Origin of the sequence: uncultured Roseovarius sp. (genome assembly GCF_963972555.1) — a bacterium.
In the GTDB taxonomy this organism is placed as follows: domain Bacteria; phylum Pseudomonadota; class Alphaproteobacteria; order Rhodobacterales; family Rhodobacteraceae; genus Roseovarius; species Roseovarius mucosus.
The window spans coordinates 110,168-334,474 of record NZ_CAXAUM010000001.1 but is presented as its reverse complement, the minus strand read 5'-3'; the positions used below and the strand labels follow the sequence as shown (position 1 = coordinate 334,474).

215 protein-coding genes, 2 tRNA genes and 2 pseudogenes (2 of these 219 only partly in view) are annotated in these 224,307 nt (G+C 62.6%); 132 read left to right on the top strand and 87 right to left on the bottom strand.

Annotation, left to right across the window (positions count from 1 at the left end; translation table 11 throughout):
• Positions 1-355, bottom strand: the beginning of a protein-coding gene (uvrB, locus tag AACZ65_RS01670) for an excinuclease ABC subunit UvrB (RefSeq protein WP_339667612.1). 1,844 nt of this gene lie to the left of the window's left edge; 355 of the gene's 2,199 nt are visible here — the first part of the coding sequence; its start codon is at positions 353-355; the stop codon falls past the left edge of the window.
• A gap of 442 nt (positions 356-797) precedes the next feature.
• On the opposite strand from uvrB, the gene acs reads away from it, so the two are divergent.
• From acs to AACZ65_RS01620, 10 genes are all read left to right on the top strand, one after another.
• A complete protein-coding gene (gene acs, locus AACZ65_RS01665; protein WP_339667611.1) occupies positions 798-2,738 on the top strand; it encodes an acetate--CoA ligase in 1,941 nt (646 codons plus the stop codon).
• Between the two features lie 12 nt (positions 2,739-2,750).
• Positions 2,751-3,437, top strand: a complete 687-nt coding sequence (locus AACZ65_RS01660; protein WP_037274576.1) for an adenylate kinase — start codon at positions 2,751-2,753, stop codon at positions 3,435-3,437.
• Positions 3,438-3,505: 68 nt separating this feature from the next.
• Positions 3,506-3,766 (top strand): DUF4212 domain-containing protein, encoded by a 261-nt coding sequence (locus AACZ65_RS01655; protein WP_037274227.1) that lies wholly within the window; start codon positions 3,506-3,508, stop codon positions 3,764-3,766.
• A 15-nt stretch (positions 3,767-3,781) separates the two neighbouring features.
• Complete coding sequence (locus AACZ65_RS01650) at positions 3,782-5,545, top strand: sodium:solute symporter family protein (RefSeq protein WP_339667610.1); 1,764 nt, start codon at positions 3,782-3,784, stop codon at positions 5,543-5,545.
• Between the two features lie 118 nt (positions 5,546-5,663).
• Positions 5,664-7,502: a DUF294 nucleotidyltransferase-like domain-containing protein gene (locus AACZ65_RS01645; RefSeq protein ID WP_339667609.1), complete on the top strand. Its 1,839-nt coding sequence runs from the start codon at positions 5,664-5,666 to the stop codon at positions 7,500-7,502.
• A 3-nt stretch (positions 7,503-7,505) separates the two neighbouring features.
• The gene (locus AACZ65_RS01640) at positions 7,506-8,012 is read left to right on the top strand and encodes a hypothetical protein (RefSeq protein WP_339667608.1); all 507 of its coding nucleotides are present in this window, start codon (positions 7,506-7,508) and stop codon (positions 8,010-8,012) included.
• Positions 8,013-8,042: 30 nt separating this feature from the next.
• On the top strand, positions 8,043-8,426 hold the full coding sequence (locus tag AACZ65_RS01635; protein WP_037274216.1) for a response regulator: 384 nt from the start codon (positions 8,043-8,045) through the stop codon (positions 8,424-8,426).
• A complete protein-coding gene (locus AACZ65_RS01630; protein WP_339667607.1) occupies positions 8,419-10,485 on the top strand; it encodes an exonuclease domain-containing protein in 2,067 nt (688 codons plus the stop codon). The genes AACZ65_RS01635 and AACZ65_RS01630 overlap by 8 nt, the downstream gene beginning before the upstream one ends.
• 72 nt (positions 10,486-10,557) lie before the next feature.
• Positions 10,558-10,857 carry a hypothetical protein gene (locus tag AACZ65_RS01625; RefSeq protein WP_339667606.1) on the top strand — a complete coding sequence of 100 codons (300 nt, stop codon included), beginning with the start codon at positions 10,558-10,560 and terminating at the stop codon, positions 10,855-10,857.
• Positions 10,858-11,058: 201 nt separating this feature from the next.
• A complete protein-coding gene (locus AACZ65_RS01620) occupies positions 11,059-11,532 on the top strand; it encodes a CoA-binding protein (protein WP_339667605.1) in 474 nt (157 codons plus the stop codon).
• Between the two features lie 6 nt (positions 11,533-11,538).
• Here the strand turns inward: AACZ65_RS01620 and AACZ65_RS01615 are convergent, their stop codons facing one another.
• From AACZ65_RS01615 to AACZ65_RS01585, 7 genes are all read right to left on the bottom strand, one after another.
• Positions 11,539-12,837: a Wzz/FepE/Etk N-terminal domain-containing protein gene (locus AACZ65_RS01615; RefSeq protein WP_339667604.1), complete on the bottom strand. Its 1,299-nt coding sequence runs from the start codon at positions 12,835-12,837 to the stop codon at positions 11,539-11,541.
• 227 nt (positions 12,838-13,064) lie between these two features.
• On the bottom strand, positions 13,065-13,724 hold the full coding sequence (locus AACZ65_RS01610) for a 4'-phosphopantetheinyl transferase superfamily protein (RefSeq protein ID WP_339667603.1): 660 nt from the start codon (positions 13,722-13,724) through the stop codon (positions 13,065-13,067).
• Positions 13,721-18,211, bottom strand: a complete 4,491-nt coding sequence (locus tag AACZ65_RS01605) for a MupA/Atu3671 family FMN-dependent luciferase-like monooxygenase (protein ID WP_339667602.1) — start codon at positions 18,209-18,211, stop codon at positions 13,721-13,723. Before AACZ65_RS01605 ends, AACZ65_RS01610 begins: the two co-directional genes overlap by 4 nt.
• The gene (locus AACZ65_RS01600; protein WP_339667601.1) at positions 18,208-19,170 is read right to left on the bottom strand and encodes a glycosyltransferase family 2 protein; all 963 of its coding nucleotides are present in this window, start codon (positions 19,168-19,170) and stop codon (positions 18,208-18,210) included. The genes AACZ65_RS01605 and AACZ65_RS01600 overlap by 4 nt, the downstream gene beginning before the upstream one ends.
• Positions 19,167-25,556: a beta-ketoacyl synthase N-terminal-like domain-containing protein gene (locus AACZ65_RS01595; protein ID WP_339667600.1), complete on the bottom strand. Its 6,390-nt coding sequence runs from the start codon at positions 25,554-25,556 to the stop codon at positions 19,167-19,169. The genes AACZ65_RS01600 and AACZ65_RS01595 overlap by 4 nt, the downstream gene beginning before the upstream one ends.
• Positions 25,557-25,661: 105 nt before the next feature.
• Positions 25,662-27,029 carry an oligosaccharide flippase family protein gene (locus tag AACZ65_RS01590; protein ID WP_339667599.1) on the bottom strand — a complete coding sequence of 456 codons (1,368 nt, stop codon included), beginning with the start codon at positions 27,027-27,029 and terminating at the stop codon, positions 25,662-25,664.
• 78 nt (positions 27,030-27,107) lie between these two features.
• Positions 27,108-27,950 (bottom strand): glycosyltransferase, encoded by an 843-nt coding sequence (locus AACZ65_RS01585; RefSeq protein WP_339667631.1) that lies wholly within the window; start codon positions 27,948-27,950, stop codon positions 27,108-27,110.
• Between the two features lie 92 nt (positions 27,951-28,042).
• On the opposite strand from AACZ65_RS01585, the gene epsE reads away from it, so the two are divergent.
• The gene (gene epsE, locus AACZ65_RS01580) at positions 28,043-29,260 is read left to right on the top strand and encodes an exopolysaccharide biosynthesis GT4 family glycosyltransferase EpsE (RefSeq protein ID WP_339667598.1); all 1,218 of its coding nucleotides are present in this window, start codon (positions 28,043-28,045) and stop codon (positions 29,258-29,260) included.
• On the opposite strand, the gene AACZ65_RS01575 is transcribed toward epsE, so the two are convergent.
• On the bottom strand, positions 29,245-29,502 hold the full coding sequence (locus AACZ65_RS01575) for an accessory factor UbiK family protein (protein WP_339667597.1): 258 nt from the start codon (positions 29,500-29,502) through the stop codon (positions 29,245-29,247). The genes epsE and AACZ65_RS01575 overlap by 16 nt on opposite strands.
• 95 nt (positions 29,503-29,597) lie before the next feature.
• Here AACZ65_RS01575 and lgt point away from each other — a divergent pair, with 95 nt between their 5' ends.
• From lgt to AACZ65_RS01555, 4 genes are all read left to right on the top strand, one after another.
• Entirely contained in the window at positions 29,598-30,488 is an 891-nt protein-coding gene (gene lgt, locus AACZ65_RS01570) for a prolipoprotein diacylglyceryl transferase (protein ID WP_339667596.1), read from the top strand.
• Positions 30,485-31,546, top strand: a complete 1,062-nt coding sequence (locus AACZ65_RS01565; protein ID WP_339667595.1) for an SAM-dependent methyltransferase — start codon at positions 30,485-30,487, stop codon at positions 31,544-31,546. Before lgt ends, AACZ65_RS01565 begins: the two co-directional genes overlap by 4 nt.
• Positions 31,543-32,298, top strand: coding sequence for a peptidoglycan editing factor PgeF (pgeF, locus tag AACZ65_RS01560; RefSeq protein WP_339667594.1), 756 nt, complete (start codon positions 31,543-31,545; stop codon positions 32,296-32,298). Before AACZ65_RS01565 ends, pgeF begins: the two co-directional genes overlap by 4 nt.
• Before the next feature lie 244 nt (positions 32,299-32,542).
• Positions 32,543-32,674, top strand: a complete 132-nt coding sequence (locus AACZ65_RS01555) for a hypothetical protein (RefSeq protein ID WP_339667593.1) — start codon at positions 32,543-32,545, stop codon at positions 32,672-32,674.
• Positions 32,675-32,678: 4 nt separating this feature from the next.
• Here the strand turns inward: AACZ65_RS01555 and AACZ65_RS01550 are convergent, their stop codons facing one another.
• Positions 32,679-33,092 carry a VOC family protein gene (locus AACZ65_RS01550; protein ID WP_339667592.1) on the bottom strand — a complete coding sequence of 138 codons (414 nt, stop codon included), beginning with the start codon at positions 33,090-33,092 and terminating at the stop codon, positions 32,679-32,681.
• Positions 33,089-34,117, bottom strand: coding sequence for an FAD-dependent oxidoreductase (locus AACZ65_RS01545; protein WP_339667591.1), 1,029 nt, complete (start codon positions 34,115-34,117; stop codon positions 33,089-33,091). Before AACZ65_RS01545 ends, AACZ65_RS01550 begins: the two co-directional genes overlap by 4 nt.
• Positions 34,118-34,181: 64 nt before the next feature.
• Here AACZ65_RS01545 and mnmD point away from each other — a divergent pair, with 64 nt between their 5' ends.
• From mnmD to preA, 4 genes are all read left to right on the top strand, one after another.
• Positions 34,182-34,859 carry a tRNA (5-methylaminomethyl-2-thiouridine)(34)-methyltransferase MnmD gene (gene mnmD, locus AACZ65_RS01540; protein ID WP_339667590.1) on the top strand — a complete coding sequence of 226 codons (678 nt, stop codon included), beginning with the start codon at positions 34,182-34,184 and terminating at the stop codon, positions 34,857-34,859.
• Positions 34,860-34,869: 10 nt separating this feature from the next.
• Positions 34,870-35,736 (top strand): DMT family transporter, encoded by an 867-nt coding sequence (locus tag AACZ65_RS01535; RefSeq protein WP_339667589.1) that lies wholly within the window; start codon positions 34,870-34,872, stop codon positions 35,734-35,736.
• Between the two features lie 150 nt (positions 35,737-35,886).
• Positions 35,887-37,215 (top strand): NAD(P)-dependent oxidoreductase, encoded by a 1,329-nt coding sequence (locus AACZ65_RS01530; RefSeq protein ID WP_339667588.1) that lies wholly within the window; start codon positions 35,887-35,889, stop codon positions 37,213-37,215.
• Positions 37,216-37,218: 3 nt separating this feature from the next.
• A complete protein-coding gene (gene preA, locus AACZ65_RS01525) occupies positions 37,219-38,523 on the top strand; it encodes an NAD-dependent dihydropyrimidine dehydrogenase subunit PreA (protein WP_339667587.1) in 1,305 nt (434 codons plus the stop codon).
• Positions 38,524-38,532: 9 nt separating this feature from the next.
• On the opposite strand, the gene AACZ65_RS01520 is transcribed toward preA, so the two are convergent.
• Positions 38,533-39,264, bottom strand: coding sequence for a glycosyltransferase family 25 protein (locus tag AACZ65_RS01520; protein WP_339667586.1), 732 nt, complete (start codon positions 39,262-39,264; stop codon positions 38,533-38,535).
• A 4-nt stretch (positions 39,265-39,268) separates the two neighbouring features.
• Positions 39,269-40,711 carry an aldehyde dehydrogenase family protein gene (locus AACZ65_RS01515; RefSeq protein ID WP_339667585.1) on the bottom strand — a complete coding sequence of 481 codons (1,443 nt, stop codon included), beginning with the start codon at positions 40,709-40,711 and terminating at the stop codon, positions 39,269-39,271.
• A gap of 132 nt (positions 40,712-40,843) precedes the next feature.
• Here AACZ65_RS01515 and AACZ65_RS01510 point away from each other — a divergent pair, with 132 nt between their 5' ends.
• On the top strand, positions 40,844-41,497 hold the full coding sequence (locus AACZ65_RS01510) for a peroxiredoxin (protein ID WP_339667584.1): 654 nt from the start codon (positions 40,844-40,846) through the stop codon (positions 41,495-41,497).
• 222 nt (positions 41,498-41,719) lie between these two features.
• On the opposite strand, the gene AACZ65_RS01505 is transcribed toward AACZ65_RS01510, so the two are convergent.
• Positions 41,720-42,322, bottom strand: coding sequence for a methyltransferase domain-containing protein (locus AACZ65_RS01505; RefSeq protein WP_339667583.1), 603 nt, complete (start codon positions 42,320-42,322; stop codon positions 41,720-41,722).
• Between the two features lie 145 nt (positions 42,323-42,467).
• Between AACZ65_RS01505 and AACZ65_RS01500 the strand changes: the two genes are divergently transcribed.
• Positions 42,468-43,502 (top strand): succinylglutamate desuccinylase/aspartoacylase family protein, encoded by a 1,035-nt coding sequence (locus AACZ65_RS01500; RefSeq protein WP_037275327.1) that lies wholly within the window; start codon positions 42,468-42,470, stop codon positions 43,500-43,502.
• Positions 43,503-43,580: 78 nt separating this feature from the next.
• On the opposite strand, the gene AACZ65_RS01495 is transcribed toward AACZ65_RS01500, so the two are convergent.
• Positions 43,581-44,396: a TIGR00730 family Rossman fold protein gene (locus tag AACZ65_RS01495; protein WP_339667582.1), complete on the bottom strand. Its 816-nt coding sequence runs from the start codon at positions 44,394-44,396 to the stop codon at positions 43,581-43,583.
• Positions 44,397-44,476: 80 nt separating this feature from the next.
• On the opposite strand from AACZ65_RS01495, the gene AACZ65_RS01490 reads away from it, so the two are divergent.
• Positions 44,477-45,391, top strand: a complete 915-nt coding sequence (locus AACZ65_RS01490) for a serine/threonine dehydratase (protein WP_339667581.1) — start codon at positions 44,477-44,479, stop codon at positions 45,389-45,391.
• Positions 45,392-45,519: 128 nt separating this feature from the next.
• Here AACZ65_RS01490 and AACZ65_RS01485 read toward each other — a convergent pair whose 3' ends face one another.
• A complete protein-coding gene (locus AACZ65_RS01485) occupies positions 45,520-46,737 on the bottom strand; it encodes a M24 family metallopeptidase (RefSeq protein ID WP_339667580.1) in 1,218 nt (405 codons plus the stop codon).
• Between the two features lie 101 nt (positions 46,738-46,838).
• Positions 46,839-47,729, bottom strand: coding sequence for a LysR substrate-binding domain-containing protein (locus AACZ65_RS01480; protein WP_339667579.1), 891 nt, complete (start codon positions 47,727-47,729; stop codon positions 46,839-46,841).
• Positions 47,730-47,823: 94 nt separating this feature from the next.
• On the opposite strand from AACZ65_RS01480, the gene AACZ65_RS01475 reads away from it, so the two are divergent.
• The 8 genes from AACZ65_RS01475 to AACZ65_RS01440 all read left to right on the top strand — a co-directional run bounded on the left by AACZ65_RS01475 (position 47,824) and on the right by AACZ65_RS01440 (position 55,623).
• Positions 47,824-48,624, top strand: a complete 801-nt coding sequence (locus AACZ65_RS01475; RefSeq protein ID WP_339667578.1) for a creatininase — start codon at positions 47,824-47,826, stop codon at positions 48,622-48,624.
• A 44-nt stretch (positions 48,625-48,668) separates the two neighbouring features.
• On the top strand, positions 48,669-49,781 hold the full coding sequence (locus tag AACZ65_RS01470) for a spermidine/putrescine ABC transporter substrate-binding protein (RefSeq protein ID WP_339667577.1): 1,113 nt from the start codon (positions 48,669-48,671) through the stop codon (positions 49,779-49,781).
• Positions 49,782-49,852: 71 nt separating this feature from the next.
• A complete protein-coding gene (locus AACZ65_RS01465) occupies positions 49,853-50,695 on the top strand; it encodes an ABC transporter permease (RefSeq protein ID WP_339667576.1) in 843 nt (280 codons plus the stop codon).
• Positions 50,692-51,492: an ABC transporter permease gene (locus AACZ65_RS01460; RefSeq protein WP_339667575.1), complete on the top strand. Its 801-nt coding sequence runs from the start codon at positions 50,692-50,694 to the stop codon at positions 51,490-51,492. The genes AACZ65_RS01465 and AACZ65_RS01460 overlap by 4 nt, the downstream gene beginning before the upstream one ends.
• Positions 51,489-52,595, top strand: a complete 1,107-nt coding sequence (locus AACZ65_RS01455) for an ABC transporter ATP-binding protein (RefSeq protein ID WP_339667574.1) — start codon at positions 51,489-51,491, stop codon at positions 52,593-52,595. Before AACZ65_RS01460 ends, AACZ65_RS01455 begins: the two co-directional genes overlap by 4 nt.
• Positions 52,576-53,604, top strand: a complete 1,029-nt coding sequence (locus AACZ65_RS01450; RefSeq protein ID WP_339667573.1) for a GlxA family transcriptional regulator — start codon at positions 52,576-52,578, stop codon at positions 53,602-53,604. Before AACZ65_RS01455 ends, AACZ65_RS01450 begins: the two co-directional genes overlap by 20 nt.
• A 70-nt stretch (positions 53,605-53,674) precedes the next feature.
• On the top strand, positions 53,675-54,910 hold the full coding sequence (locus AACZ65_RS01445; protein WP_339667572.1) for an acyl-CoA dehydrogenase family protein: 1,236 nt from the start codon (positions 53,675-53,677) through the stop codon (positions 54,908-54,910).
• Between the two features lie 128 nt (positions 54,911-55,038).
• Entirely contained in the window at positions 55,039-55,623 is a 585-nt protein-coding gene (locus AACZ65_RS01440; RefSeq protein ID WP_339667571.1) for a carboxymuconolactone decarboxylase family protein, read from the top strand.
• Positions 55,624-55,642: 19 nt separating this feature from the next.
• Here AACZ65_RS01440 and AACZ65_RS01435 read toward each other — a convergent pair whose 3' ends face one another.
• The gene (locus tag AACZ65_RS01435; protein ID WP_037275253.1) at positions 55,643-55,981 is read right to left on the bottom strand and encodes a metalloregulator ArsR/SmtB family transcription factor; all 339 of its coding nucleotides are present in this window, start codon (positions 55,979-55,981) and stop codon (positions 55,643-55,645) included.
• Between the two features lie 263 nt (positions 55,982-56,244).
• Here AACZ65_RS01435 and AACZ65_RS01430 point away from each other — a divergent pair, with 263 nt between their 5' ends.
• The 5 genes from AACZ65_RS01430 (at position 56,245) to AACZ65_RS01410 (ending at position 59,662) form a co-directional block, all read left to right on the top strand.
• Complete coding sequence (locus AACZ65_RS01430) at positions 56,245-56,877, top strand: ATP-dependent Clp protease proteolytic subunit (RefSeq protein WP_008279297.1); 633 nt, start codon at positions 56,245-56,247, stop codon at positions 56,875-56,877.
• Positions 56,878-57,023: 146 nt separating this feature from the next.
• Positions 57,024-58,292: an ATP-dependent Clp protease ATP-binding subunit ClpX gene (clpX, locus tag AACZ65_RS01425; protein ID WP_037275249.1), complete on the top strand. Its 1,269-nt coding sequence runs from the start codon at positions 57,024-57,026 to the stop codon at positions 58,290-58,292.
• Between the two features lie 158 nt (positions 58,293-58,450).
• Positions 58,451-58,834, top strand: a complete 384-nt coding sequence (locus AACZ65_RS01420; protein WP_037275246.1) for an NADH:ubiquinone oxidoreductase subunit NDUFA12 — start codon at positions 58,451-58,453, stop codon at positions 58,832-58,834.
• Positions 58,835-58,844: 10 nt separating this feature from the next.
• Positions 58,845-59,306 (top strand): outer membrane lipid asymmetry maintenance protein MlaD, encoded by a 462-nt coding sequence (gene mlaD / locus AACZ65_RS01415; RefSeq protein ID WP_339667570.1) that lies wholly within the window; start codon positions 58,845-58,847, stop codon positions 59,304-59,306.
• Positions 59,303-59,662 (top strand): DUF2155 domain-containing protein, encoded by a 360-nt coding sequence (locus AACZ65_RS01410; protein WP_339667569.1) that lies wholly within the window; start codon positions 59,303-59,305, stop codon positions 59,660-59,662. Before mlaD ends, AACZ65_RS01410 begins: the two co-directional genes overlap by 4 nt.
• On the opposite strand, the gene aat is transcribed toward AACZ65_RS01410, so the two are convergent.
• The gene (gene aat / locus AACZ65_RS01405) at positions 59,629-60,270 is read right to left on the bottom strand and encodes a leucyl/phenylalanyl-tRNA--protein transferase (protein WP_339667568.1); all 642 of its coding nucleotides are present in this window, start codon (positions 60,268-60,270) and stop codon (positions 59,629-59,631) included. The genes AACZ65_RS01410 and aat overlap by 34 nt on opposite strands.
• A 90-nt stretch (positions 60,271-60,360) precedes the next feature.
• Here aat and AACZ65_RS01400 point away from each other — a divergent pair, with 90 nt between their 5' ends.
• Positions 60,361-61,047, top strand: coding sequence for a class I SAM-dependent methyltransferase (locus AACZ65_RS01400; RefSeq protein WP_339667567.1), 687 nt, complete (start codon positions 60,361-60,363; stop codon positions 61,045-61,047).
• Between the two features lie 27 nt (positions 61,048-61,074).
• On the opposite strand, the gene AACZ65_RS01395 is transcribed toward AACZ65_RS01400, so the two are convergent.
• Entirely contained in the window at positions 61,075-61,488 is a 414-nt protein-coding gene (locus AACZ65_RS01395) for a PaaI family thioesterase (protein ID WP_339667566.1), read from the bottom strand.
• Between the two features lie 90 nt (positions 61,489-61,578).
• Here AACZ65_RS01395 and AACZ65_RS01390 point away from each other — a divergent pair, with 90 nt between their 5' ends.
• Positions 61,579-62,439: a LytTR family DNA-binding domain-containing protein gene (locus AACZ65_RS01390; RefSeq protein ID WP_339667565.1), complete on the top strand. Its 861-nt coding sequence runs from the start codon at positions 61,579-61,581 to the stop codon at positions 62,437-62,439.
• Here the strand turns inward: AACZ65_RS01390 and pdeM are convergent.
• The 3 genes from pdeM to AACZ65_RS01375 are packed head-to-tail and all read right to left on the bottom strand — an operon-like array spanning position 62,427 to position 66,310.
• Complete coding sequence (gene pdeM / locus AACZ65_RS01385; RefSeq protein WP_339667564.1) at positions 62,427-63,104, bottom strand: ligase-associated DNA damage response endonuclease PdeM; 678 nt, start codon at positions 63,102-63,104, stop codon at positions 62,427-62,429. The two genes, AACZ65_RS01390 and pdeM, sit on opposite strands and share 13 nt — an antisense overlap.
• Before the next feature lie 43 nt (positions 63,105-63,147).
• Complete coding sequence (locus AACZ65_RS01380; protein WP_339667563.1) at positions 63,148-65,556, bottom strand: ligase-associated DNA damage response DEXH box helicase; 2,409 nt, start codon at positions 65,554-65,556, stop codon at positions 63,148-63,150.
• 43 nt (positions 65,557-65,599) lie between these two features.
• A complete protein-coding gene (locus tag AACZ65_RS01375) occupies positions 65,600-66,310 on the bottom strand; it encodes a response regulator (RefSeq protein WP_339667562.1) in 711 nt (236 codons plus the stop codon).
• Positions 66,311-66,448: 138 nt separating this feature from the next.
• On the opposite strand from AACZ65_RS01375, the gene mce reads away from it, so the two are divergent.
• Entirely contained in the window at positions 66,449-66,853 is a 405-nt protein-coding gene (gene mce, locus AACZ65_RS01370; RefSeq protein WP_339667561.1) for a methylmalonyl-CoA epimerase, read from the top strand.
• Positions 66,853-67,137, top strand: coding sequence for a DUF1467 family protein (locus tag AACZ65_RS01365; protein ID WP_339667560.1), 285 nt, complete (start codon positions 66,853-66,855; stop codon positions 67,135-67,137). The genes mce and AACZ65_RS01365 overlap by 1 nt, the downstream gene beginning before the upstream one ends.
• On the opposite strand, the gene AACZ65_RS01360 is transcribed toward AACZ65_RS01365, so the two are convergent.
• Together AACZ65_RS01360 and AACZ65_RS01355 are read right to left on the bottom strand one after the other, a co-directional pair.
• Positions 67,103-67,810 carry an EI24 domain-containing protein gene (locus tag AACZ65_RS01360; protein ID WP_339667559.1) on the bottom strand — a complete coding sequence of 236 codons (708 nt, stop codon included), beginning with the start codon at positions 67,808-67,810 and terminating at the stop codon, positions 67,103-67,105. The two genes, AACZ65_RS01365 and AACZ65_RS01360, sit on opposite strands and share 35 nt — an antisense overlap.
• Complete coding sequence (locus AACZ65_RS01355; RefSeq protein ID WP_339667558.1) at positions 67,807-68,385, bottom strand: nitroreductase family protein; 579 nt, start codon at positions 68,383-68,385, stop codon at positions 67,807-67,809. Before AACZ65_RS01355 ends, AACZ65_RS01360 begins: the two co-directional genes overlap by 4 nt.
• A 113-nt stretch (positions 68,386-68,498) precedes the next feature.
• On the opposite strand from AACZ65_RS01355, the gene AACZ65_RS01350 reads away from it, so the two are divergent.
• Entirely contained in the window at positions 68,499-68,753 is a 255-nt protein-coding gene (locus AACZ65_RS01350; protein WP_037275223.1) for a DUF167 domain-containing protein, read from the top strand.
• Here AACZ65_RS01350 and AACZ65_RS01345 read toward each other — a convergent pair.
• Positions 68,741-69,526: a DeoR/GlpR family DNA-binding transcription regulator gene (locus AACZ65_RS01345; RefSeq protein ID WP_339667557.1), complete on the bottom strand. Its 786-nt coding sequence runs from the start codon at positions 69,524-69,526 to the stop codon at positions 68,741-68,743. The genes AACZ65_RS01350 and AACZ65_RS01345 overlap by 13 nt on opposite strands.
• 289 nt (positions 69,527-69,815) lie before the next feature.
• Here AACZ65_RS01345 and glpD point away from each other — a divergent pair, with 289 nt between their 5' ends.
• From glpD to AACZ65_RS01295, 10 genes are all read left to right on the top strand, one after another.
• Positions 69,816-71,426 (top strand): glycerol-3-phosphate dehydrogenase, encoded by a 1,611-nt coding sequence (gene glpD, locus AACZ65_RS01340; protein WP_339667556.1) that lies wholly within the window; start codon positions 69,816-69,818, stop codon positions 71,424-71,426.
• Between the two features lie 16 nt (positions 71,427-71,442).
• On the top strand, positions 71,443-72,531 hold the full coding sequence (locus AACZ65_RS01335) for an ABC transporter ATP-binding protein (RefSeq protein WP_339667555.1): 1,089 nt from the start codon (positions 71,443-71,445) through the stop codon (positions 72,529-72,531).
• Positions 72,532-72,540: 9 nt separating this feature from the next.
• On the top strand, positions 72,541-73,635 hold the full coding sequence (locus AACZ65_RS01330) for an ABC transporter ATP-binding protein (RefSeq protein WP_339667554.1): 1,095 nt from the start codon (positions 72,541-72,543) through the stop codon (positions 73,633-73,635).
• Entirely contained in the window at positions 73,635-74,507 is an 873-nt protein-coding gene (locus AACZ65_RS01325; RefSeq protein ID WP_037275215.1) for a sugar ABC transporter permease, read from the top strand. Before AACZ65_RS01330 ends, AACZ65_RS01325 begins: the two co-directional genes overlap by 1 nt.
• A complete protein-coding gene (locus AACZ65_RS01320) occupies positions 74,507-75,349 on the top strand; it encodes a carbohydrate ABC transporter permease (RefSeq protein ID WP_339667553.1) in 843 nt (280 codons plus the stop codon). The genes AACZ65_RS01325 and AACZ65_RS01320 overlap by 1 nt, the downstream gene beginning before the upstream one ends.
• Entirely contained in the window at positions 75,349-75,519 is a 171-nt protein-coding gene (locus AACZ65_RS01315) for a hypothetical protein (protein ID WP_339667552.1), read from the top strand. The genes AACZ65_RS01320 and AACZ65_RS01315 overlap by 1 nt, the downstream gene beginning before the upstream one ends.
• An 8-nt stretch (positions 75,520-75,527) precedes the next feature.
• Positions 75,528-75,800, top strand: coding sequence for a DUF2160 domain-containing protein (locus tag AACZ65_RS01310; RefSeq protein WP_037275318.1), 273 nt, complete (start codon positions 75,528-75,530; stop codon positions 75,798-75,800).
• 43 nt (positions 75,801-75,843) lie between these two features.
• Positions 75,844-77,562 carry an ABC transporter substrate-binding protein gene (locus AACZ65_RS01305; protein WP_339667551.1) on the top strand — a complete coding sequence of 573 codons (1,719 nt, stop codon included), beginning with the start codon at positions 75,844-75,846 and terminating at the stop codon, positions 77,560-77,562.
• A gap of 111 nt (positions 77,563-77,673) precedes the next feature.
• Entirely contained in the window at positions 77,674-79,161 is a 1,488-nt protein-coding gene (glpK, locus tag AACZ65_RS01300; RefSeq protein WP_339667550.1) for a glycerol kinase GlpK, read from the top strand.
• 138 nt (positions 79,162-79,299) lie between these two features.
• Positions 79,300-80,529, top strand: coding sequence for a glycosyltransferase (locus AACZ65_RS01295; protein WP_339667549.1), 1,230 nt, complete (start codon positions 79,300-79,302; stop codon positions 80,527-80,529).
• Between the two features lie 69 nt (positions 80,530-80,598).
• On the opposite strand, the gene AACZ65_RS01290 is transcribed toward AACZ65_RS01295, so the two are convergent.
• Positions 80,599-81,645: a DMT family transporter gene (locus AACZ65_RS01290; protein WP_339667548.1), complete on the bottom strand. Its 1,047-nt coding sequence runs from the start codon at positions 81,643-81,645 to the stop codon at positions 80,599-80,601.
• A gap of 254 nt (positions 81,646-81,899) precedes the next feature.
• Between AACZ65_RS01290 and AACZ65_RS01285 the strand changes: the two genes are divergently transcribed.
• From AACZ65_RS01285 to AACZ65_RS01255, 7 genes are all read left to right on the top strand, one after another.
• Complete coding sequence (locus AACZ65_RS01285; RefSeq protein WP_339667547.1) at positions 81,900-82,799, top strand: hypothetical protein; 900 nt, start codon at positions 81,900-81,902, stop codon at positions 82,797-82,799.
• 125 nt (positions 82,800-82,924) lie between these two features.
• Positions 82,925-83,764: a hypothetical protein gene (locus AACZ65_RS01280; protein ID WP_339667546.1), complete on the top strand. Its 840-nt coding sequence runs from the start codon at positions 82,925-82,927 to the stop codon at positions 83,762-83,764.
• A gap of 559 nt (positions 83,765-84,323) precedes the next feature.
• A complete protein-coding gene (locus AACZ65_RS01275) occupies positions 84,324-86,219 on the top strand; it encodes a multicopper oxidase domain-containing protein (protein ID WP_339667545.1) in 1,896 nt (631 codons plus the stop codon).
• A 44-nt stretch (positions 86,220-86,263) separates the two neighbouring features.
• Positions 86,264-87,052 (top strand): SCO family protein, encoded by a 789-nt coding sequence (locus AACZ65_RS01270; RefSeq protein WP_339667544.1) that lies wholly within the window; start codon positions 86,264-86,266, stop codon positions 87,050-87,052.
• 91 nt (positions 87,053-87,143) lie between these two features.
• Positions 87,144-89,030: a hypothetical protein gene (locus AACZ65_RS01265; protein ID WP_339667543.1), complete on the top strand. Its 1,887-nt coding sequence runs from the start codon at positions 87,144-87,146 to the stop codon at positions 89,028-89,030.
• Positions 89,031-89,118: 88 nt separating this feature from the next.
• Positions 89,119-89,994, top strand: a complete 876-nt coding sequence (locus AACZ65_RS01260) for an SCO family protein (protein WP_339667542.1) — start codon at positions 89,119-89,121, stop codon at positions 89,992-89,994.
• Positions 89,994-91,682: a cytochrome c gene (locus tag AACZ65_RS01255; RefSeq protein WP_339667541.1), complete on the top strand. Its 1,689-nt coding sequence runs from the start codon at positions 89,994-89,996 to the stop codon at positions 91,680-91,682. Before AACZ65_RS01260 ends, AACZ65_RS01255 begins: the two co-directional genes overlap by 1 nt.
• A gap of 79 nt (positions 91,683-91,761) precedes the next feature.
• Here AACZ65_RS01255 and AACZ65_RS01250 read toward each other — a convergent pair whose 3' ends face one another.
• A complete protein-coding gene (locus AACZ65_RS01250) occupies positions 91,762-92,514 on the bottom strand; it encodes a prepilin peptidase (RefSeq protein ID WP_339667540.1) in 753 nt (250 codons plus the stop codon).
• Between the two features lie 114 nt (positions 92,515-92,628).
• On the opposite strand from AACZ65_RS01250, the gene gspG reads away from it, so the two are divergent.
• From gspG to AACZ65_RS01210, 8 genes are read left to right on the top strand one after another with little or no spacing between them, the layout of a single operon-like run.
• Positions 92,629-93,084 carry a type II secretion system major pseudopilin GspG gene (gene gspG, locus AACZ65_RS01245; RefSeq protein WP_037275201.1) on the top strand — a complete coding sequence of 152 codons (456 nt, stop codon included), beginning with the start codon at positions 92,629-92,631 and terminating at the stop codon, positions 93,082-93,084.
• A complete protein-coding gene (locus AACZ65_RS01240; protein WP_339667539.1) occupies positions 93,072-93,560 on the top strand; it encodes a GspH/FimT family pseudopilin in 489 nt (162 codons plus the stop codon). Before gspG ends, AACZ65_RS01240 begins: the two co-directional genes overlap by 13 nt.
• Positions 93,561-93,571: 11 nt before the next feature.
• Positions 93,572-93,913 (top strand): hypothetical protein, encoded by a 342-nt coding sequence (locus AACZ65_RS01235; RefSeq protein WP_339667538.1) that lies wholly within the window; start codon positions 93,572-93,574, stop codon positions 93,911-93,913.
• A complete protein-coding gene (locus AACZ65_RS01230; RefSeq protein WP_339667537.1) occupies positions 93,910-94,530 on the top strand; it encodes a type II secretion system protein GspJ in 621 nt (206 codons plus the stop codon). The genes AACZ65_RS01235 and AACZ65_RS01230 overlap by 4 nt, the downstream gene beginning before the upstream one ends.
• A complete protein-coding gene (gene gspK / locus AACZ65_RS01225) occupies positions 94,527-95,462 on the top strand; it encodes a type II secretion system minor pseudopilin GspK (RefSeq protein ID WP_339667536.1) in 936 nt (311 codons plus the stop codon). Before AACZ65_RS01230 ends, gspK begins: the two co-directional genes overlap by 4 nt.
• Positions 95,459-96,661, top strand: coding sequence for a type II secretion system protein GspL (gspL, locus tag AACZ65_RS01220; RefSeq protein WP_339667535.1), 1,203 nt, complete (start codon positions 95,459-95,461; stop codon positions 96,659-96,661). Before gspK ends, gspL begins: the two co-directional genes overlap by 4 nt.
• A complete protein-coding gene (gspM, locus tag AACZ65_RS01215; protein WP_339667534.1) occupies positions 96,658-97,173 on the top strand; it encodes a type II secretion system protein GspM in 516 nt (171 codons plus the stop codon). Before gspL ends, gspM begins: the two co-directional genes overlap by 4 nt.
• A complete protein-coding gene (locus AACZ65_RS01210; RefSeq protein ID WP_339667533.1) occupies positions 97,170-97,934 on the top strand; it encodes a hypothetical protein in 765 nt (254 codons plus the stop codon). Before gspM ends, AACZ65_RS01210 begins: the two co-directional genes overlap by 4 nt.
• Before the next feature lie 2 nt (positions 97,935-97,936).
• Here the strand turns inward: AACZ65_RS01210 and AACZ65_RS01205 are convergent, their stop codons facing one another.
• Complete coding sequence (locus tag AACZ65_RS01205) at positions 97,937-98,455, bottom strand: tetratricopeptide repeat protein (protein WP_339667532.1); 519 nt, start codon at positions 98,453-98,455, stop codon at positions 97,937-97,939.
• 254 nt (positions 98,456-98,709) lie between these two features.
• Here AACZ65_RS01205 and gspD point away from each other — a divergent pair, with 254 nt between their 5' ends.
• The 7 genes from gspD to modC all read left to right on the top strand — a co-directional run bounded on the left by gspD (position 98,710) and on the right by modC (position 106,376).
• Positions 98,710-100,659 carry a type II secretion system secretin GspD gene (gspD, locus tag AACZ65_RS01200; RefSeq protein WP_339667531.1) on the top strand — a complete coding sequence of 650 codons (1,950 nt, stop codon included), beginning with the start codon at positions 98,710-98,712 and terminating at the stop codon, positions 100,657-100,659.
• A gap of 3 nt (positions 100,660-100,662) precedes the next feature.
• A complete protein-coding gene (locus AACZ65_RS01195; RefSeq protein ID WP_339667530.1) occupies positions 100,663-102,117 on the top strand; it encodes a GspE/PulE family protein in 1,455 nt (484 codons plus the stop codon).
• On the top strand, positions 102,114-103,325 hold the full coding sequence (locus AACZ65_RS01190) for a type II secretion system F family protein (protein WP_339667529.1): 1,212 nt from the start codon (positions 102,114-102,116) through the stop codon (positions 103,323-103,325). The genes AACZ65_RS01195 and AACZ65_RS01190 overlap by 4 nt, the downstream gene beginning before the upstream one ends.
• 56 nt (positions 103,326-103,381) lie before the next feature.
• The gene (locus AACZ65_RS01185) at positions 103,382-103,750 is read left to right on the top strand and encodes a winged helix-turn-helix domain-containing protein (protein WP_339667528.1); all 369 of its coding nucleotides are present in this window, start codon (positions 103,382-103,384) and stop codon (positions 103,748-103,750) included.
• A gap of 83 nt (positions 103,751-103,833) precedes the next feature.
• The gene (modA, locus tag AACZ65_RS01180; RefSeq protein ID WP_339667630.1) at positions 103,834-104,592 is read left to right on the top strand and encodes a molybdate ABC transporter substrate-binding protein; all 759 of its coding nucleotides are present in this window, start codon (positions 103,834-103,836) and stop codon (positions 104,590-104,592) included.
• A 3-nt stretch (positions 104,593-104,595) separates the two neighbouring features.
• Complete coding sequence (modB, locus tag AACZ65_RS01175; protein WP_339667527.1) at positions 104,596-105,294, top strand: molybdate ABC transporter permease subunit; 699 nt, start codon at positions 104,596-104,598, stop codon at positions 105,292-105,294.
• Positions 105,294-106,376 carry a molybdenum ABC transporter ATP-binding protein gene (gene modC, locus AACZ65_RS01170; protein WP_339667526.1) on the top strand — a complete coding sequence of 361 codons (1,083 nt, stop codon included), beginning with the start codon at positions 105,294-105,296 and terminating at the stop codon, positions 106,374-106,376. The genes modB and modC overlap by 1 nt, the downstream gene beginning before the upstream one ends.
• A gap of 6 nt (positions 106,377-106,382) precedes the next feature.
• On the opposite strand, the gene AACZ65_RS01165 is transcribed toward modC, so the two are convergent.
• The gene (locus AACZ65_RS01165) at positions 106,383-107,069 is read right to left on the bottom strand and encodes a GntR family transcriptional regulator (RefSeq protein WP_339667525.1); all 687 of its coding nucleotides are present in this window, start codon (positions 107,067-107,069) and stop codon (positions 106,383-106,385) included.
• Between the two features lie 126 nt (positions 107,070-107,195).
• Between AACZ65_RS01165 and AACZ65_RS01160 the strand changes: the two genes are divergently transcribed.
• The 8 genes and pseudogenes from AACZ65_RS01160 to AACZ65_RS01125 all read left to right on the top strand — a co-directional run bounded on the left by AACZ65_RS01160 (position 107,196) and on the right by AACZ65_RS01125 (position 114,452).
• Complete coding sequence (locus AACZ65_RS01160) at positions 107,196-107,894, top strand: aspartate/glutamate racemase family protein (protein ID WP_339667524.1); 699 nt, start codon at positions 107,196-107,198, stop codon at positions 107,892-107,894.
• Between the two features lie 21 nt (positions 107,895-107,915).
• A complete protein-coding gene (locus tag AACZ65_RS01155; RefSeq protein WP_339667523.1) occupies positions 107,916-109,292 on the top strand; it encodes an NCS1 family transporter in 1,377 nt (458 codons plus the stop codon).
• Positions 109,293-109,373: 81 nt separating this feature from the next.
• Positions 109,374-110,462, top strand: a pseudogene (gene puuE, locus AACZ65_RS01150) (allantoinase PuuE); the annotation flags it as partial.
• A gap of 62 nt (positions 110,463-110,524) precedes the next feature.
• Positions 110,525-111,019: an ureidoglycolate lyase gene (locus tag AACZ65_RS01145; protein WP_297540642.1), complete on the top strand. Its 495-nt coding sequence runs from the start codon at positions 110,525-110,527 to the stop codon at positions 111,017-111,019.
• Positions 111,016-111,834 carry a bifunctional allantoicase/(S)-ureidoglycine aminohydrolase gene (locus AACZ65_RS01140; RefSeq protein WP_339667522.1) on the top strand — a complete coding sequence of 273 codons (819 nt, stop codon included), beginning with the start codon at positions 111,016-111,018 and terminating at the stop codon, positions 111,832-111,834. The genes AACZ65_RS01145 and AACZ65_RS01140 overlap by 4 nt, the downstream gene beginning before the upstream one ends.
• A gap of 91 nt (positions 111,835-111,925) precedes the next feature.
• Complete coding sequence (locus AACZ65_RS01135; protein ID WP_339667521.1) at positions 111,926-113,368, top strand: NCS1 family nucleobase:cation symporter-1; 1,443 nt, start codon at positions 111,926-111,928, stop codon at positions 113,366-113,368.
• Between the two features lie 97 nt (positions 113,369-113,465).
• Positions 113,466-113,541 (top strand) — tRNA-Val (locus AACZ65_RS01130).
• A gap of 362 nt (positions 113,542-113,903) precedes the next feature.
• Positions 113,904-114,452, top strand: coding sequence for a fasciclin domain-containing protein (locus tag AACZ65_RS01125; RefSeq protein ID WP_339667520.1), 549 nt, complete (start codon positions 113,904-113,906; stop codon positions 114,450-114,452).
• A gap of 131 nt (positions 114,453-114,583) precedes the next feature.
• Here AACZ65_RS01125 and AACZ65_RS01120 read toward each other — a convergent pair whose 3' ends face one another.
• The 8 genes from AACZ65_RS01120 to AACZ65_RS01085 form a co-directional block, all read right to left on the bottom strand.
• Complete coding sequence (locus tag AACZ65_RS01120) at positions 114,584-115,630, bottom strand: beta-eliminating lyase-related protein (RefSeq protein ID WP_339667519.1); 1,047 nt, start codon at positions 115,628-115,630, stop codon at positions 114,584-114,586.
• Entirely contained in the window at positions 115,630-116,100 is a 471-nt protein-coding gene (locus AACZ65_RS01115; protein ID WP_037275128.1) for a YcgN family cysteine cluster protein, read from the bottom strand. The genes AACZ65_RS01120 and AACZ65_RS01115 overlap by 1 nt, the downstream gene beginning before the upstream one ends.
• Positions 116,097-117,035 carry a bifunctional riboflavin kinase/FAD synthetase gene (locus AACZ65_RS01110; RefSeq protein WP_339667518.1) on the bottom strand — a complete coding sequence of 313 codons (939 nt, stop codon included), beginning with the start codon at positions 117,033-117,035 and terminating at the stop codon, positions 116,097-116,099. Before AACZ65_RS01110 ends, AACZ65_RS01115 begins: the two co-directional genes overlap by 4 nt.
• Before the next feature lie 42 nt (positions 117,036-117,077).
• Complete coding sequence (locus tag AACZ65_RS01105) at positions 117,078-120,428, bottom strand: efflux RND transporter permease subunit (protein ID WP_339667517.1); 3,351 nt, start codon at positions 120,426-120,428, stop codon at positions 117,078-117,080.
• A gap of 5 nt (positions 120,429-120,433) precedes the next feature.
• On the bottom strand, positions 120,434-121,885 hold the full coding sequence (locus AACZ65_RS01100) for an HlyD family efflux transporter periplasmic adaptor subunit (RefSeq protein ID WP_339667516.1): 1,452 nt from the start codon (positions 121,883-121,885) through the stop codon (positions 120,434-120,436).
• A gap of 105 nt (positions 121,886-121,990) precedes the next feature.
• Positions 121,991-122,533 (bottom strand): molybdenum cofactor biosynthesis protein B, encoded by a 543-nt coding sequence (moaB, locus tag AACZ65_RS01095; protein ID WP_339667515.1) that lies wholly within the window; start codon positions 122,531-122,533, stop codon positions 121,991-121,993.
• A gap of 4 nt (positions 122,534-122,537) precedes the next feature.
• Positions 122,538-123,158 carry a LysE family translocator gene (locus tag AACZ65_RS01090; protein ID WP_339667514.1) on the bottom strand — a complete coding sequence of 207 codons (621 nt, stop codon included), beginning with the start codon at positions 123,156-123,158 and terminating at the stop codon, positions 122,538-122,540.
• Complete coding sequence (locus AACZ65_RS01085) at positions 123,155-123,958, bottom strand: uracil-DNA glycosylase (RefSeq protein WP_339667513.1); 804 nt, start codon at positions 123,956-123,958, stop codon at positions 123,155-123,157. Before AACZ65_RS01085 ends, AACZ65_RS01090 begins: the two co-directional genes overlap by 4 nt.
• Before the next feature lie 179 nt (positions 123,959-124,137).
• On the opposite strand from AACZ65_RS01085, the gene AACZ65_RS01080 reads away from it, so the two are divergent.
• From AACZ65_RS01080 to plsY, 5 genes are all read left to right on the top strand, one after another.
• A complete protein-coding gene (locus AACZ65_RS01080; protein ID WP_339667512.1) occupies positions 124,138-125,085 on the top strand; it encodes an aspartate carbamoyltransferase catalytic subunit in 948 nt (315 codons plus the stop codon).
• Positions 125,082-125,612, top strand: a complete 531-nt coding sequence (locus AACZ65_RS01075; RefSeq protein ID WP_339667511.1) for a hypothetical protein — start codon at positions 125,082-125,084, stop codon at positions 125,610-125,612. Before AACZ65_RS01080 ends, AACZ65_RS01075 begins: the two co-directional genes overlap by 4 nt.
• Positions 125,609-126,052 carry a hypothetical protein gene (locus AACZ65_RS01070; protein ID WP_339667510.1) on the top strand — a complete coding sequence of 148 codons (444 nt, stop codon included), beginning with the start codon at positions 125,609-125,611 and terminating at the stop codon, positions 126,050-126,052. The genes AACZ65_RS01075 and AACZ65_RS01070 overlap by 4 nt, the downstream gene beginning before the upstream one ends.
• Before the next feature lie 141 nt (positions 126,053-126,193).
• Complete coding sequence (gene pyrC, locus AACZ65_RS01065; protein WP_339667509.1) at positions 126,194-127,480, top strand: dihydroorotase; 1,287 nt, start codon at positions 126,194-126,196, stop codon at positions 127,478-127,480.
• Complete coding sequence (gene plsY, locus AACZ65_RS01060; RefSeq protein WP_339667508.1) at positions 127,471-128,079, top strand: glycerol-3-phosphate 1-O-acyltransferase PlsY; 609 nt, start codon at positions 127,471-127,473, stop codon at positions 128,077-128,079. Before pyrC ends, plsY begins: the two co-directional genes overlap by 10 nt.
• A gap of 208 nt (positions 128,080-128,287) precedes the next feature.
• Here plsY and AACZ65_RS01055 read toward each other — a convergent pair whose 3' ends face one another.
• Positions 128,288-129,202 (bottom strand): rhodanese-related sulfurtransferase, encoded by a 915-nt coding sequence (locus tag AACZ65_RS01055; RefSeq protein WP_339667507.1) that lies wholly within the window; start codon positions 129,200-129,202, stop codon positions 128,288-128,290.
• Between the two features lie 105 nt (positions 129,203-129,307).
• On the opposite strand from AACZ65_RS01055, the gene pncA reads away from it, so the two are divergent.
• The 3 genes from pncA to AACZ65_RS01040 are packed head-to-tail and all read left to right on the top strand — an operon-like array spanning position 129,308 to position 131,313.
• Positions 129,308-129,904 carry a bifunctional nicotinamidase/pyrazinamidase gene (gene pncA / locus AACZ65_RS01050; protein ID WP_339667506.1) on the top strand — a complete coding sequence of 199 codons (597 nt, stop codon included), beginning with the start codon at positions 129,308-129,310 and terminating at the stop codon, positions 129,902-129,904.
• A 43-nt stretch (positions 129,905-129,947) separates the two neighbouring features.
• The gene (locus AACZ65_RS01045; RefSeq protein ID WP_339667505.1) at positions 129,948-130,535 is read left to right on the top strand and encodes a uracil-DNA glycosylase family protein; all 588 of its coding nucleotides are present in this window, start codon (positions 129,948-129,950) and stop codon (positions 130,533-130,535) included.
• Positions 130,528-131,313, top strand: coding sequence for an SseB family protein (locus AACZ65_RS01040; protein WP_339667504.1), 786 nt, complete (start codon positions 130,528-130,530; stop codon positions 131,311-131,313). The genes AACZ65_RS01045 and AACZ65_RS01040 overlap by 8 nt, the downstream gene beginning before the upstream one ends.
• A 10-nt stretch (positions 131,314-131,323) precedes the next feature.
• Here AACZ65_RS01040 and AACZ65_RS01035 read toward each other — a convergent pair whose 3' ends face one another.
• From AACZ65_RS01035 to AACZ65_RS00990, 10 genes are all read right to left on the bottom strand, one after another.
• On the bottom strand, positions 131,324-132,256 hold the full coding sequence (locus AACZ65_RS01035; RefSeq protein WP_339667503.1) for a glyoxylate/hydroxypyruvate reductase A: 933 nt from the start codon (positions 132,254-132,256) through the stop codon (positions 131,324-131,326).
• Positions 132,257-132,261: 5 nt separating this feature from the next.
• Positions 132,262-133,401 (bottom strand): rod shape-determining protein RodA, encoded by a 1,140-nt coding sequence (rodA, locus tag AACZ65_RS01030; RefSeq protein WP_339667502.1) that lies wholly within the window; start codon positions 133,399-133,401, stop codon positions 132,262-132,264.
• Positions 133,398-135,341, bottom strand: coding sequence for a penicillin-binding protein 2 (gene mrdA / locus AACZ65_RS01025; RefSeq protein ID WP_037275086.1), 1,944 nt, complete (start codon positions 135,339-135,341; stop codon positions 133,398-133,400). Before mrdA ends, rodA begins: the two co-directional genes overlap by 4 nt.
• Positions 135,338-135,877, bottom strand: coding sequence for a hypothetical protein (locus AACZ65_RS01020; protein ID WP_037275084.1), 540 nt, complete (start codon positions 135,875-135,877; stop codon positions 135,338-135,340). Before AACZ65_RS01020 ends, mrdA begins: the two co-directional genes overlap by 4 nt.
• Complete coding sequence (gene mreC, locus AACZ65_RS01015) at positions 135,870-136,799, bottom strand: rod shape-determining protein MreC (RefSeq protein ID WP_037275081.1); 930 nt, start codon at positions 136,797-136,799, stop codon at positions 135,870-135,872. Before mreC ends, AACZ65_RS01020 begins: the two co-directional genes overlap by 8 nt.
• Positions 136,800-136,830: 31 nt before the next feature.
• Entirely contained in the window at positions 136,831-137,877 is a 1,047-nt protein-coding gene (locus tag AACZ65_RS01010; RefSeq protein ID WP_037275078.1) for a rod shape-determining protein, read from the bottom strand.
• 133 nt (positions 137,878-138,010) lie between these two features.
• Complete coding sequence (gene hisD / locus AACZ65_RS01005; RefSeq protein WP_339667501.1) at positions 138,011-139,312, bottom strand: histidinol dehydrogenase; 1,302 nt, start codon at positions 139,310-139,312, stop codon at positions 138,011-138,013.
• 103 nt (positions 139,313-139,415) lie between these two features.
• Positions 139,416-139,886, bottom strand: a complete 471-nt coding sequence (locus tag AACZ65_RS01000; RefSeq protein WP_339667500.1) for a DUF2948 family protein — start codon at positions 139,884-139,886, stop codon at positions 139,416-139,418.
• Positions 139,883-141,151 (bottom strand): UDP-N-acetylglucosamine 1-carboxyvinyltransferase, encoded by a 1,269-nt coding sequence (murA, locus tag AACZ65_RS00995; RefSeq protein ID WP_339667499.1) that lies wholly within the window; start codon positions 141,149-141,151, stop codon positions 139,883-139,885. The genes AACZ65_RS01000 and murA overlap by 4 nt, the downstream gene beginning before the upstream one ends.
• A 5-nt stretch (positions 141,152-141,156) precedes the next feature.
• Positions 141,157-141,324 (bottom strand): hypothetical protein, encoded by a 168-nt coding sequence (locus AACZ65_RS00990; RefSeq protein WP_339667498.1) that lies wholly within the window; start codon positions 141,322-141,324, stop codon positions 141,157-141,159.
• An 86-nt stretch (positions 141,325-141,410) separates the two neighbouring features.
• Here AACZ65_RS00990 and AACZ65_RS00985 point away from each other — a divergent pair.
• The 4 genes from AACZ65_RS00985 (at position 141,411) to AACZ65_RS00970 (ending at position 143,981) form a co-directional block, all read left to right on the top strand.
• Positions 141,411-141,485 (top strand) — tRNA-Thr (locus AACZ65_RS00985).
• Between the two features lie 91 nt (positions 141,486-141,576).
• A complete protein-coding gene (locus AACZ65_RS00980) occupies positions 141,577-142,779 on the top strand; it encodes a hydantoinase/carbamoylase family amidase (protein WP_339667629.1) in 1,203 nt (400 codons plus the stop codon).
• Between the two features lie 140 nt (positions 142,780-142,919).
• Positions 142,920-143,237 (top strand): 4Fe-4S binding protein, encoded by a 318-nt coding sequence (locus AACZ65_RS00975; RefSeq protein WP_339667497.1) that lies wholly within the window; start codon positions 142,920-142,922, stop codon positions 143,235-143,237.
• A 90-nt stretch (positions 143,238-143,327) separates the two neighbouring features.
• The gene (locus AACZ65_RS00970) at positions 143,328-143,981 is read left to right on the top strand and encodes an alternative oxidase (RefSeq protein WP_339667496.1); all 654 of its coding nucleotides are present in this window, start codon (positions 143,328-143,330) and stop codon (positions 143,979-143,981) included.
• A gap of 7 nt (positions 143,982-143,988) precedes the next feature.
• Here AACZ65_RS00970 and AACZ65_RS00965 read toward each other — a convergent pair whose 3' ends face one another.
• Positions 143,989-144,690, bottom strand: a complete 702-nt coding sequence (locus tag AACZ65_RS00965; RefSeq protein ID WP_339667495.1) for a response regulator transcription factor — start codon at positions 144,688-144,690, stop codon at positions 143,989-143,991.
• Positions 144,687-146,594 (bottom strand): PAS-domain containing protein, encoded by a 1,908-nt coding sequence (locus tag AACZ65_RS00960; RefSeq protein ID WP_339667494.1) that lies wholly within the window; start codon positions 146,592-146,594, stop codon positions 144,687-144,689. Before AACZ65_RS00960 ends, AACZ65_RS00965 begins: the two co-directional genes overlap by 4 nt.
• A gap of 229 nt (positions 146,595-146,823) precedes the next feature.
• On the opposite strand from AACZ65_RS00960, the gene AACZ65_RS00955 reads away from it, so the two are divergent.
• The 9 genes from AACZ65_RS00955 to AACZ65_RS00915 all read left to right on the top strand — a co-directional run bounded on the left by AACZ65_RS00955 (position 146,824) and on the right by AACZ65_RS00915 (position 156,125).
• Positions 146,824-148,770, top strand: a complete 1,947-nt coding sequence (locus AACZ65_RS00955; protein ID WP_339667493.1) for an AMP-binding protein — start codon at positions 146,824-146,826, stop codon at positions 148,768-148,770.
• Entirely contained in the window at positions 148,767-149,303 is a 537-nt protein-coding gene (locus AACZ65_RS00950; RefSeq protein WP_339667492.1) for a hypothetical protein, read from the top strand. Before AACZ65_RS00955 ends, AACZ65_RS00950 begins: the two co-directional genes overlap by 4 nt.
• Positions 149,303-150,121 carry an ABC transporter ATP-binding protein gene (locus AACZ65_RS00945; protein WP_037275050.1) on the top strand — a complete coding sequence of 273 codons (819 nt, stop codon included), beginning with the start codon at positions 149,303-149,305 and terminating at the stop codon, positions 150,119-150,121. The genes AACZ65_RS00950 and AACZ65_RS00945 overlap by 1 nt, the downstream gene beginning before the upstream one ends.
• Positions 150,122-150,204: 83 nt before the next feature.
• Positions 150,205-151,191: a branched-chain amino acid ABC transporter permease gene (locus AACZ65_RS00940; protein WP_339667491.1), complete on the top strand. Its 987-nt coding sequence runs from the start codon at positions 150,205-150,207 to the stop codon at positions 151,189-151,191.
• A 4-nt stretch (positions 151,192-151,195) separates the two neighbouring features.
• Entirely contained in the window at positions 151,196-151,447 is a 252-nt protein-coding gene (locus tag AACZ65_RS00935) for a hypothetical protein (protein WP_339667490.1), read from the top strand.
• Positions 151,448-152,524, top strand: coding sequence for a branched-chain amino acid ABC transporter permease (locus AACZ65_RS00930; protein ID WP_339667489.1), 1,077 nt, complete (start codon positions 151,448-151,450; stop codon positions 152,522-152,524). It abuts the gene before it with no gap.
• A gap of 102 nt (positions 152,525-152,626) precedes the next feature.
• Positions 152,627-153,913 (top strand): ABC transporter substrate-binding protein, encoded by a 1,287-nt coding sequence (locus tag AACZ65_RS00925; RefSeq protein WP_339667488.1) that lies wholly within the window; start codon positions 152,627-152,629, stop codon positions 153,911-153,913.
• A gap of 125 nt (positions 153,914-154,038) precedes the next feature.
• Positions 154,039-154,863 (top strand): ABC transporter ATP-binding protein, encoded by an 825-nt coding sequence (locus AACZ65_RS00920; RefSeq protein WP_339667487.1) that lies wholly within the window; start codon positions 154,039-154,041, stop codon positions 154,861-154,863.
• A 41-nt stretch (positions 154,864-154,904) separates the two neighbouring features.
• On the top strand, positions 154,905-156,125 hold the full coding sequence (locus AACZ65_RS00915) for a phenylacetate--CoA ligase family protein (protein WP_339667486.1): 1,221 nt from the start codon (positions 154,905-154,907) through the stop codon (positions 156,123-156,125).
• A 66-nt stretch (positions 156,126-156,191) separates the two neighbouring features.
• Here AACZ65_RS00915 and AACZ65_RS00910 read toward each other — a convergent pair whose 3' ends face one another.
• Together AACZ65_RS00910 and AACZ65_RS00905 are read right to left on the bottom strand one after the other, a co-directional pair.
• Positions 156,192-157,430, bottom strand: a complete 1,239-nt coding sequence (locus AACZ65_RS00910) for an FAD-dependent oxidoreductase (RefSeq protein ID WP_339667485.1) — start codon at positions 157,428-157,430, stop codon at positions 156,192-156,194.
• Positions 157,431-157,497: 67 nt separating this feature from the next.
• Entirely contained in the window at positions 157,498-157,890 is a 393-nt protein-coding gene (locus AACZ65_RS00905) for a rhodanese-like domain-containing protein (protein WP_339667484.1), read from the bottom strand.
• A gap of 131 nt (positions 157,891-158,021) precedes the next feature.
• Between AACZ65_RS00905 and AACZ65_RS00900 the strand changes: the two genes are divergently transcribed.
• Positions 158,022-158,354 carry a hypothetical protein gene (locus AACZ65_RS00900; protein WP_052115298.1) on the top strand — a complete coding sequence of 111 codons (333 nt, stop codon included), beginning with the start codon at positions 158,022-158,024 and terminating at the stop codon, positions 158,352-158,354.
• 335 nt (positions 158,355-158,689) lie between these two features.
• On the top strand, positions 158,690-159,994 hold the full coding sequence (locus tag AACZ65_RS00895; protein WP_339667483.1) for a HAMP domain-containing sensor histidine kinase: 1,305 nt from the start codon (positions 158,690-158,692) through the stop codon (positions 159,992-159,994).
• On the opposite strand, the gene AACZ65_RS00890 is transcribed toward AACZ65_RS00895, so the two are convergent.
• Both AACZ65_RS00890 and AACZ65_RS00885 read right to left on the bottom strand, forming a co-directional pair.
• The gene (locus AACZ65_RS00890; protein ID WP_339667482.1) at positions 159,966-161,054 is read right to left on the bottom strand and encodes a Hint domain-containing protein; all 1,089 of its coding nucleotides are present in this window, start codon (positions 161,052-161,054) and stop codon (positions 159,966-159,968) included. The genes AACZ65_RS00895 and AACZ65_RS00890 overlap by 29 nt on opposite strands.
• A gap of 3 nt (positions 161,055-161,057) precedes the next feature.
• The gene (locus tag AACZ65_RS00885; protein ID WP_339667481.1) at positions 161,058-162,638 is read right to left on the bottom strand and encodes a Hint domain-containing protein; all 1,581 of its coding nucleotides are present in this window, start codon (positions 162,636-162,638) and stop codon (positions 161,058-161,060) included.
• Between the two features lie 368 nt (positions 162,639-163,006).
• Between AACZ65_RS00885 and dapE the strand changes: the two genes are divergently transcribed.
• Complete coding sequence (gene dapE / locus AACZ65_RS00880; RefSeq protein WP_339667480.1) at positions 163,007-164,158, top strand: succinyl-diaminopimelate desuccinylase; 1,152 nt, start codon at positions 163,007-163,009, stop codon at positions 164,156-164,158.
• Positions 164,158-164,739: a TIGR04282 family arsenosugar biosynthesis glycosyltransferase gene (locus tag AACZ65_RS00875; RefSeq protein WP_339667479.1), complete on the top strand. Its 582-nt coding sequence runs from the start codon at positions 164,158-164,160 to the stop codon at positions 164,737-164,739. Before dapE ends, AACZ65_RS00875 begins: the two co-directional genes overlap by 1 nt.
• 19 nt (positions 164,740-164,758) lie before the next feature.
• Here AACZ65_RS00875 and AACZ65_RS00870 read toward each other — a convergent pair whose 3' ends face one another.
• The gene (locus tag AACZ65_RS00870; RefSeq protein WP_339667478.1) at positions 164,759-165,358 is read right to left on the bottom strand and encodes a GcrA family cell cycle regulator; all 600 of its coding nucleotides are present in this window, start codon (positions 165,356-165,358) and stop codon (positions 164,759-164,761) included.
• A 178-nt stretch (positions 165,359-165,536) separates the two neighbouring features.
• Between AACZ65_RS00870 and AACZ65_RS00865 the strand changes: the two genes are divergently transcribed.
• Positions 165,537-166,367 carry an ABC transporter permease gene (locus AACZ65_RS00865; protein WP_339667477.1) on the top strand — a complete coding sequence of 277 codons (831 nt, stop codon included), beginning with the start codon at positions 165,537-165,539 and terminating at the stop codon, positions 166,365-166,367.
• Between the two features lie 12 nt (positions 166,368-166,379).
• Here the strand turns inward: AACZ65_RS00865 and AACZ65_RS00860 are convergent, their stop codons facing one another.
• The 6 genes from AACZ65_RS00860 to AACZ65_RS00835 form a co-directional block, all read right to left on the bottom strand.
• Complete coding sequence (locus tag AACZ65_RS00860; protein WP_339667476.1) at positions 166,380-168,056, bottom strand: type I secretion protein; 1,677 nt, start codon at positions 168,054-168,056, stop codon at positions 166,380-166,382.
• 201 nt (positions 168,057-168,257) lie between these two features.
• Entirely contained in the window at positions 168,258-168,596 is a 339-nt protein-coding gene (locus tag AACZ65_RS00855) for a hypothetical protein (protein WP_339667475.1), read from the bottom strand.
• Positions 168,597-168,969: 373 nt separating this feature from the next.
• Positions 168,970-169,341, bottom strand: coding sequence for a helix-hairpin-helix domain-containing protein (locus AACZ65_RS00850; protein WP_339667474.1), 372 nt, complete (start codon positions 169,339-169,341; stop codon positions 168,970-168,972).
• Positions 169,342-169,432: 91 nt separating this feature from the next.
• Positions 169,433-169,699 carry a hypothetical protein gene (locus AACZ65_RS00845; protein WP_339667473.1) on the bottom strand — a complete coding sequence of 89 codons (267 nt, stop codon included), beginning with the start codon at positions 169,697-169,699 and terminating at the stop codon, positions 169,433-169,435.
• A gap of 138 nt (positions 169,700-169,837) precedes the next feature.
• A complete protein-coding gene (carB, locus tag AACZ65_RS00840) occupies positions 169,838-173,137 on the bottom strand; it encodes a carbamoyl-phosphate synthase large subunit (protein WP_339667472.1) in 3,300 nt (1,099 codons plus the stop codon).
• Positions 173,138-173,245: 108 nt separating this feature from the next.
• Positions 173,246-173,767, bottom strand: coding sequence for a hypothetical protein (locus AACZ65_RS00835; protein ID WP_339667471.1), 522 nt, complete (start codon positions 173,765-173,767; stop codon positions 173,246-173,248).
• 160 nt (positions 173,768-173,927) lie between these two features.
• On the opposite strand from AACZ65_RS00835, the gene AACZ65_RS00830 reads away from it, so the two are divergent.
• The gene (locus AACZ65_RS00830) at positions 173,928-175,052 is read left to right on the top strand and encodes an aminodeoxychorismate synthase component I (protein WP_339667470.1); all 1,125 of its coding nucleotides are present in this window, start codon (positions 173,928-173,930) and stop codon (positions 175,050-175,052) included.
• Between the two features lie 6 nt (positions 175,053-175,058).
• Here AACZ65_RS00830 and AACZ65_RS00825 read toward each other — a convergent pair whose 3' ends face one another.
• Positions 175,059-176,285 (bottom strand): cyclopropane-fatty-acyl-phospholipid synthase family protein, encoded by a 1,227-nt coding sequence (locus AACZ65_RS00825; protein ID WP_339667469.1) that lies wholly within the window; start codon positions 176,283-176,285, stop codon positions 175,059-175,061.
• Positions 176,286-176,521: 236 nt separating this feature from the next.
• On the opposite strand from AACZ65_RS00825, the gene aspS reads away from it, so the two are divergent.
• The gene (aspS, locus tag AACZ65_RS00820) at positions 176,522-178,303 is read left to right on the top strand and encodes an aspartate--tRNA ligase (protein WP_339667468.1); all 1,782 of its coding nucleotides are present in this window, start codon (positions 176,522-176,524) and stop codon (positions 178,301-178,303) included.
• A gap of 68 nt (positions 178,304-178,371) precedes the next feature.
• The gene (locus AACZ65_RS00815; RefSeq protein WP_339667467.1) at positions 178,372-179,088 is read left to right on the top strand and encodes a GNAT family protein; all 717 of its coding nucleotides are present in this window, start codon (positions 178,372-178,374) and stop codon (positions 179,086-179,088) included.
• A 12-nt stretch (positions 179,089-179,100) separates the two neighbouring features.
• Here the strand turns inward: AACZ65_RS00815 and thrS are convergent, their stop codons facing one another.
• Positions 179,101-181,047 carry a threonine--tRNA ligase gene (thrS, locus tag AACZ65_RS00810; RefSeq protein ID WP_339667466.1) on the bottom strand — a complete coding sequence of 649 codons (1,947 nt, stop codon included), beginning with the start codon at positions 181,045-181,047 and terminating at the stop codon, positions 179,101-179,103.
• A 250-nt stretch (positions 181,048-181,297) separates the two neighbouring features.
• On the opposite strand from thrS, the gene AACZ65_RS00805 reads away from it, so the two are divergent.
• The 3 genes from AACZ65_RS00805 to AACZ65_RS00795 all read left to right on the top strand — a co-directional run bounded on the left by AACZ65_RS00805 (position 181,298) and on the right by AACZ65_RS00795 (position 183,155).
• Positions 181,298-181,522, top strand: coding sequence for a hypothetical protein (locus AACZ65_RS00805; RefSeq protein WP_037272111.1), 225 nt, complete (start codon positions 181,298-181,300; stop codon positions 181,520-181,522).
• Positions 181,523-181,599: 77 nt separating this feature from the next.
• Positions 181,600-182,343 (top strand): alpha/beta hydrolase, encoded by a 744-nt coding sequence (locus tag AACZ65_RS00800; RefSeq protein ID WP_339667465.1) that lies wholly within the window; start codon positions 181,600-181,602, stop codon positions 182,341-182,343.
• Positions 182,344-182,426: 83 nt separating this feature from the next.
• Complete coding sequence (locus AACZ65_RS00795) at positions 182,427-183,155, top strand: alpha/beta fold hydrolase (RefSeq protein ID WP_037272114.1); 729 nt, start codon at positions 182,427-182,429, stop codon at positions 183,153-183,155.
• A gap of 36 nt (positions 183,156-183,191) precedes the next feature.
• On the opposite strand, the gene phaZ is transcribed toward AACZ65_RS00795, so the two are convergent.
• The gene (phaZ, locus tag AACZ65_RS00790; protein WP_339667464.1) at positions 183,192-184,466 is read right to left on the bottom strand and encodes a polyhydroxyalkanoate depolymerase; all 1,275 of its coding nucleotides are present in this window, start codon (positions 184,464-184,466) and stop codon (positions 183,192-183,194) included.
• A gap of 108 nt (positions 184,467-184,574) precedes the next feature.
• On the opposite strand from phaZ, the gene phaC reads away from it, so the two are divergent.
• From phaC to AACZ65_RS00770, 4 genes are all read left to right on the top strand, one after another.
• The gene (phaC, locus tag AACZ65_RS00785; RefSeq protein ID WP_339667463.1) at positions 184,575-186,377 is read left to right on the top strand and encodes a class I poly(R)-hydroxyalkanoic acid synthase; all 1,803 of its coding nucleotides are present in this window, start codon (positions 184,575-184,577) and stop codon (positions 186,375-186,377) included.
• 140 nt (positions 186,378-186,517) lie between these two features.
• On the top strand, positions 186,518-186,967 hold the full coding sequence (locus AACZ65_RS00780) for a hypothetical protein (RefSeq protein ID WP_037272119.1): 450 nt from the start codon (positions 186,518-186,520) through the stop codon (positions 186,965-186,967).
• Positions 186,968-187,105: 138 nt separating this feature from the next.
• Positions 187,106-187,663: a polyhydroxyalkanoate synthesis repressor PhaR gene (phaR, locus tag AACZ65_RS00775; protein ID WP_037272122.1), complete on the top strand. Its 558-nt coding sequence runs from the start codon at positions 187,106-187,108 to the stop codon at positions 187,661-187,663.
• A gap of 6 nt (positions 187,664-187,669) precedes the next feature.
• A complete protein-coding gene (locus tag AACZ65_RS00770) occupies positions 187,670-188,635 on the top strand; it encodes a LysR family transcriptional regulator (protein ID WP_339667462.1) in 966 nt (321 codons plus the stop codon).
• Here AACZ65_RS00770 and AACZ65_RS00765 read toward each other — a convergent pair.
• Complete coding sequence (locus AACZ65_RS00765) at positions 188,621-189,088, bottom strand: nucleoside deaminase (RefSeq protein WP_339667461.1); 468 nt, start codon at positions 189,086-189,088, stop codon at positions 188,621-188,623. The genes AACZ65_RS00770 and AACZ65_RS00765 overlap by 15 nt on opposite strands.
• Before the next feature lie 62 nt (positions 189,089-189,150).
• Here AACZ65_RS00765 and AACZ65_RS00760 point away from each other — a divergent pair, with 62 nt between their 5' ends.
• Both AACZ65_RS00760 and AACZ65_RS00755 read left to right on the top strand, forming a co-directional pair.
• Positions 189,151-189,957 carry a pseudouridine synthase gene (locus tag AACZ65_RS00760; protein ID WP_339667460.1) on the top strand — a complete coding sequence of 269 codons (807 nt, stop codon included), beginning with the start codon at positions 189,151-189,153 and terminating at the stop codon, positions 189,955-189,957.
• A gap of 110 nt (positions 189,958-190,067) precedes the next feature.
• Positions 190,068-190,304: a DUF465 domain-containing protein gene (locus AACZ65_RS00755; protein ID WP_339667459.1), complete on the top strand. Its 237-nt coding sequence runs from the start codon at positions 190,068-190,070 to the stop codon at positions 190,302-190,304.
• 60 nt (positions 190,305-190,364) lie between these two features.
• Here AACZ65_RS00755 and AACZ65_RS00750 read toward each other — a convergent pair whose 3' ends face one another.
• Positions 190,365-190,688: a helix-turn-helix domain-containing protein gene (locus AACZ65_RS00750; RefSeq protein WP_339667458.1), complete on the bottom strand. Its 324-nt coding sequence runs from the start codon at positions 190,686-190,688 to the stop codon at positions 190,365-190,367.
• A gap of 88 nt (positions 190,689-190,776) precedes the next feature.
• Between AACZ65_RS00750 and AACZ65_RS00745 the strand changes: the two genes are divergently transcribed.
• The gene (locus tag AACZ65_RS00745) at positions 190,777-191,511 is read left to right on the top strand and encodes a hypothetical protein (protein WP_339667457.1); all 735 of its coding nucleotides are present in this window, start codon (positions 190,777-190,779) and stop codon (positions 191,509-191,511) included.
• A gap of 49 nt (positions 191,512-191,560) precedes the next feature.
• On the opposite strand, the gene metG is transcribed toward AACZ65_RS00745, so the two are convergent.
• The 5 genes and pseudogenes from metG to AACZ65_RS00720 form a co-directional block, all read right to left on the bottom strand.
• Positions 191,561-193,279 carry a methionine--tRNA ligase gene (gene metG, locus AACZ65_RS00740; protein ID WP_339667456.1) on the bottom strand — a complete coding sequence of 573 codons (1,719 nt, stop codon included), beginning with the start codon at positions 193,277-193,279 and terminating at the stop codon, positions 191,561-191,563.
• A gap of 54 nt (positions 193,280-193,333) precedes the next feature.
• Positions 193,334-194,569, bottom strand: coding sequence for an MFS transporter (locus AACZ65_RS00735; RefSeq protein WP_339667455.1), 1,236 nt, complete (start codon positions 194,567-194,569; stop codon positions 193,334-193,336).
• Between the two features lie 383 nt (positions 194,570-194,952).
• Complete coding sequence (locus AACZ65_RS00730; protein ID WP_339667454.1) at positions 194,953-195,765, bottom strand: SDR family oxidoreductase; 813 nt, start codon at positions 195,763-195,765, stop codon at positions 194,953-194,955.
• A gap of 12 nt (positions 195,766-195,777) precedes the next feature.
• Positions 195,778-196,431: pseudogene (locus tag AACZ65_RS00725) on the bottom strand (SDR family NAD(P)-dependent oxidoreductase); the annotation flags it as partial.
• A 255-nt stretch (positions 196,432-196,686) separates the two neighbouring features.
• On the bottom strand, positions 196,687-197,559 hold the full coding sequence (locus AACZ65_RS00720; protein ID WP_339667453.1) for a LysR substrate-binding domain-containing protein: 873 nt from the start codon (positions 197,557-197,559) through the stop codon (positions 196,687-196,689).
• A 105-nt stretch (positions 197,560-197,664) separates the two neighbouring features.
• On the opposite strand from AACZ65_RS00720, the gene AACZ65_RS00715 reads away from it, so the two are divergent.
• The 7 genes from AACZ65_RS00715 to AACZ65_RS00685 are packed head-to-tail and all read left to right on the top strand — an operon-like array spanning position 197,665 to position 204,524.
• Complete coding sequence (locus AACZ65_RS00715; protein ID WP_339667452.1) at positions 197,665-198,780, top strand: spermidine/putrescine ABC transporter substrate-binding protein; 1,116 nt, start codon at positions 197,665-197,667, stop codon at positions 198,778-198,780.
• A 57-nt stretch (positions 198,781-198,837) separates the two neighbouring features.
• The gene (locus AACZ65_RS00710; RefSeq protein ID WP_037272155.1) at positions 198,838-199,725 is read left to right on the top strand and encodes an ABC transporter permease; all 888 of its coding nucleotides are present in this window, start codon (positions 198,838-198,840) and stop codon (positions 199,723-199,725) included.
• Between the two features lie 3 nt (positions 199,726-199,728).
• Positions 199,729-200,550: an ABC transporter permease gene (locus tag AACZ65_RS00705; RefSeq protein ID WP_339667451.1), complete on the top strand. Its 822-nt coding sequence runs from the start codon at positions 199,729-199,731 to the stop codon at positions 200,548-200,550.
• On the top strand, positions 200,547-201,665 hold the full coding sequence (locus tag AACZ65_RS00700) for an ABC transporter ATP-binding protein (protein ID WP_339667450.1): 1,119 nt from the start codon (positions 200,547-200,549) through the stop codon (positions 201,663-201,665). The genes AACZ65_RS00705 and AACZ65_RS00700 overlap by 4 nt, the downstream gene beginning before the upstream one ends.
• The gene (locus AACZ65_RS00695) at positions 201,662-202,930 is read left to right on the top strand and encodes an amidase family protein (RefSeq protein ID WP_339667449.1); all 1,269 of its coding nucleotides are present in this window, start codon (positions 201,662-201,664) and stop codon (positions 202,928-202,930) included. The genes AACZ65_RS00700 and AACZ65_RS00695 overlap by 4 nt, the downstream gene beginning before the upstream one ends.
• Entirely contained in the window at positions 202,927-203,820 is an 894-nt protein-coding gene (locus AACZ65_RS00690; protein ID WP_339667448.1) for a polysaccharide deacetylase, read from the top strand. The genes AACZ65_RS00695 and AACZ65_RS00690 overlap by 4 nt, the downstream gene beginning before the upstream one ends.
• Positions 203,821-203,822: 2 nt before the next feature.
• Positions 203,823-204,524: an urea carboxylase-associated family protein gene (locus tag AACZ65_RS00685; protein ID WP_339667447.1), complete on the top strand. Its 702-nt coding sequence runs from the start codon at positions 203,823-203,825 to the stop codon at positions 204,522-204,524.
• A gap of 74 nt (positions 204,525-204,598) precedes the next feature.
• On the opposite strand, the gene AACZ65_RS00680 is transcribed toward AACZ65_RS00685, so the two are convergent.
• Positions 204,599-205,267: an NAD(P)H-dependent oxidoreductase gene (locus AACZ65_RS00680; protein WP_339667446.1), complete on the bottom strand. Its 669-nt coding sequence runs from the start codon at positions 205,265-205,267 to the stop codon at positions 204,599-204,601.
• Positions 205,268-205,355: 88 nt separating this feature from the next.
• Between AACZ65_RS00680 and AACZ65_RS00675 the strand changes: the two genes are divergently transcribed.
• Positions 205,356-206,285: a LysR substrate-binding domain-containing protein gene (locus AACZ65_RS00675; RefSeq protein ID WP_339667445.1), complete on the top strand. Its 930-nt coding sequence runs from the start codon at positions 205,356-205,358 to the stop codon at positions 206,283-206,285.
• 207 nt (positions 206,286-206,492) lie between these two features.
• On the opposite strand, the gene AACZ65_RS00670 is transcribed toward AACZ65_RS00675, so the two are convergent.
• A complete protein-coding gene (locus AACZ65_RS00670; RefSeq protein WP_339667444.1) occupies positions 206,493-207,173 on the bottom strand; it encodes a flavodoxin family protein in 681 nt (226 codons plus the stop codon).
• A 72-nt stretch (positions 207,174-207,245) separates the two neighbouring features.
• Here AACZ65_RS00670 and AACZ65_RS00665 point away from each other — a divergent pair, with 72 nt between their 5' ends.
• The 4 genes from AACZ65_RS00665 (at position 207,246) to AACZ65_RS00650 (ending at position 210,228) form a co-directional block, all read left to right on the top strand.
• Complete coding sequence (locus AACZ65_RS00665) at positions 207,246-208,160, top strand: LysR family transcriptional regulator (RefSeq protein ID WP_339667443.1); 915 nt, start codon at positions 207,246-207,248, stop codon at positions 208,158-208,160.
• A gap of 395 nt (positions 208,161-208,555) precedes the next feature.
• Positions 208,556-208,936, top strand: a complete 381-nt coding sequence (locus AACZ65_RS00660; RefSeq protein WP_037272185.1) for a nuclear transport factor 2 family protein — start codon at positions 208,556-208,558, stop codon at positions 208,934-208,936.
• Between the two features lie 4 nt (positions 208,937-208,940).
• Complete coding sequence (locus AACZ65_RS00655; RefSeq protein WP_037272188.1) at positions 208,941-209,162, top strand: 4-oxalocrotonate tautomerase family protein; 222 nt, start codon at positions 208,941-208,943, stop codon at positions 209,160-209,162.
• 73 nt (positions 209,163-209,235) lie between these two features.
• Positions 209,236-210,228, top strand: coding sequence for a DMT family transporter (locus tag AACZ65_RS00650; RefSeq protein ID WP_339667442.1), 993 nt, complete (start codon positions 209,236-209,238; stop codon positions 210,226-210,228).
• A gap of 379 nt (positions 210,229-210,607) precedes the next feature.
• Here the strand turns inward: AACZ65_RS00650 and AACZ65_RS00645 are convergent, their stop codons facing one another.
• The 4 genes from AACZ65_RS00645 to AACZ65_RS00630 are packed head-to-tail and all read right to left on the bottom strand — an operon-like array spanning position 210,608 to position 215,864.
• Complete coding sequence (locus AACZ65_RS00645) at positions 210,608-211,711, bottom strand: dimethylsulfoniopropionate demethylase (RefSeq protein WP_339667441.1); 1,104 nt, start codon at positions 211,709-211,711, stop codon at positions 210,608-210,610.
• Between the two features lie 6 nt (positions 211,712-211,717).
• Positions 211,718-213,328, bottom strand: coding sequence for an AMP-binding protein (locus AACZ65_RS00640; RefSeq protein WP_339667440.1), 1,611 nt, complete (start codon positions 213,326-213,328; stop codon positions 211,718-211,720).
• Between the two features lie 16 nt (positions 213,329-213,344).
• Positions 213,345-214,154, bottom strand: a complete 810-nt coding sequence (gene dmdD, locus AACZ65_RS00635) for a methylthioacryloyl-CoA hydratase (protein WP_339667439.1) — start codon at positions 214,152-214,154, stop codon at positions 213,345-213,347.
• 21 nt (positions 214,155-214,175) lie between these two features.
• Positions 214,176-215,864 carry an acyl-CoA dehydrogenase gene (locus AACZ65_RS00630; protein ID WP_339667438.1) on the bottom strand — a complete coding sequence of 563 codons (1,689 nt, stop codon included), beginning with the start codon at positions 215,862-215,864 and terminating at the stop codon, positions 214,176-214,178.
• A gap of 184 nt (positions 215,865-216,048) precedes the next feature.
• Between AACZ65_RS00630 and AACZ65_RS00625 the strand changes: the two genes are divergently transcribed.
• A complete protein-coding gene (locus AACZ65_RS00625) occupies positions 216,049-217,062 on the top strand; it encodes an AraC family transcriptional regulator ligand-binding domain-containing protein (RefSeq protein WP_339667437.1) in 1,014 nt (337 codons plus the stop codon).
• Positions 217,063-217,208: 146 nt separating this feature from the next.
• Here the strand turns inward: AACZ65_RS00625 and AACZ65_RS00620 are convergent, their stop codons facing one another.
• From AACZ65_RS00620 to AACZ65_RS00580, 9 genes are all read right to left on the bottom strand, one after another.
• Positions 217,209-217,766, bottom strand: coding sequence for a YceI family protein (locus tag AACZ65_RS00620; RefSeq protein WP_339667436.1), 558 nt, complete (start codon positions 217,764-217,766; stop codon positions 217,209-217,211).
• Between the two features lie 34 nt (positions 217,767-217,800).
• A complete protein-coding gene (locus AACZ65_RS00615; protein ID WP_037272207.1) occupies positions 217,801-218,403 on the bottom strand; it encodes a hypothetical protein in 603 nt (200 codons plus the stop codon).
• A gap of 112 nt (positions 218,404-218,515) precedes the next feature.
• The gene (locus AACZ65_RS00610; RefSeq protein WP_339667628.1) at positions 218,516-219,826 is read right to left on the bottom strand and encodes an ATPase; all 1,311 of its coding nucleotides are present in this window, start codon (positions 219,824-219,826) and stop codon (positions 218,516-218,518) included.
• A 157-nt stretch (positions 219,827-219,983) separates the two neighbouring features.
• The gene (locus tag AACZ65_RS00605) at positions 219,984-220,484 is read right to left on the bottom strand and encodes a prepilin peptidase (RefSeq protein WP_339667435.1); all 501 of its coding nucleotides are present in this window, start codon (positions 220,482-220,484) and stop codon (positions 219,984-219,986) included.
• A 9-nt stretch (positions 220,485-220,493) separates the two neighbouring features.
• Positions 220,494-221,351, bottom strand: coding sequence for a tetratricopeptide repeat protein (locus tag AACZ65_RS00600; protein ID WP_037272211.1), 858 nt, complete (start codon positions 221,349-221,351; stop codon positions 220,494-220,496).
• 29 nt (positions 221,352-221,380) lie between these two features.
• A complete protein-coding gene (locus AACZ65_RS00595) occupies positions 221,381-221,932 on the bottom strand; it encodes a tetratricopeptide repeat protein (RefSeq protein WP_037272213.1) in 552 nt (183 codons plus the stop codon).
• Between the two features lie 9 nt (positions 221,933-221,941).
• The gene (locus tag AACZ65_RS00590) at positions 221,942-222,928 is read right to left on the bottom strand and encodes a type II secretion system F family protein (RefSeq protein ID WP_037272215.1); all 987 of its coding nucleotides are present in this window, start codon (positions 222,926-222,928) and stop codon (positions 221,942-221,944) included.
• A 10-nt stretch (positions 222,929-222,938) separates the two neighbouring features.
• Positions 222,939-223,907, bottom strand: coding sequence for a type II secretion system F family protein (locus tag AACZ65_RS00585; RefSeq protein WP_037272218.1), 969 nt, complete (start codon positions 223,905-223,907; stop codon positions 222,939-222,941).
• 5 nt (positions 223,908-223,912) lie between these two features.
• Positions 223,913-224,307 carry the 3' portion of a CpaF family protein gene (locus AACZ65_RS00580; protein WP_037272221.1) on the bottom strand. Its footprint extends 1,051 nt past the window's final position, so the window shows 395 of its 1,446 coding nt (coding positions 1,052-1,446); the start codon falls outside the window, past its right edge; it ends in the stop codon at positions 223,913-223,915.

Below are 224,307 nucleotides of genomic sequence, written 5' to 3'. Positions count from 1 at the left end.
AGCTGACGAAATACTCGACGGCGTTTTCGGGGAAAAATCCCTTGAATTCCCCGTAAAGCTGCGCGGCCAGCGTCTTGTTGGGGGCAAGGATGATGGCGGGGCGCTGCGTCGCCTCGATGATTTTTGCCATGGTAAAGGTCTTGCCGGTGCCTGTGGCCCCCAAAAGCACCTGATTGCGCTCTCCCTCGGTGATGCCTTGGGACAGTTCCGCGATGGCGGTGGGCTGATCGCCCGCCGGCTCAAAATCCGACGCCAGCACAAACCGCTTGCCACCCTCGAGCTTGGGGCGGGACTTTACGTCCGGCGCGGGATGGCTGAGCACGGCCGGGGTCTTGTCGGAATGGGCGTAGGGCATGGGGCGCTCCGGTGGATCAATGTCCACATTTGTTCTCTTTGGCGGCGGGTTCAAGCCCCAAAGCGGGTGCCGCGCGCGGACCCGTCTGGGTAGAGCAGGCGCGGGGCGTGCGCGAATCGATTTTGCGATTCGTGACGCTGCGTCATACGATTCGGGTGCGGGGCATAGTGCCGCACCCGCCGGGCGTATGCGGGTTTCGCGAAGGGGGCTGTCGCAATTTTGAGCACATGGGTCGTTTAAGGAAGGGCTAAAGGCCAGAAAAACATCGTGTGAAAATTTATTTACAAAGTTTCGCTCTTTTTAATGCAAGAAATTCACTGATCTTATGGGCGTTTGTCAGGATTTTGTTAATTTCTGCGCATTTTCAGCTAGGGTATGCCAAGGAATGCGGCAGTGCCTGTCACGAGGAGCAGGTGGTCGCTGGGATGGAGGATTTCAAGTCATGAGCGACGCAAACGCAACCGCAGGTGCGAAAAAAGCCGGATTTCACATTGATCAGGCCAAGTATGAGCGGATGTATGCCGATTCGATCAGCAACCCCGATGCCTTTTGGGGCGAGCATGGCAAGCGGCTGGACTGGATCAAGCCCTACACCAAGGTGAAGAACACCTCGTTTGAATATGACAATGTGTCGATCAAGTGGTTCGAGGATGGCACGCTGAACGTGTCGGCCAACTGCATCGACCGGCATCTGGCAACCCGTGGCGATCAGACGGCGATCATCTGGGAAGCGGATGATCCCAATGATGAGCCGCAGCACATCACCTACAAGGAACTGCACGCGCAGACCTGCAAGATGGCCAATGTGCTCAAGTCCATGGGCGTGGCCAAGGGCGACCGTGTCGTGATCTATCTGCCGATGATCCCCGAGGCCGCCTATGCGATGCTGGCCTGCGCGCGGATCGGGGCCATTCATTCGATCGTTTTCGCCGGGTTCAGCCCGGATGCGCTGGGTGCGCGGATCAACGGCTGTGATGCCAAGGTGGTGATCACCGCCGACCACGCGCCGCGCGGTGGCCGCAAGACCAAGCTCAAGGACAACGTCAATCAGGCGCTGTTGCATGATACATCGGATGTGAAGTGCCTTGTGGTGCAACGCACCGGCGATCAGGTCGCCTGGCGGCGCGATCTGGATTTCTGGTGGCATGAAGAGGCCGAGAAGGTCAGCGCCGACTGCCCGCCCGAGGAAATGAACGCGGAGGACCCGCTGTTCATTCTCTATACCTCAGGCTCGACCGGGATGCCCAAGGGCGTCGTTCACACCACCGGCGGCTATCTGACCTATGCGTCGATGACGCATGAGTACATTTTCGATTATCACGAAGGTGATATTTACTGGTGCACGGCCGATGTGGGCTGGGTCACGGGCCATAGCTATATCGTTTACGGACCGCTGGCCAATGGCGCGACCACGCTGATGTTCGAGGGTGTTCCGACCTATCCGGATGCCGGCCGGTTCTGGCAGGTGTGCGAGCGTCACAAGGTCACGCAGTTCTACACCGCCCCCACCGCCATTCGCGCGCTGATGGGCAAGGGCACGGGCCCGGTCGAGGGCAGCGATCTGAGCAGCCTGCGTATCCTGGGTTCGGTCGGCGAGCCGATCAATCCCGAAGCGTGGAACTGGTACAATGAGAACGTCGGCAAGGGCAAATGCCCGATCGTCGATACATGGTGGCAGACCGAGACCGGCGGCATCCTGATCACGCCGCTGCCCGGTGTGATCGACACGCCCAAGCCCGGATCAGCCACCAAGCCGTTCTTTGGGGTGCAGCCCATCGTGCTGGACGATCAGGGCAACGAGTTGGAGGGCGAAACCTCGGGTGTGCTGGCGATCAAGGATAGCTGGCCGGGGCAGATGCGCACCGTCTGGGGCGATCACAGCCGGTTTGTCTCGACCTATTTCGAGATGTTCAAAGGCTATTATTTCTCGGGTGATGGCTGCCGTCGTGATGCGGATGGCGATTACTGGATCACGGGCCGTGTGGATGACGTGATCAACGTCTCGGGGCACCGGATGGGCACCGCCGAGGTGGAATCGGCGCTGGTCGCCCATGCCACCGTGAGCGAGGCCGCCGTTGTGGGCTATCCGCATGACATCAAGGGGCAGGGCATCTATTGCTATGTCACGCTGATGGACGGGGTTGAGGCCACCGAAGCGCTGCGCACGGAACTGGGCAACTGGGTGCGTCAGGAAATCGGGCCGATTGCCAAGCCGGACGTCATTCAATGGGCGCCGGGCCTGCCCAAGACCCGCTCGGGCAAGATCATGCGCCGTATTCTGCGCAAGATTGCCGAGAATGACTTTGACAGCTTGGGGGACACCTCGACACTGGCCGATCCATCGGTGGTGGATGAGCTGATTGCCAATCGCACCAAGGCCTGAGAGGGGATGATGATGGACGGAAGCGACACACCCCGCAACGCCGCCAATCTGGTTCTCTTGGGGCCGCCGGGCGCGGGCAAGGGCACGCAAGCGCGCATGCTGGAGGAGCAATTCGGGCTTGTGCAACTGTCGACCGGGGACCTCTTGCGCGCCGCTGTGGCGGCGGGCACTGAAGCGGGCCGTGCGGCCAAGGCGGTGATGGAGGCGGGCGATCTGGTGTCCGACGAGATCGTCATCGCCATTCTGCGCGACCGTCTGGCCGAGCCGGACTGTGCCAAGGGCGTGATCCTCGACGGGTTTCCGCGCACCACGGTGCAGGCCGAGGCGCTGGATGGTCTCTTGGCCGAGATCGGGCAAGGTATCCGCGCCGCGATCAGCCTGGAGGTGGATGATGCGGCGATGGTGACGCGGATTTCGGGCCGCTACACCTGCGGCGGCTGTGGCGAGGGCTATCACGACACGTTCAAGGTGCCGAGCAAGCCCGGTGCCTGTGACAAATGCGGCGGCACCGAGATGAAGCGGCGCGCCGATGACAATGCGGAGACAGTGGAACAGCGGCTGCGCGCCTATCACGCGCAGACCGCGCCGCTGATTTCCTATTACGAATCGCGCGGCGTTCTGGCCCGCGTCGATGCGATGGCCGAGATCGAGGCCGTCGCAAGAGAGCTGAACGCCATCGTCGCCAAGGCGGTCGCGTAAAGGAGTGCCCGTGCCGGGATGGTCCCGGCGCGGTCTGGAGGAAGCCGTTATAAAAGGGAGGGCACGCTTTGTCCGATCAAGAAAGAGCAAACGCGTATTGGAAGGCCAATCTGCGTCTTATCACATGGAGCCTGGTGGTCTGGTTCTTTGCCTCGTTTGGCTTTGGCATTTTGCTGCGGCCCATGCTGTCGGGGATCGCCATTGGCGGCACCGACCTGGGATTCTGGTTCGCGCAGCAAGGGTCGATCATCGTCTTTCTGGTTCTGATCTTCTTCTACGCCTGGCGGATGAACAAACTCGATGCCGAACATGGCGTCGGTGAAGAATAAATAGGGGGAGGGACAATGGATCAAACAACACTCAATATCATCGTCGTTGGTCTCAGCTTCGTGCTTTACTTCGGTATCGCGATCTGGGCCAAGGCGGGATCTACGGCTGAATTCTACGCGGCTGGACGCGGCGTGAATCCGGTCATCAACGGGATGGCCACGGCGGCGGACTGGATGTCGGCGGCCTCGTTCATCTCGATGGCGGGTCTCATCGCCTTTGTGGGCTATAACAACTCGACCTTCCTGATGGGTTGGACCGGTGGTTATGTTCTCATGGCCATGCTGCTTGCGCCCTATCTGCGCAAGTTCGGCAAATACACCGTGCCCGAGTTCGTGGGCGACCGGTTCTATAGCCCGACCGCGCGCGTCGTGGCCGTGATCGCGCTCATCACCATGTCGGTGACCTATGTGATCGGTCAGATGGCGGGTGCCGGTGTGGCCTTCTCGCGTTTCCTCGAAGTGGACAACACCACCGGTCTGTTGATCGCGTCGGGTGTGGTTTTCGTTTACGCCGTTCTGGGCGGGATGAAAGGCATCACCTATACGCAGGTGGCACAGTATTGCGTTCTGATCATCGCCTACACCATTCCGGCGATCTTTATCTCGCTGCAACTGACGGGCAAGGTTCTGCCGCAGATGGGTCTGTTCGCCGAGCATACCGCGTCGGGTCAGTATCTGCTGGTCACGCTGGACGGTCTGCTGAACGATCTGGGCTTTAACCAGTATACCTCGGGGTCGAGCCCTTGGCTGATGGCGCTGTTCACCCTGTCGCTGATGATCGGTACTGCCGGTCTGCCGCACGTGATCATCCGCTTCTTCACCGTTCCCAAAGTGTCTGACGCACGTTGGTCTGCTGGTTGGGCGCTGGTCTTTATCGCGCTGCTGTATCTCACCGCACCGGCTGTGGGTGCGATGGCGCGCCTGAACATCATGACCACCATGTGGCCGCAGGGCGTTCAGGGCGAAGCTGTGGCCGTGGACGATCTGCCCGATTGGTTCCGCACCTGGTCGACCACCGGCCTCTTGGCTGTGGAAGACAAGAACGGCGACGGCAAGATCCAGTACTACAACGACAAGTCCGAAGCGATGACCGCACTGGCGGCCGAGCGTGGCTGGCAGGGCAACGAGCTTGTGACGTTCAACCGTGACATCCTCGTGTTGGCCAACCCCGAGATCGCGGGTCTGCCGGGTTGGGTGATCGCGCTGATCGCCGCAGGTGGTATCGCGGCGGCCCTCTCGACGGCGGCGGGTCTGCTCTTGGCCATCTCTTCGGCGGTGAGCCACGACCTGATCAAATCGACGATCAATCCCAATATCTCGGAAAAAGGCGAGCTTTTGGCTGCCCGTGTCTCGATGGCGGTGGCGATCGTGGTGGCGACCTATCTGGGCCTCAACCCTCCGGGCTTTGCGGCGCAGGTTGTGGCCTTGGCGTTCGGTCTGGCGGCGGCGTCGCTCTTCCCGACGCTGATGATGGGCATCTTCTCGAAGCGCATCAACTCTGCGGGTGCGACGGCGGGTATGCTGGCCGGTCTGATCTCGACCACGCTCTACCTGTTCCTCTACCTGGGTTGGTTCTTTATCCCCGGCACGAACATGCTGACTGCGGATCAATACCTGTTCGGTATTCCGCCGACCCATTTCGGCCCGATTGGCGCGCTGCTGAACTTTGCAGTTGCCTATCTCGTGTCGAGCATGACGGCAGAACCGCCGCAGGAGATTCAGGATCTGGTCGAAAGCGTGCGTATTCCGCGCGGTGCCGGCACGGCTGTGAATCACTAAGCAAGCAATGGACAGGGGCGGCACGTGCCGCCCCTGTTCCCTCTGACACCTGCCGATATTTCCGGGAACCGGGTGCTTTTAGGTGATTTCCCGCCAAATCCGAGGAGAGCCGCGCCCGATGAGCGACGTCAAACCCGATCCCATTGACAGCCTGACACGCCATGCGCCGTTTTCCGGCTTGCCGCATGCTCTGCGCTCTGCACTGGCGCCCAAGCTGGCGCGGGTGGTGTTGGAGCAAGGCGCTGTGCTGTTTGAAAAAGGCGCGCCGCTGGCCGGGCTATACGTGGTCGAGACAGGTGGGCTTGATATCGAGACGGGGCATGCCGATCTGGTGTCGCACCGAGGGCCGGGCGACATCATGGGCGAGCGCGGGCTCTTGCGTGATGGCAATGCGCTCTTGACGGCGCGGGCCTCGGAGCCCTCTGATCTTATCGTCATTCCGCGCGAGTCGTTTCTCGACCTGATGGAGCAATCGGACGAGATTGCGCGTTGGTTCGCCCGTGCGCGGCCCACGGCGCAGGGCGATGACGGGCCCTATGCCACGGGTTTGACAGCCCTTCAGGTGTCGGACCTTATGACCGCCACGCCGATCACCTGCGGACCAGAGGCCACGATCCAAGATGTGGCGCGGCTCATGCGGGACAATGTGATTTCTTCCGTGGTGGTGATGGAGGGCGCGCGCCTGGCGGGGATCATCACGGTGCGCGATCTGGCCAACAAGGTTCTGGCCGAAGGGTTGGGCGGTGACATCAAGGTCGTGCAGGTGATGACGCGGGACCCGGTGACAATCGAGCCCGGGCGGTTGGGTCTTGATGCGCTGATGCTCTTGTCGGATCTAAAGGTCAATCACCTGCCGGTGGCGCAGGGGGGGCGTGTTCTTGGAATGATCGGCAAGACCGATCTGTTCCGTCAACAGGCCGCCACGGCGAGCCATATGGTCGCCGATATTGCCAGTGCCGAGACGCCCGAGGACATGGCGCATGTCATGGAACGGGTGCCGATGCTGTTGGTGCAACTGGTGCAGGCCGGGGTGCGGCCGCAGTCGATCACGCGGCGGATCACCGATATTACCGACGCGATTACCCGCCGGTTACTGCGGCTGGCGGAGCAGCAGCTTGGCCCGGCCCCTGTGCCCTATCTCTGGGCGGCCTGCGGCAGTCAGGGGCGGCGGGAACAGACCGGCGTGAGCGACCAGGACAATTGTCTGATCCTGGATGATAGTTTCCAGCCGGAGCATGACGCCTATTTCGCGGCGCTGGCCAAGTTTGTCAGCGACGGGCTGAACACCTGCGGGTTTTTCTATTGTCCGGGCGACATGATGGCGACCAATCCGCGCTGGCGGCAGCCACGTCGGGTATGGCGCAGCTATTTCGCGCGCTGGATCGCGCAGCCGGACACGGAGGCGCAGATGCTGGCCTCGGTGATGTTCGATCTGCGGGCGATTGCGGGGGAGAATGCGCTGTTTGACGATTTGCAGGCCGAAGTGCTGGCAAGTGCGCGCAAGAATTCGATCTTTGTCGCGCATATGGTGTCCAATTCGCTCAAGCATACGGTGCCCCTGGGCCTTTTGCGCGGCTTTGCCCTGATCCGGTCGGGCGAGCACAAGAACACGATCGACCTCAAGCATTCGGGCGTGGTGCCGGTGGTCGATCTGGGGCGGATTTATGCGCTGTTGGGATCGCTGGAGGTGGCGGGCACACGCGAACGGATCACGAGCGCGCGGGCCGGGGCCGTGATTTCCGAGAGCGGCGCGCGCGATTTGCTGGATGCCTACGATCTGATTGCGGAAACTCGGCTGCGGCATCAGGCATCGCGCATTCGCGCCGGACGCACCCCGGACAATTTCATGGCCCCTGCCGATCTGTCGGACCTTGAGCGCAACCACTTGCGGGATGCGTTCATGGTGGTCAAGACCATGCAATCCGCCATCGGACAATCCAGAGGAGCACCGGGATAACTTATGTTTTTGGAATTGATCGCCACTTTCGCCGTTGGCATCGGCGCTGCCGGTACTGCCCTGGTCCTTGGGCATCTCAGCCGGGGCCGTTTGCCGCGCTACTCCGCGCCGTTTGCGGCGGGGATCGCGATGCTGTGCTATGTGGTCTGGTCGGAATACACCTGGGCCAACCGCACGCTCAGCACCCTGCCTGACAGTGTCGAGGTGGTCAGCGCGGTTGAAGAAAGCAAGCCGTGGAAGCCGTGGAGCTATATCGTACCGCAGGTCACGCGGATGATGGTGCTGGACCGCGCCGGGGTGCAGACCAATCCGGCGGCACCTGAGATCCTCTTGGCGGATATTTATCTCTTTGGGCGTTGGGCCGCGCCGATGATGCGCCCGCAACTGGTGGATTGCGCCAAGGCGGCGCGCGCCGATGTGAGTGAGGTGGCGCTGGCCGATCCGTCGCAGGCGGAGTGGATTGCCGTGGGGTTGGAGGACCCCGTGATCGAGGCGCTCTGCCAAAGCTAAGTCAGTCGTAACCGGGAGAGGAGGCCCGTCATGCCTGAAAAAACCGTTCTGCTGGTTGAAGATGAGGACAATATCGCGCTTGCGCTCGAACATCTGATCGGGCGCGCGGGATACCGGTTGCGCCGGGTGGCCACGGGCAATGCCGCGCTGGCGGCGATGGCCGAGGATCGGCCTGATCTGGTGGTGCTGGATGTAATGCTGCCCGAGCGGTCGGGCTATGAGATTTGCCAGTTGATCCGCGCCGACGCCGCGCTCAAAGGGATCAAGGTGCTGATGATGACCGCCGGGGGGGGCGAGGTCGAACGCCGCAAGGGGCTGGCGGTGGGGGCGGATGCCTTTATGACCAAGCCTTTCGCCACCGCTGATCTGACCGCGCAGATCGGCGAGTTGCTGGCCGGGGCGGATCATGATTGAGCGCCTGACGGCGCGTTTGGGTCTACGGCTGCGATTTGCGCTCTTCTTTGCCGCGCTTGCGCTGGGGGGTGCCGTGGTCATCGCGGGCGCGCTCTGGTTTGGCTATACGCGGGCGGGCGGGCTGCTGGATGGGTATGTGATCGGTGGCATGGTTGCGGCGCTGGGCGTGATGGGGTTGGCCGCCTGGATCGGGCTGTTGTTCGATGAGAACGTTGCCAAGCCCATTCTGGCGCTGGCCTCGGACCTGACGACGCGGGCGCGGGCCGATGTGGATTTGCAGATCGACGAGGCGCAGGCCAAGCATCTGAGCACGCTGGCGCCCGCCGCCAATGCGATCAATGCGGCGCTGTCGGAGGCGCGGGCCGCGCGCGCCCGCGCGGTCGAGCGGGAGACCGCACGGATTGCGCGGGAAAAGGCGCTCTTCGAGGCGCTCTTTCGCGATCTGGGCGAGGGGGCGGTGGTGGCCACGCCGGACAATCGGGTGATGCTCTATAACCGGATGGCGCAAGAGCTGTTGGGCGATATCGGTTTGGATCGCCCGCTGTCGAATGTCCTGCGCCCCGAGCCGATCATGGATGCGCTGTCGCGGATGCAGGAGGGGCGGGTGCGCGGGCATATCGGGGCCGAGACATTCCTTGCGGCCTCTGCGAATGGCAAGCGGTTTCTCTTGGGCCGTGTCAGCCCGATCCTGTCGGATGAGGAATTGTCGGGGCATGTGTTGATTTTCCGGGACGCGACCGAGGATCTGAGCGCGCATGCGCAGCAGGACCATCTGTTCAACACGCTCTTGGAGGGGGTGCGCCGACCGGCGGCCACCATTGGCGCGCTGCTGGATGTGCTGCAATCGGCGGATGATCTGCCCCCCGAGAGCCGAGCCAAGTTTCGCAAAGGGATCGAGGACGAGGTGGCGCGGCTCTTTGACTGTTTGCGGGACATGGGGGCGCAGCATGCCGGGGTCAAATCGCGGCGCTGGCCGATGTCGCCGGTTGCGGCGGCGCATGTGTTCGACGGGTTGAGCGTGCAGGCGCGGGTGCCGCTGAGCGTGGCGCGCAGCGAGGCGATGTTGAGTTGCGACGGTTTTGCCGTGACCACGCTCTTGGGCGGGTTGCTTGGGCATCTGGCCGAGGACGGCAGCCGCGACGGATTCAGCTTGAGCGCCGAGCAGGACGGGGCCGAAACGCGGCTGATCCTGAGTTGGCAGGGAGAGGCGGTGACGGATGGGCAATTGACCGGCTGGCTCAAGGCGCCGCTGTCCACCGCCTATGGGGACTATTCCGGGCGCGATGCGCTGAGCGCGCATCAGACGGATGTCTGGGCCGAGGCAAGGGCCGGGGGGCACCGGATCGTGCTGCCGCTTGCCACCGCAGCCCCACCGCTACAGCCCGGCGATGCGCGGCCCGAGTTCTATGATTTCAACCTGCCAGAGGTGGCGGGCGGAGATCTGGCCGAACGCCCCCTGTCGGACCTGAGTTTCGTGGTGTTCGATACCGAAACCACCGGCCTCTCGCCGCGGGGGGGCGATGAGATCGTGCAGATTGCCGGGTTGCGGATCGTCAACGGGCGCATTCTGCGCGGCGAGAGCTTTGACATGCTGGTCAATCCGGGCCGCCCGATTCCGCCTGCCTCGACGCGGGTGCATCATATCAGCGACGAGATGGTGCAGGGTGCGCCGGATATTGTCGAGGCCGGGCGGCGGTTTCACGATTTCTGTCAGGGCGCGGTGCTGGTCGCGCATAACGCGCCCTTCGATCTGGCGTTTCTGCGGCTCAAGGAAAAGGTCATTGGCCGGCGGTTCGACAATCCGGTGCTCTGCACGGTGTTGATGTCGGCGGGGCTCTTTGATCACAGTGGGCAGCATACGCTTGATGCGCTCTGCGAGCGGTTCGGGATCACCATCCCGCCCGAGGCGCGGCATACTGCGATGGGCGATACCGTGGCCACAGCCGAGGTGTTTGTGCGGATGCTGGGCCTCTTGCAGGCCAAGGGTGTGACAACGCTGGGCGGGGCAATCGCCGAAGAGGGGCGCATGACCAAGATCCGCAAGGCGCAGAATTACTAGAATGCGCGTGGCGTTGGGGCATTTTGGCGCTGAGCCCTTGGCAATCTGTCGTCCCTGACCGATATGGGGTCTATGGGACACAAGATTGCGACCTGTTCATATTGCGGCACGCGGGCGGTTCTGGTGTTGGACCGGGCGCGGCACGAGCTGGCCTGTTCGAGTTGCGGCGCGCCGCTGCACGAGATGAAGGCGATGCCCACGCGCGAGAATGGCGCCGCGCGGCCCAAGGCGCGGCCCATGACGCTGCCCCGGGAGGAGTATGGACCCGAGCGGCATGTCCCGGAGCGCGCGCGGAAAAACAAGCCGCGCAAAGGGTTTGGGCGGCGGATGCTGGAAGAAATCTGGGACACGGTCGAGGACATTTTCGACTGAAAACGCAGCGATGACGCGCGTTCAAGGGCAGTCACAGGTATATTACAAACCCTTTATATCCTGAGAATCGGACCTACATCTGTCCCAGAGGCGTCGATCCGGAACATTGATGCCTTCTATCACTGTCCCTCGTTCCGCGACTGGCGCCCAAGTTCTCACTTGGGCGCTTTTTTCTGGCGGCGATCCATGTTTCATAGGGGCATGAGCGAAGAGTATAGCGATTCCCATCTGCGCGATATCCTGACCCGCACCCGGCGTGTGGCGGTGGTGGGCGTGTCGATGAACCCCGTGCGCCCGAGTTACTATGTGGCGCGCTACCTCAGCCTCAAGAGATACGAGGTGGTGCCGGTCAATCCGGGCCATGCCGGTGAGATGCTCTTTGGTCAAAAGGTGGTTGCGGGGCTGCGCGATATTGCGGGCGCGGTCGATATGATCGACATTTTCCGCCGGTCCGAGCATGTCGGCCCTATCGTGGAAGAGGCGCTGGAGGTGCTGCCGGGGCTGCGCACGGTCTGGATGCAGATCGGGGTTGAAAACCCGGAGGCCGCGGCACTGGCGCGGGCGCGGGGGGTCGATGTGGTGATGAACCGCTGCCCCAAGATCGAATATCAGCGCCTCTTTGGCGAGTTGCGCATGGGCGGGTTCAACACGGGCGTCATTTCATCCAAGCTGTGAGCCGGATCAGTTCCCGCCCAAGAGGCGCAGCGGTATCAGACGGTCCTGCACCAGACGCAGGACAAGCGGCACGACCAAGAGGACCGCAAGCACCGTTCCGGCAATGCGCAGCGCGCGGCGGCGGCGTTCATGGCGCAGGCGCACCACGGGGATGGTCACGACCGGCGTGATCTCAAGCTCTTTTTCCAGTTGCGCGGCGCTGCGGATCGCCGGGTTGAGAAGCTCGAGCGTGATGACGAGCGCCAAGCCCAGCACGAGGCTGGCCAGTGCCCCGGCAATGGCCAGTTTCTTGCGGCTGGCGGAAACCGGGAATTCGGGTGGAATGGCGGTTTCCAGAATTTCGAACCGTTCCTGTTGTTGACGCGATTCCAGCACGCTTGCCATTTCCGCCTCGACCCGGTTGGTGGTGATCGTGCTAAGTTGATCCTGAAGCTGGGTGAGGTTGCGGGTGAGCGCGCCCAATTCCCGCTCGACGCGGGGGGCTGCGGCCAAGGCGGCCTCATTCGCGGCGATACGGGCCGAGACCAGCGCGCGCTGGTCGGTCAACTGGCCGATCTGGCGGGCAAATACCTCTTGCCGCTGGCGGGTGGATTCGGTTTCCAGCGCGATGATCTGCTGGTCGAGAGCGAGCAGGGTTTCATTCAGGGTGCGCAATTCCTCGCGCACGGGCGTGATGCTGGAGGGCAGCGACGCCCCGTTGGCGCGTTTGAAATCGGCAATCACGCCTTCGACTTCGGCGATCTGGGCGCTGACCCGCGCCTCTTCGGTGCTGAAGAAATCGAGCGTTTCGCGCACAAGGTCCATGCGCCGCTCGCGGTTCTGGGTGATCACGGTTTCCACGAAATCATTGGCCACTTCGGCGGCCTTGACCGGATCGTTGAGATTTACCGTCACGCTGAGGCCAGAGGGGGTGGTGGCCGGTCCCATGCCGGGGATGCCGACGGTGATGGGCGTGATCCGGGCGGAAATCCGCAGTTGATGCACCTTTTCGGCCAGCGGCATGTTGTGAACATTGGCAAAGAGGCCGTGCCGCTCGATCACCTTGACCAGATTGTCGCGCGCCATCAGGCGCTGTTCGATCAGTTGCAGGCGGTGATTGGCGTCCGTGGCAATCGTCTGCCCGGCCAGATCACTGCCCACCTGCGGGGATTCGATCTGAATCACGGCGGTGGCCTGAAACACCTTGGGTTGGCTGAGGGCGATGAGGACCGAGAGGATCGCGCCGATAACGCCGACAAGCGCGATGAGCCACAGTCTGCGGTGCAGGAGCCGCATCAGATCGGGCATGGACTGGATCGCGCTCATGGCTTGCCTATCGGTGTCGTTTCAAGGTGGTCAACGCAGGTGCCGAAAACGAAAAGCCGCTCGGGATGTTTCCTGCTGACGGACAGACCCGCACGCGCGGGGTACCGTCCTGTCAGCCGAATGCCCCCAAACGGCCCTGACAGATTTAAGTCTCAACTTGGCCACAATCTAGCAATCGTGCCACAATTTCGCCACAGGTTATTCATCACGTTCTGGAAACAGAGTGTTCAGAGGCGCGGCAGGGCGACCACGGCGGCGATAATCCCATCCGCCTCGACTATGTGTCCGGCAAAGCGCGTGGCGGGGACAAAGGGCGGGCAAACGGTCAGGAGTTCGGCGGAAAAGCGGTGTGGCCCGTCGAAAGTGACCTCAAGATCGTGGAAGGACAGCAGCCTGCGGATCTGGGCATATTGGGCCTTGTAGGTGGCTTCCTTGGCGCAAAAGAGGCGGCGGGACAGGAGGCCGCCGGCGTCTTGGGCCAAGGCCGCCTGTTCGGCGGGGGTGCAGATTGTGGTCAGGATGTCATCGGGTAGGGGCAGGGCCGGTTCCAGATCAAGGCCAAGTCCGGCCCAGTCCTTGGAATGTCCAAGCAGCGCCAGACAGGTCCCGGCACCGTGGCTGATCGTGCCGGTCACACCCTCGGGCCAGTGCGGCGCGCGGTCGGGGGCCATGGGGATGGCGGCCGGGGCGTGGCCAAGGGCGCCCAAGGCGCGGCGCGCCGCGCGGCGGCCGGCCGCAAATTCACGGCGGCGGTTGGGCACCGCGCGCGCGATGGCGGTGGCCTCCTCTGGCCAGAGGCCGGTTGCTTCGGCGCAAGGATCGCTTGCGGCCAAGGCCAGCCCCTCGGGCAGGCGGGCGCGCAGCGCTGCTATCAGCGCGGCGCTCACCCTTGGCGTGCCGCCCGCATGGCGCGGCGGCGCGCCATGGCATCCGCGCGCGCATCGGCGCGACCGGGGGCCGGAGTCGGGGCCGGGGTGTTGGCGGGGGCGGGCGTCGCATCACCGCGCAATTCCGCCACGCGCGCCGCCAGGGTGGCGAGTTTCGGGCAGCGGAAGATGTCGGTGATGCTGAGCCGGTCGACCGCCAGCGTGCTGCGGATCTCGCGATGCGCCTGCACCGCCAGAAGGGAGTGACCGCCCAGATCGAAGAAGCTGTCCTGCGCGCCAATCTCGGCCACGCCGAGGATTCGCGCCCAGATCGCGGCGATGTCGCGCTCGATCGTATTGGCGGGCGTGACCGGTTTGGGGGCGGCTGCGGGGCGCGGTGCCTTGATTTGGGTCTCTGGCGCGGGCAGCGCCTTGCGGTCCACCTTGCGGTTGGGGGTGAGGGGGAAGTGCTCCAGCACGACGACATGCGCGGGGATCATGTGGGCGGGCAGATGCGTGGCCAGATGGGCGCGCGCCGCCTCTGGTGTGGCCGTGCCGCGCAGATAGGCCACAAGGCGCATGTCGCCGGGGGTATCCTCGCGCGCCAGCACCACCGCTTGCGCAACGCCGGTGCAGCCCTCGAGTGCGGCCTCGATCTCGCCCAGTTCGATGCGGTAGCCGCGCAGCTTCACCTGCGCATCGCCGCGGCCGACGAAATCGAGCCGCCCATCGGCGCGCCAGCGCACCAGATCGCCGGTGCCATAGATGCGCCCGCCCGCACGGAACGGATCGGAGCGGAAGCGGTCGGCTGTCAGGTCGTCGCGCCCGAGATAGCCGGGCGTCACACCGTCGCCGCCAATCCAGAGTTCGCCCGCGATGCCCACCGGCACCGGCTGCATCTCGGGATCGAGGACATAGACCTGCGTATTGGCAATGGGGGTGCCGATGGGGCTGGGGCCGGGGGTGTCCTCGGCGGGGCCGGTGGTGGACCAGATGGTCGTTTCCGTGGGGCCATACATATTGGTCATGCGCGCGCGCGTGACCTGCCGCAACTCCTGCACCAGAGCGCCCGGCAGCGCCTCGCCGCCCAGCATCAGATGCCGCAGCCGACCGAGGGCGTGACGGGATTCTTCGTTCATGGCGATCATGCGTGCCATCGAGGGGGTGCATTGCAGATGCGTCACGCTGTGCCGCAGGATTTGCGCGGCGATGGAAAAATCATCCTCGGGGATAGCCCCCACGCGGTTTGATTGGTCCAGCACGCGCGCCAGCGGGCGCAGACCGTCAAGCACCTGACGCGCGGGGATGCCATAGTCGATGAGGCAGGCCACCTCATCCACGCCGATGCGTTTGAGGCCCTCGACGCGGGCGACGCAATCCTCGACAGTGCCGAAGAGGCCCGAGTCCTCGAAATATCGCTCGAAGGCGAAATCGAGGATGCCGTCGAGTTCCTCTGCGCTGAGCGATCCGAGGTCCAGCTCGAACGGGTTGCTGACACCCTGCGGGCGTTTGAAGGCCGGAAAGGCCCAGGCATATTGCTTGATGAGCCCAGCGGCGGAGCGCAGGTAATCCTTCATCGGCTCGCGGGCCACGCGCCGCGCTTCGTCGCGGGTTTCGGCCACATAGGTATGCAGCATGAGGGTGACGGTAAAGGTATCCGGATCATGCCCGGCCTCGCGCAGGGCGTTGCGGTAGAGGGTGATCTTGCCTGCCACCTCGTCGATGGATTGCCCCAAGAGATGGGTCAGCACATTGGCGCCATGTGCGCCCGCCTCGCGCCATGTTTCGGGGTTGCCGGCGGTTGTGACCCAGACGGGCAGCACCTGCGACACCGGGCGCGGTTGCGTGACGACGCCATGCAGCGTGCCATCGGCGCGGGGAAATTCCACCGTCTCGCCGCGCCAGAGGCGGCGCAGATCGCGGATCGCCTCGAACATGGCGGGCTTGTTGCGGGGCGGCGTGTTCTCGGGGCGCAGGATGAAATCGTCGGGGTGCCAGCCGGAGGCAATGGCGAGCCCTGCGCGCCCGTTGGTGAGGTTGTCGATGACCGCCCATTCCTCGGCAATGCGGGCGGGGTGGTGGAGGGGGGCCACGCAGCTTCCGGCGCGCACGGCGATGTTTTGCGTGACCGCCGCGACGGCGGCCCCCGTCACCGAAGGGTTGGGATAGGGACCGCCAAAGGCGTGAAAATGCCGCTCGGGAGTCCAGACCGCGCAAAATCCGTGGGTGTCGGCGAATTGCGCGCCCTCGAGCAGGGATTTGTATTTGTCGCGCCCCGCGCCATCGTCATTGCCCCAATAGTAAAGGCTGAACTGCATGCCCCGGTCGGAGGTGGCCAGTTGCCCCGAGGAGACCAGCGCGCGGCTTTCGTCGCCGCTGAGGACGAGCGTGTAACCGCGCGCGAGCGTGTAGAAGAGTTCGAGCACGGAGATGTCGAAATTGAGGCTGGTCACGGCGAGCCAGACCGCCCCCGGTTCGGCCGGGATACGGTCATCCATCCCGGCAAAGAAATTGGCGACGTTGCGATGCGTGACCATCACGCCCTTGGGGCGGCCGGTCGAGCCGGAGGTATAGATCACATAGGCCAGATCATCGGGACCTGCGAAGCCGTCAACCTGTGCGTCGGGGGCATCGCTCATGCGCGGTTCGGTGTCGAGCATGAGGGTCTGTGCGGTCTGCGGCAGGGTATGGGCGACGTCAGAGCGGGTCACGACCACGCGCGCGGCGCTGTCGTCGAGATAGAGCGCCAGGCGTTCGGCGGGATAGGCCGGGTCCATCGGCACATAGGCCCCGCCTGCCTTCCATATTGCCAAGGCGGCGGCGATCATATCGGCAGAGCGCGGCAGGCAGAGGCCCACCAGCACGCCTGGGCCGACACCCATTTGCCGCAGCACATGGGCGATGCGGTTGGCGCGGGCGTCAAGCGCGGCATAGGTGAGGGTTTCGGCCTCGAAGACCACGGCGCGGGCATGGGGGGTCCTGGCGATCTGGGTGGCGATCAGGCGGTGCAGGGGGCGGGCGTCATAGGCCGTATCAGTGCGGTTCCACGCCTCGACGACCATGCGGCGCTCGGCCTCGGGCATGGGGGCGGTGTCGCCCTTTGCCAGGGCTTCGAGCCGCCGCGCGAGAAGGTCGGCCATGGCGGGCGAAAGGCGTGCGGCGTCATAGACCAGCGTGGGGCTGTCGGCGAGGTCGATGGTCAGCACCGTGCCGGGGATAAGGCCGCGCCCCGCGACACGCAGCCCGATATGCGGCGTCTGCGCGGCATCAAGGGCCGGGTCACGGGCGAAAAGATCTAGCGCGAAGGCGCCGCGCGCCTCGGCCTCGGGGAGAGCGCGGGGCAGGTCCGCGACGGCAACCGGCACCCAGGGGCAGACATGGCCGGGGGCATGGGCCGCCTCGACCGTGGCCCCGGCATAGGCGAGATGCGTGCCCTCTTCGCCGCCCAGACGCGTGGCCCAGAGGCTGATCGCGCCGAGCGCGTCGTCGGGCAGGGCAAGCGGGCGGCGTTCCTCAACACCGGCGCCACCGCCCAGTGGCAGGGTGATGGGGTGCATGTCGCGCAGGCTGCGCCGCCAGTAGCCGTCCTGCGGTGCGAGCCGTGTCAGAAGGTCTGTGACGGGATGAGTGGACAGGACCGACCCAACGGCGATGCCTGCGAGGGGTGCCGCGCCGCCATCGGGCCCGGTCAGGGCGCTGAGCCGCAGCGCGCCCGCGCCCGTGGCCACGGTGAGGCGCGCGCCCTCGACCGAGAGCACCACGCCCGGCGCGCCGCTGCCCGGCACCACCTCGGCCCGGCCCACAAGCAGCACGCGGTCGCGCGCGATGATCCGTGCCCGGTTGAGCGGGTTGGCATAGCCGCCGTGATCGAGGGCGCGCACCAGTCGTGCCAGCGTCTCGGCGGCTTGGGTGAAATCGAGGCAGAGCCCCTCGGGGCGCTGGTCACGGGCGAAATAGCTGCGCGCGCCAAGGTCCTGGGTCTGGGCTGTCACGGCGCCCTGTTCGAGGGCGGTGATCACATCGGGAAAGCTGTCGAGCGCTGCGGCGTAGCATTTGGCGTTGAGGGTAAAGGCGGTTTCATCCCCCGAAATGTCCACCATGCGCTGAGTGATGATGCGCCCTTCGTCCACCCCGCCTTCGATCAGGTGCCAAGTGATGCCGTGACATTCCTCGCCGTTCAGAATGGCCCAGACCGGGGCGTTGAGACCGGCGTAGCGCGGCAGCGGGCCGTCGTGGAAATTGACCGCGCCGCGCGTTGCGCGCGCCAGCACGGATTGCGGCAAGAGATCGAGATTGGCAATGGAGAGGAGCCAATCGCCGGTGAGATCGCCTAGACGCTCGGCCAGACCGGGACCGGGGGGCACGACGCGCAGGCCCTTGCCCTCGGCCCAAGCGGCCACATCCGCGTGGCGGGTGATCACCGCCGTGATGCCGTGTCCGCGCGCGAGCCATGTCTCGCCACACTGAAGGGCGAGGGATTCGTTGCCGATCAAGAGGGCCTGCATCATGGCTTGATCCTTTTTTGCCGGTTCAGCGCCGCGCCAAGATCGCCCAGCACCAGATCGCGCAGGAAATAGGGTGGGTTGCCTGCGCCCTTGCGCCGCAGGAGCCGCCAGAGCGTGCCAAGCCCGGCGCCCAGCAGATGCGCCAGCGTGACAAGGGCGAGATAGGCGGCACCGTGGTTCTTGGTGAAATAATAGCGGCGCGAGGCGAACCAATAGGCGGGCACGCGGCCCCACCCTTTCATCCCCGTACTGACCGAGCCGATATGTTCTACCCGGCTATCCGCCACGAAATCGGTGCGCCAGCCCGCGCGCGCGGCGCGCAGGCAGAGATCAGTTTCCTCGAAATAGAGAAAGAACCGTTCGTCAAAGCCGCCGATTTCGTCAAGCACGTCCTGGCGGATCATCAGGCTGGCCCCGGCCACCCAATCGACGGTTCGCGTGGTCTGGGGCACGGGCAGCGGCACGGTATGGGCGTGCAGGAGGCGGCTGATGGGGCCGATCCGCGCGGCCCCCTCAAATTCGCCCAAGGCAGAGGGAAAGCGGAAGCAGGTGACATGGGCCACGCCATCGGGGCCGTGGATATGGCTGCCTGCAAGGCCGGTTTTGGGATGCGTTTCGAGATGATCCACAAGTGCCGCAATGGCCTCCGGGGCGGGAAAGGCATCGGAATTGAGGATATAGACGTAATCGGGGCGCGTGCCGTCGCTGAGACCGGCGCGCATGCCGGCGTTGTTGCCTGCGCCAAAGCCGCCGTTATGCCCCGCCTGCACCACGCGCACGCGGTCCCAATCGGCGGTGGCCTTTTGCATGGTCTCGAACGAGCCGTCGCCGGAGTCGTTGTCCACCAGCACGATCTCGCCTGCGATGCCCTGCATGGCGCGGTGGGCGGCGCGGGCGGCCTTGACGCTCATGTCCGGCGTGCGCCAGTTGAGGACGATGGTGAGGACGCGGGGAACGGTCATTCCGCCGCCTCGCGGTGTTCCGGGGCAGCTTGAATGGCCTCGGCCGTCTCGATCACCCGGCGCAGGCGCGCGGCCAGCACCCGCACATTGGGCTCAAGCACCATCGAGTCGTGTGTGCCGGGCACCTCTGTCACCTGCACCTGCGGGGCAAAGCCCGCCCAGTCATTGTCGGGCAGGACATAGGCGCGCTCGCTGCTGACCCAACGCCCCTCGGACACCTGCCATTTGCCCACCAGTGGCGGGCGGAAGAGATGCAGCGCGCCCGCCCATGGGCGGACCTGATATTTGGCGATGGCGCGGTAAAAGGCGGCCTCGATGGCGCTGTCGTGGAAGTGATGCGTGTCGGTCTCTGCCTGCGCTTTGGGGCGGCGTTTGGTGATTTCCCATGCGATCCGCCGCGCCGCCCAGTGCAGGGGATAGAGCGGGCCGCCGGATCTGAGCTCCTGCCATTGGATCATCAGCCGGTCGCGGCGCGAGAGGGGGCGGCGCTGTGGCAGCGGCGTGTCGAGCATCACGATCAGCGCCACCTCTTCGCCCGCCGCGCGCAATTGCTGCGCCATCTCATAGGCGGTGATGCCGCCACCCGAAAACCCACCCAAGAGATAGGGGCCGTGCGGCTGCACCTGCCGCAGTTCGGCGATCATGTCGCGCGCGGCCTCTGTCAGATCGTCATGAGGGGCAGCGCCGCCATAGAGGCCGCGCGCCTGAAGCCCGTAAAAGGGACGATCCTCGCCCAGGAGATGCGCCAGATGGCGAAGGTTGAGCACATTGCCGAACATGCCCGCAACGAGGAAGAAGGGCGTCTTTGGTCCACCTTCGCCCCGGTGCATCGGCACGAGATGGGTAAAGCGGCGCTGTGGTTCCTGTGGTGAGGGCGCGTCCTGTCCCGCCTCTTGCGGGCCAATCTGGGCCTCGATCAGCGCGGCGCAGGCGCGGATCGTGGGGGCCTCGAAGAGGACCGAGATGGGCAGATCGACGCGATAGGCCTTGCGGATCATGCCAAAGAGGCGGACGGCGATCAGGGAATGACCGCCTAGGTCGAAGAAGGAATCCTCGACCCCGACCTGCTCGAGCCCCAGAAGTTCGGACCAGAAGCCCGCAAGGCGGGTCTCGATCTCGCCCTCGGGGGCGGTGAAATCGCTGTCGAGATCAGGGCGTTCAAAGCGGTGTCCGGTCGTGTCTGTGCCGCGCGCGCCCGCCTCTGCCTGTGCGATGAGCGCGGGCAGGTCGAGCGAGGAGATGAGGATTTGCGGGGCAGGCTGTGCCAGCGCGCGGCGAAAGGCCTCGGCCCCCTCATTGGGGCGGATACCTTCGCGCAGGGCGTGGCGTAGGCGCTCTTCGGCGGGGCTTGTGGGGGCGCTCTCGGTCTGGCCCTCGAAGCGGATTTCGCTGGGACGTGGTGGGGTCAGGGCGAGGCCGCCCACCTGTTTGCGGATGGCGAAATCGGTGATCTCGATCAGCACCCGGCCTGCGGCATCGCAAAGCGTGATGTCAAAGCGCGCGGTTTCATCGCTGGCGCGGTTCTGGGCGGCGTTGCGGATATGAGACCAGACATCGGCCCCCAAGGGCGCGTGGACGCTGAGCGATCCGTAGGACATGGGCACCCAGAGATCGGAGCCGTCATAGCCCGCAATCAGCCCCATGGCCCAGCCGGTCGCGATATCCATCAACGCGGGGTGCAGGAGATAGCCCGCCGCCAGATCGGCTTGCGCGCTCTCTGGCAGGGCCAGATGCGCGAGACCCTCGCCGGTGCCCAGACCCATGGTGCGCAACACGCGCCAGCGCGGGCCAAACGCAAGATGCGCCTCTTGCGGCGCGGCGAGGGCGGTGTCGCCCGCCTCTTGCCAGTCTTGCATACGGTTACGTATGGAATCAAGATCGAGTGCCGCAGGAGGGGTGAGTGGCAAGAGGCTCAACCCCGCCTCGGCCAGTGTGACCCAGCCTTGCCGTCCGGCCTGCGCATGATCACCCTCGATCCGCGCGGCATAGCCGGTGTCGTTTCGGGTCAGGGTGAGGCGCATGTCGCGGCTGCCGCCCTCGGGCATGTCAAAGGCGCGCAGGAACCACAGATCGCGGATTTCAAACGGGCCATCCTCGCCCTGCTCGCGCAGGGCCTCGGCCAGAAGCTCCAGATAGCCGGTGCCCGGCAAGAGCGCCTGACCGGATTTGGTGCGGTGCTGATCGAAGACCCAAAGCCCGGCGTCATAGCGTGCGTGAAAGAGCCGGTTGCCATTCGCGTCATGGCTGCTCTCTTGCACCAAGGGGGACTGCACCGGCAGGCGTGGGGCGGTGAGTGTTTCGCCGCGTTGCTGCGCCACAGCCTCGGCGGCCATGCCGACCTCGGACCAGATGCCCCAGTTGAGGGCAACCACACGGGTCTTGTCGCCCATGCGGCTGCGCGCATAGGCGTTGAGATATTCATTGGCGGCGACGTAATCCACCTGTCCCGCCGGGGCGGTGGCGGTGGAGGAAGAGGAAAAGAGCACGAGCCAGTCGAGCGTGCCATCGGGAAACACCTCGTCCAGCACCTGCGTGCCGTGGATTTTCGGGGTGAATACATCCTCGATCGTGTCGGGGCCTTTGCCGAGGAGCGGCGCGTCCTTGATCACGCCTGCGGCATGGATGACACCGGCGAGCGCGCTAAAGCGGGCCTCGATTTCCGCGCGGGCGGATTGCATATCCTCGATGTTGCTGACATCGCCGGCCACGACCATGACCTGACCGCCCAGACCTTCGAGCCGTTCGACCGCAGCGATGCGGCGGGCCAGCGGATCGCCTGCGCCGCGTGTGGCCATCACGCGCGGCCAGTCGGCGCGGGGCGGCAGCGGGCGGCGTGCCATGAGGACGATCTTGGCCTTTGAGCGCGTGATCAGATCCTCGGCCAAGGTCAGGCCGATGCCGCCAAAGCCGCCGGTGATGAGCACGGTCTGGCCCTCTGCCAGCGGCGTGTCAGCGGGCAGGAGCGGGGCCGTGCGCCAGCCAGCCTCGTAGCGCCGCGCGCCGCGCAGCGCCGCGACATGGTTGCGGGGGGGCTGCATCAGATCCTCGAGCACCTGCGTCACAAGGGCGGCATCGGGGCCGCGCGCGGGCAGGACCAGATCAAGGCTGGCCGCCGTTACCCCCGGCAGTTCATGGGGGATCACCCTGAGCGGGCCCATGAGCGTGGCCTTGGAGGGGTCGCGCAATCCCTCGTCGCGAAGCTGCGCCGCGCCATTCGTGAGGGCGGTGATGTGCAGCGGGGCGGAGAGCCCTTCATCCGCCATGGCCTGCGCGAGAAAGAGCAGGCTGTAAAAGCCCTGTTCCTGGACACGGTGGAAGAAGCTCGATCCGGGGCGATGGCGGGCGTCTTGTGTGACCAGCCAGAAATGCGCGATGCGACTGGGCAGACGGCCTTCGGCGCTGAGCGCGCGGATGAGGGCATCATAGCCCTCGCGCCCGCGTTCGGGCGACAGGGCATAGCGCCCCGGCGCGAGCTGAGCAAAGGCATCGCCTGCCGTTACATACGTCACCGTATGTTTTGCGGATTCCAGCCGCTTGCCCACGGCCGCCGCAAGCCCGCTGTCGTCTTCGAAGATCAGCCATGTCTCGGGCGGCAGTGCTGCTAGATCGGCATCGCTGGCAATTTCGACCTCGGCCAGATGGGGCCGCCATTGGGGCAGGTAGCCCCAGTCGGTCAGATCGTCGCGGCGCGTTGGCCAGTCGTCTGAACGCGTGTCGCGCGTCGTGCCGGGGGCGATGAAATAGGGTTTGTGCTGAAAGGCGTAAGAGGGCAGCGGCACGCGGGTGCGCCGCGCCTCGCCCCAGATCTGATCCCAGTCGATCTCGACGCCCACCGCCCACATCCGCGCCAGCATCGCCATGAAATAGGCATCGTCGGCGATGCTATCCTCGGGGTGGCGCAGGGTGCTGATGACCTGATTGGCGCTGATAGCACCGTGGGCTTGGGCGAGCGAGGCCAGCGCCTTGCCCGGCCCAACCTCGAGAAAAACCCGCTTGCCGCCCTCGGCCAGGCGCCCCAGCCCATCGGCGAAATGGACCGTGTTGCGCAGATGGCCGACCCAATAGGCGGGGTCGGTCGCCTCGGCCGCTGTGAGGTAATCGCCGGTGCGGTTGGACAGGATCGGGATTTGCGGGGCGTTGAGGGGGATGGAGTGCAGGTAGTCGCCAAAGCGGGTCAGGATCGGTTCCAGCATCCGCGAATGGGCGGCGATGTCGATGGGAATGCGCGTGGTCTCGATCCCCGCCTCGGCCAGACGCGCCGCCAGATCATCGAGTGCGGCCTGCGGGCCAGAGGCCACGCTGAGCCCCGGCGCATTGACCGCCGCGATGTCGAGGGTCTCGCCCAGCCAGGGGCGCAGCGCCTCGGCTGAGAGAGGCACGCTGAGCAGGCCGCCCTTGGGCACGCTGTCGAAGAGTTGCCCGCGCAGATGCACCAGCCCGATGCAATCCTCGAAGCCCATCACGCCCGCGAGACAGGCGGCGGTATTCTCGCCCATGGAATGACCGATGAGGGCGGCGGGGGTCACACCCCAGCTCTGCCACAACTGCGCCAGCGCGTATTCGGTGATCATGATCAGCGGCAATTGCACCGAAGGCTGTTTCAGCCGCTCGGCGGCGGTGGCCATATCGGCGGGGGCAGGCAGCCAGAGGGCGCGGATGTCGTAATCGAGTTTGGGTTGCAGCACCGCAAGGCCACGATCCATCCATTCGGCAAAGACCGGCTCTGTCTCGTAAAGATCGCGCGCCATGCCCGCATATTGCGCGCCGCCGCCGGGGAACATGAAGACGACCTCGGGGGCGTCGAGCGCCTCATGGGTAAAGACGCGGCGCGGATCGCCTTTCTCCAAGAGCGTTGCCGCCTCTTCATGGCTGGCGGCCACCACGACGCGGCGGCGTTCGAAGGCGCGGCGACCTTGCTTGAGCGTCCAGGCCACATCGGCCAAGTCCTGCTCGGGGTGGTTGCGCAGATGGGCGGCAAGGCGGGCGGAATTTGCGTCCAGCGCCGCCTTGGAGCGGGCGGAGATCACGAGCGGCTGAAAGGGCCAATCGCTGGCCTCGGGCGCGGCGCGCGCGGGGGGTTCTTCGAGAACCACATGCGCATTGGTGCCGCCCACGCCCAGCGAATTCACGCCTGCGCGGCGGGGGTGATCGCGGCGCGGCCAAGCGCTGAGCCGGTCATTGACCGCAAAGGGGCTGCCGTCAAAGGCAATCGCCGGATTGGGCGCCTCATAGCCCAGGGAGGGCGGCATTTGCCCGTGATAGACCGCCAGCGTCGCCTTGATCAGGCTGGCCACGCCCGCCGCCGTGTCGAGATGGCCGATGTTGGTCTTGACGCTGCCGATGCGGCAGAAATCGACCGCTTGGGTGGTTTCGCGAAAGGCTTGGGTGAGGGCGGCGACCTCGATGGGATCGCCAAGGTATGTGCCGGTGCCGTGACATTCGACGTAATCGACGGTCTCGGCAGAGATGCCCGCCACGGCCTGCGCCTCGGCCACTGCTGCCGCCTGACCGTCCACGGAGGGCGCGAGATACCCCGCCTTGGCCGCGCCGTCATTGTTGACGGCAGAGCCCTTGATCACGCCCCAGATGTGATCGCCATCGGCAACCGCATCCGACAGCCGCCGCAGCACCACGACGCCCGCGCCAGAGCCAAAGACCGTGCCTTGGGCGCGGTGGTCAAACGCGTGACATTCGCCATCGGGCGACAGGATCTCACCCTCTTTGTAGAGATAGCCGCGCCCCTGTGGCAGCTCGATCGTGACACCGCCCGCGAGCGCCATGTCGCATTCGCCATTGAGCAGCGATTGCGCCGCCACATGCACCGCAACGAGCGAGGTGGAACAGGCGGTTTGCAAGCCGAGGCTTGGCCCCTTGAGGTCGAGGATATGGCTGAGCCGGGTGGTCAGGAAATCCTTGTCATTGCCGGTGTGGCGCAAGAGGAACATGCCTACATCGTCCACGAGGTCGCGGTTGGAGCAGAGGTTGAAGTAGAAATAGCTGCCCATGCCGCAGCCTGCGAAAACGCCGATGGAGCCGGGGAAATGTTCGGGCGGGTGCCCTGCATCCTCGAGCGCCTCCCACGCCACCTCCAGAAAGCGGCGGTGCTGCGGGTCGAGGATCGCGGCCTCTTTGGGGCCAAAGCCGAAGAACTCGGCATCGAACATCTCGAATCCGTCGAGAGGGGCGGCATAGGGCACGTAATCGGGGCGGCGGATCATCTGCGCAGGCTCGCCCGCAGCCAGCAATTCGGCCTCGGACATGCGGCGGATGGCGCGGTGCCCGGCGCATAGGTTTTGCCAATACTCCGAGACGCTCCGCGCGCCGGGAAGGTGCGCGGCCATGCCGACAATGGCAATCTCGGTGCCGTCGGGCGACGGTTGGGTCATGTCATCCGCCATCAAATCCAATGCTCAAATCATACCGGGTGCAGCATCGCCCGACAATGCGACTGTTTTGCGGCACACCCTTGGCGATATTGGTGTTTTCGCCCCTCACCAGCCCGAGAGCCGTGCCAGATCGACAAGCGCCGCGCCATTGAGCCAGAGCGCCAGCGTCGCCAAGCCAAGACCCAAGGCGGCCATGCCTGCGTCATGCACCGGGTCCCAGGCCCGCATATGCCGCGCGAGCCAGACCACCACCGGATAGGCCAGAACCATCGCCGCGCCATAGCCCAAGAGCGCCCCCAGAAGGCCACCCCATTCGAGACCGAGCAGGAGGGCCACGATCATCGCGGCCGCCTTGGCCAGCGTCAAAAGGAAGAACCGCCGCGAATCCCCTGCGGCAAGCGAGGCCTGATCATAGGTCATCACGATGATCTGCGGCAGTTGCATCAGTGCCATCAGCACCACCACAGCCCCTGCCATGGCGTAGCGGTCGTCATACATGATCCCCACCAGCCAGACGCCAAGGAGGGCAAATCCGGCCGACAGCGCCATCAGCCCGCCCGTGACCGCAAAGCGCATGCGCCGCAGCTTGGCGAAATTGGCGGCGCTCTCATGCGGGGGCAGTTCGCGGTAAATCGGGATGAGCAGGCGCCATGTCAGCATATGGCCCAAGAGCATGGGAAAGGAGGCAAGGAAGAAGCCGATGTTATAGACGCCGAAGACATCGAAGCTGAGGTATTTGCCCAAGATCAGTTTGTCCGCCTGATTGAAGAGAAAACCGCAGATGGTGCTGAGGAAGATCCATTTCCCGAAATGGATGAGCTCCGAGGCCGCCAGCCGTTCCCAGCCCATCCGGTTCGAGGCCCCCGGCAGGAAGAGCCAGAAGAGCACCAGCGCCACGCCCGCGCTGAGCACGCCCGACACGACCAACGCCCAGACCGAATGCCACCACCATGCCAGCGCCACGGCCACGAGGATGCCGGTGATCTGAACGGCGAATTCGATCACCGTCACCCGCCCCCAGCGCAGATGCCGCTTGGCGGTATCGAGGGCCGTGGGGTTGAACCCGGTGATCAAGAGCGACAGCCCCGCCACCGGCAAAAGCTGCAACAGGAGCGGTTCGTCGTAGATCACCGCCACGGGCCATGCCAGCGCACAGGCCACAAGCCAGAGGCCCACGCCGCGCAGGGCCTGAATGGTCCAGGCGGTGTTGAGGAAGGCGGGATCGTCGCCCCGTTTGCTCTGCATGATGGCGGGGCTGACGCCCACGTCGGAGAATTGCATGAGGCCCTGGATGATGACGGATACAATGGCCATCAGGCCGAAGGCTTCGGGGAAGAGGAGGCGGGCCAAGATGAGGTTCGACGCAAGGCGCAGGACCTGCGCCCCGCCAAAGCCCGCGACAGTCAGCGCCGAGGAGCGCAGCGCCCGTGCCAAGAGGCCGTCGCCCGTGAATATCGCCCTGACGCGTTGCATGGTAGCCTTTACTCCGTTGCCGTTACTTGCCCAAGGTTTACGGCAATTTCACGACCGTTCCATTGAAATTTCAGGCAATTACCGGCCCCGCGTCCAGTCTGCGCCGCCGCGCCGCGCGCGGACCATGAGTGCCACGATGACATAGGCGAGAAAGCCCAGAGGCGCGCGCAGGGCGGCGCGCAGCACCCATCCCGGCCCACTGGGCCGCGTGTCGTCATTGGCCAAGAGCGCCGGGTAGTGGCGCGCAATCTCGGCCACGCCTGCATCCTGCCTGCGTCGCACCCGGACAAGTGCGCTGGCCCCTTCGACGATGGGCCACGCATAGCGCGCGGGCACCGCGTGGCGCTCGTGTGGGGCAAAGTTCAGTCGGGCAAAGGTATCGTCCGAGATGATCCCCGGCCAATCGCCCCAGCGCGCGCGCCCGGCGCGGTTCACGGCGAAGAGGCCGCAACCGGGCACGCCATGGTGAAAGAAGGGCACCTGGCGGTAAAACCCCGCATAAAGGCGGCTGAAGGCGCTGCGCGGTGTGGGAATCACGACCTGACCGCTGGCATAGCCCGGTTCCGGGCAATCAAGCGCCTCGGTGATCTGGCGCAGCAGCGGGGGCGAGACAAGGACATCGGCATCGAGATAGGCCAGCACCTTGCCGCGTGCTGCCGCCTCGCCTGCGCTCAATGCGCCGGGTTTGCCGCCCTGCGGCAGGTCGAGCACGGTGAGCGTCCAGTCGCGCGCCGCTGCACGGCAGGCTGTGGCCTCGGCCACGGTCGCATCCTGACAGCCATTGGCCACGACGATCACCTCGGCGCCGCCCGCCACCGGGTCCGAGGCGAAGAGGGCATGCAGGCAATCCCCGATCATCCCCGCCTCGTTGTGGGCGGGAATGATGACGCTGAGCCGGGGCATGGTTTTGTCGGTCAACAGAGGGTTTCCAAATCGGTGGCCCGCCAGCCTGTCCTGAGCCTGCGCGGCATGCTAGACCTTATCCGACAAACTGGCGGCAAGCGGAACCGAAAATGCCTGATCCCCTAAACCTTGGCTATCTCGTGCCTCAGTTTCCGGGGCAGACGCATATTTTCTTTTGGCGCGAGATTGCGGATCTGGAACGGTTGGGGGGTGTGCCGCATCTTTTCAGCACGCTGCCGCCGCCGCCCGGTCTGGTCTCGCATGACTGGTCCGAGGCGGCCGTGGCGCGCACGACCTATCTGGGGCGGCCAACGCCCGGTCATGCGCTATCCGGCCTGCTGAACGCGCCGTGGTCCGCGATCCTGCGTGAGCGGCAGGGGGGTGAATTTTTAAAGGATGTGCTGATCTGCCTGCCGGCGGCGCGGGCGCTGATGGCGGCGTGTCGCGCGCGGGGGATTGGCCATGTGCATGCCCATTCCTGCGGGCGGGCCGCACTCATCTGTGCGCTGGCGCGGCTGATGGGGGGGCCAAGCTATAGCCTGACGCTGCATGGGGCGCTGTCGGATTATGGCCCCGGCCAGGGATTCAAGTGGCGGCATGCCAGCTTTGCCACGATCATCACGCATAAACTCATGGCTGAAATGCGCGAGGTTATCGGCCCTGATTTGCCCGCCGATGTGCGGGTGCAGCCGATGGGCGTGGATACCGAGGATTTCAAGCGCGATACGCCCTATCAGCCGCCCATGCCCGGCGCGGCCCTGCGGCTATTTTCCTGCGGGCGTTTGCACCGGGTCAAGGGGCATGAGGATTTGCTGAGCGCCCTGCGCCTGCTCTTGGATCGCGGGATCGCGGTGGAGTTGGATATCGCGGGCGAGGATGATGCGGGCGGTGCTGGCTATCGCGCCGAATTGCAGGCGCATCTGGAGGCGCTTGATCTGGGCGCGCATGCGCGGCTCTTGGGGGCCATAGGCGGAACGGAGGTGCGGCGGCACCTGCTGGCGGCGGATGTGTTCGTGCTGGCCAGTTGGCACGAGCCGCTGGGTGTGGCCTATATGGAGGCGATGGCCTGTGGTGTGCCGACGATTGGCACGGATGCAGGCGGGGTGCGGGAATTGATCGACCATGGCGAAAGCGGCATTCTGGTGCCGTCGAAATCGCCCGAGGCCCTGGCCGATGCGATTGCAGGACTTGCCGCTGATCCAGACCTCTGCGAGCGCCTGTCAGAGGCTGGGCGCGCGCGGGTGGTGCGCGCTTTCCGCTCGTCGCAAGGGGCGGAGACGCTGATCGCAGGCGCGCGCCGGGCCTTGGCGGATCAGCCCTTGTTGTGACCGCCGCGCAGGTCGAGCGCATCGAGGCGCGCCTTGAGCGCTTCGTTTTCCTCGCGGGCCTTTTGCGCCATGGCGCGCACGGCGTCGAATTCTTCGCGCGTGACGAAATCGCGATCGGCAAGCCAGCGGTCGATCAGGGATTTCATCGCGGTCTCGGCCTCGGCCCGCGCGCCCTGGGCCACGCCCATGGCATTGGTCATCAACTGGCTGATATCGTCGAGCACTTTGTTACGGGTCTGCATCGGTTTCTCCGGCGTTACACTTGGTCTCTTATATGTGTCTGTGGGACCGGATCACAAGGTTGACTTGGCCGGGGCGCGCGGGCACAGAAGCGGCCATGCAGGCCATGATCCCCTTTCCCGATATTTCACCCGAGATCTTTTCGATCTCTCTTTTCGGCATGGAGTTTGCGCTGCGCTGGTATGCGATGGCCTATATCGTTGGCATCGTGATCGGCTGGCGGCTGGTGGTGGCGAGCGTCAAGCGGCCGCATCTCTGGCCGGGTGGCGTGGCCCCGATGCGGCCCGAGCAGGTCGAGGACCTGCTGACCTGGGTCATTCTAGGGGTCATTCTGGGCGGGCGGCTGGGCTATGTGCTGTTTTACCAGCCGGGCTATTACCTTGCCAATCCCAGTGAAATTCTGGCGGTCTGGCAAGGTGGGATGGCGTTTCACGGTGGCCTTATGGGCGTGGTGCTGGCGGTGGTGCTGTTTTCGCGCAAGCAGGGCATCGCGTGGCTGTCGGTGGCGGATGCGCTCTGCATGGTGACGCCGGTGGGGCTGTTGCTGGGGCGGATCGCGAATTTCATCAATGGCGAGTTGTGGGGGCGGGCGACGGACCTGCCGTGGGGCGTGGTTTTTCCGGGGGCTGCGGCGCAGAATTGCGCGGGCGTTGTGGAGCTCTGCGCGCGCCATCCTTCTCAGCTCTATGAGGCGGCGCTGGAGGGGATGATCCTTGGGGCGGTGCTCTTGTGGTTGGGCTGGCGGCGTGGGGCGCTCAGGCGGCCCGGCACGCTGACGGGGCTCTTTTTCGCAGGCTATGGCGTGGCGCGGTTCATGGTGGAATTCGTGCGCCAACCCGATGCGCAATTCGTGAGCGAAGGCAATCCGCTGGGCTGGGCGCTTCAGATGGGCGAGTTTGGCCTGACCATGGGGCAGCTTTTGTCGCTGCCGATGATTGCCTTTGGGATTGGCATGGTGCTCTGGCCGCGGCGTGCGCGGGCGACATGAGCGGGCTGCGGGCGCATTTGCTGGCGCGGATCGCCGAGGCGGGGCCGATGAGCGTGGCGGATTACATGGCGGCCTGTCTCATGCATCCCGAGTTTGGCTATTACGCGACGCGCGATCCGTTTGGCGCAGGCGGCGATTTCGTCACCGCGCCTGAGATCAGCCAGATGTTTGGCGAGTTGCTGGGGCTGTGCCTTGCGCAGGTCTGGCTGGATCAGGGGCGGCCTGCGCGGTTCGTGCTGGCGGAACTGGGGCCGGGGCGCGGGACGCTGATGGCGGATGTGCTGCGCGCAACGCGGGGCGTGCCGGGGTTTCGGGATGCCGCAGAGGTGCATCTGGTCGAAGGATCGCCCGTATTGCGCGCGGCGCAGCGCCGGGCGATTGCGGGCGATGTCATCTGGCATGACCGGGTTGAGAGCCTGCCGGAGGGGCCGCTTTACCTGTTGGCGAACGAGTTTTTCGATGCGTTGCCGATCCGGCAGTTTCAGCGGTCCGGGGACGGCTGGCGCGAGCGGGTTGTCGGGCAAAGCGCCGGGCAATTGACGCTGGGCCTAGGTGGGCCGGTGGCCCCGCCCGCGCTGGCGGTGCGTCTGGCGGACACGCGCGAGGGTGACATTGTCGAGACCTGCGGGGCGGGCGAAGCGGTGGCGGCAGAGATCGGCGCGCGGATAGCAGGGCAGGGTGGGGCCGCGCTGACCGTGGATTATGGCGATTGGCAGTCGCTGGGCGATACGTTTCAGGCGGTCAAGGGCCATGCGCCGGTGGATCCGTTGGCCGAGCCGGGGGCGGCGGATCTGACCGCGCATGTCGATTTCGCGGCTCTGGCGCGGGCGGCGGCCCCGGCGCTGCATACGCGCCTGACGCCGCAGGGGACATTTCTGGAGCGGTTGGGGATCGCCACGCGGGCCGAGGCGCTGGCGCGCAATCTGAGCGGGCCCGCGTTGCAAAGCCATCTGGCCGCATATCAGCGCTTGACCGGGGCCGAGGAAATGGGGACGCTCTTTAAAGTGCTGGGTCTCTATCCCGAGGGGGCCGCACCACCACCCGGATTGGAGCCATGACGCTAGAAATACTCACCGCTGACAGTTTGTCCCCGCTGCGCCACGGGTTCTTTACCCGGCGGGGTGGGGCCTCTTCGGGTGTGTTCTCGGGGCTCAATTGCGGCCCCGGTTCGTCGGATCAGTCCGAGATCGTGCAGATCAACCGGGCGCGGGTGGCCGATGCGATGGGCGTGGAGCCGGATCACCTCATCACGGTGCATCAGGTGCATTCGGCGGATGTGGTCACGGTCACGGGGCCCATGGGCAAGCGGCCGCGCGCCGACGCGATGGTGACGACTGTGCCGGGGGTGGCGCTTGCGGTGCTGACGGCGGATTGTCAGCCGGTGCTCTTTGCCGATGTGGGCAATGGGGTGATCGGGGCGGCCCATGCCGGATGGCGCGGTGCGCTGGATGGCGTTCTGGAGGCCACGGTTGCGGCTATGGAGGGTCTGGGCGCGGATCGTCGCCGGATCAAGGCGGTGATTGGCCCGTCGATTTCGCAGGCGGCCTACGAGGTGGGACCAGAGTTCATCGAGGAATTCCTGGCGGAGGACCGTGATAATGCCCGGTTTTTCGCAAATGGTGTAGACGGGCGGTATCAGTTCGACCTGCCGGGGTTCGGGCTGCATCGGTTGCGGCAATCTGGCATCGGGCAGGCGGAATGGACGCGGCATTGCACCTATGGCGATCCCGAGCGATTCTATTCCTACCGTCGCACCACCCATGCCGGTGAGGCCGACTATGGCCGGCTGATCTCGGTGATCTGTCTCTGATTGGGGCGGGATTTGGGCCGAAATTGTGGGGCTATTCGGGCGGTATCGGGGATGCCCCGTGATGTCCTTTGAAAATTTTATTTAAATTCAATGCATTGAGATTTTGGTGGGATAGCTTGTATGCCCTGATCTTGTCTGAATTTTCACGATTTCCGTCAAACCTTGGCCCCAAACCGGGGGCATAGTTGCGGGTAACGAAACAATGAGCCCCGCAAATTGGGGCCTGAGGCAAGAGGTGAGAGCCATGAAAGCGCGTTGGTTGAAATCGGTCGTCAAACACAGCAGAGAGGCGGCCCCGGCACTGCCCTATCAGCGCGGTCAGCGCAAAGTTGCGCTGCGGATCGTGGAACTGCCCAAGGCGGTCAAGACGGCCTGAGCGATCAGGCGCTGTTTTCGGCCCTGTTCGAGACCTCGATCAGGTTGCCGTCGGGATCGCGCAGGTAAAGCGAGCGGATCGGGCCTGTGGCCCCGGAACGGGGCATAGGGCCAAGCTCTACCGTGACATCAAGTGCCGCGAAATGGCGTTGCCACGCCTCGAGCGGTGTCTCGCTGAGGAAGCACAGATCGGCGCTGCCGGGTTGGACCTGTGCCGCCTTCGGCTCGAATTCCGCCCCGGATTGATGCAGGTTGATTTTCTGCGCGCCGAATTTCAGCGCCCAACGGGTGCTGCCATCGGCGGGGTGAAACGCCTCGGGCATCATCCCCAGCACATCCCGGTAAAAGGCGCAGGTGGCGGGAATGTCGGCCACGGTCAGCACGAGATGGTCGAGTGCGGCGAGGGTCGGTTGGGTCATAGGCATGTCTCGGGTTTGAAATCATCTGGAATCGTGTCGATGCCGTCGAGCATCAGATCGGCCATGACCTGCGCCACCTTGGGGGCCATGCCAAAGCCAATCTTGAAGCCTCCATTCGCAACAAATTCCCCCGGTCGGAACGGGTGCGCGCCCAGCATCGGGGCGCGCGAGCGCGAGCGGGGACGCACCCCGGCCCAACGTGCGATCACCGGGGCACCGGCAAGCACGGGCACCGCCGCCACGGCGCGGGCGATCACACCGTCAAGCTGGGCATCGGTGCTGGAGGGATCGTCATAATAGCGCTCGGAGGTGGAGCCCACGGCGGTGGTGCCATCCTCATGCGGCACGATATGCACCTCATTGGCGAAAATCTGCGGCTGGTTTCGGGCATCATAGGCCAAAAGCGCGCCCTGGCCCTTGACCCCGTTGCCCACAGTGCGGGTATGTGCGGCGGTCATTTCTTCCAGCCCGGCGATGCCGGTGGCCCAGAGGATGCGGCCCGTTGCGGGGCCATCGGTCACAACCTCGGCACCGCGTGCGCGCAGGGCCGCAACGAGGGCTGTGCAGGCCTGACGCGGATGCAGGCGCGCGGTGAGCGTGTCGTGGATGATCTGGCCGGTCGCGCTGGGCGGGCACCATGCGCCCGACGCGGGGAGGACGCGCCAGTCAGCCTGCCCTTGCCAGAGGGTTGCGGCGTTCTGAGTACGCTCGTGGGCCAGTGCAAGGGCTGCCGCATCGGCGATGGGTTGCAGGCGGCCAAGGCGGGCATAGCCCGGCGCGCAGCCCGAGACCTCGGCCACCTCTGCCCAGAAATCACCAGCCATGAGCAGGCTGTCGAGTTGAAACGCCTTTTTGCTGTTCCAAAGCTCGGGCACATGCGGGGCCATGGCGCCCACAATGCCGCCCGAAGCCCCGGCACCGGGACCATGCGGATCAATGACGCGCACGCGCGCGCCGCGTTTGGCACAGGTCCACGCCACCGAGAGGCCAAAGATGCCTGCGCCCATCACCGTGATATCGACCATTGCCAATCCTTTGTCGTCGCGCGATGGTCGCGCGCGTTTCGGCCATGCTTTAGAGGATCATGCCATGCAGGACCAGACCGCAGACCTGATCTGGCGCGAGGGCGAGGTGCCGGTGTCGGTGCGGTTCGATGATCCCTATTTCAGTCTCGACAACGGTCTGGCGGAAACGCGGCATGTGTTTCTGGCGGGCAATGACCTGCCGGGGCGGTTTCGAGATGGGTTTCATATTGCGGAACTGGGGTTTGGCACGGGGCTGAACCTTTTGACCGCGCTTGCAGCATGGCGGGCGGCGGGCGTTGTGGGGCGGCTGCACGTCACCAGTTTCGAGGCCTATCCGATGGCCCCGCAAGACATGCGTCGCGCGCAAGCCCGCTTTGCGGAACTGGGAGGGGTTGCGGCGGATCTCGCCCCGCACTGGCAAGGGGGCGCGGAGCGGATCAGCCTGCCGGATCTGGAGTTCACCCTCATTGTGGGGGATGCGCGCGAGACGCTAAAGGCTTGGCCGGGCAGGGCGGATGCGTGGTTTCTGGACGGGTTTTCCCCGGCCAAGAACCCCGAGTTGTGGGAGCCTGCGTTGATGGCGGAGGTGGCCCGGCACACCGCGCCCGGCGGCACGGCGGCCAGTTACACGGCGGCGGGGTTCGTGCGCAGGGGGCTTGAGGCCGCCGGGTTTTGTGTTACGCGGGGGCAGGGATATGGCCGCAAGCGCCATATGACCATGGCCAGGAAAGACCACCCGTGAGAGACCGCTCGTGACAGTTCAAAACACCCGTTTGGGCATCTGGCTGATGGTGCTGACCACGGTCATCTTTGCCGCGCAGGATGGCATATCGCGGCATCTGGCCGAGAATTACAACGTTCTGATGGTGGTGATGATCCGGTTCTGGTTCTTTGCCGCCTTCGTGATGGTGATTGCCGCGCGCAAGGCCGGGGGGCTGCGGGCGGCGGCGAGCACATCGCAGCCCTTGATGCAGGGGTTTCGCGCCGTGCTACTGGTCGCGGAAATCTGCGTGATGATCTATGGCTTTACCCTTTTGGGCCTGATCGAAGTGCATGCGGTCTTTGCCTGCTATCCGCTGTTGATTGCCGCCCTCTCTGGTCCGGTTCTGGGCGAGCGGGTGGGCTGGCGGCGGTGGTTGGCGATTGCGGTCGGGTTCATCGGCGTGTTGATCATTCTGGAGCCGGGGGTGGGTGTGATCGACCCCAAGGCGATTGTGCCCTTTATCGCGGCGTTGATGTTTGCGCTTTACGGGCTTTTGACGCGCTATGTGGCGCGCAAGGATTCGGCGGCGACAAGTTTTTTCTGGACCGGAACGGTCGGGTCGATTGCCATGACCCTCGCCGGGATATGGTTCTGGGAGCCGATGACGCCGGATGCCTGGGCGTGGATGATTACGCTTTGCATCACCGGGGCGGCGGGGCATTATACGTTGATCAAATGCTATGAGGTCGCAGAGGCGAGCGCGGTGCAGCCCTTTGCCTATCTGCAACTCTTCTTTGTCACGGGCATCGGGATTTTCATCTTTGGCGAAACGATCGAGATGAACGTGGCTGTGGGTGGCGCGCTGGTGGTGGGGGCTGGCCTCTTTACGCTGTGGCGTCAGCGCAAGGTGGGGTGAGGCGCGACCAAGCCCTGCCAAAATTTTCATCGGCTTTGCCCTCTGAGCTTCTCAGGGGGTTTCTTTTTCGCGGCTCTACAAATTTTACCAATTGATAAAATTTCGAATCGTGGAATACTGATCCTCAGCCATCCTTGACCGGAGACAGCCATGAGAGATCGTCAACTCGCCCCCGGCATCGTCGCAAGCCGGCTTGATCCCGCCGCCCTGCAGAGCCATTTCACCGATCTGCATCCTCCGCTGGATGACCATGAGGCACTGGTGGCAGCGGATCGCTGTTATTTCTGCCACGATGCGCCCTGCATCACCGCGTGCCCCACGTCGATCGACATCCCGCTCTTTATCCGGCAGATCGCCACCGGCACGCCCGAGGCGGCGGCCAAGACGATCCTGAGCCAGAATATCCTTGGCGGCATGTGCGCCCGCGTTTGCCCCACGGAAACGCTGTGTGAAGAGGCTTGCGTGCGCGAGGCGGCCGAGGGGCAGCCGGTGCTGATCGGGCGGTTGCAGCGCTATGCCACCGATACGCTGATGGACAAGGGCGTGCATCCCTTTAGCCGTTCCGCGCCGACAGGGCGGCGTGTCGCGGTGGTGGGGGCGGGGCCTGCGGGTCTGGCCTGTGCGCACCGTCTGGCGATGAAGGGTCACGACGTCACGCTCTACGATGGGCGCGCCAAGCCCGGCGGTCTCAATGAATTCGGCATTGCCGCCTACAAGAGCACCGACAGTTTCGCGGCGCGCGAGGTTGACTGGCTGATGCAGATTGGCGGGATCACTCTGGAGACCGGCAAGCGTCTTGGGCGGGAGATCACGCTGGCAGAACTGCAAGAGGATCACGATGCGGTGTTCCTTGGGATTGGTCTGGGCGGGGTCAATGCGCTGGGGCTGAGCGGTGAGGACCGCGAGGGGATGCGCGATGCGGTGGATTTCATCGCGGACCTGCGGCAGGCAGACGATCTGGCAAGCCTGCCGGTGGGGCGCGATGTGGTGGTGATCGGGGGCGGCATGACGGCGGTCGATGCGGCCGTACAAGCCAAGCTGCTTGGCGCGCTCAATGTCACGCTGGTCTACCGGCGTGGGCGCGAGCGGATGAATGCCAGCCGCTATGAACAGGATCTCGCGGCCTCCAAGGGGGTGCGGATCGTGACCAATGCCACGCCCATCGCGGTGCATGGCAATGGCGCGGTGCGCGAGGTCGAGTTCGAATATAGCGATGACGATCTGAAACCCACGGGCGAGCGGTTTCGCCTGCCCGCCGATCAGGTGTTCAAGGCGATTGGCCAGACCCTTGAGGGGGCCGATCTGCCGGCGCGTGATGGGCGCAAGATCGCCGTTACGGGCCCCGGCCGCACCTCGTTGCCCGGTGTCTGGGCCGGGGGCGATTGCGCGGCGGGGGGCGATGACCTGACGGTGACGGCGGTGGCAGAGGGGCGCGACGCCGCCGAAGACATCCACGCAACCCTGATGGCGGAGGGCTGAACCATGGCGGATCTGACAACCAATTTCATCGGCATCACATCGCCCAACCCGTTCTGGCTGGCTTCGGCCCCGCCAACGGACAAGGAATACAACGTGCGCCGCGCGTTCGAGGCCGGTTGGGGCGGCGTGGTGTGGAAGACATTGGGCGAAGCGGGACCGCCCGTAGTCAATGTGAACGGGCCGCGTTATGGCGTGGTCTATGGTGCCGACCGGCGCGTTCTGGGCCTCAACAATATCGAGTTGATCACCGACCGCCCGCTGGAAGTGAACCTGGAAGAGATGCGCCGGGTCAAGCGTGACTGGCCCGACCGCGCGCTGATCGCAAGCCTGATGGTGCCGGTCAACGAGGATGCCTGGCGCGAGATATTGCACCGGGTCGAGGATACGGGATGTGATGGGGTCGAGCTGAACTTCGGCTGTCCGCATGGCATGAGCGAGCGCGGCATGGGCAGCGCGGTGGGGCAGGTGCCGGAATATGTGGGGCAAGTGGCGCATTGGTGCAAGAAGCATTCGAGCCTGCCGGTGATCGTGAAATTGACGCCCAATATCACCGATATCCGCAAGCCCGCGCAGGCCGCCAAGGAGGGCGGGGCCGATGCCGTGAGCCTGATCAACACGATCAATTCGATCACCTCCGTCGATCTCGATCTCTTTGCACCTGAGCCCACGATTGACGGGCAAGGCGCGCATGGCGGCTATTGCGGGCCTGCGGTGAAGCCCATTGCGCTGAATATGGTGGCCGAGATTGCGCGCGATCCCGCCACGGCGGGCCTGCCGATCAGCGGCATTGGCGGCGTCACAACTTGGCGCGATGCGGCGGAGTTCCTCGCATTGGGCGCGGGCAATGTGCAGGTCTGCACGGCGGCGATGACCTATGGGTTCAAGATCGTGCAGGAAATGATTTCGGGCCTGTCGCAATACATGGATGACAAGGGGTTCACGTCGGTGGACCAACTGGTCGGGCGCGCGGTGTCGAATGTGGTCAATTGGAAGGATCTGAACCTCAATTACGTGACCAAGGCCAAGATCAACCAGGACGATTGCATCAAATGCGGGCGCTGCTATGCCGCCTGCGAAGATACCAGCCATCAGGCGATTGCGATGTCAGAGGATCGGGTCTTTACCGTCAAGGATGACGAATGCGTCGCCTGCAACCTCTGCGTCAATGTCTGCCCGATCGAAGGCTGCATCACGATGGAGCGGATGGCAGCGGGCATGGTCGATCCGCGCACCGGCGAGGTGGTGCGCGAAGAGTATGCCAATTGGACCACGCATCCCAATAATCCGGGGCGCTGTGCTGCGGAATAGGCGCGGGGATCAGATCAATCCGCCTGTGACCGGCGCGCGGCTATGGCGCGCCGCGCGGCGGAGGGCACGGCGGTAGAGATAGCGCACCCAAAGCTGCGTGAGGGGCGCGTGCTCTGCATCGGCCTGCGTTTGGGCGATGCAGGACACGCCCGAGGGATGGATCGTGCCTGCGCGTAGGCCGGTGTGCCAATGGCTCTGGATCAGGCACTCGACCGGGCGGTCAAACGTCTCGGTCAGGTTGAGGAGGTGCATGGCCGCGTCGCGCGCGATCATCTGCACCGGGCAGAGCGGCGCGCTGACCAAGGGCAGGCTGAGCACAGCGCCGCCATTGGTGTCTATCAACCGGGCGGGGCCACGGATCGCCTGAGTTTGAAACCGGATATAGCCCAGATCGTCGATATGGTCGCGCGCGAGCGCGAGGGCGCTTGGGAACACGGCCGGATCAAGCGCTGCGTCCTGCTCGACGATCAGGCCGTAATCGAGGTCGCGGCGCAGGATCTCGGCCCAGATCTGGCGATGGCTGAGAAAGCGGGCAATCTCGGGCGTGGTGAGGGGAAAGGGGTAGGCGGGGGCGAAAATCCGCGTGCCGACCGTGGCCGAGAGCGTGGCGGAGGAGAGAGCCGAGCCCTCGACCTCGGGCCAGAGGTCGCCCTCCAGCCCGCAAGTGGTAAGGATATGGCGCGCCCGCTCGCGCCGCGTGGCGTCACGCGCGCCGTGCAGGGCAAAGGCGCGCCCGATCACGCGGTCAGGCGCCTGGGGTCCAGCCCGAGACGGATTTGACCTCGAGGAAGTCCTCGATGCCCCATTTGCCGCCTTCGCGCCCGTGGCCCGATTGTTTCATGCCGCCAAAGGGCGAGCCTGCGCCGCGCGATTGGCCGTTCATTTCCACCATGCCCGAGCGCAAGCTGCGCGCCAGCCGGTTTGCCCGCGCCGGATCACCGGTCTGGACATAGTTTGTGAGGCCATAGGGCGTGTCATTGGCGATGCGCAGGCCGTCCTCTTCGGTGTCGAAGGGGATGATCGACAGGACCGGGCCAAAGATTTCCTCGCGCGCGATGGTCATGTCGTTGGTGACATCGGCAAAGACCGTGGGCTTGACGTAAAAGCCCCGGTTGAGCCCGTCAGGCCGCCCGGTGCCGCCTGCGACAAGCCGCGCGCCTTCGTCGATGCCCTTTTGGATGAGGTCCTGAATCTTGTTGAACTGGACCTCGTTGACCACGGGGCCGATATGACGACCGGCCTCGTTGGCGGGGCCGACAGTGATCGCGTTTGCGGTTTCTGCTGCGATTTCAACGGCCTGATCGTAAATCTCGCGCTGCACCAGCATCCGGGTGGGCGCGTTGCAGGATTGGCCGGTGTTGTTCATGCAGCGGATCACGCCGCGCTTGACCGCCTTGTCATCGGCATCGGCAAAGATCAGGTTGGCCCCTTTGCCGCCCAATTCGAGGCTCACGCGCTTGAGCGTGTCGGCGGCGGATTTGGAGATGATGCGCCCGGCGCGCGACGAGCCGGTAAAGCTGATCATGTCCACATCGGGATGCGCTGTCAGTTGGCTGCCCACACCCACACCATCGCCGTTGACGAGGTTGAAGACGCCCTTGGGCAGGCCCGCCGCATCGACGATTTCGGCAAAGATAATGGCGTTGAGCGGGGATTCCTCGGAGGGTTTGAGGATCATGGTGCAGCCTGCGACAAGACCGGCAATCACCTTGAGCGTGACCTGGTTCATCGGCCAGTTCCACGGCGTGATCATGCCCACGACGCCCACCGCCTCGTGGATGATGCGGTCGTTGGGCGCGTGATCGCCCAAGGGCTCGTCAAAGGCGAAATCGCGCGCGGCCTTGATGAAATTGGCGATATGCCAGCTTCCGGCGCCCACTTGCTGCTCGCGGGCCATGTCGATGGGGGCGCCCATCTCGAGGCTGATGGCCTGTGCCATATCCTCGGCGCGGGCCTTGTAGGCCTGTAGAATTTTCTCAGCATAGGCAATGCGGTCCGCGGGGGGCGTCGCCATCCACGCGGTGAAGGCCGCCTTGGCGGCGGCGACGGCGGCATCGGTATCGGCCTGACCGCCCAGAGAGATCACCGCGCAGGGCTCTTCGGTCGAGGGATTGATGACCTTGTGATCTTTTGCCGCGAGGGGGTTGACCCAAGCGCCATTGATGTAGAACTGACGTTTCTCGATCATGGTATTGACCTCCAGTGATTTGGCGGCACTCTGTCAGGGGTAATGCCGGGCTGCAAGGTTTGAAATAGGGCGCTTTGGGGCGATTTGATCAAATTTCCACGCCCCAAGGCGGAAATCAGGAAAGGATAGGCTATGGGTCTTCGAATCAATGATGTGATCCCCGATCTGACGGTGGAAACCGATCTGGGCACGTTTTCGCTGCATGAGTGGATCGGCGACAGTTGGGCAATTCTGTTTTCCCACCCCAAGGATTTCACCCCGGTTTGCACCACGGAATTCGGCGCCGTCGCTCGGTTGGCCGAGGAATGGGAGAAACGCGGGTGCAAGGTGATCGGCGTTTCGGTTGACGGGGTCGAGGACCATCGCAAGTGGAAGGGCGATATTGAAAAGGTTGCTGGCAGTGCGGCGGGATTCCCGATCATCGCCGATGCGGGGCTGGTTGTGTCCAAGGCGTTCGACATGCTGCCCGCCGAAGCCTATCTCCCCGACGGGCGCACACCCAACGACAGCGCCACGGTGCGTTCGGTCTTTATCATCGGGCCGGACAAGCAGTTGAAGCTGAGCATGACCTATCCGATGACGGTGGGGCGCAATTTCGCGGAAGTTCTGCGCGCGCTCGACGCGCTTCAGACCACGTCGCGCAATGGCGTGGCGACACCGGCGGATTGGACCGTGGGGCAGGATGTGATCATCCCCGCCAGCCTGAGTGATGCCGAGGCCGAGGCCAAGTTTGGCAGTTTCGACAAGGTGTTGCCGTATCTGCGCAAGACCAGTTTGAAGGGGTAGGTTTGGTTTGAAGGAGGCTTAGCCCCAAGTCCCCCGCGCGGAACAAGGCGCAAAGCGCCGCCGCGCGGATCGCTGGGCCGTCCCGCGGACCAGCGATTTTGATAGCGAGCGCAATTCTGATGGGGCATACGGACTTGGCTGGCATAAAGTGGCAGCCACCCCCCTTGCTTCGCTAGTCCCCGGCCCAGCGATCCGCGCGGCTCGTCACTTGGGGTGGAACTCTCACCCCAGCCGGGCAAACACCGCCATCTGGCTCGCCCCGCCCAAGGCGGGGTGCGTCTCGCCTATGTCGTGGCGGGTGACGGTGTAGCCATGCCGCGCCGCCACGCCCTCGGCCCAGCCTTGGAAACGGGTGCGGTCCCATTCGAAATGATGCCCCGGATGGCGAAAGCGGTGGGAGGGCACGCCCAGCACCGGGTTGAACTCGGCGTTGGGGGTGGTCACGATCACATGGCCGGGGCGCATATCGGCAAAGAGCGCGCGTTCCAGCCGGTTGAGATCGGCAAGGGGCAGATGTTCGATGGTTTCCACGAGGCACGCGCAGTCATAGCCGCGCAGGTTGGCATGTGGAACGGTCATGGACGCCTGCGCCAGTTGCACCTTGGCCCGCGCCTCGGGGGGTAGGTCCGCCAGCCGTGCCTGTGCGTCGCGCAGCGAGGGCAGATCAATGTCGATCCCGGTCAGGTGGGTGAGGCCCGGCACGCGCGCCAGACGCAAGAGAAGATCGCCCGCGCCGCAGCCCAGATCAAGGAGTGTGCGCGCGCCCGTGTCCTGCACAGCGGCGCAGACGGCCCTGAGGCGGGCGTCATGCAAGGCGGTGGTCATGGTGCGGCCCTCTCGGGTTGGCGGCGTCGCAGAACTATGTGCCATGCGCGACAGGCAAAGGCCAGAGCCGCGCGGGCCTGCAAGCCCCATGGACAGTTCCGGTCGAATTGCCATAGCGTTCGGCAACGAAGAGAGCGAGGATGCCATGAGCCGGCGCAAACCCTTTGAGATCGGTGGCGTTTCTGTCGAGGCAGGCACGCGCGCGCGAGTGGATATTCCCGTCAGCACGCTGTCCAACCACACGCCGGTCAATCTCTCGGTGGAGGTGATCCATGGGCGGCGGGCGGGGCCGGTCCTGTTTGTCTCGGCGGCGATCCACGGCGATGAGGTGATCGGGGTCGAGATCATGCGCCGGTTGCTCAAGGCGACGCCGCTGATGTCGATGGCGGGGACGCTGATGGCAGTGCCGATCGTCAACACCTTCGGGTTTCTCAATCACAAGCGCTATCTGCCCGACCGGCGCGATCTGAACCGGGTGTTTCCGGGGGTGAGCGAAGGATCAATGGCGTCGCAGCTGGCGCATATCTTCATGGATCAGGTGGTGCGGCGGGCGGATGTGGGCATCGACCTGCATTCGGCGGCCATCCACCGCACGAACCTGCCGCAGATCCGCCTGACGCCGGGCAATACGCGGCTGGAAGAGCTGGGCCGCGCCTTTGGTGCGCCGGTGATGATGGAGTCGAAGCTGCGCGATGGTTCACTCCGCATGGCCGCTGAACAGGCAGGTGTGGACGTGCTGCTCTACGAGGGGGGCGAGGGGCTACGGTTTGACGAATTCGCGGCGCGGGCGGGGGTCAGCGGTATCCTGCGGGTGATGCAGCATCTGGGCATGATCGGGGCCAAGGGCGTGCCGCGTGCGCGCGGAGTGCCGATCCGCGCCGCACGCTCGCGCTGGTATCGCGCGCCGCGCGGCGGGCTGTTTCGGGGCTATCTGCCTGTGGGTGCGGCGGTACAGCCGGGCACGGTGCTGGGCGCGGTGGCGAATGCCTTTGGCGATATCGAGACCGAGGTGGTGGCCGATGTGACGGGCATCATCATCGGGCGCACCAATCTGCCGGTGGTCTATGAGGGGGACGCGCTCTGCCATGTGGCGGAGACGCCGCGCGCCGAGGCGGCGGCGGGGGGGATCAGCGCCCATCTCGAGGCGGCGGCCCTCTTTGACGAGGACGAGATCATCTGAGCGGCACCGCCGCATTGCGAGGCGGTGGTTGATTTGAGTATTTGAACCAAGAAGAAGCGCAGGCGCGGTCCTGATCTCTCAGCTTTGGGGCCAGTCGTTGATGATCTGCATGGCCTCATCCGCGGTTTCGACGAATTGGAAGAGGTCGAGATCCTCGGCGCTGATCGTGCCGGCCTCGGAGAGGGCCTGCCAATTGATGATACCCTGCCAGAAGGCCGCGCCAAAGAGCAGGAAGGGCACGCGCTTCATCCGGTCGGTCTGAATGAGGGTCAGCGCCTCGAACATCTCATCGAGCGTGCCGAAGCCGCCGGGAAAGACGCAGATGGCGCGGGCGCGCATCAGGAAATGCATCTTGCGGATGGCGAAGTAGTGGAAGTTGAAGCAAAGCCCCGGTGTGACGTATTCATTGGGCGCCTGTTCATGCGGCAACACGATGTTGAGACCGATCGAGGCCCCGCCCGCATCCGCAGCACCACGATTGCCTGCCTCCATCACCCCCGGACCGCCGCCGGTGGCGATGACATACTCGCGCCCGTCGCGGGTGAGGGATTTTTCGGTCATCAGCCGCGCGAATTTGCGCGCCTCGTCATAATAGCGTGAGAGATCGGCAAGGGTTTTGGTGCGCGCCGTGTCCTTTTGCGAGGGTTCGGGAATACGCGCGCCGCCAAAGAGGACGACCGTGCTCTGGATGCCGTGTTCGTTGAGGGCCATTTCAGGCTTTAAGAGTTCGAGTTGCAGGCGCACGGGGCGCAATTCGTCGCGGCACATGAAATCGGGATCGGCAAAGGCCAGACGGTAAGCGGGCGCACGGGTCTGGGGCGTGTCCGGCACCAGTTCGGCGGTAGAGCGGTCGGAGCCGGCGTCGCGGAACTGGCTGAGGCGGTCGTCTTTCATTGCGGGCGATCCTTGCTTGGGTCTTTGAGAACAGGCGTATAGGGTTTGGCGTAGCAAGAAAAGGCAAAGAGGTGTGAGCGATGGCGTGGCAGGGGCGGATTTCCGAGGCGGGGGCGCGCATTGCCGCGCATGTGCGGCGCACGCCGGTGATGCAGGTCGATCTGGGGGGCGTGCCCGTCGCGCTCAAGCTCGAGCAGATGCAGCATACCGGTAGCTTCAAGGCGCGTGGCGCGTTCAACACGCTCTTGCAGACGGCCGTGCCAGAGGCGGGGATCGTCGCCGCCTCGGGGGGCAATCACGGGGCGGCGGTGGCCTATGCGGCGGCGAGATTGGGACACCGCGCGCGGATTTACGTACCCGAGATTGCCGGCCCGTCCAAGATCGCGCTCATCCGTGCCCAAGGGGCCGATTTGCAGGTGGTGCCGGGGGCCTATGCCGAAGCGGCGGCGCGTGCCGCCGAATGGCGCGTGGCGACCGGGGCAATCGAGGTGCATCCCTATGACGCCGAGACGACCGTGGCGGGGCAGGGCACGGTGCTGGCGGAATGGGAGGATCAGGGGCTGGACGCGGACACGGTGCTGATTGCCGTGGGCGGCGGCGGGCTGATTGCCGGGGCCTTGGGATGGCTTGGGGCGCGTCGCCGGGTGGTGGCGGTCGAGCCGGAAACCTCCTGTGCGCTTCATGCGGCGCTGGGGGCGGGTGCGCCAGTGGATGTCGAGGTGTCGGGGGTGGCGGCCAATGCGCTGGGCGCGCGGCGGATCGGGGAGATCTGCCTAGGTCTCGCGCAGGGGCAGGGGGTGCAGAGCGTGCTGGTGCGCGATGCGGCCATTCTTGAGGCGCAGGCGATATTGTGGCGGGAGGTGCGGCAATTGGTGGAGCCGGCGGGGGCCACGGCGCTGGCGGCGCTTTTGTCCGGGGCTTATCGGCCTGCGCCGGGCGAACGGGTGGCGGTTCTGATCTGCGGTGGCAATGTCGCGCCTGACCCGCTGGCATAGGGCACGAGCACCACGCGCGCGCCGGACAAGAGCGCCTTGGCGGGCCGGTCCGCAAGGGCCACGGCGGCCAGCGTCATCAGGACACTGGCCGCCGCAATCGCGATTTCAAGCGTGCCGCGCAAGGGCGCTTAGCCTTTGCCGACGATGTTATGCTCGGGGCCGAAGGGGAAGCCGGTGATATTTTCGGCCCCATCCGCGCCGATGACAAGAATGTCATGCTCGCGGTAGCCGCCGGCGCCGGGCTGACCCTCGGGGATCATCACCATCGGTTCCATCGACACGACCATGCCGGGTTTCAGCACGGTGTCGATATCCTCGCGCAGTTCCACGCCCGCCTCGCGGCCGTAATAGTGGCTGAGCACACCAAAGCTGTGGCCATAGCCGAAGGAGCGGTATTTCAGCAGGTCCCACTCGCGATACATTTCGTTGAGTTCGATGGCGATATCCATGCAGCGCGCGCCGGGCTTCATCAGTTCCAGGCCGCGACGGTGCACGGCCACGTTTTTCTCCCAGATGTCGAGGCTGGCATCGTCCACATGATCGCAGAAAAGCGTGCGTTCCAGCGCGGTGTAATAGCCAAAGATCATCGGGAAGGTGTTGAGGCTGAGGATGTCGCCGGATTGTACGACGCGGTTGGTCACGGGGTTATGCGCACCGTCGGTGTTGATGCCCGATTGGAACCATGTCCAGGTGTCCATGAGTTCGACGAAGGGGAAGGATTTGGCAATCTCGCGGATCATGGCATTGGTGCCCGCGATAGCCACCTCATGTTCGGGCACGCCCGCCTGAACCGCCCCGGCCACGGCATAGCCGCCGACGTCGCAAATCCGTGCGCCTTCCTTGATGAGCTTGATCTCTTCGGCGGATTTGATGGTGCGCATCCACATCGAGGGCTGGCTCACGTCCACCAGGTCTACGCCGGGCAAGGCATCCTGCAACAGCTGGCGATAGTCGAGCGAGACATGGTCAAATTCGATGCCGATGCGGCGCGCGCCCTTGGTCAGGCCCTGCACCGCGCGATAGAAATTGTCGCGCCGCCAGTCGGTATAGGTGACATTGCTGCCGAAGGTCCGGCGCCAGGGCTGGCCACCGTCGATACCTGCGGAAATGGTCGTCGCGTTCTTTTGGTCAATGACCATGCCGTATTTGCGGCCGAAATAGCAATAGAGCCAGCCTGAATAATAATTGATGCAGTGATAGGAGGTGAAGAGCGCCGCATCGACGTTGTTATCGGCCATCCAGCCGCGCAATTCGTTCTGGCGACGAGCCATTTCATTGTCGGAAAAAGGGGAAAAGTCCTTTTCTCCATTGTGCCATTGGGTCACGTGCAGCATGTCGTCAAGCATTTGGGTCTCTCCTCACTGGCTTGGATTGCTATCCGCTACCAGCAAAGAGGCGTCGAACAAAATTAATAGCTTTGATTTGAAAATAAGGGATGGAAATATGATCAGCTGCGCGCATGGGTCGGTTTGCGAAAGGCGCTGACGCCTTCGGTGATCTGTTCGATCAGTTTCAGCGCGGCGTCAGAGGCCTTGATATGTTTGTAGAAGAGGCCGACGTGCAGATTGGCGAGCGGCGGAAATCCCTCTTTGGGCGAGAGGACGCGCATGCCCGGCAGCAGCGTCTTTTTGGTGAGCGCGGTCACGCCCATTCCATCCAGCACCGCGTTCTGCACCGCCGTGATGCCGGGGCTCTCGAAGCAAATCCGCCACTCGCGCCCTTCGGTATTCAGCGCGTCGATCATCCGCTTGCGGTAGAAACAACCCTTGGGGTGGGCGATGATCTGGACCGGCTTGTCGAGCGAGAATTGATAGTCGCGCCCACAGACCCAGAAGGGGCGTTCGGACCAGTAGAGCGAGACATAGGGCGCGGGCATCGTATCGGTGATGGCGATGGCCAGGTCCAACTCGTCCACATGCAGCTGACCCAGAATATTTCGGCTCCAGTCGCAGCGAATGTCGAAGGTGACGTCGGGATTGGCGTGGGCGAAATCCGCGATGATGCGCTGGAAATACCCAATTGCGTAATCGGTGGGCAAACCCACCCGCAGCGTGCCCATGAATTGGGCCTCGTGCAGGTTGGCGACGGCGCGATCATTCAGGCGCAGCATCTCGCGGGCATAGCCGATGAGGGCGTGACCTTGCGGTGTCAGTTCCAGAACCTTGCCCTTGTGATGCAAGAGCTTGGCCCCAACCAGATCCTCTAACCGTTTGATTTGCAATGAAATAGCGGGTTGGGTGCGGCCCAGAACCTGACCGGTTTCGGTATAGTTGCCAAGATCTACCACCGTGACAAAGGTGCGGATCAGGTCGGTTTGCAGGTTCACGAATTGGCGCATGATTAAGAATCCTTATTCAAGCATTGCTACTATGAATTATGCGCATGACGCAAGCTGTTCTAGGGTCTGTCAATCCGACAAGAAAGGCGATGACATGGCCCAAGAAACCGTTTTTGCAGCAGAATTACCCTGGCCCGAGTATCAGCGCCGGGTGGCGCGGGGGGCTGTTCCGATTCTCATCCCGCTGGGGTCGATGGAGCAGCACGGCCATCATATGCCGATGCATGTGGATGTGCTCTTGCCCACGGAATTCGCGCGCCGCGCGGCGGCAGAGGTGGGCGGGCTGGTGGCGCCGCCCTTTACCTATGGCTACAAGTCGCAGCAGAAATCCGGCGGCGGTAATTTCTTTCCGGGCACGACCAGCCTTGATGGCGCAAGCCTTGTGAATGCGCTCAAGGATGTGATCCGCGAATTCGCGCGCCATGGCAATCGCCAGATCTGCATCGTGAATGGCCATTTCGAGAATTCCTGGTTCATCGCCGAGGGTATCGACCTTGCGCTGCGCGAACTGGGCTGGTCGGGCATCCATGACACCAAGGTCGTGGTGCTGTCCTATTGGGATTTCGTCGATCAGGCAGCGATTGCCAAGCTCTATCCCGAGGGGTTTCTGGGTTGGGATATCGAGCACGGCGGGGTGCTGGAAACCTCGCTGATGCTGCGGCTTTACCCGGACCTCGTCTCGCTGGAGCGGGCCGTGGATCACGCGCCTGCCAGCTTTCCGCCCTATGACGTCTACCCGCCGCATCCCGACTGGACACCGGCAAGCGGCACGCTGTCCTCGCCCAAGAATGCCACGGCGGAAAAGGGGGACATCCTGCTGGACGTCTGCACGCGCGGCATCGTCGCGGCGCTGCGCACCGAGTTCGCCACGCGGAACCGTGTGGCCGCCGAATAAACCCTTTTAATCAAATAAAAATACCTGCCAACATGGAGACTCACATGCCCCTGAAATCCCCCACCCGCCGCCACCTGTTGAAAATGACCGCAGGGGCCGCGCTGGCCACGCCCTTCCTGTCCATCCGGGCCGCGGCGCAGACCGTCAACCTGTCGATGCTGGCCTGGTATGGCCATGCAGAGCCCGACATCGTGGGCGCCTTCGAGGAAGAGAACAACGTCAAGTTCACGCCGAAATACTACACCGGCGGCGACAATATGCTGGGTTTGATCGCGCAATCGCCCGCGGGCACCTATGATGTGATCCTGTCGGACGCGGAGTATGTGCAGCAGTTGAACGCGGCAGGCTATATCGAGGCGCTGGATGCCGCCGACTATGCCTTTGACGATTTCTACCCCGAGTTCCAGAAATTCCCCGGCCATTGGCAGGGCGATACCCTCTATTCCGTCATCACGCGGTTTGGCTTTCTGGGGGTGGCGCATAACACCGATGTGCTGAGCGAGAAGGACGCGGCCAGCTATGCGGTGTTCTCGGATTCCCGCGTGACTGGCAAGCTGGGGCATTTCGATTGGCATCTGCCGAACCTCGGGCAAATGAGCCTCGCGGCGGGCAATGGGTCGGCCTATGACATTGACGAAGCGGGCTGGGACAAGGTGCAAGAGGCCACGATGGCGCTGCGCGGTCAGGTCGGCGGGTTCTTTGACTATGGCGGCACGTTCTCGTCGCTCAATGACGGGCAGATGCTGGCCTTTGCCGGGATTGGTGACTGGATCACCGGGGTCTTGGAAAAGAACGGTGCCAAGGTGCGCACCACGATCCCCGAAGAGGGTGGGTTGCAGTGGACAGAGTCCTTTTCGATCGGCAAGGGCACGCAGAATTACGACATGGCGCGCAAGTGGATTCAATGGATCACCTCGGCCGAAGGACAGGCGAAATCGGCCGATATGGCGGCCTATCCGGCGCTGATCCCCAACAATAAAGGTTGGGAGGTGCTGAACGCCACCAACCCCGCCGAGGCCAAGCGGCAGAACATGGTGCTGGGCCAGTATAACGCGATGGACATGATCCGCGAGGGTCGCATCCGGTATCGTCAGTTGCCCGTCCAGCAAAGCCTGGAGGACTGGAACGACTTCTGGTCCGACTACAAGGGCGCCTGACGCAAGGTCTGGCCGGGGTCCCCTTCTCCAGACCCCGGCACCGCCCCCCGCCTCTGAGAAAGCCGTATTCCATGACCCGACCCAGCCTTTATTCGCTCACATTGGCGCTGCCGCTCCTGATCTGGCAGTTGGCCTTCTTTGCGGTGCCGCTGATCTTTCTGATCGCCATCAGTTTCTGGAGCGTGCGCAATTTCCAGATGATGCCGGACCTGAATTTCGGCAATTGGGAACGCATCCTGACGCGGAGCGTGTTTTGGGACGCCTATCTGCGCACCGCCATTCTGGCCACGACAAGTGCGGTTCTGACCAGTTTCATCGCCTTTCCAGCGGCCTATGCGATTTCGTTCAAGCTGTCGGAGCGGGTCAAGCAATGGCTGATCTTCGTGCTGATCATCCCGTTCTTCACCAGCTACCTCGTGCGCATCTATGCGCTGCAAGTGTTCCTGTCGGATGAGGGCATCATAAATGCCGTGCTGGGGATGCTGGGCATCGGGCCATTTGGCATGCTCAACACCACGTTCGGCACGCTGGTGGGGATGGTCACGCTCTGCCTGCCGCTGGTGATCCTGTTGCAGGTGTTCAGCCTGAATTTCGTCAATCGCGATCTGGTCGAGGCGGCACATAACCTGCGCTGCGGGCGGTTGCGCACGGTTCTGGCGGTGATCGTGCCCTCGGCGCGGGTGGGGCTGGTGATAGCCGCGCTCTTTGCCTTTATCCTCTCGTTCGGCGATTTCGTGAGCCCGCTTTATCTTGGCGGGGGCAATCCACCGACGCTCTCGATCCTGATCACCGACATCACCAAATCCGGGCAGCAATGGCCGCGTGCCGCCGTGGTGGCCTTGATGATGATCGGCACGCTGCTGAGCGTGGCCTTAGCGGCCATCACCTATGCCTACAAGGAGCGCGGCAAATGACCGGCAATGACAATCGTCTGATCAATGGCGCGCTGAAACTCCATATCGCGGCCTGCGTGCTCTTCATCTTTGCGCCGATCCTTGGGAGCTTCGTCTTTTCGCTGAATTCGGACCGGTTCCCGTCGCTGCCGCTGGGGCATTTATCGACCGAGTGGTATCGGCTGATCTGGGAGGACCCGTTCGTCTGGGCCGGGTTCCTGAATACCGTGGTCGTGGGACTGATCGTGGCGGTGATTGCCACGGTACTGGGATTTGGCGGGGCCTATACGGATTTTCGCTACAACTTCTTTGGCAAGAACGTGTATCTCGCGCTGGCGCTGTTGCCGCCCACCATTCCGGTGGTGATCATGGGGCTTGCGATGCTGGCGTTCCTGTCGCGGGTGAACCTATCGGGTAGCGCGATTTCGATCATCATCGCGCATGGGGTGATGTGCAGCCCCTTTGCCATGGCCATTATCCGCCTGCGCCTGTCACAGATGGACCCGGATCTGGAGGCGGCATCGTGGAATTTGGGGGGCAATGAATGGGCGACGCTGCGCCATGTCATCCTGCCCTTTGCCAAGCCTGCGATCCTGGCCGCGCTTTTCATTACCATGGCGGTGTCATTCGACGAATTCGCGGTGGCGTGGTTCGTCTCGGGCCTCAATGAAACGTTGCCGGTCAAGATCCTCGGGTTTCTGCAGGGGCAGGTCAGCCCGCGGATCAATGCCATCGGTTCGCTCGCCTTTCTGAGTTCCATCACGCTGATCATTCTGGCGCAGATGCTGTTGCGCAATTCGACAAAGGACAGGTCATGAATATGCAAACCCAGGTAAAATCCGACGCCATTGTACGGCTTGAGGGTGTGGTCAAGAAGTTTGGCGAGTTCACCGCCGTGGAACGCGCGGATTTCGAGATCGGGCGCGGCGAGTTTCTGGCGATCATGGGGTCGTCCGGCTGTGGCAAAACGACGACGCTGCGCATGTTGGCGGGGCTGGAAGACCCGAGCGAGGGTGACATCTATCTTGATGGCGAGCGGGTGAACGGCAAGGCGACCTGGGACCGCGATACGCCGATGGTCTGGCAGAGCCTTGCGCTTTTCCCGTTTCTCACCGTGCAGGAGAATGTCGAATTCAGCCTCAAGATGCGCGGCGTGGGCAAGGAGGAGCGCGCGCAGCGGGCGCGCATATGGCTGGAAAAAATGCAGATCCTCGAATTCGCGGATCGCAATATCTCGCAATTGTCGGGGGGACAGCGGCAGCGCGTGGCCCTGGCCCGTGCGCTGGTGACAGAGCCGAAGATCCTGTTGCTGGACGAGCCGCTTTCGGCGCTCGATGCGCATCTCAAGGTGCGGATGCAGGCGGTTCTTTCTAACCTGCAAAAGGATCTGGGCATCACATTCGTCTATGTGACCCATTCGATGTCCGAGGCGTTTTCGATGGCCGACCGGGTGGTGATCATGAGCCGGGGCAAGATCGAGCAGATCGGCACGCCGCAGGAAATCTATCACGCGCCGCGCAACCGCTTTGTGGCGGAATTCCTCGGCTCGGCCAATATATTCACCGGCAAGCTGGTCGAGAAGGCGGGAGATCTCTGGCAGGTCGAGACCGCACATGGGCGATTTGCAATCAAGGCCCCCCAAGCCGTTGCAAAGTCCGTGGGCGATACGCTGTCCTTTGTCGTCAGCGCCGAGAAGATGCAGATCGGTGCCGTGGGCGAAGGCGTGGCTGGTATTCGTGCGCGGGTGGTGGGCGAAGAGTTTGTCGGTGCCTCGGCCATCCTATTTCTCGAGACAGAGTCAGGTGAAGAGTTGAAGGTGCATAAAAGTCATGGTGAACTGGCCTCTGTTGATCTGCATTCAGGAAGCACCCTGACCCTGCATTGGGAGCCCGAAGCCTGTCATGTCCTACCCGGAGAATGACACTCATGTGACGCGCAAGGCGATCGTGCCGCAAGGGGCGGCGTTCTTTGCGATCGAGACGACCAGACCCGCCCGGCATTTTGCCTTTCACCTGCTGCCCGATTTCACGCTGCTGGCGTTCAGTGCGGCGCTTGATCCGCTGCGCATCGCCAATCAACTGGCCCAGCGCCCGCTCTATCGCTGGACCGTCACCTCTCAGGATGGGGGGCCGGTGGTCAGTTCTTGCGCCATGTCCGTCAATGTCGATCAATCGCTCGGGAGTTTCCCGCGCGAGACCGATCTGGTGGTCTGTGGCGGCACGGTGCGCACGGGCACGGGCAGCAAGGAGTTGCTGTCGCTCCTGCGCCAGCACGCGCGCTTTGGCGGGCGGGTGGGGGGCATCTGCACCGGGACGATTTCGCTGGCACAGGCGGGGCTGCTTGAGGGGCGGCGGGCGACGCTGCATTGGGAAAATCAGCCCGCCTTTCGCGAGAAATTTCCCGAGGTCGAGGTGACGGGCAATACGTTCGAGGTGGATGGGGGGATTTTCACCTGTGGCGGCGGGGTCGGGGCCACGGACATGATGCTGGAAATGATCGAGGCGGATTATGGCCGACCTTTTGCCGATGTGGTGGCCGATATGTGCCTCTATAGCCAGCGTCGTGCAGAACGCGGGCCGCAGCGTGCCTCGATCAGCAATGCGCTGGATAGCCGCAATCCGCTGTTGGTGCGGGCGATCAAGGTGATGCAGACCAATATCGAGACGCCGATCAGCATGGACGAGTTGGCCGAAGCCGCAGGCTGTTCACGTCGCCAGATGGAGCGGCTTTTTGTCAAATACCTGCGCAAGACGCCCTATCGCTTTTTCCGCGATCTGCGGCTGGATCATGGGCGCAGCCTGTTGCGTGAGACGGACCTGAGCGTGACCGAGATTGCCATGGCCTCTGGCTTTGCCTCGCCCATGGTGTTCATCAAGACATTCCGCAGCCGCTTTGGCCATTCGCCGGGGCAGTATCGTCGCGCGGGCTGAGTGCGACAGCGCTTGTGGCCGCGCGGGTGATGTTGTCAATTGGGGAAACTGACAACAGAGGGCCGGTGACATGGACATGAATTTGGGAATGCGCCCCGAGATGCGCGCGCTACTGGCGCGGGTGGCGGCGATGGTGCGGAACGAGATCATGCCGCTCGAGGCCGAGTATCACGCAGAAATCGGCAAGGGCGAGCGCTGGACCTATACCCCCCGGCAGGCCGAGATTCTGGAAGGGCTCAAGGCGCGGGCCAAGGCCGAAGGCTTGTGGAATTTCTGGCTGACCGACAGCGCACGGGGCTTTGGCCTGTCGACGGTGGAATATGCCTATTTCGCCGAAGAGATGGGCAAGACCCCGATGGGGGCCGAGGTTTTCAACTGCAATGCGCCCGACACCGGCAATATGGAAGTGTTCGAGCGTTATGGCACTGAGGCGATGAAGGCCAAATGGCTGGCACCGCTTCTGGAGGGAGAGATTCGCAGCGCCTATCTGATGACAGAGCCGGATGTTGCCAGTTCGGATGCCACAAACATTGCCATGTCCTGTGTGCGCGACGGGGATCACTATGTTCTGAATGGTCAGAAATGGTGGGCAACGGGGGCCGGTGATCCGCGCTGCAAGGTCTATATCGTGATGGTGCGCACCGGGGGCGATGAGATGCCCAAGCATCAGCGCCATTCGATGATCGTGGTGCCTGCCGACACGCCCGGCATCGAGAAACTGCGCCCGATGCAGGTTTATGGCCATGACGATGCACCGCATGGGCATATGCATTTCAAGTTCGAGAATGTCCGCGTGCCCGCCGAGAACCTGCTCTTGGGCGAAGGGCGCGGGTTCGAGATTGCACAAGGCCGCCTTGGGCCAGGGCGGATTCATCATTGCATGCGCGCCATCGGTCAGGCCGAATCCGCGCTGGAGATGATGTGCAAGCGCAGCCTCGCGCGCGAGGCATTCGGCAAGCCACTGGCACAGCTCGGGGCGAATTACGACATCATCGCCGAATGCCGGATGGAGATCGAACAGGCGCGTTTGCTGTGCCTCAAGGCGGCGTGGATGATGGATCAGGGCGATGCGCGTGCCGCTGCCCCCTGGATCAGCCAGATCAAGGTTGTGGCCCCGCGTGTCGCCCTCAAGGTCATCGACGAGGCGGTGCAGATGTTCGGGGCGCAAGGGATTTCGCAGGATGTGCCGCTGGCGGCGATGTGGACTCATGTGCGCACGCTGCGACTGGCCGATGGCCCGGACGCGGTGCATCGCCGGCAGGTGGCGCGGGCAGAGTTGCGGAAATACACGCAGGAAAAGGTCTAAGCGTTTTCGCACAAGCCGTTCTGCGGTTAAAAACCCATCTCACGCTTTGGTGATTGGTCCGGCGGTTCCATATCCGCTTGGCTCTGATTAGCTGCGTCTTGACCACATCACACGCAAAGGAGAGGTCCATGACTGCTGAATTTCGAGTAGAGACATCGCCTGTGAGTGACGATCAGGCCACTGGTAAGGCCAAGGAATTGCTGGAGGGCGCGCGCGCCAAACTTGGGTTCGTGCCGAATATGTATCGGGGTATGGCCGTCAATCCCGGCCTCTTGTCCACCTATCTGCATGGTTACGCGCTCTATCGCGAGTCGGGCAATTTCACCCCGCCCGAGCAAGAGGTGGTGTTTCTGACCGTTTCACTGGCCAATGGCTGTGACTATTGCACCGCCGCGCATTCGATGCTGGCGATCAAGATGTCCAAGCTGGGCGAGGCGCATACGCAGGCGCTGCGCGATGGCAAGCCGCTGAGCGATGCCAAGCTGGAGGCGCTGCGCAAGTTCACCCATCACATGTGGGAGGCACGCGGCCTGCCGACCAAGGCCGAGGCCGAGGCGTTCAAGGCCGCAGGCTATGGCGATGTGCATGTGTTGGAGATCATTCTGGCGCTGGCCGTCAAGACGATCAGCAACTATGCCAATCACGTCAATCACACCGATGTGGATGAGGTCTTCGCTCCCTTCACCGTGGATAAGACGGTGGAACCGGCCTGAGGCCTCGATGTCTGCGCCCTCAAGGCTTGGGGGCGCAGAACAATTCGTAAACCACTTCGAGCACCTTGCGCGGTCGGTCATCCGCAAGGCTGTAATAGATGGTCTTGCCATCGCGCCGCGCCGTTACCAGCCCTTCGAGGCGCAGGCGGGACAATTGCTGGGACACCGCGGCCTGACGTGCCGAAAGCAGCGTTTCCAGTTCGGTCACCGACCGTTCGCCTGACACCAAATGACAGAGAATCATCAACCGCCCCTCATGGCTGATCGCCTTGAGGAAATTGGCAGCCGTCGTCGCATTATCGACCATACGGTCCATTTCGGCGGCGTCGAGCGTGTCATCGAGAACGGGAAGCGGCATTTTCCGTGAATCCTGATAATGATTTCTGTGTACTTAGGGCGTTTTTGCCGAATGTGCAAAAGCTGGCCATGCCTGCGCGCGAAAAAGTGAGGCTATGTGGCGCAGAAATCGCCATCGCCCGTGCCCCCCTGCCACAAAATCGAGCGATGCCCTTGCAGCCCCTTGGGCGCAACACTAAGACTCCTTTAGGAACTGACCGGCTATGGTCGGAGTGATTGACAAAGCCTGACGGCAACGGTCGGGCGCAGGACAGGCGGGCTGTAATGAAAGACCCTATGGACATCTACATGAACACCCTTGTTCCGATGGTGGTCGAACAGACCAGCCGGGGCGAGCGGGCCTATGATATTTTCTCGCGCCTGCTCAAGGAGCGGATCATTTTCCTGAGCGGCCCGGTGCATGACGGCATGTCGAGCCTGATTGTGGCACAACTCTTGCATCTCGAGGCTGAGAATCCGTCCAAGGAAATCAGCATGTATATCAACAGCCCCGGCGGGGTCGTGACCTCGGGACTGTCGATCTATGACACGATGCAATATATCAAGCCCAAGGTCAGCACGCTGGTCGTGGGCCAGGCGGCGAGCATGGGCAGTCTGTTGTTGACAGCCGGCGAGCCGGGGATGCGGTTTTCCCTGCCCAACAGCCGTGTCATGGTTCACCAGCCCTCGGGCGGCTATCAGGGGCAGGCGACCGATATCATGATCCATGCGCGCGAGACGCAAAAGCTCAAGGATCGGTTGAACGAGATTTATGTCAAGCACACCGGCCAGACCCTGAAAAAGGTCGAAGAGGCACTGGAGCGGGACAATTTCATGTCGCCGGAAGAGGCCAAGGCCTGGGGTTTGATCGATGAGATCGTGGCCAATCGCGACAAAGGCGACGAGGCGGCGAAGTAAACGTGATCCGGCCAAAAGGCGGGCCGGATATTTTCGGATTGTGGTGCCATACGGCCTGACTTAAGCTGAAGGGTAGCACAGATCACAGACGAGGCCCCGCGCGGGGCGCGCGGACGGCAGACGGCGCAGGGCCCGAAAGGTACGGAATGGCGAATAACTCAGGCGGCGACAGCAAGAACACGCTCTATTGCAGCTTTTGCGGCAAAAGCCAGCATGAGGTGCGCAAACTGATCGCCGGACCGACCGTGTTCATCTGCGATGAATGCGTCGAGCTTTGCATGGACATCATCCGCGAAGAGACCAAGAGCGCCGGTATCAAGTCGAGCGAGGGGATTCCCGCGCCGCGCGATATCTGCAAGGTGCTGGATGATTACGTGATCGGTCAGGCCCGCGCCAAGAAAGTTCTCTCGGTGGCGGTGCACAACCACTACAAGCGGCTGAACAATTCCGGCAAGAGCGATATCGAGCTCAGCAAATCCAATATCCTGCTGATCGGCCCCACGGGCTGCGGCAAGACCCTGCTCGCGCAGACGCTGGCGCGAATCCTCGACGTGCCCTTTACCATGGCCGATGCCACCACGCTGACCGAGGCGGGCTATGTCGGCGAGGATGTGGAAAACATCATCCTCAAGCTGCTGCAATCGTCCGAGTATAACGTCGAGCGCGCGCAGCGCGGCATCGTCTATATCGACGAGGTCGACAAGATTACCCGCAAGTCCGAGAATCCCTCGATCACCCGTGACGTGTCGGGCGAGGGCGTGCAACAGGCGCTCTTGAAGCTGATGGAAGGCACGGTCGCCGCCGTGCCGCCGCAGGGTGGGCGCAAACATCCGCAGCAGGAATTCCTGCAAGTGGACACGACCAATATTCTCTTCATCTGCGGTGGGGCCTTTGCCGGTCTCGACAAGATCATCGCGCAGCGCGGCAAGGGCAGCGCCATGGGCTTTGGTGCCGATGTGCGTGACAATGATGCGCGTGGCGTGGGCGAGATCTTTACGGATCTGGAGCCGGAGGACCTGCTCAAGTTTGGTCTGATCCCGGAATTCGTGGGTCGTCTGCCGGTCATCGCCACACTCGAGGACCTCGATGAAGATGCGCTTGTGACGATCCTGACCCAGCCCAAGAACGCGCTGGTCAAGCAGTATCAGCGCCTGTTCGAGCTTGAAGGCGCGCAACTGAGCTTTACCGAGGATGCGCTCAAGGCCGTAGCCAAGCGCGCCATCGCCCGCAAGACCGGTGCGCGCGGCCTGCGCTCGATCCTCGAGGACATTCTGCTCGACACGATGTTCGAATTGCCCAGCATGTCCCATGTCGAGGAAGTGGTGGTCAACGAAGAGGCGGTCAATTCCGATGCCGCGCCTCTGATAATCTATGCAGAGAGCAAGGGCAAAAAGGAAGGGGCCAGCGCAGGCTGATCCCAGCCTGTTCCCTGACCAAAGATACATCAAAAAGCCCGCAACCTTCGCGTTGCGGGCTTTTTGATTTGGACCGCGTCCTGCGCTGCGGTGTTGCGGGCACTGGACCTTCGCTGTCAAATCCGCCATATCGGAAACGAATGATGTCGGAGGGTCGAATGGGCATTCTCAACACCTTGCTGCGCGCCGTTACCTGGTGGAACGGTCAGACGCTCAACACCCAGATCTACACCTGGCGCAATGGCGTCAAGGTAGGGGAGGATGCGCAGGGCAATGCGTTCTATCGCACCCGCGACGACAAGCGCCGTTGGGTGATCTTTAACGGCGAGGCCGAGGCAAGCCGGGTTGATCCCGATTGGCACGGCTGGTTGCATCACACCTACAAGGAGCCGCCGACCGACAAGCCGCTTGCGCATAAGCCTTGGGAAAAACCGCATAGCGAAAACCTGACTGGCACACCACTGGCCTATGCGCCAGCCGGGTCCATCCGCCGCGCAGCCCCCGCAGAGCGGCGCGATTACGAGGCGTGGTCGCCGGAATAGGGACGGAAATATGTCTGAGAGTAAAACCGAGGTTCTGGTCGGCGGTGTGGTTTTGGCCGTTGCGATCGGCTTTCTGGTCTATGCGGGCAAGACCACCGGCATGACCACTGGCGGCGCACGTGAATACCAACTCAGCGCCAGCTTCCGCAGCGCCGATGGCGTCAGCGTGGGCACCGATGTGCGTCTGGCCGGGGTCAAGGTTGGCCGGGTCACGCAGATCGCGCTCGATCCAGAAACCTACCGCGCCAAGACGATCTTTACCGTTCAAGAAGGCATAAACGTGCCCGATGACAGTGCTGTTGCGGTCTCTTCCGAGGGGTTGTTGGGTGGCAATTACGTCGAGATATTGCCGGGCGGATCGCCCTTTCCGGTCGAACCGGGCTCGGAGATCGAATTTACCCAAGGATCGGTCAGCCTTGTGTCGCTGCTGATGAAATTCGTTTCGGGCAGCGACGGAGAGACAGCGCAATGAAGGCGCTCTGGCTCGGTCTTGTGCTCTGCCTTGGCGCGGGCGTGGGAACGGCGCAAGAGGTGGCGGCAGTTGCGCAGGGTGCGCTTTTGCGCGGTCTCGACAAGATCAATGGAAGCGCGCAGGATCTGGATCTAGCCAATGGGCAATCGGGCGTCTTTGGCTCGCTCGACGTGGTTTTGGGCGAATGCCGCTATCCGGTGGGCGATCCGGCGGGAGACGCCTTTGCCTATCTCACGATTTCTGAACAAGGCAGCGGTGCGGTGATCTTTTCCGGCTGGATGCTGGCCTCGTCCCCGGCGCTGAACGCGCTGGAGCATCCGCGCTATGACATCTGGGTCCTGCGCTGCAAGACCTGACGCGGGTCGGGATCAAACGGTATCCGGGTGATGTCGGCCTCATCCTCCATCGCATCCTCCAACAGCGCGCGATACTGCCTGCGCGGAATCTCCACCGCGCCAAGACGCCCCAGATGCGGCGTGATGAACTGTGTATCGAACAGGCGAAATCCGCAGCGGGCGAGATGGTCGGTCAAATGGGCGAGGGCCAGTTTCGATGCATCCGTGCTCCGCGAAAACATGCTCTCGCCAAAAAAGGCCGCGCCAAGCGCCACGCCATAGACGCCACCCACCAATTGCCCCTCTTGCCAGATTTCGAGCGAATGCCCATGGCCCTGACGATGCAGGGCCAGATAGGCCCGATGAATCGGGGGGCTGATCCAGGTATCATCGCGGTCGGCGCAACCGCGCAGCACCGCCTCGAAATCGCTGTCGAGTGTCGCGGTGTAGCGTCCCTGCCGCATCCGGCGCGCCAGCGAGCGCGAGATATGGAACCCATCGAGCGGCAGAATGCCTCTCCGGTGCGGATCTACCCAGAACACCTCGGGGTCGTCACGGCGCTCCGACATGGGAAACACGCCAGAGGCATAGGCCTGTAGCAGCAAAGCGGGGGTCAGGGGTGTCGTCATGGGTCTGCGTGCTGAACCAATAGCGCTTAAGGGTTTGCTATCTTTTGTCATGTTACAAGACCAAAGGCGATAGAGGCTGATGGGTGTGTGATGACGATCATGGGGTATGGGTTCAAACGTCAGGCGGACGATGACAAAACTGGCGGCCTTAACCGGGCTCAGGCACGGCATGCGTTATTGGTGGATGCTTACCGTCATGCCATTGCTGATTCGACGGTGATGCTGGTTGGGGCCGGGGATGGCACATGGTGCTATGCGCTGGCGGCGGCAGGCGCCTTGCAGGTCGTGGGGATCGAATCGGATGCCGCTCTGGTCGAGAGGTTCGGTCGATTGCCCGATGTGGGGTTGCGCGAGCGGATTGATCTGCGCTGCGCCGATCCGGTCGAGGAAATCCGATCCGAGGTGCGGGCCGGGCGGCAGTATGATGTGATCATCCTCTTTGATTTGCTCGAAATTGTGGCCGACCTGCACGACCTGTTTGGCCTGGTCCGGGAACTGGATCCGCGCCTCGTGGTGGTGGATGGCCGCTTTGTCGATACTGAGGAGCCGATTTTGTGGATCGACCGCACGCGCGAGGCGGTGGCTGGTCGCGCGCGCCCGGCGCTCGTGCCGGGGCGTGGGGCGGTGGCGATGGTGGCCTATGACACCGGCTTTGACCTCGATTGGATCGATTGGTCCCAGTTGGATCCAGAGGTGAGGCAGGGGTTGGCGGATTACTATGTCGCAGGCCCCGGAATGCGCGCGAGTTTCACCCTCACCCCGGAACACATAGCATGAGTGAGTACGTCGGGTTATGATCCGCGTTCAGACGGGGATCATCGTGCCGGTGAGCAACGCGATATGCGTCTCGACCCCGTCTTTCAGCGCATGCACATCCGCCTGCACGATTACCAGTCGGCGGCCAGGCTTGATGACTCTGCCACGGGCAATCAGACGCTCGCCCTGCGCCGGGGCCAAGAGATTGATTTTCATCTCGGTGGTCAGCACCTCGGCCCCCTCGGGCATCAGGCTGAGCGCGGCATAGCCTGCGGCACTGTCGCCAATGGCAAAGGTCAGCCCCGCATGGCCAAATCCATGTTGTTGACGGCTGCCGGGTAAAATGGGGGCCTCGATCACCGTTGTACCGTCAGACAGCGCCACCAGACGGGCGCCCAAGGTGGTCATCATCGCCTGCGCAGCAAAACTGCGGCGGATTTTCTGTTCAATGTCAGGGGACATTTTCCGAGGCTTTCCCACTGTTTATGATGTCACGTCACGTTGACAGTAAAGTGAACCGCTCTGGCGACGTTAGGTTGGACTAGAGCGTTCATGCTGATAAACGCATATGAAATGGGAATGGACAAGGGTGGTACGTTGAACTGGTCAAACCTGCGCCTGCATTTCGTGGACACGTTTTCACTGCTCTTTACGTCTGTCACCTTCTATGTCTGGACGTCCGCTTTGGTTTTCGCGGTCGTGGCCGGACCGTTCGGCAGCTACGATACAATGAGCTGGCCGGTCCGCACCGCCTATTGGGCGGCGGTGATCACGGCGGCGTTTGTGATCGGCTTTGCTGCGCGGGCGACCATGCGGGCGCTTTTGGCAGGGCGGCATCCGGCCCTCTTTGACCTGGGGGCCAGCTTTCTTGTCGGGATCGCTCTTGGGCCGGTGATCTGGCTCTTGCGCGGCGGGATGGATCCAATTCTGGGCCACGAGGATTTGAGCGTGATCTCGATCACCCTCAACAGCTTTCTCATTGCCTGCGGTGTTTTCGTGGTACGGCGGCAAATCGGTGCCGAGGCCCCCGCCAGCTATTGGGCAGAGCCCGAGCCGGAGACCCCGGCGCAAACGCGGCTGCACCGGCGGCTGTCTTGCCCCCCCGACGCAGAGATTCATCGCCTGACGGCCAATAATCATTACGTCGAAGTGGCGACCAGCGCAGGGATTGAAACGCTGCGTCTGCGTCTTGTGGATGCGATTGAAGAAATGGAACCCGTGGCGGGAACCTGCACGCATCGCTCGCACTGGGTGTCTTTCGCGGCAATCAGCGGTATCGAACGTGAGAGTGGCGGCAAGTTATTCGTTATGCTCAAGAATGGCGATCGCGTGCCGGTGAGCCGGAAATATCGCCCCAATCTGGAAGATGCGGGCCTGATCGACAGTCTGGACGCTGTGTTTCAGGGGCGCTGAGCGCCGCGCGGCATCGGCACCGCATGGGTCATGGCCCCGGTCAGAACCGCCAGCGCATCGCGCCGCATCAGCCCTGTGAGCACCGCATCATCCGACCAGAGCCCGCCGGTATAGGTGCCAAAGGCGGGTAGGATCACCCGATCACTGTCGCTCAGAAAGGCGGGGCGGCTTAGGCTGCGCCCTTTGAGGGCCAGCCGCACCTTGGGGTGATAATGCCCCGAGATTTCGCCGCTCTGCCCAGCCCGTGCGATATGGCGAAACGTGAGCGGCGGCACCGGTAGTTCCGCCATATGCGCGCCGCCAAGGTCGACGGGACCCGGATCGTGATTGCCCTCGATCCAGACCCAGCGACGCCCGGCCTGCAATTTGGCGATCCACAGCTTTTCCGCGTCGGGCAGGTGGCTTGCGGCGGCGCTGTCGTCGAAACTGTCGCCAAGGCAGATCACCGTCGCTGCCCCGGTGCGGCGCAGGTCGCTCTCCAACCGGGTGAGCGTGTCGCGCGTCTCGTAGGGGGGCAGGGGCGGCTCTCCCATCCGGGCACGGCGCAGCGCCTTGCCAAGATGCAGGTCAGAGACGCACAGGAGATTGCGCGCCTCCCAATAGAGCGCGCCCGAGGGAAGTGCCGTCAGCTGCGTTCCAGCGAGGGTAAATTGGTATCCGTCCATGTGGCATTGGTGGCGCTTTGCCGGTGAAATGGCAAGGCCGCGCTCAGGGGGCAAGGCCCGCCGCCGCCAAGAGCCGCGCGCTTTCTTCGGCCAAGAGCCGCTCTTGCGCTGCCCCTTCGACCGGCATCCGCCCCGCCTCGAGGAAGAGGGGTGCGGCAAGGGGGCTGACGCGCGCCAGCCGCCTCAGGGTCACGCGCCCCGCGACGCGCGCCAGCATTTCCTCGATCCGGCCAAAATCCACCAGCCCACGCATTGCCTCTTGTCGGGTGATGTCGAGGAGAAGGTGCTCTGGGTCATATTTCACCAGCGTGTCATAGAGAATATCCGACGACATGGTCGCTTGTCGCCCGTTCTTGCGCGCGCCGGGGGTGTTGCGCTGAATAAGCCCGGCAATCGTGGCAGAGGCGCGAAAGGTGCGTTTCATCACCGCGTTGGACATGAGCCAGCTGTCCAACCCCGCGCGCAGGGCATCGGGGGCCAGAAGCGGGGCGGCATCGGTCACCGGCTCCAGCCCCCAGATCAGCGTGGCATAATCGGTGGCGACAAACCCCAGCGGGGCAAGGCCCGTCTCTTCCATCCGTTTCGTCACCAGGAGGCCCAGCGTCTGCATCGCGTTGCGCCCCGCAAAGCCATAGATGCAGAGATGCTCGCGCCCGTCATGGCCAAAGCTCTCGATCAGCAGGCTGTCGGGCTCTGGCATTTGCGACACATGCCGTTGCAGGTGCAGCCAGTCGCGCACAGGCTCGGGCAGATCAGGCCAGTCGGGGGCTGCCAGCATCTGCAGGATACGCGCCGAGAGTTGCGTTGAGGTCGCGAATTTGGTGCCCATATAGGTGGCAATCTTGGGCTTGCGCCCGGGATCGCGGCTGACCTCCACCACCATCTCGCGCAGGGATTCAAAGCGCACGATTTGTCCGCCGATAAGGAAGGTATCGCCGGGGGTGAGGGTGGCGGCAAAACCTTCTTCGATCTCGCCCAAAGGCTTGCCGCCGCGCGTCCGCCGCATCCGGACCTTGAGCGTGTCGGTGTCCTGAATGGTGCCGATGTTCATGCGGATGAGGCGGGCAGAGCGCGGATCGCGCAATTGCCAGCCCCCGTCGGCGCGCTGTTGCAGGCGCTGCCATTGGTCATAGGCCCGCAGCGCATAGCCCCCCGTGGCGCAAAAATCGAGGCAGGCGTCGAATTCGGCACGGGTAAGGGTGGCATAGGCCCCGGCCCCGGTTACTTCGGCAAAGAGGGCATCGGCGTGGAACGGCCCGGCACAGGCACGGATCAGGATATGCTGGCAGAGCACATCGCGCGGCCCCGGCCCGCGCGCCTCGCCATCCAGATCGTGGGCGCGCACGGCCTCGAGAGCGGCGCGACATTCCACCACTTCGAACCGATTGGCGGGCACGAGGAGCGCCTTGGACGGCGCGTTGTAGCGGTGATTGGCCCGCCCAATCCGCTGGACAAGGCGTTTGACGTTCTTGGGCGCGCCCACCTGAATGACCAGATCGACGTCGCCCCAATCCAGCCCCAGATCGAGACTGCCGGTGCAGACCACGGCGCGCAGATCGCCCCGCACCATCGCCGCCTCGACCCGCTCGCGCTGCACCCGGTCAAGGCTGCCGTGATGGATGCCGATGGGCAGCGCATCGTCATTGGCAAGCCAGAGGTTGTGAAAGAAAATCTCGGCCTGGGCGCGGGTGTTGTGGAAAATCAGCGTCGTCTTGTGGCGGCGGACCTGATCCAGCACCGCAGGGATGGCATAGGCGGCCCCGCCCCCGGCCCAGGGGGGCGGCTCTGTGGTCGTGAGCATGGCGATGTCTGGCTCCGGCCCCGGATCGGCCGAGAGGATCGCACAAGGGCTGTTGGCATGGGCCATATAGAGCGCAAGGGCAGGCGGGTCCTCGACGGTGGCCGACAGACCCACGCGCCGCATACCTGGGCAGAGCGCCTGAAGTCGGCTGAGCGCCAGCATGAGCTGATCGCCGCGCTTGCTCTCGGCCAAGGAATGCGCCTCGTCGATCACGACCCGTTTCAGCCCTGCGAAAATGCGCGGCGCATCCTCGTAAGAGGTCAGCAGTGCCAGGCTCTCGGGCGTGGTCAACAGGATATGGGGGGGATCGGCGCGTTGGCGGCGCTTGGTGTGAGAGGAGGTATCGCCGGTGCGATCCTCGATCCGGATGGGCAGGCCCATTTCCGTGACCGGCGTGGTCAGGTTGCGCCGGATGTCAGCCGCGAGCGCCTTGAGCGGTGAGATATAGAGCGTGTGCAGCCCGGCGTGATCGCCCGTGGCGAGATCCGCCAGCGTCGGCAGGAACCCTGCCAGCGTCTTGCCCCCGCCGGTGGGGGCAATGAGCAGCGTGGCAGGATCCTCCGCCCGCGCCAGCATCTCCGCCTGATGCGGGTGAAGCTGCCAGTTGCGGGCAGAAAACCACGTGGCAAGAGGGGCGGGCAGGGCGCACATGACGCCCTATCTAGCGGTGGGTCGCGGCAAAGCAAAGCGCCCGCTAGAGCGCCGTTCGCGCCGCCAGGCGCATGTCGATCAACCCCATGATCCGCGCAACGCCCGCCTCGGAACAGTGCCCCGTCAGCCCCGCCGCGGCCTCGGCCAAAACCGCATCTTCGGCGGCCTGGGCCACACTGGCCAGAAACTGCGCGGCATAGCGCAGGATGTCCGGGGTGCGATCATGGCTGAGCAGGCTTTGAACATGGTCGAGATCGTCGCGATAGGCCAGCGGATCGGGATGGATCACCTCGGCCTGCACCGCGTAGGGGCCAAGAGGCCGCCGGTCGGTGGGCATATGGCGCAACACCTCTTGCTGAAAGATGCCAAGGCTTGCCACGGGTTTGAGCAAGAGCCCATCGGCCCCGGCATGGCGCGCCCGCGCCTCTGCCCCGGCATCCCCGCTGGTGGCAAGAACCACGCCCACGCGCGGCACGGCGCGGGCGAGGTCGGCAATCAGATCCTCGCCCGGACCGTCGGGCAGGCCCAGATCGACGATCACCACCGACGGACGATAGACCTGCAAATGACGACGCGCCGAACTCAGGCAATCCGCGCGCCGGACGCGCGCGCCGCTGCGCAGGCACATCAGGCGCAGCGCTTCTGACGCATAGCGGCTATCCTCGACCGCCAGAACGGTCATGCCCATCAGGGGGCGTTGGGCGTTTGGCACGCGCGGGCGCGCAAGGCTGTCAAGATCGGTCATCGGGCGCATCCTTCTGTCACGATATCCCCGCAGCATGGCCCGGTTGTGGTGAACGCAAGGTTAATGCGCGGGTTGCGTCCCCCTGTCGCTTGTCAGTTCGCGCGTTCATCCCCATAACGGGGGAAATTCATGCGAAAGGATTGCCCCATGATCGGACGCCTCAATCATGTCGCCATCGCGGTGCCGGACCTCACCGCCGCTGCCGACCAATACCGCCATGCGCTCGGCGCCAAGGTTGGCGCGCCGCAGGACGAGCCGGATCACGGCGTGACCGTGGTCTTCATCGAATTGCCCAATACCAAGATCGAGTTGCTCTATCCCTTGGGCGAGAACAGCCCGATCCAGGGCTTTCTTGACAAGAATCCCTCGGGCGGGATTCACCATGTCTGCTATGAGGTCGATGACATCATTGCCGCGCGCGACCATCTGAAATCCACCGGTGCGCGGGTGCTGGGCAGCGGAGAGCCCAAGATCGGCGCGCATGGCAAGCCGGTGCTCTTCTTGCACCCCAAGGATTTCAACGGCTGCCTCGTGGAACTGGAGCAGGTCTGATGGGCATTACCTCGGCCATCGTGCTCTTTGCGGTGATCTGGTTCATGACCTTCTTTGTCGTGCTGCCGATCCGCATCCAGACCCAAGGCGATCTGGGCGAGGTGGTGCCCGGCACCCATGCCGGATCGCCCGAACATCACCATCTCAAGAAAAAGGCGTGGATCACCACCGGGATTGCCATCGTGCTCTGGATCATCATCGGCGGCACGATCATTTCGGGCGTCATCACCGTGCGCGATCTCGACATGTTCAACCGGATGGGCCCGCCCGCCGCGTCTGAGTAGCGTGAAAGATATGGGTAAAGGTGGCGGCGCCGAGAATCGGGATCAAGAGGTTCACCAGCGGCACTGAGAGCGGCATCGCCATGAGCACGCCTGCCGCCCATATGGTCAGGCGGTGTTTCTTGCGCAGGGTCTTGGCCCCCGCCCGCCCGACCCGGCGCATCGCGACCAGTTGGAAATATTCCATCCCCAGGAGATAGCCGTTCAGCCCCCAAAAGATGAAGAGCGCGAAGGGCGTGAAAAGCGCATAGAGAAAGAGCGCCACAACATTGGCGCCTATGATCACGCCCAAGAAGTTGACCGTATCGCGCAGCGCCTCGCCAAAGGGAACGGATTGCGCGGGGGGTAATCCGGGATAGTGACGATCCTCTACCGCATCGGCCACCGTGTCGAGAAACATCGAGGTGATCGCAGAGGCGACCGGCACCATCAGAAACACGGACAGCACGATCATCAGGAGGAACGACGCCCCGCTCAGGAGGTCGCCGACCCATGTCACCTCGCCCAGGAGCGGCAGGGTGGTGGTGTCGCCCACCGTCGCCTGAATGAGCCAGAGCACGCCGGCATAGGCCGCAATCAAAAGCGCAAGCGTCAAACCGACGCCGAGAAACAGCACCTTGCGGAATCGCGGATCGCCGATCTGACCCAGGGCCTTGAAGAAACTGGCGAAGATCATTCCGAAACCCAAGTCGTGATGCTGTCAATCTCGGGGCGCGGACGCTCTGGCGGGGCGGCGCCTTCGGTGCCGATATGGATGAATCCGGCGATGCGCTCGTGATCCGCCAGCCCGAGAGCTGCGGCGGCGAACCCCCGGTCATGGCTGGGCCAGCCGCTCAGCCAGTTGGCGCCCCATCCCGCAGCGAGCGCCGCGTTCAGGAGGCTAAGACAGACACAGGCCGCCGAATAGGTTTGTTCGATGGCGGGAATCTTGCCCGAGGGTTTTGGGCTCTCAATCACTGCGACCGCCAGATGCGCGTCTGCGAATTGCGTTTCGGCCTTGGCGATGTCCTCGGGCGATTTGCCCAGCCGCGCGCCGGCCTGCGGCACGAGCCCCGCCAACCGCACGAGTGCCGCGCGTTCCAGCACGATCAGGCGCCAGGGTTCCAGCTTGCCATGATCGGGCACGCGGGTGGCGGCGGTCAGAAGCGGACGCAGCGCGTCACGGTCCGGGACCGGCAAAACAAGCGTCTTGGCCGGGCGCGAACGGCGTGAGAGCATGAAATCGAGAGCGGCGGGATTGGGCGTTGGCATCGGTGTCTTTCTCTTGCAAGGCCCCCCACATGTCGGCAAGCCTGCGTCCGTGGTCAAGCCCCGAAGCGGCGATTCCTGTTGGATGGGCGCGCGCCAGCCGGTATGGCACTGTCATGGACATCCCCGACCTCAGCGCGCTGGCCCAGCCCGGCACCACCATCGCCCTGCGCGTGACCCCAAAGGCCGCGCGCAACCGGATCGTCGCGGAAGAGGGCGGGCTGCGCGTCTATGTCACCACCGTGCCCGAGGATGGCAAGGCCAATGCCGCCGTCGTCAAATTGCTGGCCAAGGCGCTCGGCGTGCCGAAATCGCGCCTGACCCTGCTGCGCGGTCACACCAGCCGGGACAAGGTGTTTCAGGTCGACTGATGCTTGCCCGCCATGCCCGCGACCTGCACCCGGGTTCCCCAGCCCACGCAGCTTTCGCCCAAGGATGCGGGCAGGGGCCGGTCGGTAAAGACCTGATCGACATCGCGAATGGACCCGATCCGCACCGGCGCGCTGCGCTGGAATTTGGAATGATCCGCCACCAGAAATACCTCGCGCGAGCGGTTGAGCAGGGTCTGGCCCACCACCACCTCCTGAATGTCGAAATCGAGCATGTCGCCATCCTCGTCCAGCGCGGAACAGCCCAGAATGGCGTAATCGAACTTGAAATTCTCGATGGTGCGCGCGGTCAGGTTGCCCACCAGCCCATTGTCGGACCGGCGCAGCGCGCCGCCCGCCACGACAATCTCGCAATCCTTGTTGGCGAGCAGGATTTGCGCCACGTTCATGTTGTTGGTGACGACCATCAGATTGCGGTGATCCATCAATTCGCGGGCTACCGCCTCGGTCGTGGTGCCGATGTCGAGAAAGACCGAGGCATCATGCGGAATGGCCGCCGCACAGGCGCGGCCAATCGCGGCCTTGGCAGGCTCGTTCAGGCGGCGTCGTTCCTCGTAGAGGATGTTCGATACGCCCGACGGCAGGATCGCGCCGCCATGGACGCGCTCCAGCTTGCCTGCGTTGGCCAGTTCGGTGAGGTCGCGGCGGATGGTCTGAACGGTAACGTCAAAGCGCTCGGCCAGATCCTCGACCGTGACCTTGCCTTCGGCGCGGGCGATTTCCAGAATGTCGGGTTGGCGAAAGCTCTGGGACATGGGCGGCCTTGATTGGTTGCAGGTTCGATTATGTTCGTTTTGTCGCGCGCTGCAAGCAAAGCCTCCGCTGCGTTGCGGCGTAGCGGCCGAATCGCGGCCGTAAGGGCATGGGTGACGCAACCTCAGGGTGGAAAATGCGTTCGTTCGCGCCCGAGATCACGCGTGGTCCTGAAAATTGATGAATGAAATCAAAGGGTGTATTAATAAAAGAAACAAAACGAACATTCATTCTTGACCCATACGGTCAAAAAGTGGTTCGTTTGCGCTCATCTTACGGTGGGAGGGGCGCGTGTCGCAGGACCGCGAGGGCACAGTGATCGACCTGTTCGTCATCGGCGGCGGCATCAACGGCTGTGGCATCGCCCGTGATGCGGCGGGCCGGGGGCTGCGGGTGGAACTGGCCGAGATGAACGATCTCGCCTGGGCCACATCGAGCGCCTCGACCAAGCTTTTCCACGGCGGTCTGCGCTATCTCGAATATTTCGAGATCCGGCTGGTGCGCGAGGCACTGATCGAGCGGGAAACCCTGCTGCGCGCCATGCCGCATATCAGCTGGCCCATGCGTTTTGTGCTGCCCTATCACCGCGATATGCGGTTCGAGGGCGAAACGCCCACCTCGCGTATTCTCAATCTCGTCATGCCCTGGATGAAAGGGCGGCGGCCTGCCTGGCTGATCCGCCTGGGACTGTTCCTGTATGACCATCTCGGGGGCCGTAAAATCCTGCCCGCGACCTCGACGCTTGATCTGCGCAATGGGCCGGAGGGGGCACCGCTCAAGGACAAGTTCACCCGCGCCTATGAATATTCCGACTGCTGGATCGAGGACAGCCGCCTTGTCGTGCTGAACGCCCGCGATGCCGAGGCGCGCGGCGCGCGCATCCGCACCCGCACCCGCGTGCAATCGGCCGAGCGTGTGGGGGATCTGTGGCAGGTGACGCTCAAGGATCAGGAAACCGGCGCGGTCGAGGTGGTGCAGGCGCGCGCCCTCGTCAATGCCGCTGGGCCATGGGTCAAGGATGTGATCTCGGGCACGCTGCGCCTCAACTCTGCCGAAGGGGTGCGGTTGGTGCGCGGCAGCCATATCGTGACGCGCCGCCTGTACGATCACGACAAATGCTATTTCTTCCAAGGCACCGATGGGCGGATCATCTTTGCCATCCCCTATGAGAGGGAGTTCACCCTGATCGGCACCACCGATGCCGAACATGGGCATGCCGATACGCGCCCCGAATGCACGCCGGAAGAGGCCGAGTATCTTTGCCGCTTTGCGTCGGAATATTTCAAGACGCCCGTGACACGCGCCGATATCGTCTGGACCTACTCGGGGGTGCGCCCGCTCTATGACGATGGCGCGAAATCCGCCACCGCTGCCACCCGTGACTATGTGCTGACATTGGCCGAGGGGTCGGGCGCGCCGCTCTTGAACATCTTTGGCGGCAAGATCACGACTTACCGCAAACTGGCCGAGGCGGCGCTGGCCAAGTTGCGCTCGTTCTTTCCGGATGCCGGCACGGATTGGACCGCAGGCGTCGCCCTGCCGGGGGGAGATTTCCCCGTTGACGGGTTCGACCGGCTGACAGAGAGTCTGCATAGGGCCTATCCGTTTCTCACGGAGGCATGGGCGCGGCGCCTGGTGCGCGCTTACGGCACCGAGGCGGTGGATATTCTGGGCGAGGCGCGCGAGGCCGCCGATCTTGGTCCCGATTTCGGGGCAACCCTGACGGGGGCCGAGGTGCGCTGGCAGATGGACCATGAATACGCCCGCGCGGCGGCGGATGTGGTCTGGAGGCGCACCCGTCTGGGCCTCAAGATGACCGAGGCGCAGATTACGGCGCTCGACAACTGGATGCAGCAGGAGCGCGGGCTTGATCGGGCCGACCCCGTGGCAGCCAAGGGATAAGGGAGGAAACGACCGCATGGCGCTGACACTCAAGGGGGTATCGAAACGTGTGAACGGGCAGGTGCATATTCACCCGACCGACCTCACGCTCGAGGCCGGCACGATGAACGTGCTTCTGGGGCCGACCCTCTCGGGGAAGACCTCGCTCATGCGGCTGATGGCGGGGCTCGATGTGCCCGCGACGGGCCGTATCCTGTGGAACGGTGCGGATGTCACCGGAATGCGCGTGCAGGATCGCCGCGTGGCGATGGTCTATCAACAATTCATCAACTACCCTTCGATGACCGTCTATGACAACATCGCCTCGCCCCTTCGCCTGATGGGCAAATCCAGCGCCGAGATTGACGCGGCGGTGCGTAAAACCGCCGATCTGATGCAGCTCTCGCCGATGCTGTCGCGCAAGCCGCTGGAGCTTTCGGGTGGTCAGCAACAGCGCTGCGCGCTGGCCCGCGCGCTGGTCAAGGAGGCCGGTCTGGTTCTGCTCGATGAGCCGCTGGCCAATCTCGATTACAAGCTGCGCGAGGAATTGCGCGCGGAAATCCCACGGATTTTCGAGGCCTCTGGCAGCATTTTTGTCTATGCCACGACCGAACCCGAGGAGGCGCTACTTCTTGGGGGCAATACCGCGACCCTCTGGGAAGGGCGGGTGACGCAATTCGGCCCGACACCGCAGGTCTACCGCCAGCCGCGCGACGCCACGACCGCGCGCGTCTTCAGCGATCCACCGATGAATTTCCTGACCGTGCAGAAATCCGGCACGCGCATTCTCTTCGGCGATGGGCAATCGGCGGCGGCGCTGGGCAGCATGGCGGGGCTTGCCGATGGTACCTATACGGCGGGCTTCCGGCCCAACCACCTGGAGCTGGACCGCCATACCGCCGATGCGCTGAGTTTTGACGCGCGCCTCAACGTGACCGAGATCACCGGGTCCGAAACCTTTGTGCATCTGGATCACCATGGCGAGCGCTGGGTGGGTCTTATCCATGGGGTGCGCGATCTGAAACTGGGGGCCGCTCTCCGGGTCTATCTCGATCCGGCGCATGTCTATGTGTTCGGGTCGGATGGCGTGCTGGTCGCACCAGCACCCTATGCAGAGGCGGCGTGAGGGGGAATCATGGCCAAGATCACGCTGGATAATCTCGCGCATAGTTACCTCGCCCGCCCGGCGTCCGAGGCGGATTTCGCGCTCAAAGAGCTGAACCACGTCTGGGGCGATGGCGAGGCTTATGCCCTCTTGGGCGCGTCGGGCTGTGGCAAGTCCACGCTGCTCAACATCATTTCGGGCCTCTTGCGCCCAAGTCAGGGTCGTATCCTGTTCAACGATCAGGATGTCACGGATCAGGCCACCGCCGCGCGCAACATTGCGCAGGTGTTCCAGTTTCCGGTGGTCTATGACACCATGACGGTGCGCGACAATCTGGCCTTTCCGCTGCGCAATCGCGGCGCGCAGCCCGCCTATATCGCCGAGCGGGTCCAGACCATCGCCCGCATGATCGGGATGGAGGCAGAGCTGGGTCACAAGGCGCGCGGTCTCACGGCGGATGCCAAGCAGAAGATCAGCCTTGGACGCGGCATGGTGCGTGAGGATGTCAACGCGCTGCTCTTCGATGAGCCGCTGACAGTGATCGACCCGCATATGAAATGGGAGTTGCGGACGCAGCTCAAGGCGCTGCATCACGAGTTCGGCCATACGATGATCTATGTCACCCATGACCAGACCGAGGCGCTGACCTTTGCCGACAAGGTGGTCGTGATGCACGATGGCCGCGTGGTACAGATGGGCACACCGCAGGAGCTGTTCGAGCGGCCAGAGCATACATTCGTGGGCTATTTCATCGGTTCACCGGGCATGAACCTGCTCGACGCGCAGGTGATGGCCAACAAGGCCGTGGTGCAGGGCGTCGAAATCCCGCTTGGGGCCGACTATGCCCGCCCCACGGGCCGGGTGCAGATCGGCGTGCGACCCGAGTTTGTCCGCCTGACAGCAGGGGCCGAGGGGCTGCCCGTGACGGTGCGGCGGGTCGAGGATGTGGGCCGTCACAAGATCATCCGCTGCGAATTGGCCGGGGTTCAGATCAACGCCATCGCCGCTGAGGGCGCGCTGATTTCGCCCGACATGACCCGCGTCACCTTCGATCCGGCTGCGATCAATGTCTATGCGGATGACTGGCGCGTCACGCCGAAATCTCAGGCGCAGGAGGCCGCGTGATGGACAAGACCGTCAATCAAAAGGCATGGTTCCTTGTCCTGCCCGTCCTTCTTCTCGTGGCGTTCTCTGCCGTCATCCCGCTTATGACCGTGGTCAACTATTCGGTGCAGGACACATTCGGCAACAACCAGTTTTTCTGGGCGGGGCTGGAGTGGTTCGAGGAAATGCTCGCCTCGGAACGGATGTGGGACGCGCTGCAACGGCAGGCGATCTTTTCCGCGATCATCCTCGCCATCGAGGTGCCGCTGGGCATTCTGGTGGCACTGAACATGCCCAAGCGCGGCATCTGGGTGTCGGTCTGCCTTGTGCTCATGTCCTTGCCGCTCTTGATCCCGTGGAATGTGGTGGGCACCATCTGGCAAATCTTTGGCCGGGTCGATATCGGCCTTCTGGGGCATACTCTGGCGGCGCTGGGCATCGACTATAACTACACGCAGAATGCGGGCGATGCCTGGGTCACGCTCATCGTGATGGATGTCTGGCATTGGACCTCGCTGGTGGCGCTCTTGGCCTATGCCGGGCTGCAATCCATCCCAGACGCCTATTATCAGGCGGCCAAGATTGATCAGGCCAGCCGCTGGGCCGTGTTCCGCTATATCGAATTGCCCAAGATGACGGGCGTTCTGATGATCGCAATCCTTCTGCGCTTCATGGACAGTTTCATGATCTACACCGAGCCTTTCGTCGTCACGGGGGGCGGTCCGGGCAACGCGACGACGTTCCTTTCGATCGACCTCGTGAAAATGGCGCTCGGGCAATTCGACCTCGGCCCTGCCGCCGCCTTCTCGATCATGTATTTCCTCGTGATCCTGCTGATTTCATGGGTGTTTTACACAGTCATGGTCAATCTCGACAAACGGGAGGGCAAGTGATGGCCGATCTGACCGCCGCACGCGGCACCGCGCGCAGCTTCGCCTTGCCGCGTATCAACGTGGTGATGGTGCTTTACCTGCTGTTCCTGCTCTTGCCGATCTATTGGCTCGTGAACATGAGCTTCAAGACCAACGACGAGATCCTCGGCGCCTTCTCGCTCTGGCCGCAGACCCCCACGCTGGCGAATTATGCCACCATCCTTACCGATGCCAGTTGGTATATGGGCTATGTCAACTCGCTGATCTATGTGGTGATGAACACGGTCCTGTCGATTGCCGTGGCCCTGCCTGCCGCCTATGCGTTCTCTCGCTATAGCTTCCTCGGCGACAAGCATCTGTTCTTCTGGCTCTTGACCAACCGCATGGCCCCGCCTGCGGTCTTTGCCCTGCCGTTCTTTCAGCTTTATTCAAGCGTGGGCCTGTTTGACACGCATATCGCCGTGGCGCTGGCGCATTGCCTCTTCAACGTGCCGCTGGCGGTGTGGATTCTGGAAGGGTTCATGCGCGGCGTGCCCAAGGAGATTGACGAGACCGCCTATATCGACGGCTATTCCTTCGGGCGCTTCTTCGTGAAAATCTTCATGCCGCTGATCGCGAGCGGTGTCGGCGTGGCCGCCTTCTTCTGCTTCATGTTCTCATGGGTGGAACTGCTCTTGTCGCGCACGCTGACCAGCGTCGATGCCAAGCCGATTGCGGCCACCATGACGCGGACGGTCTCGGCTTCGGGTCTGGATTGGGGCGTGCTGGCAGCGGCGGGGGTGCTCACCATCGTGCCGGGGGCGCTCGTGATCTATTTCGTGCGCAATTACATCGCCAAGGGCTTTGCCCTGGGGAGGGTGTGATGGCTGTTCTGCTTGGGATGGTTTTGCTTGGCATCCTCGTTTTCGCGCGCGGGTCGCTATGGGCCGCTGGAATGGTGGGAAAGACGCTTTACGTGGCGGTCGCGGTTTTCGCGGTCTCGCTGACGCTGCTGCTGGCGATCGAGCGGATCGAGGGAATGGGGGAATACTGACGATGGATCTGTCTTGGATGGCTTGGACACTTCCGACCGCGATCTTTTTCGGGGTCATTGCGACGCTGCTCATCACCTTCACGGTGCTGGCGATCAAATTCCCCGAAACCCCGCGCGTCGGTATCCTCAGGATCGAGACGACGCGCGGCGATCGTCTCTTCATCACGCTTCTCGGCTCGGCCTTTCTTAATCTGGCCTGGCTCGGAATTGTCGGCGCGAACCAGCCTTACGCGCTGATCCTCTGCCTGATCTATGCCGCGGCGGTGTTTCGCTGGGTTTAGACCGGGATCAATCACCAACAAAGTTCACCTAGGGAGGGAAACCATGAACTTGCGAATGAAAACAACCACCGCGCTGGTGTCGCTGGGCCTGATGGCCTCGCCCGCCTTCGCCGATATGGAGGCGGCAAAGGCGTTTCTCGATGCGGAAATCGGCGATCTGTCCACGCTCTCCCGCGCCGAGCAAGAGGCGGAAATGCAGTGGTTCATCGACGCGGCCCAGCCTTTTGCCGGCATGGAAATCAAAGTCGTGTCGGAAACCATCGACACCCACAGCTACGAATCCAAGGTGCTGGCACCCGCCTTTACCGCCATCACCGGCATCAAGGTCACGCATGACCTGATCGGCGAGGGCGATGTGGTCGAAAAGCTGCAAACCCAGATGCAGTCGGGCGAGAACATCTATGACGGCTACGTCAACGACTCGGACCTCATCGGCACCCATTGGCGCTATCAGCAGGTGCGCAACCTGACCGACTGGATGGCAGGCGAGGGCGCGGATGTGACCAGCCCCACGCTCGACATCGACGATTTCGTGGGCCTCTCGTTCACCACCGGCCCTGATGGCAAGGTCTATCAGCTCCCGACCCAGCAATTCGCCAACCTCTACTGGTTCCGCTACGATTGGTTCAACGACGACAAGAACAAGGCCGATTTCAAAGAGAAATACGGCTATGATCTGGGCGTTCCGGTCAACTGGTCGGCCTATGAAGATATTGCCGAATTCTTCACCGGGCGCGACCTCAGCCATCTCGGTGTCGAAGGCGAAGTCTTTGGCAACATGGATTACGGCAAGAAAGACCCCAGCCTTGGCTGGCGCTATACCGACGCCTGGATGTCCATGGCCGGGATGGGCGACAAGGGCGAGCCGAACGGCCTGCCGGTCGATGAATGGGGCATCCGCGTGAATGAAAATTCGCAGCCTGTCGGTTCCTGCGTCGCGCGTGGCGGGGCCACCAACAGCCCCGCCGCCGTCTATGCCGTGACCAAGGCGATCGAGTGGCTTCAGAAATACTCGCCCCCCGCTGCCGCTGGCATGACCTTCTCCGAGGCAGGCCCGATCCCGGCACAGGGCAATGTCGCGCAGCAGATGTTCTGGTACACCGCCTTTACCGCAGCCTCGGTGAAACCCGACCTGCCGGTGATGAACGAGGACGGCACGCCCAAGTGGCGCATGGCCCCCTCGCCGCACGGCGTCTATTGGGAAGAGGGCATGAAAGTGGGTTACCAGGATGCAGGGTCCTGGACCCTGATGCAATCTACCCCCGTGGACCGCGCCAAAGCGGCGTGGCTCTATGCGCAGTTCGTGACCTCGAAAACCGTGGATGTGAAAAAGGCCCACACCGGCCTCACCTTCATCCGCGAGTCGACCATCCAGCACGAGAGCTTTACCGAGCGTGCGCCGAAACTGGGCGGTCTTGTGGAATTCTACCGCTCGCCCGCGCGCGTGCAGTGGTCGCCCACCGGCACCAACGTGCCCGACTATCCGAAACTGGCACAGCTCTGGTGGCAGAACATCGGCGACGCCATGTCGGGCGCCAAAACCCCGCAAGAGGCGCTTGATGCGCTCTGCTCCGATCAAGAGCGTGTGCTCGAGCGGCTTGAGCGCGCTGGTATCCAGGGCGACATTGGCCCCAAACTCAACGAGGAAATGGACCCCGAGCATTGGCTGAGCCAGCCCGGCGCGCCCAAGGCCAAGCTTGAGAACGAGGACGAAGAGCCGGTCACCATCGCCTATGACGAGCTGATCAAGTCCTGGCAGTAAGCCAACCGATCCGGGCCGCCTTGCGTGCGGCCCGGCGCGAACCCATACTGCGGTCGCCGCCCAACGGTGGCGGCCGCTTTTTCTATCTTTGCCGCGTTCAGGATCACAGCCATGTCCCACATCCTCGCCATTGACCAAGGCACCACCTCGAGCCGCGCGATCCTGTTTGACGAGGGCATGCGGATCACAGCCACGGCCCAAGAGGAATTCGCGCAGCATTTCCCGCAATCGGGCTGGGTGGAGCATGATGCCAATGACCTGTGGTCTACCACCGCAGGTACCTGCCGCGCGGTGATCGAAAAGGCCGGTCTGACCGGCGCGGATATTGCCGCCATCGGCATCACCAACCAGCGCGAGACAACCGTGGTCTGGGACCGTCACACCGGGCAAGCCATTCACCGCGCGATTGTCTGGCAGGATCGGCGCACGGCGGACTATTGCGCCGAGCTGCGCGCAGCCGGGCACGAGCCGATGGTGGCAGAGTGCACGGGCCTTTTGCTCGATCCCTATTTTTCCGGCACGAAACTGCGCTGGATACTCGATCATGTTCCGGGCGCTCGGGACCGCGCCCAAGCGGGCGATCTGCTCTTTGGCACCGTCGACAGCTATCTTATCTGGAAACTCACCGGCGGGCGGGTGCATGCCACCGACGCCACCAATGCCGCGCGCACCCTGCTCTATGACATCCGCAAGGGACGCTGGAGCGCCACGATTTGCGACCTCCTGGGCATACCCATGCAGATGCTGCCTGAGGTGCGTGACAGCGCCGATGACTATGGCCACACGCGCGCCGATCTCTTTGGTCGCGAAATCCCCATTCGCGGCGTGGCGGGCGATCAACAGGCCGCAACCGTCGGGCAGGCGTGTTTCAAGCCGGGGATGCTCAAATCCACCTATGGCACCGGCTGTTTTGCCCTACTGAACACTGGCGACACGCCGGTTGTCTCGCAAAACCGGCTGCTGACCACCATCGCCTATCAACTGGATGGCAAACCCACCTATGCGCTCGAAGGCTCGATCTTTGTCGCAGGCGCCGTGGTGCAGTGGCTGCGCGACGGGCTCAAGATGATCCGCCACGCAAGCGAAACGCAGCCCCTTGCCGAACAGGCCGACCCCAATCAAACGGTCGTTCTGGTGCCTGCCTTTACCGGGCTTGGCGCGCCCTATTGGCGGCCCGAATGCCGGGGCGCGATCTTTGGCCTCACACGCAGCACGGGGCCTGCGGAACTCGCGCGGGCGGCGCTCGAAAGCGTGGGTTTCCAGACCCGCGATCTCTTGCGCGCGATGCGTGATGATTGGGCCGGACACGGGGCCGACGCGGTTTTGCGCGTGGACGGGGGAATGAGCGCCTCTGACTGGGCGATGCAGTTCCTCTCAGACATTATTGACGCACCGGTGGACCGGCCAGAGGTGCTGGAAACCACGGCCCTCGGGGCGGCGTGGCTCGCGGGGATGCATATCGGACTTTATCCAAATCAGGCCGGATTTGCCGAAACCTGGGCGCTGGAGCGACAGTTTCTGCCCCAGATGTCGGCGGATCTGCGCAGCACCAAAGTCGCAGGCTGGGCGCGCGCGGTTGAGGCGACACTCGCCTTCTAGCTGTTCGCACGCAGGGCGAGGGTTACATTGGCTCACGAGAGATTTTACTCTCGTGACACGTCTTATGTTGTGATCAAGGCCGTCAAAGATTAGGTTGTATACAAAGTAATGTATTTCTCTATCCCTCGAGGAGTTCCCATGACCCCCCCGGTCAGCGTCATTGTCCCGGCCCGAAACGAGGCGCAGACCATCGCCCGCGTGGTGTCGGTTCTGGCGGATATGCCGGATGTGGGCGAGGTTGTGGTGATCGACAACGGCTCGACCGATGCGACAGCGGACTTGGCGCGCGGGGCAGGTGCTGTGGTCATCTCAGAGGCTCAGACCGGCATGGGCCATGCAGTGCGCGCAGGCATCGCCGCCGCGCGCCATGATTGGGTGATGAAGGTCGACGCCGACCTCGACCGGTTCGATACAGATCTCTTTGCCCGTATGCCCGCCGCCCGCGCCGCCGGTGTGGGGCTGATCAAGGGGGCGTGGCACGACCCCGCCGACAACATGCCGATGACCCGCCTTTTGGTGCGCCCTGCGCTGCATCAGATGTTTCCGGGCCTTTCGCACCTGCGCGCGCCCAACTCGGGGCTTTATGTCTTTGACCGGTCCCTCATCGCCTATGACGGTCTGGCGACCGATTACGCGGTCGATCTTGATATCATGCTGCGCGTGCACGCGGCGGGGCATTCCGTGGCCGAAGTGGATATTGGCCGCATTGTCCACGACACCCGCGATGTCACGCATTATAATGGCATGGCTGAACAGATCTTTGCGTTCTTCCTCAGCCGTCAACCCCGGATGCTGACCCGAGAAATGGCCGTGCTGGCCCAGGACGGCGCACAGGTGATCCATCATGCGCTGGGGGCGATCGGTCATCGTCTTGCGGCAGGGGTGCGCGTGACGGTCTATCTTGAGGATATGACAGGCCTTGGATCGCCCGAGCTGTGCGATGTGCTGGCTGCCTATCCCACCGCCCGGGTGCTGCCACTCGACGACGCTTCGGCCTTTTCTAGCCATGTCAATGCTACCGGTCTTTGCGTGCTTGCCCCTTATCCACGGGCGGGCGGGGGCGCGGCGCTGTCTGAGGCGGTTGCGCTCTTTGAGGCTAATCATCACCATCTGCCGGGCGCGCTCTGGCTCATGCCGGTGCATGACAGCGGACGTGAGATCACTGGTTTCGCACCCGACTTGCTGCCCGAGGTGGCGGATGGGCTGGCCCTCAAACAAGCGGCACTCGAGGCGTTGGGGGCTGCTGTCCCGCCACCTGCCGGTCTTGGCCGGGAGCTCTTTCAGAGCTATGCGTCTTTGCCCGATGCTCTGTGTCCGGGCTATGGGCCGCTCGCCAGCCAGCGACAGCCTTCCGTCGGCAACTTCTAGAACAGGCGATTGCGCATCGCGCCCCGGCACCCCTGACACACCGTCATCAGCGGGGTGTTTCCGTCGTCCTCACGCGCCCTTGAAGTTCACTTCGCCTTCATGCTCCAGCGCGCGCTCCTGCGCCTGCTTGCGCATGGCGGACTCTTCGGTGTGGCGGCGGCGCAGCCGGCCATACTGGCCGATGGCCACCGCCAAGAGGATGATCGCCCCGCCGGGGATCAGGCCCGGTCCGGGGTCTTCGCCCAGCATCACCATCGCAATCAGGATCGCCGCAAGTGGCGAAAACGACGTGGCCAGCGATACATCGCCCGAGCGCGCGTATTTCAACCCGAGCGCCCAGGCGAACTGCCCGCCGATCACCACGATCACCGCATAGATCCAGACCCATTGCCAGACGACCGGGTGAAGCACATCTTGGAAATGGTTCGGGCCAAAGAGATAGAGCGCAACAAAGAAATAGAATGTCGTGCCCACGGCGGTGCGATAGATGGCGAAAATGCCCATCGGAATACCGCGCAGGCCCATGCGCGCGATCAGCGTCGAGGCGATATAAGACAGCGTGGCCAAGAGCGCGCCAATCTCACCCTTGCCAAGGTCGAGCGTCGTGCCCTCATTGTTCATCAGGATCATCACCGCCGCCCCGCAGAGCGCCACCAGACCGGCGACAAAGGCCCACGGCTCGAATTCTTCGCGCAAGAGCAACCAAGCCGCCAGCACAAAGAGTGGCGGTTCGATCCGACCCATCAGCACGACATTGGTCACGGTCGTATGTTCCAGCGCGTAAAAGAACAGCCCCGGCGTCAGCGCCGAGGAAAAGAACGCCGAGAGCGTGAGGATGACCCAGTGTTTCTTGGTCAGCGCGCGCAGGTTCTCCCATGTCCAATCCCGCCAGAACATGATGATCATCGGCACCATCGACATGAGCGAGCCGACAAACAGCAGGTTGCAATAGGTGATGACATTGCGCCCCATAACGCGGTTTTGCGAACCGATATCGGCAAGCAGCGAGACGAGCGAGTTCGACGAGGCATATATCAGCACCGCTACCCAAGCGAGCGTGGCCCCCATCATGACCTTTGAGGCATCTGGAACGATCTGCGTGCTGGCGTGACTCATGGCGTGCTCCTGAACCGAGATGCTGAACCTTGCCTTTACATTGCGCCGCAACTGAGAAAAGAGCAATGAACGTCCACGCACAGCCGGTCACGTTCCACTGATGGCCGCGAAATATTGTTTCAAGAGCGCCGCGCGCGTCACGCTTGCGTGCGAAACTGTGAAATTCCACGCGATTTCGGTTGTAAATCGCGGCGTGGGGGGCAAGTTTGCCCAACACCGGGCCCCGTGCCTCCTGATCCCCAAGGGACCTTTAGATGACCGCCCTCTCTGAAACACCCCGCTCCGGCTTTGTCACCATCTTTGATGACACCTATGATCAACCCGACTGTCGGGCCTATTTCCGCATGATGGACAGGCTGGGCTATCGCAATCAGCATCACGCGGTCGCGGCCTTTCGGGCAGGGCTGGCCGAGATGATGCGCCTGCGCGGTCTTGATCAGGCGCGGATCGTGGATTTCGCCAGCAGCTATGGCATCGTTTCGGCGCTCTTGGCGCATGATCTGAGCCTGGCACAGGTTTTTGCCCGCTACCGGCAACCCGAATTCGACAGCGCCAGCGCGGACGAGGTGATCGGCTGGGATCGTGACTGGCTGGTGGGGCTGCGCCGCCCTGCGCCCGTGCTGCATGTAACCGGCCTTGATGTGATGCCCAATGCGGTCGCCTACGGGCGCGCGGTTGGTCTCTTTCAATCCGGCCATGTCGAGGATCTGGAACAGGCTCCACCGTCCCCGGCGCTTGCCTCCGACCTCGCCCGCTGTGACATGATCGTCGAATGTGGCTCTGTGGCTCAACTCATGCCGCGCGCGCTCGACCGGATGCTGGCGGCCTGCGGCCCGGTCAAGCCTTGGGTGATGACCTCGCCCATCCGGGGCAATGAACGCCCCGAGGCGGCTGAGGTACTGCGCGCCCATGGCCTTGTGGTCGAGCGTCTGCCGATCCCCCCTTTCATCCACCGCCGGTTCGAAAGCCCCGAAGAACAGGCCCGTGCCATCGCCAATGCGCAGGCCGCAGGGCATGACACCGAGGGTGTGGAAACCACCGGCCATTTCCATGCGCAAATTCTTCTGGCCCGTCCCGAGGCGGAATGCACCAACCCCGCCGACTGGCCGCTGCCCCTTGGCGCACTGCCCATGGCGGACAGCGATCCTGCATAAACCGTTGTCGGGCCATGCGCCTGCGGCTATCATCACCCTGTTGCGCACAGCCCTTTTCTTGATCTGCCCGGACCTATTGCAGGATTGACCCAGAATGCCCCCTTGTCCCACCCCTGTCAGACCCCATGCGCGCAACCCATCGCGCAGGAGCTGAGGTTGTGCGCGGACTGGGGTTTCTCACACTTGCCGCCTCGATCTTTTGCGGCTTTGGCGCAGGCCAGATTGGGTTGACCCTGCTGGGGCGTGGGGCCGTGCCGCCCCAGCCCGTGCAGATCACCGCCGCCTTGGCCGCTGTCGAGAATGCCGCAGAAGCGCCCTTGCCAGAGAGCTGGCCCCCTGTCTTTGACCCTTATGTGCCAGATCCGCCCAAGGCCCCGACCATCGCCAAGAAGGTCGAGAAATACCGCCTCGTCGGGTTGGTCGCGGGGGGCGAGAGTGGCTGGGCCATTCTCACCGCGTCGGATGGCGACCGGTTGGTGCGCGCAGGCGACCGGCTGATCGGCGGTGAAACCGTGCTTGAAATCGCTCCTGATGGGGTTTGGATCGAGCGTTCCACAGAGCGGGTTCTGATCGCCTTTGAGGAAACGCCCGACGAAATGATGGCCCGGATGATGGTAAATGGCTCCGTGCAGGAAGATGAGGCCGAAATTCCGGCCAGCGCCTTTTCCGGCAGTGATCTGCGCCGTGTTCTGGGGCGCGCGGGCAGCGTGCGGATGGTCACGGTTGGCAGCAACGCAAACGAGGTCTTTCCCGAAATTTTATGGGTGCGCGAAGGGCAGGTTTACGACCTGATCGGCCTGCGTCGTGGCGATCTTGTGCTGCGCGTCAACGGTTATTCTGTTTCCGATCCGGAAACGCTGGTGAACGCCAGACAGCTTTTGGCAGAAGCCGATGAATTCGCTGTCGAAATCATGCGCGGTGGTCAACGGCGCACCATTTCCGTGCGGATCACCGGGCGCAGCTAGGTACGATTTTTTGCGTCCCCCCCTTTAAATCGAAAATTCATAAACTATTTACCATCGACGGCTGTATTTGTTTCAGTTTCCGGTCATCCCGGCGAAATAAAAAATCTTTTATTATCAGCAATTTGAAACCTTGCTTCTTGCAAATCCGGCAAATGAAGTAACATTACGGCCCACTCACGAAAATGTTATCGTTGTTCCACGCAAGGTTTTGTGTTGAGCTAGCAGTGTCAGGCGCGTCATTTTGGCGCTCTTGACGTTACTGCCAATGTCAATAGGGCGCGGTTTTGTGCGCTGAACGGGGAGCAATTGCTCAAATCTATTAACCCAAAATCTGCGGATCACTGATCCGCGCGGGCCAAACATTACTCACCTCTACCGGCCTGTAATCTCTCGCATATCGAGTTCGCTCGAAACTGACATAGGGCGGCCTGAACGGTCGCTGACTTACAGGGGCTCCGGCCCTCCTTTCTCGCGGCATGTCTGGCGCGGGGTTGATGGCGTCATGTCTGGAGCGTGGCGCTGGTAATTTTCGCAAGCTTTTTCTGCTGGAGGACAAAGCATGAAACGAAGAGACGCATTAAAGCTCGGCCTTGGGGCTGCGGGTGCCACTGTGGCGGCATCGCAGGCCGGAGCGGTCGAGATCGAGCAGTGGCCGGACAGTGCCGCGGAAGGGTTGCCGCAAACCGGCCTGGTATTCCCCGACACTTTTGAGCCGAGCATTGTCGTGCAATCAAGCCCGGCGGTCGAGCCATTCACGGCCCCGCTGAACATCATGCCGATCGCGCAGCCGGTCAATCCCAACACCTACGACCCGCCGATCGAGCCCGAGCGCCACCAGCGCTTTGACGATTTCCCGCCGCAAAAGCATTACGAAGAAGTGATGACCGAATTCCGGTGGAAGTATCACTGGCAGCCCCCGTATGGCGACGGCACCGAGGGCGTTGTCGGGCGTGCTGGCGATCCAGACGTCGGGTCCTGGCACTGGGGCTTCAACGGCATCACGCCGGGTGAAACCTATCACGCCTATTACGGCGAGCCGGTTTTCCTGCGGCGCAACAACCTGCTGCCCACTGTGGGTGCCGGCAATGTGACCTTTGCGTTGCCCTCGCCGACCATCCACCTGCACAACGGCCATACCGCGTCCGAGTCGGACGGTATTCCGCAGGACTTCTTCAATCCCGGCGAATTCTGGGATCACCATTACGCCAACATCCCGGCTGGTACGCCGTTCAATTGGGATTACGACAACCCCGAGATCATGAATACCCTGTGGTATCACGATCACCGGCTCGATTTTACCGCCACCAACGTCTATGCGGGCTTTTCGGGCTTCTACTTGATCTTCGACGAGCGCGATTCCAACAACGAACGGGATCGCAATCCGCGCGCCTTCCGTCTGCCCTCGGGCAAATATGACATTCCGCTGATCCTGCACGATGTCATGTTCCAGCCCAACGGTCAGGTGATCTGGGACTTCTTCTCGCCCGATGGTGCGTCGCCGCATCCCGAACCGCGCCCCGAGCCGGTCGAGGTCGGCAACTCTCAGGGCACGCCCGATACGTTCGACTCCAACCGCCTGCAATACACCACGCAGGGCATGACGGGCGACAAGATCACGGTCAACCGGATCATCCAGCCCTATCTCGATGTCGACCGGCGCAAGTATCGCTTCCGTTTCCTCAACGGTGGCCCGTCGCGTCTCTATCGTCTGGTGCTCAAGGTCGTGCCGAAGCCCGGTCGTGGCGAGCCCTATTTTGACGACTTCATCGTGCTGTCGAATGACGGCAACCTGCTCGAGGCGCCGCTGGTCGAACCCAAGATCGACCTCTGGATCGCCAACCGCTTTGACGTCATCATCGACTTCTCGAAGTACAAGGATGGCGACAAGGTTCAGGTCTGGAACGATCTGGAAATCCGCGGCGATGGTGCAGGTCCGACCGGCTTTACGCTGGAAGGCGAGAACATGATGCCTGTTCTGGAATTCCGTTGCAAAGGCCGCAAGAAGCCCGATCCGTCGCGCGTTCCTGCCACCATGCGCAAGCTTCCGGAAATCCGCATGTCCGAAGTCCGTCGCAAGCGCCTGTTCGTATTCGACTACGACAACGGCCTGTGGACGGTGAACGGCCGCCTGATGGACCCCAACCGTGTGGATGCCAAGATCGAGCAGGGTTCTGCCGAAATCTGGACCTTCCGCAACGAGGGCACAGCCTGGGCGCACCCGGTTCATACCCACTTCGAAGAGTTCCAGATCCTCGAGGTCAACGGTCGTCCGCCAAGTGCGGTAGAGCGTGCCCGCAAGGACGTGGTCTCGCTCGGGCCGGGTGACGAGGTGACATTCTTCAGCCGCTGGCGCGACTTCTTTGGCAAGCACGTGATGCACTGCCACAACGTCGTGCACGAAGACCACGCAATGATGATGCGCTGGGATATCGTGGAGCCGGGTCAGGGTGACTGAGCGGAAATCCTTCTAGGAATTCTCTGAAAATGAGAGGAAAAGACATGACAAACAGACGTCAATTCTTGGCCGGTCTTCCGGTCGCGGCGGCTGCTGGGATGACCGCCGGGTTTTACACCACGCCGGGTAACTCCAAAGAGCGCGCCGATGAGGCCCGCAAAGCCGCACTCGCAAAACTGCGCGATACCAAGACAAACCTGCACCCCAACGACATGCCGGTGCTCTGCAATCCGGTGAACAGCGGTGGGGTCATCAACTCTGCGGTGAACGATTCGTTCCCCAACGTGATGATGGTCAATCAGGACGGTCTCGGGATGTCCTTCTATGAGGGCTTCATCGAGAACAAGGTCGTGATGATGCACTTCATGAGCCTCAAGGACGAAGGCCATTTCCCGATCACCCGCCGCATGGCTGACGTGGTTGCAGAATTGGGCGACAAGGTCGGGCGCGATGTTTTCGTGTACTCGATCAGCCGCGATCCCGAGCATGACACCCCTGCACGCATGCAGGCCTATGCCTCGGAACTCGGTGCGCCCAAGGGCTGGCATTTCCTGACCGGGACGCCGCAGCATTGCGCCGATCTTGCCTTCCGGATGTATCGCATGAGTCATTCGACTCTGCCCGGCAAGCGCAAGGTGGACGTGGTGTTCTACGGCAACGGCAGCGCCGGTCTCTGGGGATCGTTCCCCTGGGATATCCGGGCCGACGATGCCGCCAACCGTGTCACCTGGGTCATGCCGCAAGCAGCGCCGAAAGTCGGTGAAAAGCTGCGCCGGGCCGGTCCGCGCGTGTTCGATCTGAAAGATACGCGCAACCACAACCGCGAAGTCTGATCCCGGACCCCGGTTCGCCGGGGCGCCAGAACAGTATTTTGAATCGGAGACAATGAAAATGTTTCGTAAATCCATAAGACTGGCCGCGGTGATGGCATTGCCCGCTTCGGCCATGGTTGGGGGGGCGCCCGCTTGGGCCCAGACACCCTTCGACCTGAACATGTTCTGCAACGTGTCGGGACATGCCAACGGTGGTCAGCAGCCGCGCGTGCCATTCGAGACGCGCACGACTGTTGGCAATACGACAACGCTCTTGACGGCGGACGGCTACTCGGTTTTCCCCGAGGGTGACAGCTTTGGTCCCAATCCGACCAACCTGCTGCCGACCATCTACGAGAACGCCAAAACCTGTCGGGGCAATGAAATCCCCAACACCCTGCCTTCGACACCGGACAACCCCTACAACCTGCACGACGATCCGGTGACACGGGAGATCGACAAGACCTCGCCCACCGATGATCTTGATTGGATCATGGACCGGATCGAGGCGATGTCGGAACCGCACGAGATTTGCCGGACTTTCCGCGGCAATCGGCACTGCTACAACTATCCGCGCCGGGTCAATCCCGCGACCCTGCGCACCCTTGCGAGCCGGGCCGTCGACATCATCGAGGGCAACGAGCTCAAGGGTCGTTTCAGCGAACGGGAATACGAAGGTTTCCCCTTGCTGCACTATCTCGGTGGCCTCAAGACCAAAGCGGTCGACCCTGAGACCAAGTCGGTCACTGTCAACCAGATCTGGTATGACAGCCATATCGAAGCTGACGCAAACTACATCGACCCGATCGCTGTGACGGATGAGGAATGGACGATCCACTACGTGATCAAGATCCTCAACCGTGGCCACGAAGACTTTGCACCCTACGCCATGTTCTTCGATGACTGGACAGAGTTCGACTTCACCCCCGAAGGTGGACCGGACATGACCGCTGGTGGCACCGCATTCCCGCGCGTTCCCAACATCGGCATGGACCAGACCTTCTTCCCGATGCAAGAGGGTCTTGAGTATACGCTCAACATGAAGATGCCCCCGGCACGCTTCTGGAACCTCAGCTATCACTGGGGCTGGCGTCAGCACCCGCCGCGGGTTCAGGTGGTCGAGAACATGCGCGTTCCGCTGCGCAACGGCGCATTGCGCAACACCGCAGAGATTGGCGTATTCGGTGAAAACCCGCGCGCCAGCGAACAGGCGAAGCTGGATGCAATCGCCATGATCGGCGACACCGCCCCGGCCAAGCGCATGTGGCAGATGTTCCGTGAAATGGCCGGCATGACCATCAACCGGAACAACAAGCACTTTGGTGGTGGTCTCAATGGCTCGATCGTTCAGGCGCAGATGCACCTGATCCGTCAGGCCTTCTATGACTGGCGGAACCGCAATCACCTGCCCACCGGCTATGAAATGGCCGAGGATGCCGATGTCACCGTTCTGTTCCTCAACAACTCCATCTATGGCCAGTTGAAGGATCACGATGGCACATCTCAGGTGCGGATGTTCAACGGCCCTTGGAAAAAACGTGGCGACAAGGTCAATATTCAGCTTCTGAATGGCGATTACTTTGTCCACGCCTATGTTCTGGTGGACTTCGGCGGTTTGCGTGGCTGGGAAAACACCTTCCACAACACCCTGCCCAGCGGCGGTGCCGGCCCTCTCTTTACCTTTGGCCGGAACTACTTCTGGATCCACGTCGCAGGGGGCGGCCCGATCCCGGTCCCGCCGGCAACACCTCCGGCTGATGCGCCCAAGACCCCTGTCAACGATACCATCTGGCAGGTTTCCAATGGCAATGGCATAGGCCGCGGCAATTCCGAGTTCGCTTGGGGCGGCATGCAGCAGGAAATGAACGAGTATGTGAATGTCGATGGCATCGGCGAACACCACCTCGAAGTGACCTTCAGCTACGAGCCCTCTGCACGTCTGCGGATGTACCAGTTCGACGCGCTGCACCATGATGTCGCCGTGTGGTCGATCCACTAAGCGACTGATCTGAAAAAGGTTCCGGCGGCATCCCAGCCGCCGGTGCCTCTCTCATTTTGAGACATTACTTTCTCGACGGAGACTTGAAATGAACGAGACCAAAGCTGCCCCATGGATCGCGCCCGCCTGTGCCCTCAGCCTGGCGCTTTTGGCATTCGCGGCCCCTGCCTCGGCCGATCATTCCGGCTACACCAAAACCGAAGACCATAGCCAAGGTCACGATCACAGCGCGACCACGAGTGCCGATCACACCGGCCATTCAATGGATCATGGTGCCCAGACCGAGGGCCATGATCACAGCGGTGCCATGACCGACGATCATAGCAATCATTCGGCGCATCAGGCCATGCAGGCCGAGGGCCACGACGCCCACGCCGCCGCTGGACACCGTATGCCCGACCATCTCGGGATGGACGATCAAAACACCCTTGGCATCGCGATGAGCCCCGATGGCTTTCAATACAAGCGCAGTCTGCAAGACTACCAGATGCCCGATGTCACGCTTCGCAATCAATTCGCCAAGAAGGTAAGCTTTGTGGACTTGCTGGATTTTGACGGTCCGGTTCTGCTCAATTTCATCTTCACCAGTTGCGCCACCATCTGCCCGGTGATGAGCGCGACCTTTGGCCAGACCCAAGAGGACCTCGTCGCCATCGACGACAACTACCTCATGGTCTCGATCTCGATCGACCCGGAATATGACACGCCCACGCGCCTGCGCGAGTATGCAGACCTGCACGCCGCCCGCGAGAACTGGGTTATGCTGACAGGCCAGTTCGACGACATCTTCACCGTCGTGCGCGCCTTCGATGCGGTTTATAAGGGTGACAACAAGATGTATCACCGCCCACTCACCTTCCTGCGCGCGAACAAGGACGCCCCGTGGCTCCGGCTCGAAGGTCTGCTTGGGTCCGAAGAACTTGCAGAGGAATACAGCAAATTGCTGCATCCTGAGGTGAATTGATGCGCTTCCCAGCTTTTCGCGCCACGGTTCGGCGTCTTGGATTGGCTCTCGCCTTCGCCGCTGTCCCGCTTTGGGCCGGGGCAGGGCAGGCGGGCGATGCCGAACTTGGCCGCAAACTCTATTGGGAGGGGATCGGTGCCGACGGCCAACCGATCAACGGTGTGACACAGGGCGACGTCAAGGTTTCGGGCTCGCAATTTTCCTGTGTCAACTGCCACCGTCCCAGCGGTTTTGGCACCTCCGAAGGCGGCAATTACGTGCCGCCCATCATTGGCTCTGTTCTGTTCGAGAAAAAGACGCCGAACCGCAACCGCATTTTCAAGGACCTCTATCAAGAGGTGCAACCCCCCGGTTTCTGGGCGCGGGTGCGCTCGCCGCGTATGCGCCCGGCCTATGATGACGAGCTGCTCGCCCGTGCGCTCAAGGACGGGGTGGATGCGGGCGGGCATGTGTTCGATCCGATCATGCCGCGCTATGACCTCACCCCACAGGATGTGGCCAACCTCTCTGCCTTCCTCAAGACGCTGTCAGTCGAGATTGACCCCGGCGTGACCGACCACGACATCCATTTTGCCACCATCATCGACCCCGGTGCCGATCCGGCGGCGGCGGATGCCATGATCCGCACGCTCGAGTTGTTTTTCGAGTGGATGAACAAGGACACCGAAGGTGATACCCGCAATCCGACCTTCTCGCCCAACTATCGCTCGAATTTCATTTCCGCGTATCGCTACTGGAACCTGCATGTCTGGCGGCTCGAAGGGCCGCCCGAGACATGGCGCGCCCAGCTTGAGGCGAAATATGCCGAACAGCCGGTGTTCGCGACCGTCAGCGGGTTGGTTGAGGGGCCCTGGGATGAAATCGGTGCGTTCTGCGATGCAAAACGCCTGCCCTGCATCTTTCCCAATGCCGAACTGCCCACTCCGGGCGAGGGGCGCTATGGTTATTCCGTCTTCTTCAATCGTGGCCTGACACTCGAGGCCGAGGCCCTTGCGCTTTATCTTGGGGATCAGGACAAGGCCCCGGCCCGCGTCGTGCAGTTGCATGGCACCGGCCCCCAAGGGACCCGCCCGGCCGAGGGCTTTGCCAAGACGATGGAAATGGTCCTTCCCGGGACCGCGCTCGACAGTCTCAGCTATGAAGGGGCCGAGGGACTGCGCGCAGCGATTGCCGCGCAAGACCCAGAGTCGACCTTGGTGATATGGCCTCAGAATGTGGCAGAGGCGGTCGCGGTTCTGGCCGAAAACCCGCCCCCCAATGCACGGATTTTCCTGCCATCTGCGGCAAAGGAACCGGCGCTGGCGGCCTTTTCACCGGCTCTTGTGGAACAGGTCCGGCTGGTTTGGCCCTATGACAAGCCAGAACATTACCACCCGCGCAAATACCGCATTCGCGGTTGGATGCACACACGACGGCTTGCGGTCACACATCCCCGTATTCAGCTGCAAACATACTATGCACTGACCATGATCCAATTCGGTCTCATGCACGCAATTGATGATTTCTACCGCGATTATGTGCTTGAAATCATTGAACATGAGGCCGAAAATGAACTGAACCCCGGCACGCATCCTGAACTCGGCCTGGGGCCGGGACAGCGCTTTGCGTCCAAAGGGGCATACATTGCGCAACTCGTTCCAGAAGAGCGTGTGGGGTATCGTGTTGTCAGTGATTGGATCGTACCCTAGGTTTTGAGTAATGGGCCTAAGGGTGCGTAGTGGGCGGTGGGGAAACCTGCCGCTCACGCTTTTTCGGGGCCGTGCTTTCTCAGATCAGTGGCCAGAGCCAGACCAACCCGGCTGCCGCCGCGAGATAGGCACCAAAGGCAATCGCCAGATCGCCCTCAGGCCGCGCGCCACGCCAGAGCGCCATGACCCCGGCCATCCCCATCGCCAGAATCGCGGCGATCAAGGTCACACTCGGCAGCGCCATCACCCCGAGGCCCGCGCCAATCCCCGCCATCAGCTTGACATCGCCCATCCCCAGCCCTTCGCGCCCGCGCAGCATCCGATAGCCGATCCGCAGCGCCAGAAACGCCCCCGCGCCGATCGCTGCTCCGACAAGCGCGCCCCAAAGATCGCGGCCCGGATCTTCCCACGCCATCAGCAATCCGGTCAGAAAGAGCGGTCCGGTCAACCCGTCCGGCAATCGAAACGCCGCCAGATCGCACAGAACCAACCCCATCAACAGCCAGAGCCAGAGCGCCCCCAAAACCATGTGCAGCGGCGATTGCGCGACCCAGACCGCCAGCACCGCCAGCGCCATGCCGGCCACTTCGGTGTAAAACAGCCGCTTGGGGATGTGCACGCCACAGGACCGGCACTTCCCTCCCAGCCACAGCCAGGACAGAACCGGCACCATATCGCCTGCCCCGATCCGCACGCCACAAGACCGGCACCGCGAGCGCGGCCCGACAATGCTCTCGCCGCGTGGCAACCGGTCTGCCCAGGCTGCCAGAAACGATCCCATCGCCGCCCCAGTCAAGATCAGGTAAAAGGCGAGTGGGGCGGTTGCAGGCATAGGACCTCCAATGCGGGAAAAACGGGGCAGGGGCCACAGCGGCGATTGTCAGGGCGTTGCGCTTACTCTATGATTCATCACGTAGTCTATACGCATTTACGGACAGATTTTACCATGCAAATCAATGTGTCACGCCGCTCGCCCCGCGCGTCTGCCGATGCTGGCTTTTCGCTGCTCGAACTGATGGTCGTGGTGGTCATCATGTCCATTCTTGCACTGGTCGTCATGCCGCGCATCATCGACCGGCCCGATCAGGCCCGCGCCGCGCGGGTGCAGTCGGACCTTGCGGTGCTGGCGGGGGCGGTCAAGCTCTACAAGCTCGACAATTTCCGCTATCCGACCACAGAACAGGGGCTGCGCGCGCTGGTCGAGGCCCCGACCGCAGCGCCCGTTCCCTCCAACTATGCCGCCAACGGCTATATCGACCGCCTGCCACAGGACCCTTGGGGCAATGAATACCAATACCTGCAACCGGGCGTGCATGACGAATTTGACATCTTCACCCTCGGGGCGGATGGGGTCGCAGGGGGTACCGGCCCCGACGCGGATATAGGGTCATGGGGCGAATAACCACCGATCCCGAGGCTGGCTTTACCCTTCTGGAAATGGTCGTGGTCGTGGCCGTGATCGCCGTGCTCTCGGTCACGGCGACCTTTTCCATCACAGACCGCAGCCGGGGCGAAGGCGACGTGATCCGCTTTGCCGCCGCCTACGACCGCCTGCGCGATGCGGCTATCCTGAGCGCCACTCCGCAGGGCATCATCCTTGTTCCCGGTGGCTGGCAGGTGCTTGTGCCACCCGCACCCGGCGCCGCCGAGAACGGATGGCAACCGCTTGGTCGGGAACAGAAATTCCGTGGCGAAGCGCGGTTTGAGGGGCCCGAAGGCGCGCTCCTGCCGCGCGAATTGCCGCGTGCCCCGCGCCCTGACATCACCTTTCTGCCCGACGGTCAGGTCAGCCGCTTCGAAGTCACCTTCATCGGCAACGACACCCTCAATCGCTGCCGTTCTGCCGGGCTTCTCGGTCTTGAGTGCGAGGCGACATGACGGATCGCGGTGTGACCCTTCTAGAACTGGTGATCGCGGTTTTCGTGCTCTCTCTTGGCACCATCGCCGCGCTGCGCAGCGCCGATCAGGCAGGCCGCGCCTTGGGCGGCGAGGCGGCGCGGGTCATGGCGCTTGAGGTGGCGCTGAACCGGGCCGAGGAATACCGCCTCCTCGGCGCGCGACAGGCCGCGACCCTGCCGCGCAGCGTCACTTTCGGCCCCCATCAATGGCAGCTCGAGATCACCGAGGCCACGACCCGCGCCGGGTTTACCGAGGCCACGATCATCGCGCGTGCCCCCGATCAGCCCGGTGCGCGGTTGGTCGTCATCGCTCAGACCGAGGTGGTGCGATGACCCGCTCCGCCATGGCAGACCGGGGTCTGACGCTGCTTGAACTGGTGGCGGTGCTGGCGATCTTTTCCCTTGTCGCGGTCATGGGGCTTCAGGCGCTCAGCGGCATGATGCGCGCCCGCGACCGTCTGACCGATGCCGATGAACAGGCGGCGGCGCTTGCGCGCGGTCTCACGCTTCTGCGCGAGGATCTCAAATCCGCCGCTGCCCTGCCTTTCTGGCCGCCGGGGGCGCTCGATCCGGAACCGGCCTTTCTCGACCTCACCGGGCCTGCCGGGTGGTTCGCCCTCTCGACCGCCGGGCGCGCCGTGCTGCCCGAGGTGCAGGCGGCAGGTCAGGCGCGCGTGATCTGGCGCCATGACCGCGACGCCGACCGCCTCACGCGCCAGATCTGGCCGGTGCTGCGCCCCGCGTCTGATCTGGCACGCGGCCCGGAAACCACCGTGTTTGAACGGGTCGCGGGCCTGCGCCTGCGTGCCTACGCCGGAACCGAAGAGGGCTGGGTCACGGATTGGGGCGTGCCCGATCTCGTCCCACGCCCCGCCCTGCCCAAAGCCATCGAAGTGGAAATCGAGTCGCTGGCATATGGCCCACTGCGCATCGTGGTGGCCTATCCATGACCCGGCCCGGCGCACAGGATCGCGGTGTCGCACTGCTTAATGCGCTGCTTCTGGTCGCCGCGATTTCGGCCGTGGCGGCCGGTCTCATGCTGCGCGCCGAAACCAGCCGCACCCGCGTCGAACACCTGCAAGTCAGCCAGCAGGCGGCACTGCATCTCGATGCCGCCGAATGGCTGATCGACCCGGTGCTGCGCGGTGATTGGGAACGCGACCAGAACCTTGACCATCTGCTCGAAGGCTGGTCGCTGGCCGGGTTCGAGGCCGATATCGACCGCGCCCAGATGACCGGCACTATCACCGATCTTCAAGGGCGCTACAATATCAACAGCCTGAGCGACCCGTCGGATCTCAACGCGGTGCAATCCTTTGACCGGCTCTTGGCCAGCCTTGGCCTGCCGCTGACGCTTGGCCGCGACATCGCCGGGTTCATTCAGGCACGCGGCCCGGCCCAGACGGCCGAATATGCCAGCCGCCCCTTGCCCATCCTGCCTGCGGGCGCGCCGCTTGACCGGATCGAAGAGTTGCGCCTCGTCAACGGCATGACCGCCGAGGCCTATGCCCGGCTCTTGCCCTATGTGGCGGCTCTGCCCCCCGGTGGCGGTCTCAATGTCAACACCACCTCGCCCGAGGTTCTGGGCGCGATGCTGCCCGGCACCAATCCCGCCGGAATAGCCCTGCTGATCGCGGAACGCGGCCGCGTGCCCTTTGCCGACCGCGAGGATTTCACGACCCGCGCCGAGACCCTGCTGCACCCGCGCGTGATCACGCAATCCCTGGCCCCTGATGGCGGCTTTGTCACGGCCTCGGATTGGTTCGAGGCGCGCTTCGATGTAAGGCTTGACGGGCGCATCCAAAGCCGCATCCTGACGGTCGAACGCTCCACGCTGACCGGGGCCGTCACCCTCAGACACCGCCGGACCGTCACCCAATGACCCTGACACTCACCCGAAAATCGCGCGGCACGATAGCGCCCTTGCCGGTCCATGACCTGACCGGCGATACGCCCCCGCCGCGCGGGCCTTTCGTGGCCTCGGTGCCGGGGATGGCCGCGCCGCTGGTGCCGCTCGATCTGCCGACCGCGCTCAAGGGGCAGGCCCGTGACCGTGTGGCACGCCGCCAGTTGCGCGATGCCTATGGCGGCACCGAGACGGGGCTCGATATTCGCCCTGCACGGCTTGGGGCCGCCCCCGACCAATGGACGCGGCTCTTGCTGACCGATGCGGGCGACCGGCGCGACTGGCTGCATGCGCTCGGGGCCTTTGCCCCGCTGTGCCGCGCGGTGCTGCCGGATTACCTCTGCCTGCCGGCTGCCCCCGATCTCTGGGTGATCCAGACGACGGCGACAGCCGTCATCGCCCGCCTTGGCCCCGAGGATGGCTTTGCCGCCGAACCGGATCTGGCCCTTGCCCTGCTGCAAGAGGCCGCGCGCGCGGGTGGCCCCCGCGCTATCCTGCGCCAAGGCCCCGAACAACCCGCGATTGACGCGCTTCTCGCGGGGCTGAACCTGCCGATCTGCGCTGATCCCGGCGATCTCGCGGCGCATGGCGTGGTCGCGCCCACCCGCTTTGCCCATAACGAGCTCGCGCTCGATCTCGCCCGCGATCCCGGTGCCGAGCGCGCAGAAATGCGCCGCACCCTCAGCCGCCTGCGCCTGCCTCTGGCTCTGGCGGTGCTTGGTCTTGTCGGCTGGGTCGCCGCCACGATGATCGAAACCCGCGCCCTCGATGCACAAGGATTGGCCTATCGCCAGAACGCCGAACGCATCCTGCGTCAGGTGATGATCCCCACCGGCCCTATTCTCGACATCCGCAGTCAGGTCGCACAGGTCATGGACCGCGCCCGCAACGCCAACTCTGATGTAGAGTCCGAGGCGCGCCCGCTTGATGTGCTGCGCCGCGCCGGTGCGGTGATGGCCAATCACGAAACCACCATCACGCGGGTCAGCTATCAGCCCGGCGCGGGGCTGGTGATCGACCTGCAGATCAGCGATTTCGCGGCGCTCGATGCGCTCGTCAGTGACCTGCGCAACGCTGGAACAGAGGCGCGCGTCGCCCAATCCGTCACCCGCGAGAATACCGGCGTCGAGGCGGTGCTCGCCATGGCCGTGACCCAAGACGGGGCCAACCGATGAGCGCCCTGATGGACAGATTGACCGGCTTTCTGCTGGGGCTCAGCCGCCGCGAACGCTGGCTCGTCGCGGTATTGGCGCTCATCGCGCTGCCGGTTGGCGCGATCTATGGCATTGCCCTGCCTCTGGCCCAATCGCGCGAGGCCGCCCGCGCCGCCGTGGCCGAGGCGCGCGCGACCGAACTTTGGGTGGCCGATCAGGCGGTGCAGTTTGCCACGCTTGCGCGGGACGCCGGCCAGCGGCCCCAGGTGACGCGCGCCACCAACCCCATCGGCATCAGCGGGATCGAGGCCAGCCTGCGCGATGCCGGTCTGCGCGAAGCGGCCACCGAACTGGCCAACGCTGCAGACGGCGGTATCACCCTGCGGTTCGACGCGGTGCGCTTTACGCAGTTGGCCGAATGGCTGACCGCGCAGAATGACATCTGGGGCTATGATCTGGCGGGCTTTACCTTTGAACGCGGCGCGCGCACCGATGTGGTGGCCGCCGATCTGCGTCTGGTGCCGCTGCAATGAAACGTCTGCTTTTGATCCTTCTGGGCCTCGTTCTTGGCCTTGCGCTGGCTGCACTCAGCGAAGGGCGCTTGACACACCTGCGCAGCGCGGCACCGGGGCTGGTGCCCGACTGGCTCGCTGGGGCCGAGGATCACTCTTCGCTCTGGCGTGGTCAGCGGCGGGGCTTGCAAATGCTGCCTTGGCCAGTCGCGGGCGATCTGACCTGGCGTTTTGACCAGATCGAGGGTCTGGGCGGGCGCTGGTCCGTTGCGCTGTCCGGACCGGGGCTGTCGGGGCAGGGGGCGCTTACGCTCCCCCTTGCGCTCGATCAGGCAGAGCTGCGCAGCGGGCGATTGGACATCCTGCTCGGCGATTGGCCCGCGCTCATCGACGGCTGGCCCCTTGGCGGACGGGTTCTGGCAGAGGGGCTAAGCGCGGATATGACCCTGCCGGACCGGCGCTTGACGCGGCTCGGGGCCGTTATCGACTGGTCCGGCGCGCGGATCAATGGCGTGGAGATTGGCACGGCCGAGGCGGTTCTGACTTCGGATGCCGGCACATGGCGCGCGCCCTTTTCGCTCACCGGCGATGTGATCCGCGCACGCGGCACGCTCTCTGGGCGGTTTGGCGATCCCACGGCACAGCTTGACCTGCGGATCGACCCCGTGGGTGAAGTGCCAGAGGACTGGCAACGCGCCTTGGATCAGGCCGGGCAATCGGCGGACGAAGGCTGGCAGATCACCCGTGACGTCGACCTTGGCGCAGGCTGGCCGCTGTTCTGATCCTATCCGCCCAAACGCTTGAGGTCCCGGGCAATATCCGCCCGGCGACTTGCCATGGCCCCCAGCGGATCGAGGCTGTCGTCAGTCGCCAGCATCTCCTTGAGCGCGGCATCGGCTGCGCGTAGCTTGGCCACTGTCGCGGCCCCGGTGCGCCCCGCGCCCATATCCGCCAAGGCGCTTTCGTGCTGCGCCGTGCCGCTCACCGCCAGCGCCGCCGCGCGGTCGCTGCCCTTGCTGCCTGCCGCGAGCGCGCCGGCCACTTGTGCCGCCTCGTCATAGCGGCTCGCCCGCAAGAGGGCGTGGGCGTATTCCAGCCTGAGACGCGGCTCAAGCGGCCCCGCTGTCTGGATCAACGCCGCATAACTGCGAATGGCACTGTCATAATTGCCCTGCTCCAGCGCCTTGCGCGCAGAGCTGTATTTGCGCTGAAAATCCGCGCCTTCGCTGATCGTACCCGGTTCACAGCCTGCGAGCGCCATGAGAACAGCCAGACATAGCAAAGGCTTGTTTGAAATCGGCATTGGTGAACTGCTCCTGCCCTTTTGGTCAGGAACCTACCATGCCCCATGCGGTGCGAGCCATGAAAAATCCGTGACTTGCCTAAAAAAACACGCTTTGGGACATTCCTGCGTCAGCCCGTCTTTCCAATGGAAACGACACATCAAATCGGGTAGTCTGACCACAGAGGCCCAAACCGCCGGTCAGAGCAGTGGTGGCCTGAGGCAGTCATGAAAAGGCAGGAGATATCACCCAATGATGTTCCTGAATTATACATATGCAATTTTTTAAACGTCTGGCCCTTGTGGCGATGCTCTGCTGCGCTTGGCCCGGCCTGTCGGTGGCGCAGGTCTCGCTTGATCTGCGCGATGCCAGCCTGCGCGATTTCGTCCAGATCGTTGCGCAATCCACGGGGCGCAATTTCATTCTTGACGAACGGGTGCAGGGCACCGTGACCGTGGTTGCGCCCAATCAGGTGACACCCTCCGCCATCTACGAGATTTTCCTCAACGTCCTCGAACTTAATCGCCTGACGATTGTCGAGGGTGCTGAAACCGACCGGATCGTGCCCATCGACCTTGCCCGCGAATTGGCGCCGGGGGATGCGCGCGCGCGGCTGGGCGGCGATTTCGAAACACGGGTGATCCCCGTGCGCAACAGCGTCGTCGATGAGGTCGCAGAGGTGATCCGCCCCCTTTTGCCCGCCGAGGCGGTGCTGTCGACCGTTCCGGATTCGGGGCTGATGATCCTCTCGGACCGTCGCGAGAATTTCCAACGCATCGTGCAGCTTGTCGACCGGCTCGACACGCCCAGCCGCAACGCGATTGAAACCATCCCCCTGCGCAATGGCAAGGCCGCCGAAATGCTCGGCGTCATCAACGCGTTGTCGATTACCCCTCAGGGCTCCAGCCTGTCGGCCGATCCGCGTTCCAACGCGCTCATCGTGTCGGGCACGCCGGAATTCCGCGACCGCGTGCGCGATGTGGTGTCCGAACTCGACAAGCCGCAGCGCAGCATCGCAACTGAGGTGGTGCATCTCAACTATGCCAATGCCGCCGATCTGGCCAATGTGATCCGCCAGAGTTTCGGCGCGCCAGAGGCCCCGGCGGACGGAAGCGCGCCCGCGGCGTCAGCCCCCGGCGGCATCACCATCGTTGCCGAGGAACAGCAGAACGCGCTCATCATCACCGCACCTACGGACCGGATTGCTTCGATCACCAATGCGGTGCGGGGCTTGGATCAACGCCCCGATCAGGTTTTGATCGAGGCCGTGATTTTCGAGCTTTCGGTCGAGAGCTTTTCCGACCTCTCCTTCCAGTTCGGCGGCGTCATCGACGGGGCCACCGTGGGCGGTGTCGAATTTGCCATTCAGGGCCGTCCCACCCTGACCAGCCTTGTCAGCACGGTGCTTGCGGGCAATCCCCCGCAAGGCGGCGGCACCGGCGGCAGCATCGCGGCCTTTGACAAGAGCGGCATTGGCGGCTTTCTCGCGGCGCTTGCCTCCAAAAGCTCGACCAAACTGCTCTCGACCCCCTCCATTCTCACGCTCAACAATCGTGAGGCGGAAATCATCGTCGCGCAGAATGTGCCTTTCGTGACCGGCAGTTTCTCCACCGTGGGCGATAGCGCCGTGCCGCAACAGCCCTTTCAGACCATCCAGAGGCAGGACGTGGGTCTGACCCTGACCGTCACGCCGCAGATCACCCGCGACAACACCGTGCGCCTTGAGATCAACCAGGAGGTGTCGAACCTCACCAATGCCGCCTCTGCGGCGGGGGGCGAAATCACCTCCAAGCGCGAACTCTCCACCAATGTGCTGGTGCGCGACGGGCATGTCATCATGCTGGGCGGTCTCTTGGAAAATGGTTCGGGCTCGGTCAATCAGCGCGTGCCGGGGCTCAGCGAACTGCCGCTTCTGGGGCGGCTCTTCAAGGGGCGCTCGACCAATCAGAACCAGCGCATCCTTCTGGTGATGCTGCGCCCGCGTATCCTGTCCAGTGACGAAGAGGCGCGCGAACTGACAAGGCGTCTGGCCCGCGAGGCCAAGCGCGCCGCCGAGTATATCGCTCCCGCGGATGACGGCACCTATCCGCGCGTCCCGGACTCGAGCTTTCCGTTTGACGGGGCCGATCTCAACCAGCCGTTTGATGCCAAGTTCATCGACGGGGCGGCGCGCAGCCGCCGCTTTCCCCCGTTGCCCTCGGCGCTCAAATTCGCGGACAGATAGATCATGAGCGCGCCGCTTCTGCCCTTTACGCTCGCGCGCGATCAACAGGTTCTGATCGAAGGGGCGCGGCTTTTGATCGGTCCCGGTGCCACGGCCCTCGGTCTGCGCGAGGCGCGCAGGCGGGCTGGCCAGCCGCTTGAAACAGAGCAGCTTTCGTCCGAGGCGTTCCAGGCGCGACTTGCCGTGCTCTATCAGGACGGCACCAGCGCCGAGACCGGCACAGACGATCTGGCCTTTGATCTCGAAGAGGGGGCAGGCGGCGGCCGTGGCCCGCGCGACTTGCTTGAAGATGGCGAAGAAGCGCCCGTGATCCAGCTCGTCAATCAGCTCTTGCGCCGCGCCGTGCGCGCCGGGGCCTCTGACCTGCATGTCGAGCCGCATGAGAATGGCCTGCGCGCGCGGATGCGCGTGGATGGCATGTTGCAATCGGTCCTCGACCGTCAGGACCTGCCGGTGCGCCGCGTGGTGTCGCGGCTCAAGGTGATGGCGGGCCTCGATATTTCCGAAACCCGGCTGCCGCAGGATGGGCATATCTCGCTGCGCTTGGGCGGGCGCGCCATCGACGTGCGTGTCTCGACCCTGCCCGGAAACTATGGCGAACGGGTGGTGATGCGGGTGCTCGACCGCTCTGCCGGTCTCATGCCGCTGGATCAACTTGGCCTGCGCGCCGATCAGATCGAGGTGCTGGAACGCATGGCGGCGCGGCCCAATGGCATCATCCTTGCCACCGGCCCCACCGGCTCGGGCAAGACGACGACGCTCTATTCGCTCCTGCAACTCGCCAATGACGAAATCCGCAATATTCTCACCGCCGAGGACCCGATCGAATACGATCTGCCCGGCATCAGCCAGAGCCAGATCAACGCCGAAATCGGCATGACCTTTGCCGCTGGACTGCGCGCGGCGCTGCGTCAGGACCCCGACATCATCCTCGTGGGCGAAATTCGCGATCAGGAAACCGCCAGCGTCGCGGCTCAGGCCTCGCTGACCGGGCACCTGGTGTTTTCCTCGCTGCACGCCAACGGCTCTGTCGGCGCGGTGGTGCGTCTGCGCGATCTGGGGCTGGATGACTTTCTCATCGCCGCCACCCTGCGGGGCGTCATCGCCCAACGCCTCTTGCGTCAGCTCTGCACCACCTGCCGCCGCGCAGCCCCCCCCACCGCCGATGAGGCCGCGCATTTTGCAGCCGCAGGCATGGTGATCCCCGACACGATCCACCATCCTGTCGGCTGCTCCTCCTGCAATGGCACCGGCTATGCGGGCCGGGTTGGCGTGTTCGAAATCCTCGAAGTGTCCGAAGCCCTGCGCGCCGCCATCGACAAGGGCCAGTCGGAAATGGAGATGAAGCGCGTGGCGCTCGCCCCCGATCAGACCCTCTTTGGTCAATCGCTGCATCAGGTGGCGGCGGGCAAAACCAGCCTTGCCGAGGCGCTGCGCGTGGTGGGCGACGCGCTGTGAGGGCCTTTGCCTACACCGCCTTCAATGCCGAAGGTCAGCGCAAACGCGGCACCCTCGTGGCCGAGAGCGAGGCACAGGCCGCCGACATCCTGCGCGGTCAGGGCCTCTTTGCCGAGGACATCACCGCCAAGCGTCAGGGCGGCGGTCTTACGCTCGCGCGCAGCCGCCGCACCCGGCTCAACGCCGATATGCGCGCGGTCTTTACCCGCCAGATGGCGGTGCTCCTGTCCTCCGATCTCTCCGCCGAAATGGCGCTCGAAACCATACGCTCCTCCGGTACCTCGCCGGTGATCGAGGCCGCCGCAGCCGAGGCCAAGGCGGCGCTCATGGATGGCCAGCCGCTTTCGGTCTCGCTCGACAAAGCCAACGCGGGCTTTCCCCGCTTTTACATCGCGGCGGTGCGCGCGGGCGAAACCTCGGGCGATGTGGCCGCGGTGTTCGAGGGGCTGGCCGAATATCTCGAAACCGTCGGTGCCGACCGCGCGCAACTGGCCACCGCCCTGATCTACCCGGCTTTTGTGGCTGCCGTGTCGCTCTTGGTCTGCGGCATCCTGATGGTCAACGTGGCCCCGGAAATTGCCGCGATGTTCGCGGTCTCTGGCCGCGAATTGCCGCCACTGACACAGGTGGTCATGGCGATCAGCGACTGGATTCAGGCGCATTGGATTGCCCTCGCCATCGGCATTGCCGCCAGCATCACCGGCCTTGTCTTTGCCCTGCGCGTGCCGTCTGTGCGTGACCGCTGGCATGGCATTGCCCTCTCGCTGCCGGTCATTGGCCGGCTTCTGCGTCTCTCGGCGGCGGCGCAATATCTGCGCACGCTGGCGCTGGTGATTTCCAGCCGCCAGACCGTGGTCGATGCCGTGACCTCTGCCAGTGACGTTCTGGTGATCCGCCGTTTCCGCGCCGAAGCACTCGATCTCGCCGAGGCGGTGCGCTCAGGCGAGAGCCTCAGTCAGGGTCTCACCCGCATGAGCCTCATTCCCCCCGTCTGCCGCCAACTCATTGACGCAGGCGAGAAATCCGCACGCCTTGGCCGCATGACCGAACGCGCGGCGGTGTTGGTGGAAACCTGGCTCACCAACGAGCGCAAGCGTGTTTCGGCCCTGATCGACCCGCTTCTTATGATGATCGTGGGGGCGCTCGTGCTGGTGATCGTGCTGGCCATCCTCTTGCCGATTTTCGATCTCCAGGCCTCTGTCGGCTGATTTTTTGGCCTTCGATATGTCTTGCCTGACCGAATGCCTCTTGGCATAACCCAGCAATGACCCATCCCACCGCCCCCAGCCTCCGGATTCGCATCGTCTTTGGCGAAGACGCGATGCTGGGCCCCGGCAAGGCCGATCTCTTGGAACGTATCCGTGATACCGGCTCCATCGCCGCCGCCGGGCGCAGCATGTCCATGAGCTATAAACGCGCGTGGATGCTGGTGGAATCGATGAACACCGCCTTTCGCGAACCTTTGGTTGAATCGAGTCGTGGCGGGGCCAAGGGGGGCGGTGCCTACCTGACCGATACCGGCATCGAGGTGTTGGCCCATTACCGTAAACTCGAAGACATCATGACCGAGGCCGGGGCGGCGCGGATCAACGCGATCCAGTCCATGCTTAGGGATATTCCCGACGGAAAATAACGCTTGCCTCTGATCCTGCCTCTTGCGATATGTTCTCAGAACTATATCAGAACCTGGAAACTGGCGTGACCCATTCGCATCCTCTGCATATCGCCGCCGCTTGCGCCCTTGGTCTTGGTCTTCTGTGTCCCAGCACGGCCCGCGCTGAAACCATCACCGTTTTTGCCGCCTCCAGCCTCACCACCGCCTTGGCCGAGATCGAGACAGGGTTTGAGGCGGCCAGCGGCCATGATCTGGTAATCGCCCTCGCCGGTTCCTCCGCACTGGCCCGCCAGATTCAGCAGGGCGCGCCCGCTGACATCTTCCTCTCTGCCAGCCCCGACTGGATGGACGTTCTCGAAGCGGATGGGCTGATCGAACCGGACGCGCGCTTTGACCTCTTGGGCAATCGCCTTGTTCTGGTGGCCCATGGCGATGCCCCGCCCGTGGAAATTGGCCCCGATTTCGATCTGATGGCACGTCTTGGCGACGGGCGGCTGGCCATGGCGCTGGTCGAGAGCGTGCCGGCGGGCGTTTATGGCAAGGCCGCGCTGCAATCCCTCGGGCTATGGGAGGCGGTCGCACCACAGGTCGCGCAGGCCGACAATGTGCGCGCGGCCCTCGCCTTTGTCGCCACCGGCGAGGCACCGCTTGGCATCGTCTACGCCACCGATGCAACCGCCGACGCGCGCGTGACCATCGTCGGCACCTTCCCCGAGAACAGCCACCCCCCCATCGTTTATCCCGTCGCTGACCTTGCCAACCACGACACGTCCGCCGAGGCAGAGTTTCTCGCCTATCTGCGCGGACCGCAGGCGCGCGCCGCCTTCGCGCGGCAGGGCTTTACCGTGTTGGCACACTAGCGCATGACCGATTGGCTCAGCCCTGCGGAATGGGATGCGGTGCGGCTGTCCTTGCGGGTGGCCCTCTGGGCGACGCTGATCAATCTGCCGATTGGCATCGCTCTGGCCTATGCGCTTGCACGCGGGCGCTTTCCGGGCCGGGGGCTCTTGAACGTGGCGGTGCATCTGCCGCTCATCATGCCGCCGGTGGTCACGGGATACCTGCTCTTGCTGGGCTTTGGCGCGCGCGGTCCCATCGGCGGCTTTTTCGAGAGCAGCCTTGGCCTCAGCTTTGCCTTCCGATGGACCGGCGCGGCACTGGCCGCCGGGGTCATGGCGCTGCCCTTCATGGTGCGCGCCGTGCGCCTGTCGATCGAGGCGGTCGATCCAAGGCTGGAACAGGCGGCGGCCACGCTGGGCGCCTCGCGCCTCTGGGTGTTCCTGACCGTGACATTTCCCTTGATCATTCCGGGCATTCTCGCAGGCACCGTGCTGACCTTTGCCAAGGGCATGGGGGAATTCGGTGCGACTATCACCTTTGTTTCCAACATTCCGGGTCAGACCCAGACCATTCCGCTGGCGATCGACCTGCTGCTGGAAACGCCGGGGGGCGAGGGGCGCGCGGCCCGGCTGGCGGCGCTGTCGATTGCGCTGGCGGCATCGGCGCTGGCCCTGTCCGAATGGCTCTCGCGGCGGGTTGCGGCCCGTGTCGGGGGGCAATGATGCTGGATGTATCCTTGCGGCACAGGCTCGGGGCCTTCACGCTCGATGTGCAGTTTCGCGCACCACCCGGTGTCACCGTGCTCTTTGGCCGCTCCGGCTCGGGCAAGACCAGCATCGTCAACGCCGTGGCGGGGCTTTTGATGCCCGACGAGGGGCGGATCGTCTCGGACGAGCGGGTGTTGCTCGAAACAGCCGCCGGGGTCCGCCTCAAACCGCATCGCCGCCGTTTGGGCTATATCTTTCAGGAGGGGCGGCTTTTTCCGCATCTCACCGTGCGCCAGAATCTCGGCTATGGCGCGTGGTTTGCCCCCAAGGGGGCTGCACGCGCCGATCTGGCGCAGGTCGTCGATCTCTTGGGCCTTGGCGCGCTGCTGGAGCGTCGGCCCGCTGCCCTCTCTGGCGGTGAAAAACAGCGCGTTGCCATCGGTCGTGCGCTTCTTGCCGCGCCGCAGCTTATCCTTGCCGATGAACCACTTGCCGCACTGGACGAGGCGCGCAAGGCCGAGATTCTGCCCTATTTCGAGCGTCTTCGCGATGCGGTCAGCGTGCCGATCCTCTATGTCAGCCATTCCGCCTCCGAGGTGGCGCGTCTGGCCACCACCGTTGTTGCGCTCGAGGCGGGGCGCGTCATCGCACAAGGCCCCGCCGCCGAGGTGCTGGGCAATCCTGCCGTTCTGCCCACCGGCGCGCGCGAGGCGGGCGCCGTGCTCCTTGCGCGGGTCGTCGCCCATCACGCCGATGGGCTGTCAGAGCTGTCGGCGGGTGGCATCCCCCTCTTGTTGCCGCGTGTCGCGGCCCATCCCGGCGCCAGCCTGCGCATCCGCATTGCCGCCCATGACGTGATCCTGGCGCGCACCCGTCCCGAAGGTCTCTCGGCGCTCAATATCCTGTCCGGCGTCATCCAGGAAATCCGCCCCGGTGGCGGCCCCGGTGCCATCGTGGCGATTGATACCGCCGCTGGCCGGGTGCTGTCTCGCGTCACGCGCCGCTCGGCTGCGGCCTTGGGCCTTGCCGTGGGACAAGAGGTGCATGCCGTGGTCAAGGCCGTCGCCGTCGCCACAACCGACATCGGCGCGGCCTGACTGCCGTCACCCGGTTGCGCGATCCGGGGACAGGATCATCGAGAGCGGCCCGACGCGCGGTGCCTCTTCGCCAAATGCGATCTCACCCTCGATATGGCGCAGGTGGTGATCCACCATCTCTTGCGCGCGCGCCTCATCGCGGTCAACGATGCTCTGCACAATGCGCGCGTGCTCGTCATCCGAGCAGAGGCTTGCCGCATTGGAGCCGTAGAGCCCGATGATCAGCGAGGTGCGCATGGTCAGTTCCGCCAGATAATGCTCCAGCACCGAATTGCGCCCGATCTTCGCCAGCAGCATGTGAAACGCGCGTGAGGCGCGAATCGCCTTGGGGCGGTCATTCTGGCTTCGGATCGAATCCTCGGTCGCCAGATGCGTGCGCAGGCTGGCAATATCGGCCTCATCGGCGCGGCGCACCACGTTGCGGATGATCGTGGCCTCGATGGCGCGACGGGCCTGGAACACGTCGCGCGCCTCGTCCTCGGAGGGGGTGGATACAAACGCCCCGCGATTGGGGATCAGATCGACCACCTGATAGGCCGCCAGCGTCGCAAGCGCGCGGCGTACATGCGCGCGATTGCAGGAGAAAAGATCGCTCAGCGCCTGTTCGCCCAGCTTGGTCCCCGCCCGCAAACGCTGATCCGAGATGGCATCCAGCACATGCTCGACCAGCACGGTTTCCGGGGTGTCAGACATAGGGCGCTCCATTCCTTTGCTGCGGGAAAACTTACATTTTCAGGCTACAAAATCGACCGGAAAAATTGTCTGTTTAAATTGTTAACAATTTATGTTACTCAAGTTGCAGTTCAAGTGGAGGAGCCCATGAAAATCTTTGTCATCAACCCGAATTCGACCACGAGCATGACTGACAAGATCGCGGCCTCCGCACGGGCCGTGACGGCACCGGGTGTCGTGATCGAGGCGCGGTCGGGCGTGGGGGCACCCGCCAGCATCGAGGGCCATTACGACGAGGTCATGGCGGCCCCGCGCCTGCTCGATCAGGTCCGCGAGGCCGAGGCGCAAAGGGCCGACGCCATCGTCGTTGCCTGTTTCGACGACCCCGCCATCGGCGCCTGCCGCGAGATCGCTACCGGGCCGGTAATCGGTATCTGCGAGGCGGCGGTCAAGGCGGCCAGCATGGTCGCCACCTCTTTCAGCGTGGTCACGACCCTGCCGCGCTCGGTTCCGATCATCGAGGAATTGGTCCGCCGCTACGGTCTGGATCACCAATGCCGACGCGTGCGCTCGGCGGCAATCCCCGTGTTGGCGCTGGAAGAACCCGGATCGAACGCCCGCCTGCTGGTGCGCGCCGAAATCCTCAAGGCGATCGAGGAGGATCGTTGCGAGGCCGTTGTTCTGGGCTGTGCCGGCATGGCCGACCTTGCCGCATGGCTGACAGAAGAGACCGGAATCCCCGTCATCGACGGCGTGACCGTCGCCACGAAATTCGCCGAAGCCCTCGTGGGCGCGGGCATCAAGACCAGCAAGATCGGTGCCTACGCGCCACCAAACCCGAAATAATGCATCTCAGGGAGGAGAGTCATGACAATTTCAGATACAAACCGGGGTGTTTTGCCGCATGACGGGCATATGCCCGAGGTGATCGAACACAAGGGTCTGGGCGAGGAATCGCTGGCCCCCCAGAAAACGCGGATCATGGACCCGTGGTCCTATCTCTTCGCCTGGCTTGGCGGCTGCGTCTCCATCGGGACCTTTACCATCGGCTCGGGCCTCGTGGGCACGCTGAACCTGCTGCAGGTGTTTCTGGCCATCGCCATCGGCTGCACCGTCATCGGCCTTGCGCTGATGATCAACGGGGCGGCGGGGCATAAATACGGCATCCCGATGATGGTGCAATTGCGCTCGGCCTTCGGCTTTTCCGGCGCGCGTATCCCGGCGCTGGTGCGCTCTGTCCCCGCCCTCGTCTGGTTCGGTTTCCAAAGCTGGATCGGTGCCGGCGCGCTCAACCTGGTGAGCGAGACACTCTTTGGTTATTCCAATATCGTGGTCTTTTTCGTGGGCTTTCAGGCCCTGCAGATCCTGCTCTCGGTCTTGGGCTTTCACGGCATCAAATGGCTTGAGAATATCGGCTCGGTGTTCATCATCGGTGCGCTGATCTACATGTTCACCTCTGTCATCGGCAAATATGGCGATGAAATCAGCACCAATCTGATCAATGTCGAGGGCACCTGGGGCGCGCCGTTCTGGGGGGCGACCATGCTCTTTCTCGGCATCTATGCCACGATGATGCTCAACGTCTCGGACTATAGCCGCGAGTTGCGGCAGGATGTCGGGCGGGTGCGTCAGGTGGTGATCTATGCCAATTCGATCCTGCCCGCGACGCTTTTCATGGGCCTGATCGGCCTCATGGTGTCGAGCGCGACCGGAGAAGTTGACCCGATCCGCGTCTTCTCGAATGCGGTGGATAACAAGCTCCTGCTCGTCGTCACCCTGCTCTTCATCGCCTTTGCGCAGGTCACGACCAATATTCTCAACAATGTCGTGCCGCCCGCCTATGCGCTGATGGATGTGTTCAAGCTCAGCTACAAGACCTCTGCGGTTCTCGTCGGCCTCTTGGCCTTTGCCACCTTCCCTTGGGAATTGGTCAAGAACGAGTCCGCCGCCGGTCTCAATCTCTTCATCCAGACCTATAGCGCCTTCTTGGGTCCGATCTTTGCGATCCTCGTGGTGGATTACTACCTGCTGCGCCGCCAAACGCTCAATCTCGAGAAACTCTATGACGAGAGCGGCGATTACGCGGGCTACAATCCGGCGGCCATCATCGCCATGGCGGTGGGTGTGGTTGCGGCGCTGACCTTTTCGGCGGTGTCGTGGTATGCCAGCTTGATCCCGGCGGGTGTCACCTATTACGTGCTGATGCGGCACCTGCCTGCCGCACAGCGGTTTCTTGACCGCTGACGCGCAATCAGGCTGGGGCAGGGGGCCAATCGCCCCCTGTCCTTGCGTTTCTTCCCAAGACACGACCCCGGAGGTGATGACATGATCCGCTATCCCCGAGATTTGCGCGGCTACGGCCCCCAGATGCCAGACCCACAATGGCCCGGCGGCGCAAGGATCGCGGTGCAGTTCGTGCTCAACTACGAGGAAGGCGGCGAAAACTGCCTGCTGCATGGCGATGCCGCGTCAGAGGCATTCCTGTCGGATATTCCGGGGGCTACGCCTTGGCCCGGTCAGCGCCACTGGAACATGGAATCGATCTATGACTACGGCGCGCGCGCCGGGTTCTGGCGTCTGCATCGCCTCTTTACCGGCATGGACATCCCGCTAACCATCTATGGCGTCGCCTCCGCCCTTGCCCGCAGCCCTGAACAGGTGGCCGCCATGCAGGCCGCAGACTGGGAAATCGCCAGCCACGGCCTCAAATGGGTCGAGCACAAGGACATGCCTGAGGCCGAAGAACGCGCCGCCATCGCCGAGGCGGTGCGCCTGCACACCGAGGTCACGGGCACCCGTCCGCGCGGCTGGTATACCGGCCGCTGCAGCGTCAATACCGTGCGCCTCGTCGCCGAAGAGGGCGGGTTCGATTACATCTCGGATTGCTACGACGATGACCTGCCGCACTGGCAGGAGTTCGGCACGCGCGACCAGCTGATGATCCCCTATACGCTCGAATGTAACGACATGCGCTTTGCCGCCTCGCCCGGTTGGGTGACGGGCAGGGATTTCGAAACCTATCTGACCGATACCTTTGACACGCTTTATGCCGAGGGGCAGGAGGGCGCGCCCAAGATGATGACCGTGGGCCTGCATTGCCGCCTCATTGGCCGCCCCGGCAAGATCGCGGGCCTTCGCCGGTTTCTGGAGCATGTTCAGAGCCATGCAAACGTCTGGTGCCCGCGCCGGATCGACATTGCAGAACACTGGGCGAAAACCCATCCGCACGGCCGCCGCGAGCGGCCCAGCCAGATGGACCACGCGCGGTTTGCCCAAGTGTTCAGCCCGCTGCTCCCCGCTCCGTGGATCGCGGACCGCGCATGGCAGATGGAGCTTGGCCCGGCCCATGACAGCGCATTGGGGTTGCTCAACGCCTTCTCGCGCGTGCTGCGACAGGCCAGCCCGGCAGAGCGCGGCCCGCTGACGCCTGCGCAGCTTGAGACCGAAACCCTGCCGCGCTTGCAGGCGCTCTTGCCATGACCGCGCCCCTTATCGCCCGGGCCCTGACCGCTGCCGCCTTTGCCCCCTATGGCGATGTGCTGGAGGCGGCGGGCGCCCCCGACCGGATGATCAACGCAGGCCTCTGCGGGCGCTTCCATGATCGCGCCCGGCTCGAATTTCTGGATGGCCGCGCCGGGATCAGCCTTTTCGATGCCGAGGCGCGGCACCTGCCCTACACGCTCGACCTGATGGAGCGGCATCCCTTGGGCTCTCAGGCGTTCATCCCGCTCGACGGGGTGCCGATGCTGCTCTGCGTCGCCGAGGATGACAATGGCCGCCCCGCCACCCCGCGCGCCTATCTCAGCCAGCCGGGGCAGGGGGTCAATCTGCTGCGCAATGTCTGGCACGGCGTTCTGGCCCCCATCGGGCGCGCCGGACGCTACGCCGTGATCGACCGGATCGGCCCCGGCGACAATCTCGAAGAGTTTTACTTTGACCAGCCTCTGACCGTGGAAGGACCGCAGCCGTGACCAAGCGCAGCTATTACACCCCCGAAGGCGGCCTGCCGCCGCAAACCCAGCTTCTGACCGGCCGCGCCGCCTTTACCGAGGCCTATGCCGTCATCCCGCGCGGCACCATGAGCGACATCGTAACGAGCTATCTGCCCTTCTGGGACAAGGCGCGGTTCTGGGTTCTGGCGCGACCGCTCTCGGGCTTTGCCGAAACCTTCTCGCAATATATCGCCGAGGTGCAGCCGGGCGGTGGCTCTGACCGCCCCGAAACCGAAGAGGGCGTCGAGGCGGCGCTCTTTGTCGTCGAGGGCGCGCTGCGCCTCACCTTGGACGGGCAGGCGCATGACATGACCGAGGGCGGCTTTGCCTATATCCCACCCGGCACCGCCTGGACGCTGCGCAATACCAGCGACACGCCCGTCAAATTCCACTGGATACGCAAGGCCTATCAGGCCGTCACAGGTCTCGACCACCCGCCGGTCATGGTCGTCAATGAAAACGACATCGCGCCCATCCCAATGCCCGACACCAACGGTGGTTGGGCCACGACCCGCTTCATGGACCCCGCCGACATGCGCCACGATATGCATGTCACCGTCGTCACCTTTCAGCCCGGCGCGGTGATCCCCTTTGCCGAAACCCATGTAATGGAACACGGGCTTTACGTGCTCGAAGGCAAGGCGGTCTACCGCCTCAATCAGGACTGGGTCGAGGTCGAGGCCGGCGATTTCATGTGGCTGCGCGCGTTTTGCCCACAGGCCTGTTACGCCGGCGGTCCGGGACCGTTCCGCTATCTGCTCTACAAGGATGTGAACCGGCACATGGCACTCTGAGGCGGGGGTGCTGCCCCCGGACCCCCGAGGTATTTCGGGCCAGATGAAGCAACAAGAATAATCCAGAATTCGATCGGTCAGGGAGGAAAAAATGACTGCAATCGACCATGGGCATGTGCCCACAGGCAATACGATGGACCCCGAGGGCAATACCCTCAACCCGGTCGGGGCGGATGAAAAGACATGGGGATGGTTCGCCATCTTCAACGTCTGGGCCAATGACGTGCAGTCGCTCTTTGGCTATTCGCTCGTGGCCTCGCTTTTCATCTCTTACGGGGTCAGCGGCTGGACCGCCTTTGCCGCCCTCATCGCGGCGGGGCTCTTTACCATGTGGATGGTCAATCTCTCGGGGGCCGCGGGCGAGAAATACGGCATCCCCTATCCGGTGCTGGCGCGTGCGAGCCTCGGCACCAGCGGCGCGAAACTGCCCGCGATCCTGCGCGCCACGGTGGCGGTGTTCTGGTATGGCGTGCAGGTCTATTTCGCCTCGACCGCGGTGGCGCTCCTGATCCGCTCGATCACCGGGGCCAGCGGTGGCGCGGAAATCCTTGGCCTCACCGGCATCGACTGGCTCTCGTTCTTCATCGTCTGGGCCTTTCATATCGTGATCTTCTGGCGCGGTATGAACTGGGTCGAGACCTTTCTCAACATCGCCGGCCCCTTCGTCTATCTGGTGATGATCGGCCTTGTCATCGTGCTCTGGCAACGCTCTGACGGGCAGCTTCTGTCGGCCGCAGGCACGATCTTTGCCAATCCGGATGCAACCTTTGCCAGTGAATTCAACGGCTTTGTCGCCATCGTCGGCACCATGGTGGCCTATTTCGCCGCCGTGATGATCAACTTCAGCGACTTTTCCCGCTATGCCAAGGACAAGCCCGCCATGCTCCTCGGCAACCTCACCGGATTGCCCTTCAACATGATCCTCTTCTCGGCTCTGGCGCTGCTGACCACGGCCGGGGCGGCGGTGGTCTTTGGCGAAGAGATCACCAACCCGAGCGAGATCGTCGAACGCACCGACTCGGTGCTCTTGGGCGTGATCGCCGCGATCACCTTCTTTGCCGCGACCGTCGGCATCAACCTTGTCGCCAATTTCATCCCGGCGGTGAACGGCATCGCCAATCTCGCCCCCGGCAAGATCAGCTTTCGTCAGGCGGGGCTCATCACCTCGGTCTTCGCTCTCATCATCGGCGGCCTCTGGACCAGCTTCATCAGCGAATTCGGCATCGGCGGTTTCGTCAACACGCTTGGTGCCACGCTGGCCCCGATCTTTGGCATCATGATCGTGGATTACTATGTCCACCGCAAAGGCCAACTCGACCTTGATGATCTCTATGACATGCAGGGCGGACGCTATCATTACCAGAACGGCTGGAACCGGACGGCGGTCACGGCTTTTGGCCTTGCGGCGGTGTTTTCCGTGGCAACGGTCTGGGTGCCGTGGTTCGGGTTCCTCTCGGGCTACAACTGGGTGATCGGCGCGGTCCTGGGCGGCGGCCTCTACACCCTGCTTGCCAAGAGCCCCGCGCGGGTCTAGGTCCCACGCCCCACGCGGCGGGCCGGCACAAAAGCCTGCGCCCGCCGCATTCAAACCCCTTGCGTTGGCCCTGCCGCTTGGCTATCACGCAGCGCACGGGTGATTAGCTCAGTTGGTAGAGCGCTTCGTTTACACCGAAGATGTCGGGAGTTCGAGTCTCTCATCACCCACCATCCAAATTTTCAAAATTTTATCAGATGCTTGGCTCTTGCCTCTTCGCCATTCGCGCAGGGGCTTACTGTTGCGTGGCAATGGTCTGTCTCCGTCCGCGCCCAGCGGCACCAAGCAGATCCGCAGGATGGAGCAAGGCAAAGATCGCACCTTCACGCCCGATCTGCGCGTTCTGTCACGGGTAGAATTCCAGCGGCTTGCCCAATGATCCTAGCTTTAACTCCCGCAAGTCTCGCCCGGTGAGGGTGGGTTCGGATGCTCTGATGAAATAAACTTTGGGCGGTTTGAAACTTTTGCTTCCCGGCTGACGTGTCTCCTGCATCAGCGGCTCAGACGAGCCTCTGAAAACAAGGGAGAACGACCAATGACCTTCAAAACCTTTCTGAGCACGGCCACTGCCATTGCCCTTGGCACCGCCGTTTATGCCACCAACCCAACAGTGGGCGGCGCACCGATGCTCGTAGAGCGCAACATCATCGAGAATGCTGTCAATTCGCCGGTTCACACAACGCTGGTTGCGGCGGTGAAAGCCGCCGATCTGGTCGAGACATTGCAGGGGCCTGGGCCATTTACCGTGTTCGCGCCGGTGAACGATGCGTTTGCGGCCCTGCCCGCAGGCACGGTCGAGACGCTGCTGATGCCCGAGAACAAGGCCATGCTGCAAAAGGTCCTGACGGCTCATGTGGTCGCCGGTGACTGGTCCGCCGCCGACATCATCGCCGCCGCGCGCGCCAGCAAAGATGGCTTTTACCACTTCAACGCCGTGTCGGGCGACGCCCTGTCGGCGCAGGTCAAAGGCAACAACGTCTACATCCTTGATGAAAGCGGCAACGCGGCTCGTGTAACGGTGGCTGATGTAGACCAATCCAACGGCGTGATCCACGTGATCAACGCTGTCCTCGTGCCAAAGTAATACCCCCACACTGGCACGGGGTCTGCCCCTCCGCCGCACGGATGGCGGGGGGACTTTACGCAGCTTGATGCGGATATGCTTTCTGAAAACCCATGCGCGCGCCGATCAGTGTCGGGTGCGCGTCGGCCGTCTCAGCCTCGCGCGATCTCCAGAAACCGCGCAATCTGTTCCTCTGTCACAGACCAGTCGCACACGAACCGCGCCATCAATGGCTCATCGCTTGCGCCGCTCTCCAATGGCCCCTCGTAGAGCCCATAGACCGCCCCAGCCGCCTTGAGCCGCTGATGCGTGGCGCGGGGCAGGCGGGCAAAGATCATGTTGACGGCGCGCTCAAACACCATCTCAGCCCCCGGCACATCACGCAATCCGGCCTCTAACAGGGCGGCGCGGGTATTGGCCTCTTGCGCGGTGCGCAGCCACAGCTGCTCGCGCAGATAGCCCAGCATCTGCGCCGACAAATACCGATGTTTCGACACCAGATGCGCCGACCGCTTGCGCCGCAACTCGAATTCCCAGGCATTCTCAGGGTTGAAAAAAATCACCGCCTCGACGCCCAGACAGCCGTTCTTGGTGCCGCCCATGCTGACCGCGTCAATGCCCGCCTTCCACGTCATCTCGGCAGGCGTGCAGCCCAGGGCCGCCACCGCATTGGCAAAGCGCGCCCCGTCCATGTAGCAGGGCAGCCCGTGATCGCGCGCGATCCCGCAGAGCGCTGCTATTTCGGCGCAGGTGTAGATCCGCCCCCGTTCCGTCGCCTGCGTCAGGGCAAGCGGCCCGTGCTGCGGATTGTGCACATCCCCCGCCGGCCAGAGCGCAATCGCGCGGGCCAGATCCTCGGGGGTCATCTTGTCCGCTTCTCCCACAAGGCTCAGCTTGGCCCCGCCGGTGAAAAACTCGGGCGCGTTGCACTCATCCACATGGATATGCGCCAAGGGCGTGCAGAACACCGTCTGCCACGGCTCCGACAGCGTCGCGAGCGCCAGCGCATTGGCCGCTGTGCCGGTCGCCACCAGATAGACACTGGCCTGCGGTGCCTCGAACAATTCGCGCAGCCGGTCGCGGACCTCCTCCATCGGGGCCTCACCGCCATAAGAGGGCATATGCCCCATATTGACCTCGGCCATCGCCTGCATCACACCGGGCAGCGCCGGGCCGGAATTGTCAGAGGCGAATTGCATCAGAGCGGCTCCTCGATGATGTGATCTTCCCAATCGTCCTCGGACACCTCGAATTCCGGCACCGTGCGGTGCCGCATCGACACGCCCGCCTCATGCACGCTGTTCGCATCGCCGGAAATCAGCGGGTGCCAGTCGAACAGCGGCTTGCCCTCGTAGAGCAGCTTGTAGGCGCAGGTTTCCGGCAGCCAATAGGCATGGCTCTCGATCGTATGCGGCTTGAGCGTGATGCACTCGGGCACAAACTGATGCCGGATCGGGTATTGCGCACAGAGGCAGGTGGTATCGTCAAACAGGCGACAGGCCACGCGGGTAAAGGCAACCTCGCCGCTCTCTTCATCCTCCAGCTTGTTCATGCAGCATTTGCCGCAGCCATCACACAGCGCTTCCCACTCCGCGCGCGTCATGCGGTCAAGCCGCGTGGTTTCCCAATACCGCGGGCGCAATCCGCTGCGATTGATGGCATCACTCATAGCGCGGCCAGAATGTCGCGGGCGCGCAGGCAATCGGCATCCATCTGCGCGATGAACGCCTCCAGACTGTCGAATGTCGCCTCGGGGCGCAGATAGTCTATCAGCCCGACCGACAGGTTGGCCCCGTAGAGATCGCCGGTAAAGTCGAAAATGAAGGTCTCGATATTGGCCTCTTCGCCTTGAAACATCGGCCGTACGCCGAGCGAGGCCGCGCCGTGATACTGCCCTTTGTGCGGCCCATCCAGCACATCGACCAGCACCGCATAAATCCCGAACTTCGGCGGATGCAGCCCCTTGATCGACATATTGGCCGTGGGATAGCCCAGCGTGCGGCCGCGCTGTTCGCCGCCAATCACCGGCCCGTCGATCCGGTGCCAATGGCCCAGCATGGCGGCGGCGGCGCGTGGCTCGCCTGCACTCAGCGCGGCGCGGATCGCCGTGGATGACACCTGCCCGCTCTCGCCTTCCAACAGCGTGGCGATGGTCACGCCAAACCCCATCTCGCGGCCAAACTCTTGCAGCATCGCGGCATTGCCCGCCCGTCCCTTGCCAAAACAGAAATCCGATCCCACCACCACATGCCGCAGGCCCAGACCATCGCGGATCACAGCCTCCGCAAAGGCGCGCGGGCTGAGCGCGGCCAGACCGGCGTTGAAGTTGATCTCATAGAGCCGCTCGACCCCCAGCTTTTCCAGCCGATGCGCCCGCGCCTCGCGGCCCATCAGGCGAAAAGGCGGCGCGTCGGGGGCGAAATATTCCCGCGGATGCGGCTCGAAGGTGAGAATCCCCAGCGGCGCGCCAATGCGCTGCCCCGCGCTGCGCGCCATCTCGATCACCGACCGATGGCCAATATGCACGCCATCGAAATTGCCGATGGCGGCGCTCGCGCCCCGGTCGGCGTCGGTGACATAGGTGTAATCGCGGATGATACGCATGGGCAGAGGGGTAGCGCCGCAGCGCCGTCTGCGCAAGAGCGATCAGGCGTCGCGCGGGCGGCGCAGGGCAGTCACAAGATAGACCAGCAAGAGACCCAAGGCGCTTCCCGTCAGAAAGAGCGCCAGCGCCGCCCCCATCGGCGGCAGCGGCACCATGCCCGCCAGCGGCCCCGGCAAATCTCCTGTCACCAGAACCCATCCCATCGTCGCCCCGAACCAGCCCAGCACCATCGCAAGGCCACCGCCCAAGACCCCCTGCAACCCGGCCCGACGCCCGCGCAGCCCCCGGCGCAGCGCGGTGACAGGCCGCCCGAGATCCCGCCCGATGGCCAAGAGGGCGGGCACCACCAAAAGCACCAGCACCATCCCGAACCCAAGCCCGTAAACCAGCGTGATCACTGTCGGCTTGAGGAATTGCGCCTGCGTCGAGCGCTCGAACAGGAGCGGTGCCAGCCCCAGAACCGTCGTCAGCGTGGTCAAGAGCACGGCGCGCAACCGGTCGGCGGTGCCCTCGATAATGGCCGGGAACAATCCACGCGATTGCGCATGTTCGTCAATCGACGTGACCAGCACGATGGAATCGTTGATGATGATGCCGGTCATGCCCAGCAATCCGACGACCGTGAACATCGACAGCGGCACATCCCATTGCGCATGGCCCCAGATCGTGCCCACCAGACCAAAGGGAATGATCGCCATCACCACCATGGGCCGCGTCCAGCTGGCGAAAACCAGCGACAGCACGATGTAAATGCCCAACAGCGTGGCCATCAGGCCCAGCCGCGCATCGGCCATGAACGCGTCTTCCTGCTCATTCAACCCCGCCAGCCGATACTCGACCTGATAGCGTGCCGCGACATCGGGCAGGATTTCCGCCTCCAGCGCGCGGGAAATCTCGGCGGCGCGGGCCGGGTCATCCTCGGAAATATCGCCCGTCACCGTCACCAGCCGCAGGCCGTTTTCCCGCCGGACCGAGGCAAAGCCGGTGCGCGTCTCGACGCTGACCACATCGGCCAAGGGCACGTATTGCCCTGCGGGCGTGCGCAATTGCATCCTTTCCAGAAAATCGGCGGTCAGCTCCTCCTCGGGCAGTTCCACCCGCACTTCGGCAGAGCGCGGCCCGTCCGGGTAGGTTGCCGCCTCGATGCCGCTCACCCGGTTGCGCAGCGTGCGCCCCAGATCGTCGATGGTAAAGCCGAGCGCCGCCCCCTGTGGCGTGAGGTCCAGGATCACCTCGGCCTTGTCATAGGCCAGACTGTCCTCCAGGCCTGAGACCTCGGGATACCGCCCGAGCGCGGTTTTCAGCGCCTCTGCCGCGGATTTGAGCTGTTCTGCCTCCGCGCCATAAAGCTGAATGTCAAGCGCATCGCCCCCCGGCCCCGCCCGCGACCCGCGAAAGCTCAGCGTTTCGGTCAAGGGATGCTGCACCACCCGCTCTTGCAGGTCGGCGACAAAGGCAAAGCTGGAATAGGGCCGCAGATCGGCGTCGATCAACTCGATGGAAATCCCCCCCAAAAGATCGGCCTCGCGCGTGTCCGATCCCGACAGGCCGCGCCCTGCCGCGCCACCGACCTGCGCCACCACATAGGCCAGCGGGTTTGCCCCGTACTCGGCCTCGTACTCCGCACCCAACGCTTCGGCGGCCTGTTGCAAGGCGCGCATCTGCGCCAGCGTATCCGCGCGCGTGGCCCCCGGCAGCATGGCGAAATTGCCCGTCACGCTGCCTTGTTCCGGCGCGTTGAAGAACCGCCATGTCACATCGCCGCGCACGAAACTCGCCACTTGCGTGGCCAAGAGCATCACCGCCGCCGCCAGGACCGCATAGCGCCCCCGGATCACCCAGGCGATGAGCGGGCGAAAGGCACGGTCGCGAAATACCCGGAACCCTCGGTTCACCAACCGGCTCGGGATGTCGTACCAATGCTCTCGGACGGAATGGGCCAGAGCATGGGCCATATGGTTGGGCAGGATCAGGAAGCACTCGATCAGGCTCGCCACCAACACGGCAATCACCGTGAAGGGAATGTCATAGATCAGATCGCCAAACCGCCCGCCAATGACCGCAAGACCAAAGAAGGCGATCAGCGTGGTCAGTGTCGCGGCAAAGACCGGCATCGCCATGCGCCCGGCGGCCCGCTCGGCCGCCACCATCGGCGGCTCGCGCAGGCGGCGATGCCGCGCGTCGGCATGTTCGCCTACCACAATGGCATCATCCACCACGATCCCCAGCGTGATGATCAAGGCGAACAGCGAAATCATGTTGAGCGTGAGACCGGCGGCATACATGAATGCCATCGCTGCCAGCATCGCCACGGGAATCCCCGCCGCGACCCAAAACGCCGTGCGCGCGTTCAGGAACAAGAACAGCAGCCCCACCACCAGCGCCAGACCCGTCAACGCATTCTCGACCAGCATCTTGATCCGGCCCGAAATCGCCTCGGCCCGCGTGCGAATGAGGTCGATGCTCACGCCTTCGGGCAGGGTCTCGGCCATGCGGTCCGCCACCGCCTGCACCTCGGCCTGAATATCCAGCGCATCGCCCCGCGCAGAGCGGTCCACCCGCACACTCATCGCAGGGGCCTCGCCCACGTAATAGGCCAACTCCCGCGTCGCCCCCTCGACCCGCACGCGCGCGACATCCCCGACCGTCAAGGCGCTGCCATCGGGCGCAATGCGCAGCGTGATCGCGGCAATATCGCGCGCGCTGCGCTTTTCTGTGCCGGTGCGCAGGCGGGTATTGGCCCCGGTCATGTCCCCCGCCGGATCGGCGGTGATCTCGGCGGCAATGGCGGCGGCAATCTCGGCCATGGTGATGTCATGGGCGATCAACGCCTGTCCCGGCACCTCGATCACGGTTTCAGGCGCTGCCACGCCTTCAATGGTCGTCCGTGTCACCCCGACATCAAAGAGCCGCGCCACCAATTCATCCGCCAGCCGCGCCAGTTGCTCGGTGCCCACCGGCCCGGTGATCACCACATCCGTCACCTGATCGCGCCAGGCCCCCCGCCGCACCACGGGTTCCTCGGCTTCTTCGGGCAGGGTGGTGATGATGTCGAGCGCCGCTTGCACTTCGTCCGCCGCGCGGCCCATATCCCAGCCCGGCTCGAATTCCAGCGTCACCAGCGCGCTGTTCTCACGGCTGAGCGAGGTGGCCGCTTCGACCCCTTCGACAGCCAACAGCGCCGGTTCCAGCACCTGCACGATGCCGCCGTCCACATCCTCGGCGCTCGCCCCCTCCCAGGTGACCGACACGCTCACATTGTCGATCACCACATCGGGAAAGAATTGCGCCCGCATTCTCGGCAAGGCCATCAGCCCCAGCGCCACCATCAGCACCAACAGCAGATTGGCCGCCGTGCGGTGCCGCGTGAACCAGGAAATGACAGCTGCCATGCCGCTCAGCCCCCGATGCGGCGTTCCAGCCGTTCCACCGTGCTGAGCGAGACCTCGGGTTGTTCCAATTGTGCCAATAGGCGGCGCTTGGCCTCTTCCGGCATGTCGGTGCTGGCCTCGACATAGGCCACCAGCCGCGCCCGCCGGTCCGGGCTGAGCGTGACGGTATCCGCCCCGGGCACGGCCTCGGCACTCTCCAGCTTGCGCACCTTGATCCCTGCGCCCAGAACCGGCGTGCGTTCCGCCACCACATCGCGCCCCGCCAGCCCCGGCGCCGCCACCAGAATATCATTGCCCTGCCGTCGCAAGAGCGTGACGGCCACCGCCTCCAACCGCTCCTCGGCACCGATCACCAACACCTGACCATCCGGCCCAAGCGCCGTCGCGGGCAGGCGAATGGCGGCGCTCAAGACGGGCTCTTCAACCGTCACGGTCACGAAATCGCCGGGCTTCATCGCCGGGGCATTGTCCAGCGTGGCAAAGACCAGACGCCCGCTTTCGCCCTCGGCCAGCGCGGCACCCTGCCGCGTGATCCGCCCTGTCGCCGTCAAATCCACCCCGCCGGTATCAAGCGTCACCGTCACCGGCGCATCACTCAACCCGCCGCCCTCATCCAAAAGCCGCGCATAATGCGCCGTGGAGACGCGAAACGCCACCTCCAGCGCCGCGCCATCCACCAGTTGTGCCAGTTGCTCATTGGCCGCCACCAGACGGCCCGCAACCACGCTCACCTCGCTCAGCGTGCCGGTAAACCCTGCGGTGATGCGCGTCTCGGACAGCCGCCGCTCGGCCTCGGACAGCGCCAGTTCGGCGCGCGCCGTGGATGTCGCCGCCTGATCTATCCGCGCCTCTGCCAGCGCCAGCGCCTGACGGCTGGCCAGCACCGCTTGCCGCGCCTGCACCACGTTGAATTCGGCGGCCTCAACTGCTGTCAGCGTGCCCACGCCGCGCGCCTCCAGGTCGCGTTGCCGCGCCAAGGCCCGATCCTGAATTTCGGCCTGCTCCCGCCGCGCGGCCAATTCGTCCTGCGCCAGATCGAGGGCGCGCGCCGCTTCGCGCGCCTCGGCTTGGGCATCCATCAGGTCGGTGCGCGCCCGCTCCAACGCGCTCTCGGCATCCGCCGGGTCGATCCGCGCCAGAAACTGCCCGGCGCGCACTTGCCCGCCTTCGATGAATTCGGGCGCCAGCTCGGTAATCACCCCGGTCGCCTGCGCGCGGATTTCCAGCGTGCGGCGGCTCTCGATCTGGCCAAAGGCGGTGAGGGTGGGGGTGATCTCTGTCTCGACCGCCCGCACCGTGCGCACGGCAAAGGCGCGCTCCTTGCGCTCGGGCACACGCACCTCACGGGCCATGCGCTCTTGCACGGCACTGACCACGGTCTGTCCGGCATAGGCCAAGAGACCCAAGGTAAGAGCAAGCAGAAAGAGCCCGATCAGACCCTGACGCAAAAACCGCATGGCGCGCAACCTCTTGAACCGGCTCGGTCGGCTGGCCGGTCCCCATAATGTAACGTCGGCCCACAGAATGCCAAGCCGCTCGCAGAGGTCATACGCCGCCGCGCGTCACTTCCGGCGTTGATGCTCGTCAAGACGCGGCATGATCTCCACGAAATTGCAGGGCCGGTGCCGATAATCGAGCTGATATTTCAGGATTTCGTCCCAGGCATCCTTGCACGCCCCCGGACTGCCCGGCAGCGCAAAGAGATAGGTGCCCCCCGCCACGCCCCCCGTCGCCCGGCTCTGCACCGCCGAGGTGCCGATCTTTTGCATCGACACGATGGTAAAGACCGTGCCAAAGGCGTCGATTTCCTTTTCATAGACATCGCGATGCGCCTCCACGGTCACATCGCGGCCCGTCAGGCCCGTGCCCCCCGTGGAAATCACCACATCCACCTCCGGATTGGCGATCCATTCGCGCAACTGCTCGGCCACCTGATCCCGCTCGTCCCGCACGATCATGCGATCCGCAAGGATATGCCCCGCGTCCTCGATCCGCGCGACCAATGTGTCACCCGAGCGGTCATCAGACATGTCGCGGCTGTCCGATACCGTCAGAACGGCGATCCGCACCGGGATAAACTCTTTGCTCTCGTCGATACGGGACATGGGATCAACTCCTCTGCATGAGCGCCAGACGCGCGGCGAGCGCGGTAAAAATCGTGGCCGAGGCAATGCCAAGCCCCCGCGCGAAGCGGGGCGAGGTCGCCAGGCGCCGCCCCAGCCCCCCGGCAAAAAACCCGACCGCGCCATTGATCACAAACCCACCCACCGCGAGGATCAAGCCAAAGATCAGGAACTGCGGCAGGATGGCGCGCGCGGGGTCAACGAATTGCGGCACAAAGGCCAGCACAAAGAGAATGACCTTGGGATTGAGCAGGTTCACCATCATCCCCTCGCGGAATGCGCGTGCCACACCCATCACGCGCGCATCGGGGCGCAGCGGCCCCATCCGCAGCGCGCCCCAGGCCAGCCACAAGAGATAGCCAACCCCCAGCCAGCGGATCACGTCCAGAACCACCGGCTGCGCGGCGATGGCCGCCGCCAGCCCCAGCCCCGCCAGCGTCACATGCACCATGCCCCCGGCCGAAATCCCGGCACTCGCGGCCAGCGCCGGGCGCGGCCCCGCGCGCAATCCCAGACCAAGGCAGAACATCATATCCGCCCCCGGCGTGAGGTTGAGCGCAAGGCCCGCCGGGACAAACGCCAAGAGGATCAGGGGATCGACGATCATGCACCCATTTCCCGCAACCGCGCCTTGAGCGCCAATAAATCCGCCCAGGCCTCGCGCTTGGCCGCAGGCGTGCGCAAGAGATAGGCGGGATGAAACATCGGCAATGCAGGCTTGCCATAGGCCTCGGCCCAGCGCCCGCGCAGCCGGGTGATGCCGCGCTGACCCAATCCCGCCTCGCAACTGATATTGCCCATGAGCACGACCGCCGCCGGGTTCACCAAGGCCACATGCCGCGCCACGAAGGGGCGCATCATCGCGATTTCCTCGGCATTGGGGTCGCGATTCTGCGGTGGCCGCCAGGGCAGGACATTGGTGATATAGACCGCCTCTTGTGGCGCTTCTGCCCCGCGCATGAGGCCAATCGCCGCCAGCATCCGGTCGAGCAATTGCCCCGCCCGTCCCACAAAGGGCTTGCCCTGCTGATCCTCGTCCCGGCCCGGCGCCTCGCCGATGATCATCACCCGCGCCGCCGGATTGCCATCGCTGAACACCAGATTGCGCGCCCCCCGCTTCAACTCGCAATGCGGATAGGCCCCAAGGGCCGCGCGCAACGCCTCCAAATCCATGGCTGCCGCCGCCGCTGCTTGCGCCGCCGCCGCCGGATCAGGGCCCGCGACCAGCGCAGGGGCGGCAACCGCTGCGCGCGGGGGTTCGGCCTTGGGGGGCGCGACAGGCTTGGCGGCCTTCTCGGGCAACTCATACCGATTGACCGGCGCATCGCCAATCGCCTCGGTCGCGCCAAGCTCGATCTGCCAGATCAGGCTGGCCAAGGCGTCATGGGGGCTGAGCGTTGATTCCATGCGCGTGACGCTACCCCGTGGCGCAGCGCGGTGAAAGGGCCATGATGGCGCGCCCATGTCTGAGCGCGGATTTGAGTATTTGCAGAACGATGAACACCAAACGCCCGCGCGCAATCCGCGCCTTGCCCTGCGACACCTGCGGTCTTACAAAGCAGGGCGGAACGGCTCTGGAGGGCGGCATGACATTTCCACACGCGCATCTTCTGGGGATCGAGCCGCTATCCCCGGTGGATATCACCGCGATCCTCGATCTGGCAGAGGATTACGTGACCCTCAACCGCAGCGCCACCAAACATGGCGATGCGTTGGCGGGGCTCACGCAGATCAACATGTTTTTCGAAAATTCCACCCGCACGCAGGCCAGTTTCGAACTGGCGGGCAAGCGTCTGGGCGCGGATGTGATGAACATGGCGATGCAGGCCTCCAGCCTGAAAAAGGGCGAAACCCTGATTGACACCGCCCTCACCCTCAACGCCATGCACCCCGATCTCCTGGTGGTGCGCCACCCCCATTCCGGTGCGGTGGACCTCTTGGCGCAAAAGGTGCGCTGCGCCGTGCTCAATGCCGGTGACGGGCGGCATGAACACCCCACACAGGCACTCTTGGATGCGCTGACGATCCGCCGCGCCAAGGGGCGGCTGCACCGGCTGACCGTCGCCATCTGCGGTGACATCGCGCATAGCCGCGTGGCGCGCTCGAATATCCTCCTGCTGGGCCGGATGGAAAACCGCGTCCGCCTCATTGGCCCGCCCACGCTCATGCCCGCCGGCATCGACGCCTTTGGGGTCGAGGTCTATGACGACATGCGCAGCGGGCTGGAGGGGGCCGATGTGGTGATGATGCTCCGGCTGCAAAAGGAACGCATGGACGGCGGTTTCATCCCGTCTGAGCGCGAATATTACCACCGCTACGGGCTCGACGCGGAAAAGCTGGCCCATGCCAAACCCGACGCCATCGTCATGCACCCCGGCCCGATGAATCGCGGCGTCGAGATTGACGGCGAGATTGCCGATGACATCAACCGCTCGGTCATTCAGGATCAGGTCGAGATGGGCGTGGCCGTGCGCATGGCCGCGATGGACCTTCTGGCGCGCAACCTGCGCGCACGCCGGGCGGCGGCGGCATGAGCACGGTTCTGCGCATTCCCGCCGGTGAGGCGCATGTCGTGCGCCTCTTTGCCGTGGACGAGGATCGCGCCAACCCCCACCCCGATGATGCCATCCTTGCAGCGCTGGGCGCAGGCCCGCTAAAGACCTCGGAAATCGAACTTTTCGATCTGGCTGATTTGCAAGGCATGACACTCACCGATTATCTGGCTGAGGGTCACGGCATCGCATCTGCTGAACTTTCGCCGATGCAGCCTCAGGTCAATGGCCTCAAGGGTCGCGTGCTGATCCTGCCCTCGCGCGCCTTTGAAGGGCGCGCGCAGGAGATGCGACCGCGCGCGCCCCTGCGCCTTGTCGCGCGTTTTTCCGAAGAGGTGGCGCCGGTGCGTTTCACCCCTCTGCCCACGGGCAGCGCCGAGGGTCTGCTCACCCCCCGCGCCAATGCCCGCCCGCAGGGTGCGGGCCGGTTGCGGCTCATGGCCTTTGCCGTGCTGGCGCTCATGGCCATCGGCGCGGCCATCGCCATTGGCCTCGCGGTGAAACTATGAGCGAGGGGCTCATTCATTCCATGACCCCGACAACGCCGCTCGATCCGGGCGAGCGCGTGATCCACAGCTTTCACCCCGACCGTGCCGCCTATCGCCGTGACCACGCCTGGCTTGCCGCCGGGGCCATGGCGCTTGGCATGGGTATCCTCTGGGCGATCGGCAATCCGCATGTCTGGACCGGCGCTGTGGGCGGTCTCGCGGCGATTGCGGTGCGCGGCTTTTACGTGGCCTCCGACGAATTGAAGGCACGGTGGGATCTGACCGACCGTCGGCTCCTTGGCCCGCAAACCCGCGTGGTGCGGCTGTCCGAGATCAAGACGGTCCGGGGGCTTGGCAGCGCCGTGCAGGTGATCACCGCCACGGGCGAGAAGCATCTGATCAAATATCAGGCCGACCGCTCAGGCACCGAGGCGCGGATACGCGCCGCCGCAGGACTATGAGAGGACAGGATGCAGGACCCCAAAGACCCACGCATGTCCGGCAAGATCGCCATGGCGGCCCTTCTGGTGATCGCCGCCCTGACCGTGGTCATGGTCTGGGTGGCGGGATGACCAGTGCCCAAGCCGAAAGAAAGTAACCGTATGACCCAAACGCTTTTCACAAACGCCCGCCTGATCGACCCCGAGGCAGGAACGGATGCTCCCGGTTGGCTCCTCATCGACAAGGGCGTGATCGTCGCGCGCGGCACGGATGCCCCACCGAAGGCTGAGGTCGTGATGGATTGCAGCGGCCATTGCCTTGCCCCCGGTATCGTCGATATCGGCGTCAAGGTCTGCGAACCGGGCGAGCGGCACAAGGAAAGCTATCGCTCTGCGGGCCTTGCGGCGGCGGCGGGCGGTGTCACCACCATGGTCACGCGCCCCGATACATCCCCCGCCATCGACAGCCCCGAGGTGCTGGAATTCGTCGCGCGCCGCGCCAATGAGGCCTCGCCGGTCAAGGTGCTGGTCATGGCCGCCCTGACCAAGGGGCGGCAGGGCCGCGAGATGACCGAAATCGGCTTTCTCATGGATGCAGGCGCCGTGGCCTTTACCGATTGCGACCATGTGGTCAGCGATACCAAGGTTCTCAGCCGCGCGCTGACCTATGCCCGTTCGCTCGGTGCGCTCGTGATCGGCCATCCCCAAGACCCCGGCCTGAGCGCCGGTGCGGCGGCCACGTCGGGCAAATTCGCGAGCTTGCGCGGACTGCCTGCCGTGTCGCCCATGGCCGAGCGGATGGGGCTGGACCGTGACATTGCGCTTCTGGAAATGACCGGCGCGCGTTATCACGCCGATCAGATCACCACCGCCCGCGCGCTGCCCGCCCTGGCCCGCGCCAAGAAGAACGGGCTTGATATCACCGCAGGCACGTCCATCCACCACCTCACCTTGAATGAACTCGACGTGTCGGATTACCGCACGTTCTTCAAACTCAAACCGCCGCTCCGCTCTGAGGACGACCGCCAGGCGGTGATCGAGGCGCTGCGCGAGGGGCTGATCGACATCATTTCTTCCATGCACACGCCGCAGGACGAGGAATCCAAACGCCTGCCCTTCGAAGAGGCGGCGAGCGGCGCCGTGGCGCTCGAAACCCTGCTGCCCGTGGCGCTCCGGCTTTACCATGCCGAGGCGCTCGATCTGCCCGCGCTCTTTCGCGCCATGTCGCTCAACCCCGCCAAGCGGCTGGGGCTGGCCTCGGGGCGGCTTGCCGTCGGCGCACCGGCCGATCTGGTGCTCTTTGATCCGATGAAGCCTTTTGTGCTCGACCGTTTCGCGCTGCGCTCGAAATCCAAGAACACCCCCTTTGACGGCGCGCGCCTGCAAGGTAAGGTCTGCGCGACCTATGTTGCAGGCACCTGCGTTTACGAGGCCGACACATGCCCTTGATCGAAACATCCACCACCTTGCTGATCCTCTGGGCCGTGATCGGCTATCTTCTGGGCTCCATCCCCTTTGGCATGGTGCTGGCGCGGATCATGGGCCTTGGCAATCTGCGCGAAATCGGTTCGGGCAATATCGGGGCCACAAATGTGCTGCGCACCGGCAACAAGACCGCCGCCGCGCTCACGCTACTGCTCGATGGCGGCAAAGGGGCGGTGGCGGTGCTTCTGGCGCGCGGGATGGCGGGCGAGGATGCGGCGCAACTGGCGGCCTTGGCATCCTTCGTGGGCCATTGCTATCCGGTCTGGCTCGGGTTTCGCGGCGGCAAGGGGGTGGCGACATTCCTCGGGATATTCCTCGCGCTCGCATGGCCCGTGGGTCTGGCCTGCTGCGCCACATGGCTGGTGACAGCGCTGGTCACGCGGGTCTCGTCCAAGGCCGCGATCATGGCGGCGGCGCTCTCGACCGGCTGGATGGTGGTGCTGGGATACGGCATGGGCATGGTGCTGGCCTTCGTGCTGTCGCTGCTGGTCTTCTGGCGTCACCGCGAAAACATCGCCCGGATCAAGGCGGGCACAGAGCCGAAGATCGGGCAAAAGGGGTAGGCGGGCGTAAATTTAGCCCCGCGCGGAATCAAGGCGCGGTACGCGCCGCCGCGCGATCGCTGGGCCGTCCCGCGGACCAGCGATTTTGAGAGCGAGCACCTCACTTTGAGGTCATACGGACTTGGCTGGCATAAAGTGGCAGCCACGGGTGTTGCTTCGCTAGTCCCCGGCCCAGCGACCGCGCGGGCTATGGCAACCAACCGCCCCCTTACCCCTCGTGAACGATCTTGATATGCCGCTCGCCGCGCGCCTCGGCCAAACCCATCTGCTTTTGCCGCTCGCGAAACCGCGCCTTGTCCTCGTCGCTGGTCTCCCCCGCGCAATGATGACAGGAAACACCCTCTTCATACTCGGGCCGGTCCATATCGGCAGGCAGGATCGGCCGCCGACAGGCATGGCACAGCCGATGCGGTCCCTCCTTCAGCCCATGACCGACCGACACCCGCCCATCAAAGACGAAACACTCCCCGCGCCATGTGCTCTGATCCTCCGGCACCTCTTCGAGATACTTCAGGATACCACCCTTGAGGTGATAGACCTCTTCCACCCCTTGCCCCAACAGGTAATTGGTGGATTTCTCACAGCGAATGCCGCCCGTGCAGAACATCGCGATCCGCTTGTTGTGAAAGCGGTGCTTGTTCTCTTCCCACCATGCCGGGAAATCGCGGAATGTCGCCGTCTGCGGATCGACCGCGCCCTCAAAGGTGCCAATCGCCACCTCGTAATCGTTGCGGGTGTCGATCACCGCCACATCGGGGCTGCGGATCAGCTCATTCCACGCGGCAGGCTCGACATAATGACCGACACGGGCGCGCGGGTCGACATCCGGTTGCCCCATGGTCACGATCTCTTTCTTGAGCCGAACCTTCATCCGGCGAAAGGGTTGCGTCGTGGCCGTGCTTTCCTTCCATTCCAGATCAGCACAGCCGGGCAGGGCGCGAATATGCGCCAGAACCTTTGAGATACCCGCCGCAGGCCCGGCAATCGTGCCATTGATCCCCTCGCGTGCGAGCAAGAGCGATCCGCTGATCTTTTCGGCATCGCACAGCGCCTGTAGCGGCCCCTGCACGGCGGCAGGGTCGTCGAACCGGGTGAAATGATAGAGGGCGGCAATCTTGTACATGGCCCGCGATTTACGCCGCAGCCCCTGCGCCCGCAAGAGGACAATCCGCCGCCATTGACGCGCCCGCCCGCTCTGCCTACCCCTATGGGGCAAAGGAGACCCGCCATGACATCCGCCCTCATCGTGATCGACCTGCAAAATGATTTCTGCCCCGGTGGTGCCCTCGCCGTGCCCGAAGGCGACCGGATCGTTCCCGGCATCAACGCCCTCATGGCCGAGTTTCCGGCGGTGATCCTGACACAGGATTGGCATCCCTCGGGGCATTCCTCTTTCGCCTCCTCCCATCCGGGCAAATCCGCCTACGAGATGACGCAGATGCCCTACGGCCCTCAGGTCCTCTGGCCCGACCATTGCGTTCAGGGCAGCCATGGCGCGGAGTTTCACGATCACCTCAACACGGCGCGCGCCGATCTCATCCTGCGCAAAGGGTTCAATCCCGCCATCGACAGCTATTCCGCGTTCTTCGAGAACGACCGCACCACCCCCACCGGGCTGCATGGCTATCTGCAAACGCGCGGCATCACGGAGCTGACCATGGTTGGCCTCGCCACCGATTTTTGCGTCAATTACTCGGCGCTCGATGCCGCCCGCCTGGGCTATCGCGTGACCGTCCGGCGCGATCTGGCGCGGGGCATCGACCTTGACGGATCGTTGGCGGCGGCAGAGGCAGAGATGACGGCGGCGGGGGTCATCCTCGCATGACCTCGGACCTTACAAAATCCCCTTACAAATCGTAAGGTTCGTAATGTCTGACCTCGGTTCAGAAATCCGCGCCTGCCGCCTCTGCGCGGATCGGTTCGCCGCCACCCAGACCGGGCATGCGCCCCGCCCCGTGGTCTGGTTTCAACCCACGGCGCGACTGCTTATCGCCGGACAGGCACCGGGGCTGCGGGTGCATCAATCAGGCAAGCCGTTTGATGATCCATCCGGGGATAGGTTGCGCGATTGGCTGGGGTTAACTCCTTGTGAATTCTACGATAAATCCCGCGTGGCGATTGTGCCGATGGCCTTTTGCTTTCCCGGTTACGATGCCAAGGGATCAGACCTGCCGCCGCCGCGTATCTGTGGCAGAACATGGCACGCCCGCGTCATGCAAACCCTTGAAAACGTGAAACTAACCGTGCTCGTCGGCGGCTATGCCCATAAATACCACTTGGGAGTCAAGACCGGTGTTACCGACACCGTGCGCGCATGGCGCGACCATGCACCGCGGATTTTCACCTTGCCGCATCCCTCGTGGCGCAATACCGCTTGGCTCAGAAAACACCCGTGGTTCGAGGCCGAGGTTTTGCCGGAATTACGCGCACAAATTCAAAGGGTTATCCATGACTGATCTGACCCCGCTCGACACCGCCCACGCCGCGATGGAGGCCGCTCCCGAGGATGCCGCCGCCCGCCTGCGGTTTTACGAGACCCTGGCGGCAAGCGAGCTATATCTCTTGCTGAAATCCGAGGCAGAGGGTGATCGGCTCGACCCGGAAGTGTTTGATTTATCAGATCATTCATTTGTTCTTGTGTTCGATCGAGAGGATCGTTTGGCGCAGTTCGCCGGCCGTATCGTGCCCTACGCGGCACTCAGCGGGCGCAGCATCGCGACCATGTTGGCAGGGCAGGGGTTGGGCCTTGGCGTCAATCTCGAGGTTGCGCCCTCCTCTATCCTGCTCCCGCCCGAGGCGGTGGATTGGCTGGCCGAAACCCTGTCCGATGCCCCCTCTGAGATCGAGGCGCGACCGGAAAAACTGAGCGCACCCAAAGGCTTACCTGAGAACCTGCTCTTGGCGCTCGATGCGCGGCTGGCCACGATGGCGGGACTTGCAGAGCTCGCCTATCTCGCCCGCGTGACCTATGACACCGGCGCGCAGGGGCATTTGCTGGGCTTTGTCGGTGCCAAACCCGAGGCAGAAGCGGCCCTGGCCCGCGCGGTATCCGAGGTGCTGATCTTTTCGGGGCTCGAGGCTGCCGCGCTCGACGTGGCCTTTTTTGCCGCCTCCGACCCGGTCGCGGCGCGTCTGGCACAATGCGGCTTGCGCTTCGATCTGCCCGAACCGCCCCGGCCAACGGTTCGCGCGGCCCCCGGCTCTGACCCGGATAAACCGCCTCTTCTCAGATAGTTATCCCGGTTCAATAACCTTTGGCGCGGTCCACCAGATGCAAGAATGGCTCGCCCGCCTCGCCGCGGCGGACATTCTCGATGATCACGCGGGCGGCCGTGATGGGGCGCGTTTCAGACGCGATATGCGGTGTCACCGTTACGCGCGGATGCGCCCAATAGGGATGCGCAGGCGGCAACGGTTCCACCCGGAACACATCCAGCGTGGCGTGGCCGATCTGCCCGGTATCGAGCGCTGCCAAAAGCGCGTCATCGTCAATCAGTGGCCCGCGTCCGGGGTTCACGATCATCGCGCCCTTGGGCAGCATGGCCAACCGCTCGGCATTCATCAGGTTTTCTGTCTCGGCGGTCTTTGGCAGCAAAAGCACAAGGATTTCAGCAGCTTGCAACGCCGCGCGCAGACCCTCATCGCCCGAGAGACAGGTGATCCCCGGCACGTCGCGCGCGCTGCGCGACCAGCCAGTGACCGGAAATCCTAGGCCCCGAAGCGCCTTGGCGCAGGCCTGTCCCAGCACCCCAAGACCCAGCACCGTCACCGGGCGGTCCTCGGCCAAAGGCGGGATCGTCTTGCGCCAGACCCCATCCTGCCCAAGGATATGCTCATCCATCCCCAGATGATGCCGCAGCACATGGCCCGTGACCCATTCCACCATTCCTTGCGTCAGCCCATGATCGACCATCCGCGCCAGTGGCACCTTTAGTGTTTGATTTCCAACGATATTCTCGACCCCGGCCCAGAGGTTCAACACCGCCTTGAGACGGGTAAAAGGCGTAAAATCCTGCACTGCGCTGTCGGGGGCATAGATCATGTAATCCACCTCCTCGGGTGGCAGCTCAAGCGCAAGGTTGGCCCTGACACTCGCTTCGGAAAGCGCGGATTTCAAAGGCTTTTCATAGATGTCCCACTGCTCGGGTCGAGCAGCAAAGAGGATATTGGGCGTCATTTGTCCTACCTTGGTTTGTGGATATGCGCGCTCTGAACAAGGCCAAAGCCCACCATGAGCACGAGCATTGCCGATCCGCCATAACTGACCAGCGGCAATGGCACCCCGACCACTGGCATCAGCCCCATGACCATCGCCATATTGACCGCGAAGAACAGGAAAAACGTCATCGCCACCCCCAGAATGAGCAAGGAGGAATAGCGATCCTTGTTGCCGAAGGCCGCAGCGATACAGAACACGAGGATCAGCGTATACAGCCCCAGAATGGTGATGCCGCCTATGAATCCGAATTCTTCGGCCAGTGTCACAAAGATGAAATCGGTATGCTTCTCGGGCAAAAAGTTGAGCCGCGATTGCGTGCCTTGCATAAAGCCACGCCCGGTCCATCCACCAGAGCCAAGTGCGATCTTGGATTGGGTGATGTGATAGCCCGCTCCAAGCGGGTCATTGTCGGGATTGAGAAAGGTGTCGATCCGGCGATATTGATAATTTTCAAGGAGTTGCCAGTCTGTCCCGCGACTTTCGAAGACCGCAAAGACAAGGGCTACGACCGCAAGGATGACAGTGGCGAAATAGGCCCAATGCACCCCTGCCACGAACATCACCACGCCCCCCGCTGCCAAAAGGAGAATCGAAGTACCCAGATCGGGCTGACGTAGCACAAGGGCCACCGGGGTCAGGATCAGGCCCACCGGAATGAGCACCCAGATAGGCCGTGACACCCGCGACATCGGCAACCAGTCGTAATAGGCCGCCAGCAGCATCACCAGCGTGATCTTGACCAGTTCCGAGGGTTGCAGCCGCATGAACCCAAGATCGATCCACCGCTGCGCGCCTTTACCCTCAATCCCGATTAGGGCTACGGCGATCAACAGCGCCAGAGAAATCAGATAGGCAAGCAGGGACATATTGCGCCAGAACCAGATCGGCACCATGGCCACGACCAGCATCACCGCCAATCCAAGCGCAAAGCGTTTCATCTGCGGCTCTGCCCAAACCTCCAGGTTTCCCCCTGCAACCGAATAGAGCATGAGAAATCCCACCCCCGCGACCGTGCAGAGCAAGAGCACGAGCGGCCAGTTGAGGCAGAGGATCTTGCGCGCGCCCGATGGGGCGGTTTTGATGGACTGTTCCAGATAGCTCATGCGCGGTCGCTGTCCTCTGGTTCGGGGCGAGAGCGGGCCGCGCGCAGTTTCTCTTGCTGCGCCTTGATCCGGGGGCGGTCGGCCTCGGGATAGGCTGCCAGCGGTGGGTCCTCGCCGTAGAGTGCCTGAAGCGTGATGTCACGGGCAATCGGTGCCGCGACGGTCGATCCGCCGCCGCCATGCTCAACCACCACCGCCACAGCGTATTTAGGGGCGTCATAGGGCGCAAAGCTGACAAAGAGCGCGTGATCGCGCTGCTCGCGCGGCAGGTTGTTGTTGCTGATCACGCCGGTTGCGCGCTCGCCGGTAGAGATGTTGCGCACTTGGCTGGTGCCTGTCTTGCCTGCCATGCGAAAGGCGTCCTCGATGATGCGGCTGCGATAGGCGGTACCGCGATTGCTGTTGGTAACAGCATACATCGCGCGCCGTACCTCGCGCAGCAGGTTCTCATTCAGGCCCATTGGTTCGCCATGGCCCGATGGCTGTTCTACCCCATCGATGGATTTTACCAGCCGGGGCGTCACGCTGCGGCTGGTGGCCAGACGCGCTGTCATCACCGCAAGTTGTAGCGGAGAAGCCAGCACAAACCCTTGCCCGATCGAGGCATTGGCGCTGTCCCCCACGACCCACGGTGCGCCACGATTGGCGACTTTCCATTCGCGGGTCGGCGCTAGTCCTTTGGCAACACTGGTCATAGGCAGATCGAACTGAACCCCCAACCCCAGCCGCTCGGCCATCGCGCTGATATTCTCGATGCCGGTCCGCAGGGCGAGTTCATAATAGTACACGTCGCAGCTTTCGCGGAGCGACAGGTGGAGATCCATGTTGCCATGCCCACCCCGTTTCCAACAGTGAAAGCGGCGACCGCTGATTTCCAGATGGCCAGGGCAATAGACCGTGTCCTGAAGCGAGACATCCCCGGCTTCAAGGGCGGCTAGCGCCGTCACCATCTTGAAGGTGGACCCCGGCGGATAGATGCCCTGCACCGCCTTGTTGGGAAGGGGTCGATAGGGGTCGTCGAGCAGCGCGCGATAATCCGCAACCGAAATACCCCGCACAAACAGGTTGGGATCATAACTGGGCGAGGAGGCGCAGACCAGAATATCGCCTGTCTCGCAGTCGATCATCACCACTGCCGCGCTCTCGCCATCCAGCCGGGCATTTGCGTAGGTTTGCAATTCGTTGTCCAGCGTCAGTTGGACATCCGCGCCGGGCTGTCCCTCTTGACGGTCCAATTCGCGCATAACGCGCCCGGCGGCGTTCACCTCGACCCGCCGTGTACCCGCCGAGCCGCGCAAGAGGTTCTCTCGCTGCGCCTCAAGCCCAATCTTGCCAATCTGAAAACGAGGCAGGCGCAAAAGCTGCTCTGGCGCGTCGACCCGCTCCAGATCACGGTCGCTGACCGGCCCTACATAGCCCACAACATGCGCATGATCGCCCCGCAGCGGATAACGCCGCGACAGCCCCACTTCGGGATGCACACCGGGCAGGGCAGGGGCGTTGACCGCGACGCGGCTGATATCCTCCCAAGTGACCCGATCAGCCACTGTCACAGGGGTATCGCCGCGCAGTTCCTTGAGTTCGCGACGGGCCTTTTCCAACTCTCCGGGGTCCAACTCGACCAGCCGCGCCAGTCGGGCGATCACCTCGTCCACGTCGCGGGCCTGTTCGCGGATCATGGTGATCCGGTAGCTTGGCACATTCTCGGCGATGATCCGACCCTCACGGTCGAAAATACGGCCGCGTGTTGGCGGAATGAGTTGAATGTTGATGCGGTTCTCATCAGCCAAGAGGCGGAATTGGTCGGCCTGTTCAAGCTGCATGTAGCGCATGCGCAGCGCGAGCGCGCCCATCACACCCAGTTGTAGCCCGCCCACGACCAGCCCGCGCCGGGTGATCCGGCGCTGGCTCTCGGCGGTATCGCGGGGGGGGCGTCTCATGGCCTCAGCCCCGCGTCACCAAGATCGCCGGGTGCCCGTTTGCGCACGCCAAAGATAGCATGCGACAGGATGGCTATGACGGGATACGCGATCAATGTGGATAAAAGCTGCATCAGGCTCAGGCCAAGGGGGGCTTGATCCACCATCAGAATTGCCAGGACGATGCGGTTCACAACCGTAATTGCAACCATGGTGCTGGCCACCGAGGCCCATTCCGCCGCAAATGTCAGATCACGCAGTGCGGTTGCCCGGTTGCGCAGGGTTTGAGTGCCGATGACCATCAGCGCGGCCAACAAACCTGGCGGGCGCTGCAACATGAGATCGAGCCCTAGGACCACCAGCCCAACCAGGAGCGCCGGCACATAGTCTGGGCGGCGTACCGCCCAAGCAAAGGTCAGCGCCATCACCAGATCAGGCCCAGCCCATTTCGGAGGCGTATGTTCCAGCGGCAAAAGATGCAGAAAGAGCAAGGCGATGCAAAGCGCCAGATAAAGCGCCCGCATGATCCAGGCCCGGGGGAGCAACGCGTCAGCCATTTTCAGCCTCTGCAGCTTTAGCCGCATCCGGTGCGGTTTCGGGAGTATCGCCTCCGGGCAAGATTGCGGGTGCGATCAACTGTCCGGGGTCACTCAGACGTTCGTTTTCATAGCTGCGCAGCACGCGCAGAAACTCCAATCGCTCATAATCGGCCGAGATGCGCACCCGCATCCGTCCACCCGGATCTTCGGCCAGTTGCCCCACCAACAGTCCCGCAGGAAACACGCCGCCATCGCCCGAGGTCAGCACTCGGTCACCTGGGCGCACCTGATCGGGGGCTTCGACGAAATCGACCACGGGTGCTATGGAATTGTCACCGATGATCAACGCGCGTTGGCCCGACGGTTGGATCGTGACGGGAATTCGGCTCGAGGTGTCGGTCAGCAGGATCACCCGCGCGGTATTGCGTCCCACACCGGAAATTCGCCCCACCAACCCCAGACCGTCCATTGCCGCCCAGCCATCCATGATGCCATCGCGCGCGCCCACGTTTATCAATACCGATTGCCGAAAGGGAGAGCCGCTGTCCGCCATCACCACGCCGGTGACGAAGGTCAGACGCGGATCGAGTTGCACATTGTTGAGGTCGAGAAGGCGCGCGTTTTCCTGCTCGAGTTGCAGGGCGGCCTCTTTCCACGCCTTCATCTGTTGCAATTCGCGGCGCAGGTCCTGATTTTGCTGGTACATGCGCTGGTAGCTCTGGAAATCGCGCAGGATGTTGACCGCGCCCGTTACCGGCGCCATGGCCCAGTCAAAGCTCGGCACGACCCGATCCACGACCTGCGCGCGGAATCTTTCGACGCGCGGACTGTCGATTCTCCAGATCAGGAACATGCCCAGCAGGCACAAAAGCAGCACCCCCAAAAGCAGGCGCTTCAGTGGGCCACTGTAATCCTCGCCTTGTCCCCGGTCCCTAGCCACGGAGTCCCCCTTCTAGGCAAAGGTGGGTGGTTCAGCTGTCGTAGTCAATCGCGTGGCGCAACTGCTTTTCGAACTCAAGCGCCTTGCCCGTGCCAAGTGCTACGCAATTCAGACTGTCATCGGCGATGGATACGGCCAGCCCGGTCTGTTCGCGCAAGGCCAGATCCAGATCGCCCAAGAGTGCGCCACCCCCGGTCAGCATCACGCCTCGGTCGACGATATCGGCTGCGAGATCGGGCGGTGTGGCCTCGAGTGCGGTCATCACCGCCTCGCAGATCTGTTGCACCGGTTCAGCGAGCGCCTCGGCGATCTGTGCCTGGCTGATCTCGATCTCTTTGGGCACGCCGTTGAGAAGGTCGCGCCCCCGCACATGCATAGATGTGCCGCGCCCGTCGTCGGGCATGCGCGCAGTGCCGATGCTGGTCTTGATCCGTTCGGCGGTGGATTCCCCCACCAGCAAGTTTTGCTGACGGCGCAGATAGTTGATGATCGCCTCGTCCATGCGGTCGCCACCGACGCGCACTGAGCGCGCGTAGACGATATCACCAAGGCTGAGGACAGCGACTTCGGTCGTGCCGCCGCCAATATCTACCACCATGTTGCCGGTGGGATCGGTGATGGGCATGCCTGCACCAATGGCCGCTGCAATGGGTTCCGCTATCAGCCCGGCCCGACGCGCGCCCGCAGAAAGCACCGATTGACGGATGGCGCGCTTTTCCACCGGGGTTGCGCCATGTGGCACGCAGACGATGATCTTGGGTTTGGAGAAGGTCGAGCGCTTGTGCACCTTGCGGATGAAATGCTTGATCATCGCCTCGGCGGTGTCGAAATCGGCGATGACCCCTTCTCGCATGGGTCGGATTGCCTCGATGCTGCCGGGTGTGCGGCCCAGCATCAGCTTGGCATCCTCGCCTACGGCCAAAACTTTGCGCACGCCGTCCTTGATGTGGTATGCCACAACCGACGGCTCTGACAGGACGATACCCCGCCCCTTGACGTAGACAAGCGTGTTGGCCGTGCCCAGGTCAATTGCCATGTCCGATGAAAACAGACTGGGAATCCTATCGAATATAGACATGTGCGCCTGTGCCCTGTCGCCCGAAATGATGATAATCCCCGCGACTCGGGGCTGCGGGGCGTCTGTCCTTATAGTGGGCGTGCCGCAGGGGCGAAAGGGGCAGTTTCCGCCTGACAGGCGTCAAACCGCCGTTTCAATCGTTGAGATGGTTCAATCTTGCGCGCAGCGAGAGGCCATGCGCCTCAAGGCTTTCGGAGATGGCCAGCGTTTCGGCGGCGGGGCCAATGGCGCGCAGGGCTTCCGGTGTCATCCGGGCCAAGGTGGTGCGCTTCAGGAAATCCATCACCGACAGGCCGGATGAAAACCGGGCAGAGCGCGCTGTGGGCAGGACGTGGTTCGGCCCGCCGACATAATCGCCAATCGCCTCCGGCGTCCAAGCCCCGAGAAAGATCGCCCCGGCATGGGTGATCTGCGCGGACAGGGCGTCCGGGTCATCCACGCACAACTCCAGATGTTCAGGCGCGATACGGTTCGAGAGCGCAGCAGCCGTGCCCATGTCGGGCACCATGATGATCGCACCGAAATCACGCCAGCTCGCGCCCGCGATGGCGCGGCGCTCCAGCGTTTGCAGATGGCGGTCGATAGCGGCCCTGACCGCATCGGCCAAATCGGCATCGTCCGTGATCAGGATGGCCTGCGCGCTTTCGTCGTGTTCCGCCTGGCTCAGCATGTCGAGCGCGATCCAGTCGGGGTTCTGCCCTTTGTCCGCAATCACGAGGATTTCCGAGGGGCCAGCGATCATGTCGATGCCGACCTTGCCGAAAACCCGCCGCTTGGCGGCGGCGACAAAGGCATTGCCGGGGCCGGTGATCTTGTCCACTGGCGCAATCGTTTCTGTGCCATAGGCAAGTGCTGCAATCGCCTGCGCGCCGCCGATGCGATAGATTTCATCCACGCCCGCGATCTGCGCCGCCAACAGCACCAGCGGATTGGCCTTGCCATCCGGCGTGGGCACGACGATGGCCAAACGGTCCACCCCAGCCACCTTGGCGGGAATGGCATTCATCAGCACGGAGGAGGGGTAAGAGGCAAGACCTCCGGGCACATAGAGTCCCGCCGCCGAAACCGGCGTCCAACGCCAGCCAAGCATCGCGCCGCTCTCTTCGGTCCAGCTTAAATCTTCGGGCATTTGGCGCGCGTGATAGGCGCGAATGCGTTCGGCCGCCAGCTCGAGGGCTGCACGCTCCGCCGGGGATACCTCGGCGATCAGCGAGGCGATCTCTTGCGGCGAAAACCGTAGCCTTTCTGGCGTCAGCGCGACACGGTCAAACCGCTCGGTCAGGGCGATCACCGCCGCGTCGCCCCGCTGCCGCACATCGGCGATGATCCCCGCGACGATATCGTCCACATCGGGGCTATCCTCGCGCTTTGCGCTCAGCAACTCGGTAAAGCGGGTCTCGAAATCGGGCGCAGTGGCGTCAAGCGTGATCGGCATGGGTGTTCCTTTCGCCGGGGCACATAGCGGCGAGTGGCCTCTGTCTCAAGCCCCGGTCTTCTTCTTGGTCCAAATACTCATAATCTGCGCCGCTCCGGGGCGCTCAGCCCTCGTGATGTGGCACCTTGCCCGAAGGCGCGCGGTAAGGTCGTGTCACATCCTTGAGTGTGACCTCAATCGCCTCGACCTCCAGCCGAAGCGCGCCGTCGCCCGCCAGCGTCAAGAGCACATGGCCCGCGCCATCTGCCCCCGACTCAAACGTAATCGCAAGTATCGACAGGATCGTGTCTTGGTCGCTCCGGTCGATGCCTTGGCTCGCGACGCGCAGCACATTGTCGACCACCAAGAGCGATTGCACCCGTTCCGGCCCATGCCGTTCGCGGCCCTGATCCTCCCAGCGAAAGCGGTTGAGCAGCAGGCCAAACCGGCGCTTGGCCGGTTGCCAGGTCATTTCGGTGATCGGAAACACCGCATCCTGCGCCAGGGACGAAATGATCTGGAGATCCTCCGCCTCCATTGCACCGAGGTTGAGCGGTGCTTCTCGCCCGTCTTCGAATTTGGCGTCTTCGGTCATTTGCCGCTGATCCTTTCGATCTTGGCCCCGACATTGCCCAGCTTTTCCTCGACCCGCTCATAGCCGCGATCCAGATGATAAACCCGGTTGACGATGGTTTCCCCCTCTGCCGCCAGCCCCGCAAGGATGAGCGAGACCGAAGCCCGCAGATCGGTGGCCATGACCGGCGCACCTTTGAGGTGGTCGACGCCGGTTACGGTGGCGGTGCCGCCGTGCACATCAATCTTGGCTCCCATCCGCATCAGTTCCGGTGCGTGCATGAAGCGGTTTTCAAAGATACGCTCTTCCAGCACCGCGGTGCCCTCGGCAGTGCACATCAACGCCATCATCTGCGCTTGTAGATCGGTCGGGAAGCCGGGGAAGGGCTCTGTCACCACATCTACGGCGCGCACCTGGCCATTCTTGCGGCTGACCTTGAGGCCTGCGTCCGTTTCGATCACGCTCACGCCCGCCTCTTCCAGCTTGTCGCAGAAGGCCCCAACGAGATCGCGCCGCCCGCCAAGACATTCCACCTCGCCGCCGCAGATGGCCGGGGCGAGCATATAGGTCCCAAGCTCGATCCGGTCGACCACCACGGGATGGGTGGCCCCGCCCAACCGATCTACGCCTTGAATGGTGATCGTGCTGGTGCCTTCACCTTCGATCTGCGCACCCATGCGACGCAAACACTGGGCCAGATCGACGATCTCAGGTTCGCGCGCGGCATTCTTGAGCACGGTCGTGCCCTTGGCCAGCGTCGCTGCCATCAGCGCATTTTCCGTTGCCCCGACCGACACGATCGGAAATTCGAAGGTGCCCCCTTTGAGGCCGCCGGGAGCCTTGGCATGCACATAGCCATCGCGCAGGTCGAGTTCTGCCCCCATGGCCTCCAACGCTCGCAAATGCAGATCAACGGGCCGCGCACCAATCGCACAGCCGCCCGGCAGCGAAACCACCGCATGCCCGTCGCGCGCCAGCATCGGCCCCAGAACGAGGATCGAGGCCCGCATCTTGCGCACAATGTCATAGTCCGCGACGTGGTTGTTGAGATTGTGAGACGACAGTGCCAGCACTTGGCCGCCCTGCATCTGAACCACCTCGGCCCCCAGCGATTGCAGGAGCGTTGTCATTGTCTTGATGTCCGACAGGCGCGGCGCGTTGGTCAGGGTCAGCGGCTCATCGCTCAGCAATGTGGCGGGCATCAGCGTCAGACAGGCATTCTTGGCCCCCGCGATCGGAATTTGCCCCTGAAGCGGGCCGTTGCCCGTGACGACGATCGAATCCATCTGCTCTACCCTTTATCCTTTGTACCGGCCGGCTTTGGCGCGGACAGACCGTCCGACTTGGCGCGCATCTGCGCCTTACGCCGTGCGAGATTGGCCTTCAACGCCGATTTCAGCCTGTCCTCGCGGCTTTGGCCCTGTTTCGCGGCTTTGTCCGGTGTTTGTTTTTTGCTCATGGACCCTCTCTTACAGGAGGTGCGAAAAACCGTCCAGTTACCCCTTGCGCCATCTGCGATTAGCGTCTAATCAGCGCGCCACACGTGCTGCTGTAGCTCAGTGGTAGAGCGCGTCATTGGTAATGACGAGGTCGGGAGTTCAATCCTCCCCAGCAGCACCAGTCCTCCCCTTCGCACGTCCAACCCTATAACAAGACCATTGCGGGCCCGCGTCGGACCGCTAGGCTGTGCGCATAAGGAGAGGAGATGGCGATGATCAGGGTCAATCCCGAGCGGTTTCTCAAGGATCTGCACCATTTGCGCAGCTTCGGTGCGGCGGGCGTAGGCAAGGGCGTGGTGCGCCCGGCCTTCAGCCCCTCTGATATCGAGGCGCGGCAATGGTTGGCGGCTCAGATCGAGGCTGCGGGCCTGAGGCCGCATTTCGATCCCGTGGGCAATCTCTTTGGTCTGGCCGAGGGGCCATCGTTTTTGGTCGGCAGCCACAGCGACAGCCAGCCCGAGGGCGGTTGGCTCGATGGTGCGCTTGGTGTGATCGCCGGGCTCGAGATTGCCCGCGCAGGGCACGAGGCCGGTGGCCCGCCCGTGTCGGTCGTGTCCTTTCAGGATGAAGAGGGGCGGTTTGGCGTGACCACGGGCAGCGCCATCTGGGCGGGAAATTTGGCGCTGGACGCGGCGGATCGTCTGACCGACCGCGGCGGCATCAGCTTTGCCGAAGCGCGGCGCGTCGTGGCGCCAATGGCAGGGGATTTCGTCGACCCGTCCCGCTTTGTCGGGTTTCTCGAAATGCATATCGAGCAGGGGCCATGGCTCTTCGAGGCGGGCGAGGCGGTAGGGGTGGTTACGGATATCGTTGGCATTCGCGACATGCGGATCACCTTCGAGGGCGAACAGAACCATGCGGGCACCACCCCCATGCACCGCCGCCGTGATGCGTTTCAGGGGCTGGCGCGGTTCAACCTGCTGATCAATGAGCGGTTCCGTAACGTGGTGACTCCCTCAACGGTTTGGACCATCGGTCACGTCGCCCTGCATCCCGATGCACATTCCATCGTGCCGGGGCGGGTGGTCTTCTCGATGCAATGGCGGGATGGCATGGCGGACCGGTTGCACCGGATGGAGACGATTATCCGCGATACCGCCGAGGAAGTTGCACGCGAAGCGGGGCTCGACCTCAGCTATGGTGAGATGCTGGGGCTGGAGCCGGTGCCGATGGATGCCCACCTGCGCGCCGCGCTCTGTGCGAGTGCTGCGGCCGTGGCGCCCGGCCGCTGGCGCGAAATGCAGTCCGGTGCGCTCCATGATGCGACCAATGCCTCGCGGCTGATGCCTGCGGCGATGCTCTTTGTTCCCTCGATCAACGGGATCAGCCATGCCTTCGCCGAGGATACGGATGAGCGGGATCTGGTCACAGGCCTTGAGGTGCTTGCCGGGGCCGTTGCGCGGCTAGGAGGATGAGTGCATGCTGCGCCGCCGCGTGACAGATCAAGTATTTTCCGCAGGATGAATTGATCTGCATCATTGGCGAGTCGGTCGTCATGTTTTCATTTTAAAGAAGATCAGGGGTGTGGTGGTCAGCACAGAGGAGGCTTGAGAAAATGTGGTATGAATTGCGGGATCGCTCCCTGCCAAGTTCCGACGCCCGCACTGTCATGCCGCGTCCACCCGGAACAGTACGGGAATGGCGTCTTGCCGATTTGTGTACCGGATGCGGGGATTGCGTCGAAGTCTGTCCCAAAGCGATCGTCGTCCTTGATGACGAGCGTTTGCCGGTCGTGACCACGCTGGAGGTCTGCGGGCGATGCGGGCTTTGTGCGGATGTCTGCACCCGCGGTGCCATCGAATTGACGCGGGAAACCCGGCTCGGACTGGAACGCCTGCAAAAGGGCGATCTGCCAGAGCAACGCGCTGTTTGATGCTCTGATCCGGGGCGGGCGGCACGATTTGTCGCATTCAAGAGTCATCTTTCATCCCCATCTGACACTCATCAAGCCATGGAGTGAAAGATGAGACCCGAGAGGCAATTTCAGAGCGACGACACAGCGACGCTGGAGACGCACCATAGTCCGCGCGATATTCATGACCGGATCGCGCTGCGTATCGTGAAATTCATGCGGGTCTTTGCCGATGCGTTCTTTTCCAAGCGTTATGGACATCGAGCGGTTGTCTTGGAAACCGTGGCCGCCGTGCCGGGCATGGTGGGGGGGCTCCTGCAGCATCTCAAATCGGTGCGCCACATCCGCGAGGATCAGGGCTGGATCCGCGAGTTGCTGGACGAGGCTGAAAATGAGCGGATGCATCTGATGACCTTCGTCCACATCGCGCAGCCCTCGCGCGGTGAACGCTGGCTGATCATGATTGCGCAGGCGATTTTTTATAATGTGTTCTTCTTCACCTATCTCTTGGCCCCGCGCACGGCGCATCGCATCGTGGGTTATCTGGAAGAGGAAGCGGTGGTAAGCTACACGCAATATCTGGCCGAGATTGATGCAGGGCGGCAAGACAACGTGCCCGCGCCGCAAATCGCCATCGACTATTGGGCGCTGCCTTCAGAGGCGCGGTTGCGCGATGTGGTTATTGCGGTGCGTGCCGATGAGGCACATCACCGCGACACCAACCACGGCTTTGCCAATCAAATCATGGAGGGGCGGCACCCTTAAGGAGCTCTCAGCCCCAGCTTACATCCCCCAGAAAGATATACCCCGCGCCATAGATCGTCTTGATCAGGCGCGGGTTTTTTGGGTCTTCGCGCAGCTTGGTCCGCAGGCGCGAGATGCGCACGTCCATGGCGCGGTCAAAGCTTTCGCCCGCCGCCCCACCAAGCGTCTCTTGCATTGTCTGGCGGGAAATCAACCGTTTGGGCCGTTCGAGAAAGAGGCGCAGCACCTCACCCTCTGCATGGGAAAAGGGTGTTTCCGTTCCAGTCTCATCCTCGAGCATGTAGCGGTCGAAATGGGCGACCCAGCCGTTGAACCGCGCCACCTCGCCGGTTTGAGTGTTGGGTGCGCCCCGACGCAGCCGGGCGCGCACGCGGGCCACCACCTCGGCGGGATCAAACGGTTTGATGATGTAATCATCCGCCCCGAGCTCCAGCCCTGTCACCCGGTCCTGCACCTGCGCGCGCCCCGAAATGATGATCACCGTCGCCCCCTGTTCGAGGGCCAGGCGATGCACAAGGCTAAGCCCGTCCCGATCTGGCAGCGACAGATCGACTAGGCAGACATCGGGCGTGGTGCTGCGCAAGGCAGCCTCGAATTCCGTTGCGCGGCCAAAGGCCATGGTGCGAAATCCCGCCTCGGTCAGGGCCTGCGCCAGCATCGAGCGGATCGCCGGTTCATCGTCGAGAATGGCCACAAGCGGCGCCGTCATGGTTGCGCTCCGGTGTTAAGGGCCGCGTCAAGCTGCGCGGCGGTAAAAGGTTTGCGCAGTACTGGGGCAAGCTCTGCTGCTTGCCGGTGCAGCGGATCATCGGGTGGCAGCGAAGTCATCAGTACCAGCGCGCAACCGCCACGCCGGGGGAGTCGCGCCAGATCAATGCCGGTTCGTGTGCCTTCCAGCACAATATCCGATAACACGGCGGAGATTTCCGGCAGATCGGCGATCAGGCCGGCGGCTTCATCCACGCTGGCGGCCTCGATCACGCTATGCCCGGCACCACGCAGCATGTCGCGCAGGGTCGAGCGAAGGTCGGGGCTGTCTTCGACCAATAGGACAAGGCCCGGAGGTCGTGCTGCTGCTGCACGCCGCAGCGGCAGCCGCAGTGCCACGCGCCCGCCCGTGTCGGTATTGCCGATGAGGATTCGGCCGCCCGCCAGCTTGGTCATGTCATAAACCATCGGTAGGCCAAGCCCTGATCCCTCTCCGCCCTTGGTGGTGAAAAACGGATCAAGCGCGTGTTTGAGCGCCTCGGGGCTAAAGCCCGGGCCGGTATCATCGACTGCAATCTCGAGCCAGGTATCCTGCACTGGCTGAGCGGTCAGGGTGACCGTGCCGCTGCCCGCGCAGGCGTCGCGCGCGTTCAGAACAAGATTAAGCAGCGAATCCTGCAACATGCCGGGATCGAGCAGATAGCGATCCGTCAGGCCGTCGCAGACAATTCGCAACATGATTCCGGTGGGCAGGGCCGAACGCGCCAACGTGTCCAGATCGTCGAGAAAGGCGGCCAGATCGGTGGGCACGGGTTCATGCTCGCGCGGGCCGGTCATATCGGCGATACGGTTGAGCAGCCCACCACCCCGCCGTGCCGCCGAGAGTGTGGCATTGATCAATTCCTGCGCCTCGGGTTTCAGGCCCATGCGGCCAAGGCGCGACTGCATCCCAAGGATGATCGTCAGGAGGTTGGAGAAATCATGCGCCAGCCCCGAGGTCAGTTGTGCCGCCATTTCCCGACGCCGTGTCTGTTGCAGGGCCGCGCGGGTCTGACTTTCTTCGGTGATGTCCATCGACAGGATATAGACCCCGCCGCTGGTGTGATCCGGGGTCAGCGCCACCCGGATACGCCGCGAACTGGGCTCATGCGTGAATTCGAAAACCGAGGATTGCCCGGCATAGGCCTTGTCCAGTTCGGGACCTATAATCGACCATGGCTGTGGTCCGAGCACCTGCGCCGCGTGCACCCCGATCAGATCGGCGCGCGAGCCGGGCATGACCGAGGTCAGCCGCCGATTGGAATACGTGTAACAGCGGTCCGGGCCGACATGCGCGATATGGGCGGGCATCATCTCGGCGGTCATTCTGGTACGGGCCTCGGCCTCGGAAATCTGGCGCTTGGCCTCTTCGAGGGCCGTGATCGTGGCCTCCAACTGCCGGTTTGTGGCCGAGAGCTCTTCGGAATAGCCGACCAATTGATCGGATAACTCTTCTGAGCGCGCGCGCAACAGCGCTTCTTGCCGTTTGGCGCGGGTGATGTCGGTATAGACCGTGACCCATCCCCCCTGCGGCAGCGGTGTGCCCTCGACGCTGATGGTGCGGCCATTGGCGCGGGCGCGTTCCATGTAATGCGGCTCGAAGGCGCGGGCGATCTCGACGCGGGTGGCGACAAACCCCTCCACATCTCCTACATCGCCGTAATCGCCGCGCGTGGCCAGATAGCGGATCGTATCCGCGAAATCCGCCCCTGGTGTTACCAGAGCATCGGGCAGGGCGAACATTTCCTGAAACCGCCGGTTGCACACGGCCAGCCGCAAATCACGGTCATAAATGGTCAAAGCCTGCTGAATGAGGTTCAGCCCAGCCATGGTCATAGCGTCGTGATCTGCGCGGCTTGTGCCCATTACAGTCTCCTTCCGCGTCTTGGCTAACACCGGAAAACCGGTCCGCAAAGACCAATCGTGGCGCTGTTACAATTCGTAAGGATTGCGAAATGTTCAGGAAAAAGTTGACGGCGAGTGTGATTCTCGCACCCTCTAGGGGAAGAGGAATCGCCCAGAGGCGGTCGGATGTTCGCGAAGGCGGGCAAAGGGAGGATAGAACTTGGCACAGCCGTCACAGGCGACGGACGGAATGGATTCCGTTCCGGCGCTCTTGCAACGTAACGCCACGCGATTTGCCGACAGACCGGCCTATCGTGAAAAGGAATACGGCATTTGGCAATGCTGGACTTGGGCCGAGGCCGAGAAAGAGATCGAGGCACTTGCGCTTGGCCTTATCAACCTTGGCGTGAATGAGGGCGATTTTGTCGCCGTAATCGGCCGCAACCGGCCGCATTTTTATTGGTCCATGGTCGCTGCGCAATCGGTGGGCGCGATCCCCGTGCCACTCTATCAGGACGCCGCCGCCCCCGAGATGGCCTATGTGATGGAGCATTGCGGCGCGCGCTTTGCTATCGTTCAGGATCAAGAACAGGTCGACAAGCTGATTGAGGTGCAGGACGGTCTGCATCAGCTTGAGCATATCATCTATGTGGATCCGCGCGGATTGCGCAAATACGATCATCACAAGTTACACCGCTTTACCGACATTCAGGAACAGGGCCGCGCCGCCTATTACGAATGGATCGAAGATCTCAAGGTGCGGCGCGGGCGGCTGACCTATGATAGCGTTTGCGTCATGCTCTACACCTCTGGCACCACCGGCAAGCCCAAGGGCGTGGTCCTGTCCAACCGCAACATCATCGAGGCGTCGAAATCTTCGTCCGAGTTTGACAAGCTGACCAAGGATGAAGAGGTGCTGGCCTATCTACCGATGGCGTGGGTCGGCGATTTCATCTTTTCCATTGGACAGGCCTATTGGTGCGGTTTTTGCGTCAACTGCCCCGAAAGCCCCGAGACGATGCAGACCGACCTGCGTGAAATCGGACCCACCTATTTCTTTGCCCCGCCGCGTGTGTTCGAGACGCAATTGACCAACGTGATGATCCGGATGGAGGATGCGGGCCGCGTCAAGAAATGGCTCTTTGATCGTTTCATGGCGCATGCCCGCCGCGTTGGCCCTGCGATCCTAGATGGCAAGGCCGTGAGCGGGATGGACAAGCTGAAGTATGCGCTTGGCAATCTCTTCATCTATGGTCCGCTCAAGGATACGCTCGGCCTTGGCCGGGTTCGGGTGGGCTATACGGCGGGCGAGGCCATTGGGCCGGAAATTTTTGATTTCTATCGCTCGCTTGGCATCAACCTCAAACAACTCTACGGCCAGACCGAGGCCTCGGTGTTCATCACCCTCCAGCCCGATGGTGAAGTGCGCTCCGACACGGTTGGCGTCCCCGCGCCCGGCGTGGAAATCCGTATCAGCGACACTGGCGAGGTGTTCTACCGCTCGGCGGGCACCTTCGAATATTACTACAAGAACCCCGAAAGCACGGCCTCGACCAAGGACCCCGAAGGCTGGGTCGCCACGGGCGATGCGGGCTTTTTCGAGGAAGGCAGCGGACATCTACGGATCATCGACCGCGCCAAGGACGTGGGCAAGATGGCCGATGGCCGTATGTTTGCGCCCAAATATGTGGAAAACAAGCTCAAGTTCTATCCCAACATTCTGGAGGCGGTCGTCTTTGGTAACGGGCGCAACGCCTGCACCGCCTTTATCAATATCGACCTGACAGCGGTGGGTAACTGGGCCGAGCGGAACAATATCGGCTATGCCTCGTATCAGGAACTTGCCGGGCACCCGAAGGTGCTTGAGACGATCAGGGGCCACGTCGCAGAGGTCAATCGCAGCCTTGCCGACGATCCGATGCTGTCGCATTGCCAGGTGCATCGGTTCCTTGTGTTGCACAAGGAACTGGATGCCGATGACGGCGAGATGACCCGCACCCGCAAGGTGCGGCGCGGTGTGATTTCGGAGAAATTCGAGGATCTTCTGGGCGCGCTCTACGACGGATCTGAGGAGATCTTCACCACGACCGAGGTCACCTACGAGGACGGTCGCAAGGGCAGCATCTCGGCCACGCTCAAGATCATCGACGCCGAGGTGGTGCCGGTTGAAGCGCCCCGGAAGGAGGCGGCGGAATGACCTACGCGGCTCTTGTGACACTCGCGCTGGGGGGGATGCTGACAAGCGCAGGACTGGCCAGTGATCAGGAACCTCCAGTCATGGCGCAGTTTCTTGAGACGTGCCTGCCTCATGTCGAGGCCGAGACAAACATGCCGGAGGGGCAAGAGCTGATCAGCGACACGCATATCCTGCGCTGGCACATGATGAAAACCGGATGGCAAAGCTGCATCGTCGATTTCCGTGAGGACTACAGTCTGCCCGACAACCGTCGGAAGGAAGAGATGACCCACCGCCGGGACGTTGCCCAGACCATGCTCTCCGCCGCGCCTTTGCTTGTCGAGGACATGCGGGCACGAGGCTATGAGGTCTGCTTTGATCAAGCCACGCAAGAGAACGAGATCAATATCGGATTGAGAAAGCCGCTCTCTGACGGTCGCGCTGTATCCGCGTTGATCTGGATGCTTCCCGATTATCCGATCGCCGTGATGAACGCGGGCATCCTGTCGAAGGAACAAGTCAAGACGCAATCCTGCCAGCCGGAGCTTTCGTGATGCTTGATCAAACACAAGGATACACCACCGAGGATGGTCGCAAGATCGGCGGCGTGGTGATGGAGATGAAGAACATCACCCTGCGGTTCGGCGGTGTGGTGGCGATCAAGGACATCAGCTTTGACATCCGTCAGGGCGAAATCCGCGCCATCATCGGGCCGAACGGGGCTGGTAAATCCTCGATGCTGAACGTGATAAGCGGCTTTTATCACCCGCAAGAGGGTGAGGTCTGGTATCAGGGCGCGCGGCGCCCACCGATGAAGCCCTATCAGGTGGCACAGCAAGGCATTGCGCGCACATTCCAGAACATCGCGCTCTTTGAAGGCATGACCGTGCTCGACAACGTGATGACGGGCCGCATTCGAGAGATGAAAGCGGGGCTATTTGCGCAAGCGATCTGGAAGGGCCGGGCCGAGCGAGAAGAGGTTGCCAACCGTGAAGTCGTTGAAAAGGTTATCGACTTTCTTGAAATCCAACATATCCGCAAGACCCCGGTGGGCCGTTTGCCCTATGGTCTGAAAAAGCGGGTGGAACTGGCGCGCGCGCTTGCGGCAGAGCCGTCGATCCTTCTGCTAGATGAGCCGATGGCGGGTATGAACGTCGAAGAAAAAGAGGATATGAGCCGCTTCATCCTCGACGTGAATGACGAATTCGGCACCACGATTGCCCTGATCGAGCATGACATGGGCGTGGTCATGGACCTGAGTGACCGGGTGGTCGTGATGGATTATGGCAAGAAAATCGGCGACGGCACCCCCGACGAAGTGCGCAACAATCAAGACGTGATCGACGCCTATCTGGGGGTGGCGCATGATTAATTTTTTTACGTCGGTGAAACGCCGGTATCACGTCGGTATGCCTGTAATACCGCAAAGCAACGCCAAAAACGGAGGCATCAGCCATGCCTGATCAGTTGATTTTCGGGATGGAGGTCGTTTTGAACGGCCTCATGGCCGGGGTGCTCTATGCGCTGGTCGCTCTTGGCTTTGTGCTCATCTACAAGGCCTCGGGCATTTTCAACTATGCCCAAGGGGTGATGGCGCTCTTTGCGGCCATGACATTGGTGGGGATCATGGAGGGCCGGGTGCCGTTCAGCCACCTCATCAACGCGATTTTCGGCACGGAGATTCACCACTTCGGCTGGCACCTGCCGGGCCTGGCGGCGATCCTGCTGACCATGCTCATCATGGTGGCGCTCGCCTGGATCGTGAACCAGCTCATCTTCCGGCATCTGGTCAATCAAGAGCCGATCATTCTTTTCATGGCGACGATTGGTCTGGCCTATTTCCTCGAAGGGTTCGGGGACATGATGTGGGGCAGCGACATCAAGAAGCTGGACGTGGGTCTTCCGCAGGGTATCAACCTGATGATCGACGAAACCACGTTCAACATTTTCGGCTACGGGTTCTTCATCGACAATCTAGATCTTGTGGCAACAGGTGTTGCGGCCCTTTTGGTGATCGCGCTGGTTATCTTCGCGCAGTATTCCAAACAGGGCCGGGCCATGCGCGCGGTGGCGGATGACCATCAGGCGGCGCTTTCGGTCGGTATTTCACTCAACTTCATCTGGGTCATGGTCTGGTCGCTGGCAGGCTTTGTGGCACTAGTGGCAGGGATCATGTGGGGCACCAAATCGGGCGTGCAGTTCTCGCTGTCCCTGATTGCACTCAAGGCGCTGCCGGTGCTGATGTTGGGTGGCTTTACCTCGATCCCCGGCGCTATCGTCGGCGGTCTGATCATCGGAGTGGGTGAAAAGCTCTTTGAATTCACCGTCGGTCCGCTGGTGGGCGGGGCAACCGAAAACTGGTTCGCCTATGTCCTAGCGCTCATTTTCCTCGTGTTCCGGCCACAGGGCCTGTTCGGCGAGAAGATCATCGAGAGGGTGTGAGACCATGCAAAAGCTGATTGCCATCGTCAATGTGATCGCCTGGGCCGGGTTCTGGTCGTTTGGTTACCTTGCCCTCTCGGCACGGGTGGAAAACACCGCGCAAATGGTCACGGCGGCGGTTCTTGCGGCCATGGGCGCGGGCGTGGGCATGCTCGCCTATCTCTGGCTGGTGCGTCACACCGAGGCGACGGGCTATGCCAAGCCGGCAAATCGCGCGATCAAGCCGGACGATGAAATTCATGGGGAGGTTCTCTAAATGTTTTACCGGGAAGCAGGGGATTTCAAGACCTCCTACGAGCAGGACAGCCAGACCTTTCCGATCAAGTTCGACCGCTATCGCTATTACGCGGTTCTGGTCGCAGCCTTTGCGGTGGTGCCGTTCGTGATCAACGATTACTGGGTCAACGCGGTCTTTCTGCCGTTCCTGATTTATTCAATCGCGGCAATCGGCCTCAATATCCTTGTGGGTTATTGTGGTCAGGTGTCACTTGGGACGGGCGGGTTCATGGCGGTGGGGGCCTATGCCAGCTACAAGCTGATGACGGCCTTTCCCGAGGTCAGCATATTTTTCCACATCATCCTTGCGGGTGGCGTGACATCAATCGTCTGTGTTCTCTTTGGGTTGCCCTCTTTGCGGATCAAGGGATTTTACCTTGCAGTGGCGACGCTGGCGGCGCAGTTCTTTCTGGTGTGGCTCTTTAACCGCGTAGGCTGGTTTTATAACTACTCCGCCTCTGGCCAGATTACTGCGCCGGAGCGTTCGGTTTTGGGCATTGCTGTGACGGGTGCCAATAATCCGCCGTGGTCTGCCTATCTCTTTTGTCTCGTGTTTACAGTTGCCGCGGCGATCATCGCGCGCAACCTGACGCGCGGCATGGCGGGGCGCAAATGGATGGCCATTCGCGATATGGACATCGCAGCCGAGATCATCGGGGTGAATCCGCTCAAGGCGAAGCTCACTGCTTTTGCGGTTTCGGGTTTTTTCGTGGGGATTTCCGGCGCGCTGTTCTTTGCGGTCTATCTGGGCGCGGTCGAAGTGGGCGAGGCGTTTGGCATCAACAAGTCGTTTCTCGTGCTCTTCATGGTGATCATCGGCGGGCTTGGATCGATCTTTGGCAGCTTTGCAGGGGCGGCGTTTCTGGTGCTGTTGCCTGTGTTGCTCAAGAATACACTCGTGGGCGGTTTGGGTTGGCCCACGGATCTTGCGGCGCATCTGGAGTTCATCATCGTGGGCGCGTTGATCATCATTTTCCTGATCGCCGAGCCACACGGTCTGGCGCAGCTTTGGCGCGTGGCCAAGGAGAAACTGAGACTTTGGCCCTTCCCGCATTGAGCGGCGGGTCAATCGGGGGGCAGACGCCCTGCCGGAGGAGATTGGGCGCAAGATGTCGCGTCCAAGACGAAACATCGGAAAAACCAAGGGAGGAATAAACCGATGAAACAAAGACTGATGACGGCGCTGGCCGCGGCCATGCTGGTCGCAAGCCCGGCCTTGGCCGAATTGACGATCGTCGATACCAGCTATCGCACCGGGCCATATGGCGCGAATGGCATCCCGTTCTCGGACGGCTACCAGGATTACTTTACCCTTCTGAACGAGCGCGATGGCGGCATCGGTGGGGAAAAGATCAACCTCGTGGAATGCGAGACCGGCTATAACACCGAAAAGGGTGTGGAGTGCTACGAGGCCACCAAGGCTGCGGGCAATGGTGCGCTGATCTATCAACCGCTCAGCACCGGGATCACCTATCAGCTGATTCCCAAGGTATCGGCGGACGGGATCCCGCTCCATACCATGGGTTACGGGCGCACCTCGGCCAAGAATGGCGAAGTGTTCAAATGGGTGTTCAACTATCCCGCCAACTACTGGGATGGGGCGAGCCACGCCATTACTCATATCCTTGATCTCAATGGCGGTGACATCAACGGCAAGAAAATCTCGCTCGTCTATCACAACTCGGCCTATGGCAAGGAGCCGATCCGCACGCTGGAAGAGCTGAGCAAGAAGCATGGGTTCGAATTGATCCTGCTGCCGGTTGATCATCCGGGCCAAGAGCAGAAATCGCAGTGGCTTCAAATCCGTCGCGACCGCCCTGACTACGTGCTGATGTGGGGCTGGGGCGTGATGAACCAGGTTGCCATTCAAGAGGCGGTGAACATCCGTTTCCCGATGGAGAACTTCATCGGCATCTGGTGGTCGGGTTCCGAGAATGACGTCAAGCCCGCAGGTGACGCGGCCAATGGCTACAAGGCGCTGACCTTCCACAATCTTGGTGACGAGTATCCGCTCTATGACGACATGCGTAAATACGTCGTCGATGCCGGCAAGGCGGCAGGTGCAGGCGATCAGGTGGGCAGCGTGCTCTATAACCGGGGCATGTATGCTGCGATGCTGGCTGCCGAGGCGATCAAGACCGCGCAGGAAATGCACGGTGTGAGCGTGATCAATGCTGCTCAGATGCGTGACGGCATGGAAAACCTCGAAATGACCGAGGCAAAGATGGCAGAACTCGGCCTGCCCAACTTTGGCCCCGAGTTCAAGGTCACCTGCCAGAACCACGGCGGCAACGGCTATGGCGCCGTGTCGCAATGGGATGCGGCTGCGGGCGAGTTCAAGTTGATCACCGACTATTTCCAGTCGGATCAAGAGATCATCTCGGCGCTCGTCACAGAAGATAGCGCAGCCTTTGCCGCTGAAAGCGGCATCACGCCCGGCTGCTGAGGAAACGGTCGTCCCGGCCCCGAGCCGGGACCTCCTTGCCACGGGGCGTGGCGGCATGACGCCGCGCCCACAAAAGCCGAGATATCCGGGATCAAGTCCGGGATGACATGGAGAAAGAGACGCAGATGCTGGACGCCACCCCACGCGACGAGACCCTGCTTGAGGTCAACAATATCGAAGTGATCTACAATCACGTCATTCTCGTCCTAAAGGGCGTCAGCCTAAACGTCCCCAAGGGCGGGATCACCGCGCTTCTTGGTGGTAATGGTGCCGGCAAGACGACGACGCTAAAGGCGATTTCCAATCTCTTGCGGTCCGAGAGGGGCGAAGTCACCAAGGGCACGATCACCTATCGCGGAGAGCGGGTGCAGGATCTGATGCCCTCGGACCTTGTGAAAAAGGGTGTCGTGCAGGTGATGGAGGGGCGGCATTGCTTCGAGCATCTGACGGTTGAGGAGAACCTTTTGACCGGGGCCTATACGCGAGGTGCCAGCCGGGGCGAGATCGACGCCGATTTGAACATGGTTTATGACTATTTCCCGCGCCTCAAGGAACGGCGCAAAAGCCAGGCGGGCTATACCTCGGGCGGTGAGCAGCAGATGTGCGCGATTGGCCGCGCCCTGATGAGCCGGCCGGAAACGATCCTTCTCGACGAGCCGTCGATGGGTCTGGCACCGCAACTGGTCGAACAGATTTTCAGCATCGTGAAATCCCTCAACGAAGAGCAGGGCTATACATTCCTGCTGGCCGAGCAGAATACCAACGTGGCGCTGCGGTTCGCGCATTACGGTTATATCCTCGAATCCGGGCGTGTGGTGATGGATGGCGACGCCCGCAGCCTGCGCGAGAACCCCGACGTCAAGGAATTCTACCTCGGTATGTCCGACGAAGGGCGCAAGAGCTTTCGCGATGTGCGCAGCTATCGGCGCCGGAAGCGTTGGTTGGCGTAAAGCCTTTCCCTTTGCAAGACACCGCCCCCGAGGATGATGGCATGACCCAGTATTTTGACCCGCTAGAAACCCGTAGCGCCGAGGCGCGCGCCGAGGCGCTCGCCCGCGCCCTGCCAGACCAGATCGGCCGTGCGCAGGCGCTGCCCGGCTACGACGGGGCCTTGGACCGGGTGGAGGCCGCTCAGATCACCCGGGTCGAGGATCTGGCGCGACTGCCGGTCCTGCGCAAATCCGATCTGGGTCGGGCACAGGGGGCGGCAGCACCCTTTGGCGGGCTGACAAGCCTGCCTGCCGCGGGGTTTGCCCATATCTTTCAATCCCCCGGCCCGATCTATGAGCCGGGCGGTGTCAGCCATGACTGGTGGCGAATGGGCCGTTTTCTGCATGCCTGCGGTGTTGGGCGGGGCGATATCGTGCAGAACTGTTTTGGCTATCACCTGACCCCTGCGGGCATGATCTTCGAGAATGGCGTGCGGGCCGTCGGGGCCGCGGTGCTGCCTGCCGGCACCGGCCAGACCGAGTTGCAGGCGCGCGCCGCGCATGATGTGGGCGTTACCGCCTATGCGGGCACGCCCGATTATCTCAAGGTCATTCTCGACAAGGCCGAAGAAATGGGGCTTTCCCTCAAGATCACAAAGGCCGCTGTCGGGGGTGGTGCGCTCTTTCCGTCGCTGCGCGCGGAATATGCGGCGCGGGGCATCGCCTGTCTGCAATGCTATGCTACCGCCGATCTGGGCAATATCGCCTACGAGAGTGCGGCGCAGGAGGGGATGATCGTGGACGAGGGCGTGATTGTCGAGATCGTGACCCCCGGCACCGGCAATCCGGTTGCCCCCGGCGAGGTGGGCGAAGTTGTGGTGACGACGCTCAACCCGGATTATCCGCTCATTCGCTTCGCCACTGGCGATCTGAGCGCGGTGATGGAGGGCGAAAGCCCCTGCGGCCGTACCAACCTGCGCATCAAGGGCTGGATGGGCCGCGCCGATCAGACGACTAAAATCAAGGGCATGTTCGTGCGCCCCGAACAGGTGGCTGCATTGGTCGCTCGGCATGAAACAATTGCGCGTGCCCGTGTCATCGCCAGCCGCGAGGGCGAGGCGGATGTGATGACCGTGCGCATCGAGGCGGCGGGTGGCGAGGCCGAGCATTTCGCGGGATCAGTGGTGGAGACCCTCAAGCTCAAGGGCCGGATCGAGATCGTGCCGCCGGGCAGCCTGCCCAATGACGGCAAGGTCATCGAGGATCTGCGCAGTTACGAGTGAGGGGGCCGAAATCTTGAAAAGATTTCGGAACGCGATCTTTGCAAGATCGCGTTCCCCCGCCTGTCGTCAGGAAAACCGGTTGGCGTCATAGGGCGCAAGGTCGATATTGGGGCGCTTGCCGCTTATCAGGTCGGCCACGATCCTGCCCGTCTTGGGCCCTGCGGTCAGGCCAATGTGCTGATGGCCAAAGGCCGCATGAACCCCCGTCTGCCCGACCTCGCCAATGAGCGGCAGGCTGTCGGGGGTGGAGGGGCGAAAGCCCATCCATTCCTCGACGCCCTCATAGGTCAGATTCGGAAAGACCTGCGCCACGCCGCGCCGGATCAGGTCAAGCGGCGCGCGCGAGGGTCCCTTGGTGATCCCGCCCAATTCCACCGTGCCCGCGCAGCGCAGTCCATGCGCCATCGGATTGACCGCGAATTTGCCGGTCGTGATCATCATCGGGTTGCGCGGCATCTGCGACGGCGCCGTAAAATGCAGATGATAGCCACGTTCAGCCTCAAGAGGCACCTTGAGGCCCAGTTTCCGCATCAATGGCTTGGACCATATCCCCGCCGCCAGCACCGCCGCATCGCAGGGCATCGTACAACGATCCGTCTCGACCGCGCTGATCCGCCCATCGGTGAGGGTGATGTCGCGCACCTCGGCCTGCACGTATTGCCCGCCCTCGTCCTGGAATACGGCGGCGAGATCGGCCATATAGGCACCGGGATTGAGGATATGGCCATGGCCCTTGAGCGTGGCAAGGCACTGTATTGTGGGGCCCAGAATCGGCTCTGCCTCTTGCACCGCGCCGCCCTCTAACAGCTCTGGCACATAGCCCGCTGCGCGTTTCAGCGCCCAGCCATAGGCATCGGCCTCGAAATCGGCGCGGCTCGCGTAGGCATAGCTGAAATCGCTGGAGGCCACCCATCTTTCCGCCCGCGTGCCCCGTGTCAGCGCAAGATGCTGATCGAGACTATCCGCGACAATGCCGGTGATCCCCGCCACCATCCGCCGCGTGTCGCGGTCATTGGCATTGGCCGCGAATTTCAGAAGCCACGGGATCAGGCGCGGGAAATAGGACCATTGCACGAAGAGCGGCTTGTTGGGGTTAAGGGCATATTTCAAACCCGTGGCCATCACTCCGGGTGTATTGACCGGCACGATGGCCCACTGCGCCAAAAGACCAGCATTGCCAAAGGAAGCCCCGGCACCCGGCCCATCCTTGTCCAGCAAGGTAACATCATGGCCTGCGCGGCGCAGCCAGATGGCCGCGCTCAACCCGCAGATACCCGCGCCGACGACAATGATCCTGCTCGACATGGCCTGCGCCCTCTCTGAAATGCGAGGTCACGTTGCGCAAAGCGGGCGCGGGATGCAAGGGGCATGATCAGCCCTTTTGGGGCTTTTCTCCGACCGGTCCACCGGCCGCCTGCCAGCCTTTGAACCCGTCGCTGATATGGCTCACGCCTTCCAGCCCCATGTCTTGCGCGGTGCGCGCTGACAAGGCCGAACGCCAGCCAGACGCGCAATAGAACACAAAGCGCTTGCCGCTCTGGAATTGCGGCTTGGCATAGGGGCTTTCGGGGTCGATCCAGAACTCCAGCATCCCGCGCGGACAGTGAAAGGCACCGGGGATCATGCCATCGCGCTCCAACTCGCGTGGGTCGCGCAGATCGACAAAGATCACGTCCTCGACCCCGTGAAGCGCCAGCAACTCTGCTGCGGGGGCATGGGGGACCACCGCGTTCGCCTCTGCCACCATATCCTTGATCCGTCTCACTCTATGTCCTCCTTCGCGTGCGTTGGGTATAGGCTATCCGTCCCGCAGGGCGAAGGAAAGCGGGCGCGCTTGACTTTGCGTGCGCCTTGGCTCAGGTCTGCGCGCAACGAAAGGCCGTTGGAGGGCCGGGGATGAGCGACACGGAAAAGAAAGCCAATCGGCAACAGGTCTATACGCTCTTGGTCGAAATCGGGCGCAAGAGCGGTGACGGCCTGCCCGACAAGGCCACCGGCGCGGCCCTGATGATCTATGCCTCGGGTGTGGATGAGGCTGAAGCCGTGCGTGAAACCGTGGCAATCCTGAAGCAGGCCGATTGCGCGCCGCTCGATGTGTCAGGCTATGGCACCTTGGCCGAGCGTGAGGCGGAAGGCCATGACATCTCGGATGAAGAGCGCGCCCTCATGCAGCGCGCCCTCGATGAGAATTCTGTGATCGTAGCGCAGATGACGCCGTTTTTCGACTAGTTGCGGCAGGGCTTGGCATGCGACCTAGCAGCGCAGCCCGGACTTTGTTCCCCAAGGTAAACTCTACCTAAGGTCGTTATGCATTTATGCTATAAGGATTGGGCGCAATCTATTGGGGTGCGATTGGGCGCATGCCTGTCCGGGGCGTGAGTGGGCGTCGAATATGGAATAAAATTCCGTTTCACACCGATCATTTGAAACGTATGAATGCACTGATTGAACCCTATCCCTACGGATCCATATCCTAGAACGCGAGATAGATGGCATGACCTGTGCTAGGGTTCGTTTTGCAAAGTGACGGAGAGGCAGCAGTACCTATGGGGCAACAGGCCACTATGAAAAGCCAGTTGGAGGCGGGTGCGCGCCGCCGCAAATTGTCCTTTGCCTTTGTCTGGCTCGGGCTTGCGTTCACCTCGGTTTGGATGGTGATCACCGGGCTTAGCGGCGAGTTGGAGGTTTTCCTCGTCGGCGCGCTCGCCTTTGGCGGTTTTGCCTTTGTGCGGCTGCTCAAGAACCGATTGCCTTTGGTCTGGGTCAATACCTGTTGGCTGACATCAACCAATGTTGCGATTTTCCTAGGGGCGTGTGTCGTGCATGTCGACGGGCATATCGACATCATGCTGGTCCCGATGGTGGGCTTTCCCTTTGCCGTTTTTTCTATCTACCGCGACAGGTTCTACATCGCGGCTATGGTGGCCTTGCCAATTATCCTGTGGTTCACATGGTTTGTGTTGCACGATGTCCAGACTCCGATCATCGACCAAGCCACGGCCATTCGGTATTACGCCCCTATGTCAGCCCTCACGGCGTTTAGTATCATTGTCTACCCGGTGTTCTATTTTGCGATTGTCTCAGCGCAGCATTCGACCGAGATCAAGCGCGCCCGTCAGGATGCCGAACAATCGAGCCGTGCCAAGACGGTCTTGCTGTCGGGGATCAGCCACGAGATGCGCACACCGCTAAATGCGGTTATCGGTCTTGCTGAACTCTTGCGAGAGGATGGCATGAAAAAGGGGGATGCGCAGCAGGCCGACTTTGCCGGTCGGATCATGCAATCCGGTGAGACGCTCTTGGCGACAGTGGAAAAGACCATGCATTTCGCGGATATCGCAGCGCGGCGCTCGGCTGTGACGCTGGTTCCGGTGCCTGTTGCGGATGTGGTTGAGCGGGTGGTTGAGACCTACCGTCCCGAAGCGACACAGCGTGGCATCACGCTTGTGGCAGAGGAAACCAGCACACTCGTTCTCGCGGATCCTACCTTGTTTCAGGAGGCATTGGAGCAACTCTTGGAAAACGGCGTGCGGTATTGCGGAACTGGCGGCTGTGTGACGGTCGCGGTCGCGGGTGAGCGGGCCGGGTATCATAGAATCACGGTCTCTGATAACGGGCCCGGTTTTGGGGCGGTCGATCCAGCACTGGCCTTTGCGCCCTTTGAGCGGTTAGCGCATGCGACAGGAACGACATTCGGCGCGGGTATGGGGCTGGCTATCGCACGAATCAAGGCCGAGGCGATGTCTGGCAGTGTGGGGATAGATTTTGACGTGCCAAGCGGCGCGCGGGTCTGGATCGAATTGCCCGCCTCCTTTGACGAGGCAACATCCCGAACAGCGCTCAGGCCGCGCGGTTCATCGCAAGCGTGATCGCCTCATAGGGTTTGAGTACCGGCCAGATTGGACGGGGGTGTTCCGGAAGGCGGGCGCGGTCGAACCCGGCCAGAACGCTGGCCCCCAATAGGTCAGGGTTGCGCCGGAGCCGCCCGATATAGAGGCTCTCGGTGCGTGTGCCTGCCACGATGATCTCTTCGTGGGCGGGCAGCAGCAGGTGATGATAGCTGACAATATCGGAGGTCTGGGCGTAGAGCGCCGAGAATCCGTTGATCAGGTGCCGAGCCGGAACCAGAACGGCCTCGCATCCAAACAGGTATTCCACCTCAGAGCCACGGATCACCAGCCTTTGCTGCGGCGAGACGACGACATCTCGGCGAAGGCCGAAATAGGGTGCACGCAGGCGAACCGGCCGAAAGCTGCCCATGGCGGGCACTCGCCGCGTGACGGTTTGCAGCACCGGCACGATCTGTCCCTCGTCGGTATCCACGAGATGCCCGCGTTTGAGTTGACCCACAGGCATATAGCCGCTTGGGGTGCAGACCGGGACGTTCGTTGTCAGTCCGGGCATTGGGCCGATGGGTTCAATCCGGCTCGACAGAGCAACAAAGATCACGTCCGGGTCGATCTGGCGTTGTCTTGGATCGGTCAGCAAAGTGCGCAGATCTGCCAGCGGCATCGGATGCGGTGGCGGCAATGCAATGCTGTGGACGCGGTCCATCTCTGGCCGCTCGAGTGAGAGCCGTCCCCAACGGGCAGGCGCGTCCCAAGAGTAGGTTAGACGCAAGGTATCCGTGCGATCGTCGGCGCGGTAGGGTAGGGTGGCATGGCGTACATCCCCGGCCTGTGTCTCGATCAAGACGATCCCGCCCCCCGGAAGCGCCTGTATCGAAAAGCCGCCGCTCCACGGGTGACTACGGCTGAAGGCCACCAAGGTTTGCGGCCGTCCTTCAGACGAGAGCCGGGTTTCAATCATCAAAGTGCCGCGTGTCAACAAGGCGTTGGCATCGGGTGGGGGCGTTCCGTCTTGTTGCCGATCAAGACCGTGCAGGGCAAATCGCCCACCCGACTGATCGGAGATTCCGATCCACCCCATCGGTCAGGCCGCCACGCCCTGCGCCACCAAGAGACGCGCCTCGTAACTCTTGAGCGTGCGACGTACGGCAGGACTATAGCCTGCGCCGGTCTGAGGGTCGATTTCCGGGAAAAGCGTGCAAATCTCTGCGACAATCTCGGACTCAAAGCTTCGGGTGGTTTGCGGCCCGGGCAAGAAGCTCTCGGTGGCCAACCCTTCGGAAAAGACCACTTGATGCCGGTCAAAAAGGATGTGGACATAGTCCACCATACCCCCCTCGATACGCCGGACGGATCGGTCATTGACCAGATCACGCGCGGCAATCAGCACTTCGCGTTCGCCAAAGAGCAACTCTGCCAGAGAATCGCGGATCAGCACCCGGTGCAGAGGTGAGAGCAACAGCGCACGGTGCCGTCCAAACGTATTGGCCGCGATCTGGATCGGGGCAAAATCTCCGATGGCCGCAACCCGTCGATGCCCGATCCAGCGCAGGGGCTGCGCGCCGTCATCCTGTGTCATTACCAGGTCGCCCGGGCGTAGCATATCCACGGGCACTTCGCCCTCGGGCGTTCGGATCAGCGTGCCTGCCACAAAGCAGGGCACCGAATTGACGGTGACAAAGCCTACATCGGTCTGGCCCGTGCTGCTCTGGACCTCGTAGGTGAAGTTGAACACTTCGGTGTCGCCATCACCGATCACCTCAATGGTGCCGTCTGCGTTCAGCTGGATTTGCTGACCGGAATTGAGCGTGACGATGTCGCCGGCCGACACAGCCTTGCCGTTGATATGGGTAATCGTCAGCGTGCCTGCGGTGTTGTTGACGTCGTTGCCGAGCAGGTCGAGGATGCGGGTGCCTTCGGGAAAGAGCGTGGTCGTGTCATCCATCGCAACAAGCGTGGTTTGCACGCTGTCGGCCGCAATCAGAACGGTCGAGTCGTAGTTGGCATCCGTCACGTCCGCGATACCGATGCGGATGGAATTCACCTCGCCAGAGTTGACCGGTATGGTCAGGGTCATGGTCAAGGTAAACCCGTCCATCTCGGTGTTGAACTGGTCTTGGGTGTTGTCGATGAAAAGGTTGCTGTTGGACCCGGCGTTGAGGTTATTGGGGTCGATGTCGCCGTCCCCAACGCTAAGCGGCACAAGGTTGCCATTAATCCAGACGCCAAAGAAATCCTGGAACGCGCCCACGGCGAATTCCGGATATTCCTCGGAGGCGAAGACGAATTGCATCGTCATCACATCGCCGGTGGGGATGAAATCGACATCGAGGAAAGACGCGTCAAAGGTCTGCGCACCCGCGGCGGCGTTGAAATCCGCCACGCCATTCGGACCGCTTGAAGTGGTTGTTGTGCTGGCGCTCTCGTTCGATTGGAAGAAGTTGTTGTTGGTGAAGCCGCGCAAATCGCCGGTCGAGAACATGACGCCCGTATCGCTGGGCGTGACACCGGGCGATATGGCATTGCCGTTGCTATAGATGCCCGATGAGTCGCGGTCGCCTGTATAAGAGGCGTTGATCACCTGTGTGCCATCACCAAAGATCGTCTGCGCCATCTGGATCGCGGATGCGTTCCGATTAATCGGAATTTCGACGCCTGCCACCATGTCTTTGCCTGCCCCTTTTCAGAGGCAGCGTGCCAAGCTCACGCACGACCCGTGCGGGCCGCCCGATCCGGGTGCAATAGCGCATGGTACTGCCTGCGATGCGCCTTGCTGCTCGAATGTCGCGGACCAGTCTGTCCTTTACGGATCTGGCGGCCCTGACGTGGTTTGATCACCCTGCCTCGGGTTTTATTATATCCTTTTGGATAGCAAACAATTTCCGCGTTGTTAAGGTTTATTCGCTTTGGCCCTCCAAGCGCAGGCGCGCTGTGGCAAAGACGCCGTATGCCATGTGTTGTATTTCGCCCGGTTTGCCTTTGCCTGCGATCCGCGCTAGGCCTCCGCCAATACCGACTGACAGGACGCATACCATGCCCGAAACCCCGCTTGATCCCGCTCGCCTGACGGCTGATCTCATCCGCTGCGCCTCGGTCACACCCGAAGAAGGCGGTGCCCTGCGCCTGCTGCAAGAGGTGCTCGGTGAGGCTGGATTCACTTGCACTCGTGTGGATCGCGGCGGGGTCCCCAATCTCTTTGCCCGCTGGGGAGCGAAAGGGGCGGCGCGCAGTTTCGGCTTTAACGGGCATACCGATGTGGTGCCTGTGGGGGATCTGGCGGCATGGTCCGTGCCACCCTTTGGTGGGGTCGAGAAAGACGGCATGATCTGGGGGCGTGGGGCCACGGATATGAAATCGGGCGTTGCGGCCTTTGCTGCGGCGGCGGTGGATTTCGTGCGCGACACGCCGCCCGACGGGGCGGTGATCCTCGCCATCACAGGCGACGAGGAAGGCGACGCGCTCGATGGCACAGTGGCCTTGCTCGATTGGATGAAGGCGCAGGGCGAGGTCATGACAGCCTGCCTTGTCGGAGAGCCGACCTGCCCCGAGCGCATGGGCGAGATGATCAAGATCGGGCGGCGCGGTTCGCTCTCGGCTTGGTTCACGCTGACCGGGGTGCAGGGCCATTCCGCATATCCGCACCGCGCCCGTAATCCGCTGCCTGCGATGGCGCGGCTGATGGACCGGCTCGCATCACACCGGCTGGACGAGGGCACGGCGCATTTCGATCCCTCGACGCTGGCGGTCGTGACCATCGACACCGGCAATCCTGCGACCAATGTGATCCCGGCGCAGACCCGCGCCACTGTCAATATCCGGTTTAACGATGCGCATCACAGCGCCGATCTGATCAGCTGGATGCAGGCCGAATTGGACGGAGTCTGCGCAGAGTTCGGTGTCACCGGCGAGATGCGCGTCAAGGTGTCGGGCGAGAGCTTTCTCACCCCGCCAGGGCCGCTCTCGGACTTGGTCGCGCGCGCGGTCGAGGCAGAGACCGGCGTTGTGCCCGTGCTGTCGACCACTGGCGGCACCTCGGATGCCCGCTTTGTCAAGGATCACTGCCCGGTGGTGGAATTCGGCCTTGTCGGGCAGACCATGCATCAGGTCGATGAGCGGGTCGAGGTGGCGCAGATTCACCAGCTCAAGGCGATTTATGCCCGTATTCTTCGGGATTACTTTGGCTGATGCGCCGCTATTTGATCGTCATGGTCAAGGAACCGCGCCCCGGTCGTGTTAAATCGCGTCTGGGTCGTGACATCGGCATGGTCGCAGCGGCGTGGTGGTTTCGGCATCAGGTGGCGCGGCTCTTGCGGGCGGTGGACGATCCCCGCTGGCAGCTGGTGCTCGCGGTGTCCCCGGATCACGCCGGGCTCAAGAGCCGCGTTTGGCCGGCACATTTGCCCCGTGTGGCGCAGGGTGCGGGTGATCTGGGCGACCGGATGGGGCGGCTCTTGCGCAGTATGCCGCCCGGCCCTGTCTGCATTATCGGTGCGGATATTCCGGGTGTCACCCGTGCATACGTCGCGCGGGCCTTTTCGGCGCTTGGACGCAACGACGCGGTGTTCGGCCCGGCGATGGACGGGGGCTATTGGCTGGTCGGTCTGAAACGGTCGCGGCCTGTCGCACCCACGCTCTTTCACGGGGTCCGCTGGTCAACTGCGGATGCCCTCGGTGATACGATCAAAACACTGCCGGGCGCGCGTATCGCGTTTGTCGACCGCTTGCGCGATGTGGATACGGCAAGCGATCTGAAACCGTCGGATTAAGGGCGTTTCGGATGCTGCTCTAGCGCTTGCGGTCTCGGCGGCTGCTCATGGGCTGGAACGCCACCCCTACATGCGCTTCGCAATAAGGCTTGCCCGATTGCACCGGCAGGCCGCAAAACCAGAAATCGGGCGTGGCGGGATCGCCCACCGGCCATTTGCAGGTGCGCTCTGTCAATTCCATCAGCGTGAGCTTCTTGGCCTTCTTCTCGATCTCGCTCACTTTGGCCAGTGCCTCGGGGTCGATCTCGTTTGCTGAGGGCTGCGGTGGCAGGGGTTGGCCTGCGGGAATGATTGCCTTGATCCGGCTGATCGGGGCCACGACAACGGGTTCGTTTGCAGGCTCCTGCTGTTCTTCCACACGTGCCGCGGGCTTGGGCGCGGGCTTGGGCGCTTCTGCAGCCTTGGCGGCGGCGGCCGGCTTTGCCTTGGTTTCCGCCGTGTTCGGGGCAGGGGCCGCTGTTGATCCGGTGCCATTGCGATTTGACAGGCCAAGGCGATGCACCTTGCCAATCACTGCATTGCGGGTAACGCCGCCCAATTCCTTGGCGATCTGGCTTGCAGACTGACCTTCTCCCCACATCTTCTTGAGCATTTCAACGCGTTCGTCGTTCCAGGACATCGGGGCTTCCTTCGGTCAAAAGGCGGACCGGGCCCCGGGCCCGCCGCCTTGCAAATCTGATCAAGCCCCTATTCTAGTCACTGGCGTGTGAGTTACAAGGCATCGAATCGTGGGCGGGCTGCACATAGTGGTGGAAACACGCCCAAAAGAGCCAGACCAACCAGGCAAGGAGCGGCAAATGACAGATCATGCACGAGAGGATAGATCGACCGTCATGGCGGCAATGGGCGCACGGCGGTTCGGGCGGGTCAACTGGCTTGGGTTGGCCACGCTGGCAGAGCGTGAAACACGCCGTTTCATGGCGGTTTGGACCCAGACTATCCTTGCGCCGCTGGTCACGGCAGGTCTCTTTCTGCTGATCTTCACCATCGCTATCGGTCCCACCCGTGGCGATGTCATGGGCGTTGCCTTTACCACCTTCATCGCGCCCGGCATTCTGATGATGACGGTCATTCAGAATGCCTTTGCCAATACCTCTTCGTCCATTGTCATCTCAAAGGTGCAGGGCAATATCGTGGACACCCTGATGCCGCCGCTCTCGGCGGGCGAGTTGGTGTTGGGCTATCTTGCGGGGGGCGTGGGGCGTGGTCTGCTGGTGGCTGTCGCGATCTGGCTTGGGTTATGGGTCTTTCTCGGGATCGGGCTTGCGCATCCTTTGTGGGCGCTTTGTTTTGTGCTGCTCGGTGCCGGGTTTCTGAGCGGGATCGGCATCGTCGCTGGGATTTTTGCCAACAAGTTCGATCAGATGGCGGCGATCACCAATTTCATCGTGACCCCTCTCGCCTTTCTGTCGGGCACTTTCTACTCGGTCGAGGCGCTGCCGCCGGTGCTCTACACGGTCACGCATTTCAACCCGATTTTCTATCTCATCGACGGCGCCCGCTATGGGGTGATCGGGGTGTCGGACAGCGATCCCTTGCTTGGACTGACCGTGGGGGCTGCGGCGACGATAGCGGTCTGCCTGATTGCGTGGCGCATGTTGGCCACAGGGTATCGGCTGAAGGCGTAGAGGCTGGCCCGCCTATCCCGCAAAGAACAGGAGCGGGAGCACACCGAGCAAAGTCGACATCAATCCGCCGCCATCCTCGTCCTCGTCCTCATCGTCAGCGTGTTGATCCGGTGGCGGGTCTTCGGGGGGGAGCATGGGCAGGACTGGATCATCGTCCGGCAGATCGTTTTCCGCAATCTCCAGCACCGCGTCGGTATAGATGGGATTGGTCATTTCGATCATCAGGATTTCCCGAGGGGCGAGATCCGTGATCAGAATGCCATCGTCCAAGAGCGTATCGGAATCCTCTTGGGTGACCCGCGGCACCGCCGATGTGAAAGTGGGGTTTTCCCCCTCGGCCACACCAAGGCGCGTGATCGTGATCTGACCAGGGTCGGTCACCAGATTATTGAAATCGACAATCTGCTCCTCGGCCTCATCAGAGGTTGAGGCGATAAAGGTTACGAGCCGGTCTTCGGCATAGAAGCTGTGCACATCTGCGGTGGTGCCTTGCACTTCGGTCTCGCGGCCTTCGCTCCCTACGAGCGATAGTGGCCGGGTGCCCGGCAGGACATCGTTCATCAGGCGGAACATTTCCCCCGCGACGCGCATCTCGGCGTCCCCCTCGACTTCGGTCAAGGCGGTGCGGCTGTTGAGTTGAAGCGCCCAGACATGCGCGGCATCGACACCGCCCCAATGAAACGCCTCAACGATGTTGAGCATTTCATGGGCCTGCTTCAGGCCGAATTCCTCTTCGCGTGTCTCTCCGACCGTCCGTTTGAGATTCCATTCCGTCGCATAGATTTTCAGCTCTGGCATTTGATCGAGCCAGGTATCCTCGATCTGGGACAATTCAAATGTCCGGCTGCCGGGCACATCTTCGCCACGTGAATAGATATGCGCGACAACGCCATCCACTGCCGCGCGCTCGGCCTCGGTGTCGAACTGGTCGACGAGGATGGCGTTATTCACCTTGGACCATGCGACCTCGCCTGAAGAATAGATGTAATCCGCCTCGGACAGGGACAGGCCGAACATCTCGTTCACGGCCGCGAGTTGTTCCGTGCCCGTGCCCTCAAACAGGTCGGACAAATTCGACTGCCCGTTGTTCGTGCCCATTTGCACGAGAATATCGGTGTCCGCAAACTGAGGGCTTTCGGGATGCCGGGACATTTCGTCGTCGATGATCAGCGCCATCTCAGAGGCCAGCCGACCATACTCGAGCGTGGTCATCTCGCCGCTGCCCCAATATTCATTGCCGATTTCAAAGGCCTGAATCGTTGGGGCCGGGCCGAAATTGCCATTCGCAATATCCGCGATGAAGTTGCGGACCGCGGTTTCGTCCACAGCGGCAAAACGATGACCATGCGCATCGGTGTCATCGGCCAGAAAGTCACGGGTCGGCAGGACGATGGTCAGAGCGATGCCAGCCTCGGACGCATAGCGGAACATTTCGATGACAGAGGTCAGGACCTGATCTTCATCAGCGCTTGGCGGGTCAGACAGGCGATCCGCCTCGTAAATGCAGGCGCATTCCTCGGTCAGAGCGCCGCCGGGGTAGCGAAGGTGGGCAATCCCGAGCGTGGCCGCGGTGTCCGGGTAAGTGCCATTGTCCCCGACGACATCGCGGGTCGCAAGCAGGTTTCCCCCGAAATGCTCGGCAGTAAAGGAGGGGCCCTCGGCGCTCTCGATCGATAGAATGAATGGCATCCCACGGCTCCGATCTGCCCGGAGTAAACCGGCACAGGTGTGTTTCGTCCGAAGATACTATTTAAGGGAGATTACAATATTAGTAACACAACCTTAGCGTGATTATTGTTGCAGAGCAACACTTAAGCAGCCCTTTTGCGAGGGGGTAATCAACGTTTGGGCTGTAATTCGGGTGGCGCCGTAATCCTGACCCGCAGAGGCTTAACGACAGACCTGCTCGGCGCGTTGCGCATATGCGCTGTAGGCATCCCAGAAGCGCTCGTCGCCGGGGCGCTTGGATTGCCGGATATCCTGTGCGGCCTGCGGATCGCGGTAAAAGCGCACCGCGCGGCGCTGTTGCGCACTGCTCAGTGTGTCATTTGCAACGGCTTGAATACAGCCGCAGAGGGCACGGGAGCGGGCCTTGCGGTCGGATTGCATGCAGGCGCTGTTTATGGGGCCACTGGCCATCGGGATCGCACCGCTGTTCCCGCGATAGCCATCACCCCCGCCGCACCCCGCCAAGGCCAGCACCGCCCCCAACATCACCCATTGCTTCATGACCCGTGCCTCTTGCTCGTTTGTCCCGCCCGGTTTTGGGCCTTTGTTGTTGGACTGTTTGCCTCAATTGCCGAGATTCTTCAATTCGCAACAGGGGGGCGCACAGCGATTGTCGTCCGCCGCTGTCGCGGTCGTATTGAATGGCATGTCGCGACGGAACGTCCGTGCGGGTAGGCCAAAAGTGCCCGGAGGCGTCCTGCTGCATCTGGCTATGACCTGAGCCAAGCCAGACAATACCGATAGCGTTCGGGCATGTCGCCACCGCCGCTTTCGGCTCTCCTTGGCAGGCCGGACGCAAGCGTTAAAGTGCCGGTGCGGTGAGGCTCAGGTCGGGCGAACGTGGAAATCCGCCGTTTGTGCCGCAAGGTTGGTGTTACTTCTTTTTCTTGCCTTTCTTGGGCTTCTTGTCCGCGCCGGATTTGCCCGACTTCTTGTCCTTCTTTTTCTTTTTGCTCTTTTTGTCCTTCTTGCTGCCGTCTTTCTTGGACTTCGACGTGTCCTTGGAGGGCTTGCTCTCTTCAGGCCCTTTGGGCGTCGCCGGGGCTACCTCGGGTATCTCTGGGCTAACGACGGCCATCTTCGCCACAGCGATGAACCGCTCGGCGCGCGCCTCGGAAATGCCGCGCACCTTGGTTAGCGTCGCCACGTCGGCCTTGCTCAGGTCTTGGGTGGTCGTGATGCCTATATCGGCGAGGCCAAGAGCAATAGCAGGGCCGACGCCGGGAATGTCGTTGAGATCTGACATGGTCTTTTTCCTGTGAGGTCGTGAGTTGCTGTTAATTGATATGTGTGATGGCGGGCGTCGGGACATGGAGCGCTTCGGTATCAGAGGAAGATCACTTTCGCTTCTTTCCGCGCTTGGATTTGTGTTTTTGAGGCTGGGGACCAGTGCTTTCGCCGATGATGTCCTCTGCCTCTGAGGTCGCGGGCTCTCTCGGCGCATGTGCCGCGACAAAGCTACGGATGAAGGCACGGATTTCGCGCGCCGCACTTGTATCCAAAGCCTCGCAGAGCGCAACGAAATCGTCCCGATCCTTGCCGTTGATACGCAGGATCAATTGGCTATCCTTGCGCTCTTTCAGTTTGCGCGATCCGTCTGCCATGGGCCGTGCTCCTCCACCGGGCACAGAATACCAATTTGCCTATGCAATGTATATACATTTCGCAGCCATTTCTGACTGAGAAACGAAAGCGGCGCACCCATGGCGCGCCGCTCCGTTCTACTTTAATTGTCTTGCCAGTCAGGCCGTGCTGCCCTGCAACGGCATAACGGTCAATTCCCCCTCTTGCCGGGCCTTGATCGCAAGGGCCGCGGCGTGCGACCCGGCCATGGTCGTGTAATACGGGATCTTGTCATAGAGCGCGACGGAGCGGATTTCACGACTATCCTCAACCGCCTGCGTGCCTTCGGTCGTGTTCATCACCAGCGCGATTTGCCCGTCCTTGAGCAGGTCCACGATATTTGGGCGCCCCTCATAGACCTTGTTCACGATCTCGCAGGCGATGCCTGCCTCGGATAGGAACGCCGCCGTCCCGCGCGTCGCGATGATCTCGAAACCAAGGTCTACCAATACCTGTGCCGCCTCGATCATCTGCGGTTGTTTGTCCATATCCTTGATCGAGATGAACACGCGCCCGCTCTCAGGCAGGTCCACGCCTGCACCCATCTGCGCCTTGAGGAAGGCGCGCGGGAAAGACACATCCCAGCCCATCACCTCGCCCGTCGAGCGCATTTCTGGCCCAAGGATGGTATCCACGCCGGGGAAGCGGGCAAAGGGCAGCACCGCCTCCTTGACCGAGAACCACGGCATATTGGGATCGGCCAACGTCATCTGATCAGCCATCGGCAGGGTGCCTGGCTTGGTTTCCTTGGGGTAGGGACCACGGAAGGGGAAGGCGTCGAGCGTCTCACCGGCCATCAGGCGCGCGGCAATTGACGCAATGGCGCTATCGGTCGCCTTGGCCACAAAGGGCACGGTGCGGCTGGCGCGGGGGTTTACCTCGATCAGATAGATGTCGTCGCCCTTGACCGCGAACTGCACGTTCATGAGACCCACGACATTAAGTGCGAGCGCGAGGGCCTCGGTCTGTTTCTTGATCTCGGCAATGGTCGCATCGCTCAGCGAATAAGGCGGCAATGAGCAGGCGGAGTCGCCCGAATGCACACCCGCTTCTTCGATATGCTGCATGATGCCGGCCACATGGACACGGGTGCCGTCGCAGAGCGCGTCCACATCACATTCGATGGCGCCAGAGAGGTAGCTATCCAGCAACACCGGGCTATCGCCCGAGACCACGACCGCCTCGGCGATGTAGCGTTCCAGATGCGCCATGTCGCGCACGATCTCCATCGCGCGCCCGCCCAGCACATAGGAGGGGCGGATGACCAGCGGAAAACCGATGTCCTCGGCTATGGCAAGCGCCTGCGCGTCCGTGCTCGCAATGCCATTGTGCGGTTGTTTCAATCCGAGTTTGTTGACAAGCGCCTGAAACCGCTCGCGGTCTTCGGCAAGATCAATGGCATCGGGCGTGGTGCCAAGGATCGGAATCCCCTCTGCTTCGAGAGCCCGCGCGAGTTTGAGCGGCGTTTGTCCGCCAAACTGCACGATGACCCCATGCAGCGTGCCATTCTCCTGCTCTTTGGTCAGGATCTCCATCACATGTTCAAAGGTCAGCGGCTCGAAATAGAGGCGGTCCGAGGTGTCATAATCAGTCGAGACCGTCTCGGGGTTGCAGTTGATCATGATCGTCTCATACCCAGTCTTGGACAGGGCAAAGCAGGCATGACAGCAGCAATAGTCGAACTCGATCCCCTGACCGATGCGGTTGGGGCCGCCGCCCAGAATGACGACCTTCTTGGCGTTCGACGGACGTGCCTCGCATTCGACCTCGCCCATCATGGGGGCCTCGTAGGTGGAATACATATAGGGTGTCTGCGCCTCGAACTCTGCGGCGCAGGTGTCGATCCGCTTGAACACGGCGCGCACGCCCAGATTGATACGTGCGCGGCGCACCTGACCTTCGTCGCGTCCCGTCAGTTTGGCCAGACGCGCATCGGTAAAGCCAAGCATCTTGAGCTGCCGCAGGCCATTTTCGTTCAGGGGCAGGCCGTCGCGGCGAATGCGCTCTTCGGCCTCGACAATCTCTCGAATACGGGCAAGGAACCACGGATCGAACGCGGTCGCCGCGTTGATCTCGTCGTCGCTGAGGCCATGGCGCATCGCCTGCGCGATGGTGCGCATCCGATCGGGCGTGGCGACGGAAAGCGCACGGATGATCGCGGCCTTGTCAGGGGCCCCCTCAATGTCGACCTCGTCAAACCCGGTGAGGCCCGTTTCCATGGACGCCAATGCCTTTTGCAGGCTCTCGTGGATCGTGCGGCCGATCGCCATCGCTTCGCCCACCGATTTCATCGCGGTGGTCAGATTCGGCCTGGCACCGGGGAATTTCTCAAAGGCAAAGCGTGGAATCTTGGTAACGACATAGTCGATGGTCGGCTCGAAAGAGGCCGGTGTCACCTTGGTGATGTCATTGTCCAACTCGTCGAGCGTATAGCCCACGGCCAGCTTGGCCGCGATCTTGGCAATGGGAAAACCTGTGGCCTTGGACGCAAGCGCCGATGACCGCGACACGCGTGGGTTCATCTCGATTACCACCATGCGCCCGTCTTCGGGGTTCACGGCCCATTGCACGTTGGAACCGCCGGTTTCCACCCCGATCTCGCGCAGCACGGCGATGCTGCCATTGCGCATGATCTGGTATTCCTTGTCGGTGAGCGTAAGTGCCGGGGCCACGGTGATCGAATCGCCCGTATGCACGCCCATCGGATCGACGTTTTCGATTGAGCAGACGATGATGGCATTGTCCGCTTTGTCGCGGACCACCTCCATCTCGAATTCCTTCCAGCCAAGCAGGCTCTCGTCGATCAGGATCTGGCTGACGGGCGAGGCGTCGAGGCCGGTCTTGCAGTAATGGATATAGTCGTCGCGATTGTAGGCCACGCCGCCGCCGGTGCCACCAAGGGTAAAGGCCGGGCGGATGATCGCGGGAAGGCCCACATAATCAATCGCCGCCATACATTCATCCATGTTGTTGGCGATGGTTGCTTTGGGATTCTCGATCCCGAGACGGTCCATCGCCTCGCGGAAAAGTTTGCGGTCTTCGGCCATTTCAATGGCTTGGCGGTTGGCCCCGATCAGTTCCACGCCGAATTTCTCCAGCACGCCCATGTCCGCCACGGCCAGCGCGGTGTTCAGCCCGGTTTGTCCGCCCATCGTGGGCAAGAGTGCGTCGGGTCGTTCCTTTTCGATGATGCGCGCCACGACCTCGGGGGTGATCGGCTCGATATAGGTGGCATCGGCCAATTCCGGATCGGTCATGATCGTTGCGGGATTCGAGTTGACGAGAATGACCCGATACCCTTCTTCGCGCAACGCCTTGCAGGCCTGAGCGCCGGAATAGTCAAATTCGCAGGCCTGTCCGATGATGATTGGCCCCGCTCCGATGATCATGATGGATGAAATATCGGTTCTTTTCGGCATATCGGTCCCCGGGCAGCTGGAAGGGCAGGAGGGGCTGGCCCACCTGCGCAAATTGGTGGGGTTATAGCCATCACGGGCCGGGGTGCAAGGGGCAAACCCGTGCCGCGCTCAGGAGGTTTCGGGCAACTCCGCAGCATCCTCCAGAATGACCCGGTCAAGCGCGCCCATGCCGCTGTTGTCACGCTGCGGATAGAGGATCAGCCGGTCGATCACCTGCCCTTGCAGCGCTTCGGCTGGATGGGTCGTGAACGTGTCATATGTCCCGCGGGCGACAAACCGGTCCCGCGCCACTAGCGCTGACCCCAGATACCCCTCGACCACCACCTGTGGCGCGCCTGTTTCTGTCTGCCAATCCAGCGAGACAAAGGTAAAGGGCGCATCACGCAGAATCGCCACCGCGCCGCGCGTGTTCATCGCGCTCTCGATCTCATTTGGGCCATCGCTGCCATTACCGGATTTCTTGGCCGAGGAAATCATCATGTCGCGGGTGACGATGCGGTAGCCATCCTCGGGCATTTCGATGGGAGCGGGCCCTTCTTCGGGCCCCTCGAAGCCGATAGAGACCTGCCCCGCCTCTGCGACCGAGGCCATGAGCCAGAGGCAGGCCAATCCACCGATCCACCGCTCCATGCCTGTAATCTCCTCACGAACGCCTCTGCGCAGCGTTTCTCGACGATCAGGCGCTGTCAAGGGCGCATACGACCGCAAAACCGGCTCGAACCGACGCATTTAAGGGTGTGCTTTGTGGATCGTGGGCCTAAATACAGTCCACTTGTCAAGAGGACGCAACGTGCAGATTCGGTTCGATCATGGTCCCTACGAAGACGCCTGCCAGTTCGCGCAGGCCGAGCACTTGATCGTGGCCCATACGCCCGACGAGGTGCCCGGCGCGCTTGCGGCGCTTGATGCAGCGAGGGCAGAGGGCTATTGGCTGGCGGGTTTTGCCAGCTATGAACTTGGTCACGCGCTGGAGACGCGGTTGGCATCCTATATGCCTGCGACCCGTCGTTTGCCGCTCTTGCAATTCGGGACCTTTGCCGCACCCGGACCTGCCGCGCCGCTCAAGGTGGGTCCGGCCACGCTTTGCGATCTTGTGCCGGACTGGGATCAGGCGCGATATGCGCGGGCCTTTGAGGCGGTGCATGACTATATCTGTGCGGGCGACATCTATCAGGCCAACCTCACCTTTCCGTTGCGTATGACGGCCCAGGGTACACCGCAGGCGCTCTATGCGGCCCTCTGCGCCATACAGCCGGTGCGCTATGGCGCATTGATCGAGGCGGCGGGCCTTCCTGCGATCCTGTCGCGCTCGCCCGAGTTGTTCTTTCGCACCCACGCTGACGGGCGGATGGAAACCCGGCCCATGAAAGGTACGCAGCCGCGTAGCGCGGATGCGGCAGAGGATGCGCGCCGCCGCTTCTTTTTGCAATCGGATGCCAAGAACCGCGCCGAAAACCTGATGATCGTGGATCTTTTGCGCAATGACATCAGCCGTGTAAGTGTGCCCGGGTCAGTGCGCGTGCCTGAGCTCTTCTCGGTCGAGACCTACGAGACCCTGCATCAGATGACCTCGCTCATCACCGCCGATCTGATGCCCGGCATGGGTCTGTCGGATATCCTGCGCGCGCTCTTTCCCTGTGGCTCGATCACCGGGGCACCAAAGCTTCGGGCGATGCAGATTCTGGCCGAGCTGGAACAGCACGCCCGCGACATTTATTGCGGGGCCATCGGTTGGGCTGCGCCGGATGGGCGGGCCGAGTTCAACGTGGCCATCCGCACCCTGATGGTCGAGGACGGGCGCGCCACCCTCAACGTGGGCGGCGGCGTGGTCTATGACAGCACCGCGGCGGGCGAATACGAAGAGGCGCTGTGGAAGGCGCGGTTCGCCCGCGCGCTTGCCCCCGTTCCAGCCTGATCCGCCCTATTCGGCGGCGTGGCGCAGGCCAGCATTACCGTCGCAATAGAGGTAATCGCGCGTGAGCGGCACGGCATCCTGTTTCGGCGTCAACTGGAACTGGAACACCACCTGATTGTTGAGCCGAAAGGTCAGTTCGCTCGCAATCAGGTAATAGCGCCACATGCGGCAAAAGCGGTCATCATAGAGGGCGCGCGCGCGCTCGATGTTGGCCTCGAATCGCTCGCGCCAGAGGCGCAGGGTTTCCGCGTAATGCAGGCGCCAGACCTCGACATCGGTTGTGACCAGCTTGTGCCGCTCCACTGCTGCCATCGTCTCGGACATCGCAGGGCAATAACCGCCTGGAAAAATATACTTGGTGATCCAGGGGCTTGTCGCGCCCGGCGGCCCCGCGCGCCCGATGGTGTGAATCAGCGCAATGCCATCCGGGGCCAGAAGCCGCTCGACCGTGGCGAAATACGCATCATAGTGCGGCACGCCGACATGCTCGAACATGCCCACCGACACGATGCGATCAAACTGTCCCGTCACATCGCGGTAGTCCATCAGGTGAAATCGCGCCTTGTCCGCCAGCCCTGCCTTTTGCGCGCGCTGATTGGCAATCGTGTGCTGTTCCTGCGACAACGTCACACCTGTTACCTGGGCGCCAAAGTCTCGTGCCAAGGTCAGACCCATGCCGCCCCAACCACAGCCGATGTCGAGCACGCGCATGCCTGGCTCGATCAACAGCTTGGCCGCGATATGCGCCTTCTTGGCGGCTTGTGCCTCTTCCAGCGTCATGTCGGGACGGGCGAAATAGGCGCAGGAATACTGCCGGTCGGCATCGAGAAAGAGATCGTAAAGCTCGCCCGAGAGGTCATAGTGATGCGCCACATTGGCACGCGAGCGCGCCGCCGGGTTGAACTGATCCAGACGCCGCTTGAACCAGCGTAGCGCCTCAAGCGGGCGGCGAAACCATGGCTGCCCTTGCGCGCCAATGTTGCGAATGGCGAGGCTGAGAAAGCCATATAGATCATCGCCCTCGATGGTCAGCGTGCCGTTCATATAGCCTTCACCCGCCGCTAGGTCAGGTGAGAGCACGATGCGGCGGGGCAGGGTTGGGTCGTGCAGCGTGACGGCCACGCAGTCGCCCCCCGCGCCATAGGTCCGCGTGATCCCGTCGGGATAGGTCACGCGCAAACATCCGCTTTTGAAAAAATGGGTCAGCAACCCATCCAGAGCCTTGGTCCACATGTCACACCCCATGTCCGCGCGCCCAAACGGCGCATTTCAACGGTGTACCAAACCGGTCCTACTTCCCGTGTTCCCCGGGTCTGCCTGCTCGTGTGGCGGGTATTTTTGCGCAGATTGCCCTTTGTGTAAACGGTTTTGCGGTGTGCATCGCCCCACGCCCTTGACTTTGCCGCCCCGCCAAGGTGTATCGGCCCGAACCCAAGATCAACGCCCCGAGCCGGGACCGGAGAGCCAACATGCACGCATATCGCAGCCATTCCTGCGCAGACCTGACCAAATCGGACGTGGGTGCCGATGTCCGCCTTTCCGGATGGGTGCACCGTATCCGCGATCATGGCGGGGTTCTTTTTATCGACCTGCGCGATCACTATGGCGTGACGCAGCTCATCTGTGACCCCGATAGCCCGGTTTTTGCGCAGGTGGAAAAGCTGCGCAGCGAATATTGCATTCGAATCGATGGTGTGGTGAAGGCGCGCGACGCGGGGCTGATCAATCCCAAGATCCCGACCGGCGAAATCGAGGTGTTCATTCGAGACATGGAAGTGCTCGGCGCTGCCGCCGAATTGCCGCTTCAGGTGTTCGGCGATCAGGAATACCCCGAGGAAACGCGCCTGCGCTATCGCTATCTCGACCTGCGCCGCGAGGCGATGCAGCGCAACATGACCCTGCGCTCGGATGTGGTGGCGGGGATGCGCCGCCGCATGTGGGATCAGGGCTTCCGCGAGTTTCAGACGCCGATCATCACCGCCAGCAGCCCCGAGGGCGCGCGCGACTTTCTGGTGCCAAGCCGTTTGCATCCGGGCAAGTTCTATGCCCTGCCGCAGGCACCGCAGCAATTCAAACAGTTGATCATGGTCAGTGGGTTTGACAAGTATTTCCAGATTGCCCCCTGTTTCCGCGATGAAGACCCGCGCGCCGACCGCTCGCCCACGGATTTCTATCAGCTCGACATGGAAATGAGCTTTGTCACCCAAGCGAATGTGTTCAACACCATCGCGCCCGTGATTGCGGGCGTGTTTCAAGAGTTTGGTGGCGGCAAGACGGTGGACGCGCCCGAGGCTTGGCCGCAGATTTCCTATGCAGATTCAGCGCTTTGGTATGGCACGGACAAGCCCGACCTGCGCAATCCGATCAAGATGCAGGACGTGTCCGAGCATTTCCGCGGATCTGGCTTTGCCATTTTCGCCAAGCTCTTGGAGCAGGACGGCACCGAGGTCCGCGCCATTCCTGCCCCCACGGGCGGCAGCCGCAAGTTCTGCGACCGGATGAATGCCTTTGCTCAGAAAGAGGGCCTGCCGGGGATGGGGTATATCTTCTGGCGGGAGGCCGATGGCGCGATGGAGGCTGCAGGCCCCCTCGCCAAGAACATCGGCCCCGAACGGACCGAGGCCATTCGCCAGCAGCTTGGGCTTGAGGTGGGCGATGCCGCGTTCTTCCTCGGGGGCAAGCCTGCGGCCTTTGAACGGGTTGCGGGCAAGGCGCGCACGGTCATTGGCGATGAATTGGGTCTGACCGATCAGAACCGCTATGCCTTTGCCTGGATTGTCGATTTCCCGATGTATGAGGCCGACGAGACCACTGGCAAGATCGATTTCTCGCACAACCCGTTTTCGATGCCGCAGGGCGGGATCGAGGCGTTGAATGGCGATCCGCTCAAGGTTCTGGGGTATCAATATGACCTCGCCTGCAATGGCTATGAGCTGGTTTCGGGCGCGATCCGCAACCACAAGCTCGACATCATGATCAAGGCGTTCGAGCTGGCAGGCTATGGCGAGGAAGAGGTGCGCAAGCGCTTTGGCGGCATGGTCAACGCCTTTCAATACGGGGCGCCGCCGCATGGCGGCTGTGCGGCGGGGATCGACCGGATCGTGATGCTTTTGGCGGGCACCTCGAACATCCGCGAGGTCATCATGTTCCCGATGAACCAGCGGGCCGAGGATCTGATGATGAACGCGCCGTCGGACCCGACGTCAGATCAGTTGATGGAACTGGGCCTGCGGGTCATTCCGCAAGACTAGGCGGGGCTTTCCCTTGGCGCGATATTGAGGCAATGTCGCGCTAACGAATTCGTGCGGGGCCCCTAAAAATGACGCAAAATCGGCCAGTTGGGCCAAAGCTGTTGAACTGGACCCCACCGCCGACGCCGGATGGAACGTCGCTGATCGGGCGATACGCGCGCCTGGAACGTCTGGATGCGGATCGACACGCGGCGGATTTGCACCGCGCGTTTTCGGTAGATGATGCGATCTGGGACTATCTGCCCTATGGGCCGTTTTCCTCGTCAGCGCAGTTGCACCGATGGGCGCGGGAAATGGCGGCGGGGAATGATCCGCTGTTCTATGCCATTACCGACCTCGACACAGGGCATGTGGGGGGTATTGCCAGCTATCTGCGGATCACGCCGCAGGCGGGCTCTATTGAGGTGGGGCATATCAATTTTGCCCCATCCCTCCAGCGCACGCGCGCCGCGACGGAGGCAATTTTCCTTTTGATTCAATGGGCTTTTGAGGCGGGCTATCGCCGGTTCGAGTGGAAATGCGACGCGCTCAACATGCCGTCGCGACGGGCGGCACAGCGGTTGGGGCTGAGTTATGAGGGGATTTTCCGGCAGGCGACGGTGGTCAAGGGGCGCAATCGCGACACGGCGTGGTTTGCCGCGATTGACGCTGAATGGCCCGCGCTGAAAGAGGCGTTTTCATTCTGGCTGGACCCTGCGAATTTTGACGCGGAGGGCCGCCAACGCGAGAGCCTTGGCAGCCTTACGCGGCTTGTGCGGGTTTCTTCCGATCCCGCACAGCACTGAATTTCCCTGCGATTACAACAGGTCAGGCGGTGTCGCCTCGCGCGCCAGTTCCGCCGCGACCTGATCCAGCGGCACAATGCGGCTGTCCTTTTCGCCCAGACGGCGCAGGGACACGGTGCCATCTTCGACCTCGCGCGGACCGCAGGCCAGGATCACCGGAACCTTGGCCAGAGAGTGCTCGCGGACCTTGTAATTGATCTTTTCGTTGCGGGTGTCGGCCTCGGCGCGGATGTTAAGGTCTGTAAGGTTCTGGGCGACTTTTGTAACGTAGTCGTCCGCCTCGGACACGATGGAGGCGACCACCACCTGACGGGGGGCCATCCAGAAGGGCAGGCGGCCCGCGTGTTCCTCGATCAGGATGCCGATGAAGCGCTCGAAGCTGCCGAGGACGGCGCGGTGCAACATCACGGGACGGTGTTTGGCCCCATCGGTGCCGATGTAATTTGCATCCAGCCGCTCGGGCAGGACGAAATCCACCTGATGCGTGCCGCATTGCCATTTGCGCCCGATGGCGTCGGTCAGGGTGAATTCCAGCTTGGGCCCGTAGAACGCGCCTTCGCCTGGGTTAACCTTGGGTTCGATGCCGGCAGCGCGGGTGGCGGACAAAAGGGCCGCTTCGGCCTTGTCCCAAACCTCGTCTGACCCGGCGCGCACGTCGGGGCGGGTAGAGAACAGAACCTCGAAATTCGGGAAGCCCAGATCGGCGTAGATGCCCGACAGGAAGGCGATGAAGCGGGCCGTTTCCGATTCGATCTGATCCTCGGTGCAGAAGATATGCGCGTCGTCCTGGGTAAAGCCGCGCACGCGCATGATGCCGTGCAGCGCACCCGAGGGTTCATAGCGGTTGCAAGAACCGAATTCGGCCATGCGCAGGGGCAGGTCACGGTAGGATTTGAGACCCTGATTGAAAATCTGCACGTGGCAGGGGCAGTTCATCGGCTTCAATGCGTTCACGGCCTTTTCGCGGGCGTGATCCTCGTCCACTTCGACGATGAACATGTTTTCCTGATACTTTTCCCAGTGGCCGGATTTCTCCCACAGCTTGCGGTCGACCACCTGGGGCGTGTTCACCTCGACATAACCGCCGCGACGTTGCTGGCGGCGCATATAATCCTGAAGCGTGGTGTAGACGGTCCAGCCGTTCGGATGCCAAAAGACCTGACCGGGCGCCTCTTCCTGCATATGGAAAAGGTCCATCTCGCGGCCCAGTTTGCGGTGGTCGCGGCGGTCGGCCTCTTCGAGAAAGGTGAGATAATCCTTGAGCGCGTCGCGGTTCTGGAACGCGACACCGTAGATGCGTTGCAGCATGGGCCGCGTGCTGTCGCCGCGCCAGTAGGCACCGGCCACGCTCATGAGTTTGAAGGCGTCCGCGGGCACTTGCCCCGTGTTCTGCAGATGCGGACCCCGGCAGAGATCCTGCCAATCGCCGTGCCAGTACATGCGCAGCGGCTCGGTGCCGGGAATGGCCTCGATCAGCTCGATCTTGTAGGGCTCGCCGGTGTCGCGATAATGCTGGATCGCGCGGTCGCGGTCCCAGATTTCGGTACGCACGGGGTCGCGCAGGTTGATGATCTCTTTCATCTTTTTCTCGATCAGGCCGAGATCTTCGGGGGTGAAGGGCGCGGCGCGGTCGAAATCGTAATACCAGCCATTCGCGATGACCGGACCGATCGTGACCTTCACATCGGGCCAGATTTCCTGAACGGCGCGGGCCATGATATGTGCAAGATCGTGGCGGATGAGTTCGAGCGCCGGGGCCTCGTCCTTGATCGTGTTGATACTGATGGCCGCGTCGTGGTCGATGGGCCATTGCAGGTCCCAATGCGCGCCATCCACATGCGCGGAAATCGCACGTTTTGCCAATGACGGTGAAATGCTTGCGGCCACTTCGGCGGGGGTTACGCCCGCGCTGTACTCGCGCGCATTGCCATCGGGAAAGGTGAGGGAAATCTGGGCCATCTGCTTGGCTCCTCGTCGGTTTGGCGCCCACGGAACGCCCGGTTGCGGGTTTGGTCCCCGTCACATGCCCGTTCGGGCGCGCAAGGTCAATAGGAGCGCGTTTTGACACTGAATTTTGCATGCAAAAGCATACGTTTCACCTTTTGTCGCAGTGCAGAAAAAACCTGTGGACAGGTCGCATTTGAGGCCCTAAATGCCGTATATCGGACGCGCAAGATTCTTGCGCGGGCAACCAAGCGAGGGTCGAAAAATGCCGAAGTATAATTCGAATTTTGAGTTGTCGGTCGCGGATATGGACCTGATCGAGAGTGCTTTGCTCAAGACCAAGGCGGATTTGTCGGTACAGCCGGACCGCACGTCGGATGGATTGGACGACAAGGACGAGACCCTGCGCCAGATCCATGATCTGTTGGGGCGGTTGCATAATCAAAAGGTGTTCTATCGTCCGCGTCGTGGCGCCTATATCGGCGGCTGAGCGCCCCGCGATAAATCCGGTTTGATCCTTCGGTTCGGGGCGTGCATGATCGCGCCATTGCGAATACGGAGGATGCGATGGCGGACCCTGAGTATCTCGACGGGCCAGAAGGCCGCAGGCTGGCCTATCACCGGAGCGCCGGTGCCGGTCCCGGCGTGGTCTTTCTTGGCGGGTTCAAGTCGGACATGGAGGGCACCAAGGCGCTCTGGCTAGAGGATTGGGCGCGCGCGGAGGGGCGGGCATTCCTGCGGTTCGATTATTCCGGGCACGGGCAATCCTCTGGCCGTTTTGAGGATGGCGCGATCGGCGATTGGGCAGCGGATGCGCGCGCCGTGATCGCAGGCCTCACGGAGGGTCCGCAGGTTCTTGTCGGCTCGTCGATGGGGGGCTGGATTTCGCTCTTGCTGGCGCGATCAATGCCGGAGCGGGTGGCGGGGCTGGTAACAATCGCCGCCGCGCCGGATTTCACCGAAGACAGCATGTGGGGCGGATTTGACGCGGAACAGCGGCGCGCGTTGCTGGAGGAGGGGCAGGTCGCGCTGCCGTCGGAGTATGGCGCGCCCTATATCATCACACGGCGATTGATCGAGGAGGGGCGCAATAATCTGGTGTTGCGCAGCCCGCTCGATTTGCCCTTTCCTGTTCGATTTCTGCAAGGCACTTGCGACAAGGATGTGGATAAGTCCGTGGCGTTGCAGCTATTGGACCATGCCACAGGGCCGGATATGCGGCTGACGCTGGTCAAGGGGGCGGATCACCGGTTCTCAAACCCGGAGTGTCTGGCGCTGATCGGCGCGGCGGTGGCAGAGGTGAGCGGGTGAGGCTCTTGTCGGGGGCTTGTATCTGGTGTCATGCTGTTCTGCGTGTGGTTTCATATGTGACGGGTCAAAGGCGGGGATGACGGATGAGCAGTGAACCGGTGGTGTTCTTGCCGGGAATGATGTGCGATGCGCGGCTGTTCGCGCCGCAGATCACGGCCTTGAGCCCCGATATGGCCGTGACCGTGGCGCCGATTACGGGTGGGGACCGGATCGAGGAAATCGCGTCGGACCTGCTCGATGTGCTGCCGCGCCGGTTTGCCTTGGCGGGCCTGTCGATGGGCGGGATCGTGGCAATGGAGATCCTGCGCCGCGCCCCGGATCGGGTGACGCGATTGGCGCTGATGGATACCAATTCGCTGGCCGAAACGCCGCAATCGGCCACAGCCTATGAGCCATTCATCATCAAGCTGCGGACCGGGGCGATGGCCGAGGCGGTGCAGATGCTGCTGCGGCCCGAGTATCTGGCGTCCGGGCCTCGACGGGCGGAGGTGATGGCCGAGGTCGTGCGCATGGCCGAGGCGCTTGGGCCTGAGGTGATCATCCGGCAGACGCGGGCACTGCAACGACGGCGCGATTATCAGGCGGTGTTGCGGCGGTGTCAGGTGCCGGTGCTGGTGATGTGCGGGGAAGAGGACGGGCTGACGCCAGTCAAGCGGCATCGGTTCATGGCCGATCTCATCCCCTATGCCAATCTGGTGGTGGTGCCGGGGGCGGGACATTTGCCGGTGCTGGAGCAGCCAGAGACCACGATCGCCGCGCTGCGGGGCTGGCTGCGGCAGCCGCTGGTGCTGCAACGGCGGGTGGACGCCTGAGCGGTCGGGCGGCGGGAGGACCCGCCGCCTCGGGCCTTAGCCCGTTGCGCGGGCGTTCTTGTTCGCCGGTTTAGGATCTTTGCGCGCATTGGCGTCGATGAAATCGAGCACAAGCGGCCGGATATTGTTGCGCCAGGAGCGACCGGCGAAGATGCCGTAATGCCCGGCCTCGGGCTCCAGATAGCTGGCCTTGAGGCTGTCGGGCAGGCCGGTGCAGAGATCGAGCGCGGCCACGCATTGGCCGGGCGCCGAGATGTCATCCTTGCCGCCTTCGACGGTCTTGACCGCGACGCGGGTGATCTTGCCCAGATCGACCTGATGACCATTCACGACAAACCGGTTTTGCGCGATTTCCAAACCTTTGAAAATACGCTCCACCGTCGAAAGATAGAATTCGGCGGTCATGTCCATCACCGCGAGATACTCATCGTAAAAGCGGTTGTGGGCGTCGTTGTCAGACGCTTCGCCGCCTGCGACGCGCAGGATCTGATCCGAGAAGGCGGTGGAATGGCGTTCGGCATTCATCGACATGAAAGAGGCAAGTTGCAGCAGGCCGGGGTAAACCTGACGGCCGACGCCTTTATACTTGAACCCGACCCGTTGAATCATGGTTTCCTCAAGCTGGCCCATGGTGACGCGGCGGCCAAAATCGGTCACGTCGGTTGGGGTCGCATCGGGGTTGATCGGCCCGCCGATCAGGGTCAGCGTGCTGGGCTGTGCATCGGGGTCGAGTTCGGCCAGATAGGCGGTGGCGGCCAGTGTCAGCGGTGCAGGCTGGCACACGGCGATCACGTTGACGTCTGGGCCAAGCGCCTTCATGAAATCGACAAGGTAGAGGGTATAATCCTCGATATCGAACTTGCCCTCTGACACGGGGATGTCGCGCGCGTTATGCCAGTCGGTGACGTAAACCTCGCAATTCACGATCAGCGATTTCACGGTCGATCGCAGGAGCGTGGCGTAATGGCCCGACATGGGCGCGACAAGCAGGATCTTGCGCGGTTGTTCCGGGCGGCCAGAGACGTTGAAGTGAATAAGATCGCCAAATGGACGCGAGACGACGGTTTCGATGTTGACGAGGTGGTCGCGCCCATCCTCATGGGTAAAGGTACGAATGCCCCAGTCGGGCTTGGCCACCATGCGCTTGAAGCTGCGCTCGGTCACTTCGCCCCAGGCGGCCATCCATTGCAAAGCAGGGTTTGGCACCACACTGAAAAGCGGATAGGATGCGAGCGAGAGGGCGGAGGCACCCAGCCATTGATTGGTATTTCGGAGGGATTCCATCAGGTCGTATGTGGCCATGTAGCGCATGTTCGTCTCCTGTTCGGGCAGATCGCCCGGTTTGCTCGTCGTACGATCCCCTCCGATCAATACGACGCTATGCTGCATAGCAGAAAATGTTAAGGGGAAATATAAAAAATGGCAACGCAAGACGATGTCGCAGGGCAGAATCTGGAAAAACTCAACGAGAACCTTGCCAAGGTCGAGCACCTGTCGCAGCGGCTGATTCAAGCGCTTGCAGCGCGTAACCCTGCCAACCCCACTTTGAATGGCCCCAATCAAGAGCTTTTTGCCAAGGCGGCGAAATCCTATTGGGCCGAGGCCATCGAGAACCCCGGCAAGATCTATGAGCAGCAGTTGGAATACTGGGGCAAGTCGGTGCGGCATTTTCTGGAGGCGCAGCAGGTGATGCTGCGCGGCGAGCCGGTGATCGAGGAGGAAGCGCCCGATCCCTTGGCGGGTGACAAGCGGTTTGCCAACCCGCTGTGGAATACGCATCCCTATTTCCGCTACATCAAGCAGCAATACGCGCTAAACGCGCAGGCCATTGAGAAGGCGGTGGGCGATGTCGAGGACCTGCCGCCCAAGGACAAGCGGCGGCTGGATTATTTCGCGCATCAGATCATCGACATGATGTCGCCTACGAATTTTCTGGGCACCAATCCCGATGCTCTGGAACGCGCCGTGGCGACCGAGGGCGAGAGCCTTGTGAAGGGGTTGGAGAACCTCATCGCGGATCTTGAGGCCAACAATGGCGAATTGGTGGTGCGGCTGGCGGATGACAAAGCGTTCAAGCTGGGCGAGAATATCGGCACCACGCATGGCGAGGTGGTGTATCGCAACCGGATGATGGAGCTGATCCAATATAGCCCCACGACCGAGCAGGTGCATGAGATTCCGGTCGTGATCTTTCCTCCTTGGATCAACAAATTCTACATTCTCGATCTCAAGCCCGATAACTCTCTCATCAAATGGGTGGTTGATCAGGGCTACACGCTGTTTGTCGTGAGTTGGGTCAATGCCGATGCCAGCCATGCCGAGGTCGGCATGGAGGATTATATCGAAGACGGCTTTCTGACCGCGATTCGTGAGGCCAAGGCGATCACCGGGCAAAAAGAGGTGAACACGGTGGGCTATTGCATCGCGGGCACCACGCTGCACATGACGCTGGCGTTGATGGCCAAGCGGGGCGACAAATCGGTCAAATCCGCCACCTTTTTTACTGCGCTCACAGATTTTTCCGAGCAGGGGGAATTCACGCCCTTTCTTCAGGACGATTTCATCGATGGAATCGAAGAGGAGGTGACGCAGCAGGGGATTTTGCGGTCGTTCATCATGGGGCGGACCATGTCCTTTCTGCGGTCGCGCGATCTGATCTATCAGCCCGCCGTACGCAGTTACATGATGGGCGAGGCGCCGCCTGCCTTTGATTTGCTCTACTGGAATGGCGATGGGGCCAACCTGCCGGGCAAAATGACGGTGCAATATTTGCGCGGCTTGTGTCAGGGCAACCAGTTCGTGACTGATGGTTTCGAGATTTGTGGCGAGCGGTTGCATATCCGGGACGTCAAGGTGCCGCTGATGTCGATCACCTGCGAGACCGATCATATCGCGGCCTGGAAAGACTGCTATCGCGGCTTTCAGCAGACCGGGGCCAAGGACCGGACCTTTATCGTATCAGAGTCGGGGCATATTGCGGGTATCGTCAATCCCCCGACGAAGAAGAAATACGGGCATTATACCAATGCCGATCTGACCGGCGATGCCGAGGCCTGGATGCAGGGGGCGGACTATACCGCCGGATCGTGGTGGCCGCGGTGGGAATCGTGGCTGGCCAAGCGGTCGGGCAAGATGATTGCGGCGCGCGAGCCGGGCGATTCGGAGCATCCGGCGCTGGCCCCGGCCCCGGGCACCTATGTTCGCAAAAAGGCAACGCTCTGATCTTTGGCGCTTTTCTATTAGGCAATCGGAAGAATGCTGCACTGCAGAAAAAGACTTGAAATGCTGCAGTGCAGCATGTATATCTAACTGCAGTTGCAGAACCGGCGGACTGATCCGCCCTAGCCGAAAGGACCGAACCAATGGCAAAAGCACAAGATTTCACCGCGATGTTCAAAGACGTCATGGGCACATTCCCGGTTGACACCAAGGCATTCGAAGATGCGTTCAAGAACCAGGCAACCCTGAGCGAGAAGCTCTCGGGTGTGGCTCTGACCGCAGCCGAAAAGTCGGCCGAGATCTCGAACAAATGGACCAAAGACACCCTCGCCAAGCTGAGCGAAATGTCCAAGGCCAAAGCAGAGCCCGCTGATTACGCCAAGGCGATGACCGATTTCGCATCGGCCAATGCCGAAGTGGCCGCCGAGAACATGGCCGCCTTCGCTGAAGTTGCCAAGAAAGTTCAGATGGAAACCGTCGAACTGATGCTGGCCGCTGGCAAGACCATGCAGGAAGACGCCACCAAGGTTGTCAAGAAGGCCGCAGACGACGTGACCGCAGCGACCCAGAAGGCCACCGCAGCGGCCAAGTAAGGTTAGCAGAGCCATACCCTGATCCCCTCCCTTGAGGGGTATGGACTGCGAAGGGCGAGCCATGCGGCTCGCCCTTTCTTTTTGTGGCGCTTGTGTCTAAGCTATGCTGCAGCGCTGCATTCTCCGGGAGGATACCCCTTGGCCGACTCCAAAAAACCGCTGCTGATCAAACGCTATGCCAGCAGGCGGCTCTATAACACCGAGACATCGGATTACGTGACCCTTGAGGATATCGCGGAGTTTATCCGGGAAGGGCGCGAGGTGCAGATCATCGACCTGAAATCCGGGGATGATCTGACGCGGCAATACCTGCTCCAGATCATTGCGGAACACGAGAGCCGGGGCGAGAGCGTGCTGCCGATCAATGTGCTGAATGATCTGGTGCGCAGCTACACCACGCAGGCCACCAGCGTCGTGCCCGAATTCCTTGCCGCCAGTTTCGAGATGCTGCGTGACGGGCAGTCGAAGATCCTTGAGAACATGACCAAGGCCAACCCCTTGGCCGCGATGCCCGGCATGGAGGCCATGCGCGCGCAGCAAGAGGCCTTCATGAAGGCGATGACCGGTGGGTTCAAGGGTATGGGCACAAGTGCGCCTCAGTCCGAGAATACGACGGGTGACGGCAAGGAGGGGCTGGACGACATCAAGAAACAGCTCGCCGAATTGCAAGACAAGCTGTCCAAGCTGGGCAAATAGGCCGAAATGGTCGATAGCCCCGGGCGGATAACCCTGTGGGGGATCGAGGTGTTCATGGCCGCGGCCGATGAACGCTCGATTTCTGCGGCGGCGCGGCGATTGGGGGCGAGTCCATCGGCGGTCAGCCAGCAATTGACCAATCTTGAAGGGGCGGTGGGTGCCACCCTCTTGCAGCGCAACGCGCGGCCCATTCGCCTGACGCCTGCGGGCGAGATCATGCACCGGCGCGCGCTGGCCATTCTGAACGAGGCGGCGCAGGCGCGGGCGGAACTGGCAATGTCGCATCTCTCGACGTTGACACGGTTTCGTCTCGGCATGATCGAGGATCTGGAGGCGGATGTTACGCCTCAGCTTTTGACCCATATGGCGGGTGAGTTGAAAGGCTGTCAGTTTCTGCTGGAAACGGGAGCGAGCCATCATCTCTATGATCAGTTGGACGCGCGCGCGCTTGATGTGATTGTCGCGGCGGAACTGGGCGGTGAGGCGGATTGGGTCGAAGTGCATCCTGTGTTGCGCGAAGGTTTTGCCGTGGTGGCCCCGCGCGGCGTGATCCGGCCCGAGCGCGACGTTCTAAGGCAATTGAAGCGCCTGCCGCTCATTCAGTATACGCAGCGGCACTACATGGGGCGTCTTATTTCGTCACATCTGGCGCGGCAGAACCTGAGTATTCCGCACCGGTTCGAGTTGGATAGCTATCACTCCATCCTTGCACTTGTGGGCCAAGGGGCGGGGTGGTCGATCCTGACGCCGCTGGCCTTGATGCGGGCGCGGCGCTTTGCCGATCAGATAGACGTGTTCGAACTGCCGATGGCACCGCTGACGCGCACGATCAGCGTGACGGCCCGCAAGGGGATATTGCAGGATATGCCCGCGACGCTGGCGGAGAAGCTGAAGCCCATTCTGCACGATACGATTGTCACGCCGATTGTGGCGCGGCATCCGTTTTTGGCGGACGGGCTATCGCTCTTCTGACGGGCTGCGGCGGTCGCGAAAGAAGGTCTTGAGCAGGGTCTCGGCCTCAGTCGCGGCGATACCGTCGTAGACCTCGGGCGCGTGGTGGCATTGCGGATGGGTGAAAATCCGCGCGCCCACGGCCACCCCGCCGGATTTTGGATCAGCGGCCCCATAGTAGAGCCGGGCAATGCGCGCCGCCGCAATCGCACTGGCGCACATCGCGCAAGGCTCCAGCGTCACATAGAGATCATGGTCAGGCAGGCGCTCTGAGCCGATGGCCGCGCAAGCTGCCCGGATGGCGAGGATTTCGGCATGGGCCGTGGGGTCGTTCAGTTCGCGGGTGCGGTTGCCGGCGCGGGCCACGACGGCACCTGAGGGGGCGACGATGACGGCACCAACCGGCACCTCGCCGCGTGCGGCGGCGGCGCGGGCCTCGTCAAGGGCGATGTCCATATGGCTGCGAAATGTCATGTCCTGCTTGTGCCGCGCGCAAGACGCTTTCGCAAGCTCTGCAATTGCGCTATGCGCGGCGCATGAACAGCAAAACCCCAGAGAAGAAGACCCCCGAGGGCGAGCGTATCGCCAAGGTCATCGCCCGCGCCGGGATTGCCAGCCGCCGCGAGGCTGAGCGCCTGATCGAAGAGGGGCGCGTAACCGTCAACGGGCAAAAGGTGCTGCGCGCCGCGCTTAATGTCACCGCGTCCGACAAGGTGGTGGTGAACGGGCGCGCGCTCGAGGCGGCAGAACCGGCGCGGCTCTGGCTCTATCACAAACCCACCGGCCTTGTGACGACGACGCGCGATGAAAAGGGACGTCGCACGATCTATGACGATCTGCCCGAGGATATGCCGCGCGTTATGAGTGTCGGGCGGCTTGACCTCAATTCCGAGGGCCTGTTGCTCTTGACCAATGACGGCGAGTTGAAGCGCAAGCTGGAACTGCCCTCGACGGGCTGGCTGCGTCGCTACCGGGTGCGGGTCAACGGGCGGCCCACTGAGGCCACGTTCGAGCCGCTGCGCAAGGGGCTGGTGGTTGAGGGGGAAGCGTTTCAGCCGATGATCGTCAGTCTGGATCGCCAGCAAGGGGCAAACGCCTGGATCACGGTGGCCATTCGCGAGGGCAAGAACCGCGAAATCCGCCGCGCGATGGAGGCGGTGGGGCTGGTGGTGAACCGGCTGATCCGGCTGTCTTATGGGCCGTTCCAATTGGGTCAGTTGAAGCCCGGTGCCGTGGAAGAGGTGCGCCCGCGCGTGTTGCGCGATCAGTTGGGGATGCCGCAAGAGCCTGAGCCCGATCCAGCCAAGCCCGCGCGCCCCAAGCCGCAGCGCAGGCGGCGCTAAATCTCTTTCCAAGATGATTGGGAAAGTCGCCTTTGTTGATCCGTATCAAGGAGGGCGCGCGCCTTGATCCCTAGGGTCGAGAGCGAGCAATCAAGAAGGAGAGATGCGCGATGTCCAATACCCCCCACGAACTGCCGGAAGAATTCCCACAACTGGCCGACAAGATCAGCGAATTGAAGCAGGCAGATGCGCATTTCGCCAAGCTGGCGGAAGAGTATCACGCGCTGAACCGTGCGGTGCATCGGGCCGAAACGCTGGTCGAGCCGGTCGAGGAACTGGCCGAAGTCGAGATGCGCAAGAAGCGCGCGGCGCTGAAGGACGAGCTATACCGGATGCTGACGGTCTGAGGTCGATCAGATAGAACATAGTGCGCGGGGCGGGAGACCGCCCTGCGAATTTTGTCGGCGCTATTCGAGGTCGGGCGTATGCGCCTCGCCCCATTCGTGCAGCGCGCGCATCACTGGTCGGAGCGCATGACCGGTTTCTGTCAGGACATATTCCGCGCGCGGTGGGTTCGTGGAATAGCTGCGGCGGGCAATGACGCCGGAACTTTCAAGCTTTTTCAGTCGGTTGGACAGGGTGTTTGGGGACAGCGCCAGCGTGTCCTGCAAATCCTGAAATCGCCGTGAACCCTCAAGAAAGAACTCTCGCAGAATCAGGATCGACCATTGGTCGCCCATGGCATTGGTGGCCCGCAGAATCGGGCAGTTGCTGCGGTTCGTTTTCGTCATGGGGAGAGTATAGTCAGCGGATTCAAAAAAGAAATTGACTATAAAAAACATAGTAACTATTAAAAATGTATCAAATGGAGGTGCCAAGATGTCTGACGTTCTGCTCGCCTATGTGCATGTATTCCTGATTCTATTGCCTGGACTTGCTCTGGCGGTGGTGGTCATGGGCGCGCAACGCGCGGGGCTGGGCCGAGCGGCACTGGCGCGCGCTGTGCTGGTGCCAGCGTGCATCCTGGCGCTCTGGGGGGCGCTTGCGATGGATCTGTCGCGGAGGGGCACGTTCATGGTGCCCGCGACCGTGCTGGATCCCCCCGTGGTGCTCTTTTCCATGTTGGGCGGCGCGGCGCTGCTTTGGGTCTTGGCCACGCGGACGCAGACGGGGCGGGCGGTTGTGGCGCAATTGGATCAGGGTTTGCTGGTGGCGTTTCAGATCCCGCGCGTCATGGGGGCGATCTTTCTTGTCGGTTGGGCAGCGGGGATCATCCCGTGGCAATTCGCGCTTTTGGCGGGGCTTGGCGATATCTGGGCCGGGATCGAAGGTTATCGGGCATGGCGGGCCTGTGCCGATGACGCGGCGGATGCAAAGGCCAAGGTGCTGCGCGCCAATATCGTCGGGCTGGCCGATTTCGTTGTGGCCGTCCTGACGGGGATCGCCACGTCAGACGGGTTTGCGCATCTGATGGCGCATGAGACCCCCAATATCATCAACCTGCATCCGCTGGCGATGTTTCCGGGGTATTTCGTGGCGATCTTTCTCGCCTTTCACTTTGTCTCTCTGAGCAAGTTGCGGCACGACTCCTCCAGAGTTTCCGCGCCTGCGTGAGAGACAAGGCGCGCAGGGCGGGTTGACCGCCCTGCGCGTTCTTTTTCGTTCAGGTCCTGATCCCCGAAAACCGCGTCTGCCAGTCCTCGCGGGACTCGTCGGTGATCTTGGAAAAAAGCACGTCGGGCACGGTGAAGGCCTGGCCCGGCGCGAGGCATGCGAGGGCTGCGGGCACGTCATCGGGCCATGTGCCATCCTCGGTTTGCATTGCCGCGAGCATCGTGGCGGCGGCGTCGGGGATGAAGGGGGACGAGAGCACGGCGTAAAGGCGGATGAGGTTGAGCGCGAGGCGGGTTTGCATCGCGGCGCGCTCGGGGTCGTTCTTGAAGGTGGACCAGGGCGCGGCCTCTTGCAGGTATTCGTTGCCCTCGACCCAGATGGCGCGCAGGGCGCTCGCCGATTTGCGGACCTCCATTGCTTCCATATGGTCCTGATACTCGCGGACGCGGGATGTGAGGCGCGCGATCAGCGCCTCTTCCTGTGTGCCGTAGGCGCCGCCCGTCGGCACCACCTCGCCGAATTTAGAGCGGCAGAACTTGGTCACGCGGCTGACGAAATTGCCCAGAACGTCGGCGAGATCCTTGTTCACTGAGGCCTGGAAGTTGTCCCATGTGAACTCGCTATCCGAGCTTTCGGGGGCGTGGCTGAGGAGCCACCAACGCCAGTAATCGGCGGGCAGGATTTCGAGCGCCTGATCCATGAAAACACCGCGCCCGCGGGATGTGCTGAACTGACCGCCGTCATAATTGAGGTAGTTGAAGGATTTGATGTAATCCACCAGCTTCCACGGCTCGCGCGAGCCAAGGATCGTGGCGGGAAAGCTGAGCGTGTGGAAGGGCACGTTATCCTTGCCCATGAACTGGGTATAGGTGACGTCCTCTGCGCCCTTGTCGGTGCGCCACCAGCGTTCCCAAGCGGAAGCGTCAAGCCCGGTCGCCTCGGCCCATTCCGCGCCGCAGGCGATGTATTCGATGGGGGCGTCGAACCAGACGTAGAACACCTTGCCCTCCATCCCCTGCCAGGGGGCGCCGTCAAATTGCACGGGAATGCCCCAATCGAGATCGCGGGTGATGCCGCGATCCTGAAGCCCGTCGCCGTCATTGAGCCATTTCCTGGCGATGGAGGTGGTCAGGACCGGCCAGTCGGTTTTGGAGTCGATCCACTTTTCCAGCTCATCCTTCATCTGCGATTGGCGCAGGTAGAGATGCTTGGTCTCTCGCATTTCGAGATCGGTGGCGCCCGAGACCGACGAGCGGGGGTTGATCAGATCGACCGGGTCCAACTGCTTGGTGCAGTTGTCGCATTGGTCGCCGCGCGCCGAGTCGTAGCCGCAATTGGGGCAGGTGCCCTCGATGTAGCGGTCGGGCAGATAGCGCCCGTCGGTGGGGGAATACATCTGGGTTTCCGAGACTTCGCGGATCAGCCCCTGATCATGGAGGCGTCGGGCGAAATGCTGGGTCAGTTTGCGGTTCTGAGCCGAGGAGGAGCGCCCGAAGTGATCGAAGCTGAGGCGGAAGCCGCGCGCGATTTCGGCCTGAACGGCGTGCATTTCGGCGCAATAGTCGGCCACCGGCTGCCCTGCCTTTGCGGCGGCGAGTTCGGCGGGGGTGCCATGCTCGTCCGTGGCGCAGAGAAAGAGCACCTCGTGGCCGCGAGCGCGGCAGTAGCGGGCAAAGAGATCCGCAGGAAGCTGAGAGCCCACGAGATTGCCAAGATGCTTGATCCCGTTGATGTAGGGGATTGCCGAGGTGATGAGATGCCGTGCCATATTGCGCTATTCCTTGACGGTTTGGCCCCGTTTAGCGCGGTTTCGCAGGCAGTTCTAGCGCTCGTTCCCGTCCTTGTCGCGGCTGCGCCCGGTGAGGCGGCCAATGAGGAAGGAGGTGCGCGGCGACCAGACATAGGCGGTGCGGCGTTCGGCGGCAGGGCGGGCGCGCATCCTGATAAGGCCAAAGACCACGAGGAGGGCGTGGCCGGCGGCGATCATCACGAACATGGCGGGGGGGCCGTAGGCCTCGATCAATGTAGAGGCCATGAGGGGGGCGGCGATGGCCCCCACGGCGAAGAAGAACATGAGGGCGGCGGAAAGCTCGACCCGTTCATGGGCCTCGGCGAAGTCATGGGCATGGGCGGCGCTGACCGAGTAGATCGGAAATGTGGTCATGCCGAAAAAGAAGGCCGTCATGAGGATGCCGAAAGTGTCGAGATTTTCGGTCATGGCGGTGGCAACCGAGGACAGGATCGCTGCGACCGAGAGTCCGATCAATACCCAGCGGCGGTCATAGCGATCGGCAAGCCAGCCTACCGGGTATTGCGCCATGGCACCGCCCAGAACGAAGACGGCGAGAAAGCCTGCGATTTGGTCCACGGCGAGGCCGACCTGTTGGCCATAGAGGGGCCCGACCATGCGAAAGGACGCGCTGGAGAGCGCCGCGACCAGCACGCCCGCCGCCGCCAGGGGCGAGCAGGCGATGAGCAGCATGGGGCGCAGGCGGGGGGCGCCGGGTGTTTCCGGCTCGCGCAGGCGCGACAGGGTGAGCGGCAGCAGGGCCGCGCAGCACAGGAGCGCCAGTAGGTTGTAGGAGACGTAAGAGGCTGGTGCCAATACGGAAATCAGCAATTGGGCGGCGAGAGATGCGCCCATGTCGACGACGCGGTAGATGCCCATGGCGCGGCCGCGTGTTTCATTCGTGACCTTGGCCTGCAACCATGCCTCGATCACCGTATAGCAGCCCGCCACGCAAAGACCCGAGGCCACGCGCATCAGCGCCCAAGCGTAGGGGTCAATCACCAGCATATGCGCCAAGAGGCCGATGGCCCCTGCAGCGGTAAAGGCGGCAAAGGCGCGGGAGTGTCCGATGGTGCCCATCAGGCGAGGTGCGAACCAGCAGCCGATGAAGAAGCCCACGAAATGTGCCGAGCCGAGGAGTCCGATCTGAGCCGTGGTAAAATCGAGCGCCAGACCCGAGAGCGCATCAAGTGGCCCCACCCCGCCTGTCGAGAGTTGCAGGAGCACGACCGAGAGAAAGAGGGCGGCAAAGGAAATGAGGAGGCGCATGGTGAGGCTACCATGACAGGACGAGAGATGGGGGACCAGATGTTTTCGACATCTTGCGTCGGTTTCGGGCGGGGGCGCGCGAATGGAGCTTAAGGGGGTGGGGAGCGGTGCCGAGTCGGTATTCCGGCGGTTGGATATGGGAGTGAGATGGAGGTAGAGGCGCACGCAGTGGGAGTGGGGTCACTTGGAAGGGGGCGTGTCTGATCTGTGGTTGCAGTCCACGCGGATGGCAGCAAGGCGCAGGGAGCGGGCCTTGCAACGTCGGGAACCTTATCGCCCTGCAAGACACGTTCGGCCTACAGCGGCCGCTCATCGTGAAAAACGATGCCGCAGCGCGGCTTGCCCGAAAGCGGGCTTTGCCGTCGCTGCAATTTTGTCAAACCTCACTCTTCCATCAACTGCTTGATCCTGCCGATGAAGGTCGCGTCGTCCTGCGCCTTGCGATTGTCCAACAGTTCCACCGCGTCCGCACCTGCCCGGAAACGGAGCCGCTTTCCCGTGTCATTTGCAGCTTCCCAGATAACCTCGGCAACCGTCGCAGGTGCAGACGGGTTCGACGCCAGTTTTCCAAACACACGGCCCATGGCTTTGGCCATCGGCGCATAGTCCGACAGATCCTCATCCATGGCAAAATCAAAAGAACTCCCTCCGAAGTCCGTCTTGATCATACCAGGCTCGATAATGCGGACACTGATCCCTAGCGGTTCAAGCTCATAGTGAAGCGCTTCGGAGAGACCTTCGACTGCAAATTTGGTCCCGTGATAAAGCGTACCGAGCGGGAACGTGATCTGGCCCCCGATGGACGAGATATTGATGATCGTGCCAGCGCGGTTTGCTCGCATGTGCGGCAGCACGGTCTTCGTGACCTCCAACAGGCCGATCACGTTGGTGTCGAATTGACGGCGGATGCGCTCCATCGAGAACGCTTCCAACGCGCCATAGGCACCGTAGCCTGCATTGTTGAGGAGAACGTCGATCCTGCCGAAACGGTCGATGCCAGCCATGACCGCGTCACTGATGGAGCCAGGATCGGTCACATCGAGGCGCGTCAAGTGGACGTTGTCCAGTACGGCAAGACTACCCGCGCTATCGGGGTTCCGCATGGTGGCGACGACGTTCCAGCCGTTGGCATGAAAATGTTTCGCGGTGGCCTCACCAATGCCCGAAGAGGCTCCGGTAATCAGAATGGTTTTCATACGTTATCCCCTTCAGGCATTGAGCTTCAGCAAGTCGTCAATGCCAAAGCTGATCATGACGTTGCGCGTGACGTCGTGAAGCACGTTGTTGTAGTGTTCAATCTGAGGGCCAACCCCGACATGATCCACGACAGTGCGGAAAGGTTTTTGCCCAAAGGGCGTTTCCAGAAGGACGACAACTGCTTCCGCAATCCGCTCAGTGCGTTGATTGGGTGTCGCCTCCAGCATCTCGGCCAACCCTGCGGCCGCCATTGCGGGCACCGCTGCGAATTCCCCGTACTGTGCCTCGCGGTCTGGATCGCCCGGTGCGACCATCCCATCGAAGAAGGCAGTCGGCATGGCCCCAGGTTCGATGATGCAGGACTCGATCCCGAAGCCGGACAATTCGGTCCGATAGCATTCGACAACCGCTTCCAGCGCCCATTTTGACGCCGAGTAGGTTCCATAGAATGGTGTCGTGATACGGCCAATCAAGCTAGAGGTGTAGAGAACTGTGCCCCGCCCTTGTGACCGCATGTGAGGAAGAGCCGCACGCATGACCCGTTGCACGCCCATGACATTCACATCAAAGACGAGGGCCATTTCCTCGGGCGACATCAGTTCCTGAATGCCGTAACAGCCGATCCCGGCATTGTTGAACAGGACGTCGAATGGCCGTCCACTCGTCGTCGTTCTCGATACCGCTCATGTGCATGAGAAAGAGCCCTGCCACAGCCAGTAACGCGACGCGCGCAACTCGTGCTGTATCCGACCCTCACGCAGGCCCTCGATGCATCGAATACGCAGACCCTGTGGGTAAGCACATCATTGGGTGCATGACCTGATTGCTATCGGTGCGACTGTGCGCCTGATGCCCAGAACTCTGTCTAGCCACATTGAAAGGTGGAAAGACGAATGCTGTCGATGCGGATTAGATTGCGCTCATATCTTTTTGGCGGCTTGCCTAATCCAATCGGCGAATGTCCTGACGCCCTGCTTGTTGCGCGACAGTGGATTGAGCACAAGGCAATAGGCAAATCCGCGCAGCTCAGGACCGGGGATTTGCGTGTAACGGCCTGATTGCAGGCCGTCATCAACGAGCGCACTGCTGGACAAAAGCAGCCCCAGACCCTGATCCAGCGCGTTAAAAGCCGCACTTTCATCGCTGAAACGGGTAATGCGGTCCGACGGGAACGGTTCCCCGGCCTCCTTGAACCATTCTTCCCAGGTCGGGCCGCCCATGTCCGGATTACGCCAGCGGAAGCCCAACAGCCGGTTGTCCTGCAAGCCGGTTTCCGGGCGGTCAGCCAGACCGACAGGAATATAGCGATCCGAGAACAAAACCTCAGCGTCCTCACTCGCGGAGACCTGGGGGCCATATCGGATCGCCAGATCCAGCCGGTCAACCCGTAAGTCCAGAACGACGTTATCGGTTTCGACCTCAACCTTGATATCGCCGTGCTTGTCGAAAAAATCTGGCAGGCGCGGAACCAGCCAGCGTTCCGCAAAGGCATATGTGGTTGTGACCCGGACCAGCGATTGTTCGACGTCCTTGTCGAGCATTGCGAAGGCTTCGCCCAAAATATCAAAAGCCGTCTGCAGCTTGGGGAACAACTCTTGCCCGGCGGGAGTGAGGGCAATCTGACGGGGGCGGCGCTCTACCACTTGGAAGCCAAGGTAGGCTTCCAAATGTCTGATCTGGTGGCTGATGGCGGTGGAGGTGACGCTCAGCTCTTCCGCAGCCTCGGCAAAACTGAGCCTTCGGGCGACCGCTTCGAAGGCTCGAATTGCGTTTAACGGCGGTAGTTTACGCATGGCTTCGCCCACTTGCGCAAAGAAATCTCAGCTTGGCCTGACGAATGGTCATTTGTTTTTTGGCCTCCACTTTCTGAAGCTTGTGTAATGAAAAGGGAGGGAAAAATGACACATAATATTATCACCACCCGGAGGCGGTTGATCAAGGGGGGTCTTGCGGCCGCGGCCGTCATCGCCACCCCGGCTGTCCTGCGCGCACAGGGCCGCCGTGACTTGTCGATGCTCACCTGGGCAGGCCATGCCGACCCTGACGTGATCGGCGCATTCGAGCAGGCGCACAATGTTCGCATCCGCGCCAAGGAATATGTCGGCGGCGATCAAATGCTCGCGCAAATGGCGCAGTCTCCGGCCGGGACCTACGATGTAATCCTGTCAGATGCGGAATACGTCGTGCAATTGCAGCAAGCGGGATTCATTGAACCGCTGACGCCTGAGGACTACCCGTTCGACGACTTCTTTCCGGAGTTTCAGAATTTCCGCGGCCACTGGTTCGACGGTCAGCCCTATGCGGTCTTCCTGCGGTTCGGTTTCCTCGGGCTGTCTCATAACCGCACCGCGATGAGCGAGGCGCAAGCCCGCAGCTATCGCACCATGTGGGATCCGCAGCACGTGGGACGCATTGGCCATTTCGACTGGCATCTGCCCAACCTGGGCGCGTTGAGTCTTCTCAATGGCAACGCGTCGCCTTTTGACCTTGATGAGGCGCACTGGACGGAACTGACCGAGACGATGATGTCGCTCCGGCCTCAGGTGCGCGGTTTCTATGATTACGGCGGGATGCTGTCGGCGCTGCGTTCGGGCGAGGTTTCCGCGATCCCCGGCATCGGCGACTGGATCACTGGCGTGCTGGCCCGCGATGGTGCGGATGTCACCACGACCATCCCCGAGGAAGGTGGCCTGCAATGGACCGAGTCGCTGTCGATCGGCGCGCATTCAAAAAACCAGGATCTGGCCCGGAAATTCATCCAATACATGCTGTCGCCGCAAGGGCAGGTGAAGACCGCCACGCTCAAGGCTTATCCGGCGATGATCCCGACGCGGGCGGGCTGGGCTCGGCTGAATGATGAACTGCCGGGAGAGGCGCAGCGCCAGAACATGGTGCTGAATGGTCCCAATGCACTTGATGAGATCCGCGCCGGGCGCATCCGGCTGCGGGAGCTTCCGCTACAGCAATCTCTGGAAACCTGGAACGACGCCTGGACGCGTTACAAAAACGCCTGATGTCCGGTCCTGCCCCGGCGCAATCGTCGGGGCCGCAGCCCTATCGGAGATATCGACATGACTTCCCCTACTTTCCCGGCCCACACTTCGGGGCGCCGGTTCCACTTCCTCTTTAACCGAGCTTGGCAGGCGCTTTGGGTCCTGCCGCTGCCTGCCTGGCTGCTGTTGTTCTTTGCAGTGCCGCTTGGCTTGCTGGTGGCGATTTCATTCTGGTCCGTGGTGAACTACCGGCTGACGCCGGACGCCACGCTGTCGGCCTGGCGCTATGTTCTAGGCCTCGATTTCCTCTGGGCCAGTTTCTGGCGCAGCTACGGGCTGTCGATGGCCAGTGCGGTCGCGATTTCGCTGCTGGCCTTTCCGGCCTCCTACGCGATGGCCTTTGTCGCAGCCCCGCGCCAGCGACTGATCTTGCTGGGGTTTGCGATTGCGCCGTTTTTCACAAGCTATCTTGTCCGCATCTATTCCTGGCAGGTCTTCCTGACAGAAGGCGGCGTGATCTCCTCCCTCGTTCAGGCGTTCGGTGGCAAGGGGGAAAGCCTTCTCAACACCTATTTCGCGCTGTTTATCGGCCATGCGACGCTCGCGCTGCCGGTGGTCCTGATCCTGCAGACCATCGCCCTTTCCAATGTGGACCGGACCGGGATTTCAGCTGCCGCGAACCTCGGCGCGCGTCCCGGAGCGATCCTGTTCCGGGTGATCCTGCCCGCTGCCCGCCCCGGCCTGACGCTCGGGCTGCTGTTTGCGTTCCTGCTGTCATATGCGGAATTCGTCAGCGCCTCCTATCTGGGCGGCGGCACCTTCCAAACCCTGCCGATCCTCGTGACGGACCTTGTTCGGGCCGGTCAGCAATGGCCGCGTGCCGCCGTGGTGTCGCTGTTGATGATCGCCAGCCTGCTGGTCACCGCCTTTGTAACCGTCCTCTGGGCCTACCGCGAGAAGGGATAAGACATGCCTCCGCATCTGAAACACGCCTTGCCAAAAGCATTCTGGGTTGCCGGACTCGCATTGGTTTTCCTGCTGCTCTACGCACCGATCCTGTCGGCGGTCCTGTTTTCCTTCAGCGCCGACCGCTTTCCAAGCCTCAACATGTCCGGGTTCAGCACCAAATGGTATATGCAGGTCCTGACCGACCGCGCCATGCTAGAGGCCCTCAGCAACAGCCTGACGGTTGCGGGTATCACCGCGCTGATCGCCACAGCCCTGGGATTTGCCGCTGCCTATGCGGATTATCGTTTCCGATTCTTTGGCCAGAAAGCCGTGCTGGCGCTGGCCTTGCTGCCGCCGACGGTGCCGCTGGTCATCCTAGGTCTGGCGATGCTGGCTTTCTTCTCCCGCATCGGCATTGCTGGCACGCTTGCGGCCGTGGTTGCTGCGCATGTCGTAATCGCCGCGCCCTTTGCGATGGCGGTCTGCCGTCTGCGGCTGGCGCAACTGGATGAGACGCTGGAAACCGCAGCCCAGAACCTCGGTGCGCTGCCGCATTCCGCGCTCGGCCGTATCGTGCTGCCGCATACGTCGCCCGCCATCCTCGCCGCCTTCCTGATCACCTTTGCCGTGTCATTCGACGAGTATGTGATCTCTTGGTTCACGGGTGGCCTGAACCAGACCATTCCCGTTGCAGTTCTGACCACGCTTCAGGGGCAGGTCGACCCGACCATCCACGTCATCGGCACATTGAGTTTTTCCGTCACGCTGACGCTGGTTCTGATCGCGCTTGCCGTGGTCCTGAGCCAGAGCGGCGGCGCCATGTCCAAGGAGGAGACATCATGACCAACACACATCTGAAAATGGACGGGCTAGCCAAGTCCTATGGTAACTTCATCGCCGTAGAAGAGTTTTCGCTGGATATTTCCGAAGGGGAGTTCATCGCAATCATGGGGCCGTCCGGCTGTGGCAAGACCACGAGCTTGCGCATGCTTGCCGGTCTTGAAACCGCAGACCGCGGTGAGATCACCCTTGCGGGCAACCGGATTGACCAACTGCCGGTCTGGGAACGGGAAACCCCCATGGTCTGGCAAAGCCTGGCGCTGTTCCCCTTCATGACCGTGCGGGAAAACGTCGAGTTCGGACTAAAGATGCGCGGCGTTGCGGGGGCAGAGCGCCGACGCCGGGCCGACGACTGGCTGGAGCGGTTGGGCATTTCCACCTACGCAGACCGCAATGTCGCGCGTCTGTCAGGTGGTCAGCGCCAGCGCGTTGCTCTCGCCCGCAGCCTGGTGCTGGAACCCAAAGTGCTGCTCTTGGACGAGCCGCTTTCGGCTCTGGACGCCCATATGGCCATTAAGATGCAGGGCGAACTGAAGAAGCTCCAGCGCGAGCTCGGCATCACCTTTGTCTATGTCACCCACAGCCATTCAGAGGCCTTTTCGCTCGCCGACCGGGTTGTCATCATGAACGCCGGCAGGGTGGAGCAAATTGGCAGCCCGCAGGACATCTTCCTGCGACCCCGCAGCAAATTTGTTGCGCAGTTTGTCGGTGGGATCAGCCTGCTGGAAGGAAAGGTTTTGGGCAGGGGGGACACCAAGCGCTTTCTGGACACACGCGACGGCAAAGTCCGGCTTTCCCACAGCAGCGGGTTGGCCGAAGGCGCAGCCGCAGATCTGGCTGTACGGGCGGACAGGATCTCCGTGACGGTTGAGCCGGGCTGGGGCGAAAACGAAATCGCCTGCACTCTGATCTCTGAGGAGTTTGCCGGAGCGGTTGTCAATTTGCATCTTGAAACCGCGTCAGGTCATAACCTCGTGGCACAGCTCCAACAGCGCGATCTGGAGCAGTTGGACGCAAGCATCGGCACACGGGTCTATGCGTCTTGGCACTCCGACGACGGCTTTCTTCTGGAGAGTGCGCAACAATCGGGGTTGGGCACCAAGGCGAGGGCTGCATGAGGTCTGTTCTCGACAGTACCGTGGACGCTCTGCGTCGAGCCGGGCGGGAAGGGGAGGTTTTTCTGTCCCTGTTGCCGGACCGTGCCCGCGTGGAAGCGCGTCAAAGCGATGATCGCACCGAAAGATTGGGCCCCCTCGATGGGAGCACGGTCTCTTGGAAGGATATGATTGCGATCAAGGGAGTCACCACGCGTGCGGGCTCTGTGCACCGGCACGCGGAGGCGCCCGCGTTGGCGGATGCAGAGGTTGTAGAACGGGCCAGCAAGGCCGGTTTGGTAAGCATCGGCGTCACCAATCAATCGGAACTGGCGTTTTCCGGGATCGGTTATAATCCCCACTATGGAACACCGATGACAGAGGGGCGGGTACCGGGCGGCTCGTCCTCGGGGGCAGCGGCCTCTGTGTCGCGTGGGATCACCCGCCTGGCCGTCGGTACGGATACTGCTGGCTCTTGCCGGGTGCCTGCGGCGTTTCAGGGTGTGGTGGGCTTTCGGCCCACGCGCGGACGGTATCCGATGAGCGGTGTGATGCCCCTCGCGCCCAGCTACGACACGGTTGGAAGTTTTGCCCGTACGGTTGCCGATATCATGGAACTGGATGCCATTCTGTCAGGCGATGCAGCCAGCGCGAATGCGATCGGCCGTCTTTCGGTTGCCATCGGCGTGCTCGAGGTGGGCGGTGTTGCCGCGCCCGTATTCCAGCGTTGCAAGGAGGCGGTGACAGTTCTCGAACAGGCGGGTTTCCTGATGGAACGCACCAGACAGTCGCCTTTGGATGAGGCGCTGGCGCTGATCCGCGCGGGCGGCTGGCCGGGTGCCATGGAGGCGGTCGAAACCTACCGGCACCTGCTCGAAACCGAGAACGCTCATCACCTTGATCCCTTTATCGCGGCGCGGCTGCGTGCGTCGGCCTGCCTAGCCCCGGACAAGATCGCGCGCGTCAAACAGGGCGCCAGAGCGTTGCGCGAAACCGTCCGAACCTCTGATACCATCTACCTCCTGCCGACGGTTGCCATCGAAGCCCCGCAGCTGGCACCGCTGCTGGAAGATCCTGAAACCTTTGCCGCAACGAATACTGCGGCTCTACGCCTGACCATGCCAGCGAGCCTGCTGGATTTGCCTGCCATTTCTCTACCAGCCGGGAAAACGGACTCGGGCTGCTGGGTAGGATTGCAGTTGGTCGGTTCGCCAAACAGTGACCGCACCCTGCTTGCTACTGCGGCAATGGTCGAAACGCTGCTAAAGCGAAAGGAGCCTCTGACATGATCCGCAATCCGATCCGATGGCCGAACAAGGCCCGCTGCGCCTGTGCGATCACGTTTGACGTGGATGCCGACAGCCTGATCCACATCGCCCGTCCGTATGATGGGCACCGCCGCCTCTATCCGATCAGCATGGGCCGCTATGGCCCGAATTCCGGTGTGCCGCGTATTCTTGAAACCTACCGGAGATTGGAGCTCAAACAGTCCTTCTTCATGCCCGGCTGGGTGATGGAACAATACCCCGAAATGGTCGAGGCGATCCTCGCCGGCGGGCATGAGATCGGTCACCATGGGTATCTGCACGAAGACCCCGCCGAACAGAGCGCCGAGGAACAGACCCATTGGTTTGAGCGGGCGCTTGAAGTTCACCTGCAGATGACCGGCAGTACCCCGCGCGGCTATCGCGCCCCGGTCTATAATGTCACCCCCGAGGTGCTGTCGCTCGCGGTGAAGCACGGGTTGACCTATGAAAGCTCGATGATGGCGGACGATCTACCCTATCGGATCGACACCGCATCCGGGTCTCTTTTCGAATTGCCGGTGCATTGGGGCAGCGATGATTGGCCGCCTTTCGCTCATTTTGACGAGATCGGCTACAAGATGCCGGTGATGTCGCCGCACCGCGGATTGGAGGCCTCATTTGAGGAGTTTGAGGCGCAGTACGAGGCTGGCGGGCTCTGGATCGGGATATGGCACCCGTTCCTGACCGGGCGGTTGGCCCGCTGGCGGGTTGTCGAGCGGTGGCTCGAAGAGGTGCTGTCGCGAGGCGATGTCTGGTTTGCACCGCTGGAAGAAATCGCCGCCTACGCCGCAAGCCAGGAGGCCGAAGGGGCCTGGCAGCCGCATCGTGAGCCCGCAGCGCCCTACACGCATCCCGTCCTGATGGAGAAATAAACATGGATACCCTCAACACCCCCTTTGATGCCGCACGGCCCGATGGTGAAAACCCGAGCGCATATCAGACGCTTGCAGAGGATGGCCGCCTAAGCCCCAATGCCCCCTACACCATTCCTGCCCGTCAGGGCCGGGCGATGCGCGTGAAAAAGGGGGAACTGCTGTCGGTTATCAACCGCGACGGCAGCCAGATCGGCGATTTCTGGGCTTTTGCCGAAGGTGACTGCAACGAATATCTGTCGATGGAGCACCTGCGTCCGACGCTGCAGCGTGTCTCGCCGCGCCCCGGCGATGCGCTGGTGACCAACCGGCGGCGCCCTATTCTGACACTGCTTGAGGACACCTCGCCCGGCGTTCACGACACGCTTGTCGCGTCCTGCGATATTCACCGGTATGCCCAACTTGGACATCACGGTTATCATGACAATTGCGCCGACAACCTGCGCATGGCGCTGGGGGCAATCGGCTTGCGTCCGGGATCAGTACCTTGCCCGCTGAACCTCTGGATGAACACGCCTGTCATCGAAGGGGGCGCGATGGAGTGGCGGCCCCCTGTCTCGACCAAAGGGGATCATGTGCTGTTTCGCGCTGAAATGGATGCTGTGGTGGTGATTTCCTGCTGCCCGATGGACCTGCTGCCGATCAATGGCACAGACGCGCAGCCGCAGGCGCTGGAAGTCCTGCTACACCGGGGGGTCGAGTGAACCCGACTGCAAAACGAATTGGCGGCGCGGATTTCGATCCGCGCCACTTAGCTTTGCCGTTTCAAAGATTTGTTTCAGGCCGCTTGCGCCGCCCCACCGGCCAGTTTCACGGCCAGGTTGCTGGTGCGGGCCACTGCCGCTTCAACCGACGCCTCGTGGCGCGCGTCTTTGAATTCCTGATATTCGATCGTGATCGTCTCGATATCCGCCTGAGCAACGCCGAAGTAATGCGCACAAGCCGCCAGAGCCGGGTCAAGCGCGTTAAGATGGGCACGCACACCACCTGGGGCAAATCCGAATTCACCACGCGACGACAGCACCACCAGCCGTTTTCCCGACAAGATCGGCTCGATCGGTGTGTCGCCGCGGGCAAGGTCAAAAGAAAAGGTCCGACCGATCCGTGCGATGTGGTCGATCCAGCCTTTGAGGGCGGTCGGCATTCCATAGTTGTACATCGGCGCGCCCAGGACGACGATATCCGCCGCGATCACCTCATCGACCAACTCGTCGGACAGCGCCAGACGCTCGTGCATCCAAGGTTCGCGCTCTTCTGGCGGGGTGAAGGCCGCGTGAATGAATTTATGGTCGATCGCAGGAATCGGGTTCAATCCGACATCCCGGGTGATCACTTTCGTGTCCGGTGCTTGAGCCAGAAAGTTTTGCGTGAACAGTCCGGTCAGATGACGTGTGAGGGAGCGTTCTTCGAGCTGAGCGCTTGCATCGATTCGCAACAGAGTGGGCATAGGCAATCTCCTGAGTTTATGCATTGCGCATTGTGCCTACCAAGCGGCCGCCCCTCTGGCGAAGGCGAATTTTTCATGGACAGGATGAATGAAATTCACCTTGGCGCTACCCCGAACTGAAAGGATTGAACCGATGCGGCGCCTGCCTCCACTCCACGCGCTACGCGCTTTTGAAGCCGCCGCCCGGCATCTGCACTTCGCCCGAGCCGCGGCCGAGCTTCACCTTACGCCAACCGCGATCAGCCACCAGATCCGCCAGTTGGAAGAGATCCTCGAGGTGAAACTCTTCCACCGCTATCCGCGCCCGATCCGACTGTCGGCAGAAGGCGCGGCATTGTACCCGGTGCTGCGCGAGAGTTTCGACCGCATGAGCAGCGCCATCGCAGGGATTTCGCAACTGGATACGGACAGCCCGCTGACGGTTTCCGTCACGGTGGCCTTCGCAAGCCTCTGGCTGATGCGGCGCCTGCCCGCATTGCGTAGTCAGACCGGGCTGAACCTGAAGGTCGAGGCCGACAACCAGCCGGTAGACCTGTCCGCTAGCGGTGTCGACTTTGCGGTTCGCTACGCAGTCCAGGCGCAGCCCGAAGATTGTTGGCTGCCGCTGTTCGAAGACAGCCTGATCCCGCTCTGCGCGCCGGAACTGCTGCGCCGGACTCCGATCAAAGATGATGCCGGTATTTTGGGCCTGCCGCTGATCCAGTACCGCTGGAATTGCGGCGCGGAAGCGTCGCCTAGCTGGCAGCGCTGGTCTCACGCAGCCGGGCTCGGGGATGCGGTGCCAGAGGTCACACAGCACTTTTCCGAGGAAATCAATGCCATTGACTCGGCGCTTGCAGGTCAGGGCGTGGTACTGGCGTCTAGCGTGTTGGCTGGTGCCGCTGTTGCCGCCGGGCACCTCGTGTGCCTGTCTGACGCGGTTTTGCCCGGCAGAACTTTTTGGGCGGTGAGCCGCAGCGATCATCCGCGTTTTGCCGAAGTGGAGCGCTTTGCTTCATGGGCGCGTGCTTTCGGATAGGGGGGCAAACCTATTGTTCCAGTCGTCCGATCACGCAGCCGCGCCCAAAATATCCGGGTCTCTCTTTCTGAGTGTGTAAAGCGTGCCGCTGTTGCGGTAAACCAGCTGCATCCGAGACCGCCAAACAGCGGCACTCGGATGAAACGGGCCTTCGGTTGCCGTCGTTGCTGTGTGCGAAGCGACAGAGACTATCCCGTTGATCCTGTTTCAGGCGGTCGCAGCCTTAACTCCCCGGCCTGATTGCCAGCGATGCGCGGCCTCTGCGACACGGCGGCCAAGGTATTCGGCGGTTCTGAGGTCCGAGCCCGACGGTGCAACTTCGGGCGGAACATCAGCATCTGCTTGCGACATCGCGCCCAAGAACCCGCCGAGGCGATTCAGATCCTCGGGCGAGCCTGTGCTGGTGTTGTTCCCTGGCGGCAGCCCCAGCCCGACCCAGACCATACCGTGCTGCATTGCGAAATGGTTGATCTGTTGAAGTGTCGCCAGTTTGTCGCCGCTCATGCCGGCCGAATTGGTGAACCCGGCGGCCAGCTTGTTGGCCCATCGACCTTCGAGCCACCGGCCCGACGTTTCGTCCAGAAAGGATTTGAATTGCGCGGATGCACTTCCGAAATATGTCGGTGCGCCGAAGACGATAGCGTCGGCCGCGTCAAAAATCTCCCAATGCGTCGCGCACTCTTCGACCGGGATCAGTGTGACGTCTGCACCGGCAACTTCGCTTGCGCCGCGGAAAACCGCTTGGGCCTGAACTGCGGTGTGGCCGTATCCACTGTGGTAGACGATTGCTATCTTCACCATTTCTTTCTCCTTGTGAGTTGCGTCGACCTCGCGGGCCGGGTTGCTGTTACAAGCGACACCAGGTTCTTGGAGAAGAGCTTTGTCCAAACCCCTGTTGCGATGTCTTGCTCGGAGATATCGATGAGGAGCGCAAGTTGATAATATCGAGTTTTCATGATTATGATCTACAAAACAGATCACCTGAGCCGCCATATGACATTGGATCAACTCGTAGCCCTAGACGCGATCGTTGCCTCCGGAACCTTCCGCGGGGCGGCTGATCGGCTGAACAAGGCGCAGTCCGCTGTCAGCCATCAAATCAAAAAGCTTGAGGACGAACTGGGTTTCGATCTCTTCTTGCGCGATTCCTACAGACCAAGGTTATCCCCGGAAGGCGAGGTTTTCTTTCGCGAAGTGACGCGGGTTCTAGAGCAAGTTCATGGATTGAAAACTGTGGCAGCCGGACTCCGGAGTGAGCAGGAGCCAATGATTTCGATCGCGATGACAGCAACAATGCCTCTCGATCCGATCCTGAGCATTTTGGGAGATGTCGGGCGCGCCTTTCCCGGAACACATGTCAAGCTGGTGACCGAAATGATGGGCGGTCCGTTGGCGCGCCTCATGAAGGGTGAAGCCGACCTGATCATTGCGGGGCTTGATGGCGTGCCGATCGACGAAGTCGAAACGCTCCCGGTTGGCACGATCACGATACGACCCGTGGCCAGCCCCGGGTTTCCAGCAGCTTACCGGCCAGGCGTCAGGTCGCGGCGCGAGATGCAGGGCTACACTCAAGTCATCGTTTCGGGAACGGGCGGAAAGGATTACGACCAAAGTCGTGACTTGCTCTCTGGCGGGCAGCGATGGACCGTTTCGGATTTTGAGGCCAAGAAATCAATTATCAAGGCAGGCTTGGGGTGGGGTGGAATTCCAGAACACCTGATGGCCGAAGAGTTGGCGTCAGGCGAGCTCGTCCCCCTCGCCGTCGAGGGCTACCCTCCACGCCGCACGGAGATATTCGCAATCAGACGCCGGGATCGCCCGATGGGAAAAGTCATGTCGAGCATCTGGGAAAGATTTTCGGAAATGCCACGTTGAGGTGAAAAGCCGTTGGCCGCGTGTGACGCGGTTACTGAAGCTGAGCGGGTGGGTTTGTCGTCGGTGCCCGCGACTTTACGCGCATACGGGCGGTCACGCGGGTATTGTCGGACCGCAGTCCCGAAACTGGCCCTTGTCGGCACCTGACACACTTGATGACGCACTGCGGACGTGACGCGGACAACATGATCTTTTTTCATGATCACAATCATGAAAACTCGATATTATCATTTGAGGATCTTTGTTGCTAGGTCTGCGCAAGACACTAGAACGGAGCGTTTGATGAAACTGTATTCCAAATCTTGGACCCGGGGCATTGCCGATCACAGCAAGCCGCGCGATCTCGGCCCTCGACCTATGGCGAAGGCTAACTTTGTGACGGGAAGTCTTGCGCGATGACTGGATCGAATGAAACCGAAGTTCGCGAACTCATGAAGCTCTACTTCGATGGTCTCTATCACTCAAACAGCACGGTTTTGCGATCCGTCTTTCACACGGATCTCACCTATGTGAACGGGACTGCTGATACTTACGAGCATATGGGGCTTGAAGACTACATGGCGCGGATCGATGCTCGGACGCCACCAGCCTCACGCGGCGACGCCAGAGAAGAGATCGTCGAACGGATCGAGTTCAAGGGAGATCGCATCGGCATTGTCGAGGCTCGCATGACGATGATGGGCCGCAACTACCAAGACTTGCTGACGATCATCAATACGGATGAAGGGTGGCGCGTGCTCACTAAGGTTTTCTCATTCGTTGCGCGAAAGGACTGAACGAATGCCCTACGTAAACATCAAGGTAACGCAAGAAGGTGGCCCGACAGGAACGGGCCCTTCGACGGAAGAAAAGCGACAGCTCGTCGCCGGAGTCACGGATCTGCTGTTTAAAGTTCTGGGCAAGACCCCGGCCACCACGTTTGTTGTCATCGATGAAGTTCCACTCGAGAATTGGGGCTTAGAGGGTCGGCAAGTCAGCACCATTCGCGCGGAACGGACCTGACCACCCGGATCCCATGCAATCATCCAATGGCGACGGTGCGGTTGCAGGCGCCCCGGCAGGAAAGGCTTGTCCGATGTCAGGAATTCTTTGGGTCATTTCAAGGCCGCCCGCCGATCGGAACACTGCCGTCTCGACGCAACGCGCGGGCTATCCGCCCTGCAAGGGGCGTGACAGGCAAACGGCCCGCCAAAGAAGTGCAACGGCAGCGGGCTATGCCTGGATGTCGCTCGCCGTGTTGATCTGGGCGAGTTGGCTGGTGCTGACCTCTGCCGGCCGCACGACGTCTCTTTCGGTCTTGGATCTTGCCGGATTTCGCGCCGTCATCCCGACGGTGGTGCTGGGCCCTTTGCTTTGGCGCCACCGTCGCATTGTTGCCCGACTGGGCGCAGCACGATGCTTGCTGCTGTCCGTCTACGGGGCACCCTTCACATTGCTCGTGGGCCACGGATTGGGCTTTGCGCCGGTGGCCCACGCGGGTGCCATGGTTCCTGGCTTGATGCCTGTTTTTGCCGTTGCTTTGGCCTGTCTGTTCCTGGGCCAGAGGTTGAGCAAAGGCGATGCTGTTGCCCTCATGCTCATCATTTCCGGCGCAGTGACAATCCTTCTGCGCGGCTCGGATCAGTTGGCCGTGCTAGATGTGCGGTTTGGACACCTTCTCTTCTTGTTGGGTGCGCTCTGTTGGGCCTGTTTCACCGTAACGATCCGAGCCTTCGAAATCCCTGCGTTCCTAGCGACCGCCATAGTGGGCGCTGTATCGACAATTTGGCTGTTGCCACTTTGGATCGTTTCCGATCTGTCCAACATTGCCGCGGCGCAATGGTCCGACATTGCCTTTCAGGCCGTCTTTCAGGGCATCATTTCGGGCGTGATTTCAATATATGCTTTCGGCCGGGCGCTTCGTCTCATCGGTGGGCAGGCGTCCGGACTGTCTGCCCTGACACCCGGCGTCGCGGCCGTACTGGCTGTGCCGGTCCTTGGCCAAGTTCCTCAAGTGTCGGACGCCCTCGCCCTTGGGGTCGTCGTGATGGGTTTGTTTATCTGGAACATTGGCCCGAAGCTTTCCTGAGCGGCACTCGAAAAACACGACACAGAGCGTTACGCGCACCTATCGAAGGCAGAATGCAAAGCAAGTTTGACAAGAGATGTGGCGATCTCTTCATGAAAACGCACTTGCCATGTCGAAACACGAACCGTTCTAGGCTCAGGGCGTTCCCATTGCCGGTCGGCAGTCGACCTCTTCAAATTGAAGAAGTCTCGATACCGCTGCGGGGAGGCGCATCCGTCTTGCAGCAGGACAGCAGTCTTTGCCAACGCGACCATTGGAGACAACGCCAAGACTTCGAGCACTGATCTGGTTTTCGGTTGAACCCGAAGTGCTGCTCGAATGAACCCTTTGGCCATGCCAAGAGCTTGCGTGTTGTCTCCAATGTTGTTGCGAAACGCTGCTATGCCCAGAAATTCTGGCGAACTTTGGCCTGTCGCGGCCCGGCCGGCGTCTCGACGGTCAGTTCGGTGCCGTCGTTCCAATGGGTCATGCGCACCATGCCGATGGCGACATTCGTCTTGAAATCCGGCGACCAGGCGGCCGAGGAGATGCGGCCGACCGTTTTCGCCCCGTGCTTCAGCGGCCACCAGCGGTCGCATCCGGGTACGGCAGGGCCGTCGATCTCCAGCGCACGGATCTGCTTGACCGGGCCTTCCTTGGCGACGCGCAGCAAGGCATCGCGGCCGATACAGCCAATGGCGGTCTGGGTGTTGCAGAACTTTCCGAGCCCGCATTCGTGCGGCGTGTTGTCGTCGGTCATGTCGTTTCCGTAGGATAGCAAACCACCCTCGATCCGTTCGATCAGGTTGGGGCAGCCGGCATGAACGTCCATCGACTTGCCGGCCTCCATCAGGGCGTTCCAAAGCGGCATGCCAAGGTCTTCACCCTCGACGTAGATCTCGAAACCGCCCTGTTTCGAGTAGCCCGATCGCGCAACAACCATGTCGTGCCCCTGGAAATCCAGATGTGCGAAACGGAAGAAGCGGACGTCGCGCACCGCATCGCCAAAGACTGCCGCCATCAGGTCATCAGCGCGCGGGCCCTGCACGGCGAGAGGTGACACGTCGGGTTCGTCCACCAGCACGTCAAGGCGATAGCCATAGGCCAGTCCCTTGATCCAATATAGCAGATCGCTGTCAGCGATGGAGATCCACCAGCGGTCCTCGGCCAGCTTGACCGCAACGGGGTCGTTCAACATGCCGCCGGTTTCGTCGACGATGGGCACATAATAGCACTGGCCGGGCAGCATTGACCGCAGGTCGCGCGGGGTTAGCAGTTGCATTAGACGCCCGGCATCGGGGCCGCGCAATTCGACCTGGCGTTCGCAGGCGACGTCCCAAACCTGCACAGCCTGCTTGAGGTGGTGGTAATCCTCCTCCACCGAACGAAAGACCGTCGGCAGCAGCATATGGTTGTAGACGGTATAGGCCTTTACTCCGGCGGCCTCGACGCCGTCGGAAAAGGGGGTGCGCCGCAGTCGGCGTGAGGGGGAGATCAGGGCCATTCCAGGTTACTCTAGGCTTTTGGCGCGATTGCGAAGCTGGAACTTCTGGATCTTGCCGGTTGATGTTTTGGGGAGGGTTTCGAAAATGATAGACTTGGGGGCTTTGAAGCCAGCCAGATTGGCCCGGCAGAAGGCGATGAGTTCGTCCGAAGTGGCCTGTACCCCGTCACGCAATTCCACAAAGGCGCAGGGGACCTCGCCCCATTTTTCATGCGGCATGGCGACCACGGCGGCAGCCTGAACGGCGTCGTGGCGATAAAGCACGGCCTCAACCTCGACCGAGGAAATGTTTTCCCCGCCCGAGATGATTACGTCCTTCAGGCGGTCGCGGATCTGGATATAGGCGTTTGCATGAACGACAGCGCCATCGCCGGACCAGAACCAGCCATCTGCAAATGCCGCTGCGGTGGCCTCGGCGTCCTTGTAGTAGCCCGCCATGACCGTATTGCCGCGAATGGCGATTTCACCTTGGGTGGTGCCGTCGCGCGGAACGGGCGCGCCGCTTGCGCGGTCGATTACGGTGACCTCTTCGACCATGGGAAAGGCAATACCCTGTTGCGCCTGCAATTCGGATTGTTCCGCAGGAGTCAGGTCGTCCCAGTCCTCTTGCCATAGACACTGCGAGATATGGCCGTAGGTTTCCGTCAGGCCATAGACCTGCATGACGTCGAACCCCATGGCTCGGGTCTTTTCCAGCACCGAAGGTGGCGGCGGTGCGCCTGCGGTCAGAACGCGGATCGCGGGATCAAAGGGCTTGGCGTTGCTTTCGGCCTCGGCAAGCATCTGCAAGACGATAGGGGCTGCGCCGAAATGGGTCACGCGATGGGTGCGGATCGCGGCAAGGATGCGGTCTGCTGCCGGAACGCGGGTGAAGACCATCGTTCCCCCGAGCATCGCCATCAGCCAAGGATGCCCCCAACCGTTGCAGTGGAACATGGGCACGACCGAAAGGTAGATCGGATAAGGTGGCATCTGCCACGCGGTTCCGGTGCCAAGCGCCATCAGGTAGGCCCCGCGGTGGTGATAGACGACACCTTTGGGCCGCCCGGAGGTGCCGGACGTGTAATTCAGCGCAATCGCATTCCATTCATCATCCGGCAGGACAACCGGCAAGGGCTCGTTTGCCAGCAGGCTGTCATAGGTCGGGCCGCCAAGGGTTTCGCCGGGCGCATTCGGATCGGTGATCTCGACCACGGGCAGCGTGCGGCCAAGACGGTCAAAGGCCTGTGACAGCAGCGGCACCAGTTCCCGGTCGACAACCACCAGCCTGGTATCCGCGTGATCCAGGATATAGGCGATGGTTTCGGGCTCCAGCCGGGTGTTGAGCGTGTTCAGCACCGCGCCTGTCAGAGGGAGCGCGAAATGCAGCTCGAACAGTTCGGGAATGTTCGGGCTGAGCACCGAGACGGTATCGCCCGGCGCAACGCCAAGCCCCATGAGCCCTGCCGCCACCGCACGAATGCGGTCACAGGTTTCGGCCCAGCTGCGCCGGATGTCACCATAGATCAGCGCCGTGCGCGCGGCATGCAGGCTTTCGGCGCGGCGCAGGAAGGACAGGGGCGACAAGGGCATATGGTTGGCCTCTGTCTTTTGAAGAGCCTCGAAATGTTGACGCATCCCGGATCCGCCTGGCTTAATCGATGGGCCGCACGCGGGCGGCGGTCTTGTTTGCGAAGGCTTCAAGACGTTCGCGCGCGGCGGGCTGGGTGTTGACGATGCCGCCCACGAAGGCCTCGGCATAGGCGGCGTCCATGCCGGACATATTGTTCATGTGGCTGACGGCCGAACAGATCGCGAAGTTCGTCAGCGGCAGGTTCTGCGCGACCTTGTCCGCCAGTTCCATCGCCTTGGCAAAGCTGCCGCCCGGTTCGGTGATGTATTGCGCCAGACCCAGATCGACGGCCTGTTGGCCCTGATAGACACGGCCCGTGAGGATCATGTCGATCATGCGATATTTGCCGATCATGTCAGACACCCGGATCGTCGCGCCGCCACCGGTAAAGATCCCGCGTTGGCCTTCGGGCAGAGCGAAATAGGTGCCGGGGTCGATCACGCGCACATGGGCGGCGCTGGCCAGTTCCAGCCCGCCCCCGACAACCGCGCCCTTTAGCGCGGCAATGATCGGAACGCCGCCATATTCCATCTTGTTGAAGGCTTCGTGCCAGCGCAGGCAGACGTGCATGAAGTCATCGGCGCTGCGGTCGGCCTTCCAATGTTCGACGAGATCGAGACCGGCGCAGAAGTGATCGCCCGCGCCTTCGAGCAATACCGCCCTGACGCCCGCCATGCGCGCGCCGCTGAAGAAGCGGATCAGCTCCTCAATGGTGAGCACATCGAGCGCGTTGCGTTTGTCAGGGCGGTTCAGCGTCACCACATAGAGGCCATTGTCACGCGCGGAAATCGCGAGGCGTTCGTAGGTGTCGGGGTTCACGACGTCATTCATGGGTTAGGTCCTTTCGATGGATCAATCGGGGAAGGCCGCGTCCAGCAGGCTTTGTGCGCCGTGCAGGATGCGGGCTTGTTCGGTGGCGCATTCGGGCAGGATGTGCTGGGCATAGAACAGCGCGGTGGCGATCTTCTGGGTCAGAAACGCAGTGTCCTGTCCCGCGTCGCGCGCGGTTTGCGCCGCCAGCGCCCCCTTGGCCAGCATCCAGCCCGCCGCCAGTGTGCCGGAAAGCATCAGGAAGGGGACAGAGCCCGCAAAGGCCGCGTCGATATCCTTGCGGCTGTTTTCCAGCATCCAGTCCAGGGCAGCTTCGAAAGCGCCGCGCGCCTGCGCGAGACGTGTGCCGATCGCCTGGGCCGATGCGTCGCCGCTTGCCAGCCTTGCTTCGGTTTCCGCAATTCGGGCGGCGAACAGGCGGGCGATTGCCCCCCCGTCTCGCATCACCTTGCGCCCCAGCAGGTCATTTGCCTGAATGGCTGTGGTGCCCTCGTAAATCGGCAGGATGCGAGCGTCGCGGTAGTGCTGTGCTGCGCCGGTTTCTTCGATGAAGCCCATGCCGCCATGGATTTGTATGCCCAACGATGCGACTTCGACCGCGCGTTCGGTGCAAAAGCCCTTGACCAGCGGGACCATGAATTCGGCCTCTGCGATGGTCTCGGGATCACCCCTGTGGTGCGCCATGTCCAACAGCCCCGCAGTCGCAGCAGCCATCGCCCGTCCGCCTTCGGTCAGGCTGCGCATCCGCATCAACATGCGGCGCACGTCAGGGTGTTCGATGATCGGCACGGCGTGCTTGCTCTGACCATTCACAGGGCGGCTCTGCACGCGGTCGCGCGCGTAGGCCAAAGCCCGCTGATAAGACCTCTCGGAGAGCGCAATCCCCTGCACACCCACCGAGAACCGCGCGGCGTTCATCATGATGAACATGTGTTCCAGCCCGCTATTTTCCTCGCCGATCAGGAATCCGGTGGCATCGTCGTATTCCAGCACAGCCGTCGGGCTGGCGCGCACGCCCAGTTTGTGTTCGATGCTCACACAGTTGACCGCGTTCTCGGCCCCCGGCGTACCGTCCGGTTCCACCAGTTTCTGCGGCACGATGAAAAGGCTCAACCCCTTCGGCCCGGATGGCGCATCAGGTGTGCGCGCCAACACGAGGTGAATGATGTTCTCGGTCAGATCATGGGCGCCATAGGTGATGAAAATCTTGGTGCCAGAGATGCCATAGGTGCCGTCGGCGCGCCGCACCGCCTTTGTTGCCACCCGGCCCAGATCGCTGCCCGCCTGCGGTTCGGTCAGGTTCATCGTGCCGGACCAGCGCCCTTCGATCAGCGGCCCAAGATAGGTGGCTTTCTGCTCGTCCGAACCGGTCAGCAGCAGCGCCTCGATCGCCCCGTCGGTCAGCAGCGGACAAAGACCAAAGCTCATGTCGGCGGCATTTAGCATCTCTTTCGCCGCCGCGCCCACGGCACGCGGCAGCCCGATGCCGCCATATTCCGCCGGATGTGTCAGCGCCTGCCAGCCCATTTCGATAAACCGTGCATAGGCCTGCGCGTCACCTTCGGGCATGGTCACACGGCCATTCTCAAACCGGGCACCCAAGGTGTCGCCTATATGAGACAATGGCACGATCTGTTCGGCGCAAAACCGGGCATAGCTTTCCAGTGCGGCACCAATATCCGACAGCTCGCAGTCAGAATACGCGTCCATAGCGGACACCCTTTCCCAATGGGACAGGTGTTCGATACAGAACATCAAATCTTGCACGGGCGGCAGATAGGACATTCGAGGCTCTCCACGGTAACTATTGCTTCCTGTCATTTAACTGGTGAATAACTTGCCAATAAGCTCATTTTATGCCAAAATCATATCAGATCACGCCATCAGAGCCCCCATGACCAGTCATGATCCTATCTCTCTGACGACAGTTTCGGCGGGGTTCATCCAGGACTGGCTCGACGCGCTGAAGTCTCGATGCACACCGCAGGCGATGGCCTCTCTGCTAGAGCGCTCGGGTCTGCAAACCATCCCCATGGTGCCTACGCAGCGCGTGACGCTCAAGGAAATCGCCACCCTTTACCAGCTGGCCGCGGCGGAGACCGGTGATGAAATGATGGGGCTCTGGAGCCGCCCGATCCGCCCTCGCGCTTTGCAGCATCTTTTGACCGTGCAGCGTGAGGCGAGCAGCCTGGTCTCAGCGCTGTTTCGGTTCTCGACGTTCTGGAACCTGCTCCTGGATGATTTTCGCCTGGAATTGCGGAACAGCTATGAGGAGGTGGAGCTGTCATTGATCCCTTGCTCCCCGGACACCGAGCCTCAGCGATTTGGTCACATGCTGATCCTCAAATTGGCGCATGGGCTTCTGTCTTGGCTGGGCGGGTCGGAAACCTCGGTGAAAGAGATACGCTTTGCCTTTGCCCGTCCGCATTTCGCGGCCGACTACGCGGTGGTTTTTCCCTGCCCGGTCGCGTTCGGCGCACAGCATACCAGCATCCTATTCGATCCGCGCCACTTTGACCGTCCGATCACCCGCAGCCCGGCCGAAGCATCCGTGTTTCTACAACGGGCGCCGCTTGACTGGATTTTCACCAGCTCGCGCGCCCACACGAATAGCCTTCGCGTCCGCGCCTTTCTTTACGGAGCGACATGGCAGAGCTGCCAACTCCCGGATGCGGCCCACGCCCTGAAGATGACGCCCCGAACGTTGAACCGCCGCCTGAAGGAGGAAGGAACATCCTTTCAGGACATAAAGGACGCTCTGCGCCGCGACATCGCTATCCGCGCGCTTCAGCAAGGGACGGACAGTATCGAACAGATCGCCTTTGACACCGGCTTTTCCGCACCGTCGAACTTCCACCGGGCCTTTCACAAGTGGACCAATCGGACGCCCGGATCTTACCGATTGTAACTTCGGGTTCGAACATTGACATCTCTTCACGGGTGATCTGATCCAGCACTTTTGCCACTGCGTCTATATGGCTGGCGCAGCGAAGCTCGCTTGGTTCGGCAAAGCGGCTCTTGGGGCTTTGTGCCGCGAGCGACCGCGTTCTGCCCCTACCTCTCCACCTGTGCCACGATCCTCAACCCGATCTCGGGGCCGACGAGGGTGGCATAGCCGCTTGCGCCGAAGCTGTGGCGGTTGAGGGTGCCGGTGAGGAGGATTGTGAGGTGGGAGAGGTCCTTGGGGTCGGTTTCGGCTTGGCGGTAGAGGCCGGCGGTGAGGGTGACGGGGTGGGTGACGCCGCGCACGGTCAAGAGGCCGGTGATCCGGGCCTCTTGCAGGGTGCCGGTGATCGCGGTCGAGCGGAAGGTGATGGCTGGATGGCGGGCTGCGTCGAGCAATTCGCTGCCCTTCATCGCCTCTGCGGCGAAGGGAAACCCGGCGCGGACTCCGGTCGCGTTGAGGGTCACATCAATCCGGCTGGCGCTGAGGTTGCCCAGATCAATCCGCATATCCGCCGCTGTGATCGGCATGGTGCCGCGATTGTCGCCGATGGGGAAGTCATAGGTGAAGCCCACGGTGGAGCGGGCCGTGTCGAGGCGGTAAGCCTCTGGTGCGGCGGTGGCCTGCGTGGTGATCAGGCAGAAGGCGAGGGCGATGCGGCGGATCATGAGAAAGAATACGCGCGCTGTGGGCAAACGGATGTCACGTTTGCTTGAGCGCCCATGCGCCGGGTTGGCCGGTAAGATGCCATTCGGCGGGGGGGGCTGTGCGGGCGCGGCGGCGGGTGAGGTGCCAGCGGTCGATCTGTGGGTCATGCGCCGGGGCCATGTGCCAGCGGGTTTCCACGCCGGGTGCGCCACCATCGCCCGGTGTGAGGATCAGGCCCAAGGGGCGGTGAGGACCGCGCGCCGCGCCTTCTTCGGCGGCGAGATGCAGGCGGCGGACCGGGGTGAGGGCGGGCGGTTCTGGCAGGTCGGCGATGATGAGCGGGGCGGCCCCGCTGCGCAGGGCCTCTTCCATGCACCACAAGAGATCCTCGCGCCGCTCAGGTGTGATGAAGATGAGGGATTCCGGGCCATTCTCGGCCCCGGTGAGGGGGCAGATGCCATCGGGGTTGAGGCGGTCGCGCGCCCAAGCGGGGGCGATCCAGAGCACGGGACCGCGCAGGGCCCCGATGAGGAGCAGCGCAAAACTGTGGCGGGCGGGGCCGGTGCATTCATGCAGGCGGGTGAGGGCCAAGTCGAGCGCGCCCAGCAGGCGCAGGGCAGGGCGGTGGCTGTCGCGGCTGAGAAGCGGAATCGTCATGGGGACAGGATAGCGTGTTCGCTAAATGTTCTCAATCGGGCTGTGCACGGCCATGATACAGACCAGCATCTGTCTCGCGCGCGGCATCAACCTTTCTTGCAGGCAAAGCCGCCTAGTGCAGGATCTCTTCCTCGCGCACGAACATATTGGCCCATGCACGTTCGATGAGTTCGGGGGTCATCTGATAGGGGATGCCCTCAAAGTTGCAGATCGAGATCATCTGGTCGATCAGAAAGACCGGCTGATAATTGGCATAGACATTGTCGATCGTGGGGTATTTTTCCTTGATCAGGTAGATCAGCGCGGCCTCGTCGAGCGGCATGCCCTTCTTGCGGGCGACCATGGCGAAGATCTTGAGGAAGTCGGATTGGCAGGGGCCGTCGATCTTGATCTTGTAGAAAATCCGGCGCAGCGCGGCCTTGTCGAAGATCGAGTTGGGGTGAAAGTTGGTCGAGAAAATCACCAGCGTATCGAACGGCACCTCGAATTTCTCACCCGATTGCAGGGCGAGAATATCCTTGGCCTCTTCCAGGGGCACGATCCAGCGGTTGACGAGGGCCTGCGGCGGTTCGGCCTGACGGCCAAGGTCGTCGACGATAAAGATGCCGCCGGTGGATTTGAGTTGCAGCGGCGCCTGATAGGTGCGCGCGGTGGGGTTATAGACGAGATCAAGCATCGACAGGCTAAGTTCGCCGCCGGTGATCACGGTCGGGCGTTCGCAGCGGACATAGCGCGTATCAAAGGTGCGTTTGCGGCGCAGGGAATTGGGATCGTCAATCTCGACCTCGGCCGATGAATGGACGATGGGATCGTAGACGGTGATGACCTGACCGGAATATTCGATGGCGCGGGGCACGTAGATCTTGTCGCCCATGGCATCGCGAATGCCATTGGAGATCGAGGATTTGCCGTTGCCGGGCGGGCCATACATCAGGATCGAACGGCCAGCGCTGACTGCGGGACCGAGGTGATCGAGCAGGGCATTGGGCAGGATCAGGTGACCCATGGCATTGGTCAGTTGCTCGCGCGTGACCTGAATGTTGCGGATCGACTGACGCTTGACCTGTTCGCGGTAAACCGAGAGGGGCACGGGCATGGCCCCGAAATATTCCGATTGGCTGAGCGCGTCGAGGGCGCGGGATTTGCCGGCATCGGTCAGTTGATAGCCCATTTCGCCGCCGGAATTGGCGTTGAGTGTGCCGGTGGCCTCGATCAGTTTCTGGCTGCGGGCCATGTCGATCAGTTCTTGCGTGACGGCGCGCGGCAGGCAGATCGCCTCGGCGATGTCGGTGGCAAGGTCGAGGTTTTTGCGGAACATGGTCTTGAGCAGGATGTCCCGCATCATCACGACCGGCAATTGCATTTCCTCCAGCCGGGACGGGGGCGGGGGCGGCTGAACGCCGGTGCTGGCCTGCATGTTCATCTGGTCTGCCTGTGCTGGGTCGGATTGCATTACCGACACCGTCGCATCAAAAGGTGCAGAAATTGTGGAGAGTGTCGGGCAGCTCTGCGGCGCTTTGCATGGCGGACTGGGCGAAATCTCGAACCGAACAAGTCACGCCGCTTTTTCTGAAATCGTTTCAGGCCCCGTAGAGCGCGCCCAAGCTCAGGTAGATCGCGAGCGTGCCGCCCAAGGCCAGACCCATGGGGAATTTCTTGCCGGTGTGCCAGCTTTGCCAGTCGGGGGCGAGGCGGCGCAGCGGGCTATACATGATCGCCCGATGCGTCACGAATGCCCCAAGCAGGGTGGCGGCGAAGATGAAGGCGAGAGTGGCGGCATCGCCAAGCGCCACAAAGGGGGCGGCGGCGGCGATGAACTTGGCATCCCCCGCGCCCATCAGCCGGACGGCGTTCATCGCGATGCCCGCCACCAGCATCACCGCCAGATGCGAGAGCCGCCAAGCGTAATCCACGAGCGGCAGGGTCAAAAGCCCGACCACGAGGAAAATCCCCACCAGCGTCAGGACGGCGGTGTTGGGGATCTTCATGCGGCGCAGATCGCTGAGCGCAACCCAGGCGCAGACCGGCAGGACGAACGGTAGGAACCAGAGGGCCGAATGCGCGGTAATCTCAAGCGACATCTGGCGGTCCTAGCCCGATACTTTGGTTTCGAGAGCGCGCAGCGAGCGCACGGCATCTTCGAAATGCTGGGGATGAGTTTCCACGGCATCGCGCAACAGCCCTTCGCCAATCGCGGTATCGCCCTGTTTGATGGCCGAGAGGCCGAGGGTATACAGCAATTGCGCGCGTTCGGTCTGGCTGACCGGCAGGACGGGCAGGGAATAGTTGCGCTGCGCGCCACGGGCGAGAACAAGGTTGTTCTTGGCGGTGAAGAGGGCCGGATCCTGGCGGACGGCATCGGTAAAGAGCCGCTCTGCGCCGGGATAATCGCCGCGCGTCAGCTTGGAGTAGCCCCAGTTGTTCATCACGCTGGCAGGCTGGGTCGTAAGGCCAACGGCAATCTCATAAAAGCTGTCGGCCTTTTTCCAGTCCTGCTTGCTGTCGGCGACCATGGCTTCGAGCCGGTAGCGTTTGAAGGTTTCATGGGTGGGGGGGATGCTGTCGAGGGTCGTCTTGGCGCGGTCCCATTCGTTGTTGCGGATCAGGGCATCGGCCAGATCGACGCGATCTTCGTCGGTGGCATCCTTGTGTTCAGTGATGCGCGTCCAGATCGACACGGCCTCGGTGTTGCGTTTGGCGCGCACGAGAGATTTTCCCAAGCCGCGCAAGAGGTCGATACGTTCAGGCTTTTCGCCCACGGCGCGCTGGAAATAGGCGACCGCCTCGTTCGGGTCGCTGGCGGTCAGCATCACGTCGTTGAGGTTGGTTTCGTCCACGACATTGATGTCTTGGAACGCGCGGTCTACGTCATTTCCGCTGGACTGCTCACAGGCGGACAAGGCAAATGCCCCTGCCACGCACAAGGAAACAAGAATAGGGTGGCGCATTTTTGCGTCCTTTTACTGCCTCGGCCTCGTCATGGTATCTTGCGGACCAGATAGTCGCCACTGCCCCGCCGCACCAGTTTGTAATCTTGCTCTTCTACATCACCATAATCAGAATTTTCCGATTTTGCGAGTGCTAAGCGCAAATTGTCGCGAATTGCGTCACTTTCGCCATTGTCCAGCGCATAGGCGCGGCGCAGCATCTGTTCGGCCTCTGGGTAATTTCCCTTTTCGACCAGCACGACCCCGAGGTTGTTCCAGGTTTCGGGGGTGGCGTCGGGTTGTTCGATAGCCTCACGCAGGAGACGTTCGGCGGTGCCAAGACGCCCCAGAGCAAGATTGGCGCTGCCCAATCCCGCCAGCACATCGGCGGTCATGCCGTGGGTGACAGCGGCACGGGTATAGGCCTTGTGTGCCAGTTCATATTCGCCCGCATCCATGAGGCGATGCCCGACCAGAAGGCCATCGACGGCCTCAGCGCCAGGGGCCACGCCGGGGGCATAGGGCCCCTTGGGCGTGGCGGGGGCAAGGCAGCCTGCAAGCGTCAGTGTGCCTACCAGAAAAACCGCCACCCGCCTTAACATGTCGCCCCGTTATTTCTGGGACATCGCCAAGAGCTCCATGATGCCCAGAACGGATGGCCCAACCAGAATGATCAGCAATGGTGGCACTGTAAGCATCATTGTGGCCAATGTCATCTTGGTCGGCAGCTTGTTGGCTTTTTCCTCGGCGCGCATGACCCGTTTGTCACGCATCTCGCCTGCATAGACGCGCAGAGCCTCGCCGATGGAGGTGCCGAAAGTCTGCGATTGCACCAGAACGGTGACAAAGCTGGAAATATCCTGCACGCCGCAGCGCTCGGCCATTTCGCCCAGAACCGAGGGCTTGTCGCGCCCGGCCTTGATCTGGAGGGCGACGATCTCGAATTCCTCGGCAAGAGCCGGGTAGGAGGCGCGCATTTCGCTGGCGACGCGGATGATGGATTGGTCCATCGATTGACCAGCCTCAATGCAGACGAGCATCATGTCGAGACTGTCAGGAAAGCCGTCCTGAATTTCCTCTTGGCGTTTCTGCTGGCGTTTCGTGACCCAGTACTTCGGCATCATATAGCCAATGCCCGCGGGCCCAAGGATATAGAGCAGGGTTTCCTGAGTGCTGGTTTCCGTGCCTGCTTTGAACAGAACGTAGTAGATCACCCCAAGGATCAGCAAGCCGACTGCGAGCGCGAATTGCGCAAAGTGGAAATAGCGCACAGCGTCGCGATGCCGGTAGCCGGCCTGCATCAGCTTGAGCCGGACCTGGCTGAGTTGCTTGGCGTCTTGCGGTTCGAGGAAGGTGGCGTAGCGGTCGAGTTTCTTGTTCTGCTTGCCCGCGCGCAGGTTGGTTTTGCCACCGCCAGACGCGGCGGATTGGCGTTGATTGGCCTGCTTGAGTTTTTCGAGCGGGTCCTGCTTTTGCCGCAGCATCATCGGGATGGTGATGAGGATGAGCATGACGCCCAAGCCGCCCACTGCGATCAGAGGGCCGAAAGGCCCGAGCGCGCCAGTCAGGACATCGTTGAGAACCGAGAGAATTTGCATGATCCGTTCCTCAGACCTTGATGTTCACGAGGGCGCGCATGACGATCAGGTTCATCACCAGAAAGACACCGACGACCAGAACGGCGGGGATAAAGAAGGGGTGCTCCATCGCTTCGTCGTAATAGTCGGGCTTGATCAACTGAATGCCGATCAGCGCGAGAATGGGAAAGCCGGAGAGGAATTTGCCGGACCATTTTGCCTCGGCGGTGATGGCCTTGACCCGGCGGAAGAGGCGAAAGCGGGCGCGGATCACCTTGGCCAGACCGGCGAGGATTTCCGCGAGGTTGCCGCCCGATTGCTGCTGGATGGTCACGGCCACGGCGAGAAAGCGCAAATCCTGCATGTCGAGCCGTTCGGCCATTTCCTTGAGCGCCTCGCCCATGTCGCGGCCATAGGCGGCCTCGTCCGCGATGATGCCGAATTCGGTGGCGAGCGGATCGCCGACCTCTGTCGCGACAATGCCGATGGCCGAGGAAAACGGATGGCCGACCCGGAGGGATCGAACCATGAGTTCGATGGCGTCGGGCAATTGTTCCTCGAGTAGCGCCATGCGCTTGGCCGCCTTCATGCTGATCCAGGTAAAGATGCCGCCCACGCCGATCCCGACAGAGGCAATCGCGCGCACCGGGGCGGCGGTATCCGTGCCGACCGAGAGGCCGATAAAGGCCAGAACGCTGAGACCGCCCATCAGCATGATCAACTGCCGGGGGGTAAAGGCGATGGCGGCCTTTTGCGCCTTGTCCGAAAGGATGGAATAGAGCGGCAGTTTACGCGCCTTGAGGTGCTGCTGCATTTCCTTGCGCAGCTTTTCCATCACCTCTTCGCGGTTGCCCGATTTGTCGAGCATTTCGAGCCGCCGGTTGACCCGGTTATTGAGGCTGATCGAGCGCCCGAACACGGTGAGATAAATCCCCTCGACCAGAACGAGCACGCCGACGAAGATCAACGCATAAATGATAGGTTCGGCACTGAGGGTCATCTGCGTTACTCCGCTGCGATGGGTTCGTAGATATGGGCGGGCAGATCATAGCCCCAGAGACGGAAGCGTTCGGAATAGTGCGAGCGGACCCCGGTGGCGGTGAAATGGCCGATGATCTTGTTGTCGGGGGTCAGGCCCACGCGCTGAAAGCGGAAGATCTCCTGCATCGAGATGACATCGCCCTCCATGCCGGTGATCTCGGTGATCGAGGTCATGCGGCGCGAGCCGTCCTGAAGGCGGCTGGCCTGCACGATGAGATTGACAGCGCTGGAGATCTGGCTGCGCACGGCCTTGAGCGGCATTTCAATGCCGGCCATGGCGACCATGTTCTCGAGGCGCGAGATGCCATCGCGCGGGTTGTTGGCGTGGATCGTGGTCATCGAGCCGTCATGGCCGGTGT

What these genes read in the sequence shown, in the direction of transcription:
- glpK (WP_339667550.1), top strand. Translation starts at nt 77,674, where the DNA reads ATGTCCCACATCCTCGCCATTGACCAAGGCACCACCTCGAGCCGCGCG.
- AACZ65_RS01380 (WP_339667563.1), bottom strand. Translation starts at nt 65,556, where the DNA reads ATGTGCGCCCTGCCCGCCCCTCTTGCCACGTGGTTTTCTGCCCGCAAC.
- AACZ65_RS01620 (WP_339667605.1), top strand. Translation starts at nt 11,059, where the DNA reads ATGAGCGAAGAGTATAGCGATTCCCATCTGCGCGATATCCTGACCCGC.
- AACZ65_RS00845 (WP_339667473.1), bottom strand. Translation starts at nt 169,699, where the DNA reads ATGGCAGACGGATCGCGCAAACTGAAAGAGCGCAAGGATAGCCAATTG.
- AACZ65_RS01500 (WP_037275327.1), top strand. Translation starts at nt 42,468, where the DNA reads ATGAGCCGGCGCAAACCCTTTGAGATCGGTGGCGTTTCTGTCGAGGCA.
- AACZ65_RS00795 (WP_037272114.1), top strand. Translation starts at nt 182,427, where the DNA reads ATGAGCAGTGAACCGGTGGTGTTCTTGCCGGGAATGATGTGCGATGCG.
- aat (WP_339667568.1), bottom strand. Translation starts at nt 60,270, where the DNA reads ATGACGACACCCCTGACCCCCGCTTTGCTGCTACAGGCCTATGCCTCT.
- AACZ65_RS00915 (WP_339667486.1), top strand. Translation starts at nt 154,905, where the DNA reads ATGACCCAGTATTTTGACCCGCTAGAAACCCGTAGCGCCGAGGCGCGC.
- AACZ65_RS01335 (WP_339667555.1), top strand. Translation starts at nt 71,443, where the DNA reads ATGGCGCTGACACTCAAGGGGGTATCGAAACGTGTGAACGGGCAGGTG.
- AACZ65_RS01630 (WP_339667607.1), top strand. Translation starts at nt 8,419, where the DNA reads ATGATTGAGCGCCTGACGGCGCGTTTGGGTCTACGGCTGCGATTTGCG.
- AACZ65_RS01395 (WP_339667566.1), bottom strand. Translation starts at nt 61,488, where the DNA reads ATGTCCCCTGACATTGAACAGAAAATCCGCCGCAGTTTTGCTGCGCAG.
- AACZ65_RS01085 (WP_339667513.1), bottom strand. Translation starts at nt 123,958, where the DNA reads ATGGAATCAACGCTCAGCCCCCATGACGCCTTGGCCAGCCTGATCTGG.
- AACZ65_RS00640 (WP_339667440.1), bottom strand. Translation starts at nt 213,328, where the DNA reads ATGCGTCAACATTTCGAGGCTCTTCAAAAGACAGAGGCCAACCATATG.
- AACZ65_RS01490 (WP_339667581.1), top strand. Translation starts at nt 44,477, where the DNA reads ATGGCGTGGCAGGGGCGGATTTCCGAGGCGGGGGCGCGCATTGCCGCG.
- AACZ65_RS01100 (WP_339667516.1), bottom strand. Translation starts at nt 121,885, where the DNA reads ATGCGGTTTTTGCGTCAGGGTCTGATCGGGCTCTTTCTGCTTGCTCTT.
- AACZ65_RS01155 (WP_339667523.1), top strand. Translation starts at nt 107,916, where the DNA reads ATGACAATTTCAGATACAAACCGGGGTGTTTTGCCGCATGACGGGCAT.
- AACZ65_RS00760 (WP_339667460.1), top strand. Translation starts at nt 189,151, where the DNA reads ATGAACAGCAAAACCCCAGAGAAGAAGACCCCCGAGGGCGAGCGTATC.
- AACZ65_RS01125 (WP_339667520.1), top strand. Translation starts at nt 113,904, where the DNA reads ATGACCTTCAAAACCTTTCTGAGCACGGCCACTGCCATTGCCCTTGGC.
- AACZ65_RS01460 (WP_339667575.1), top strand. Translation starts at nt 50,692, where the DNA reads ATGACCGGCAATGACAATCGTCTGATCAATGGCGCGCTGAAACTCCAT.
- AACZ65_RS00745 (WP_339667457.1), top strand. Translation starts at nt 190,777, where the DNA reads ATGTCTGACGTTCTGCTCGCCTATGTGCATGTATTCCTGATTCTATTG.
- AACZ65_RS01135 (WP_339667521.1), top strand. Translation starts at nt 111,926, where the DNA reads ATGACTGCAATCGACCATGGGCATGTGCCCACAGGCAATACGATGGAC.
- AACZ65_RS01600 (WP_339667601.1), bottom strand. Translation starts at nt 19,170, where the DNA reads ATGACCGTTCCCCGCGTCCTCACCATCGTCCTCAACTGGCGCACGCCG.
- mrdA (WP_037275086.1), bottom strand. Translation starts at nt 135,341, where the DNA reads ATGAGACGCCCCCCCCGCGATACCGCCGAGAGCCAGCGCCGGATCACC.
- AACZ65_RS01205 (WP_339667532.1), bottom strand. Translation starts at nt 98,455, where the DNA reads ATGCCGATTTCAAACAAGCCTTTGCTATGTCTGGCTGTTCTCATGGCG.
- AACZ65_RS00605 (WP_339667435.1), bottom strand. Translation starts at nt 220,484, where the DNA reads ATGTCGCTTGAGATTACCGCGCATTCGGCCCTCTGGTTCCTACCGTTC.
- AACZ65_RS00945 (WP_037275050.1), top strand. Translation starts at nt 149,303, where the DNA reads ATGCTTGATCAAACACAAGGATACACCACCGAGGATGGTCGCAAGATC.
- AACZ65_RS01465 (WP_339667576.1), top strand. Translation starts at nt 49,853, where the DNA reads ATGACCCGACCCAGCCTTTATTCGCTCACATTGGCGCTGCCGCTCCTG.
- AACZ65_RS00965 (WP_339667495.1), bottom strand. Translation starts at nt 144,690, where the DNA reads ATGACGGCGCCGCTTGTGGCCATTCTCGACGATGAACCGGCGATCCGC.
- gspD (WP_339667531.1), top strand. Translation starts at nt 98,710, where the DNA reads ATGCAATTTTTTAAACGTCTGGCCCTTGTGGCGATGCTCTGCTGCGCT.
- AACZ65_RS01350 (WP_037275223.1), top strand. Translation starts at nt 68,499, where the DNA reads ATGGACATCCCCGACCTCAGCGCGCTGGCCCAGCCCGGCACCACCATC.
- AACZ65_RS01295 (WP_339667549.1), top strand. Translation starts at nt 79,300, where the DNA reads ATGACCCCCCCGGTCAGCGTCATTGTCCCGGCCCGAAACGAGGCGCAG.
- pyrC (WP_339667509.1), top strand. Translation starts at nt 126,194, where the DNA reads ATGACCCAAACGCTTTTCACAAACGCCCGCCTGATCGACCCCGAGGCA.
- rodA (WP_339667502.1), bottom strand. Translation starts at nt 133,401, where the DNA reads ATGAGCTATCTGGAACAGTCCATCAAAACCGCCCCATCGGGCGCGCGC.
- AACZ65_RS01615 (WP_339667604.1), bottom strand. Translation starts at nt 12,837, where the DNA reads ATGAGCGCGATCCAGTCCATGCCCGATCTGATGCGGCTCCTGCACCGC.
- AACZ65_RS01305 (WP_339667551.1), top strand. Translation starts at nt 75,844, where the DNA reads ATGAACTTGCGAATGAAAACAACCACCGCGCTGGTGTCGCTGGGCCTG.
- AACZ65_RS00750 (WP_339667458.1), bottom strand. Translation starts at nt 190,688, where the DNA reads ATGACGAAAACGAACCGCAGCAACTGCCCGATTCTGCGGGCCACCAAT.
- AACZ65_RS01650 (WP_339667610.1), top strand. Translation starts at nt 3,782, where the DNA reads ATGGATCAAACAACACTCAATATCATCGTCGTTGGTCTCAGCTTCGTG.
- AACZ65_RS00930 (WP_339667489.1), top strand. Translation starts at nt 151,448, where the DNA reads ATGTTTTACCGGGAAGCAGGGGATTTCAAGACCTCCTACGAGCAGGAC.
- AACZ65_RS00910 (WP_339667485.1), bottom strand. Translation starts at nt 157,430, where the DNA reads ATGTCGAGCAGGATCATTGTCGTCGGCGCGGGTATCTGCGGGTTGAGC.
- gspL (WP_339667535.1), top strand. Translation starts at nt 95,459, where the DNA reads ATGACCCTGACACTCACCCGAAAATCGCGCGGCACGATAGCGCCCTTG.
- AACZ65_RS01645 (WP_339667609.1), top strand. Translation starts at nt 5,664, where the DNA reads ATGAGCGACGTCAAACCCGATCCCATTGACAGCCTGACACGCCATGCG.
- AACZ65_RS00875 (WP_339667479.1), top strand. Translation starts at nt 164,158, where the DNA reads ATGCGCCGCTATTTGATCGTCATGGTCAAGGAACCGCGCCCCGGTCGT.
- AACZ65_RS01265 (WP_339667543.1), top strand. Translation starts at nt 87,144, where the DNA reads ATGGCATTGCCCGCTTCGGCCATGGTTGGGGGGGCGCCCGCTTGGGCC.
- AACZ65_RS00975 (WP_339667497.1), top strand. Translation starts at nt 142,920, where the DNA reads ATGTGGTATGAATTGCGGGATCGCTCCCTGCCAAGTTCCGACGCCCGC.
- AACZ65_RS00855 (WP_339667475.1), bottom strand. Translation starts at nt 168,596, where the DNA reads ATGAAGCAATGGGTGATGTTGGGGGCGGTGCTGGCCTTGGCGGGGTGC.
- AACZ65_RS01575 (WP_339667597.1), bottom strand. Translation starts at nt 29,502, where the DNA reads ATGCAGACCCGTAACAAAGTGCTCGACGATATCAGCCAGTTGATGACC.
- AACZ65_RS00825 (WP_339667469.1), bottom strand. Translation starts at nt 176,285, where the DNA reads ATGTGGACCAAGGCTCTGGATGGGTTGCTGACCCATTTTTTCAAAAGC.
- epsE (WP_339667598.1), top strand. Translation starts at nt 28,043, where the DNA reads ATGCCTGATCCCCTAAACCTTGGCTATCTCGTGCCTCAGTTTCCGGGG.
- AACZ65_RS01625 (WP_339667606.1), top strand. Translation starts at nt 10,558, where the DNA reads ATGGGACACAAGATTGCGACCTGTTCATATTGCGGCACGCGGGCGGTT.
- AACZ65_RS01195 (WP_339667530.1), top strand. Translation starts at nt 100,663, where the DNA reads ATGAGCGCGCCGCTTCTGCCCTTTACGCTCGCGCGCGATCAACAGGTT.
- AACZ65_RS01260 (WP_339667542.1), top strand. Translation starts at nt 89,119, where the DNA reads ATGAACGAGACCAAAGCTGCCCCATGGATCGCGCCCGCCTGTGCCCTC.
- AACZ65_RS01435 (WP_037275253.1), bottom strand. Translation starts at nt 55,981, where the DNA reads ATGCCGCTTCCCGTTCTCGATGACACGCTCGACGCCGCCGAAATGGAC.
- gspG (WP_037275201.1), top strand. Translation starts at nt 92,629, where the DNA reads ATGCAAATCAATGTGTCACGCCGCTCGCCCCGCGCGTCTGCCGATGCT.
- AACZ65_RS00680 (WP_339667446.1), bottom strand. Translation starts at nt 205,267, where the DNA reads ATGCCCACTCTGTTGCGAATCGATGCAAGCGCTCAGCTCGAAGAACGC.
- AACZ65_RS01510 (WP_339667584.1), top strand. Translation starts at nt 40,844, where the DNA reads ATGGGTCTTCGAATCAATGATGTGATCCCCGATCTGACGGTGGAAACC.
- AACZ65_RS01390 (WP_339667565.1), top strand. Translation starts at nt 61,579, where the DNA reads ATGCTGATAAACGCATATGAAATGGGAATGGACAAGGGTGGTACGTTG.
- AACZ65_RS01325 (WP_037275215.1), top strand. Translation starts at nt 73,635, where the DNA reads ATGGACAAGACCGTCAATCAAAAGGCATGGTTCCTTGTCCTGCCCGTC.
- AACZ65_RS01605 (WP_339667602.1), bottom strand. Translation starts at nt 18,211, where the DNA reads ATGATGCAGGCCCTCTTGATCGGCAACGAATCCCTCGCCCTTCAGTGT.
- AACZ65_RS01270 (WP_339667544.1), top strand. Translation starts at nt 86,264, where the DNA reads ATGACAAACAGACGTCAATTCTTGGCCGGTCTTCCGGTCGCGGCGGCT.
- AACZ65_RS00735 (WP_339667455.1), bottom strand. Translation starts at nt 194,569, where the DNA reads ATGCGCCTCCTCATTTCCTTTGCCGCCCTCTTTCTCTCGGTCGTGCTC.
- phaC (WP_339667463.1), top strand. Translation starts at nt 184,575, where the DNA reads ATGGCAACGCAAGACGATGTCGCAGGGCAGAATCTGGAAAAACTCAAC.
- AACZ65_RS00990 (WP_339667498.1), bottom strand. Translation starts at nt 141,324, where the DNA reads ATGAGCAAAAAACAAACACCGGACAAAGCCGCGAAACAGGGCCAAAGC.
- AACZ65_RS00715 (WP_339667452.1), top strand. Translation starts at nt 197,665, where the DNA reads ATGACACATAATATTATCACCACCCGGAGGCGGTTGATCAAGGGGGGT.
- AACZ65_RS00890 (WP_339667482.1), bottom strand. Translation starts at nt 161,054, where the DNA reads ATGGGGTGGATCGGAATCTCCGATCAGTCGGGTGGGCGATTTGCCCTG.
- AACZ65_RS01240 (WP_339667539.1), top strand. Translation starts at nt 93,072, where the DNA reads ATGGGGCGAATAACCACCGATCCCGAGGCTGGCTTTACCCTTCTGGAA.
- AACZ65_RS01035 (WP_339667503.1), bottom strand. Translation starts at nt 132,256, where the DNA reads ATGACGCCCAATATCCTCTTTGCTGCTCGACCCGAGCAGTGGGACATC.
- AACZ65_RS01595 (WP_339667600.1), bottom strand. Translation starts at nt 25,556, where the DNA reads ATGACCCAACCGTCGCCCGACGGCACCGAGATTGCCATTGTCGGCATG.
- AACZ65_RS00695 (WP_339667449.1), top strand. Translation starts at nt 201,662, where the DNA reads ATGAGGTCTGTTCTCGACAGTACCGTGGACGCTCTGCGTCGAGCCGGG.
- AACZ65_RS00935 (WP_339667490.1), top strand. Translation starts at nt 151,196, where the DNA reads ATGCAAAAGCTGATTGCCATCGTCAATGTGATCGCCTGGGCCGGGTTC.
- carB (WP_339667472.1), bottom strand. Translation starts at nt 173,137, where the DNA reads ATGCCGAAAAGAACCGATATTTCATCCATCATGATCATCGGAGCGGGG.
- AACZ65_RS00585 (WP_037272218.1), bottom strand. Translation starts at nt 223,907, where the DNA reads ATGACCCTCAGTGCCGAACCTATCATTTATGCGTTGATCTTCGTCGGC.
- preA (WP_339667587.1), top strand. Translation starts at nt 37,219, where the DNA reads ATGGCGGATCTGACAACCAATTTCATCGGCATCACATCGCCCAACCCG.
- AACZ65_RS01430 (WP_008279297.1), top strand. Translation starts at nt 56,245, where the DNA reads ATGAAAGACCCTATGGACATCTACATGAACACCCTTGTTCCGATGGTG.
- AACZ65_RS01280 (WP_339667546.1), top strand. Translation starts at nt 82,925, where the DNA reads ATGCGCGCAACCCATCGCGCAGGAGCTGAGGTTGTGCGCGGACTGGGG.
- AACZ65_RS01495 (WP_339667582.1), bottom strand. Translation starts at nt 44,396, where the DNA reads ATGAAAGACGACCGCCTCAGCCAGTTCCGCGACGCCGGCTCCGACCGC.
- AACZ65_RS01455 (WP_339667574.1), top strand. Translation starts at nt 51,489, where the DNA reads ATGAATATGCAAACCCAGGTAAAATCCGACGCCATTGTACGGCTTGAG.
- AACZ65_RS01400 (WP_339667567.1), top strand. Translation starts at nt 60,361, where the DNA reads ATGACGATCATGGGGTATGGGTTCAAACGTCAGGCGGACGATGACAAA.
- AACZ65_RS01515 (WP_339667585.1), bottom strand. Translation starts at nt 40,711, where the DNA reads ATGATCGAGAAACGTCAGTTCTACATCAATGGCGCTTGGGTCAACCCC.
- AACZ65_RS01445 (WP_339667572.1), top strand. Translation starts at nt 53,675, where the DNA reads ATGGACATGAATTTGGGAATGCGCCCCGAGATGCGCGCGCTACTGGCG.
- AACZ65_RS01275 (WP_339667545.1), top strand. Translation starts at nt 84,324, where the DNA reads ATGAAACGAAGAGACGCATTAAAGCTCGGCCTTGGGGCTGCGGGTGCC.
- AACZ65_RS01565 (WP_339667595.1), top strand. Translation starts at nt 30,485, where the DNA reads ATGAGCGGGCTGCGGGCGCATTTGCTGGCGCGGATCGCCGAGGCGGGG.
- AACZ65_RS00610 (WP_339667628.1), bottom strand. Translation starts at nt 219,826, where the DNA reads ATGAACATGCAGGCCAGCACCGGCGTTCAGCCGCCCCCGCCCCCGTCC.
- AACZ65_RS01000 (WP_339667500.1), bottom strand. Translation starts at nt 139,886, where the DNA reads ATGACCGAAGACGCCAAATTCGAAGACGGGCGAGAAGCACCGCTCAAC.
- AACZ65_RS01230 (WP_339667537.1), top strand. Translation starts at nt 93,910, where the DNA reads ATGACCCGCTCCGCCATGGCAGACCGGGGTCTGACGCTGCTTGAACTG.
- mce (WP_339667561.1), top strand. Translation starts at nt 66,449, where the DNA reads ATGATCGGACGCCTCAATCATGTCGCCATCGCGGTGCCGGACCTCACC.
- AACZ65_RS00870 (WP_339667478.1), bottom strand. Translation starts at nt 165,358, where the DNA reads ATGTCCTGGAACGACGAACGCGTTGAAATGCTCAAGAAGATGTGGGGA.
- AACZ65_RS01145 (WP_297540642.1), top strand. Translation starts at nt 110,525, where the DNA reads ATGACCGCGCCCCTTATCGCCCGGGCCCTGACCGCTGCCGCCTTTGCC.
- AACZ65_RS01115 (WP_037275128.1), bottom strand. Translation starts at nt 116,100, where the DNA reads ATGAGTGATGCCATCAATCGCAGCGGATTGCGCCCGCGGTATTGGGAA.
- AACZ65_RS00685 (WP_339667447.1), top strand. Translation starts at nt 203,823, where the DNA reads ATGGATACCCTCAACACCCCCTTTGATGCCGCACGGCCCGATGGTGAA.
- AACZ65_RS01485 (WP_339667580.1), bottom strand. Translation starts at nt 46,737, where the DNA reads ATGCTTGACGACATGCTGCACGTGACCCAATGGCACAATGGAGAAAAG.
- AACZ65_RS01110 (WP_339667518.1), bottom strand. Translation starts at nt 117,035, where the DNA reads ATGCGTATCATCCGCGATTACACCTATGTCACCGACGCCGACCGGGGC.
- AACZ65_RS00700 (WP_339667450.1), top strand. Translation starts at nt 200,547, where the DNA reads ATGACCAACACACATCTGAAAATGGACGGGCTAGCCAAGTCCTATGGT.
- AACZ65_RS01090 (WP_339667514.1), bottom strand. Translation starts at nt 123,158, where the DNA reads ATGATCGTCGATCCCCTGATCCTCTTGGCGTTTGTCCCGGCGGGCCTT.
- AACZ65_RS01355 (WP_339667558.1), bottom strand. Translation starts at nt 68,385, where the DNA reads ATGCCAACGCCCAATCCCGCCGCTCTCGATTTCATGCTCTCACGCCGT.
- AACZ65_RS00950 (WP_339667492.1), top strand. Translation starts at nt 148,767, where the DNA reads ATGACCTACGCGGCTCTTGTGACACTCGCGCTGGGGGGGATGCTGACA.
- AACZ65_RS01070 (WP_339667510.1), top strand. Translation starts at nt 125,609, where the DNA reads ATGAGCGAGGGGCTCATTCATTCCATGACCCCGACAACGCCGCTCGAT.
- AACZ65_RS01555 (WP_339667593.1), top strand. Translation starts at nt 32,543, where the DNA reads ATGAAAGCGCGTTGGTTGAAATCGGTCGTCAAACACAGCAGAGAGGCG.
- AACZ65_RS01120 (WP_339667519.1), bottom strand. Translation starts at nt 115,630, where the DNA reads ATGCAATTCGCCTCTGACAATTCCGGCCCGGCGCTGCCCGGTGTGATG.
- AACZ65_RS00835 (WP_339667471.1), bottom strand. Translation starts at nt 173,767, where the DNA reads ATGGAGCGGTGGATCGGTGGATTGGCCTGCCTCTGGCTCATGGCCTCG.
- AACZ65_RS01185 (WP_339667528.1), top strand. Translation starts at nt 103,382, where the DNA reads ATGACCCATCCCACCGCCCCCAGCCTCCGGATTCGCATCGTCTTTGGC.
- AACZ65_RS00600 (WP_037272211.1), bottom strand. Translation starts at nt 221,351, where the DNA reads ATGCGCCACCCTATTCTTGTTTCCTTGTGCGTGGCAGGGGCATTTGCC.
- AACZ65_RS00705 (WP_339667451.1), top strand. Translation starts at nt 199,729, where the DNA reads ATGCCTCCGCATCTGAAACACGCCTTGCCAAAAGCATTCTGGGTTGCC.
- AACZ65_RS01550 (WP_339667592.1), bottom strand. Translation starts at nt 33,092, where the DNA reads ATGACCCAACCGACCCTCGCCGCACTCGACCATCTCGTGCTGACCGTG.
- AACZ65_RS01330 (WP_339667554.1), top strand. Translation starts at nt 72,541, where the DNA reads ATGGCCAAGATCACGCTGGATAATCTCGCGCATAGTTACCTCGCCCGC.
- AACZ65_RS01160 (WP_339667524.1), top strand. Translation starts at nt 107,196, where the DNA reads ATGAAAATCTTTGTCATCAACCCGAATTCGACCACGAGCATGACTGAC.
- AACZ65_RS01475 (WP_339667578.1), top strand. Translation starts at nt 47,824, where the DNA reads ATGGCCCAAGAAACCGTTTTTGCAGCAGAATTACCCTGGCCCGAGTAT.
- AACZ65_RS01040 (WP_339667504.1), top strand. Translation starts at nt 130,528, where the DNA reads ATGACTGATCTGACCCCGCTCGACACCGCCCACGCCGCGATGGAGGCC.
- AACZ65_RS00730 (WP_339667454.1), bottom strand. Translation starts at nt 195,765, where the DNA reads ATGAAAACCATTCTGATTACCGGAGCCTCTTCGGGCATTGGTGAGGCC.
- AACZ65_RS00590 (WP_037272215.1), bottom strand. Translation starts at nt 222,928, where the DNA reads ATGCAAATTCTCTCGGTTCTCAACGATGTCCTGACTGGCGCGCTCGGG.
- AACZ65_RS00920 (WP_339667487.1), top strand. Translation starts at nt 154,039, where the DNA reads ATGCTGGACGCCACCCCACGCGACGAGACCCTGCTTGAGGTCAACAAT.
- AACZ65_RS00960 (WP_339667494.1), bottom strand. Translation starts at nt 146,594, where the DNA reads ATGGGCACAAGCCGCGCAGATCACGACGCTATGACCATGGCTGGGCTG.
- AACZ65_RS00650 (WP_339667442.1), top strand. Translation starts at nt 209,236, where the DNA reads ATGTCAGGAATTCTTTGGGTCATTTCAAGGCCGCCCGCCGATCGGAAC.
- AACZ65_RS00710 (WP_037272155.1), top strand. Translation starts at nt 198,838, where the DNA reads ATGACTTCCCCTACTTTCCCGGCCCACACTTCGGGGCGCCGGTTCCAC.
- AACZ65_RS01080 (WP_339667512.1), top strand. Translation starts at nt 124,138, where the DNA reads ATGACATTTCCACACGCGCATCTTCTGGGGATCGAGCCGCTATCCCCG.
- AACZ65_RS00900 (WP_052115298.1), top strand. Translation starts at nt 158,022, where the DNA reads ATGAGCGACACGGAAAAGAAAGCCAATCGGCAACAGGTCTATACGCTC.
- AACZ65_RS00595 (WP_037272213.1), bottom strand. Translation starts at nt 221,932, where the DNA reads ATGTTAAGGCGGGTGGCGGTTTTTCTGGTAGGCACACTGACGCTTGCA.
- AACZ65_RS01640 (WP_339667608.1), top strand. Translation starts at nt 7,506, where the DNA reads ATGTTTTTGGAATTGATCGCCACTTTCGCCGTTGGCATCGGCGCTGCC.
- AACZ65_RS00865 (WP_339667477.1), top strand. Translation starts at nt 165,537, where the DNA reads ATGACAGATCATGCACGAGAGGATAGATCGACCGTCATGGCGGCAATG.
- AACZ65_RS00850 (WP_339667474.1), bottom strand. Translation starts at nt 169,341, where the DNA reads ATGTCAGATCTCAACGACATTCCCGGCGTCGGCCCTGCTATTGCTCTT.
- AACZ65_RS01250 (WP_339667540.1), bottom strand. Translation starts at nt 92,514, where the DNA reads ATGCCTGCAACCGCCCCACTCGCCTTTTACCTGATCTTGACTGGGGCG.
- mlaD (WP_339667570.1), top strand. Translation starts at nt 58,845, where the DNA reads ATGTCTGAGAGTAAAACCGAGGTTCTGGTCGGCGGTGTGGTTTTGGCC.
- AACZ65_RS01010 (WP_037275078.1), bottom strand. Translation starts at nt 137,877, where the DNA reads ATGTCTATATTCGATAGGATTCCCAGTCTGTTTTCATCGGACATGGCA.
- AACZ65_RS01045 (WP_339667505.1), top strand. Translation starts at nt 129,948, where the DNA reads ATGTCTGACCTCGGTTCAGAAATCCGCGCCTGCCGCCTCTGCGCGGAT.
- AACZ65_RS00665 (WP_339667443.1), top strand. Translation starts at nt 207,246, where the DNA reads ATGATCTACAAAACAGATCACCTGAGCCGCCATATGACATTGGATCAA.
- AACZ65_RS00630 (WP_339667438.1), bottom strand. Translation starts at nt 215,864, where the DNA reads ATGGACGCGTATTCTGACTGCGAGCTGTCGGATATTGGTGCCGCACTG.
- AACZ65_RS01470 (WP_339667577.1), top strand. Translation starts at nt 48,669, where the DNA reads ATGCCCCTGAAATCCCCCACCCGCCGCCACCTGTTGAAAATGACCGCA.
- AACZ65_RS00620 (WP_339667436.1), bottom strand. Translation starts at nt 217,766, where the DNA reads ATGATCCGCCGCATCGCCCTCGCCTTCTGCCTGATCACCACGCAGGCC.
- AACZ65_RS01345 (WP_339667557.1), bottom strand. Translation starts at nt 69,526, where the DNA reads ATGTCCCAGAGCTTTCGCCAACCCGACATTCTGGAAATCGCCCGCGCC.
- AACZ65_RS01075 (WP_339667511.1), top strand. Translation starts at nt 125,082, where the DNA reads ATGAGCACGGTTCTGCGCATTCCCGCCGGTGAGGCGCATGTCGTGCGC.
- AACZ65_RS01480 (WP_339667579.1), bottom strand. Translation starts at nt 47,729, where the DNA reads ATGCGCCAATTCGTGAACCTGCAAACCGACCTGATCCGCACCTTTGTC.
- AACZ65_RS00780 (WP_037272119.1), top strand. Translation starts at nt 186,518, where the DNA reads ATGGCAAAAGCACAAGATTTCACCGCGATGTTCAAAGACGTCATGGGC.
- AACZ65_RS01635 (WP_037274216.1), top strand. Translation starts at nt 8,043, where the DNA reads ATGCCTGAAAAAACCGTTCTGCTGGTTGAAGATGAGGACAATATCGCG.
- thrS (WP_339667466.1), bottom strand. Translation starts at nt 181,047, where the DNA reads ATGGCCCAGATTTCCCTCACCTTTCCCGATGGCAATGCGCGCGAGTAC.
- AACZ65_RS01315 (WP_339667552.1), top strand. Translation starts at nt 75,349, where the DNA reads ATGGCTGTTCTGCTTGGGATGGTTTTGCTTGGCATCCTCGTTTTCGCG.
- AACZ65_RS00815 (WP_339667467.1), top strand. Translation starts at nt 178,372, where the DNA reads ATGACGCAAAATCGGCCAGTTGGGCCAAAGCTGTTGAACTGGACCCCA.
- AACZ65_RS01420 (WP_037275246.1), top strand. Translation starts at nt 58,451, where the DNA reads ATGGGCATTCTCAACACCTTGCTGCGCGCCGTTACCTGGTGGAACGGT.
- AACZ65_RS01440 (WP_339667571.1), top strand. Translation starts at nt 55,039, where the DNA reads ATGACTGCTGAATTTCGAGTAGAGACATCGCCTGTGAGTGACGATCAG.
- AACZ65_RS01410 (WP_339667569.1), top strand. Translation starts at nt 59,303, where the DNA reads ATGAAGGCGCTCTGGCTCGGTCTTGTGCTCTGCCTTGGCGCGGGCGTG.
- pgeF (WP_339667594.1), top strand. Translation starts at nt 31,543, where the DNA reads ATGACGCTAGAAATACTCACCGCTGACAGTTTGTCCCCGCTGCGCCAC.
- dmdD (WP_339667439.1), bottom strand. Translation starts at nt 214,154, where the DNA reads ATGAATGACGTCGTGAACCCCGACACCTACGAACGCCTCGCGATTTCC.
- murA (WP_339667499.1), bottom strand. Translation starts at nt 141,151, where the DNA reads ATGGATTCGATCGTCGTCACGGGCAACGGCCCGCTTCAGGGGCAAATT.
- AACZ65_RS00970 (WP_339667496.1), top strand. Translation starts at nt 143,328, where the DNA reads ATGAGACCCGAGAGGCAATTTCAGAGCGACGACACAGCGACGCTGGAG.
- AACZ65_RS01505 (WP_339667583.1), bottom strand. Translation starts at nt 42,322, where the DNA reads ATGACCACCGCCTTGCATGACGCCCGCCTCAGGGCCGTCTGCGCCGCT.
- AACZ65_RS00895 (WP_339667483.1), top strand. Translation starts at nt 158,690, where the DNA reads ATGAAAAGCCAGTTGGAGGCGGGTGCGCGCCGCCGCAAATTGTCCTTT.
- AACZ65_RS01590 (WP_339667599.1), bottom strand. Translation starts at nt 27,029, where the DNA reads ATGCAACGCGTCAGGGCGATATTCACGGGCGACGGCCTCTTGGCACGG.
- AACZ65_RS00800 (WP_339667465.1), top strand. Translation starts at nt 181,600, where the DNA reads ATGGCGGACCCTGAGTATCTCGACGGGCCAGAAGGCCGCAGGCTGGCC.
- AACZ65_RS01285 (WP_339667547.1), top strand. Translation starts at nt 81,900, where the DNA reads ATGACCGCCCTCTCTGAAACACCCCGCTCCGGCTTTGTCACCATCTTT.
- AACZ65_RS01360 (WP_339667559.1), bottom strand. Translation starts at nt 67,810, where the DNA reads ATGATCTTCGCCAGTTTCTTCAAGGCCCTGGGTCAGATCGGCGATCCG.
- AACZ65_RS01375 (WP_339667562.1), bottom strand. Translation starts at nt 66,310, where the DNA reads ATGCGCCCGATGACCGATCTTGACAGCCTTGCGCGCCCGCGCGTGCCA.
- modC (WP_339667526.1), top strand. Translation starts at nt 105,294, where the DNA reads ATGCTGGATGTATCCTTGCGGCACAGGCTCGGGGCCTTCACGCTCGAT.
- mnmD (WP_339667590.1), top strand. Translation starts at nt 34,182, where the DNA reads ATGCAGGACCAGACCGCAGACCTGATCTGGCGCGAGGGCGAGGTGCCG.
- AACZ65_RS01320 (WP_339667553.1), top strand. Translation starts at nt 74,507, where the DNA reads ATGGCCGATCTGACCGCCGCACGCGGCACCGCGCGCAGCTTCGCCTTG.
- AACZ65_RS00925 (WP_339667488.1), top strand. Translation starts at nt 152,627, where the DNA reads ATGAAACAAAGACTGATGACGGCGCTGGCCGCGGCCATGCTGGTCGCA.
- AACZ65_RS00645 (WP_339667441.1), bottom strand. Translation starts at nt 211,711, where the DNA reads ATGGCCCTGATCTCCCCCTCACGCCGACTGCGGCGCACCCCCTTTTCC.
- clpX (WP_037275249.1), top strand. Translation starts at nt 57,024, where the DNA reads ATGGCGAATAACTCAGGCGGCGACAGCAAGAACACGCTCTATTGCAGC.
- AACZ65_RS00885 (WP_339667481.1), bottom strand. Translation starts at nt 162,638, where the DNA reads ATGGTGGCAGGCGTCGAAATTCCGATTAATCGGAACGCATCCGCGATC.
- acs (WP_339667611.1), top strand. Translation starts at nt 798, where the DNA reads ATGAGCGACGCAAACGCAACCGCAGGTGCGAAAAAAGCCGGATTTCAC.
- gspM (WP_339667534.1), top strand. Translation starts at nt 96,658, where the DNA reads ATGAGCGCCCTGATGGACAGATTGACCGGCTTTCTGCTGGGGCTCAGC.
- AACZ65_RS01105 (WP_339667517.1), bottom strand. Translation starts at nt 120,428, where the DNA reads ATGGCAGCTGTCATTTCCTGGTTCACGCGGCACCGCACGGCGGCCAAT.
- AACZ65_RS00675 (WP_339667445.1), top strand. Translation starts at nt 205,356, where the DNA reads ATGAAATTCACCTTGGCGCTACCCCGAACTGAAAGGATTGAACCGATG.
- AACZ65_RS01165 (WP_339667525.1), bottom strand. Translation starts at nt 107,069, where the DNA reads ATGTCTGACACCCCGGAAACCGTGCTGGTCGAGCATGTGCTGGATGCC.
- AACZ65_RS01255 (WP_339667541.1), top strand. Translation starts at nt 89,994, where the DNA reads ATGCGCTTCCCAGCTTTTCGCGCCACGGTTCGGCGTCTTGGATTGGCT.
- AACZ65_RS00980 (WP_339667629.1), top strand. Translation starts at nt 141,577, where the DNA reads ATGATCAGGGTCAATCCCGAGCGGTTTCTCAAGGATCTGCACCATTTG.
- AACZ65_RS00805 (WP_037272111.1), top strand. Translation starts at nt 181,298, where the DNA reads ATGCCGAAGTATAATTCGAATTTTGAGTTGTCGGTCGCGGATATGGAC.
- AACZ65_RS01450 (WP_339667573.1), top strand. Translation starts at nt 52,576, where the DNA reads ATGTCCTACCCGGAGAATGACACTCATGTGACGCGCAAGGCGATCGTG.
- AACZ65_RS00655 (WP_037272188.1), top strand. Translation starts at nt 208,941, where the DNA reads ATGCCCTACGTAAACATCAAGGTAACGCAAGAAGGTGGCCCGACAGGA.
- AACZ65_RS01210 (WP_339667533.1), top strand. Translation starts at nt 97,170, where the DNA reads ATGAAACGTCTGCTTTTGATCCTTCTGGGCCTCGTTCTTGGCCTTGCG.
- AACZ65_RS00755 (WP_339667459.1), top strand. Translation starts at nt 190,068, where the DNA reads ATGTCCAATACCCCCCACGAACTGCCGGAAGAATTCCCACAACTGGCC.
- gspK (WP_339667536.1), top strand. Translation starts at nt 94,527, where the DNA reads ATGACCCGGCCCGGCGCACAGGATCGCGGTGTCGCACTGCTTAATGCG.
- AACZ65_RS01055 (WP_339667507.1), bottom strand. Translation starts at nt 129,202, where the DNA reads ATGTACAAGATTGCCGCCCTCTATCATTTCACCCGGTTCGACGACCCT.
- AACZ65_RS01660 (WP_037274576.1), top strand. Translation starts at nt 2,751, where the DNA reads ATGGACGGAAGCGACACACCCCGCAACGCCGCCAATCTGGTTCTCTTG.
- AACZ65_RS00770 (WP_339667462.1), top strand. Translation starts at nt 187,670, where the DNA reads ATGGTCGATAGCCCCGGGCGGATAACCCTGTGGGGGATCGAGGTGTTC.
- hisD (WP_339667501.1), bottom strand. Translation starts at nt 139,312, where the DNA reads ATGCCGATCACGCTTGACGCCACTGCGCCCGATTTCGAGACCCGCTTT.
- plsY (WP_339667508.1), top strand. Translation starts at nt 127,471, where the DNA reads ATGCCCTTGATCGAAACATCCACCACCTTGCTGATCCTCTGGGCCGTG.
- AACZ65_RS00660 (WP_037272185.1), top strand. Translation starts at nt 208,556, where the DNA reads ATGACTGGATCGAATGAAACCGAAGTTCGCGAACTCATGAAGCTCTAC.
- metG (WP_339667456.1), bottom strand. Translation starts at nt 193,279, where the DNA reads ATGGCACGGCATCTCATCACCTCGGCAATCCCCTACATCAACGGGATC.
- AACZ65_RS00940 (WP_339667491.1), top strand. Translation starts at nt 150,205, where the DNA reads ATGCCTGATCAGTTGATTTTCGGGATGGAGGTCGTTTTGAACGGCCTC.
- pncA (WP_339667506.1), top strand. Translation starts at nt 129,308, where the DNA reads ATGACATCCGCCCTCATCGTGATCGACCTGCAAAATGATTTCTGCCCC.
- dapE (WP_339667480.1), top strand. Translation starts at nt 163,007, where the DNA reads ATGCCCGAAACCCCGCTTGATCCCGCTCGCCTGACGGCTGATCTCATC.
- AACZ65_RS01020 (WP_037275084.1), bottom strand. Translation starts at nt 135,877, where the DNA reads ATGGCTGACGCGTTGCTCCCCCGGGCCTGGATCATGCGGGCGCTTTAT.
- AACZ65_RS00860 (WP_339667476.1), bottom strand. Translation starts at nt 168,056, where the DNA reads ATGCCATTCATTCTATCGATCGAGAGCGCCGAGGGCCCCTCCTTTACT.
- AACZ65_RS00690 (WP_339667448.1), top strand. Translation starts at nt 202,927, where the DNA reads ATGATCCGCAATCCGATCCGATGGCCGAACAAGGCCCGCTGCGCCTGT.
- AACZ65_RS00625 (WP_339667437.1), top strand. Translation starts at nt 216,049, where the DNA reads ATGACCAGTCATGATCCTATCTCTCTGACGACAGTTTCGGCGGGGTTC.
- moaB (WP_339667515.1), bottom strand. Translation starts at nt 122,533, where the DNA reads ATGTCCCGTATCGACGAGAGCAAAGAGTTTATCCCGGTGCGGATCGCC.
- lgt (WP_339667596.1), top strand. Translation starts at nt 29,598, where the DNA reads ATGCAGGCCATGATCCCCTTTCCCGATATTTCACCCGAGATCTTTTCG.
- AACZ65_RS00765 (WP_339667461.1), bottom strand. Translation starts at nt 189,088, where the DNA reads ATGACATTTCGCAGCCATATGGACATCGCCCTTGACGAGGCCCGCGCC.
- AACZ65_RS00955 (WP_339667493.1), top strand. Translation starts at nt 146,824, where the DNA reads ATGGATTCCGTTCCGGCGCTCTTGCAACGTAACGCCACGCGATTTGCC.
- aspS (WP_339667468.1), top strand. Translation starts at nt 176,522, where the DNA reads ATGCACGCATATCGCAGCCATTCCTGCGCAGACCTGACCAAATCGGAC.
- AACZ65_RS00615 (WP_037272207.1), bottom strand. Translation starts at nt 218,403, where the DNA reads ATGACGATTCCGCTTCTCAGCCGCGACAGCCACCGCCCTGCCCTGCGC.
- AACZ65_RS00720 (WP_339667453.1), bottom strand. Translation starts at nt 197,559, where the DNA reads ATGCGTAAACTACCGCCGTTAAACGCAATTCGAGCCTTCGAAGCGGTC.
- AACZ65_RS01530 (WP_339667588.1), top strand. Translation starts at nt 35,887, where the DNA reads ATGAGAGATCGTCAACTCGCCCCCGGCATCGTCGCAAGCCGGCTTGAT.
- AACZ65_RS01545 (WP_339667591.1), bottom strand. Translation starts at nt 34,117, where the DNA reads ATGGTCGATATCACGGTGATGGGCGCAGGCATCTTTGGCCTCTCGGTG.
- AACZ65_RS01365 (WP_339667560.1), top strand. Translation starts at nt 66,853, where the DNA reads ATGGGCATTACCTCGGCCATCGTGCTCTTTGCGGTGATCTGGTTCATG.
- phaZ (WP_339667464.1), bottom strand. Translation starts at nt 184,466, where the DNA reads ATGCGCTACATGGCCACATACGACCTGATGGAATCCCTCCGAAATACC.
- AACZ65_RS01290 (WP_339667548.1), bottom strand. Translation starts at nt 81,645, where the DNA reads ATGAGTCACGCCAGCACGCAGATCGTTCCAGATGCCTCAAAGGTCATG.
- pdeM (WP_339667564.1), bottom strand. Translation starts at nt 63,104, where the DNA reads ATGGACGGATACCAATTTACCCTCGCTGGAACGCAGCTGACGGCACTT.
- modB (WP_339667527.1), top strand. Translation starts at nt 104,596, where the DNA reads ATGACCGATTGGCTCAGCCCTGCGGAATGGGATGCGGTGCGGCTGTCC.